Genomic DNA, 230,686 nt, shown 5'->3' with positions numbered 1-230,686 from the left:
CGCAATGGCGGCAGCGCGCCAAGCTACGAGAGCTGGAAGCTCAATCTTGAACTCGTGGATGCTGCTGGTGCCGTTGCCGCCAGCCAGCCGCTGAGCCTCAATCTGCAGGATAACCTTGGCAACTGCTCCAGCCAGCTCATCGACACCAACTGGAATCCCGCCGTCAGCAACTCCGGCAGCTACACCCTGCGCATCGCTGCCACGCACAGCTTCTGGCCGCGCCTGAAGTGGGCCCAGCAAGGCCGCAATACCGATGGCAGCCTCCCCCTCGCCACTGTGCTGCGTAAATGAGCGCCAGCTTCAGGGCGCCACGCAGGCGGGCGCTGAATTGCTGCATTGCTTGAAGGGCGCAGGTTTTCCCCGTCCGTGACGGCGCGTGCGGACCCGGGCAGCGGCGTTTGCGCGCCGCTCTAAGTCCGGACATATCGCCTTGCTGCCGGCCTCAGCAGCCCTGAGATTGGGCGCGGGAGAGTCGCAGGAAGCGTTTGTCGCGCTCGCTCCACACCCAGTAGCTCACGAAGCTGTTGTTGTAGTGCGGGGCCCAGCTTATCTCGATGGCGGGTTCGCCATTGAGCATGTCCACCTGCAGGCGCAGGGCGGAGCCGTCGAGCGGGCCCGTCTGCTGCAGGGTCTGGCTTTTGCCCCGGAAATGCGCCCGCACCAGCACCGCCCCCTCCCACATGAACTGGCTGGATGAAGGCTCCGAGCCATTGGCGGCCAGGCGCGGCAGGTATTCGAAGCTGAAGCGGATCTTCTCGCCGTTGAGCATCAGCTGGCGATCGAACAGTTGCCGGGGCAGGCCTTCGCTTTCGGCGCTGGCGATGGCCTGGTTCCAGGCTTCCTCGGAGAGCTTGAGCGCTGCAAGGCCAAACTTGCCTTCAGGCAGGCGCCGCTGTTGGGAAGCATGGGTTTCCGTGCCTTCGTACTCTTCGATGCCTTGCGCGAAGCGCTGGATCGGATAGTCCGTATCCAGCCGGGCGTAGCCCAGTGAGTCGCCGAGCTTCAGCACGTATTCCACTTCGCCGGTGAGCCAGGTGCGTTTGAGCAGCAGATCGAGTTCGGAATCGCTGCGCAGGGCGCCGACCCACAACAGCTCTTGCCGCTCGAAGGCCATGCCATGCGCCGGCGGCACGAGGATGTGCTGTTCACCTTTCGCATCGGTGGCCACGAGTTGCAGGGAGCCCGCCAGGAGGGCGCCATCCTTGCGGCGCTGCGAGGGGGTGGAGAGCGACCAGGGTTTGCCATTGGCCTGCACTGAGGCCACCCAGCGATCGTGCAGCAGGGCCGGTGCGCTCAGGGCTGAGGGGTAGCTGCCGGGCTTGAGCGCAGGGAGCTTCTCGTTGCCGCCAGTGCTCATCAGGCGGAAGGCCAGCAAGGCCGGTGCGGGCAGGGTGAGGGCGTGGCGGACCGGCGTGGTGGTCTGGGGCGTGGGGCCGGTCTTGCGTGCCACCAGTTGCCAGTCGGGCACGCGGGTTTTGTCCGTGCGGCTGAGGATCAGGGTCTGCCCCTCCAGCGATACGGCATACCACGCATCCTTGAGCTGCATCGGTGGCAGCGGCGGGTTTTCGGGGATGTCGACCACCAGTGCTTCGCCCGGTGTGCTCATGAGCAGCATGGGGGCTTCGGGCCGGGCCGAGATGCTGCCTGAGAGCAGCAGGGCGGCGAGGCCAAGCAGTGCGTGCAAGACGGGTTTCATCGTTCAAGGTCTCCGAGGAACAGCGCGCGGTATGGCAGGTGCGGCGGCATCTTCGCATGGCGTACACCTTGTGCCTCCACCTGCGGCGCTAGACTTATGTAGTTGGCGACTGGGCCGCCTTGTCGCCATGAGTTTCCTTGTTGCCTGGCGGTTGGGCAATCTCAGCCCGGAAGCTGGTCATTGGGTTGCATCACACTCGATTCTCGCACATATGATTTTTGCTCCTGTTCCAGGCCTGTTTTTCATTTTCCTAGCGCTGGTGTTGCCCGGTCTGTGCCTGATCGGCACGCTGGGTCTGATCCTGATTTTCGTGCTGAAACGGCGTACCGAAGCGGGGCGTGAGAGCCTTGCCCGGCATAAAGGCAGATTGATCGCGGGCGCGGTTCTGGTGGCACTGCTGGATTGTTTTTATGCCTTTGTTTTGATTGATGGGTACAGGACTTATATCGAGATAAAAGAGCAGGCGCTCAACCGTGAGAAACGCGCTCATTTCACCTTGAGCCAGCCCGTTCAACATTGCGAGTTGCTGATGCCAACGGGGACGCAGATCACTCGTTATGACGCGTTTGACAATGGAGAGCCTGAGCGGCCACAGAAACTCACGGGTTTGATCTCGGCACGTTTTCCGGAGCCGGTGCTGATTGGCGGTGCGTGGGCGATTGCTTTGCAGAGTGTGCAGGGAGAACTGGAATTGGCGCGCGATCAGGTCATTCAGGGGCAAGCCTGCAAAACGGGGCAGATCGCAAGGTTTGATGTGCCGCTGATCGAGTACGACATTGTGGCGGAGTTCGGTCAGGAGGTGCCCGATGGCCCGCTGGCGAGATTCAAGCCCAGCCAGTGGGTGTTCAGATCGTGTAATCCAGCGTAGTGGCCGTGCCATCCGCTTTGCTCCGGCAGGGCAGATTGGTGTGGCGATAAGCGCTGGCATGTAAGACGCAGCAGGTAACTGAAGTAGGGAGTGCTCATGGGTGGTGTAGTGGCGCTAGGCTTTCTGGCACTGTTCTTCAGCCTGACAGGGACGCTGGCTGCATCTCTTCTTGAAAGCGCTTTCGGTTTTTCATTCTCGACCGAAATGGAAATTGCCTGGTGGGTGCTTGCGTATCTGCTTTTTGCCAGCCTGGTGACTTACCTGCACAAAAAAATCAGCCAGGCGAAAACCGGCTGGCCGGCGCGCATGCATGCGGGGCTGAGCAAGGGGTTGTGGTATTTGTTTGGAGCCTTCATGGCGGGCGCTGTTGTGCTGGATATTCATGGCTGCGTGGCGGCTACAGACGCCCGGATTTATCCAGAAGTGGTGGGCACCTGGTATGCCAGTGATTACATCGATCACGATTACGGCTCGGATTCCTACACCACACCTACAGCCCAGATCGCTCCGATCGTGCGGGATATCGAGACGGGGCGGACCTTGCATGCAAGCTGCCCGCACAAGAGCACGGATTGCTACGAGATCCGTCATAACGGTGGCCTGAAAGTCGACGATACCCGCTCATGGAGTGGCCGCCCGTTCTCGGTTCGCTATGCCCGCCTTTCCGTGCGCTCCAAACCTCTTGGTAAAACCCTCATTACGGGGCTGGAGTATTTGGATTTCGCTGAGTTGCCGGAAGCGGTCAAACAAAGCGCCATCCGCGAGCTGGTGTGCTCGACTTCTGTACTGACCGTGTGGCACATGGCCAAGCAGTTTCCGGCGTATCGACCACAAATCGAAGTGGCTTTCTCGGAAAAGGCTGATCGCTGCAAGCGTTGAGGTAGCTGTTTTCAGCCGGTAGGACTCAATGGGTAAAAGGCAGGCAAGACGCAGGCAGGCAAGACGCCAGATTATATTTGTCCGACAGTACAGCCTTCAGAATCAAGGTTTACCCGTCGTTAAGCCTGTTGTTAGCGACGAGCCTTACTTTTCAGAATGGTGAAAGGCTCTTGCTCCGATTACTTGACTGAAGAGCTCCAGGAGTAAGGCTGTGAAAAACATCAAGATTGGCATGCGTCTCATGCTCGCGTTCGGTGTAGTGCTTGCGCTTTTTGGGAGCGCTGCAATGCTCGCGGGTTTGAAGGGCGCTGAGATCCGTAATGGCGCCAATCTCGTGCAGCAGCAGGGTGTGGAGCGCTCACGCATGGCAGCTAGCCTGCTGTATGAAATCATGCGTTTCCGTATTGTTTCGCGTGATTTTCTGCTCAAGTCAGATGCGACGATTGGGCCGAAGATGATCGAAGGCCTGGAGGCGATCAAGACCAAGCTGAAGCCTTTTGCCGAGGGGCCGGAAGCCGATATCAAGGAGGCTGCGGCGGCCATTCAGGCGAGCCTGGATGTACTCCAGCCATCCACGGCGGAGATCGTCAGGCAGGCCTCTGCGGGTGATCGCGAGGGGGCGCTGGCCACGATGGGCAAGGGCGGCCCCGCTGCAGGTGCGATGCAGGCTGCTGCAGACAAGCTGATTTCGACTGTGGAGACGCATGCTGCGGACATCACCGAATTACTGGTGGCGAATGCGCGCTCCAGCCAGTTGCTATTGCTGGTGGCTTTTACGCTGGCGGCGGTGGCCGCTGTGATCTGTGCGCTGCTGGTGACCCGTTCGATTACGGCACCTATCCAGGAGATGATAGGCCAGGCTGGCCGTTTGGCGGAGGGAGACCTCAGCGTGCGCATCCAGAGCAGCTCCAAAGATGAGGTTGGCCAGTTGCAATCGGCTTTTGCACGCATGACCTTCGCCATGAGCGAGGCCTTAGGGAACATTCGCGGCAGTACGACGCAGGTTGATGCGGCAGCCCATCAGCTTGAGGACACGGCCAGAGCCGTTCATAACAGTATCGAGACCCAGTCGGAGTCCGCCTCCGCAATGGCCGCTGCGCTGGAGGAGATGTCGACCAGCATTGATCACATCACCGATATTTCGCAGCAGGCTCGCCAGGCCTCAACCCAGGCACGTACCAAGGCCAATGAGGGAAGCAAGGACATCAATCGGATGGTGGCCCAGATCGATACGGTTGCCGACTCGATCAACCAGAGTTCGGATACGGCGCGTGCGCTTGGCCAGGAGTCGGAGCGCATCTCTTCGATCGTGCAGGTGATCAAGGAGTTGGCGGACCAGACCAATCTCTTGGCACTCAATGCGGCCATTGAGGCCGCGCGTGCTGGTGAACAGGGGCGCGGATTTGCGGTGGTGGCGGATGAGGTGCGGAAGCTGGCCGAGCGCACCACGAATTCCACGCAGGAGATCGGTGCAATGGTCACGGCTATCCAGTCCGGCTCCAGTCAGATGAGTCAGAAGCTGTTTGAAGCGGTTTCTTCTGTTCAGCGCGGTCTGGAAATGGCGCGCAACGCAGATCTTTTCATCCATGAGATCGAGCGGGAAGCGCAGTCTGTGCAGCAATCGATCGATGAGGTTTCCTCGGCGCTCCAGGAGCAGTCGGCTGCTAGCCGTGACATTGCCGGGAGGGTCGAGATCGTAGTTCGGATGGTCGATGAAAACACCGCGGCGGCCGCTTCGATGTCGCAGACTTCGAGTGATATGAAATCGCTGGCCAATGCGCTTCACGGCAGTGTGGATCGCTTCAAGCTGGCTTCACGCTGATCGGGTGAGGTCGTTGCTTGTGAGCTGAAAAGCCATGAGCCGCAGCCTGTTTGACGAGGGGTGTTGGCTGGCCTGAGTTGTCAGTCGCTTGGCACGCGCTGTATGAGCACGGCCTTGGCTTGTGCACGCGTGCGCTCCTATAAAGTGATGACGTATTCATGTCTTTTCCGCGAAGGAGAAGGACGTGCATTGCAACAGCATCTTCATGCGTTTTGTGTTGCTGGCTTGGTGCGCCAGCGTCAGCATGGGCGCTTCCGCTGAGAAGGCGTGTATTGGCGTGGTTCCTGCCGGTGGGGGCTACGCCTTTTGGGGGGAGGTTGGGCGTGGCGCGCGGCAGGCCGGGCTCGAGCTGGGCCTGGATATTTATTTCCGTGGCCCGTCTGATGAAAATAATCCGGATGCCCAGAAGGAAATTCTGGCGGTGATCGCGCAAAAACGCTGCAGCGCTTTGGTGCTGGCGCCGAATGTGCCTGAGCGCGCCAAGGAGGTTGCTCAACTGCGCTTGAACGGCGTGCCGACTGTTTATATCGACCGCAGTTTCGGAGGCAGTGAAGCTGCCGCGATAGTGGCAACAGATAACTATCTGGCGGGAGGCGTAGCCGGCAGGGAGATGGCCCGTATCCTCGGCAAGCATGGGAGGGTGGTCGTGTTTCGGATGAAGCGCGGGGTGACGTCGACAGACGACCGGGAGCGAGGGTTCATGGCGGCAGTGAAAGCGGCGGGGCTTTCGGTTGTGCTCGACGAGTGGATCGGAAGCAATGTGGGCGAAGCGCGCACACGTTCAGAAAGCGCTCTTGAGCGTTTAAAACAACCCTTTGATGGCATCTTTACGCCGAATGAATCCACAACCCTGGCGACCCTCAGTTCGCTTCAGAAGGCGGGGCTGGCCGGCAAGGTGAGGCTTATTGGATTTGATATGAGCAAGGCATTCATTGATGCCTTGAACAAGGATCATTTGTACGGTGTGGTGGTGCAGCGGCCTTAACGGAGTGCTGCGTGCTGGCGTGGCTTGCGACGCCATCAACAGGATTCATGCGAGCAGCCGTGGTGTGCTGGATATGTCTGAAGAAATCTCGAGTGCTATCCGGGAGCAAGGCAGCACCAGCAATAATATTGCCGGGCATGTGGAACGGATTGCGCAAATGGCAGAGGAGAGCAGCGAGACGGCACAGGGGAGCGCTCGGATTGCGAATGAGCTGGATCAGTTAGCCCGGACGATGCAGGGGGTGGTCGCCCGCTACAAGGTTTGAATTTGCCCCGATTTTCGGTAGCCAGTCTTGCCTGGAGTGCTTTGCGCAAGGGTGGGGCTGGCGCTGTCAGGAAGCTGGTCTTGTGTTGTTGGGGCCTACGCGCACAGCCGCGGGTGTGTGATTTGGCACGGCGGACAAGAAAATTAACAAGCGCTTGAGCTGCTTTCAGCATTTGCCCTGAAATTGTGATTGTTCGGCCACTTAAAATGCCTCGACAGTCTCGCTCACGAGGCTTATTTCGGGCGTCCCCATGCTTTGCGACGTAGATGCCCCAGCTCAACTGGACAACGCATGCTCTCGCTTGACTCTCCTACTCTCCTGATGACGCAGGCCATCGTGCAGTGGCTGCTGGCAGCCTTGCTGATGTGTGAGCGACACAGTCATGCCAGCGCGCGGTTCTGGTCTTTAGCGCTGATCATGCATGGCACAGGCAATCTGCTCCTGTTCCTGCGCCCGTTGATGCCGCATCTGGCTGCAATCCTTCTGTACAACGGCTGTGCTGCGTGTGCGTTTTCTGTTTCCCATCTGGCTTTCGGACGCCTGGTCGATCAGGCCGTTCCCCGCTGGGTGATGCTTGCCCCGGTATTGCTGATCTGTGTCTTGATGCTGATCTTTGTTGATGACATTGCCATGCGAGTCATCGTTACCAGTATTGTTTACGGTAGCCAGGTTGTGCTGATCAGCTTGATGCTCAGGCGTGGTACCTGGCCCCCCGGCTCATTGCTGCAAAGATGGTTGGTCATCAGTTCGGCGCTTTTTGCTCTGTGCTTTTTCGTGCGTGCTTTGCTGTGCTGGCTGGACCCTGCACCGTTCACACAGTTACTCGGTAAGAGCCCGATTCAGGCCATTTTGATTCTGGGCGGGCTTGCTTACGGCATCATGTGCACGCTGGTGATCCTGTTGGCTAAGCTGGAGTGGCTCAATCAGGATCTTCTTCGGAAAGCAATGCTGGATAGCCTAACTGGTGTGCTTAATCGTGGCGCATTCACTGACATGGGTACGCAGGCACTCAAGCACGGGAAATTCCCGATCAGCGTGCTCATGATTGATGTCGATCATTTCAAGCAGATCAATGATCGACATGGTCACGCTATCGGAGATCAGGCGTTGAGGCTGTGTGCCGAAGCTTTGCAGGCCACCTTGCGCACGGGTGACATTCTGGGGCGGATTGGTGGGGAAGAGTTTTGCCTGGTTCTGATCAATACGGATAAAGCGCAGGCACAGACGATTGCGGAGCGTTTGCGGGCGGCGGTCGAGGCTATTCCTCTTGTGGATAATCTGGAGACCACATTGACGATCAGCATAGGCTTGATCACGGCGCCCAAGCCTGAAAAGCTCGAGTCTTTGATGCAGCATGCCGATGCGGCACTCTATGTCGCCAAGGCGACAGGCCGTAATCGGGTTGTCTGTGCGCACGAGGATTCTGGAGTTGAGACTTTGAGCCCGGTGCCGGTTGCTATGCAACCTTGATGTGTTGCGAGCCCCATTAGGTCCGGTTCAGGGTATGGCACGCTATAAATAGCATGCCGGGTGATACAGCTTTTGGGCGAGTCGAAATCTGGATGGGCGGCTGATTCTGGCGTGTACCTGAGGCTGGCATTCAGTGTTCGGCGGCGCCCCAGAGTTGATGAAAGTTCACGCCGATCATGATTCTGTCCAGCGAAAGGGCCATACCTACGGCGGCGCTTGCGTCGGTTGCCGTATGGCGGATGACCGGCTTGAGTGACGGCATGCCGCTGGCGTTCATGAGGGTGGCAATGACGGGGGACTTTGCGTTCGGCCCGCGTTTGAGGACAACCCCGGTTTCGCCGCTAACGAGCCTGACGATGGTGCCGGGCGGGTAGATGCCGATTTCTTTCACGAGCATTGCAGGGAAGGGGTTTTTCCCGCCGTGGGCGAGTTTGGTGAATACAGATTTGGTGGCCTCGCTGGCGATCATCGGCTTGCGATGGGAGCGCGGACTGACCTTGGCGCAAAAGACGTCTGCCGTGTGGACCAGCATGGCCAGATCGCTCGGCGTGCGGACCTTGCGCGGGTAACCAAGGCCTTCCGGTGTTTCGTGGTGCTCGAGCACGGCACGCAGCCACTCGTCATCTTCCACGCCGCAAACGATCAGCTGGCGCGCGCTTTCGGCAGGGTGATTGTTGATGGCGGTACGCTGCTGTGGTGAGAGTTTTTCCTGCTGGTTACACAGGCGCAGTTGCAGTTCAAGCATGGCGATGTTCATCGTCAGAGCGGCACAGACTAGGCTGGTCCGCTCTGCGGCACTCCAGTCAGCGGAGCGGGCGACCATGTCGGCGATCAGGGCGGTATGCAGGCTGTGGGCTACCGGATAATTGCGTTGATCCAGCAGCATGATTGCAGCCAGGGCCAGATCCGGGCTGCGCTCTGAGATCAGCATCGCCTGGCGTGCGAGGCGGGTAATTTCGGGTTGCATGCTGCCGTCTTGAGGCATGGCTTCGGCAATGAAAGCCAGGTGGGCCTGGACGCTTTCCCAGAGTGACATTGCATCGTACCGGGCCGGTGTATTCTCGGCTTCATGCTTGCGGTACTCGGCAGCATTCACATACATGCCGCGTTCGATGAGGGTTGCGATCTGGTCGTCGCTCTGGATTACAAAGCCCTTGCGTAGGAGCAGATGGCCGCTGCCGTCATAGACATCCCAAGGCAGGGGCTGATCCAGTTTCAGTTGATCGGGTTCCAGCCGGTGCATTTCGGCCATGACTTCGCTCCCGCAAAGCATCACACATTGCCGGCCGGCGCGCCGGAATGCTGTTTTATTACGTCCCTTCCGTCCGGAAATTAAGTCAGGGAAAACCGGGGTGCCCCTTCTTGCGTGGCTGCAAGGCCATGCCTGAGTATGACGAGCTAGCCGTTCAGAGCGGGATATGCAGGAATAAGGCTTGTCCTTGCCGCTTTGCCTGACGTGCTCAAACACCTGAGCTCGTACACAATTCTGGGTATGTGCCCCAGCGGTGAGAGGCTGTTCACGATCGGTAGCGAGAGGCCGTCAGCAGGGTGAGGAGCAGCGCAGGAACCAGCGTTTATGTTGATAAATGAGGATTCCGAGCAGTGCATGAGCCCTGATCACGGCCTCGCAGTAAGATCGTGAGCAGTTTCTGAGAGACGCTTTCCAACCTGTTCATGATGAAACCTACCCCATGCCAACCCTGAAAACTGCGAAGCCAACACCTAGTGACCAGCTTGCGAAATTGCTGGGAGGGGCTGTGGTGCTGCTATTGCTGGACTATGGGCGGGATGTTCTGGTCCCCATCGTTCTGGCTATTTTTCTCGGTTTGCTGGTTGCCCCGCTGATCCGCCGGCTTCGCCATTGGGGGCTGGGACAGGTGCAGGCGGTGGCGATCTCGGTCTTCCTGCTTTTCGCTGCGGTTTCGATCACGGCGGTTGTGCTCGGCTCCCAGGCCATCCGTTTGGCGAGCAGCTTGCCGCAATATGAGTCGACCATCCGCAACAAGCTCCAGACGCTGGATCGTTTGACGCTCGGCAAGCTGGATGCGTTGCTGACCCAGGCCGATCATCTGGTGAACAAGTTGTCACCAGAGCCGCCTGCCAAAACCGTTTTGCCTCCGCTGATTGCTTCGCCAGGACTGGATGGCCGTGAGCAACCGGTGAAAGTGCAGATTGCTGAGCCTCACCCCAAGCCTTTCGAGATCATTTCTAAGCTAGCCGAGCGGATTGTGCCTCCCCTTGAGACAGGGGGAATCGTCTTCATTCTGCTGGTGTTCATCCTGCTTGATTTTGATTTGATGCGCGATCGTTTGATCCGCCTTGCAGGGGGCAGCAATCTGCGCGCCACAACACAGGCGATCACGGACGCAACCGAGCGTCTGTCACGTTTCTTTGTGTCCCAGTTCGCGGTGAATGCGCTGGTGGGCAGCCTGGTCGCCGCCGGTTTGGGCTTGGCGGGGATCAGTGGTGCTTTGTTCTGGGGGGCACTCACTGCTGTGTCGCGTTTTGTGCCTTATATCGGCATCTGGTTGGCGGCAGGAGCGGCGCTGCTCATGTCAGCCGCCATGGCTGAGGGATGGGCACCCGTGATCCATACCTTGCTCGTGTTCATGTTTGTCGAGATTGTGGTTGCACAGTTCTTCGAGCCCAAACTGTATGGTCACTCCACTGGTTTGTCGCCGCTCTCGGTGGTGATTTCAGCCATCTTCTGGAGTGCTTTGTGGGGGCCGGTCGGACTGATTCTGTCCACACCGCTGACGCTGTGTCTGGTGGTGGCGGGGCGTTACGTGCCTGCATTGAATTTCCTTGAAATCCTGCTGGGAGACCTGCCTGCACTGAGTCATGTCGAGCGTTTCTATCAGCGTGCGCTCTCGGGGGATGCTCCCGAACTGGTACGCGGGCTCAGGCAGTTTCTGAAGGACAAGCCATTGCGCGAGTACTGCGACCAGGTTTTGCTGGCTTCGGTCAAGCTGGCCTATATCGACTTCGGTGAGCACGAAATCACCCGGGATGAGCAGGCGCACATGAACAGGGCAGTTTCTGGCTTGATTGAGGCGATGTCGCGCAAGCGTTCCTTGCGCCGGAGTTCGACCCAGGGCTCTGTACTGCGCATTACGGCACCGGATAACGGCACTCCGGACAGCTATCGCAGCCTGAATCCACGGCGGGACTGCAGCATCCTGGTGACGGATATTGGTGACCCGGTTGCCATCGTTGTTGCAAAGGCGTGCGTCAACGTGCTGCATAGCGAGGAGTTTGAGGCGCGCTATCTGAGTCACGGCGCGCTGGCCGAAATTGAGGCGGATGCTGATATTCCGCTCGTCTTCATTACTTGTGTGGCGCCTGAAGATCATGCCCGGGCTTTGGCTCAGAGCGTTGCTGAGTTACGTCGGCGTTTGCCTGAGGCGCACCTGATTGTCATGCGCGTACTGGAGGAGGTTGATGCTCCTTTTGCGCGCCCCACCTACTCAGAATGCGGGGCGGACGCCATGGTCCGCAGCTATCAGGAAATGGTCGATACCAGCTTCCGGCGCTTGGCTCGCCAGACCGGCGAGGCGACTGACTTGGAGGTTTGAGAGGTTTTTTTAGCAGCCTGGCCTGGCCTGGCCGTGTCTGTATTCCGGCTCCCTTATAAAGGCTGACTCGCCGAAGGCGCTGGCGCTGATGCTGCAGACACCGGCGCGGAACCGGCCGGGAGCGGGGCGCTGCCGGGCGCTACAGGCTCGGCCGGGGCCGACTCGCTGGCCGGCGGCGCTTCTGGTGCCGAGGCCTCGGCTTGCGGGGCACTGGCTGTTGGTTCCGTAGCGGGCGCGGGGCGAGGTGGCGCGGGCGTTTCGACAGGCGTTTCGGTGCCGAAAACCGAGTCATACCATTTGTGCAGCTGGCCGAGCAGGGTGTCGTCTACGGCCTTGGCGAAGCGGGCGTCGGTCTCGACGATGCGCGCACCCTGAGCACGGGCGAAGAAATCACCGACGATGGGCAGCGCGCTGTGCGCGCCCTGGCCCCAGTAGTCGCTGCGCAGGGTGATGCGCGCGTCGTTGAAGCCGACCCAGGCGCCGCCGACGAGTTGCGGGTGCATGAGGATGAACCAGCCATCGGTGTTGCCCTGGGTGGTGCCGGTCTTGCCGGCGAGATCGCCCTTTACGCCCCAGGCGCGCACGCCGGCGCCGGTGCCACGGGTGACGACGCCGCGCATGGCGTCGAGCAGCGTATCCAGTGCAGCCGCAGAAATCGTGCGCTCCGGCGCGTTCGGTTGGAATTCGGCGAGCACTTCGCCTTTGCGATTTTCGATGCGCGCGACCATGTACGGCGCACGGTAGCGCCCTTCATCGGCAATCGTGGCGTAGGCCGAGACCATCTCGTAGAGGGTGACCGGGCTGGTGCCGAGTGCCAGCGAGGGCACTTCATCGAGCTTGCTTTCACGCACGCCCATGGCGCGCGCCAGATGCGCGACGCGGGCGGGCCCGACCTGCTGCATGAGCTGGGCGGTGATGCGGTTGCGCGAGAGCGCGAGGCCGGTGGCGAGCGTCATGGGTTCATTGCTGGGTGGCTCGGCGTCGTCCGGCCGCCAGACCTCACCCCCACCGAGCGGGATTTCGACCGGTGCGTCGAGGAACGTGTCGTCCGGCTTCATATCTTGCGCGAAGGCCGCGCCATACACGAAGGGTTTGAAGGTGGAGCCGGGCTGGCGGCGGGCCTGATGGACATGGTCCCAGGCGTCGTCGGCAAAATCGCGGCTGCCGACCCAGGCGCGCACTGCGCCGTCGCGCGGATCGATGGCGAGGAAGCCGGCCTGCACACGGGTCTTGTCCTCGCGCAGCTGGCGCAGGAAGCGGGTGTCGCGGCTGAGGCGTTTCAGTACGGCTTCGGGTGCTTCACCGGCTTCGATGGCTTCCGCATACGGCTTGCTTTCGCGGATCAGGGTTTCGACGATGCGGTGACCGGCGCGCCACTGACCAGCCCAGGCGTTGTCCGCAATGCCTTGCAGCTGGCGGCCGTGTTGCTCCACGGCGCGTGTGGCGTATTTCTGCAGACGCGAGTCCAGTGTGGTGACGACCACGAGGCCGTCGGTGTAGATGTCGTAGTCATTCTTGTCGGCCCAGTCGATCAGCCAGCGCTTGAGCTGGGCGGTGAAGTGGGGGGCTTCGCCGGGCTCCACGCTCTGGCGTTCGAAATCGAGCTTCAGCGGGCGCTTCGCCAGCGCCTCGTAGCGCTTGGCTTCGAGCTTGTCCTGCTGGGCCATCAGCGAGAGCACGAGGTTGCGCCGCTCGCGGGCGCGCTCGGGGTTCTGTACCGGGTTGTAGTAGGCCGTGCCCTTGAGCATGCCGATCAGGGTGGCGCTTTCGAGCAGATCCAGCTCACGCGCGGGCTTGCCGAAGTAGGTGCGCGCGCCCATGTCGATGCCGTAGGCGTTGTAGAGGAAGGGCACCGTGTTGAGATAGGTTTCGAGGATCTGCTGTTTGGTGTATAGCGCCTCGATCTTCAGCGCAGTGATGGCTTCCTTGAGCTTGCGGTTGATGTTCTGGCGGCGGCCGATTTCCTCGGGGAAGAGGTTGCGTGCGAGCTGCTGGGTGATCGTGGAGCCGCCTTGGGTGTCGCCCTGCAAGGTGGCGAGAAAGGCACCTCCCAGCCGATAGAAGTCGATGCCGAAGTGGTCGTAGAAGCGCTTGTCTTCGGTGGCGATCAGGGCGTCGATCACGCGCGGCGAGATGGCCTCCAGCGCAACCCAGTCCCGGTTGCCGCGCTTGAAACTGGCGAGTTCCTTGCCGTCCAGGGTGAGCACACGGGTGGGCGATTCATCGCGTGCCTTGCGGATATCCGAGATGCCCGGGGTGAAGGGGATCAGCAGCAGTGTCCACAGCAAGAGGAGCGCCGGGGGCAGGGCCAGCAGACCGAGGATCTCGCGCCAGCCGGGGTGGCGCAGGCGCTGCAGCAGGCTTTGCAGCCAGGGCGGCAGCTTTGCGTGCAGCTGGGTGATCAGCGAGGGCCAGTTCAGTTCGGGCAGGCGGAGGGGCACGGTGGTTCGGGCGTTGAATAGGCCTGCGCATTATGCGCGTAAGGCGCTGCGGCAACAGTCCGCCGCCGCCGCCGGCCGGTCGTCGAGATTGGCTTGGTGCGGCGCGGCTGGCTCAGTGAGCATCACTCCCGAAGCCGCCAGCGGGCTCTTTCAGGTGCTGGCCAGAATTCGTCATATCTCCGGGGAGAGTTATCTTGCACAAGCCATTGAAGCCCTTGAAAAATTTTCTGCTCCTGGCCGCGTTGCTGTTGAGCGCCGGCGCACAGGCTGCCAATACGCCTTTCGAGATTACCGACAACATGATGCCCGGCTGGAACCTGGGCAATGCGCTGGATTCCATCGGTGGTGAAACCAACTGGGGGAACCCGAAGACGACCCAGGCCATGATCGATGCGGTGGCCAAGGCGGGCTTCAAGACCGTGCGCGTGCCAGTGTCCTGGGACGATTACGCCACCGGCAGCAGCTACACGATCAGCAGCACCTGGATGAGCCGGGTGGAAGAGGTGGTGAATTACGCGCTGAAGAACAATCTGTACGTGATCATCAATGTGCATCACACGCAGAATGGCTGGCTCAACACCACCTATGCCAATGAAGCGGCAGCGAAGGATCGCCTCAGCAAGTACTGGCAGCAGATCGGCACGCGCTTCAAGGGTTATGGCGACAAGCTGATCTTCGAAACCATGAACGAGCCGCGCAATGGTGACGACTGGTGGGGCACAGCGGAGACCTTTGCGGTGATCAACAGCCTCAACAAGGCCGCACTGGCGACGATCCGCGCCACCGGCGGCAACAACGCCAAGCGCCTGGTGATGCTGCCGACCTATGCGGCCTCGGCCTATGACCATCAGCTTGACGGCTACACGCTGCCCTCGGACGCGATGATTGCGGTTTCGGTGCACGGTTATCTGCCCTTTGCCTTCGCGATGGAGGTGCCGGGTACTTCGACCTTTACCGATACGGCTGCCATCGACGGGCTGTTTGCGCGGATCAATACCCGTTACGTAGCCAAGGGCATCCCGGTGGTGATGGGCGAGTGGGCCAGCACGCACAAGAGCAATCTGGCCGAGCGCATCAAGCATGCCGAGTACTACGTGAAGGCGGCCGCCAAGGCGCGCGTGCCGGCGCTGGTGTGGGACAACAATGTTTTCTACACCAACAGCGGCACGACGGATGTGATGGGCCTCCTGAACCGCTCTACGCTCAGCTGGGCTTATCCGGAGTTGATCACCTCGATCATGCGCGGTGCTTCGACCTGGACCTGGAGCAGTAGCGCCTCGTCCGCCGCCTCATCGCAGGCGGCTTCGTCGGCAGCATCCTCCAGCAAGGCCAGTTCAGCCGCCAGCGCCAGTTCAGTGGCCGCCAGCTCGGCCGCTTCTTCCGCTGCTGCCTCGTCGAGTGCCGCGGCGAGCAGCACTGCCGCAGGGGGCGTGGTCGCCAGCTACACCATCAACAATGACTGGGGGAGCGGTTACTGCGCCAGTGTGACGGTGCGCAACAGCTCCGCTGCTGCAGTGGTGTGGCGCGCCAGCCTTACCGTGAGTGGCAAGGTTAGCCAGATGTGGAATGCGAGCTGGCAGCAAAGTGGCAGCACCCTGAGCTTCGCGGGCTCGGGCTGGAACAGTACGCTGGCCGCCGGGGCCAGCCTGGGCTCCATCGGTTTCTGCGCCACCCGCTGAGGCTTCATCGCCCGATCTGGAAGGCCGCCTGCGGGCGGCCTTTTTCTTGATCCGGGCTCTGACCAGACGCTGCCGTCTGGCACTTACCCTGTTCGAATGGACAGGCGGATTTGCGCTTGGTATGTGGCGGTCATAGTCTTTCTGGCGGGGGATGTTCCGGGGAGCTGCGTTTGTTCGCCTGGTTCAGGTCTCCCGAGCGCAGGGCTGCTTCGGTGGTCCTGTAAGAAAACCAAAGCAAGGAGACAAGTATGCAATTCAAACACCTGGCGCTGATGGCGCTGATCGCGGGCGTTGCGCTGGATGCCAGTGCGGCCAACCGGCCCGCGGGCTACACCACGATCTGTACTGAGGGTAAAACCTGTACGGTGGCTGCCAATACGATGGTGGCCTATGGCCGCTCCGATCAATTCACCTACAAAGTGCTCTCGGGTAGCTTCGTGTGCGGCGAGGTCACTTTTGGTGCTGGCACCAAGGTGGCGGGCGGGACCAACGAGTGCTCGATCAGCAGCACGGCTTCATCCTCAAGCGTGACCAGCAGCGCCAAGTCCAGCGCAGCCGCGAGCAGTGCCGCTGCTTCCAGCGCTGCGGCAGCCAGCAGCTCCAAGGCTTCGAGTTCGGCCGTGAGCAGCTCCAAGGCCTCCAGCGCCAGTTCGGCTGCGGCCACCAGCGCCACGGTGACGCTTTCGGCCTGGCCGGGCTGCCCGGCTTACGTGAACGTGGGGGCCGCAGATACGGTGCCACTTACCGCCACCCATGTGGTGCCGGCTGGCACAACCTATGACGCGGGCGGCAAGCGCTACCAGCTTTCCAACGGTGGGCAGGCCGAGGGCCAGCCGCCGGTGTTCCTGCTGGAGGAGGGGGCCTCGCTGCGCAATGCGGTGATCGGCAATCTGGCGGCAGACGGCGTGCACTGCGTGGGTAACTGCTCGGTCTACAACGTGTGGTGGGAAGACCTCGGAGAAGATGCGGCTACCGCCAAGGGCGGCCCCGGCACCACGATGCGGGTGGATTGCGGCGGCGCTTTCCTCGGCACCGACAAGACCTTCCAGCACAATGGCCAGGGCACACTCCACATCACCCGCTTCGTGGCGGACAACTGGAAGAGCAAGGGCGGCAAGTTCTATCGCTCCTGCGGTGACTGCACCGGCAACAAGGGCCCGCGCACGGTGATCATTGAGAACTCGCGCATTCACAACCACCAGACCATCGTGGGTGTGAATAGCAGCTACTCGAACGGCTCGCCGGCCGACAAAGCCACTCTGCGCAATGTGCTGCTGCTGCGCTGGAATGGCGAGATCGAGGTCTGCCATACCTTCAAGGGCGTGGAAAAGGGCTCGGGCGATTCCAGTGACATCGGCGCCGAGTGGAATACTGCATCCTGCAATCTCACCGCCGCCGATGTGACCGCCATCGACAAGACGGGTGGCAGCAAGAAGACCGGTATCGCTCCCGGGAATGGCGTGGATCCGGCACCGGTCAATCGCATCCAGGAAAACTGGAACTATTGATCCCCAGTCTGTAGCCCTCATCCTCAAAGCCCGCCTTTCGGCGGGCTTTTTGCTTCCAGGGCCAGGTCGGTGCTGCAGGCTAGCAGCCGGAAACCGATGCATTTCCGACTTTCGGCGATGGCTGACGAGGCTATGCTGGTCAGCACGGCGCGCTATCCCTTTCTGGTCATGAATCTCAAGCCACGCTTCCTGTTGCTGACCGTTCTGCTCTTCATCGTGGCGGCCATTCCGTCCTGGCTGACGGTGCGTGCGATGGCGGAGAACATCTTCGAGATGTGGGCGCAGCGCTACACCGAGAAACAGGTGCTGTACGACAGGAGCCGCACGCTGCAGCCGATCCTGCGCGAGGTGGCGCTGTCGCGCCAGATGGCCGACTCGCCCGCCCTGCTGGAATGGGCACGCGATCCGGACAGTCCGCGGAAGAAGGCGCGGGCGCTGGATGAAATGGAGCGTTTTCGGCAGAACTTCACCGATCACAGTTACTTTGTCGGCCTGACCCGGAATGGTCAATACTTCCACAACAACGCCGCCAACGCGTTCAGCGGTCACGAGTATCGCTACACTCTCAAGCGTGGCGAGACGAAGGATGCCTGGTTCTTTGACCTGATCCGTCAGGGGCGCGATCTCCACATCAATGTGAATCCTGATCCGGAGCTGGGCATCACCAAGCTGTGGGTGGATGTGCTGATGCGCGATGGGGGCGAGATCCTGGGCATCGCAGGTACCGGGCTGGACCTCACCTCATTCATCCGGGATGTGGTGGAGGTGGGAGGGGAAGGTGTGACCACGCTCTTCGTGGATCATGACGGAGCCATCCAGCTGCATCGTAACCAGTCCTTCATCGATTTCAGCTCGATCAGCCGGCACGGCGCAGCCAACAAGAGCCTGGACCTGCTGTTTGATCGCCAGCTCGACCGCCAGGCTGTGTTCGCCGCAATGAAGGAGCTGGAGTCGATGCACAAGAGCGTCGTCACCACCTTCGTCAACATCCATGGCAAGCGCCAGTTGGTTGGCGTGAGCTATGTGCCGGAAGTCGACTGGTACGAGATCACCCTGCTGGATCTCGATGTGCTGCTGCCACTGGGAGGCTTTGCCGGCATCTTCGTGGCTTATGTGCTGACCTTGCTGGGCGTGCTGCTGCTCTTCAATCTTGCGCTCGGGCATTTCGTGCTCAAACCGTTGAGCCAGCTGGATCACGCCATGTCCGAAATCGAATCGGGCAAGCCCTCGGCGGCCGGATCCGTACAGGTGGAGCATGCCGGTGCCGGTGAAATCCGCGGCCTGCTGGAGCGTTTCAACCGGATGGCGCGAAGCGTGATCGAATCGCGCCTGGATCTGGAGGCGCGCATCCAGGAGCGGACGATGGCCCTGGAGCGCCTGACCAAGATTGATCCGCTGACTGAACTGCTGAACCGGCGCGGCATGACCGAGCGCATCGAGGCGAGGCTGGCCCGTGCGGCTCGTGAGCATGGTCGCATCGGCATCCTGTGGCTGGATATCGATTACTTCAAGGAGATCAACGACCGGCATGGCCATGCGGTCGGGGATCAGGTGCTCAAGGCGGTATCGGACACGATCTGCAGCGTTCTGCGCCCCTATGACGTGGCGGCGCGCTGGGGTGGCGACGAGTTTCTGGTGCTGCTCGATGTGGCAGATGCGGAGGTGCTCGACCATCTCGGCGAGCGGCTGCGTGCCGCAGTGCAGGCCCATCCGCAGCCGAGCGGCGCGGAGGGGGCACAGGTCGCCATCAGCGTGAGTGTGGGCGGGCATCTGGCCCTGGCTGATGAGGCACTCGACGACATCCTGCTGCATGGCGACCAGGCGCTGTACGCGGCCAAGGCGGCCGGGCGGAACTGCTATCGCGCCTCCCGCGACCCCGCCGGGGCCTGAAGCGGCAAGGCCCGACGTACGGCCGATTGCCTGTCTGCATGGCTTCGATAGAGGGGCGTCGGCGCGTGCTGGCCTACACTGGCGGGCGACCTGCCGCCCGGGCACGGAACTTTGTTCGCGTGTGGCAGGCCTGAAGCCTGACCGGGCTGCATTGGCTGCATGGCCCGGACGCCTTTATCCACTGTTTGAACCTATCCCCAGAGGAGTGCGTGACTATGAAGAACCGACCGTTTTCTGCAGGCTGGACCGTGCTGGGCGCGGCCTTGATAAGTGTGTTCCTGTCGGCCTGCGCCAGCAGCGTGCCGCGGGCGATACCGGTGGCCGAGGGGGCGGCACGGGTGGATCTTGGCAAGGTGGGTGTGACCATGCTGAGCGATGGTCAGGGCGCACGTGCACTGGACGCGAACTTCGTGCGTAATGCGTCGCTGGCCGAGGTGCAGGCCGATCTGCAGGCGGCCGGCCTGCCGACGGACAAGCTGGAGGTGCCCTATAACTCGCTGGTGGTGGATGTGGGCGGCCAGCGTGTGCTTTTTGACACCGGCAATGGCGAGTTCGGTGCGGCGGGCAGCGGCAAGCTGCTAGAGAACATGAGCAAGGCGGGCATCGATCCGAAGTCGATCACGGCCGTGGTGATTTCCCACTTCCACGGCGATCACATCAATGGCCTGCGCAACAAGGCCGGCCAGGTGGTGTTCCCGAATGCGAAGATCTATGTGCCGACACCGGAATGGAACTGGTGGATGGACGAGGCACGCTACACCGCCACGCCTGAGGCCTCGCGCGGTGGTCTGAATACCGCACGGCGCGTGTTCGGGCCGCTGGCTGGCAGCGTGATTCGCTTCGAGCCGGGCAAGGAAGTGCTGCCGGGTGTGCGTTCCATTGCCGCGTATGGCCACACCCCGGGTCATACCGTGTTCATGATCGAAGGCGGTAGCCGCAAGCTGCTGTACTGGGCCGATACCACCAATGTCTCGATGTTCGTGCGCAACCCCGAGTGGGCCGTGATGTTCGATATGGATGCCGAGGCGGCCAAGGCCACGCGGCGGCGCATTGCCGATCTGGCGATTGCCGAGAATGCACTGGTGGCGGGTTTCCACCTGACCAGCCCTGGTGTGGGAACGCTGAGTGTGCGTGGCAAGGGTTACGACTTCACGCCGCTGAAGTGATCCTGGGTTTGCGAGGACGCATGAAAAAGCCCGCCGGCTGGCGGGCTTTTTCATGGGCGAAGCTGTTTGCCCATCGTCTTGCCTGCGTGTGGTTTTTACAGCGCCGGCGAGGCGTTGCGAACCAGCATCATGAACTGATCGTGGAACCAGTGGCCGGCGTGCGGGGCATTCTGCAGGGCATCGATGTTGCCGCTGCCGCACATCACGTCAAAGCGCTTGCCTTCTGAGTTGGCGCTGGTGGCGGAGCTGTCGCTGGTGCCGTCGGACTCACCCGGGCCCTTGACCCAGTAGTAGGCGTCCAGATAGCTGCGTGAAGCGTCCGGTGCAGCCTTCGGGCGCGCACCAACACCCGTGTTGCGCACATTGCACCAGTTGCCACGATGGTTGCGCAGATCGATACGCATGTTGTCGACGTCAGCCGCGGCGGAGGTCGGGCGCAGTGCGCTGCCCCAGCCGTTGCGACCGGTGTCGATCATGAAGCCCAGGCCCGAGGGGAAGCCGGCAGCCACGAATTCGGCGCGCAGTTTGTCGACATAGCTCAGCTCGTCGACCATGTAGTTCCACTCGTAGAAGGCCGTGCTGCCGCCGGTGTTGACGACATCGGCGGTGCCGTTGAAGAAGGGTTCGTCCAGCGGAGTGTAGTTCGCAACGTTGGTTACGAAGCCACGGATCACCGAGAGGTCACCATTCCTGATGCCGCCGACCCAGGTCTTGAAGTAGCTCACGGCGCGGGCACGGTTGTTGTCCCAGCCCAGCCAGCCGGAGTGGGCAATGTCCAGATACTGGTAGACGTTGGTGAGCGTTGCGAACTTGCCGACGGCATATTGCACGCCTTCGACATAGGTGTTGTTGCTCTTCACCGTGACACAGGCCGGGATCGATGCGCCTTCACCGGCATTGGTGACCAGGTTTGGCAGCGAATCCGGCTCGATCACCAGGGTGATGCGCAGGCTCTTGTACTCGCTCTTGGCGAAGATGCTGTAGAGCTTGTCGATGTACTGGGTCTTGTACTTGCTCATGCCTCCGGTCGCAGCATTCAGCTCGCCGTTGGAGGCGGCCGATGCGCAATCGCGATCCGGCAGGTCATAGACGACGAAGGTGATGGTCATCGCGCCGCCCTTGAGCTTCTGCTGGGCCAGGGCTTCCTTCAGATGGCCTTCCACGCCAAGACGGCCGCTGTTGAGGGCACCGCCTTCAATGGCGTCGATACGGTCGATCCAGACACCGGTGGGGAGGGACTTCATGGCCGTGGCGATGCGGGCATCGTTTGAGCCGGCGGAGAGTATGTTCACCGATTGCTGCACGGCGGCAGCGTAATCCGGATTGACGTACATGCCGGCGCCGGCGAACGGATTGCCGGTGGTGACGCCCAGGGCTGCACTGATGCTGCTGGCCGAGGAGCTGGCTGCCGCAGAAGACGTTGCTCCGGCCGAAGAGCTGGCGGCTGCCGACGAGGTGTTGCCGGCCGAGGAACTGGCGCCGGTGGAGGATTGGGCTGCGGACGAGGTGTTGCTGCCGGCAGAGGTATTGGCGGAGGAAGTCGCCACGCTGCTCACACTGGAAGAGGGGTTGCCCGCTGCGGAAGATGCGCCGGCACTGCCCGTGCTGCTGGTGTTGCCCGCCGACGAAGCGTTACCGCTGCTGCTTCCACCACCGTTTCCACCGCCACCACCGCCGCACGCACTCAGAAGACCTGCGCACAGCAACATGCTCCAGGTCAGGCTGTTAAGAGACACTTTTTTCACTTGGGTTTCCTTGAAAGGTATTGCTTGAATCGAGCTCGAAAAGTGTGACGTGCTTCATCCGTGAATGCTTTTGGCATTGGATGGAAAGGCTGCTTGAGGGTGGCGAACGGCTTTAAGGTTTTTTACCTGGTTTGTGGTTTTTGTACGCCGTTTAGGCTGGATTTGCGGGTGTGGGGAAAGGTTCTGACAAGCCTGTCGTTTCCGGTATTTCTGGTCGCGGTCTGGGCGACTGGGCTGCGCGTGAGCAACAGGGATGACTTCCGGCCTGGGCGATCCGGTCAATTTTTGCGCGCCAAGGTCGTAAATCCTCATTGAGGCGGTCGTGCCGGGCTTGGAGGGCGAGATGAAAGAGGTGAGGCAAGTGATGTTCGGGCTGGTCCGGTCGAACTGGTTCGTGCTGGCCGCTGCCTTGCTCGCAGCCACGCTGCTGATGCTGGCGCTCGGCTATACCGTTTTGGATTACTACCTGAGTCACGCCGAGGGGCTGGGGGGGTTTGATGCCCCCCAGGATCCGGCCAAGCTCGGCACATTGGGCGATTTCTTCGGCGGCCTCCTCAACCCAGTGTTTGGCTTTCTATCGGTGGTGGGCCTGCTGGTGGCGGTAGTGTTGCAGCGCGAGCAATTGCAGCAGGTCAAGCGCGAGGCCCAGGCGAGCGCACGGGCGGCCGAAACTCAGGCATTCGAAAACACCTTCTTCCAGCTCCTGCGCCTGCATCAGGAAATCCTCAATTCAGTGGAACTGAGCGATCACGAAGGCCTGTTCAGGGGGCGGGCGGCGATTCATCGCCTGTACGGCGAGAGTTTTTCCGATTACGACTTGCTCGAGCGCTGCCAGAACTGGGACGAGCGCGAGGAGTTTCTGGCCTGGCTGAACGATTACTACGAAGACAACTACATCCGCTTCGGCCACCTCGTGGAGCACTACTATCAGAGCATCGAGAACATCGCGAGCTTCGTGCACCGCAGTGCCATCCGCAACAAGGCTTTTTACGCCCGGCTGCTGCGTGGCCAGTTCTCGCAGTACGAGTTGCTGATGATGTTCTTCCATGCACTGCGCGACGAGGCTTTCGGCCTCAAGGAGAGCATCGAGGAGTTGTCACTGTTTGAAGGCTTGCGCCCGCAGAACCTGCCCGACTACAGCCTGCTTGCGCTGTACGAGGTACGGGCTTACGGGATCGGGCTGGTCAAATGGAGTGCCTTGCGCAGCGATGCCGCGAGCCAGCTCTCCGCGGCGAACATCCAGCGCGCCTTGAAGGCGGCAAGCGAAATGATGGAGTCCTGCCAGGAACGCTTGCTGTCGGTGCGGGCCCGGAAATTCGATCTGGCCGGTGCTGGTCAGGATCATGAAAACGAGTCGGACGAGATTGCCCGGCTGGAAGTCGAGGTCGGCCGCCTGAGCCGCCTGCACAAGGCTTTGAGCAAGCGCCGGGCAGAGCCTGAGGTTTGAGTTGTGCCCCCGGCTTGCGTGCAGGCCGGACAAAAAAAGCCCACCGGAGTGGCGGGCTTTCTGTTGCTTGCGCCTTGAACGGCTCAGCGGCTGATCGGCTTGTAGCGGATGCGCTTGGGCTTGGCACCTTCCTCACCCAGACGCTTCTTCTTGTCTTCTTCGTACTCGGTGTAGTTGCCGGCGAAGAAGGTCCATTGCGATTCGCCTTCGCACGCCAGGATGTGGGTGGCGATGCGGTCGAGGAACCAGCGGTCGTGCGAGGTGACCATCGCACAGCCGGAGAACTCGAGCAGCGCGTCTTCCAGGGCGCGCAGGGTTTCCACGTCCAGATCGTTTGAGGGCTCATCGAGCAGCAGCACGTTGCCGCCTTCGACCAGGGTTTTCGCCAGATGCAGACGACCGCGCTCACCACCGGAGAGATTGCCGACGATCTTGGCCTGGTCGCCGCCCTTGAAGTTGAAGCGGCCGATGTAGGCGCGGCTGGGCATTTCAAACTTGCCGACGGTGAGGATGTCGGCGCCGTCCGCAATCGCTTCGAACACGGTCTTGCTGCCGTCGAGGCCTTCGCGGGTCTGATTGACCGCAGCGATCTTCACGGTGGAGCCGATTTCGATTTCGCCGGAATCCGGTTTTTCCATGCCTTGGATCATGCGGAACAGGGTCGACTTACCGGCGCCGTTGGGGCCGATCACGCCGACGATAGCGCCGGGCGGAACGTTGAAGCTGAGGTTGTCGATCAGCAGACGATCACCAAAGCCCTTGGACACGCCCTTGAACTCGATCACCTGATTACCCAGGCGCTCGCCCGGCGGGATGAAGATTTCGTGGGTTTCGTTGCGCTTCTGGTATTCGACCGCGCTCATTTCCTCGTAGCGGGCCAAGCGGGCCTTGCTCTTGGACTGGCGTGCCTTGGCGCCCTGGCGCACCCATTCCAGCTCTTCCTTCATGGCCTTGCGGTGAGCATCTTCCTGCTTCTGTTCGTTGGCCAGACGCGCGCCTTTCTGCTCCAGCCAGCTGGAGTAGTTGCCCTTCCACGGGATGCCTTCGCCACGGTCGAGTTCGAGAATCCATTCGGCGGCGTTGTCGAGGAAGTAGCGATCGTGGGTGACGGCCACCACGGTGCCGGGGAAACGCACCAGGAACTGCTCCAGCCATTCGACGGATTCGGCGTCGAGGTGGTTGGTCGGCTCGTCGAGCAGGAGCATGTCCGGCTTCGAGAGCAGCAACTTGCACAGCGCCACGCGGCGCTTTTCACCGCCCGACAGCGGGCCGATCTTGGCGTCCCAAGGCGGAATGCGCAGTGCGTCGGCGGCGATTTCGAGCTGGGTTTCCACGTCTGCACCGCTGGTGGAGATGATGTTCTCGTACTTGGCCTGCAATTCAGCCAGCTTGTCGAAGTCGGCATCCGGCTCGGCGTAGGCGGCGTACACCTCTTCGAGCTTCTGCTTGGCTTCCATGACTTCGCCCAGCGCGGATTCAACTTCCTCGCGCACGGTTTTGTTCGGGTCCAGCTCCGGTTCCTGCGGCAGGTAGCCGATGCTCATGTTCGGCTGCCATTGCACTTCGCCGTCATATTCCTTGTCGGCACCGGCCATGATGCGAAGCACGGTGGATTTGCCCGAGCCGTTAAGGCCCAAGAGGCCGATCTTGGCGCCGGGGAAGAAGGAGAGGGAAATATCCTTGATGATCTGACGCTTGGGCGGAACAACCTTGTTCACGCGCAGCATTGACATGACGTATTGAGCCATTTTTTGCCTTTAAGGGACTTCCCAGAACCGCTTCCAGCCTTGTCGCGCCTCCTTGCCGTACTACTTGTACTGTCGCTGTGGGCGACGCCAGGCAGGAAGCGGTTCTGGAAAGTCCTTGTTCATGGGGATTGGAAAAACGTAAGGATACCTTGAGGCTGTGCGTCGGGGCATGACGAAACAGGGGGGCCGCGCGAAAGGCAGGGCGGGTCTTCCCTTGTTCTGGTGTGGGCCGTCAAGTTTGCCCTGCCATCGTCCGATATCTCTGTTTGGGCTTGAAAGCCGGAGGAGTACAGCATGCAGGGCAAGGGCGTGTGGGTGATGTTCGGCATTTTTCTGGCTCTGCTGGCTAGCTTGGCGGGCTCCTTGGCGAACGGCGCGCTGGCTTGGCGTTTTGCGCTTGCCGGGCTGGTGGTGGGGGTGGTGGGCGCCTGGGGCGCGCAGCGCTTTTCGCGACGCCTGGGGCGCAGCGAAGCAATTACCTCCGTGCTCACCAGGATGAGCGCCGATGGTGATCTGACGCGGCGCGTGGACGAAGGTGAGGGGGATGCCGGGCGGGCCGCTGCGGCGGTGAATCGCTTCGTTGCAGGCATGCAGGGGATGCTGGGCAAGATCGTGCAGGATGCGCAGCGGGTCAGCGAGTCCTGTCTGGTGCTCCAGCAGGAAACAGACGGTGTGCTGGCGGCAGGGGCTACGCAGTCCGCCGCGGCGCAATCGGCCGGTGCGGCTATCGTGCGCATGCGCGAGCAGACGCTGGCCGCCAGTGCAGAAGTGGGCGAGGCGGGAGAGCTGGCGATGAAGGCCTGTGCGCTGGCCGAGGAGGGCGATCGCACGGTGCGTGAAGCACAGCTACAGATCCAGTCGCTGGTCCAGTCGGCGGTGCATTCTGCGCAGCGTGTGACGCACCTGGGCGATCTGAGCCAGGAGATCGCCCGCATGATCGCCGAGATTCACGAGATCGCGGATCAGACCAATCTGCTGGCGCTCAATGCGGCCATCGAGGCAGCGCGCGCCGGTGAGCAAGGGCGCGGCTTTGCGGTGGTGGCCGATGAGGTGCGCAAACTGGCCGAACGCACGACACGGGTGACGGCCGACATTACCGGCATCACCGATGGCATGCGTGCCGACACGGCCGAGGCTATCGCTGTCATCACCCAGAGCAGTGATCAGGCGCGGGACGGGGCGCAGTGTGCCCAGCGCGCAGCGGAGGCGCTATCGGCCATCTTCGTGGGGGCGCAACGGACCCGCGATCAGGTGCAGCGCATCGTGCATGACATGGGCTCGCAGGTGTTGGCTTGCCAGGCTCTGGAGGCCGAGGCGCGGCAGATCGTGCGCCTGGCGCAGGAGAACGAACGGCGGGTTGGTGTGGCGGCAACGCATCGGCGCATGCTTGAGCAACTGGCGGCGAGCATGCGCGAGGTGGAAGAGGTCTACAAGATCGGCGCGGAAGGCGAAGTTGCAATGCGTGAGCATCGCGAAACGCCGGAAGTGGCGCGCGAGGCAGCGCGGCAGATCGGGGCGGCACTGGAGCGTGCCCTTGCGGACAAGCGCATCAGCCTCGATCAGCTCTTCGACGAGCAATACCTGCCCATTCAAGGCACCGATCCGCAGAAGTTCCACACCGCCTTCGACACGCTGACGGACGAGATCTTCCCTGCAATCCAGGAACCCTTGCTGGAGCGCTATCCACATATCGTGTATGCCGGTGCAGTGGATAGGCGCGGCTACTTCCCGACGCACAACAAGCGCTTTAGCCAGGCCCTGACCGGCGACCGCGTGCGCGACATGGTCAATAACCGCACCAAGCGCATTTTCAGTGATCGTGTTGGCAGCCGTTGCGGTGCGCACGAACTGGATTTCCTGACACAGACTTACCGGCGCGATACGGGCGAGGTGATGTACGACATTTCTGCGCCCATCTACGTAGCGGGCCGCCACTGGGGCGGCTTCCGCATTGGTTTCCGCGCCCACGGGATGAGCAAGTGATCATGGCCTGATTGGCGGTTTGCCCGTGTCTTGGCGGCAGGCTTTGCAAGCTTGCACTCGCTCAGCCTGCCGTGCCAAGTTTCGTTCAGGCTTCGTTCGGTGCTGGGGCCGAGGCGGGCGTGGGCTCGGCCGGGCGGGCCGACCACACGCTGTCTTCCGCGCCGAGGCGCACCCGCCGGGCGGTGGCGCGTGCCATCCACACGAGGCCCAGGCCACCGGCCAGCGCGGTGAGGTCCACCCCCAGGGCGGCGAGGCTGCTGCTGGCCCACAGGCCGAGGCCGGGAATCAGCCAGGCCAGCAGGGTGGTGAGCGGGATGCAGAAGGTGGCCAGAGCGGCCAGCCACAGCAGGGGCACCACGGCGCGGCCGGCGCCACGCCAGAAGGCCCAGGCGAGGCTGGCGAAGAACACGCCGTAATACACGTACCAGTGCCAGGCATTCAGGTCGGCGACATGGTCGTGCAGCCATTTGGCGCAGGCAATCGTCAGCGAGACGCCGGCGATGCAGCCGATGCACACGCCCACCGTGGCCGAAGCCAGGAGGCGCGTATCCAGGCGCTGGCCGGGCAGTGCTTCGCCCTGGCGCTGTTTCTTGCGGCGCGACTCGATCCACAGCAGGTTGCCGCTGTAGAAGAGCCAGGCGCCAGCGAGCGCGAGCAGGAAGTACATCCAGCGTACCGGAGTGCCACCGAAGGTGGCGAAGTGCAGGGCGAAGAAGCTGGAAAGGGTGGTGTTGGCTGCGTCCTGGGCGCCGGGCAGGAAGTCTCGGCTCAAAACCTTGCCGCTCCATGGGTCCAGCGCCACGAAGCCGCCCATGGCGCGCGGGGCCAGTGCAGCGGGATCGCTGCCCCACACCCGCACCATGGCGCGCGGGCCGGCGAGATTCACGTATTGCAGCGAACTGGGTTCGAAGCCGGGCGAGAGCGCCTGGGCGCGTTCGAGCAGGGTGACGGGCGGGAGCATGTCAGCCGGGTTGCGCGGGGCCGGTTTTGCGGCCGGGCGTTGCTGGTTGAAGGCGTTGGCGAGGCGGCCACTGTGGAGGTATTTGTCCTGCAGGGCGTAGAGGCCGTCGTGGTAGGCGAAGACCACGGCGGTAATGGCCATCACGATGTGAAACGGCAGGCTGATGATGCCGACCACATTGTGCGCGTCCAGCCACATGCGCTTAAGGTTCTTGCCCAGGCGCAGGGCGAAGAAATCCTTCACCAGGGTGGGCAGCAGCACGATGACGCCGGAGACCAGGGCCAGCGCGTAGAGCGCGGCGACGACGCCCATCAGCCAGCGGTTGGGGTCGGTATCGAAGGGCAGGCCGACCACCCGGTGCAGGATGTCGATGAACTCGGCGAGCTGCGAGGGCTGGCTTTCGCTGATGAGAGCGTTGCCCTGAGCATCCAGCGTGGCGCGGTAGTGGCGACCATTGAGGGTGTCGTGATCGTCCTGGCCTTCTTCGCGTTCGACCCAGCTCAGGCGGGCAGGCTCATGCTCGGCAGGTTTGAGATTCAGCTGGAAGCCCTTGGCGGCGCCCGGATGGGCGGCGAGGGTTTTGGCGATCAGGGCGGGCGTTTCCGCGAGCGGTACTTCGAGGGCGGCAACAGGCGCAGCGGCCCAGCGGGCCAGCGGCTCCTTGAAGACGGTCAGCGCCCCGGCATAGAAGGCGATGAATAGCGCCATGCCGGTGAGGATGCCGGTCCAGGTATGAACGGTTTTGTAGATGCGGATGTAGTCGCTGCGCATGATGTACAGGAGAGAAGGTCAGGCCGGGCGGGCCAGAAGCAGCGTGGCGAAGACCAGCAGGTTGGCCCCGCCCAGCCACTGCCAGGCACGCAGGCCGCTGCTGAAGAAAAAGCAGCCACTGAGTACGCCCAGCCAGATCGGGGTGACCAGCCACATCGCGAACTGGGCCCGCGTGCCGGGCGCGAGGCCGGCAGTCGCGAGTATCAGCAGGCCACTGCAGCCCATGGCGAGGGTGAAGCCGAGGAGTGTGCCGGCGAGCGATTTGGCGATCCAGTCGCGGCGGATCGGAGCAGGTTTGGAGCTTGTTGTCGTCATGTCAGCGGCTTTCCTTGCGGGCAATCAGAGCCCCCAGATAGGGCAGCAACACGAAGGCCAGCATCAGCCAGGTGAGCAGCACGAAAATCGCTACCACGCTGTGCAGGGTCTGGCCCAGTGCGATCAGGGCGGCCACCAGCAGGGCCGCCCCGGCCTGGCGGGCGGGGCGCGCAGCCAGCGCGCTGGCGCGCCAGCGCTGGTGGGGCGAGGCGAGATGAATGGCGAAGCTGCCCGCCAGGGCGAGCAGCAGGCCGGAGAGCAGCCACGCGAGCATCAGAAGTCCACCGTGGCCGAGAGCTTGTAGGTACGCGGTGCGCCGAGGGTGGCGAAGCCTTCACCGAAGCGGCCGGACCAGTAGTGCTCATCGGTCAGGTTCTCGACGGCAAAACGCAGCACCACCGGCTTGCTGAAGGCCGAGAGCGCGTAGTTCGCGCCGGCATCCCAGCGGGTCCATGACGGCAACTCAAGCTTGTTGGCGGCATCGAGATACTGGGCGCTGGTGTAGGTGACACGCCCGTTCAGCGTCAGCCCGCTGATCCAGGGCAGATCCCATTCGCTGCCGAGGTTGGCGGTCCAGGCCGGCACGCCCGGCGCCTTCTTGCCATCGTTGGCGGCGGTCGCGGCACGCACCTGTTCGCCCACGGTGTAGGCGGCACCACCGAGCATGCGGACCTGACGGCTCAGCTGACCGGCGATGGTCCACTCGAAGCCCTGGTTCTTCTGCTCGCCATCCAGTGCCAGGGTGGGGCGCGAGGCGCTGGTGGCAACGGAAATCGTGGACGGCTTGAGGATGCTGAACAGGCTGAAGGTGTTGATGAAGCTGCCGTGCTCCCACTTCACGCCCACTTCCTTCTGGCGCGTCTTGTACGGTGCGAGGGTTTCGCCCTCGTTGGCATACACCGAGGACACTACGACGCCCGGGCTCAGGCCTTCAATGTAGTTCGCATACAGCGAGACTTCCGGCCCCCAGGGCTTCACGACCAAGCCCAGCATCGGCGTGATGGCGCTCTCTTCGTAGGCGGTGGGCGTGGCCATCTTCTGCTTGACGCTCTGCGAGCGGGCGCCGAGGGTCAGCAGGGTGCTGTCTTCAAACAGGCTCAGGGTGTCGGCGAGTGCCAGGCTGGAGTAGATGTTGTCGGCCGAGCGGGCGACGGCACCGTGGGCGCCGGCAATGGTCGGATTGGTCTTCGGGTCGTAGATGTTGGTGACGTAGCTGGCGCTGGTGTTCACCGTGGCGAGGCCGGTGGTGGTGTGTTGCTGGGCAAAGCTGGCGACCATCTGGTGGGCAATGCTGCCGGTGCTGAAGCTGCTGCGCAGGCCGGTTTCCCCCGAGCTCGAGCGGGTATAGCCGGCCTGGTTGTAGGTCTGGCCGGTGGCGTTGCCATTGGCATTGGTCAGTACGACACGGGTGCCGTTGATGAAGCCATCGTAGTTGTAGTTGGCGGTGCCCAGGGCTGCGTAGGCGGAGAGGCCGCGGGTCAGCTCCACCTCGCCGCGCAGCATGGCACCATCGGTGCGCTGGTGGGCGTAGGTGCCGCGCAGGGCGTTCTTGCTGGTATCCGGCGCATCGATGACGCGCCCCAGGGTGCTGAAGCCGACCATCAGCGGGCTGCCGTCGGACTGGTTCTGGTGAGCCGAGTAGGCGTCCAGTTCCATCTTCCAGCGGTCACCCCGGTAGTCGAGGCCCAGGGAGGAGAAGTTGTCGCGCTTTTTCTGGTCTTCGAGCGTGGTTTCGCCATAGCCCAGCGAGCCGTTGAAGCGCACGCCGAGGCGCTTCTCCGCGCCGAAACGGCGTCCGATATCGGCGGCTTGTGTCAGATGCGAGTTTGATGCGTAGCTGGTCGTGAGGCGGGTCAGATCCTGCTCGGTGGCGCGCTTGGTCACCAGATTGACCACCCCGCCCACGGCGCCGCTCGGGGCAATGCCCGAGAGCATGGCGGCCGGACCTTTGAAGACTTCGACGCGCTCGACGAATTCGGTCGGCACATGGGCGCCGGGCAGCATGCCGTACATGCCGTTGAAGGCGAGTTCCGAGGAGTTGATCTCGAAACCGCGGATGGTGATGTTCTCGGCATTGTGGCCGTCGCTGGTGGTGAAGCGCACCGAGGGATCATTGCGCAGCACTTCGCCGACGGTGGCGGCCTGCTGGTCGGCAATTGCCTGGGCGGTGTAAGCCGTGACGTTGAAGGGGGCGTCCATCACGTCGACGTTGCCCAGCACGCCGAGCTTGGCGCCACGCGCCACCTGGCCGCCCGCATAGGACGCCGGCAGGTCGGTGGGGGATACGGTGGTGCCGGTGACCTTGACCGCAGCCAGAGTGACTTCACCGGACGGGCGCGAACCCTGTTCGGCGGGCTTGACCAGGATGTAGCTGCCGTTGCCCTGGCGGCTGGCGTTCAGACCCTGGCCGCGCAAGAGTTCGGCAAAGCCCTGCTCGACGGTGAAGATGCCGGACAGGCCGCGGCTGCTGCGGCCTTGCAGCAGACTGGCATCTGAGCTGAACTCGACGCCGGCGATGGCGGCAAAGCTGTTCAGCACCCGATCCAGCGGGCCGGCCTGGATGTTGTAGCTGCGCGCCGCGCTGGCGGCGGGCGCTGCGCTCTGGGCGTAGGCCATGGGTGTGGTGACGCCGACGGCACCGAGCATCAGACCTGTCATCAGGGCGCTGCGCACGGCGCTGGTGGTGCCGCTCGGGGCAAAGCTGGCGAGGCCCTGCTTACGCGGCAGAGTACGTTGCGCAGAAGAGGGAAGGGAGGCGTGTCTGGCCATGCTGCGGTCCTTTCGGTTCGGGAATATTGAGTGGCTTCATCAGGTATTCCGAACGAGACTGCGAAACCCTCAATGCCAGACTGAATTTTTTTCGGGGCGAAAAAATTACGCGTGCGCATCGGAGCTGTGGACGCATTCCTGCCTTTGGCACGGAGCAGCCAATCAGCGTCTCAGCTCGCCTGCAGGGTGACCCAGTAGCGGGTGCGATAGACCGGCACCAGGGGCAGGGCCAGCGCAAGGTTCTGCAGGGCGCGATCGGTGTCGCGCAGGGAGAACACGCCGCTCACGCGCAGTTCTGCTACGGCCGGATCGCAGCGCAGCAGGCCCGGCCGGTAGCGGGCGAGTTCGGCGACGAAGTCCGCCACACGCATGTTCTCGGCCAGCAGCACGCCATTGCGCCAGGCCGCTGCGCTTTCCTGTACCGGTGTGAGGGGCGCGATCCGGGTGGCGGAATAGTGGCTGCCTTCGCCGGCGCTGATACGGATGGCCAGGTCCGGTCTGCGGCGGCTGCGCAGCTCCACCGCGCCTTCGAATACGGCGACCTGCGAGGCGTTTTCGTCCTGTCGCACGCTGAAACGGGTGCCCAGCGCTTCGACGCGACCATGCCGGCCGTGCACCCGGAAAGGGCGGTGCACGCTGGCCGGGTCCGGTGCGGTGGTGATCAGGATTTCGCCCGCGTGTAGCACGATGCGCCGCTCCTGCGCATCGAAGCGCACATCGATCCGGGTGGCGGTGGCCAGCACGATCGATGTGCCATCCGCCAGCTGAATCTCGCGGATCTCGCCCGTGGCAGTGGCATAGTCCGCCGTGCCGCGTTGCCAGGTGTCGGTGCTGCGCAGCAGGCTGGCAGCGCCGCCCGCTACGATGGCCAGGCCGAACAGTCGGCGCAAGGTCGTGCGCTTCTGCCAGGCCTGATCTGCGGGCTCGCGCAGCACATGATGGGCGAGCTCGGGCGGCAGGCCGTCGAGCTTGTCCTCAAAGATCTGCAGTTCTTGCCAGGCACGTTCATGATCGGGGTGGGCGGCCCGCCATTGCCCGCAGGCAGCCTTATCTTCCGCACGGGCGTCTTCCGACCACAAACGGGCCATCCATTCGGCCGCTTTGGCGATGATGGCCGGGCTCAGGGCAGTGGCGTCGGGGGCTGCCGGGGCGTTCATCGGTGTGCGCGGCTCAGGCGTTTTGGGCATGCAGCGCGCGGTGGCAGGCGATCAGCCCGGTGGCGATGTATTTCTCGACTGAAGAGACTGAAACCTCCAGGCGCTCGGCAATCTCGCGATAGCTCAGGCCATCTAGCCGGCACATGAGGAGCGCCATGCGCGCCTTGGGAGCGAGGCCATGCAGGATCGCATCGATCTCGACCAGGGCTTCAATGACCAGCGCGCGGGCTTCTTCGGAAGGCGCCTGCTGTTCCGGCAGGAGGGCGAGAGCCTCCAGATAGGCCGCTTCAATCTGGCGGCGGCGATACAGATCGATGACCAGACCGTTGGCAATCTGGCTCAAGTGGCGACGGGATTCATCCTGCTGCGGCATGTGCCCGCTGCTGAGGAGGCGCAGATAGGTGTCGTGGGCCAGATCGGCGGCATCGAAAGCATTGCCGAGTTTCTTGCGCAGCCAGCCTCGCAGCCAGCCATGGTGCTCGGTATAGAGCGCCTCGATTTGCCGGTGGAATGCAAAATCAGCGATGGATGCAGCGGTGGCGGACACGGCGGACTCCCTGTGCCCGAGGATGTGTATCGGGCATGATGAACTAAATGAGAATGATTATCATTTTATACATATCCGGCGAGGGTGGTAAAGCGTTTTGCCCGGCACAAAAAAAGGCCCGGTCTGAGCCGGGCCTGAAGTAGTGAGCAGTGTGGTGGCTTGAGGCAGCCAGCTGACCTGAGGAGGAAGGATAGGTCACCGGACGGCTTCAAGCGCGGTTCAACAAACTGGCGGGCGCACCGCAGCGCCTTGCAGCGAACGCTGCGGCGGACGTCGCCCACCCGTTTGTCGAACATCCGGCGGCATCAGGCCGCCGAAGTGATCAATGCGCTGATTTTCGGGCGATCGGCCTCCTTTCCTGAGTTGCGGGTTTCGGTTGAGCGGGCGTGTTCCAGTGCCTGCACGTCACCGCTGATCTGGCCGCCGGCTTCGATCAGCAGGCTGCCGTAGCGGATCGTGCCGCGTACGCGGCCGGTGGCGTGGATGACGAGCTTGTCGCGGGCAGTCAGGTCGCCCTCGAAGTGGCCGTGGATTTCGGCGACATCGATGCCGACCTTGCCGGAGAAGGCGCCTTTCTCGGCAATGCGCAGCACGCGGCTATCCATGGTGGCTTCGACGCGGCCCTCGACGATGAGGGTGTCGCAATCCAGAATTTCGGCGCCCTTGAGCTTGACCTCGGGACCGACGACCAGGCGGCTGGGCGATTCGGTGTCTGCCGCCGGGGCGGGTGTATGGCGGGTGTCCGGGCTGCTGGTCTGTGCGGCGAGCTGAGCGGCCTGGGCGGCGTTCAGTTCGGCCGCGTCGCGCAGGCGGTTCTGCGGCTGGAGCGCCGGATAGGCCCCGGGCGTGTGGGTGACGCGGGGCTGGCGCTCCGCTGCGGCTTCGGAACTGCGGGGCAGGGCTTTATGGAACATCTGGTCTCCTTCGTGAGCGGGGCGGCCTTCAAGGAGCGAAGCGCCGACAAGGAGATACAGTGCAGAGGCCGTGCCAGATTCAACTAGTCATTATTAATCAAAGGGTTGATTGTTATTTGTGAGATCTCGTTCGGGCCTCGGGTGTCGCCTTGCGGCGACAGCTTTTCGGGCCGCTGCAGGCAAAGCCCCTTGCCGCCGGGCGAGGCGCTGTCGCGAATCGGCGACAGCCCGGATCAGGCCTGCCCGGCCGGATCTGTGGCGTCCTTGAAGGCGCTTGCTTCGAGGTGGTGGCGGGCGAGCAGGCGGTAGAACTCGGTGCGGTTACGCCGGGCGAGCCGGGCAGCCTGGGCAACCTTGCCGTCGGTGAGGCGCAGCAGGCGCACGAGGTAGTCACGCTCGAAGCGCTGGCGGGCTTCCTCGAAGGATTCGATGGCGCCGCCCTCATCCTGCAGCGCACGCTGGACCAGCGCGGCGGGGATTACCGGGGTGGTGGAGAGGGCGACGGTCTGCTCGACGACGTTCAGCAACTGGCGCACGTTGCCGGGCCAGGGCGCCGCCAGCAGCAGCGCCATGGCTTCCGGCGAATAGGTGGTGACGGCACGTTTGTAGCGCGCGGCGAGGCGCAACAGGAAGTGCTGGGCGAGCAGCGGAATGTCTTCACGGCGCTCGGCCAGCGAGGGGAGGGCAAGGCTGACGACATTCAGGCGGTAGTACAGATCGTCGCGGAAACGCCCTTCGCTACGTGCAACATGCAGATCGCGATGGGTGGCGGAGAGGATGCGTACATCGATCGGCAGGCTGCGCGTGGCACCAACCGGGCGTACTTCGCGCTCCTCCAGCACACGCAGCAGTTTGACTTGGAGGGGCGTGGGCATGTCGCCGATCTCGTCGAGGAAGAGCGTGCCGCCGCGCGCGGACTGGAACAGCCCGTCGTGGTCGCGATGGGCGCCGGTGAAGGCGCCTTTGACATGGCCGAAGAGCTCGGATTCGAGCAGCTGCTCGGGGATCGCCCCGCAGTTGATGGCCACGAAGGGCTTGCCGGCGCGCGGACTGGCCTGGTGGATGGCGCGCGCGAGCAGCTCCTTGCCGGCACCGCTGGGGCCGCTGATGAAGATGCTGACTTCGCTGGCGGCGACCAACTCGGCCTGGCGCAGAAAGTCTTCCATCAGCACGCTGCGGGTGAGGATCTCGCTGCGCCAGGCCGCCGGTTTGCGCGATTCACCCGCATCGCCCGAGCTGCCGATGGCGCGGCGGATCTGCGCGATTAACTCGCCCGCGTCGTAAGGCTTGGTGAGATAACCGGCCACGCCGCGCTGGGTGGCTTCGATGGCCTCCGGGATATTGCCGTGGGCGGTCAGCACGATCACCGGTAGCGAGAGATGCTGCTGGCGCACCGCGTCGAAGAGAGCCAGTCCGTCCATGCCGGCCATGCGCAGATCGGTGACGATGATGTCCGGCCGCTGCGCGGCGATTGCCGCCAGGGCCGCAGGGCCACTGTCGGCACAGCGGATGGCAAAGCCACTGGCCTTGAGGCGGATCGAGAGCAGGCGCAGCAGGTCGGGGTCGTCGTCAACCAGCAACACGCGGGCGTTGGCAGCTTCGGGGGCGGTGGGGGTCTGAGTCATTTGGCTTTCGGGCGTTCCTGCATTTTCAACTCGATCTCGCGCAAGGCGTCGAGCTTCTGGCGCATCTGTTCATTGCCTGCCTGCGCCTCGCGCAGTTTCTGCTGGCTGCTGGCCTGGGCGTCGTCGAGGCGGCGGATGTCCTGCAGCATGGGCAGCAAGAGTTGCGCCAGCGGGTGATTGCGGCCGCGGCCGTTGGCGTCCGAGGGGGGAAGATCCAGCAGGCTCAGGGCACGCGCACGGTCGGCCGGCGGGCTGGGGGCAATGGCGTGAAACAGAGCGAGCTGCAGGCGCCGTTCTTCGCTGCGCTTGCTGGCGTAGTGTTTTTGCAGGCTGTCGGCTTCGGCCGCGAGCTCGGCCGGGTTCATGGCGCGGATCCGGCTGCTCTGCTGGAGGATGTCGAGATCCGCTTCGCTGCTTGCCTGAAGCAGGCCAACATGCCTGAGTTCGGTAGTGCTGCAGGCGCTAGCGAGCAAGACGAGCGCGCTGGCGAGCAGCAGGCTGGAGAGGGCTTTCATGCTGGAGACCCGGTGAGCGGCAGGCGGACGCAGGCGCGCGTGCCCTGGGGGGAATTGGGGTGTAGCGAAACTTCGCCGCCATGCAGGGCGACGAGTTCATGCACGATGGACAGGCCCAGCCCGCTGCCCTTGACCGGGCTGCCCTGCGGCGCCGGCCCCTGAACGAAGGCTTCGAACATGCCAGGTGCCAGCTCGAGCGGAATGCCGGGGCCTTCGTCGCAGACTTCTATGCAGATCTGGCCGGCCCCAGCGCTGCTGCGGATGAGTACGCTGCTGCCTGGCGGGGCGTATTTGAGGGCGTTGGAGAGCAGGTTGTCGAGGATCACGCGGAGCTTCTCGCGGTCCGCCTGTAAGTTCAGCGCATCGCCTTCACAGGCGATGCGGATGTTGCGCGCCGCGGCGGCGAGTTTGTGGTCGGCAATGAGCAGGGCAATGAGCTCCGTCAGCGCGATCTGCTCGCGGCGCAGATCGCCCGGCGCAAAGCGCAGGCCGCTGTAATCGAGCAGGTTTTCGATCAGTTTGCGCAGGCGCTGGCAGTTGCTGGCGAGGATCTGCACGACTTCGAGCTGCTCGGTGTTGAGCGGGCCGGTCACCTTGTCGAGCAGCAGTGCGGTGCCTTCATGCAGGGCGGTGAGCGGCGTCTTGAGTTCGTGCGAGACGTGGTGGAGCAGGCGGGTCTTCTGCGCGTCGAGTGCCTGCAGGCGCGTGCGCAACCAGTCCAGACGCTGGCCGAGGAGGGCCATGTCGCGCGGGCCGGTGACACGGATCGGGGTGTCGAAACGCCCTTCGCCGAGCCCGCGCATGGCTTCCTCGATCTGGCGGAAGGGGCGCCGGATCAGGGCGGTGATGCCCAGCGCCAGGAGCAGGCTGATCGGGATCAGGATCCACAAGCGCTGCAGCAACTGGCGGCGGGCTGCTGCCGCTTCGATCCGCAGTGACTGGATGTCAGCCTCGATGCGGGCGTCGGCCTGGCTGATGATGAGGCTGGCGCTGTCGTTCATGGCGGCGAAGGCTTTGAGCAAAGCCGGGCCGCGGCTCTGGCTCAGTTCCGCTGGCTGCAGGCTTTGCCAGATGCTCTTTTCTGCCAAGCGCAGGGTATCCAGGTTGCTGCCGAGATCAAGCGTGTCAGCGTGCCGCTGGAGGCGTTCGGCGGTTTCGTTGAAGGCTGTGCGCTGGCGGGCATAGGTGCCGAGCCCGGCTTCGTCGCCGAGTACCAATTGCTGGCGGGCGAGGCGCTCCAGGGCGGTGAGATGTTCGCTGAGGGCACGGCTGTCACGGGTGATGGTCGTGGCGCGGGTGATCGCGCTTTCGCTGCGCTGGCTGAGCTGGGCGAGCGAGAAATAGGCGCCGAACAAGGCCAGCACTGCAGGCAGGGCGACCAGTACGAAACCGAGCAGCAGCAGCTTGGGAAGGGAGAGCGGATAGGGCAGGTGCATCGGGCACGGGTACAAAGCAGCCCCTGTTTGTACCTGCGTTGCTGGCGCAGGTTCCCCTCGGGGCGACGGAAGGCCGCTGCGCGTCAGGCGAGTGTTAGCCCGGCCGCCTGCAGGCGACGAGTGTGAAAGCTGGCCCGGTAGCGGGCGCCGTGCCCGCTGAAGTTCAGTGCGGGCAGAGTGCCATGCAGGGTGCTCAGCGGCAGGGGGCGGATCTGGATCAGGGCATCATTGCGCAACAGGCATTGCAGCTGGCGCTTGAAGGCATGCTGGGCTGCCAGTGGCAGGCTGGCAGACGCCATGCGCCGCACGAAATGGCTCCAGCGGGTCTGCATTGCGCGGCGCAAGGATTCGAGGGCGGCATCGTTGAGATCGAGCTGCCAGTTCTGCTCCAGCATGGCCACCAGCAGCACGCTGGCGGGGCGCACATCGTGATGAATCCAGCTGTTAACCAGATGCAGGCGCCCGCTGCGGGTGCGGTTGTGCCAGTGCCGGCTGGTGATGCGGACTACATCGGCCTGTGGTTGTGGGCCAGGCTGGCCGGCGAAGAGCAGTAGGTAGGGGCTGTCGGCGTCGAACGGATTGTCGTGCTGGCGCAGGCACAGCAGGGTGTCGAGGTAGAGAAGGCTGGTGGGGGCTGACATGGCCGTGATTATGCCCGCGAGGAACCGTCCGGCGCTTGGCCGGGAGGCAAGGGCTCTCGGCTAGAGTGCTCCGCGCGCTGAGCATTCGGGCTTGTTTTCGGTAGCAGGGCGCAGTTTGCTCGAAGATGTTGAAAAAAGCGTTTCAACACAGATGATCTGGCCGGGTTTTGAACGGCTTCGGTGCGTGCAGGAACGATGCGCCAGGCGGCTTTTCACGCCATAATCGCCGAAATAATGCCCTCGTACGGCGCATGGCATTGCTTCAATGCGGGTTCGTTGGGCAAGAGAAAGGAAAGAGGATGAATTCAGCGGCAGACAAGCGGGTGACTCTGGCCGACGTGGCCAAGCTGGCAGGCGTTTCGAAGCAGACCGTGTCGCGCGTGGTGAATGGCAGCGAACATGTGACCGAGGAGACGCGCACCCGCGTGCTTCAGTGCATCGATACCCTTGGCTTCCGCCCCAGTGCGCTGGCGCGCCAGTTGAGCACCGGACGCAGCCAGACCATCGGTGTCGTGAGTAACGGCGGCCAGGGCTATCTGGTGTCCGGCGTGGCGTACCTCGGCATGGTGCGCCAGGCCGACAAGATGGGCTATGCACTGCTGATCAAGGAAATGACCGATTTCAGCAGCGGCAGCATCCGTACCATGCTGGATTATCTGATCGAGCGTCAGGTGGACGGCGTGATCTGGGCGGGCCCCGAAATCGGTGATAGCCATGCCTGGCTGGATACTTTCGATGCTGCCAGCCTGCCGATGCCGCTGGTGGCCATCAATGCCAAGCCGCGTCCTGGTGTGGATACCGTGAGTTTTGACAATTTCGAAGCAGGGCGTGTGGCGACCCGCCACCTGCTGAGCCTGGGGCGCAAGAATATTGGCCATATTGCTGGCCCGACCAATCGCTGGGTGTCGCAGCAGCGGGTTGAAGGCTGGAAGGCCGCACTGGCCGAGGCGGGTACAAGCGAGATGGCCCGCAACGTGGTGGAGGGCGACTGGGATGTGCATACCGGCGGCCCTGGCCTGCGCCGCTTGCTGGAAATCTGTCCGAAGCTGGATGCGGTTTTCGTGGGCAGCGACCGGATGGCAATCGGTGTGCTCGCCGAAGCCCACAAGCTGGGTTTGCGTGTGCCGGAAGACCTTGCCGTGATGGGCGTGGATAACCTGCCCGAGAGCGCCTACCTGATCCCGCCACTGACCTCCATGACGCAGGACACGCCGCGCATGGCCGAGGTGGCGCTGCGCCTTCTGGTGCGACGCATCTGCGAGCGCCGCGGCGAGCCTTATCCGGAAGCCTGTGCGATTCCCGAGAACCCGCTTCTTACGCACGATCTGGTGGTGCGCCAGAGCACCTTGTGTGGCAAGCTGGCGAGCAAATAGTCCGTTTCCCTGGACAAGCAAAAGCCCGGTTGAACCGGGCTTTTGCGTTTCTGGCGGGGCGGCAAAGGCCGGGACTCAGCTTTCGCTGCTACTGGCCTGCAAACGTGTGAGCTGCTTGCGACTGAGGCAGAGCAGGAGCCGCTTGGCGTCCGTCTGTTTGCCCAGGCGCTTGAAGCCGAGCTGGCTGCAATAGAAGCCGGCATGGCTGCGCGGGCATTCGGCAAGGATATCGGTGCTGTCCCAGTCCGCAACGGTGCTGGCAAGCGCCTGGATCATCGGGCGAGCGAGCTGCTCGGGCGCAATATGCTGGTCAAAGGCGAGTCGCTCGACTTCGACCAAGCGTGCGCCGCGTGCGCGCAGCGCGTCGAGTGCCGGGCGGTGCAGCAGGTCCAGCTGCAGGCCGGCGGGGTTGTCGCGGCGCAGGCAGATCACGCCCTGAGCGCGCTGCCGGCGTGGGCTGATATGAAGCGCCAGCGCCACAACGCGTTCGAGTTCGGGGGCTGGCAATCGATCAAGGGGCGGATGCTGCGGCTGCAACTGCTCCAGCAGGCGCCGGGCTTGTTCCAGTTGCCAATGGCTGGCGGCGAGGCCTATGCGCAGGGTGCTGCCAGCTACTTCCAGACAGGTTTCAAAGGCCAGCTCGCGCAGGGCTTCGAAAAGGTAGATCTGCTCCGGGGCGTGCCGGTCCGGGTTGGAGAGGCGCGAGCGGAGCGGTTTCGCAGCAGTCGAATCGGGTCGAACCGTGGCCACGATGGTCTGGGTCTAAGTAATTGGTTATATGCCGAAAGTACTATAGTTGCCGAATTTGACCATTATATGTATGTGGCCTATCTTGACCAGCGTCTTTTGAGCTTTTTCCAGCCTGAGACCGGTAAAAAGCTGAAAAGCCCGCCCGGATTCCTCCGGACGGGCTCTTTTCAGGGATGAACGCGACAGGCGATCAGACCTTCACTTCGTCGGCTACTTCCTTGTATTCGCTGATCTGATCGAAGTTCATGTAGCGATAGATCTTGCCGGCGTCGGCATTGATCACGCCCATGTCAGCGTGGTACTCGGCAACGGTAGGCAAGCGACCGAGCTTGGAGGCAATCGCCGCGACTTCGGCTGAGGACAGGAACACGTTGGTGTTTTTGCCCAGACGGTTGGGGAAGTTGCGCGTCGAGGTCGACACCACCGTTGCGCCTTCACGCACTTGCGCCTGGTTGCCCATGCACAGTGAGCAGCCGGGCATTTCGGTTCGCGCACCGGCGCTGCCAAAGACGCCGTAGTGGCCTTCCTTGGTCAACTCGGAAGCGTCCATCTTGGTCGGCGGAGCCACCCACAGCTTGACAGGAATATCGCGCTTGCCTTCGAGCAACTTGGAGGCTGCACGGAAGTGGCCGATGTTGGTCATGCACGAACCGATGAAGACTTCATCGATCTTGGTGCCGGCCAGCTCGGACAGCGGCTTGGCGTCATCCGGATCGTTCGGGCAGCACAGGATGGGTTCCTTGATGTCGGCCAGATCGATTTCGATGACATGAGCGTATTCGGCATTCGCATCCGGTGCCAGCAATTCGCCATTGGCGATCCAGTCTTCCATCTTCTGGATGCGGCGTTCCAGGGTGCGCTTGTCGGCGTATCCGTCGGCGATCATGTTCTTCAACAGCACGATGTTGGAGCGCATGTACTCGACGATCGGGGCCTTGTTGAGGCGCACCGTGCAGCCGGCGGCGGAGCGTTCGGCGGAGGCATCCGACAATTCAAAAGCCTGTTCCACTTTCAGATCCGGCAGACCTTCGATTTCCAGGATGCGACCTGAGAATTCATTGATCTTGCCGGCCTTGGCGACCGTCAGCAGGCCTTGCTTGATGCCGTACATGGGGATGGCATGCACCAGATCGCGCAGGGTAACGCCGCGCTTCTGGGCTTCATCCAGCGAACCCTTGAAGCGCACCAGCACGGATTCCGGCATGTCCAGCGGCATCACGCCGGTGGCGGCGGCGAAGGCGACCAGACCGGAGCCGGCCGGGAAGCTGATACCGACCGGGAAGCGGGTGTGGCTGTCGCCGCCGGTGCCAACGGTGTCGGGCAGGAGCATGCGGTTCAGCCAGCTGTGGATCACGCCGTCGCCGGGGCGCAGCGCGATGCCGCCACGATTGCTGATGAACTTGGGCAGCTCGCGGTGCGTCTTCACGTCGACCGGCTTCGGATAGGCGGCGGTGTGGCAGAAGGACTGCATCACCAGATCGGCAGAGAAGCCGAGGCAGGCCAAGTCTTTCAGTTCGTCGCGGGTCATCGGGCCGGTGGTGTCTTGCGAGCCGACCGAGGTCATCTTGGGTTCGCAATAGGTGCCGGGGCGCATGCCAGTGCCCTCGGGCAGGCCACAGGCGCGGCCGACCATCTTCTGCGCCAGGGTGTAGCCCTTGCCGGTGTCGGCCGGCACTTGCGGAAGGCGGAACAGGGTGGATACGGGCAGGCCGAGGAATTCGCGTGCCTTGCCGGTGAGGCTGCGGCCGATGATCAGGTTGATACGGCCACCGGCGCGCACTTCGTCGAGCAGCACAAGGGTTTTGAGTTGCGATTCGGCAATGGTGGCGCCGCCCTTTGTGGCGGTGACCTTGCCGGTTGCGTGGTCGACCTTCAGTTCGATCTCGTCGCCCATGTCCATCTTGGCCACGTCGATTTCGATCGGCAGGGCGCCGGCGTCTTCCTGGGTATTGAAGAAGATCGGAGCGATCTTGCCGCCGAGGCAGACGCCGCCGAACTTCTTGTTCGGCACGAAGGGAATGTCTTCACCGGTCCACCACAGCACGGAGTTCGTCGCGGACTTGCGCGAGGAGCCGGTGCCGACCACGTCGCCCACGTAGGCGACGAGGTTGCCCTTGGTGGCGAGGTCCTGAATCATCTTGATCGGGCCGCGCTTGCCGTCTTCTTCCGGGGTGATGCCGGGGCGGGTGTTCTTGAGCATGGCGAGTGCATGCAGCGGGATGTCCGGACGGCTCCAGGCATCCGGGGCTGGGGACAGATCATCGGTGTTGGTCTCGCCGGTCACCTTCAGCACGGTCAGCTTGATGCTGGCGGGGAATTCGGGGCGCGAGGTGAACCACTCGGCTTCGGCCCAGCTCTTGATCACGTCCTGCGCCACGGCGTTACCGGCCTTGGCCTTCTCGGCGACATCGTGGAAGAAGTCGAACATCAGCAGGGTGGTCTTCAGGGCGGCGCCGGCAATCGGGGCTAGTTCGGCGTCGTCGAGCAGCTCAATTAGTGGCTTGACGTTGTAGCCGCCCACCATGGTGCCGAGCAGCTCGGTGGCCTTGGCTTTGGAGATCAGCGGGCAGGCCACATCGCCATGGGCGACGGCAGCCAGGAAGGAGGCTTTGACCTGTGCGGCATCATCCACGCCAGGCGGAACGCGGTGAGTGATCAGGTCGACGAGGAAAGTTTCTTCGCCGGCCGGCGGGTTCTTCAGCAGCTCAATCAGATCGGCCGTTTGCTTGGCGTCCAGCGCAAGGGGCGGGATGCCGAGGGCGGCACGTTCGGCGGCGTGTTGGCGGTAGGCTACTAGCACGGTCTTTCCTCCTGATTTTGTAGAAACGGCCTCTGGCCGCGAATCCGCTCGCGGCCAGAGGCCGCTTCTACAGGTTTGGGTTACGCGAATAAACGTTTCAATACTTCATCTTGCAAGGTGATGCCGGTGGCGCGTGCCCGTTTGAGCACACTCCAGTAATAGCGATATGAGGCCCGGTCGTGCAGGCGATCATGGTGGCGGATCGGCCCCCAGCTGGCGTCCTGGGCGGCGAGAATGATCTCTCCGGCAGTCCCGATTTCTGCTTCGCTGGGCTGCATGCCGCGCAGGATGGGTTCGATCTGGTTGGGATGAATGCTCCACATGCGCAGGAAGCCGGCCTCCATGCGAGCGCGGCGGGCATCGTTTTCGATCACGGCCATGTCCACCAGTTCGGTGCACACGTTGTGGCTCGGAAGCACGCCATGTGCCAGTGCTGCGCTGACGATGCGGCTCTTCGCACTGACGATCAGTGGATGTTCGAACTGACCGGGGCTGCGCATGGCGCTGGCCGGAATTGCCCCGTGATGCGCGCTGACGAAATCCATCAGGCCGAAGTCCAGAGTTTCGACACCGGGCAGGGCGGCAATCTCCCACACCTGGTGCAGCGCACCGTGGGTTTCAATCAGTACGTGCAAGGGGATTTCGCGTTCAAGCCCCCCTTGCTGCGCGACTTCGCGCAGGGCAACCAGCACGCGCTCCACGTCAGAGACGCCGCGCACCTTGGGTAGAACGAGGTAAGCCAAGCGGGGGCCGGCGAGGCCGACGATCTGTTCCAGGTCGGTGCGCCAGGCACTGTGGGTGATGTCGTGAATGCGTGCGCCGATGCGTTGGAAATGGTTGTCGCTGCTCATGATGAGTGCGGCAATCATCTCGGCGTGTTCGCGCTCGGCACCGGCGGGAGCGCCATCTTCGCAATCACAGGTGATGTCGAAGACGGCGCCGCGCTCGGCTTGCAAGGCCATGGCCTTGCGCATGGTTTTCTCGTTGCCGGCGAAATGCTCGACAACGGGAATCCGGGGCAGTGGGCTGCCCTCTGGATAGAGCACGGCATCCGGGGGCAGGTGGCTGCGGCTGGATGCGATGCTCATTGGGCTCTCTGTTGCAGCTGGAGGTGATCAGCCAAGCAGGTCGGCAACGCCGGCGCGCTCTTCTTCGAGTTCCTTCAGGGTGAAGTTCATCTTTTCACGCGAGAAGTCGTCAATTTCCAGGCCTTCGACGCGCTTGTACTCACCGTTGGCGGTGATGACCGGCACGCCGTAGATGATGCCGGCCGGGATGCCGTAGGAGCCATCAGACTCGACGCCCATGGTGACCCATTCGCCATTGGAGCCGAGGAACCAGTCGTGCATGTGGTCAATTGCGGCGTTTGCTGCCGAGGCTGCGGAGGACAGACCGCGGGCTTCGATGATGGCGGCGCCGCGCTTGCCGACGGTGGGCAGGAAGGTGTCGCGATTCCAGGCTTCGTCGTTGATCAGGGTCTTAACGCTGTCGCCATTGCTGGTCACGAAGCGGTAGTCGGCATACATGGTCGGGCTGTGGTTGCCCCACACGATCAGGTTCTTCAGGCTGGAAACCGGGCGACCGGTCTTGCCGGAGAGTTGCGACAGGGCACGGTTGTGGTCCAGGCGCAGCATGGCGGTGAAGTTCTTGGCCGGGACGCGACCGAACTTCTTGGCGCTTTCCTTGGCGATGTAGGCGTTGGTGTTGCAGGGGTTGCCCACCACCAGGACGCGGCAATCCGGATCTGCGTACTGGCCGATCGCTGCACCTTGCACGGTGAAGATCTTGGCGTTTTCAGCGAGCAGGTCCTTGCGCTCCATACCGGGGCCACGCGGGCGGGCGCCGACGAGCAGGGCGGCCTGGGTGTCCTTGAAGGCCACGGCCGGATCATCGGTGGCGATCACGCCGGCGAGCAGCGGGAAAGCACAGTCTTCCAGCTCCATGATCACGCCGGCCAGCGCCTTCTGGGCTTGCGGCAGGTCGAGCAGCTGCAGGATGACTGGCTGGTCTTTGCCGAGCATTTCGCCCGAAGCAATACGGAACAGCAGGCTGTAACCGATCTGACCGGCAGCGCCGGTAACGGTGACACGGATGGGCGACTTGGACATGCGGGGCTCCTTGTAGCTGTAGGGCTGTTTATAAGCGCTGATCGCGCTGCGTCTCGTTGGGGTTGCGGGTGTGTTGCCTGTTGTGTACTGCGGTATTTGCGCTGGAGTTTATACTTCGAGTGCTGGTGTGTCAAAAGCTAACTTATGTCTTATATAAGATATAGAATAGGATATGGACGAAGTGGGTCATTTGTGCTTGAATGATCGTTATGGCACACGAATCGCCAACTTTCAGCCCCTTGTACCGACAGATCAAGAATCTGATCGTTCAGGCGCTTGACTCTGGGGAATGGCTCCCGGGGCAAACGATCCCGAGCGAGCAGGAGCTTGCGCTGCGCTTCGGTGTGAGTCAGGGCACCGTACGCAAGGCTGTTGATGAGTTGGCGGCCGAGAACATTCTTGTGCGGCGCCAGGGCAAGGGCACGTTTGTCTCCACTCATCAGGATCCGCGCGCGGTATTCCGCTTTCTGCGTTTGAAGGCCGTCAATGGCGGTCCGGTGCTGCCCAAGAGTCAGCCGCTTGAATGTCTGCGCGGCAAGGCTGGGCAGGAGGCGGCCCGCAACCTCGGTATCGAGCCTGGCAGCCAGATCTTCATCGTGCGCCGGGTGCTGAAATTTGACGGCAAGCCGGTGGTGATCGATGAAATGTACTTGCCGGGCGATGTTTTTCAGGGCTTGAGCCTGGAAATGCTCAAGGAGTGGCAAGGCTCGCTCTATAGTCTTTTTGAATCCCGTTTTGGTGTGCGCATGGTGCGCGCGACCGAGAAGATCCGTGCTGTGTCGGCTGACCGTGCGGTGGCTGACGTTCTGAATGTACAGGAGAGCACGCCCCTGCTCTCCGTTGAGCGACTGGCGTATACCTACGGCGACAAGCCGGTGGAGTGGAGACGCGGCCTGTACTCGACCGCTGAACACTTCTATATCAATGAACTGAGTTGACGGATTTACAGGTCGGTGCCGCGCGCAACGGTGCCGGATTCATATAAAAGAGAGGTGCGCACGATGGCAGAAGCTACAGTCAGGAAGGCAAGGCCCAAACATCTGAATCTCATGCAGATCAGATTGCCCTTGCCCGGGTTTGTGTCGATTCTTCACCGGATCAGTGGGATCGGTTTGTTCCTCTGTCTGCCGGTGTTGATCGCCTTGTTCGGTGCCAGTCTTGGTACGCCGGAGCAACTGGAGTGCTATCGCCAGGCGATGGTCTTCACAGTGCTGGGCCTGCCAGTAGTCAAGCTTTTGCTGCTGGGCTTGCTCTGGGCCTATCTGCATCACTTCTGTGCCGGCATTCGCTTCCTGTTGCTGGATATGCATATTGGCATTGAGCTCGCCCCGGCCCGCGCCAGCGCAATGACTGTGCTGGTGATCAGCCTTTCTCTGACCGCTTTTCTGGGGGTGCTGACATGGTGAAGCGTCTGGTAGTGGGTGCCCACTACGGTTTTCGCGACTGGCTGGCCCAGCGCGTGACTGGAACCGTGATGGCCTTCTTTACGGTCTACATGCTGGTCCGGATTGCCGCTCTGCCAGCTTGGGATAACGCTGCGTGGCGTACCCTGATGAGCGGCGGATTTACCAAATTCGTGACCTTCCTGTTCGCTTTGTCGTTGTTCTTCCATGCCTGGATTGGTGTGCGCGACATCTGGATGGATTACGTCAAGCCGATCAGCGTGCGTCTGACTCTGCACGCCATCACCCTTTTGGCCCTTACCGGATATGCCGGCTGGGTCGCTCAGATCCTGTGGAGGCTGTAAGTGAAAGTCGCCAAGCGTACGTTTGATGCAGTAATCGTTGGTGCTGGTGGCGCCGGCATGCGTGCTGCGGTGACTCTGGCCGAATCCGGCCTGAAGACCGCGGTGATTTCCAAAGTGTTCCCGACCCGCTCGCACACGGTGGCTGCGCAGGGTGGGGTGTCCGCGTCGCTGGGTAACTCCGAGCCGGATCACTGGACCTGGCACATGTATGACACGGTCAAAGGTTCAGACTGGCTCGGCGATCAAGATGCGATCGAGTTTATGTGCAAGCAGGCCCCGCAAGTCGTGGTTGAGCTTGAGCACTACGGCATGCCGTTTGACCGTACCGACGAAGGCAAAATCTATCAGCGCCCTTTCGGTGGCCACATGTCGAATTTCGGCGAGAAGCCGGTGCGTCGTGCCTGTGCGGCGGCTGACCGGACTGGTCATGCCATGCTGCATGCGCTGTATCAGCGCAATGTGAAGGCCAATACCCAGTTCTTCGTCGAGTGGCTGGCGCTGGATATGCTGCGCGCACCCGATGGCCGAGTGCTGGGCGTGATTGCAATGGAAATGGAAACCGGCGAAATCACGGTATTCCAGGCCAAGGCTACGCTGTTCGCCACCGGCGGTGCCGGTCGTATCTATTACTCCTCGACCAATGCCTTCATCAATACTGGTGATGGCGTTGGCATGGCGGCGCGAGCCGGCATTCCGCTGGAAGACATGGAGTTCTGGCAGTTCCATCCGACCGGTGTGGCTGGCGCAGGCGTGCTGATTACCGAAGGCGTGCGTGGCGAAGGCGGCATTCTGCGCAATGCTTCGGGTGAGCGCTTCATGGAGCGTTATGCGCCGAACGCCAAGGATCTGGCTTCGCGTGATGTGGTCTCGCGCGCCATGGTCACCGAAATCAACGAAGGTCGCGGCTGTGGTACCGGCAAGGATCACGTGCTGCTTGATATCACCCACCTTGATGCTGACGTGATCAACAAGCGTCTGCCGGGCATCCGCGAGATCTCGATCCAGTTCGCCGGCACCGACCCGATCAAGGCACCGATTCCGGTGGTGCCGACCTGCCACTACCAGATGGGCGGTATTCCGACCAACTATCGTGGCGAAGTAGTGGCTAACGGCGCACCGGTCGCCGGCTTCTACGCGGCGGGTGAATGTGCGTGTGCCTCGGTGCATGGCGCGAATCGCCTGGGCACCAACTCGCTGCTCGACTTGCTGGTTTTCGGCAAGAGCTCGGGTGAGTCGATGATCGAGTTCATCAAGAACGAACCTGCCTCTCTGCCGGAGATTCCGCAAGGCGAAATCGACAAGGCGCTGGCGCGTGTCAATCGTCTGGATACCCAGAAAAATGGCGCTGACGTGCACGAGACGCGTCTGGCCATGCAGCGCACTATGCAGGCGCATGCCGGTGTGTTCCGCTTCAAGGACATGCTTGCCCAGGGCGTCGACAAGATTCTGGAGATCGAGAAGCAGGTTCAGCAGACCGAGATCAAGGACAAGTCGCAGGTCTGGAACACCGCGCGTATCGAAGCACTGGAACTTGAAAACCTGATCGAAGTGGCCAAGGCCACCATGATCTCGGCCAATGCCCGCACCGAATCGCGCGGCGCACACGTGCGTGACGATGCCCCGGATACCCCGGAGCGTCCGAATGGCCGTGATGATGCTAACTGGCTCAAGCACACTCTATGGCACCGTGAAGGCAATCGCCTGGAATACAAGCCGGTAAACCTGAAACCGTTGACCGTCGAAAGCGTTGCGCTCAAGACGCGTGCCTATTGATTGCCGGGAGCTGACAAGAAATGACCCGTACCGTCAAATTCAAAATCTACCGCTACGATCCGGACAAGGATGCAGCGCCCTACATGCAGGATCTATCGGTCGAACTTGATCCTTCCGATCGCAAGCTGCTCGATGCTCTCGTGAAGATCAAGGCTTTGGATGATTCGATGTCCTACCGTCGTTCCTGCCGTGAAGGTGTGTGTGGCTCGGATGCCATGAACATTAACGGCAAGAATGGCCTGGCCTGCCTGACCGATATCGACAGCCTGCCGCAGCCGATCACGCTGCGTCCGCTGCCTGGCTTGCCGGTGATCCGCGACCTGATCGTGGATATGACCCAGTTCTTCAAGCAGTACCACTCGATCAAACCCTACGTGGTGAGCAACTCGCCGGCGCCGGAGATGGAGCGCCTGCAGACCCCTGAAGAGCGCGAAGAGCTCAACGGTCTCTATGAGTGCATCCTGTGTGCCTGCTGTTCGACCAGCTGCCCGAGCTTCTGGTGGAATCCGGACAAGTTTGTTGGCCCGGCTGGCCTGCTCGCGGCCTATCGCTTCATTGCCGATACGCGTGATGATGAGACCAACGAGCGTCTGGACAACCTTGAAGACCCGTATCGCCTGTTCCGTTGCCACACCATCATGAACTGCGTGGATGTGTGTCCGAAGCATCTGAACCCGACCAAGGCCATCGGCAAGATCAAGGAATTGATGTTGTCGCGGGCAGTCTGATCGATGGCACAACATAAGGCTCTGCGCGAGAAGATCAAATGGCGGGCCCGGCGTGGCCTGCTGGAGATTGACCTGTTCTTCACGCGCTTTGCCGCTACGGAACTCGACAAGCTCGACGAAGCTCAACTGCTCGAGCTGCAGGATCTCTTGACCTGCGATGACCACGAATTGTGGGCCATGCTCAACGGCAAGCAGGAATGTACGGTCGAGAAGTGGAAAAACATGGTGACCCTGCTGAGGCAGAGCGCACCGGAACTACCCTTAGCAGCACCAACAGAAGCACCTACACGTTCTACAGAAGGGAAAGCAGGCATGACTACACAGAAAACCGCGACGCTGGGCTTCAATGGCCAGTCTTACGAGTTTCCGGTGCTCTCCGGCAGCATCGGTCCGGATGTCATTGACATCCGCACGCTCTATGGCAAGACCGGTGCCTTTACCTTCGACCCAGGCTTCATGTCGACGGCTGCGTGCAAATCTTCGATCACTTACATCGATGGCGATAAGGGCGAGCTGCTGTATCGCGGCTATCCGATCGAGCAACTCGCGGTGAACTGCGACTATCTCGAAACCTGCTACCTGCTCAAGCATGGCGAGTTGCCGAGCAAGACTCAGTACGACGAGTTCGTGAAGACCGTGCGTGATCACACCATGGTGCACGAGCAACTGACCCGTCTGTATCAAGGTTTTCGCCGCGATGCGCACCCAATGGCGATTCTGGTTGGCATGGTCGGCTCGCTGTCGGCCTACTACCAAGATTCTCTGGATATCGCCAATCCGGAGCACCGTACCGTTGCGGCAATGCGCCTGATTGCCAAGCTGCCGACGATTACCGCGATGGCCTACAAGTACACGATCGGCGAGCCCTTCATGTACCCGCGTAACGATCTGGACTATTCCAGCAACTTCCTGCACATGATGTTCGCAACGCCGTGCGAGAAGTACGAACCGAACCCGGTGCTGGCCCGTGCTCTGGACCGCATCCTGATCCTGCATGCGGACCACGAGCAGAATGCCTCGACCTCCACCGTGCGCCTGTCCGGCTCCTCCGGTGCCAACCCCTTCGCCTGTATCGCTGCCGGTATCGCTTGTCTGTGGGGGCCGGCACACGGCGGCGCCAACGAAGCCTGTCTGGTGATGCTGGAAGACATCATGAAGCAGGGTGGTGTCGAGAAGATCGGTGAGTTTATCGCCCAGGTGAAGGACAAGAACTCCAACGTCAAGCTGATGGGCTTCGGTCACCGCGTCTACAAGAACTACGACCCGCGCGCCAAGCTGATGCGTGAAACCTGCCACGAAGTGCTGAACGAGCTCGGGCTGCAGGACGACCCGATGTTCAAGCTGGCGATGGCGTTGGAAAAGATCGCGCTGGAAGACGAGTACTTCGTGTCCCGCAAGCTCTACCCGAACGTCGACTTTTACTCCGGCATCGTGCAGAAGGCCATGGGCATCCCCGTGTCGCTCTTCACCGGCATCTTCGCGATGGCCCGCACCATCGGCTGGATTGCTCAGTGGAACGAAATGATCGGCGATCCGGAGCAGAAGATTGGTCGTCCGCGTCAGCTTTACACCGGCGCACCGCAGCGCGATGTGAAGCCGATGGCATTCCGTTAAGCCAAGAACACTGCCCGAGAACCGGGGGTCACCAGCGGCCCCCGCAGAGATAAAGGCCATCCAAGATGAGACAGTACCAGCTCAATTCCTACCTGTTCGGCAGCAATGCGCCGTTCATTGAAGAGCTCTACGAGACTTACCTCGAGAACCCCTCGAACGTGCCAGATCAATGGCGCGATTATTTTGATTCGCTGCAGAACCTGCCGGGTGCAAGCCGTGATGTGGCTCATGCGCCTGTCATCGCTTCGTTTGCGCAGATCGCCAAGCAGGGTAAGCCTCTGTCGGCGGCTGTCACTACGCCTGGCGTGGCCGACAAGCGTCAGATCAGTGTGCTGCAGATGATCAACGCCTACCGCTTCCTTGGTAACCGCTGGGCACAGATCGATCCGCTCAAGCGGCAGGAGCGCCCCTCGATTGCCGAGCTGGAGCCGTCCTATTACGGCTTCACCGAAGCGGATCTCTCCACCAGCTTCAACATCGGCTCCTTCCAGTTTCAGGAAAAGAGCCAGGCATCCCTGCGCGAGATTCTCGACGCTGCCCGTCAGACCTACTGTGGCACGCTGGCGGTCGAATACATGTACATGGCCGACGTGCAGCAGAAGCGCTGGATCCAGAGCCGTTTGGAGCCGATCCGCTCGACGCCGTCCTTCGATGTGCCGACCAAGAAGCGCATCCTCGAGCGCCTGACCGCAGCGGAAACCCTGGAAAAGTATCTCCACACCCGTTACGTCGGCCAGAAGCGTTTCTCGCTGGAAGGCGGCGATACGGCGATCGTGGCGATGGATACTTTCATCAACACTGCTGGCTCGCTGGGCGTGCAGGAAATCGTGATTGGCATGGCCCACCGCGGCCGCCTCAATGTGCTGGTCAATGTGCTGGGCAAGGCGCCCAAGATGCTGTTCGAAGAGTTTGAAGGCAAGCATGCTTCCGACCTGTCGGCTGGTGACGTGAAGTACCACATGGGTTTCTCCAGCGACGTGAACACTGCTGGTGGACCGGTGCACCTGACTCTGGCCTTCAATCCTTCTCACCTTGAGATCGTGAATCCGGTGGTTCAGGGCTCCGTCTATGCGCGCCAGACTCGCCGCAATGATGTCAGCAAGAGCCAGGTGGTGCCGCTCTTGATCCACGGTGATGCTGCCGTGGCTGGCCAGGGCATCAACCAGGAACTGCTCAACTTCAGCCAGACTCGTGGTTATGGCACGGGTGGCGCAGTGCATCTGGTGATCAACAACCAGATCGGCTTCACGACTTCGGATCCGCGTGACTCGCGTTCCTCGATCTACTGCACCGACATCTTCAAGATGGGCGAATGCCCGATCTTCCACGTCAATGCTGACGATCCGGAAGCGGTGGCGCTGGCTTGCCAGTTGGCCGTCGAATTCCGCCAGACCTTCAAGAAGGATGTTGTCATCGATCTGTTGTGCTATCGCAAGCTCGGTCACAACGAAGCGGATGAGCCGATGGTCACCCAGCCGCTGATGTACAAGAAGATTGCTCAGCATCCGGGTACGCGCAAGCTGTACGCCGACAAGCTGGTCGGGCAGGGGGTAATCAGTGCTGACGAGCCGGACAAGATGATCGCTGAATACCGTGAACATCTGGATCGTGGCGAGCTGCTCTACAACCCGGTGCTTTCCGGCCATAGCCGGAAGTTTGCTCAGGACTGGACGCCCTTCATCAAGAAGGAATACACGGATGATGGCAAGACCGGCGTGCCGATGACCGAGCTGAAGCGTCTGGCCAAGCGTCTGGTCGATGTGCCGGCCGATTTCACCCTGCACTCACGCGTCTCCAACATCATCGAGGCCCGCAAGGCTATGGGTGATGGCAGTCAGCCGCTGGACTGGGGGATGGCCGAAAACCTCGCCTACGCGTCGCTGGTTGCGCAAGGCTACGGCGTGCGCATCTCCGGTCAGGATTGCGGGCGTGGCACTTTCTTCCACCGCCATGCTGTACTGCACGATCAGAACCGCGAAAAGTGGGACGACGGCAATCTTGTGCCGCTGGCCAACATCCAACCCGAACAGGCTCCCTTTGTGGTGATCGACTCGGTACTGTCCGAATCCGGCATCCTGGGTTTCGAATATGGCTACGCTACGGCCGAGCCGAACCAGCTCGTCGTGTGGGAAGCCCAGTTTGGTGACTTCGGCAACTGCGCCCAGGTGGTGATCGACCAGTTCATCGCGTCCGGCGAAGCCAAGTGGGGTCGTCAGGCTGGCATCACCATGCTGCTGCCGCATGGTTACGAAGGTCAGGGCCCGGAGCACTCCTCTGGTCGTCTGGAGCGTTACATGCAGCTGTGTGCCGAGAACAACTGGCAGGTTTGCGTGCCTTCCACTCCGGCCCAGATCTTCCACCTCTTGCGTCGCCAGATGGTGCGCCCGCTGCGCAAACCCTTGGTGGTCATGACACCGAAATCGCTATTGCGCCACAAGGATGCCATCTCCTCGCTGGACGACCTGGCCAATGGCAGCTTCCAGACCGTGATTGGTGAAGTCGACAAGTTCGATGCCAAGAAGGTCAAGCGCGTGGTGGTGTGCTCCGGCAAGCTCTATTACGAGCTGCTGGCCGAGCGCCGCGCCAAGGATCTGAAAGACACTGTCATTGTGCGTCTGGAGCAGCTGTATCCCTTCCCCAACGATGCCTTTGCACTTGAGCTGGCGAAGTACCCGAATGCCAAGGAAGTGGTGTGGTGTCAGGAAGAGCCGCGCAACCAGGGAGCCTGGTACTGGATCGCCTCGCGTCAGCACCTGACCCGCTCGATGGGCAGCAAGCACACCCTGTATCTGGTGAGCCGTCCGGCTTCGGCTTCGCCGGCCGTGGGCTACTACGCGGTGCACAATGCCCAGCAGCGCGAAGTGGTGGAAGGTGCCTTCGGCAAACTCGGACAAGACCTGGCTCCGCGCTCCTGAGCGCAGCAGCACGGATAAAAACTGGAGAATCAGAACATGATCATCGAAGTCAAAGTGCCGCAACTGTCGGAATCCGTTTCCGAAGCGACCCTGGTGAGCTGGCACGCAGTTGAAGGCCAGGCTGTGAAGCGCGACCAGAACCTGATCGATATTGAAACCGACAAGGTCGTGCTGGAAACACCGGCCCCGGCCGATGGCGTGATCGTCAAGATCGTCAAGGGCAATGGCTCCACCGTTGTAAGTGGCGAATTGATTGCCCACATCGACACTGAAGCCAAGGCTGGTGCCGTGGCCCCGGCTGCTGCTGCAGCGCCTGTTGCTCCGGCAGCAGCTACCGCGCCGGCAGCAGCAGCGGTAGCCTCCGGTAGCGGCCCGGCCGCCCGCAAGATCCTCGCTGAGAAGGGCGTGGACCCCTCCGCGGTACAAGGGTCCGGCCCCGGAGGCCGTGTGACCAAGGCGGATGCCCTGGGCGTGAGCAAGCCTGCTACGGGCAGCTCGGTTTCCGCCCCGGCGGTGGTCGCTCCGGCCGCAACTTCGACTGCCGCTCTGCCGCAACCTCCTGTGCCGCCGGCTGTTGAAGCCGTACTCTCTGATCGCCCGGAAGAGCGGGTGCCGATGAGCCGCCTGCGTGCCCGCGTGGCGGAACGCCTGCTGCAATCGCAAGCTACCAACGCCATCCTGACGACCTTCAACGAAGTGAACATGGCTCCGGTCATGGAACTGCGCAAGAAGTACGTCGAAAAGTTCGAAAAGGAACACGGCATCAAGCTCGGCTTCATGTCCTTCTTCGTCAAGGCCGCAGTCGCCGCGCTGAAGAAGTACCCGGTACTGAACGCCTCTGTCGATGGCAATGACATCGTCTATCACGGCTATTTCGACATCGGTATCGCGGTCGGTTCGCCGCGTGGCCTGGTGGTGCCGATTCTGCGCAATGCCGACCAGCTGTCGATTGCACAGATCGAGAAGAAGATTGCCGAATTCGGTGCCAAGGCCAAGGAGGGCAAGCTCTCCATGGAAGATCTCTCCGGCGGCACCTTCTCAATCTCCAACGGTGGCGTGTTCGGCTCGATGCTTTCGACCCCGATCATCAACCCGCCACAGTCCGCAATTCTCGGCATCCATGCCACCAAGGATCGCCCGGTGGTTGAAAACGGTCAGATCGTGATCCGCCCGATCAACTACCTCGCCATGTCCTATGACCATCGCATCATCGATGGCCGCGAGGCTGTACTGGGTCTGGTGGCGATGAAGGAAGCGCTGGAAGATCCGGCCCGTCTGCTGCTGGATATCTGATAACGGCGAATGCTCCGGGGCTGGTGCTCCGGAGCTTTACCCAAGGAATAAGGAATTCACATGAGCCAAGAATTCGACGTCGTAGTCATCGGCGGTGGTCCCGCCGGTTACGTGGCCGCCATCCGTGCTTCTCAGCTGGGCCTGAAGACCGCCTGCTGTGAATCCGAGGCCTATGCAGACCCCAAGGGCGAGCCGCGTCTGGGCGGCACCTGCCTGAACGTGGGTTGTATTCCGTCCAAGGCCCTGCTGCACTCGTCCGAACTGTACGATCAGGCAACTCACTCGTTTGTCATGCACGGCATCAAGGCCGATAACGTGACCATCGATGTGCCCTCGATGATCAAGCGCAAGGACAATATCGTCACCCAGCTGGTTACCGGCATCAAAGGCCTGTTCAAGAAGTACAAGGTTACCTTCATTCCTGGGCATGGCAGTTTCGTGGCCAATGCGGATGGCAAGTGGCAGGTGAAGATCGGTGAAGAAATCGTGACCGCCACCCACGTCATCGTGGCGACCGGTTCGCACGCGCGCCATCTTCCAGCTATCCCGGTGGACCAGCAATTGGTGGTCGACAACATCGGTGCGCTGAATATCTCCGGCGTACCCAAGCGCCTCGGCGTGATCGGTGCTGGTGTGATTGGCCTCGAAATGAGCTCGGTGTGGAAGCGCCTCGGCTCCGAAGTCACCATCCTTGAGGCCATGCCGGATTTCCTTGCGGCGGCTGATGCCAACGTGGCCAAGGAAGCCTGGAAGATCTTCACCAGCAAGCAAGGCCTGAACATCCAGATGGGTGTGCAGATCAAGGAAGTGACCCCCAAGAAGAAGACCGTTGTCATCAAGTACGAAAACGATGACGGTGATCAGACCTTGGAAGTCGACAAGCTCATCGTGGCTGTGGGCCGCGTGCCCAACACCGCAGGCCTGAATGCCGAAGCCGTGGGCCTCGCGCTCGACGAGCGCGGCCGGATTGCCGTGGATCACCACTGCGCCACGAACCTGCCGAACGTGTGGGCGGTGGGCGACGTGGTGCCGGGCCCGATGCTGGCGCACAAGGGCATGGAAGAGGGCGTGATGGTGGCTGAGCGTATCGCGGGGCAAGGCACCACCCTGAACCACGACACGATTCCCTGGGTCATCTACACCCATCCGGAAATTGCCTGGGTCGGCAAGACCGAGCAGGAGCTCAAGGCTGGCAACGTGCCCTACAAGCAAGGGCAGATTCCTTTCCTGGCTAACGGGCGCGCGCTCGGTCAGGGTGACACCACCGGCTTCGTCAAGGTGCTGGCGCATGCTGAAACCGACCAGATTCTGGGCGTGCATATCATCGGCACCAATGCCTCCGAATTGATTGCCGAAGCCGTGGTGACCATGGAGTTTGCCGGCGCCGCCGAAGATCTGGCGCGTACTTGCCATGCGCACCCGACCCTGTCGGAAGCCATGCATGAGGCAGCTCTCGCAGTCGACAAGCGTTCTTTGCACTTCTAAATAGATTGCACTGAGCATCAGCGAAGGGCAAAGGCCAAAACCTTTGCCCTTCTTCGTTTTGCAGCGAAGTTCGCATACATGTCGCCGAACGAAATTTGCAGGAGCCTTCTGGAGCGCTTCCCCTGCACAGAACAAACCTTCCAGAGGCTGGAATTACCGAGGCAAGAGCATGGACTCACATCAGATCCTCAACGTCCCAGAATTCGGCGTGCGCGATGCCTACGACGCCTTGCTCGGTATGCGCGGCTATAAGGCCGATGCAGCCCAATTGCGCGCGATTTCCCGCTTGCAGCAGCTTTACTCAGAGCTGTTGAGCTTCAAGGCGCAGCGCCGCACGGCTTTGCGCAAGCTCTTCATTCATCCGGATCTGCCACGCAGCGTTTTCCTGTGGGGCGGGGTGGGGCGGGGCAAGAGCTTTATCATGGATTGCTTCTTTGATGCCGTGCCCTACAAGCGCAAGCGCCGGGTGCACTTTCATGCCTTCATGCACGAGATGCACGCCCAATTGCGTGCGCATCAGAACGAGGATGACCCACTCTCCCGGGTGGCCGAAGACATCGCGAAGCAGACGCGCCTGTTGTGCTTCGACGAGTTCCACGTTTCCGACATCGCCGATGCGATGATTCTCGGCCGCCTCTTGCAGGCGCTGTTCGAGCGCGGTGTGGTGTTCGTAATGACCTCCAATTACCCGCCGGATGGTCTCTATCCAAATGGTCTGCAGCGGCAGAATTTCCTGCCGACCATTGCGCTGATCAAAAAGCAGTTTGACGTGGTCGAGGTCGATGACGGTACCGACTACCGCCTGCGCAGTCTTGAATCCATGAATATCTTCATTACGCCGGCAGACGAGGCAGCTCAGCGCGAGCTGGCTGGGCACTTTGGCAAGATGGCGGGTACGCCCGGCAGCCCCGGCGAAATCACGGTACTGGAGCGTAAGCTGCCGGTGCGAAGGGTTGCGCCCGGCGTGGTGTGGTTCGATTTCGCTACTTTGTGCGGCGGCCCGCGCTCGCAGAACGATTACCTGGATATCGCCCGCGAATATCACACCGTACTACTCTCGAATGTGCCGGTGATGACCCGGGAACAAGGCAACGAAGCCCGCCGTTTCACCTGGCTGATCGATGTGCTCTACGAAGCGCGGGTGAAGCTGATCGTCAGCGCAGCGACTGAGGCCGCCGAGCTCTATCGCGAAGGCCCCAATGCGCAGGAGTTTCCGCGCACCGTGTCGCGCCTGATCGAGATGCGCTCGCGTGAATATCTGGCGGAGCCGCACCGGGCGGGTTGAGTACCCGCCGCGGTGAGGGCCGTGTTCAGTCTTCGCCGACCCACAGTTCGGCGTTCGGCAGGTCTGCAGCGGTGGTCTGGAAGGTTGGCTCCAGGCCTTTCGCCTGCTGTGCTTCGTAATCCTTGAGCGAATCCAGTGCGGGCTTTTGCAGGAACAGGATGGCCACGATATTGAGCCAGGCCATGATGCCCACGCCGATGTCACCCAGCGTCCAGGCCAGATCAGCCGAACGCACAGCACCATATAGACAGGCGGCTAGCGACACCACTTTCAGCACGAACAGCAACCAGGGGCGGCCCACCTTGCGGTTGATGTAGGCTACATTCGTTTCGGCGATGTAGTAGTAGGCGATGATCGTTGTGAAGGCGAAGAAGAACAGCGCACCCGCCACAAAGATGCTGCCGAAGCCGGGCAGCACGGATTCCACTGCGGCCTGGGTGAAAGCCGGGCCGACTTCGGTGCCGGGCAGGGCGTTTCTCAGCATCGTGCCGTCCAGCCCCTTTACGTTGTAAAGGCCGGTGATCAGCAGCATGAAGGCGGTGGCTGAGCACACGAAGAGCGTGTCGACATAGATCGAGAAGGCCTGCACGATGCCTTGCTTGGCCGGGTGGCTCACCTCGGCGGCGGCTGCCGGGTGCGGGCCGCTGCCCTGACCGGCTTCGTTGGAGAACACGCCGCGTTTCACGCCCCACTGGATGGCTGAGCCGAGCATGGCGCCGAAGGCGGCGTCGGCCCCGAAGGCGCTGCTGAAGATCAGGTTCAGCACGCCCGGCAGCTTGTCGATGTTCAGGCCGATCACCACGCAGGCAATCAGGATGTAGCCCAGCGCCATGAAGGGCACCACGATTTCGGCGAAGCGCGCGATGCGTTTCACACCGCCAAAGATGATCAAGCCCAGCAGCACCACGATGATGGCCGCCGAAACTTCCGGTGCGATGCCCAGCGAGTTCTTGAGGCCGGAGGCGATGCTGTTGGCTTGCACGCCCGGCAGCAGGAAACCCATCGAGATGATGGTGGCGAGTGCGAAGACCCAGGCGTACTTTTTCCAGCCCAGGCCTTTCTCGATGTAATAGGCCGGGCCGCCGCGATACAGGCCGTCGTTCTGTTCCTTGTAGATCTGGCCGAGGGTGGACTCGATGTAAGCCGTGGAGGCGCCGAGGAAAGCCGTCATCCACATCCAGAACACCGCGCCAGGGCCACCGTAGGCGATGGCCGCCGCCACGCCGGCGATGTTGCCAGTGCCGACTCGACCCGAGAGCGACATGGCCAGTGCCTGGAAGGAAGATACGCCGGCGTCCGAACCTTTGCCGTCGAACATCAGGCGGAACATCTCGCGAATATGGCGAACCTGCATGAAGCGGGTACGGATCGAGAAATAGAGGCCCACGCCCAGGCACAGGAAAACGAGGGCCGGGCTCCAGATGATGCTGTTGATCTGATTGACGATGGCTTCCATGCGCGGAACTCCATGACGAGAAGTGTTGAGTGAGCATACCGGCGCAGGCGTTCGAACAGGCACGCGGAACGGTATGGAAAGCGATGCATGGTGCCGCAAGTTTTGTGCGCGGATCAAGAAATTACGGTGATTCCGTGCGCACTCATCTCGAGGCTGTAGCTTTTGATGCCTTGGGCGTCGGTGGCGGGGTATCATGCCGGCCCCCCTCGAAGTGCCTTTTCCATGATTTTCGTAAAAAACGTGACGCTGCGTCGTGGCGTCAAGGTCGTGCTCGACCGCGCCTCAGTCAATTTCGCGCCCGGTGAAAAGATCGGTCTGGTTGGCCGCAATGGCGCCGGCAAGTCCTCCTTCTTCGGTCTGCTCAATGGCACGCTGCATGAAGACAGCGGCGAGTTCTCGATTCCCACCCAGTGGCAGATGGCCCAGGTGGCGCAGGACATGCCGGAGACCGAGCAGAGCGCGACCGACTTCGTGATCGAGGGCGACAGCGTGCTGCTTGCTGCACGCGCGGAAGTCGCTGCGGCCGAAGCCAGTGACGATGGCATGGCCATGGCTCACGCCTACATGGCGCTCAATGATGCTGGCGAGCATGATGCGGCTTCGCGTGCCCAGGCCCTGATTCTTGGCCTCGGTTTCTCTACCGCCCAGCTCGATCAGCCGGTGAACAGCTTCTCCGGGGGGTGGCGCATGCGTCTGCAACTGGCGCGTGCCCTGATGTGTCCCTCGGATCTGCTCCTGCTGGATGAACCGACCAATCACCTGGATCTGGACGCCTTGGTGTGGCTCGAAGCCTGGCTCAAGCGCTATGCCGGCACTATGGTGGTGATCAGTCACGACCGCGAGTTCCTCGATGCAGTGACCCAGGTGACGGTGCACGTCGACAACGCGAAGCTCGTGCGCTACGGCGGCAACTACAGCCGCTTTGAGGAAATGCGTGCCGAACAGATGCTGCTGCAGCAAGCGGCGCTGGCCAAGCAGGCGGACAAGATTGCTCACCTGCAAAAGTTCATCGACCGCTTCAAGGCCAAGGCCAGCAAGGCCAAGCAGGCGCAGAGCCGTGTCAAGGCGCTGGAGCGGATGGAAAAGGTCGCCCCGGTGCTGGCGGATGCGGAATTCACCTTTGAATTCAAGGAACCGAACAATGTGCCGAACCCGATGCTGTCGATGCTGGACGCCAGCTTCGGCTACCCGCCGGCGGACGACGCACCTGCTGGCACGCCGCCCACCACCATCGTGCGCAACATCAACCGCTCGGTGCTGGCCGGCCAGCGCATCGGCATCCTGGGGGCCAACGGCCAGGGCAAATCCACCCTGGTGAAGACTGTGGCCCATGCACTCATCCCCACGCATGGCGAGATCAGCGAGGGCAAGGGTCTGAACATCGGCTACTTCGCCCAGCAGGAGCTGGACGTGCTGGATCCCGAAGCTTCGCCCTTGTTGCACATGGTGCGCCTGGCTCAGAGCCTGCCTGCCAACCTAAGGGGCGGGCAGGGGACGGGCGAACAGGCCTTGCGAACCTATCTCGGTACCTTCAATTTCGGCGGCGAGATGGTGCACCAGCCGGTCGGCACCATGAGCGGCGGCGAGAAAGCGCGCCTGGTGCTGTGCATGATCGTGTGGCAGCGCCCGAACCTGCTCTTGCTCGATGAGCCGACCAATCACCTGGATCTCACCACGCGCGATGCACTCGGTGTGGCACTTAATGAGTTTGAGGGCACGGTGATGCTGGTGAGCCACGACCGGGCGTTATTGAGATCCGTGTGCGACGAGTTCTGGCTGGTCTCCAAGGGCCGTGTCGAACCCTTCGACGGCGATCTGGAGGACTACCAGCAGTTCCTGCTCGATGAAGCGCGCCGGGTGCGTGAAGAGGCGGCGGCTGCGCTCAAGAAGGGTAAGTAACGCTGTTGTCGCCCATAAAAAAAGCGCCTTCCGGCGCTTTTTTTATGTCTTGAACGCTGCTTACTTCAGCTTCTGCACCTTGGCGTAAGCCTCCAGCAGCTTGCCGTGCATCACGCAGCCCTCCAGATTCATCCCCGCCGAGGGCGTGCCGAAGAAGCGCAGCTCGCCGCTGAGCGTCACCATGGCCAGCTCCAGGGTTTCCTTGCCGTAGAGGCCCAGCAGAGCTTCCATGTAGCGCTCGTCGTCGTCCAGGCGCAACAGGTTCTCGATGCAGCTATAGACGCGGCGACGCGCCGGGTTGATCTGGGAGAAGTTGCTCACCCACAGCAGGCCCGCGTCCACGGCTTCTTCATCTCCGATGGCGAGCGCCAGCAGGCACTTGAGCTCGCCTACGCGGAGATCCGCCCACAGACTGTCCGGATCGGCGGCCAGACCGATGAGGGCGGCGACTGGCTTCTGCTCGTCCAGATCAATGTCGTTCAGCGCTTCGAGCAGCTCGGCGCATTGCGGCTCGGTGAGGTCCTGCCAGTGCAGGATGCTCGGGCGCAGTTCGTTGCCGATGCTGTTGTTGTCGAAGTCCAGCTCGTCCAGCGGGTAGATCTCGGACATGCCTGGCACGATGATGCGGCAGGTATACACGCCCAGATGTGTGAAGTCCGCGACCAGAATGTCGTGACCGGCGGCGTGGATGATGCCGGCGAGGCGCTCGAAATCTTCTGCCGTGCTGCCGGCGAAGTTCCAGTCACAGAATGCGAAGTCCGGCGTGTTGGCGAGGAAGTTCCAGTGCACCGTGCCGGAGGAGTCCACGAAGTGGATCTCGGTATTGGGCGTCGAGGCTACGTCTTCGAGGTCGTGGCTGGCGGCCGGGAAGCCGCCCAGCGCATCCAGCGCGCGGCCCTGCAGCAGCTCGGTCAGCGCCCGCTCCAGCGCCACTTCGAAGCGCGGATGGGCGCCGAAACTCACGAATACGCCCTGATCGTGCGGGTTCAGCAGCGTGACGTTGATGACCGGGAATTCGCCGCCGAGCGAGGCGTCACGCACCAGAATGCCGAAACCGGCCTCGCGCAGGCCCTTGATGCCGGCGGCAATGGCCGGGTAGCGGGCGATCACTTCTGCCGGCACTTCCGGCAGGCACAGGCCTTCGCGGATGACCTTGAATTTCACATGGCGCTCAAGGATTTCGGACAGGGCCTGAGCACGGGCTTCGGTCGGCGTGTTGCCGGCCGACATGCCGTTGCTCACGTACAGGTTGGAGATGATGTTGACCGGCATGAACACGGTTTCACCATCGCGCTGGCGCAGATAGGGGATCGTGCAGATGCCGCGCTCCAGATTGCCGGTGTTCATATCCACCAGGGCTTCGGAGTCGATTTCGCCATCCGGGTTGTAGAAGGCCTGCAGTTCCGGCGTCAGGATTCCTTCGGGCCATTCCCATTCGTCGTGGGTGGCGAACCACTTTTCTTGCGGGTAATGGGCGAACTGGCCGCTGGCGTTGGCTTCACCGAGGTAGTAGTGCGACCAGAAATAGTTGCAGGACAGGCGCTCGAAGAACTCGCCGAGGGCGCTGGCGCGGGCGGCGAGCTGGGTCGCCCCCTTGCCGTTGGTGTAGAGCAGGGGGCAATCCGCATCGCGCAGGTGTACCGACCATACGCCTTCCACCGGGTTGAGCCAGCTGTGTTCCTCGGCACGGAAGCCCACTGCGGCAAGCTTGGCCTGCAGGGTGGCGATGGTGGTTTCGAGGGAGGCATCCTTGCCAGGGATGAAGTGTTCGGGAGCGTTCATGGCGAGGTGCCGGGTGGAGAGGGGGAGCGCATCATACAGGGCCACACCCCGGGCGTCCGGAAAAGCTCTGTGTCCTAGGGGCTGGCCACCTACAATCGAAATCCCTTTATCCGGAGCTTTGCCATGCTGCGTCTGATTCTTGCCCTGCTGTGTTGTGCGTTCGCCCTGCCGCTGGCGGCCCAGCAGCAGATGGAAATCATTGCGCTGCGCCATCGCCTGCCCGAGCAGGTGTTGCCAACCCTGCAGCCCTTGCTGGAGCCAGGTGGCAGCCTGTCGGCCATGAGCGGCAAACTCATTGTGCGCACCACGCCTGCCAATCTGGCCCAATTGCGGCGAGCACTGGAAGCCATCGACACGCCGGTGCGGCGCTTGCTGATTTCAGTGCGGCAGGGCGGCAGCCAGAGCCGTGAGGAGACTTATGTGGGGGCCGATGGCCGGGTGGTAATCCGCAACGGTGAAGTAGGCGGCGCCGTGCGCGCCGGCGCAGAGGCGGGTAGCCGGGAGCGGCGCGAGAACATTGTCTCTCAGGTGCAGACTGTGGAAGACGGCGAGGCCTTCATCCAGCTCGGCCAGTCCGTGCCGCAGCCGGTCACGCAGGTGGTGCAGGGGCCGGGCGGCACGACGGTGACGCGCACCACCCAGTACGTGAGTGCTGGCAGTGGCTTCGCTGCGCGGCCGCGCCTGGCGGGTGACAATGTGACGGTGTCGATCGCACCGCAGAGCCAGCGCATCGCGGGGAACGGGCGAGTGTCCGGCAGCGGGCTGACGACCACGGTGAGTGGCAAACTCGGGCAGTGGATTCCGCTCGGCGGCATCAGCCAGCAGAGCGAAACCTCTGGTCATGGGCTGATGAGTTATGAGCGCGGGCGCAGCGAAACGAGCAGTGAGTACTGGATCCGGGTCGAGTCGCTGGACTGAGCGCGGGGGCAAATCTACTGCGCGACGCAAGCTCGACACTCCGGTGCTCAACGTATCCACATACGTTTCCGCTCCTCATGTCGATCTTGCATCGCTCGCTACGATTTTCCACCCGCGCTGGTTTGGATGCGCCGCAAGCCGCGGCGCAGCTGGCGGGCGTTGCGTAGCTGCAGGTCCACCCATAGCGGGCGCGGCGCGGCATGTGGCGTGATCCACACCGTGCGCATGCCCAGGCAATGTGCCGGGCGCAGGTTCATGGCCGTGTCTTCCACCATGATGCAGCGCGAGGCCGGCACCTTGAGCCGGCGCAGCACGGCGCGATAGGCGCGGATCTGCGGTTTGGGCTGGTAGCCCAGGTCTTCCACGGCGAAGCTGCCATCCATCACATGATCCAGGCCAGTCAGGCGCAGCACCTCGTCGACATAGCTGCGTGGCGCGTTCGAGAAGATGTACTTGCGCCCCGGCAAGGCGCGCAGGCTGGCTAGCAGGGCGCGGTCGAAGACCAGCAGGGCGCCCAGATCCGGAAACTGATGGGTGGCAGCGAGGAAATCGGCCGGGCGCTCGGCGTGGTTGCGCACCATGCCGCGCAGGGTGGCGCCGAAGCGGCTCCAGTAATGCATGCGCAGGGCACTGGCCTCTTCGTGGCTGAGGTCGAGGCGACGGGCAAGGTAGACCGTCATGGCCCGGTTGATGTGCGGAAAGATGTGCACGCCGGCGTTGTGCAGGGTGTTGTCGAGATCGAACAACCAGACGGGAGTCATGCGCGAGCCTTGCGAAAGTGAGCCCTGATTGTATTGCCCTGTCGGGTTTGTGTGCGGTTGTATGCATAGCGTCTGCCTAGGCTGGAAGCTGGATTCATCCGTCTTCCATGCAGGCTGCCATGAGAACCTTGCTGCATCTGCCCGTACCCGCCATGCCCGCGCTGCTGCGCTTGCGGGCCCTGGTGCCGGTGGTTATTTTTGGCTGCGGGGTGCTGGCCAGTGTCGGGCTATGGCAGGCCCAGCAGCAGCAGCAGGCGGCTCAGCGCCAGGCTGCGTTTGATTTCCTGCTGAGCAAATTCGTGCGCCAGCTGGATGCGCACTTTGCTGCTTCAACTCAGGTGCTGCGGGGCGTGGCGGGCTATTTTGCAGCCAGCCGCGAGGTGGATCGCACCGGCTTCCGGCACTACGTGGCGGTATTGCGTCTGGGGGATCGCTATCCCGGCATCCAGGGGGTTGGTTTTGCGCAATTGCTTGCACCGGAGCAGCTGGTCCGGCACGAGGCTCGGGTGCGTGCCGAGGGGTTTCCGCATTACGGCGTACGCCCGGCAGCTGCGCGCAGCTTCTACACCAGCATCCTGTTTCTGGAGCCTTTTGACTGGCGCAATCAGCGTGCTTTTGGTTTTGACATGTTTACTAATCCGGTGCGTCGGGAGGCCATGGCGCGTGCCCGTGATAGCGGACAAGTCGCGCTCTCCGGGCGCGTCCATCTGGAGCAGGAAACCGATGAGGATGTGCAGGCCGGCGTGCTGCTCTATGTGCCGGTTTACCGTGAAGGCGAAGGTGGGCTGGATGTGGCGCAGCGGCGCGAGAGTCTGCAGGGCTGGGCCTTTGCGCCGCTGCGCATGAAGGATCTGGTAGGGCGCCTCTTGGCGCGCGAGTTGCCGGAGCTGCAGACACAACTGGCCTTCGAACTCTACGACAGTGCCACGGCGGATCCGGAGCAGCTCTTGTACCGCTCGGAGCGCTGGGCCGGGGCGAGCAGCCAGCACTATGTCAGCACGCTCACGCTGCAGGTGGCGGGGCGAAGCTGGAGTTTGCGGGCGCACTCGCTGCCTGGCTTCGAAGAAGGCGGCAAGGGCTTGCACGGACGCGGCATGCTGCTCCTCGGCACGCTGGCCAGTGCACTGCTGGCCAGCCTGGTGGGGCTGATCCTCACCAGTCACGTGCGTACCGTCGAGGCCTTGCAGGAAAGTGCCGAGGTTCAGCAACAGCTGAGCCAGAGCCAAGCCGAGCTGCAGAGCGTGTTCGATACCTCGGGCGTGGGCATGCTGCAGGTGGATACCTTCGGTGTGGTGCGGCGGGTGAACCAGCGCATGGCAGAGATGTTTGGCCGGGTACGCGAAGGCATGCCGGGCATGCCCTACGAAAATCTGGTGCCGCCAGAAGACCGTGAGCGGGTGCGCCAGCGGATTGCGGAACTGGTGAGCAGTGAGATGCGCGAGCTCAATATCGAACGGCGCTACTGCCGTGCCGACGGCACAAGTTTCTGGGGCATGCTTTCGGCGCGACGCCTGCTCGATCGGCAGGGCGGCACTATCGGCCTGGTCGGGGTGATCGTGGACATCACCGCGCGGCGCAACGCCGAACTGCACCTGACGCAATCCGAGCAGCGCTACCGCACGCTCACCGAGAGCATGCAGGATGTGGTGTGGTGCGTGGATCCGGTCGATATGCGAATTACTTATTGCAGCCCATCGCTGCGGGCGCTGTGCGGCTTCTGCGCGGAAGATGCGCTGCTTGGCGGGCTAGCCATGCTGTTCGGGGCGCGTCGCACGGAATGGCTGCAGGCACGTTGGCGGGAGCGCGTGGAGTGCTATCGCCGCGGCGAGGTGGAGGCTGGGCATGCCTGGCTGGATGAACTGGAGCACCTGTGCGCGCAGGGTGGGGCGGTACCGGTGGAGCTGAGCAGTTGTTGCATGGTGGACCCGGAGGGCGGAGCCCTGCTACTGCGCTGCGTGACGCGCAATATTAGTGAGCGCAAGCGCCATGAGCAGGCTCAGCGCGTGGCTGCGGTGGCGTTTGAATCGCACGAGAGCATGCTGGTGACCAATGCGGCCGGCGTCATCATCAAAGTGAACCAGGCTTTCTGCGACCTCACCGGTTTCAGTTCCGAGGAGGTGTTGGGCAAGACTCCGCGCTTGCTTCACTCCGGTCGTCACGATGTCGAGTTCTATGCTGAGATGTGGCGCTGCATCAACAATTCCGGCTTCTGGCAGGGCGAGATCTGGAATCGCCACAAGGATGGTCGCGTCTATCCGGTGTGGCTCACCATCACCGCCGTGCGTGACGAGGAGGGGCGCACCACGCATTACGTTGGCAGCTCCTTTGATATTACGCGCCAGGTGCAGCACCAGAGCGAGATCCGCAACCTGGCCTTCTATGATCCGCTCACCGGGCTGGCCAACCGGCGGCTGTTCGCGGATCGCCTCGGCCATGCCTTTGCCAAGAGCGGACGCAGCAAGCGCTTCGGCGCCGTGCTCTATATCGATCTGGATCGCTTCAAGGAAGTGAATGACTCCCTGGGCCATGCCGAAGGGGATCGCCTGCTGGAACTGGTGGCTGATCGCATCTCTACCAATGTGCGTGAGGGCGACACGGTGGCGCGCTTTGGCGGGGACGAGTTCGTCGTGTTGCTCGAAGACGTGGGCGAGACCCGCGAAGAGGCGCTGTGCGTGGTCATCGCCGTAGCCGAGAAGCTGCGTCAGGCGCTGGCAACTCCTTACCACCTGCACGGCACCCAGCCGGGTGAGCATGTGTGCTCGTCGAGCATTGGCGTGGCGGTGTTCCGCGGCTCACAGGAGGAAATGGAGTCGGTGCTGCTGCGCGCGGACCGGGCGCTCTACGCGGCCAAGGATGGTGGGCGCAATGCGGTGTGTGTGGGTGAGGGCTGCGAGGAGGAAGAAGGAACGCGTCATCAGGACTGACTCGTCGTTTCTGCCGCCTGTTCCGGAACGGCACTTGGCTGCTTTCCTGCCCAGCCATTCCCCCGAAGTGTGTCGTTCTCAGCGATGGAACTGGATCACTGTGCGGCCATCTTCGATCTGCTTGGGGGCTGCTTTCCAGGCATGGCCGAAAACCAGCTCCAGGGTGAGGGGCAGGCGACCGTCCTGCCGAGCTTGCTCCAGCGCGGCACGGGCGGCTTGCCAGCCCGCCTTGCCGGCGAGGCCACGCGGGCGGTTGGTGGCGGCATTGGTGGCGCTCGCCGCGCGCAGGTCGCGGAAGATAGCGTCGGCATCCGGGTAGGTGAGCGTGAGGCGTTGCATGTCCATCACCGGGTCGGCAAAGCCCGCCTGCACCAGGCAATCTCCCAGGTCGTGCATGTCGATGAAGCGATGCACCCGCTCGCCGGCATGGTCCGGCAGGGCTGCACGTAGTTCTTTCAGGGTGTCCGGCCCCAGTGTGGCAAACATCAGCAGGCCGCCCACTTCCAGCACCCGATGACATTCCTTGATGGCTGGCAGCGGATCGCTCAACCAGTTCAGCAGCAGATTGCTCCACACCAGTTGAGTGCTGGCACGCGCCAGCGGAAGGTGCTGGGCATCGGCGCAGACGAGTTGCGGGCCGGTGCTTTTGCCGAAGAGGCGCTGCAACAGGCCGCGTTGCGGGCGGGCCAGGTCGAGCCGGGGTAGGGCGAAGTCCAGCCCGATGCAGGAGGCCTCGGGATAGCGCTGGGCCAGCATGGGCAGATCCGCACCATGGCCGCAGCCCAGATCGAGGATGCGGCTTGGCGTGAGGCGGATGTAATCGAGGCGCTCGGCCATGCGGCTGCTGACTTCGCGGGCGAGAAAATCGCCTTGTGCAGCCTGCGGCGCCGAGGCGGCGAAGCGGTGGCGCAACAGGGCTTGATCGAGGGCGAAATCAGTGGATGTGGGCATGGCGGGAAATGAAAAAGGCGGGCAGCCTGCGCTGCCCGCCTTGAGTTTAATACGCGAGCCGACTCAGTGCTCGGCGGCTGTTGTGCTAGCCGGTGCAACTTCCTTGTGCGGCGCATGCGGATGCCAGCCAACCACAGCCATCATCACGGCAAAACCAATCACATAGGCCAGCACTACATGCCAGCCATGGCGCAGCCACTTGCCGGCCGAGCGCGCTTCCGGGTACATGTTGGAGAGCGCTACGCCCGCGGAGGAGCCGAACCACAGCATGGAACCGCCGAAGCCCACGCAGTAGGCCAATACGCCCCAGTCGAAGCCACCTTGGCGGATCGCCAGTGCGGTCAGCGGGATGTTGTCGAACACCGAGGAGACGAAACCCAGCCCCAGAGCACTCATCCACGAGGCCGGCGGCAGAGCTTCGACCGGCATCATCGAGGCAATCACCACCAGTGAGAGCAGGAAGACCGAGCCCTTGAAGGTTTCCGGCATCAACTCCCAGTCGTGGCGGCGGACCGGAATGGTGATCAGGATGGCCACCCACACGGCGACGCCGATGAAGGGGAAGCTGTCCGAGATGTCGGCATAGTGAAGGTTCACGATGATGTTGGTGCCCATTGCCAGCAAAAGGATGGTGGCAACGATGCCAACGCGAGCCCAATCGATCTTGGTATGGGCGTGAGCATTCTTGAGGATCGGCGAGTAGGCATGCTGCTGTTTGGCACCGAAGTAACCAATGATCAGCAGGGCGATACCGGCGGCCACGTAAGCATGCAGCACGTTGGCTGGCGAGATGCCGTCGATCCACATCATGGTGGTGGTGGTATCGCCGACCACGCTGCCCGAGCCACCGGCATTCGAGGCAGCCACGATGGCGGCGAGGTAGCCGATGTGCACTTTGCCCTTGAATAGTTGGTGAGCCATCGCACCGCCGATCAATGCGGCCGCGATGTTGTCGAGGAAGCTGGAGAGCACGAAGACCATCACCAGCATCATGAAGCCGCCCTTCCAGTCGTCCGGGAGGTACTTGGGCAGCACCACCGGCACATGGCTCTTCTCGAAGTGGCGGGCGAGGAGGGCGAAGCCCATCAAGAGGCACAGCAGATTGGCCAGGGTGACCCACTCATGGGCCAGATGCAGGCCCAGCCCAGCAAAGCCGGCGCCGAATTTGAAGCCGGTGAAGACCAGCTTGTAAACGGTGACGGTCGCCAGCCCGCTGAGCGCGACTTGCAATGTGTAGTGGTGGAAGAGGGCCACGCCGAGCAGGGTGGCGGCGAAAATGAAGAACTCCAGTGGGATGCCGGCAATGGCCGGGCCGCCAGCCGCGAAAGCAGCAGGCGAGGCCAGCAACAGGGCCAGTAGCGAGAGAAGGCGTGACAGCTTTGACTTGAGCATGATGGACACGGGTGACTGGAAGGTAGGCGGAGTACAGCAAAAACGGGGCCTGCTGCAGTTTTCTCGCTGATGGCGTGCAATGGCGGGCTTCCAGCGCGTGGCCGGAAGCGTTTCATTGTCGTTATTGTCGTGATCGCGACATTCTAGGGGCTGCGTGAAGCATTCCCCAAGCTGAGGTTATCCGCAGTGTACGTCAGGCTTTGCTTGTGCTTGTCAGACAGCCTGAATGCCAAGTCTGGCAAATAAACCTGCGTCGCGATCGGCGTCCGGATTGTCCGTCGTGAGCAGGCGGTCCCCCGAGAAGATCGAGTTGGCGCCGGCGAGATAGCAGAGCGCCTGCGTCTCGTCGCTCATCTGCTGGCGGCCGGCCGAGAGGCGCACATAGCTCGTCGGCATGGTGATGCGGGCGACCGCGATGGTGCGCACAAATTCGATTGGGTCCAGCGCCGGTACTTCGGCCAGCGGCGTGCCGGCGATCGGCACCAGGCCATTGATCGGCACCGATTCTGGCGCCGGATTCAGATTGGCGAGCTGGGCGATCAGCACCGCGCGGGCACGACGGTTTTCACCGAGGCCGACGATGCCGCCGGCACAGACCTTGATGCCCTGGCTGCGCACCTTGTCGATGGTGTCCAGCCGGTCATCAATGGTGTGGGTGGTGACAATCTCGGAGTAGAACTCGCGAGCCGTGTCCAGATTGTGGTTGTAGTAATCCAGCCCCGCTGCTTTCAGGCGTTCGGCCTGGCCATCCTTGAGCATGCCCAGGGTCACGCAGGTTTCGAGGCCCAGCTTCTTCACCTCGCTGACCATCTCCAGCACCGGCTCCAGATCCTTTTCCTTCGGGCTGCGCCAGGCGGCGCCCATGCAGAAGCGGCTGGCGCCCTTGTCTTTGGCGGCTTGAGCCATCTTCAGCACTTCGTCGAGACTCATCAGCGGCTCGGACTCCAGCCCTGTTTTGTAGCGCTTCGATTGCGAGCAGTAGCTGCAGTCTTCCGAGCAGCCGCCGGTCTTGATGGACAGAAGGGTCGAGCGCTGCACGGCGTTGGCATCGAAGTGCTTACGATGCACTTCCTGGGCGCGGAAGATCAGGTCGGCAAAGGGCAGCTCGAACAGTTCGGCCACCGCATCCGTGCTCCATTCTCCTTCGCGGACTTCGGCGGAACGATGGAAGGAGATCTTGTGCTCGGCGGGGGAACAGGAATTCATGGGGCTGACCTTCGTGAAAACAGCCGGCGATGATCCGGGAGAAGCCGCAGGCTTGTCAAACCGCATCATCCATGCGGCAAGGTACGGATCGAGTGTCTTGCGCGGCTTGTGGCCGCAGACCTGCTTTGTATGCGGGGAACAGGCGGGGCGGCAGCCGCTGTGCCCGGCCTGTGCGGCGCAGGTGCGCGTTTTGCCGGCGCCGGGTTGCCCCTGCTGCGCCTTGCCGATGCCTGTCGCGGGCGTGTTGTGCGGGCGCTGCCAGCGCCGTCCGCCGCATTTTGATGCCACCCATGCGCCCTTCATCTACAGCCATCCGCTGCGTGAAATGGTGCTGGCGCTCAAGCATGGCCAAGGCTTTGGCCTCACGGGCTGGATGGTGCAGGCGCTGGCCGGTGCAAGCCGTGGCGTGGCGGCGGATTGCCTGCTGCCGATGCCCTTGCATCGCCGGCGCCTGGCCGAGCGTGGCTTCAATCAGGCCATGGAACTGGCGCGCGGGCTTGGCCGCGAACTGGGGCTGCCAGTGCGGGCACAGGCACTGTTGCGGGATGTGGATACGCGCCAGCTGGCTGGCTTGCGGCAACGTGAGCGGCGCCGCTGCGTGCGCGGTGCCTTCCGCTGCGTGGCGGATCTGAGCGGGCTGCATGTGCTGGTGGTGGATGACGTAATGACCAGTGGCGCTACGCTGGACGAAGTGGCTCGCAGCCTCAAGCAGGCCGGCGCGGCCCGGGTGACGAATCTGGTGCTGGCCAGAACGCTCAGGGAGCGGCCGGACTGAGCAAGGCCCACTCAGCCGCTTTTGCCTGCGGGCTTGTAGCGGGAGCGTCCAAGCCGTGCAGCGTGGACGTGATGTCTCCTCAGCCCTTCTTGTCCTGCGCCATGCCTACCCTATAGGTCGTGCAGCGGTTACGGCCGTTGTGCTTGGAGTGGTAGAGCGCTTGGTCGGCAAAGTCGGCGAGCTGTTCGGCGCTTTCGGCACCCGAAATGATGGACGCCACGCCGAAACTTGAGGTGATTACCGGCTGCGGGTCCAGTGGCAGGGATGAGCCGACCTCGGCCTTGACCCGCTCGCGGATGCGCTCGGCAACCTGCCAGGCTTGCTCGGCGTCGGCCCCGGGCAGCGCGACACAGAACTCCTCACCGCCGTAGCGGCAGACGATGTCCGTGTCGCGCGCCGAGGCGAGCAGGATGCTGGCGAATTTCTGGATCACCTTGTCGCCGATGGCGTGACCGTAGTTGTCATTGACCGACTTGAACTTGTCGATGTCCGCCATGATGAAGGCCAGCGGCAGATCGCGTTCGCGGGCTTCGGCGAACAGGCGCTCGAATTCCGGGAAGAAGGAGCGGCGGTTGCGTGCGCCGGTCATCGGGTCGACGTTGGCGAGGCGGTACAGCTCGCGGTTCTGCACTTCGAGCTGCTCCTTGGATTCCGAGAGGTCGGCCATCAGTGCCACGAGCTGGCGGTTGGCTTCGTCAAGCTCGGTCACGTCGTTGAAGGAGACCATGCAGCCGCGCACCGCGTTCTTGGCGTCGAGCACCGGCGAGGCATTCACGACCAGGCGATGCACCTTGCCGTTACCGTCGGTGGCCTCAAAGATGGCGGTTTCGGAGCGTGCCTTGCTGCGGAAACAGTCTTCCCAGGGCGGGATGGCATCAATGTGCTCAAGGCCCATGCGCAGCCAGGGAAAACTCTCCAGGCTGCGGCCGCTAACGAGCGTGGTGTCGTCTGGCAGGAGTTTTTCGAAGCTGCTGTTGGCCATCACGATGCGTTGTTTGGCGTCCAGCACCACCACGGCTTCGCTCATGGCATCAAAGGCCATCTGCACGCGCTCGGGCACGGCCGCAGAGGGATCGAGGTGAATCAGGGTGCGGCGCAGGTAGAAGTAATAGATCACGCTGCCTGCCAGCGAGAACAGGAGGATCAGCTTGATGGCCGGGGTAAAGAAGGCGAAGAGGCCTTTGTCGAGGGGCGTAAAAGCCACTTCGACCTGACCCCAGCGTGAATCTTCGCCCCGGCTGGCGGAGCCGATCGGTACGGCAAAGCGGCTGCGTCCGGTTTCCTGCGCATCGCCCTGCACCCATAGCAGTTCGTGCTGGGGCGTGGCGACGAGCAGACGGCTGTCCGCTGTGCGTACGCCGATGCTCTGCAGGGCCGGATCGCGGCGCAGGAGTTCGGGCAGGATCTGGCCGATCCGTTCGCGCTCATCGTGCATCAGCAGCGAGGCAACCTGGATCGCGATGGTCTCAGCGAACTGGCGCCGTGCCTGGGCAGCCTGGCGGGCCGGGTCGGGAAACACGCCGAGCAGCAGATCGAGCGCCAGCAGCAGGGTGACGGCCAGCGAGAGCAGGCCGAGACTGATCCGCGCGGTAGGGCCAAGGGTGAGTTTCAATCTGTGATGTCCATCATCAGGAGGGGCTCTCCGCGCCTTGGCTGCAGCGGCTCGGGTTCGAGTCCCAGGGTGGTGGTTTCGGCTTCTTCCTCTTCCACGGCACGCTTTCTGTTGCGCCCGAGGATGGGTAAGGGATCGACCGTGCGCCAGGCCGGCACCGAGGCCATCAGGGCCGTGATCAGGCCCGTGGCACGGCCGGCCCACCACACCACGCCGGCAGTCAGCGCTGCGGCGGCAGCCTGGCCGGCCTGGCTGGGTGACAGACGCAGCAATTGATCAAGCTTGTCCGTAGGTGAGGGCGTGGCCACGAACAGTGTTTCGCTAACGACTGCACCGTGTCCGCTGGGTTCGTTTTGGATGATACGGCGCAGTAAAGCCAGCACATCCTCTCCCCCAAGCAGGGCGAAGTTGGCGGGTTCTTCAATGTTGTTGGCGGCAAGAGGGTTCAGGAGTTGATAGGCCTGCTCATCGTCTGGCGTGATTTCAATGACGGCACTGCCGCCATCGCTCAGTGCAGCGCCGCCGCTCGGTAGCGGGATCGGTTCCGGAGGGGGCGCCGCTTCATCTGGCACAACCGGCTCGGGCGTGATGATCTGGGGCGGCTCCGAATCAGTGACCGGCGCTTGCGCTGCTGGGTCGGTGACGATGCTCACCAGTTGCAATAGCAGGCTGGTGTTGCTGCTGAGGCCGCCCGCGTCGGTGGTGCTGAGGCTCAGGCTGGCCTCACCTGCGAAGCTGCTGCTGGCTTGATAGCGCAGGCTGGCCAGGGTGGTGTTGAGATCGCTCTGGCTGCCGCTGAGCGTGAGTTGGGCGCTGCCGTTGGCGCCTGCCGCGATGCGGGCGCTGCCGCTGAGGCTGACACTGAGGCTGCCCTGATCAACGCTCAGTGAGACTTCGCTGATGTTGCCTTCCGGATCGTTGAGGCTGACCCCCGCCAGCGGCAGGCTGCTGCCGGCGAGTCCGCTGGCGGATGCCGGCGCCGTGATGCCGGGGGCTTCATTGATATTCACCAGGCTGATGGTGAAGGCCTGACTGCTGGCCGAGCCATCGCTGCTGCGCGCGATGACGGTAATGCTGAAGCTGCTGGCGGACTCAAAGTCGAGCAGGGCAGGGTTGGCGACGCTAACGACGCCGCTCGTGGCATCGATGGCAAAGCGTCCGCCGGCGTCGTCGCTGAGGCTGTAGCGGATGCTGTCGCTGGCGTCGGCGTCCACCGCGTTGGCGGTGATCCCCACGGAGGTGCCGGCGCCGGCATTTTCGTTCACGCTGTTGGCGGTGGCATTGCTGTCGCTGAGCGGACCGATGTCGAATTCATCTACGTCTGCAAGCTGGATCGTGAAACTCTGGCTGCTGCTGGAGCCATCGGCTGACGTTGCGAGTACGGTGATGGTATGACGGCTGGCGGCCTCGAAGTCGAGCAGCGCGCCGTTGGCGACGCTGATGACGCCGCTCACAGCATCGATGGCAAAGCGCCCGCCGGCGTCATCGCTGAGGCTGTAGCTGACGCTGTTGTGGCTGGCATCAGCGTCCGTGGCGGAGGCACTGAGCCCGACCGGGCTGCCGCTGGCCGCGTTTTCGCTCACCAGATTGGCGGCGGCGTTGCTATCCGTGACCGCGCCGAGGTCGAACTCGTCACTGTCCGCGAGGTTGATCGTGTAACTCTGGCTGCTGCTTGACCCGTCGGCCGAGGTGGCGAGCACGGTGATGCTGTGGCTGCTGGCGGACTCGAAGTCGATCAGGCTGCTGTTGGCTACCGTCACGACGCCGCTCGTGGCATCGATGGCAAAGCGCCCGCCGGCATCATTGCTCAAGGTGTAGGTGATGGCGTTGTTGCTGCCGTCGGCATCCGAAGCCGAGGCGGTGATGCCGACGGCTGTGCCGTTGGCCGCATTCTCGGTGAGGCTGTTGGCGCTGGCGTCCGTGTCCGTGAGCGGGCTGACATCGAACTCGTCGGCATCGGCCACCGAGATCACGAAGGCGCGGGTGCTGCTGGAGCCATCCGCGCTGCTGACGAGCACGCTGACGAAGTGGCTGCTGGCGCTCTCGTAATCGAGCAGGCTGGCGTTGGCGAGGGTCACCACGCCGGTGCTGGCATCGATGGTGAAGAGCCCGCCGGCGTCGCTGGTCAGCGAATAGGTGATGGCATTGTTGCTGCCATCGGCATCGCTGGCATGCGCGGTGACGCCGACCACGCTGCCGTTGCTGGCGGCTTCGCTGATGCTGTTGGGGTTGGCATCGCTGTCGTTGAGCGGGCCGACGTCGAACTCGTCGACATCCTGGATCGCGATCACGAAGCTCCGGGTGACGCTGGAGCCGTCCGCACTGGTGGCACGTACCACGATGGTGTGGCTGCTGGCACTTTCAAAGTCGATCAGGGCGGGATTGGCAACCCGGATCAGCCCCCCGTCACTGGTGATCGAGAAGCGTCCGCCGGCGTCATCGAGCAGTGCATAGCTGATGCTGTTGGTGCTGGCGTCCGCATCGCTGGCGAAGGTGCTGATTCCGACTGTGCTGTTGGCTGCGGCATTTTCGCTGATGCTGTTGGAGGCTGGATCGGTATCCGTGATGCTGCCAACATTAAATTCATCGACGTCAGCGACGCTGACTGACAGGCTCTGGCTGTCGGTGTTGAGTCCGTCCGAGGCCTGCACGATCACTTCATAGACATTGTTGTGGTCTGCATCGATCGGGGTTTCGGCATCTGGTGCAGCGATAAAGCGCAGCACGCCGGTGCTGGCGTCGATCGAGAAGCGGGCCGCATCCGTGCCACCGATGATGCTGTAGCTGATGCTGCTGCTTGCATCGGAGTCAGTGGCGACGATCGTGGTGACTGCTGTGTTGTTCTCCGCTGTGGCGAGTGCCGCCGTGGCGCCGCCGCCTTCACTGGTGATGGTGGGCGCGTTGTCGTTGCTGTCGGTGAGCGTGATGATGAAGCTCTGGCTGCTGGTGGAGCCGTCGCTGCTGGTGGCGAGTACGGTGATGCTGTGGCTGCTGGCGAGCTCGAAGTCCAGCCCGGCCGAGTTGGCCACGCTCACCACGCCGGTGCTGGCGTCGATGCTGAAGAGGCCACCGGCGTCGCTGGTCAGCGCGTAGCTGATGCTGTTGTTGCTGCCGTCTGCGTCGCTGGCATGCGCCGTGATGCCGATGGCGCTGCCGGTGGCGGCATGCTCGGTGATGCTGTTGGCCGCGGCATTGCTGTCGGAGATGGCTCCGACGTTGAATTCATCGATATCCGTGAGCGCAATCGTGAAACTCTGACTGCTGGTGGAGCCATCGGCCGAAGTGGCGAGCACGGTGATGGTGTGGCTGGTGGCTGATTCGTAATCGAGCAGCGCGCTATCGGCCACGCTGACAAGCCCTGTCGTGGCATCAATGGCGAAGCGTCCGCCGGCATCATCGCTGAGGCTGTAATTGATGGTGTTGCTGCTGGCATCCGCGTCCGAGGCGTTGGCCGTGATGCCGACGACTGTGCCGTTGGTGGCGTCTTCCGTGATCTGGTTCAGCGCTCCGTTGCTGTCCGTTACCGCGCTGATGCTGAATTCGTTGGCATCGGCCAGGTGGATGGTGAAGCTGGCGCTGCTGATTGAGCCATCCGCAGAACTGGCCTGGACCGTGATGTTGTGGCTGCTGGTGATTTCGAAATCGAGCCCCGCTCCGTTGGCGACGGTCACGACACCCGTGCTGGCATCAATCGTGAAGAGGCCCCCGGCATCATCGCTGAGCGAGTAGCTGATGCTGTTGTTGCTGGCGTCCTGATCGAGGGCGCGGGCGGTGATGCCGACCAGGCTGCCGTTGGCCGCATTTTCCGTTACCAGATTGCTGGCCAGGTTGAAGTCGACCGGTGCGCTGACATCGAACTCGTCGGCGTCCGTCAGCGTGATCGTGAAACTCGTGCTGCTGCTCGAGCCATCGCTGGAGTTCGCGCGTACGGTGATGGCATAACTGGTGGCGCTTTCGTAATCGAGGCGGCTGCCGTCCAGCACACTGACCACGCCGGTGCTGGCGTCAATCGCAAAGCGCCCGTCAGCGTTATCCGTGAGGGCGTAGCTGATGCTGTTGTTGCTGCCGTCGGCATCGCTGGCCTGGGCGGTGATGCCCACCAGGCTGCCATTGGCAGCGTTCTCGGCCACCACGTTGGCGGCGCCATTGCCGTCCGTGAGCGCGCTGATATCGAACTCGTTGATATCGCTGATGTTGATCGTGAAGCCCTGCTCGGAGAAAGAGCCGTCTGCTGAAGTGGCACGCACGACGATAGCGTGCGAAGTGTTGCTCTCGTAATTGATCTGGTTCTGGTCCGCGACTCTTACCACGCCACCACTATCGATGCTGAAAATGCCACCGGCGGAGTTGCTCAGGCTGTAGGTGATGGTGTTGCTGGTGGCATCCGCGTCGCTGGCCAGGGCCGTGATGCCAACGCTCGAGCCATTGGCGACGACTTCCGAAATCGTGTTGTTGCCGGCGTTGCTGTCCGTGATGGTGCCGACGTCGTATTCATCCACGTCGGTAATGAGGATCGCCAGGTTCTGGCTGTCGGTGCGGTCGCCATCGCTGACCTGGATATCGACCAGATAGACATGATCGCCATTGGCGTCGCCAGCCAGCTCGCGGTCGGGGGCAGCGAGGAAAGTCAGGGCGCCGCTGCTGCTGTCGATACTGAACAGTGCTGCATCTGCGCCGCCGGTGATGCTGTAGCTGAGCGTGCTGCCGGCATCCCCATCACTGGCGGTGACGGTGGTCACCGCGCTGCTGTTCTCGGCCAGGTTGATGGCGGCCACTGCGCCAGCGCCATTGCTGGTGATGACCGGGGTGTTGTCGTTGAGATTCACCACGGCGATGGTGAACACCTGGCTGCGGGTGGAGCCATCGGCTGAGGTGGCCAGCACCGTGATGGCGTGGCTGGTGGCTGTCTCGTAATCGAGCTGGCTGCCATCTGCGACGCTGATGACGCCTGTGTCCGCATCGATGCTGAAGATGTTGCCGGGGTTGCTTGAGAGCGAGTAGCTGATGCTGTTTGTGGTGGCATCGGCATCGGAGGCCAGGGCCGTGATGCCGACCCGGCTGCCGTTGGCGGCATTCTCGGTGATGCTGTCGGCACTGGCATTGCTGTCGCTGATGGCACCAACATCGGATTCATCCACGTCGCCCAGCGTGATCGTGAAGTTGCGCTCGGTGAAGGAGCCGTCGCTGCTGCTGGCCTTGACGGTGATCGTGTAGCTGGCCGCCTGCTCTCGATCGAGATCGCCCGGCGTGCCTCCGAAGGCAGAAACACTGACTACGCCGCTTGAGGTGTCGATGCTGAAGCGCCCCGCTGCATCACTGGACAGGCTGTAGGTAATCGGATCGCCGTCAGGGTCGCTGGCCTGGGCCGTGATGCCCACCAGCGTGCCACTACCGGCGTTTTCGATGACATTCTCTACGCCCGCGTCGCCGTCGCTGATGGCCCCCACGCCGCCTTCCTGGGCGTTCAGCAGGGTGATGACGAAGCTCTGGTCGGTGTGGGATCCATCGGCTGAGCTGGCGCGCACGATGATGGTGTGACTGCCATCGGTTTCGAAGTCCAGTCGGGAGGCATCGGCAACCGTGACGACACCGGTAGTGGCATCGATGGCGAAGCGACTGCCGGCTGAGTCGATCAGGCTATAGCTGATGCTGTTGTTGGTAGCGTCGGCATCACTGGCCTGGGCGGTGACGCCGACCGTGGCGCCGTTGCTGGTGAATTCGCTGATTTCGTTGCTGGCCGGATCGCTGTCGGTCAGGGAGCCGACATCGAATTCGTCCGCATCGCTGAGGCTGATCGTGAAACCTTGCTCGGAGTAAGAGCCATCGGCCGAGGTGGCCCGCACGATGATGCTGTGACTGGTGGTGGCCTCATAGTTGAGTTGGCTGCCATCGGCGACGCTGACTAAACCGCTGCTGCTGTTGATCGCGAAGCGTCCGCCGGCCGAGTCACTGAGGCTGTAGCTGATGCTGCTGTTGCTGCCGTCCGCATCCGTGGCGCTGGCCGTGATGCCGACGGCGGTGCCGTTGGCGGCATTTTCAGCGACCGTGTTGGCGCCGCCATTGCCATCGCTGACGCTGCTGACATCAAATTCATCGACGTCACTGACGCTGATGGTGAAGCTCTGACTGCTGCTGGAGCCATCGGCCGAGGTGGCCTGCACGGTGATGCTGTGGCTGGTGGCCACCTCGTAATTGAGGTTCGCACCCGCGGCAACAGTCACCACGCCGCTGCTGGCATCGATGGCGAACAGATTGCCCGGATTGCTTGAGAGCGAGTAGGTGACCGTGTTGCTGCTGCCATCGGCGTCGGTGGCGTGTGCGGTGATGCCCACGGTGGCGCCGTTCACTCCTTCCGGCACGCTGTTGGCCGACGCGTTGCTGTCGCTGATCGCGCCGACGTCAAATTCATCGACATCGGTAATGCTGACCGACAAGCTCTGCGAATCGGTGTTTGTGCCATCCGACACCTGCACGACGACCAGATACACATTATTGCCGTTGGCATCCGCTGCGGATTCGTAGTTGCGGGCAGTGCTGAAGCTGAGTTCGCCGGTGCTGCTGTTGATCGTGAAGAAGGCCGCATCCGCGCCGCCGGTGATGCTGTAGGTGAGCGTCTGGGCCGGCAGGTCGGAGTCAGTGGCGGTGAGCGTGGTGACGGCGCTGGTATTTTCGGCGACGCTGATCGAAGCGCTGGTGCCACCGCCATGACTGGTGAGGGTGGGGGTGCCGTCATTCACGGCAGTGATCGTGATGGCGATGGCCTGGGTGTCGGTCAGGCTACCGTCAGAGACCTGCACGATCACGTCATAGACGTTGTTGGCGCCGCTATCGCTAGGGTTTTCGTAGTCGGGAGCGGCGATGAAAGTCAGTAGCCCGGTGCTGCTGTTGATCGTGAATTTTGCGGCATCGGCACCACCGGAAATCGAGTAAATGAGCGTGCTGGCGGCATCGCTGTCGGTCGCGCTGACGGTGGTGGCAGCGCTGCTGTTTTCCGCCACGCTGGTGCTGGCCGTTGCGCTGCCACCATTGCTGCTGATGACGGGCGCTTCATTGCTGTTGGTGACAGTGACAGCAATGGCCTGGGTGTCGGTGAGGCTGCCGTCAGAGACCTGAACGACCACGTCATAGACGTTGTTGGCGCCGCTGTCGGTGGGGGTTTCGTAGTCGGGGGCGGCGATGAAAGTCAGCACCCCGGTGCTGCTGTTGATCGTGAATTTTGCGGCGTCGGCACCCCCCGAGATCGACCAGGTCTGGGTGGCGCCGGTATCTGCATCGCTGGCCGTGGCGGTGGTGACGGCGCTGGTGTTTTCGCTGACGCTGACGGCCGCCGTGGCGCCGCCGCCGTTGCTGCCGATGACCGGCGCTTCATTGGCGTTGGTGACGGTGACGGTGATGCTCTGGCTATCGGTCAGGGAGCCGTCCGATACCTGCACGCTGACGATGTAGCTGTTGTTGGCATCGGCGTCTGTGGGCGCTTCGTAGTTCGGCGCCACAGAGAAAGTCAGTGCCCCAGTACTGCTGTTGATCGTGAACTTGCCGGCATCGGCCCCGCCGGTGATGGACCAGGTCCGGGTCGCGCCGGCATCCTCGTCGCTAGCGGTGGCAGTGGTGACGGCCGTGGCGTTTTCGGTGACGTTGATCGTCGCCGTAGCGCCAGCGCCATTGCTGGTGATGACCGGTGCTTCGTTGGTATTGGTGACGGTGACGGTGAGGGTCTGGGTGTCGGTGCCGCCGCTGCCATCCGAGACCTGCACGATCACGACATAGCTGTTGTTGGCGTCCGAATCGTTCGGGGCTTCGTAATTGGGGGCACTGGCGAACACCAGCGCGCCGGTGCTGCTGTTGATCGTGAAGCGCGCTGCATCTGCGCCGCCCGTGATGGCATAGCTGAGGCTGGCCGAATCCACATCGGTGGCACTGAGGGTGGTGACGGCCGAGGTGTTCTCCGCCACGCTGAGGCTGGCGGTGCTGCCACCCGAGTTGCTGGTGATGACCGGCGCGTCATTCACCGCGCTGACGGTGAGGGTGATGTTGGCAGAGGCCGTCTGGGTGCCGCCGCTGCCCGAGTAGCCCTGGTCGCTGACGCTGACCCCCAGTGTGATCGAACTGGTGCTATTGGTGGCCGTGGTGTAGCTGAGGCTGCCTGTTGCGATGAAGCTGTTCAGGCTGCTGACCGTGCCGGTCAGTGTCAGGGCTGTAGCGCTGCCCGCCACCGTGACGCCGCTGCCTGAGGTGGCGGAGAGGCTGCCGCTGCCGACCGTGAAAGTGAGGATCAGCGGATTGCTGGCGGCATCGTTGTCCGCCACCGTGATACCGGTCAGGGCCGTGGCCAGGTCTTCGGTCACGCTGATCGAAGTCGGTGTACCCAGTACTGGCGGGTCGTTGACCGCGGTGATCGTGATCGTCGAGCTGGTATTGCTGCTGGCTATACCATCGCTGACGCTGAGCGTCATGGTGAGCGAAGCGGTGGGAGTGTCGCCGGCCTGACGGAAGCTCAGGGTGGCCGAGCCGTTGCCGGCAAAGAAGTTGTTGAGCTGGCTGGCGGTGCCGGAGACGACCAGGCTCTTGCTGCCGTTGCCGGAGACGACGCTGACGCCGGTGCTGCCAACGGCTGCAGTGAACTGCGAGTTATTGCTCGGGGTGGAGATCGTGACCGTGAGCACATCACCATCCACATCGGCCACGGTCATTCCGGTGCCCTGCAGGTCGAGGCTGATCTGCTCGGTGGCGACATAGCTGGCGGGTGCACTGAGTGTAGGCGTGGTGTTCGGTGCCGCATTCAGTGACACCCCGAGGCTGGCCCACTCCCAGGAATCGGTGAGGGCCCAGCTCATGGTCACCGAGGCCGCACCGGCCTCGGTACTGCCGGCGCCACTCGGCTCCGCGCTGCCGATACCGGGCGAGTTGGTCCACAGCTGGCTCTGGCCGGCGCCCAGCGTGGGGCTGCCGGTCTGCTGGCGGGTGGCCAGACTGTCGATCACCAGATCACCACTGGCCGAGCTGACGTTCACGCTCGCAGTGCTACCGATGCCGGTGGCCTTGGCTACCGTGCCAAATGTGCTGCTCTGGTCGACGTTGAGGAAGGTGGTGGCGCCGACCGAGAACTCCTTGGCTGGGCCTGGCATGGTGACCACGATATTGGCGGTGCCGGCGCCCGGATTCTTGAGATACCAGATCTCGGTGGTGACCACATCGCCATTGGATACCGTGTCGAGGCGGGTGAGGGCCATCCCGTTCCAGGTGATCGAAGCCGGCGAGGTCGTGCCGCGAGTGCTGTATTCGACGATCAGCAGGCTGTTCGAACCCGCATCCACGGTGTGCGAGAAAGTCAGGCTGGTGGCGCCGACGGTGTCGGTGGTGGCGGTGCTGGTGGTGCCGGTGAAGATGTTCAGCGTGCCGCTCCAGGCCAGCTCTGCGCCGGTGCCGAGCACGCTGGCGGTTTCGATCCTGCCGGTATGCTGCTCCAGCACCCAGTCACCCCCGGCCGCGCTGCTGCCGGTAAGGTCATCGCTGCTGGCTACATCGGCGCCGGTGAGGCGTGCCAATGCATCGGCCATTTGCAGGCCGGCCTCGCCGGCGGTGAAGTTGCAGCCGTAGATCAGCAGATCGGCCTCGGCACTCAGTGCCCCCTGCCAGCCGGCCAGTGCCTCGCTGTAGCGGGCGAGGCTGCTGGCATCGAGCAGGGTGTTGCCCAGTTGCAGGCTGCCATCACCGCCGTGCACCAGCAGGTGAATGGCCGAGATGCCTGTGCGCCCCTGCAGGGCTTCGCTGATCTGGGTGATGCCATCACGGTCGGCCGCCAGGAAGATGATCTCGGCATCCGGCTGCGCACGCAGGATATCGGCCTGCAGGTTGGCGACGTCTTCGATCGAAGCGTCAACGAAGATCAGGGCGTGGCTGCTCTGGCTACTTTGGGTGGCGGCGCTTGCATCCTCGTCAGGCTCGGCGAGGCGGATTTCCGCGACAGGTGCCAGCTCGCTGATGCCGGGGGCGAAGTCTGCCGAATACAGCAGGCGCGCCTCGACCTCTTCGAACACCGCCCGCTGCGGACGCGCGCGCGCCGGCCGGGCCGGCGTGCGGCCCAGCAACTGGCGCAGGAGCGGGGGCAGCCACATGGCGGGTGCCGCTCAGCGCGGCCCTTCTTCGAACACGACCTGACAGCGCAGGCCCGACGGAATCCGGTTGCCGGGGTTGGGCAGTACGAGGCGTACACGGAAGGTGTTGCTGGCTGCGTCGATCACTGCATCGACCCGGCTGATCCGGGCCTGGATCGGGCTTGCGCCCTGCATCTCCGGGCTCAGCTGGGCGTTCTGGCCGACCCGGAGGCTAGCGAAGCGGGTGGCCGGCAGCACGATTTCGGCGTGCAGTGGATCGAGCTGCACGAGCTTGAGGACCGGCTTGTCTTCCACCCGTGCGCCCGGCTGCAAGTAGCGTTCCACTACCACGCCGGCAAACGGCGCGGTGATGCTGCGTTGGCGTAGCTGGGCATGGGCCACCGACAGGTCTTCGCGTGCCACCATGCGCTGCTCCTGGGCCTGGGCGTAGCGCATGGCGGCCACCTCGGCTTCGGACACGGCCTGGTCGCGGGCCTGGGGGGAGATGAAGTTCTGCAGCAGCAATTCCTCGGCGCGTTCGGCCTTGCGCTGGGCGAATTCGTAGGCGGCCTTGGCGGCGGCCACTTCGGCGCGATTCTCTGAGCGCTGGGTTGCGGCGGAGGCCGCGGCGCGCTCGACGTCATTCATCAGGCGGGCGATGACCTGACCCTTGCGGACGCTGTCGCCGCGGTCGACCAGCACCTGCTCGAGGATGCCGACCACGGGGCTACCGATCTCGGCTTCAGCGGCCGGCGTGAGCAGACAGCCGAGGATGTCACCGGTGCGGCTATTCGCTGGCGCGGCAGCCACACTACCGCAGGCAAGGAGCAGCAACCCCGGGAGCAAGCCGCACAGGGGGCGTGAGTACGAAATTCTTGTCATGATTATTTTCTGCCTGTCGGCGCTCATTCACGGCGCGTGCCAAACAGTTGTCCTCCTCCTTGTTGCGTGTCGGCTACCCGTAAGCGCTGACGGGCATTGCGGGCACGACGTTCGGCTAGCCACTGGGTTACTTTCAGTAGCATTTTGCCTACTACTAAAGGCATAGTGTCGTCTAGCTTTGAGCTAAATAATTGCAATATTTTGTGCCACCTTGTGCCGAGGTAGCGTCCCAGCAAGCCTTCTTCCAGCGATAGCAGGGTGCGCGCGCTGCCCGGCTGGCCCAGGCGTGCAGCGCGGCCGAAGAGCTGGCGGTCGATGCGGCGCGCGCTGTTGTGCTGGCATGACAACACATGCAGGCCGCCGGCGCGGGCGACAGCCTCGTCGATCAGGATGTCGGTGCCACGGCCCGCCATATTGGTCGTGACGGTGATCGCTCCGGCTTGCCCGGCCTGGCCGATGAGGGCGGCCTCAGCCGTGTCCTGGCGGGCATTGAGCACCTGATGAGGCAGGCCGGCGCTGCGCAGCAACTGGCTGATGCGCTCGGATTCGCGGACCGAATCGGTACCGATCAGCACCGGCCGCCCGGCCGCCTGCATCTGGAGGACTTCTTCAAGCAGCTTTTGCTGGCTGGCGCCGGCATGGCTGCATACCACCGGCGGCAGCAGGCGCAGGCTGGAGGGGCGGCCGACCGGGATGCGCTCCACCGTGAGGCCATAGACCTCGAGCAGTTCGCTGCGGGCTTCGAGCAGGGTGCCGCTCATGCCGCCGAGCAGGTGGTAGCGGCTGAAGAAACGCTGGAAGGTGATCTGGGCGATCACGCGGGCCGCCTGGGTGGGTTTGCAGCGCTCCTTGAGTTCCACCATCTGGTGCAAACCGCGCGACCAACTGCGCCCCTCGGCGCGGCGCCCGCTGTTCGCGTCGATGATGTGGATCTTGCCCTCGCTGACCAGGTAATCGACGTTGCGACGCAGGATGTAGAGCGCGCGTATGGCCAGTTCGGCCATTTCCTGACGGTAGCGCGGCACGCCCCATAGCGGGATGTCGCCCAGGGTTTCGGCCTCGATCAGCGCCAGCCCCTGATCGGAGAAGTGCACGCTCTGGTCGCGCCCGTCCACGCGGAAATCGAAGCCAGGTTTCATTTGCCCGGCCAGTCTCAGGGCCTGTACATAGAGCGCCTGCTGGGTAGATTCGTCGACACTCTCGGAGAGGATGAAGGGGGTGGCCGCTTCGTCGATGAAAACGCTGTCGGCCTCATCCACGATGGCCATGCACAGGCCGCGCAGCACGCGGTCGTGCGTGCGGCTGCGGTCGCGCAGGTAATCGAAGACCAGTTCGCGCGCAGAGCAGAAGGTGATGTGGGCGGCATAGGCCTGGCGCCTGGTCTCGCTCTTCATGGCCGGATCAATGGCTGCCACGCGCAGCCCCAGCGCCGCGGCGAGCGGCTGCAGCATGGCGGCGTCGCGTGCAGCGAGGTAGTCATTGCTGGTCACTGCATGGACGGGCACCCCGGCAAGGGCGGCGACGCAGGCGGCGAGGGCACTGGCGAGGGTCTTGCCTTCGCCGGTGGGCAGTTCGGCGAGGCGCCCGTCGAGCACGCACAGCGCGGCCATGACCTGGGCCGGGCGCAGACTGCGACCGAGGGTGTTCTCGATTTCCAGGCACACCCGCGCACAGCAGGCTTCGGCGGCGGCCGAGGCGAAGCCGTCGCGGGCCAGCTCGGCCAGCGGCATGGCCGCCGGAGTCGCACGCAGACGCTTGCTGCGTTGAAGGATCCGCGTGGCACGCTCACTCAGAAGGCGCCTGCGGGGATGGGCGAAGGGGGGCAGATCGGCGAGCAGGCTGCGCAGCCAGGGGAGGTCCGGGTGATGGGCGCGCTCGATGCGTTCGGGGTAGTGCCCCAGCAACAGCCCGGGCACCGGAGGGCGGCTTCGGCTCGTCATGCGCCGGCTCCACCAAAGTGTGGCTCGAAGGCCTGGCGCAGGCTACGCCACCACTGCACGGCGAGTGGGCGCGGGGCATGGTAAATGTGTACCCGGGCACGTTCGCCAATGCGTGGCAGGGCTTTGCCCGGGATTTCGAAATCGAGCGTGAATACAGGCTCGAGGGTTCGCAGGCCGTCCGGGTCAGCTGGGTCGGTCAGGAAAGGACCACCACCGCGGTCGCCGAGCAGCGCGCTGGGCAGTTGGTAGCCGGCCGCAGGCTGCTCCGGCCGGCTGCGGGCAACGAGGCTCTCGCGTGGCTGGCCGGCGATACGGATCTCGACGCGCGGGTCTGTGGCCCGCAACAGCTCGATATCCTGCTGCCCCAGCACCGCGCGGACGGTGAGGGTGGCCGGGTTCAGCACGTTGGCGAGCACATTGCCGCGGGCAAAGAAGCGCCCTTCAAGGTCGCGTGCGGTGGGCATGCCGACGATGCCCGCAACCGGTGCGCGCAGCAGCAGGCTTGCCAGCCGCTCTTCCATGCGTGCCTGCTCGGTCTGCAGGGCATGCACTTCTTCGGCCAGTGCGATGGCTTCAGCGGGATTGCTCAGCAGGGAGCCCTGATAGGCCTGCTCACGGCTGGCCAGGCGGCTGGCCAGTTGGCTGGCGCGGGCCTTGAGTTCGCGGTTCTCGAGCTCCAGCAAGGGCGTGCCGGCACTGACCGACTGACCGTTGCTGACCAGGATGCGGCTCACGAAGCCCTCTTCCTCGTTGCGCACCCGGGCTTCGTCCGGCACCCACACGAGGCCTTCGGCGTGCGTGATCCAGGGCATCGGCAGCACGCCCAGCACCACGACTCCCGCCAGCAACAGGCTGGTGAGGCCTGCGATCGCGCGGCCGCGTGTGCTGTGCAGGCGGCGCCCGGCAAAGACCAGGCGCAGCAGGCGCCAGCCCGGCAGGAGTGCGAAATGCAGCAGCAGCCACAGGCCCAGCAAGGCGCCCAGTAGCAATTGCTTGCTGCCCAGCCAGAGCGCCATGCCCAGCAGCAGGCTGATGCGGTAGATCAGCGAGGCGGCACCGAATACGCTCAGCAGCAGGCGCTTGTGTTCGGTGCCGGGCGGTGGCGGCAACTCGCGGTGACCGAGCAGCCAGCGCTCGCCGAGGTAGCGCAGCCAGGCATCTGCCCGTGCGGCGAGGCCCGGCATTTCGAGGGCGTCGGCGAAGACGTAGTAACCGTCAAATCGCATCAGCGGGTTGGCATTGACCAGCACCGTGGACACCCCGCCGATCAGCATGCAGGCAAAGGCCAGTTCGCGCAGTACACCATCGTTGAGATTGAGCCACAGCAGCAGGGCCAGCGAGGCGATGGCGACTTCGGTCATGACGCCGGCGGCGCTCACCAGAATCCGCCGGTGGCGCTCGGGGAAGGCCGAGGCGGAGGAGGCGTCCACATACGGTACCGGCATCACGAGGAAGAAGGTGACGCCCAGCTCGTGCACATCGCCGCCCCAGATCCGCACCGCCAGGGCGTGGGCAAACTCATGGATCAGCTTGATCGTGGGATAGGTCAGCCACAGCAGCAGCAGGTTGCGCGGGCTGGCTACGTGCAGGCTGGCGTAGGCGCGCAACTCGGCCCAGTGCAGCTGGGCGAGGAGCAGTGCGCCGAGTGTCAGCAGCGTCCACAGCAGCACAGCCGGGCGAGTAAAGAGCCAGCGCGTGGCGGGGGCCAGAAAGTCCAGTACGGGTGCGGGATTCCACAGTGGCAGGCGGAAGGCCAGCGGGTTCAGGCGACTCGCTCCCTGCTGCCGCCGCCGGGTGGCTTCGAAAATGCCGCCCAGATCCGGGCTGCTCTCACTGCGCAGCATGCCGGCACCGGCCAGCTCTGAGAGCACCCGCAGCACTTCATGCTGGCTGGGGGCGTCCTGACCGAGTTCGCGGATCAGGCCATCCCAGATGTCCTGCACCGAATGCTGGCCATCAAGACGGCCGATGAGCTGGTAGCCGAGGCGATTGACGCGGAACTGGCGGCCGGAGGCCTGATTGCTCAGTACATACCACTGTTCGTCGCGGAAAACTTGACGGGTGATCCGGGTATTGCCGGCGAGCTGCGGATGCAGATGTGCGGCGCGATACCAGTAAGGGCTGAACAGCGACTCGCTCATGCTTCAGCCGAATACGGACCACAGGCGCAAGCTCAGCCAATCCGCGAGACGGCTGCCCCAGATGGCCAACAGCGGGCGCCTGCCCATGTGGAGCTGGGCCACGCCTTCCAGGCCCGGGCGGACGGCCTGGCTGCGCCCCTCCAGGGTGGCCTCCACTTCGAAGCCGTTGCGACCGTCCACTACCCGGGCGACCGGCGTGATGCGGCTCACGCGCAGCGCAAAGCGCTCGCCGGGCAGGGCCACAAAGCTCACCTCGCCGCGCTGGCCGGCGGCGAGGCGGGCGATGTCACGTTCATCAACCTGCAGGATCAGGCGCCAGGCACTGAGTGGCGAGATCACCAGCAGCACGTCACCGCGCTTGACCGGCGCACCGGCCTGCTGCTGCAGATCTCCTCGGATCACCACGCCGGGGAAGGGCGCGGTGAGGCGTGTGCGGGCGAGCTGGTCGGTGATCAGATCGAGCTGCGAGCCGACCTCCTCGACCTTGGCCTGGCTGGCCACCATGCGGGCGCGGTCCTGGCGCGCGAAGGCTTCGGCCAGTTCGCTGCGGTGACGCGCATGTTCACTCTCAAGGCGGCGTTGCTCACTCTTCAGATCCTGGTCTGCCAGGGTTAGCAGCAATTCGCCTTCGGCAACGCTGCTGCCGGGGCGTACCAGTACATCCTGAATGAAGCTGTCGGCCGGGGCCGTGATGCTGCGTTCAATCTCGCCCTGCAGACGCGCTTCGGCCCGTACCGTGTCGGCCACCGGAATCAGGCCACCGGCAAGCAGACAGCCTGCCACGCCGAGCAGGCCCAGCCACAGGCGCAGGCTGCGCGGACCCTGAAGTTTTTCCAGCAACTCGCCCGGCTGGCGCAGCAGGCGGCGGCGCAATGGCTCGTCCGCTTGCTGGCGCAGGAGCAGCACCGGGCCAAGCAGGCCGGCAATCTCCTCGGCCATGCTGCGTTCGGCATCGCTCCAGGGCTGTTTCTCGCCGCGCAGCAGGATCACACAGCCCACAGCTTCCAGGCGAGCGGGCAGGGGGACACTCAGGATCGCTGCTCCCAGATCCGCGCTGGCGAGCTCTGCGTGCATCAGAGTGATGCGGGGCGGGTCGCCGGCGGCGGCTGGATAACGCAGGCTGCAGCGCTGATCCACGCATTCATCCATGGCTGCGCCGATCTTGCGCCCGAGCGCCAGTGCCGCCTGCGCATCAGCCACACCGGACCAGCCCAGTGGCCGCACACTGCGCCCGCGCAGCAGGCCAAGGGCAACCAGCTCGCAGCCGAATACCGCCTGCAATTCGCTGCATACGGCCGCCGCCGCTTCCTCGAAACGGCTGTAGGCCAAGGCTGCGTTGAGACAGGCGAGCAGGCGCTCGCCCTCCTCGCGTGAGGCGTGCGGGTTTTCGGCAGGGCGCTGGGGGAGGCTGTTCGTCATTCCTTGCTTCGGCTCTTACTCGAACCAATTCAGATACTTAGATACGACTTTGGTCGTACTTTAATTGCTTTAACGGTTGTGCCGGTTGACAGCTTGATGGCCGGCACTGGATTGGTGGCAGTACTGTCGTACAGGCGCAACCGGAGGGATAATGCCGGCATGATCGACATTGTCCTTTTCGAACCCGAGATTCCGCCCAATACGGGCAACATCATTCGTCTGTGCGCCAATACCGGCGCGCGTCTGCATCTGGTTGAACCGATGGGCTTTGAGCTCTCCGACAAGCAGCTGCAGCGCGCAGGCATGGACTACACCGAGCTTTCGGTCGTCACCCAGTACCCCGACTGGGCCGCCTGCCGGGCCAAACTCGCGGGACGGCGCTTCTTTGCCCTGAGTACGCGGGGCACGGTGCGCTATGACACGGTGGCCTTCCAGCCCGGCGACGTGCTGGTTTTTGGGCCTGAGTCGCGTGGCCTGCCTGCCGAAGTGCTGGCCGAGTTCGCCGCAGAGCAGCGATTGCGCCTGCCGATGATGCCTAATGTGCGCAGCGTGAATCTCTCCAATACGGTCGCCGTGGTGACCTACGAGGCCTGGCGGCAGCTGGGCTTTGCCGGCGGGCTGTGATCCCGCTCGTCATGCTTCCTGCACTTATGCTCGGTGGTCGGGTGCTGAATCAGCTTTGGCAATGGCACAATGGCGAAGCGATTGATTTAAGTCATCGTCCGGCAGCAAAGCCCTGGTGGCACGGCGTTCCGCAGTGCGAACTTGTTTAGAATTTTGATCGGGCGGCGACCCCCTCGTCGAACCCGCGAATCCAGCAGGAAAAAACACATGGAAAAGAAATGTCGGATCGCCCTTTTCGGCGAATGCATGATCGAGCTGCGCGGCGAGATGTTTGGCACCATGCAGCAAACCTTTGGCGGCGATACCCTGAACACTGCTGTGTATCTGGCCCGTCTCGGCGCGGATAGCGGCATCCAGGTTTCCTACGCCACCCAGCTTGGCACGGATGCCTTCAGTGCCAAGATGGTCGAAGCCTGGCAAAAGGAAGGTATCGATACGCGCATGGTGCGCAGGGTCGAAGGCAAGATGCCCGGCCTCTACACTATCCAGGTGGACGACTCCGGCGAGCGCACCTTCTTCTACTGGCGCGACATGTCGGCGGCCAAGGACTTCTTCGTCGGCCAGGAGCACAACAGCCTGCTCGAGCAGAATATCGACGACCTTGATGTGCTGTACTTCAGCGGTATCTCGCTGGCGGTGCTGCCGGATTCCGGTCGCGAGACCCTTTTCGAGCTGGGCGATCGCCTGCGCAAGCGCGGCGGCAAGGTGTTCTTTGACAACAATTACCGGCCCCGCGTGTGGCGTGGCGATCCGCGCACGACCGAATGGTACGACCGCGCCTTCGCCAACGCTGACCTGACCCTGATCACGCTCGAAGACAATGCCGCGCTCTACGGTCTGGATGAAGAGTCCGCCCTGGCCCACGCCTACTCGCTGCCCTGTGAGGAAGTGGTGGTCAAGCGCGGTGCTGACCCGACCCTGATCCGCGTGCGCGGCCAGGAGCCGATCATGGTGCCGACCTTCCGTGTGGACAAGGTCGTCGACACTACCGGCGCCGGTGACTCCTTTGCCGGTGGCTATCTGGCTGCCCGTCTGGCTGGCCAGCCGCCCGAAATCGCCGGTCGCTACGGCAACAAGCTGGCCTCCATCGTGGTCCAGTATCCGGGGGCAATCATCCCGCTCGCGGCGATGCCGGTTTTCTTCTTCGGCTAAGGACTATCCCAGCCCGACCAAACGGCCTGTTTCCTCGCGGAACAGGCCGTTTTTCGTTAGCGTCGGCGCTCATCTCGAGGCTTGTAGCCGGCCCGTGATCAGGGTTTACATCTGCTTGAGTTGTCAGACAACTTGAACTAATATGCGTCAAATTCTTCAATTTGTCAGGCGTACTGGCCGCTTTTGGGGCGCTGAGCCGCGTGACTTCATTTCGGGAGACAGTCCGTGCTTGCATTGAATCGTTCGACCCTTGCCACCACCCAGGTGCGCGCCGAGTACTCGCTGGACGCTGCGGCAGGCAAGCCGCCGGTGAAGATCCTGCAGATCGGTGACGGCAACTTCCTGCGCGGGTTTGCCGACTGGTTGATCGATATTGCCAACGGGGCAGGGCATTTCAATGGCCGCGTGACTATCGCTCAGCCGCTGGCGCGCGGTATTGCCGACCTGATCAATGCCCAGGATGGTCTCTACACCGTGCTGCTGCGCGGCGTGCAGGGTGGCCAGACCTTCGAGTCGCGGCGCATCGTGAGCTGTGTGGACAAGTGCCTGAACCCGTACGCGCAATGGGATGAAATGCTGGCCCTGGCCGCCGATCCCGCGCTGCGTTTTGTGATCTCCAACACCACCGAAGCCGGCATCGCGTATGTGGCCGAAGCTCAGGGGGCTGCCTGTCCGGATAACTTTCCGGCCAAGATCGCCGCACTGCTGTGGGCGCGGTACCAAGTTTTGGGCGGCACGGCCGCGTCCGGCCTGGTCTTCCTGCCCTGCGAGCTGATTGAAGCCAATGGCACGAAGCTGCGCGCCACCGTGCTGCAGCACGTCGAAGCCTGGGGTTTGCCGGCCGCATTTGCCGAGTGGATCAAGGCCCACAATCACTTCTGCAATACCCTTGTTGACCGCATCGTGCCGGGCTACCCGGCTGCCGAGGCTGCCAAGCTTTGCGAAGAACTCGGTTACGAAGACAAGCTGCTGGTGGCCGCTGAGCCTTTCCTGCTCTGGGTGATCGAGGGCCCGGCGCACTTGGCCGACGAAATTCCGCTGCACAAGGCCGGGCTCGGCGTGGTGTGGACTGACGACATGCAGCCCTATCGCACCCGCAAGGTGCGCATCCTGAACGGCGCGCACACCGCCTCATCGCTGGCTTCCTACAGCACCGGGCTGGATACCGTGCAGCAGATGACCGAAGACCCGGTGGTGTCGAAGTACCTCAAGCAGGTGATGTTCGAAGAGATCGTGCCCTTCGTGCCGCTGCCCGATGCCGAACGCCGCGCCTACGCTGACACCATCATGGAGCGCTTCGCCAATCCGCACATCCGTCATGAGCTGATCTCGATTGCGCTGAACTCGGTGTCGAAGTGGCAGGTGCGCGTGCTGCCGACGGTGAAGGATTACGTGGCTGCGCACGGCAAGGCGCCGGCCGGCCTGTCCTTCTCGCTGGCCGCGCTGCTGAACTTCTATCAGGGCACTTTCGATGCCAAGGGTGAATTCGTGGGGCAACGTGATGCGGGTAGCTACCCGATCCGCGACAACGCCGAGATCCTCTCCGCGCTGGGCGAAGCCTGGCGCGGTTGGCAGGCTGGCGAAGACCTTGCCGGTCGCGTGCGTAGCATGCTCGGCGATGCGCGCCTGTGGGGCGAGGATCTGAACGCTGTCGCGGGGCTGACCGAGCAGGTCACGCGCGCGCTGACGGCCATCAAGGCACAGGGCGTTAAGGCCGCGATGGCAAATCTGTAGGGTGCGCACCGCGCACGCGGACTCTTCCCGACACATGACGAAACGGTGCGCAGTGCGCACCCTACCAGTACGCAAGGAACCATCATGGACGCTTCCATCGCCATCCGCCTCCACGCCAATGATGACGTGGTGATCGCCACCCGCCAGCTCATGCCGGGCAACGCCATTCCGGGCGAAACCTGCACTGTGCGCGATCTCGTACCGCCGGGCCACAAGGTCGCCGCACACGACATCAAGCAGGGTGAATCGGTTCGCCGCTACAACCAGATCATCGGTTTCGCCAAGACCGATATCGCCGCAGGCCAGCATGTGCATGTGCAGAACCTCGCCGTGGGCGAATTCGAGCGCGACTACGCCGTCGGCACCGCCCGCTTTGATCCGCCGAAAGTCGCTCAGCCGGCACTGTTCAAGGGTTTCAAGCGTGCCAATGGCAAGGTCGGCACGCGCAACTACATCGGCGTGATCGCCTCCGTAAACTGCTCGGCAACAGTGGTACGGGCGATTGCCAACCACTTCTCGCGCAGCGTGCTGGCAGCCTATCCGAACATTGACGGCGTGGTGCCGATGCCGCACCCGCTCGGTTGCGGCATGAACAGCCAAGGTGAGGGCATGCTGGCGCTCAAGCGCACCATGCTCGGCTATGCCCAGCACCCGAACTTCGCTGGTGTGCTCTTCGTGGGCCTGGGCTGCGAGATGAACCAGGTTCAGCCGCTCATCGAGCAACTCGGCACCTATCCCGAAGGCATGTTGGGCAGCGTCAACATCCAGGAACTCGGCGGCACCTCCAAGGCCATCGCCAAGGGTATCGAACTGGTCGAAGCCATGCTGCCCAAGGCCAATGCCTTCCAGCGCGAAGATGCGCCGATCAGCAATCTGATCATCGGCCTGAACTGTGGTGGCTCGGACGGCTATTCCGGCATCACCGCCAACCCGGCTCTCGGTGGCGCGGTGGATATGCTGGTCGCCCACGGCGCCACGGCCATTCTTTCTGAAACGCCCGAGATCTACGGCGCCGAACACCTGCTGACCTGTCGCGCGGCGACCCCGGCAATTGCCGATAAGCTGATTGGCCGCATCGCTTGGTGGAAGGACTACACCCACCGCAATGGGGGGGAGATGGACAACAACCCTTCGGTCGGCAACAAGGCCGGCGGGCTCACCACGATCCTCGAGAAATCGCTCGGTGCGGTCGCCAAGGGCGGCACCACCACCTTGCAGGGCGTGTATGAGTACGCAGAGCAGATCGATGCCAAGGGCTTCGTGTACATGGACACCCCGGGCTACGACCCGGTCTCCGCGACCGGCCAGGCAGCGGGCGGCGCCCAGCTGATCTGCTTTACCACCGGGCGCGGGTCGGCCTTCGGCTGTGCCGGCGTACCGACCATCAAGCTTGCCACCAACAACGCCCTGTGGAATCGCCAGCGCGAGGACATGGACGTGAACTGTGGTGATCTGCTCGACGGCGTGCCGATGAAAGAGATCAGCCAGCGCATCTTCGATTCGATCATTGCCTACGCCTCGGGCGAGAAGGCCCAGAGCGAGAAGCTGGGCTATGGCAACGACGAGTTTCTGCCCTGGCAGATTGGCGCTGTCATGTAAAAAAATCGGTGGCAAGCTAAGCGTGGCCCAATCTCGCGACTGTGCTTCTCGCCGTACTTCAGTACGGCTGCGATGCTCCTCGCGACCTTGAGCCGCTCGCTACGCTTGCCACTCGATTTTTGCGTCGGGCGAAGTTTGATTTAAAAGCTTCGCTCCGGTGGGCTTGATCTTGTAGGAGCGGCCTCTGGCCGCAAGCCTTCGCGGCCAGAGGCCGCTCCTACACAATCTGGCGCACCCAGCACCCAGCACCCAGCACCCAGCACCCAGCTCAGGCTGCCCATCCCTCCCTTCCATGCAGTTCAAGTCTCCCCGCGCGCATCCGATAAACCGCTAAGCAGCCTGTTTCGGGCTGCCGGCTTGGAGATGCATGCACGCATGGCTGCCCGTCCGCTTGAACGCGAAGCAAAGATCCTGATTATCGACGACTCGCCCAGCAGTATTCGTCTGGTGAGCCATTTCGTGCGTGACATGGGCAACGTGCATTTCGCAACACGCGGTGATTCCGGGATCCGCATGGCCATTGAGTTGATGCCGGACATCATTCTGCTGGACGTGGAGATGCCCGGAATCGATGGGCTGGAAACTTGCTCGTTGATCAAGAAAACTCCCGAGTTGATGGATGTGCCGGTGATTTTCATCACCGCATATACCGGTGTCGATCACGAGGTGGCGGGGCTGTCCGCCGGGGCGGTGGATTTCATTCCCAAACCGCTTTCCGAGCCGATCGTGCGGGCGCGCGTCAAGACCCATCTCACCCTCAAGCGCCAGGGGGATCAGTTGCTCGAGCTGGCCATGCGCGATGGCCTCACCGGCATCCACAATCGCCGTGCCTTCGATGAACAGTTGCTGATCGAATGTCGCCGCCATCGCCGTACGCCAGGCCCGCTGGGGCTGGCGATCGTGGATATCGATTATTTCAAGCCTTTCAATGATTTCTACGGTCACCAGGCCGGCGATGCCTGCCTGCGCCAGATCGCTCTGTGCATCGAGGAGTCGGCGCGCCGGCCTGGAGAGATGGCGGCGCGCTATGGCGGTGAAGAGTTCGCGGTGATTCTGCCCAATACCGAACGCGAAGAGGCTTGTCGCTTCGGAGAGTTCCTGGTTGAAAGGGTGCGCGCACTGGCGCTGCCCCACGAAATTTCATCGTTTGGCATGGTGACCGTCAGTGTTGGCGTAGCCGCTGGAAAACCCGCTATCGACGGCGGTAACAATGAAATCGTTGCCGCGGCGGACGCCGCGCTGTACCGGGCCAAGGCCGCGGGGCGCAACCGGGTGATGCTGGCGGAGAGTGGCACATGAGACAGCTCTCCGGATCGTTGGCGGATGCGGAGGTCCGACGGCGCCTCAGGGATGCGATTCCCTGGCTGGTCCTGATGTTCGGACTGATCTTGAGCCTGGTGGCCTGGCAGTCCTTGCTGCGCTATGTCGAGGGCGTGCGTCAACACACCTTCGAGTTGCGGGTGGCGGACGCTCATCGTTTGATTGAGGAGCGTATTGATGCTTATCGGCAGATCCTGCTGGGTGCCACCGGCCTCCTGCAGGCCAGTGACGAGGTAACCCGTGAGGAGTTCTCAACTTACTACCGAGGCCTGGATCTGGAGCGACGCTATCCGGGAATCTTGGGGGTTGGCTATATCGAGCTGGTCCACCGGCATGAGCTGACGAATCATGAGCGGCTGATGCGCCAGAGCGGTTTGGGTGAGTATCGGGTCCGTCCTGAAGGTGATCGAGCGCGCTATGCCCCCATCGTGTTCGGAGAGCCTTGGTCGCGCGCAGCGCAAGAGCGTGTATTGGGCCTCGATCAATTCATCGAGCCGATACGCAGCGAGGCTATGGCGCTTGCTGTGGATAGCGCCAGCAGTAGCATAACCGGCCGGGTCAGGTTGTTTCTGGACGGAGGGGAGGATAGGCCAAGCGTCATGATGTTCGCGCCGGTGTACCTGAGTGGTGTGCCGTTGGAGTCGCTGAGTGAGCGTCGTCGGGCGATCCGCGGCTTCATGTTTACGGCCTTTCGCGTGGCCGAACTCATGGAAGGGATTTTCGGCCATCAGGAGAATAGGTTGCTGCACCTGCAGCTTTTTGACGGCGCCGATACCCGCCCTGCGCATTTGCTTTACGCCTCTGACTCCGCCAAGGAGCTGGCACTCGCAGCACGCAATGATCTTGTGATCCAGGTGCAGCTTGAGCTGCCAGGGAGGCAATGGCAGGCTGTTTTTACGCCCAATGAAAATTTCATGTCCGAAACGGCGGACAAGTTGCCGGAAGTCGTGCTGGCGAGCGGCATCCTGACTTCCTTTTTATTGTTTGCCTTGCTACTGGTGGGCGCGCGCTCCTCCCGTCTGGTGATTGCCCAGGCTGAAGCCAAAGCCCGCGAAATGACGGTTGATTTGCGCAAAAGCGAGGCGCGCTTCCGTCAGGTGATTGATGCCAGCCCCAGTGGCATCGTGATGGTGGATAGGCGGGGGCGCATGAGTTTGCTCAATGGGCGGCTCGAAGCCATGTTCGGCCACGCCGAAGGCTCCCTGCTCGGACAGCCGCTGGAAACCCTCCTGCCGGAAGGCGCGCGTGCCTTGCATCAGCGCCTGCGTGAAGGTTTTGAGGAGGCTCCTGTGATGCGGCTGATGGGGCAGGGGCGTTATCTCACGGGGCTGCGCGCAGACGGCAGCGAGTTTCCGCTCGAAATTGCACTGAGCCCGGTGGATACTTCGGAGGGGCATCAGACCCTGGCCATGGTCAGCGATGTCACTGCTCGCTACAGCGCCGAGCAGCGCATCGAAGCTACCCAGAACCTGCTCCAGGCCATCATCAATGCCGCCAGTGAGTTTTCGATTGTGGCGTCGGATAAAGACGGGCTGATCACCGTCTTCAATACCGGCGCGGAGCGCATGCTGGGCTACCCGGCTGGCGAGCTCATTGGCTGTGCAACCCCCGCCATCTTCCATTTGCCAGACGAGCTGAGGTGCCGTGGGGCGGAGCTCTCGCAACAGACTGGTTTGCTCATCGAGGGTTATGAAGTTTTCGTGCACAAGGCCCGCTGTGGTGAAGCTGAAGCGCGCGAATGGACCTATGTACGCAAGGATGGCTCCACGCTAGCAGTGATGCTGACCGTCACGGCCCTGCGTAATGTGCAGGGAGAGATTTCGGGTTTCATGGGGATTGCTTACGACATCAGCGCGCGCAAACAGACTGAACGCATGCAGCGCGAGGCGCGCGAGGCCGCCGAATCGGCCAGTCGCAGCAAGAGCGAGTTCCTCGCCAACATGAGTCACGAGATCCGTACTCCGCTCAATGCGGTACTGGGTATGGCCCAGGTGCTTGGCTTCGGGCGCCTGGATGCCGAGCAACGCGAGCAACTGCGCCTGATCGAAGTCTCCGGCAAGGCCTTGCTGGGCATCCTGAACGACATCCTGGACTTCTCCAAGATCGAGGCCGGGCGCATGGAGCTGGCTCCGGTGCCTTTCCACCTCAGTGATGTATGCGATGCGCTGGCTGGCATCATGGCCGTTAGCGCGGCTGACAAGGATATTGATCTGCATATCCAGGTCGACCCGGCGCTGCCACGCATCCTGCTGGGAGACCAGTTGCGCCTGCAGCAGATTCTCGTGAATCTGGCCGGCAATGCGATCAAGTTCACCGGCAACGGCGAAGTGTCGGTTGGCATCGGCCTGCTGCAGCGAGAGGGCAACGAAATCATCCTGCGTTGCGAGGTGCGTGACACCGGCATCGGCATGAGCGAGGAGCAGATCGGGCGCCTGTTTGCTCCGTTTACCCAAGCGGATACCTCCACCACCCGGCGCTATGGCGGTAGCGGGCTGGGCCTGGTGATCTGCAAACGGCTGGTTGAAATGATGGGCGGCTCCATCGGTGTCACCAGCATGCCGGGGCAGGGCAGTCGCTTTAAATTTACCGTGCGCATGCAGGCTTTGGCCGGAGGTCAGGCCTCGCAGACGCCGCCGTTGCAGGGCTTGCAGATCCAGGATCTGCTGGTGGTGGATGGCAGCGATAGTTCCAGCGGTGCACTGGTGGCGGCTGCCGAAGCGCTTGGCGTGAGTTGCGAGAGCTGCGCCAGTGAGTCCGAGGCCATGGCCCGTGTGATCACTCGTGGCCGCAATCCCGATATCGTGCTGATTGACTGGAACATGCCCGATCGCGGTAGGGGTCGCCTGCTCCAGCAACTGAGCCAGCGCAAGCCGGATGCCTTGCCGCCGATCGTGCTGGCCGTTTCCAGCGCGCACGGGCGGGAGCAACTCAATGCCGATCCGTTGCTGGTGTCGCTCGATGGCGTGCTGATCAAGCCAGTCACCAGTTCCACGCTGCTCGATTCGGTGATGCAGGCTTGTTCGCGGCGTGACAATAGTCGTGACCTGCGCCGCATCATGCAGCTGCCCGAAGTGCAGTTAAGGGCGCGCTCCCTGCGTGGGGCCCGACTGCTGCTGGTGGAAGACAACGCCATCAACCAGATGGTGGCGCGTGGCATCCTCCAGCAAGCTGGTGCCATCCTAGATGTGGCGGGCAACGGGCAGGAGGCACTGGATCGCCTGCGGGCCCATCCGGAGTTGTACGTTGCCATTCTCATGGACGTGCAGATGCCGGTGATGGACGGCTGCACCGCTACCCGCCTGCTGCGCAGCGAGCTGGGCATCAAGCTGCCGGTGATTGCAATGACGGCTGGCGTGCTGCAGCGGCAGCGAGAGGAATGCATGGCCGCTGGCATGAATGATTTTCTCAGCAAGCCGCTGGACGCCGTGCTGACCATCGAGACCCTCGAACGCGCGCTTGGCCACAGCCTTTCCCACGCCGTGGCGGCGTCGCCCGAAGATGCGGGTGAATCCACGCCGGCCGGCGAGGTGATTGCCATCTCCGGTCTCGAGACGAGTGAGGCCCTGGCCCGCATTGGCAATAACCAGGCGCTGTTTCGCGAACTGCTGTTGCAGTTCTGCATTGAAGCGACCCCTTTGCCTGAAGCCTTGCGCCATCATCTTGAGCAGGGGCGCTTCAAGGATGCCGGGCGGATCTTTCACACCCTGAAATCGACAGCGGCCAATATCGGTGCGAATGCACTCTCGGAGCAGGCCCGGCTCGGTGAGGCCGGCATGCAGCGGGGCGATGCCGATGCCGCGCTGGCTGCGCTCAATGCGGTCGAGATCAGTCTGGATCTGCTCCTACCCGCCATTACCGCTCACCTTGAAACCCGCAAACAGGCAACCAGCCCTGCCAGCGGAGCAGATCGTGTAGCGCTTCAGCAGTTGCTGCGTCAGCTGCATCAGCACGACATGGATGCCCTCGACAGCTTCGAATACCTGCGGGCAGGCTTGCCCGGCGCGTGCGGCGCCGAGCTGGCTGAACAACTGACCGTACTGATCTCGGCGCTCGATTTCGATGCCGCCGCCCAGCTCCTGGAGGGGCTGTTGGCCGAGGCCTAGGGTGAAATCTTTGTCTGCGCCCCGGCGGTGGCTGGCAGCCCTGTAAAATGCGTGCTTCGTCTGAAGTTGCGCCTCCATGTCCAAGCTGCTCGAAAACCTCAACGCCGAACAATTCGCCGCCGTCACCCTGCCGCCGCAGGCCGCCCTGATTCTGGCCGGCGCCGGCTCGGGCAAGACGCGCGTGCTCACCACCCGCATTGCCTGGCTGCTGCAGACCGGCCAGGCCAATCCGGCGAGCATTCTCGGAGTGACCTTCACCAACAAGGCCGCCAAGGAAATGCTCACGCGTCTCGGCGCCATGCTGCCGATCAATACGCGTGGCATGTGGATCGGCACCTTCCACGGCCTGTGCAACCGCATGCTGCGCGCCCACTACCGCGAAGCGGCGCTGCCGCAGACCTTCCAGATCCTCGATACGGCCGACCAGCTTGCCGCGATCAAGCGCTTGTTGAAGACCCTCAACGTGGATGACGAGAAATTCCCGCCGCGCGAGCTGCAGCACTTCATCAACGGCAACAAAGAGGCCGGCCATCGCGCCGCCCAGGTCGAGGCCTGGGACGACTACACGCGCCAGCGCGTGGGCCTTTACAAGGAATACGAAGACCAGTGCCAGAAGGAAGGTGTGGTCGATTTTGCCGAGTTGCTCTTGCGTTCCTACGAACTGCTCAGCCGTCATGAGCCGATCCGCCGCCATTACCAGCTGCGCTTCCGGCACATCCTGGTCGACGAGTTTCAGGACACTAATCGCCTGCAGTACCTGTGGCTCAAGCTGCTCGCCGCGCACGGCGCCGAAGCACCCGCCGCCGTGTTTGCAGTGGGCGATGATGACCAGAGCATCTATGGCTTCCGTGGCGCGGAAGTGGGCAATATGCGTGACTTCGAGCGCGAGTTCGGGGTGGCCAACGTGATCCGTCTGGAGCAGAACTACCGCTCGCACGGCAACATCCTCGATGCGGCCAACGCCATCATTGCCAACAACTCCAAGCGTCTGGGCAAAAACCTGTGGACCGATCAGGGCAGCGGCGAGCCGATCCGCGTGTATGAAGCGCCGGGCGACATGGATGAGGCGCGCTGGATCGTCGAGGAGATTCAGCAGCTGATTCGTGACGGCGCTTCGCGTTCCGATGTGGCCTTGCTCTATCGCAGTAACGCCCAGTCCCGCGTGCTGGAGCATCAGCTTTTCTCCAGCGGCGTGGCCTACAAGGTGTATGGCGGCCTGCGCTTCTTCGAGCGTCAGGAAATCAAGCACGCGCTGGCTTATCTGCGCCTCTTGGCGAATTCCGATGACGACACGGCCTTTCTGCGCGTGGTGAATTTCCCCACACGGGGTATCGGCGCCCGCTCGCTGGAACAGCTGCAGGATGCCGCGCGCAGCTTCAACACCAGCCTCTACGCCACCGTGCCGCACCTCTCGGGCAAGCCGGCCGCCGCCATCGGCGGCTTCCTGCGCCTTGTCGAAGAGATGCGCCGCGCCACCGATGGCCTGCCGCTCTACGAGATCGTCGATCACATCCTCGACGCCTCCGGCCTGCGCGCCCATTACCGTGCCGAGCGCGAAGGGCAGGAGCGGCTGGAAAACCTTGATGAACTCGTCAGTGCCGCGCGCTACTTCATGAACGAAGCCGAGCAGCCGCCGGTCGAGGGCGAGGAAGTGTTGCCGGGCGATCCGCTGTCACGTTTTCTGGCTCACGCCTCGCTGGAGGCCGGTGACCATCAGGCCGAAGCCGGTCAGGATGCTGTTCAGCTGATGACCGTGCATGCCGCCAAGGGCCTGGAGTTCGACGCGGTGTTCATCACCGGCGTGGAAGACGGTCTCTTCCCGCATGAGCAGAGCATGAACGATCTGGCCAGCCTCGAAGAGGAACGGCGCCTGATGTATGTGGCGGTGACGCGGGCGAGAAAACGCCTCTACCTCACGCTGGCGCAGAGCCGCATGCTGCACGGCCAGACGCGTTACGCGATGAAGAGCCGCTTCTTCGACGAGATTCCGGAAGGCCTGCTCAAGTGGCTCACGCCGCGCGTGCAGGCCGGTTTTGGGGCCGGGGCTTATCACACCCCTTCGCGCAACGCGGCCTGGAACAGCCAGCACAGTAGCCCGGATGCAGCGAAGCGGAATCCGGGAGCCGGCGCCGTGCAGAAAAGCCGCGATCTCGCAGGCCTGCGCATTGGCCAGCTGGTGCGCCATGCCAAGTTCGGCGACGGGGTGATCATCGCCGCCGAGGGCAGTGGGCAGGACGCCAAGCTGCAAATCAACTTCGGCTCGGCCGGCGTGAAGTGGCTGTTGCTGAGTCTGGCCAAGCTCGAAGCGGTATGACAGGTTCGAATATGACCACTATTGTTGTGTGGCCATAAAGTCGGGCGGTATCGAGCCGTTAGGGTTGAAGGCGGGCGAATCAGACCCGTCATCGCAGCCAACCCGATGCCACCATGAACAAGAATCAGCCTGTCACTCGTCACGAAGTCAAACTCCCCGCCAACGCCTATCTCGTTTCACAGACCGACCTTCACGGCAAGATCACGGATGCCAACGAAGCCTTCGTGGCTATCAGTGGTTACGCCCGTGATGAGCTGATCGGCAGTCAGCACAACATCGTGCGCCACCCCGACATGCCGCGCGCCGCCTTTGCCGCCATGTGGGCCGATCTGAAGGCCGGTTTGCCCTGGCGAGGCACCGTCAAGAATCGTTGCAAGAATGGCGATCATTACTGGGTGGATGCGCTGATCGTGCCGATCACGCGCAATCGCGGCACCGTCGGGTACATGTCGGTGCGCCGCCGTCCGACGCAGCAGCAGATCAGCGCTGCCGAGGCTGCGTATGCCGGCATGGATGCTGCGGCCCGCGGGGCCGCGAGGTCTTCCTCACCGCTGAGCCTGGCCGCGCAGTGCTATGCCCTGTTTGCCCTTATCGCCCTTCCCCTTTTGCTGAGCCTTCTCGTGGGCGCATTGGCCTGGCCGGCCTGGACGGGCAGCGCAGCAACGCTGCTCGCCTTGCTGCTTCTGCCGGTTGGTGCGCTGCTGATGCGCCAGCGTCTGTTTAGTCCCTTGCAGCGGCTGAATGAAGCCATCGTGCCGATGAGTGAGGGCGATCTCTCGCATCGCTTCGATATCGCCCGAGCGGACGAAATCGGCCGTCTGAGCAATGCACTCTCGGTGATGCAGACGCGCTGGCTGGTCAGCATCGATCATATCCGCGAAGCCATGCGCACCAGTCTGCACAACACTGGCATGGCCAATGCGCGTGCCGATGCGATCAGCCAGCGTATCGACGAGCAGTACGATCGCATCTCGGCGGTGGCCGCGGCGACCGAGGAGTTCTGCCAGTCTGTGGTGGAGGTGGCTGGCAGTTCCGGCGAGGCGGCGCAGGCGGCAGGAGAGTCTCGTGAGCAAGTGGCGAGCGGACGCGAAATCGTGGCCAGGGGCATGTCCAACTCCGAGGCTGCGATGGCTGCAGTACATAGCGCACGCGCCGAGATTGGCGAGCTGAACGGGGCCGTGGCCGAAATTGGCAGCATCACTCACACCATCAAGGAGATTGCCGATCAGACCAATCTTCTCGCGCTCAATGCAGCCATCGAGGCGGCGCGGGCCGGTGAAGCCGGGCGAGGCTTTGCGGTGGTGGCCGATGAGGTGCGCAAGCTGGCCGAGCGCACCACGCGCAGCACCGCTGAGATCAACACCATGGTTGAGGACATCCAGCGCCTGACCGCTTCGGTGGATATGGCCATGGATCAGACTTCTCATGTCGCCCGGGCCAGCACTGAAACCATGCGCTCCAGCGTTGATTGTCTGCTGGCCGTCCAGTCCGCCAGCGATCGTACGCTCGATCTGGCTCGCCATATTGCTGGTGCCTCGGATCAGCAGACGCTGGCCGGGCAGGAGATCACCGGCAACATGGAGCAGATCTCGAGCCTGGCCCAGGTGAGTCAGGAGGGCTTGCGCGAACTCTGGCAATCGATGGAGACGATGACCCGCTCATCGCGCAAGGTTGATGATTCTCTGAAGGTTTTCCGGCTCTTTGGCGAGAGTACGGTCTGAGCCGCGCTGCATGTGTTGTTGGCCGCAAGACTGAGCCCGCGACACGGCAGAGTTTAGGCCGGCTTAGTGGCGTGATTCGTCCGGCGCGATGGTGTCGCCGCCGAGTTCGTCCAGATTGATGTGCAGGGTCTTGCTCAGATCGGTCATGTCCAGCTCGAAGTCGAGCTGCCCAAGGCTGTTGCTCGAGGAGAAAGGCAGTGCTTCGGGTTTGGCTAGCACCGCTGCAGGCGCCGGCTTGGGCTCCGGCTCACGTGGGGCCGGGCGGGTGACCAGCTCCTCAGGCACGATTGAGGGTACCGCCAGTGGGGCGGTCGGTGCAGTAAAGCTGGCGCTGCGCGACAGGGTGGCGATTGGCGTAAGGGTCGGGTCCCCCGGCTCTGGCCGGTAGGGGCCGATCTGGGTCTCGAGAATACCCAGCAAGAGCAGGATCTCGTCGATGATGACAAGCGGGAAGCCTTGGCGAGTGCCCTGACGGTTGTCGCGCAGCAGTTCGTGGAGCAGTGCCTGGCATTCACGGCGGCCCCAGGTGTCATGCAGGCGCGCCAGGATGTGCGGCATGTGTTCCAGCGATTCCGGTGCCTGGCGGGCAATCTCGAATTCGTCCCAGGCCACTGTGCGTACGTTGAAGGTCTTGTTCAGCTGGCTGGTGAGCGCATCGAATTCGCTGCGCATGTCGGCTGCGCGATAGACCTCCAGCAACTTGATCCAAGGCTTCACGGCCTGCTTCGGATTGGCTCGGATGAAGTCCGCAAGAGTCTGCGCCGCACCCTGAACACGTCCGAAGGACATCATGATTTCGGCCAGTTCGACAGCAGAGTCATGCTCTTCGACATCGTCCTCCACGATCTGCAGCATCGAAGCTGGCCCCAGCCCGGAGACGGATAACTGGCCAAGTGCCCCCTCCATACTGGCAGCCAGGCGCGGATTGGTCTGCGGCGCATGGCCTTCTTCGTCCGGCCAGATGTCGGCTTCGGACAGCGGTTCGATCAGGTGCCCGGCCAGCCCCGCCTCGTTGCCGGCAGGCAGCGGCAGCGTTTCACCTTCAAGCGGACTGTGCCGGCGGCGCAACCAGGCCCAGCGGGCGGCTATGAGTATTGCGGCAAGGCCGGCCGCTACGGCCAGCCAGAGCAGCGGCTGGAGATGCCAGGCGCTGTTCGTCCCGGCGGTGGGCGTCACGGCCGGCGGTGCGACGGGCACTGCGAGCGGTGTGCTGGCGGCGACCGGGCCGGATTGCTGCAGGGCGCGCTGGGCGCGCAATTCACTTTCCAGGCGATCCGCGTCTTCCTTGAGGCGGGATTGCAAGGCTTCGAGTTGGCGCAGGCGATCAGCCAGTTCGAGCTGGGTGGCAATCTTTTCATCCAGCGTGGCAATCAGCTGCATCTCGGTACGTAGGCGGCCACGCTGGTCTTCATTGAGTTCGCGACGTTTTCCGATCGAGGTGGAAAGCTGCAGTGCAGCTTCGTCACCCGCAGCGCTGACAACCAGACGATCGTGGCTCTTGTGCGGCGGAGGCTTGGGGGCACTGGCAACTGGTTTGGGTTCTGCCACGGCAGTGCCCGGTGTAGGCACCGTGCCGGGTTCGCGCGGAGGGGGCACGGCGAGGCTGGCGGGCAAGGCGGGGATTTCAAGCGTGAGACCGGCAGGCAGGCGGTCGTAGGTGCCGCTGCGGCCATTCAGGCGACTCGCGTTGTGGGCCAGCAGCGCACGGGCCATGCGGCGCTGAGCAGAGCTGTCGGCAGGGTACAAGCGGTTGGCAATGCTGCGAGCCGTGTCGCCCTCAAGTGTCGTGAGCGTATTGACTGTCGGCAGGCGGGGCGTAGCTGAAGCCTCCACGACGGGGGTCGAGCGCAGGGCAGGTGCCTGGATGTCGGGCTGCAGTTCAGGTGCCGGAGGCAGAATCAGCAGGGTGTAGTCGCGGCGCATCTCCATGCCACAGCTCACCTGCACGCCCAGCACCAGCGCCGGGTGGCTGTTGCTTGGTGCGCTGATCACCAGCAGGCGATGGCCATTGCGTTGCTCAATGCTCAGCTTGGCTTTGCTCAGCCAGGGCAAGTCATCACCGTAGTCCGACGGCCGGGAGGCCAGCCGCAGACAGGAAAGTTCGATGCGCTCGGCGTCATCCGCCTGAACCGGTATTTCGATCCGCAAGGGGCCGCCGACCCGGCTGGTGGTACTGGCAGAGCCTAATCCCATGGCCGATACCGGTACGCACATGGTGACCGCGCCCAGGCTGGCAAGCAGGGCTGGCAGCAGGCGTCGGGCGTGGGGCATGATGCGGATGTTTTTATCTCTCATCAGTCCCTCATTTTAGGGGCTCAGGCGCCTGTTTGATACGGGGGAAAGCCCGGAAAACGTTGCAATGCGTGGCTTATTACGCAGTCCTGCCTGTAAAGGGATTGTCATTGCCGTCAAATCCCGTGAAGTCTGTTCCGAATCTTCCTGTAAGCGCATTCCCGCATTTGCTGCGCCGCGGCGTTTGCGTACTCTTATATAAGATTCGGTATAGAATCCAACTACCCTGCAGAGATACACGTGCCCTGATTTGATGGCCGCAGTCATGCGGACAGACGACGAAGGTCGTGAGCCCGGGGTTCCGTCGTGCGTTTCACTCCATAGACGACTCAAACCGTACCAGTACCCCGCTTGCAGAGGGTGCGGTGCGACACAAGGGCAAAAAAATGAAGATCCATGAGTACCAAGCAAAAGAAATCCTGCGCAAGTATGGTGTAGTCACTCCGCGTGGCATTCCGTGCTTCAGCGTTGAAGAAGCGGTCAAGGCTGCCGACGAACTCGGCGGCTCGATCTGGGTTGTGAAGGCCCAGATTCATGCCGGTGGTCGCGGTAAGGGCGGTGGCGTGAAGCTGGCCCGCTCCAAGGAGGAAGTGAGCAAGATCGCCGGTGAAATCCTCGGCATGCAGCTCATTACTCACCAGACTGGCCCGGAAGGCCAGAAGGTGCGTCGCCTGATGATCGAAGAAGGCGCCGACATCAAGAAGGAATACTACGTTGCAGCGCTGACTGATCGTGCCACCCAGAAGGTTGCCATGATGGCCTCCTCTGAAGGCGGCATGGACATCGAGGAAGTTGCGCACAACACCCCGGAAAAGATCATCAAGGTCTTCGTTGATCCGGCCACCGGTCTGACCGACGCGCAAGGTCTGGAACTGGCGAAGGGTATCGGCGTGCCGGAAGGCTCGCTGGACAAGGCTGTCGACACCTTCAAGAAGCTCTACACCTGCTACATGGAAACCGATGCTTCGCTGGCGGAAATCAACCCGCTGATCCTCGAAGGCAACGGCAACATCAAGGCACTGGACGCCAAATTCAACTTTGATCCGAACGCGCTGTTCCGTCACCCGGACATCGTTGCATATCGTGATCTGGATGAAGAAGACGCAGCTGAAATCGAAGCATCCAAGTTTGATCTGGCCTACATCTCGCTCGACGGCAATATTGGTTGTCTGGTCAATGGCGCCGGTCTCGCGATGGCGACCATGGACACCATCAAGCTGTTCGGCGCCGAGCCGGCCAACTTCCTTGACGTGGGCGGCGGCGCCACCACCGAGAAGGTGACCGAAGCCTTCAAGATCATGCTCAAGAACCCGGCCGTGAAGGGCATTCTGGTCAACATCTTCGGCGGCATCATGAAGTGCGACACCATCGCTAACGGCGTCGTGACCGCTGCACGTGAAGTGAAGCTGGCTGTGCCGCTGGTGGTGCGCATGAAGGGCACCAACGAAGACCTCGGCAAGAAGATTCTTGCTGACTCCGGTCTGCCCATCATCTCTGCCGACACCATGGCAGAGGCCGCCCAGAAGATCGTTTCCGCAGTGGCCTGAGGCCGCGGCGAGGAGTTCAAGACATGTCCATCTACATCAATAAAGACACCAAGGTCATCACCCAGGGCATCACGGGCAAGACCGGCCAATTCCACACCGAGAAGTGCCAGGAATACGCCAACGGCAAGAACTGTTTCGTGGCAGGTGTGAACCCGAAGAAGGCTGGCGAGTCGATCTTCAATATCCCTATCTACGGTTCGGTAAAGGAAGCTGCGTCGGAAACCGGTGCTACCGTGTCCGTGATCTATGTGCCGCCGGCTGGCGCCGCTGCTGCCATCTGGGAGGCCGTCGAGGCTGACCTGGATCTGGCGATCTGCATCACCGAAGGCATTCCGGTCCGCGACATGCTGGAAGTGCGCAACCGCATGAAGGCCAAGGAAGCCGCAGGTGGCAAGCGCACCCTGCTGCTGGGTCCGAACTGCCCCGGCCTGATCACCCCGGATGAAATCAAAATCGGCATCATGCCGGGCCACATCCACCGCAAAGGCCGTATCGGCGTGGTCTCGCGTTCCGGCACTCTGACCTATGAAGCTGTGGCGCAACTGACCGAAATCGGTCTGGGCCAATCTTCGGCCGTCGGTATCGGTGGTGACCCGATCAATGGTCTGAAGCACATCGACGTGATGAAGGCCTTCAACGATGATCCTGATACCGATGCAGTCATCATGATCGGTGAAATCGGTGGTCCGGACGAAGCTGAAGCTGCTCTGTGGTGTAAGGAAAACATGAAGAAGCCGATCGTGGGCTTCATCGCGGGCGTGACCGCGCCCGCCGGCAAGCGCATGGGCCATGCAGGCGCGCTGATCTCCGGTGGTGCGGATACCGCCGACGCCAAGCTTGCCATCATGGAAGAGTGTGGCTTCAAGGTGACGCGTAATCCGTCTGAGATGGGCAAGCTGCTCAAGGCCATGCTCTGATCCTCACCGGGTGTCACAAAAGGCCGCGCAAGCGGCCTTTTGTTTTTTCGGGTGCTTGCCCTGTCTCAGGTCAGCCGTTTGGCGACAGACTCGGGTAAGCTCCGGCCTTCTTTGTCCTGTTATTTGCTGGAAGAAAATGGAGTTCTTTTTACACGCTGAATTCTGGCTGGCTGTGGGCCAGATCATCATGATCGACATCCTGCTCGGGGGCGACAACGCGGTGGTGATCGCGCTGGCCTGTCGCCAGCTTGCGCCTGCGCAGCGCACTAAAGGCATCATCTGGGGCACGGTGGGCGCCATCGTGTTGCGCGTGATCCTGATCTTCTTCGCGCTGACTCTGTTGAAGATTTCCTTCCTGAAACTGATCGGCGCGGCCTTGCTGATCTGGATCGGCGTCAAGCTTCTGTTACCCGAGGGCGATGACGAGCACAGCAACATCCAGGCGAGTGACAGGCTCTGGTCTGCGGTGAAGACTGTGATCGTGGCGGACTTCGTGATGAGTTTGGATAACGTGATCGCAATTGCGGGCGCTGCAGAAGGTGCTGGGGGCGATCACAAGATGCCTCTGGTGATTTTCGGTCTGCTGGTGAGCATTCCGATCATCGTATGGGGCAGCCAGATCGTGATCAAATTGATGGAACGCTACCCGGTCGTGATCCTGCTGGGGGCCATGCTGCTGGGCTGGATCGCGGGCCATATGGCGGTGTCCGATCCGGTGCTGCTGCCCTGGACGGCGGATGCGGCCGGTGAGCCGATCAGTGTCATCAAGTACGCCGCCAGCGTTGGCGGAGCGTTGCTGGTGTGGGGCTTGGGAAAAATGCTCGGCGCGCGCAAGCCCGAGGTCGGCAAGACCGACGTCTGAAACCAGCAGGCCGTCTGTGCCCCGCAGACGGCTCGCAAAAGTGTGAAATCTGCCGGATTGCGTGTAGCGATGCCATACTAATGGCTAGGCTCCGCGCAAACTGGAGCGATATTCTCCCTGGACTCAAAAAGCCCGGGCGCATACAGGACGCAATGAGGACAAGATGCCGAAGCTGATTCTGAGCATGGACGGTCTGGTGCTGAAGGAGATCCCGCTCACCAAGGAGCGGACCAGCATCGGCCGCAAGCCGCACAATGACATCCAGATTGATAATCTGGCGATCAGTGGCGAGCACGCGGTGATCGTCGCTATTCTCAACGATGCCTTTCTTGAAGACCTCAACAGCACCAATGGCACTTATGTGAATGGGCAGTCGGTCAAGAAGCATGTGCTGAAGGACAACGACGTCGTCGAGCTTGGCAAATACCGCATCAAGTTTCTCAAGGATGCGGTGGACACCAGCCTTGGCAACTCTTTCGAGAAGGCCTTCATCAACCCCTCCGAAGCCAACAAGCTTGGCGGCGCGCCGCGTGCGCACACGGAAACAATGGTGGGCTTTGGTGCCGAAGCATCGATTACCAATGGTGAGGACTGGAGCACCCAGAGCGAGGCCGCGCCCTTGTCTGGCAACGAGCCGATGGGAGTGGTGCAGATCATCAGCGGCCGCAATGCCGGGCGCGAACTTGAACTCTCCAAGTCGCTCACCACGCTGGGTAAACCAGGCGTGCAGGTGGCCGTGATCACGCGTCGTCCGCATGGCTACTTCATCACCCATGTGGAAGGCGACTCTTTCCCTATCCTCAACGGTAAGCAACTCGATGCCCAGGCGCATCTTCTCGGCGATCATGACGTGATCGAGATTGCTGGCGTGAAGATGGAGTTCTACCTGCGTGCAAATGGCGCTGCCTGAGTTCTTCCCGGCATGAAGATCCGGGTTCTCGGCTGTAGTGGAGGGATTGGTGGCAAAGCCAACCTCACGACTTCGCTGCTCGTTGATGAGGATATCCTGATCGATTGCGGGACCGGCGTAGGCGAGCTTTCGCTTCATGCGCTGATGGCGATAGATCATGTGTTCCTGACGCACTCGCATCTCGATCACCTGGCTATGCTGCCGATGTTGATCGACACCGTGGCGGACCTGCGTTCGCGTCCGATCACCCTCTATGCCAGCGAGGAAACCCTGCGCATTCTGCGTGCGCATGTCTTCAACTGGCTGATCTGGCCTGATTTCACTGCCATTCCGGATCGCCTCCACCCTTTGCTGCGGATGCAGCCGGTGAAAGTGGGCGAAACCGTGCATCTGGGCGAGCGGGCTATTTCACCGATTCCAGCTCTGCACTCGGTGCCGTCTCAGGGATATGCATTGCGGGGGCAGCGGGGCGCGCTGGCGTTCTCTGGCGACACCACGGTATGTGACGAACAGGTAGCCGCCCTGAATGCGATTGAAGATCTGCACTATCTTTTGATAGAGGCGGCGTTTCCGAATGCGCATCAGGATCTGGCGCACGCAGCCCGGCATCTTTCGCCGAGCATGCTGCACCGGGTTCTGGATAGGCTGAACGGAAGCCCGGAAATTTTCGTTACGCACTTCAAGCCGGGCCATGCCGACTTGCTGGCCCGCGAAGTGCTGGCCTACGACGGGCGTTTGCGCCCACATCTGCATCTGCTCGGGAACGGCCAGACTTTCGATCTCTAGAGGTCCGCAGGCACACTATGGTGTGTGGCTTGGCTGTGTTCCCGGTATGAGAGGCTGGACATGAATACTTCCCTGAAATCCGGTACCGCCATTTCGCGTCGGCTGGCCTTCTTTAAGAGCCTGCAAGGGCTGAACACCCGCATCCACGACACGGCCAATATCGACGAGATCATCTTTGAGGTCTCCACCGATATCTGTGCGCTGTTCGGTGCCGAGCGACTCACGATCTATGTGGTTGACGAGGGCGGCACCAGCATCAGCACGCGCGTGAAAACCGGCCTGCACATGGCCAAGAAGCTGCGCTTGCCGATTTCTGACAAGAGTATCGCCGGCTACTGTGCGCTGCATCAGCAGATGCTCAACATCCATGATGTGTATGACGCGGAAGAGCTCATGCGTATTTCGCCGGCTATCGAGTTCCGGCATGAAGTGGATGAGCGCAGCGGTTTTCATTGCAAGCAGATGCTCGTGGCGCCGCTCGTGCAGCCGGGCAGGGCCGCGCTGCTGGGGGTGATCCAGCTCATGAACACCCAGGATGGTGATAGTTTCAGCACGGTCGAGGAGGAGGGCGTGCTGGCGCTTGCCCAGACCTTTGCCATCGCCTTCTCGCAGCGCCTGCACGAGACCGTGCCTCTGCGTTCGCGCTACCACTGGCTGGCCATCAAGGGCCATCTGGCGGTGGATGACATGGAGCATCTGGGCGAGCTGGCGCGGCAGCGTGGCATTACGCCGGAAAAACTGCTGCTTGAGGACAAGCACTGCAAGCTTGCCGATATTGGCGAATCGATGGCGCGCTTCTATGGCGTGACTTATGAGCCTTGGCGGGCGGATCGCATCAAGCCGATGGATCTGCTGCGCCATATCAAGCGCGATTACGCGCTGCAGAATGGCTGGCTGCCGCTAGAAGAGACGCAAGAGGGGGTGGTGATCCTGGCTGTTGATCCGGAGCAGGTTATTGGCAGCCGGGTGGCCTTGAACGTGTTTCCCAATGTGCGTCTGGCCTATCGGGTGACGACCCAGACCGAGTTCGAGAAAACGGTCGGCCAGTATTTCGAGCATACGGACGACGAGCTGAGCGTGGGTGACCTGCTCTCGGATCTGGCTGAAGACGGTGAAAGCAGCACCAGTGAAGACATCACGGCGGCGGCCGACAACGAGCTGGTGAAGCTGGTCAATCGCATCATCATCGACGCCCATCGTCAGGGCGCCTCGGATATCCATATCGAGCCTCGCCCGGGTAAGGAAAAGATGCTCGTGCGCTTCCGCAAGGATGGCTTGCTGGTGCCTTACATCGAAGTGCCGGCGGCCTATCGCAATCCGATGGTGGCGCGCATCAAGATCATGTGCGACCTGGATATTTCGGAGCGCCGCAAGCCTCAGGACGGCAAGATCAAGTTCCGCAAGTTCGGCCCGCTGGATCTGGAGTTGCGGGTGGCCACCATCCCGACCGCTGGCGGGCTGGAGGATGTAGTGATGCGCCTGCTGCAGCAGGGCGAGCCGATCCCGCTCGACAAGCTGGCCCTGTCGGCCTACAACCTTACGCGCCTGGAGGCCACGATCTCGAAGCCTTATGGTGTGTTCTTCGTGTGCGGCCCGACCGGGTCTGGCAAGACCACCACCCTGCACTCGATCCTGAAGTACATCAACAAGCCGGAAACCAAGATCTGGACCGCCGAAGACCCGGTCGAGATCACCCAGCGCGGCTTGCGCCAGGTGCAGGTCAATCGCAAGGCCGGGATGGATTTTCCAACCGTGATGCGCGCCTTTCTGCGAGCCGACCCGGATGTGATCATGGTTGGCGAAATGCGTGACGCGGAAACCATGCACATCGGTATCGAGGCCTCACTGACCGGCCATCTGGTGTTCTCCACCCTGCATACAAACAGCGCACCGGAGTCGGTCGTACGTCTGCTCGACATGGGCATGGACCCCTTCAATTTCGCGGATGCCCTGCTTGGCGTGCTGGCCCAGCGTCTGGCGCGGCGTCTGTGCCGGCATTGCCGGGCGCCCGAGGAAGCGAGTGACGAAGAGGTCACTGCCTTGCTTGACGAGTATTGCGAAGATTTGCGCAAGAGCCGCCAGTTCCGCGACAACCCGAACGAAGCGCGTAACGAGATCCTGGCGGACTGGCACGAGCGTTTCGCGGCGCCTGACGGGCGAATCGTGCTCTATCGCGCCTCAGGTTGCCCGGAGTGTAACCAGAGTGGCTATCGTGGCCGCATTGGCCTGCATGAGCTGATGCTGGGCAATGACGAGATCCGGCATCAGGTTCATCAGCGCGTGCCGGCCAGCGAGCTGATGGTGACGGCACTTGAAACCGGCATGCGCACCCTGCGTCAGGATGGCATCGAGAAGGTCTTGAGCGGGGATACGGATATCCAGCAGGTGCGTCGGGTCTGCATCCGTTGAACGGCGCAGGAAAAGAAAAAAGGGCCGGCATCGCCGGCCCTTGGCATTTCTGCGCGGCGCTTTACTCTGCGATGGTTTCCATCACTTCCCATTTGCCGCCCACGACCTTGTAGACCGTAATGCCGCCATTGGCGAGGTCGCCCTTGGCGTCATAGGCGATCTTCGGTGCGGTCACGCCTGCATGCTCGATCGCCGCCAGCACCGGCAGGTATTTCGCGGCCTCGGTCGAGTCGGCCTTGAGCATGGCGGCAATCAGGATACGCGTGGCGTCGTAGCCATAAGGGGAGTAGATCTCGGGCTCACCGAAGCGGGCCTTGAAGCGGGTGACGAAATCCGGGCCCCCGGGCATCTTGTCCATCGGCAGGCCGGCCAGCGAGGCGATGGTGCCATCGGCAGCGTCACCGGCGAGCTTCAGGAAGGTATCGGAGCGGGTCATCTCGCCCGACAACAGCGGTGCATTGAGGCCGATCTGCTTGAGCTGCTTGGCGAGCGGGCCGGATTGCGCATCGGTGCCACCAAAGAAGATCACGTCCGGCTTCTTGCCCTTGATGCTGGTCAGGATGGCCATGAAGTCGCTGGCCTTGTCGGTGGTGAATTCGCGTGCCACCACACTGCCACCGGCGGCCTTCACGGCCTTGTCGAACTCGTCGGCGAGGCCTTGGCCATAGGCCGTACGGTCGTCGATGACAGCCACTTTCTTTGCACCGAGCTTGGCCACCACGAACTTGCCCATCACCGAGCCCTGTTGGGTGTCGGAAGTCATCGAGCGGAAGGTGGTCTTGAAGCCTTGCTGGGTGAAGGCTGGTGCGGTAGCCATGGCGATCTGCGGCATGCCAGCATCGGAATAGACCTTGGAGGCGGGAATCGAGGTCCCCGAGTTGAAGTGGCCGATCACGCCGGCTACTCCGGCATCCAGCACGCGCTGGGCGACCTGGGTGGCGGTGCGCGGGTCGGCCATGTCGTCTTCGGCGACCAGCTCGAATTTCACAGCCTGACCACCGATCTGCGGGTTCAGCGCATTGGCATCATCGAGGGCGAGCTGCACACCGTTCTGGTAGCCCTTGCCATAGTGAGCCTGGGGGCCGGTGAGCGGGGCGGCGAAGCCTATTTTGACCACCCGTGCGGCGTTGCTGCTTGCGCCCTCTTCCTGTTTCGGCTTGCAGCCTGCAATCGTGAAGGCGAGTGCAACGGCTGATGTGGCGAGCATGAACTGCGAGAGGCGAGCGAGCATGGCAAGGGTTCCGGGCAGAGGATGCATGAAAACCCAGATCTTGCCGTATCCGTCTCCGTACGGCTACGGATAGGATCAAGCGACCTGCAGGTTTAGACTGCCTGCAAGGCACTCAGATGAAAGGACAGGGCATGAAGGTATCCGTGATCGGCATGGGGGCGGTGGGCACCGAGATCGTCGGTTTGCTGCTCAATGTGAGCGAGGTGACCGAGATCGTGGCTGTCGACAAGAACCGCGGCAAGGCCGAGGCCGAGATCTGGGATTTTGCCCACACCACGGCCTTTACATATGCCAAGAATCCTGCCCTGGTCGCTGGCGACTATCCGGAGACGCGCGGCAGCGACATCGTCGTGATCACGGCCGGGGCCCAGCTCCAGCAGGGTCAGACGCGTGATGATCTCACCCGCATCAACAGCGACATCCTGCGCGGCATCATCGGCGAGGTGGAGCGCTACTCGCCCGGCGCGATCGTGATCAACGTGACCAACCCAGTCGACGTGATGACCCAGGTGATGTTGCGCGCCTCTTCCTACCCACGCGAGCGCCTGATTTCGGCAGGTACCCTGATCGACACGGCGCGCCTGATCCGCATCGTGGCCGAGCATGTGAAGGTCGATCCGAAGAATGTGGTCGGCTATCTGCTGGGCGACCATGGCGCGACCGGCTTCGTGCCCTGGAGCCTGGTGAACGTGGCCGGGCTGGATATCGCCAGCTACTGTCGCTTGAACGGCCTGCCGCCACCGGATCATGCGGCCATTCGGCAGCAGACGCTGGACGCCGGTTTCCGCATTTTCGAGCGCAAGGGCAACACCAATCACGGCATTGCGGCCAGCGTGTTCCGCATCATCCGCGCGATCGAGGCCAACGAGCATTCGGTGCTGCCGCTGGGGGTGCTGCTGCAGGGCGAGTACGGCGTGGAGGATCTGGTCATGAGCGTGCCCTGCGTGGTGGGGCGCAGCGGAGTGCAGCGGGTGCTGAACTACGAATTCACGCCAGCCGAACAGAGCGAGTTCCAGCGATCGGAAGCGCATCTGCGCGCCTTGCTGGCGCTGACCTGAACTGCCCGTGTAAGCCTGCTCAGGCGTGGCTTGCCAGCCAGGCCGTGATCAGCAAGGCGAGGAAGAAGGCGGCCAGCATCATTTGATGGCGACCCTGCAGGTTGGCGATGACCTGTTCGCGCGGGTGATCTGAAATCACGAAGGGGCGGCCGTCAGCGGGTTCGCGCAGGCAGTGGTAGGGAGGGAAGTCCGCGGCCGCCTCGCGCTCGGCCAGTACTTCTGTGCGTGCGGCTGCCCGGGCGCGTTCCCATTCGGCCTGGTCCAGCTCGCCGTTGCGATCCGTATCGAACTGCATCAGGCTGCTGCGGTCCCGTTTCCAGTCAGTGAGCTTGTTGCGCAGCTCGGCTTCGGCGGAGGCCCGGTCTTCGATCGGGCGGCGGGATTCGAAATGGCCGATGGCGAACAGCCGGGTGCCCGGGATCAGCAGCCATTGCGTGCTGCGGCAATCATCGAGGCGAATCTCATCCTTGTGCACTGCCTCGATACGCGCATCGCGCGGATCGATGCTGCAGCGATTGCCGTCTTCGTCTTCGAGGAAGAAGCTGGCGTCGCTGGTTTCATCGCGCTCCACATGCCAATGCCCTTGGCCATCCTTTCTTCGCTGCACGATGCGATACCACAGGCAGGGCAGGTAGTTGAGCGGCGAGCGCAAGGGCTCACCCGGCAGGGCACGGCCAATGCCTTCGATGGCGATGTAGCCCTGGGGCGCGCTGGCGATCGGGGCGCTGGGCGTATCGGCGTAGTGGCGGTAGCGGCGATAGGCACCCATCCACAGGCAGAGCAGGCTGGCGGCCAGCAGCAGGGCGAGCTGCCAGGGCTGTGGGCGCTGCGCTTGCAGCCCAAGCCACAGGATGTAGCCCAGCGCCGCGGCCAGTGCCGGTAGCAGGTCGCGCAGGAGCGAGCCGAGGTCGGGAGGCGCCTGGCGCATCAGCCCTTGAAGAGCTGGGCGATATTTACGTCAGCCTTCTCGGTGGCAGCGAATTCGAGCAGGGGCTGCAGGCCGAAGCCGCACAGGCGGGCGATCAACAGGTCCGGCAACTGTTCGACACGCACGTTGTTGAGATTGACGGCCTCGTTGTAGAGCTCGCGGCGATCTGCGATGCTGTTTTCCAGCCCACTGATACGCCCCTGTAGCTGGCGAAAGTGCTCGCTGGCACGTAGCGCCGGATAGGCCTCGGCGACAGCGAAGAGCTGGCCAAGGCTCGCGCGCAGGCTGTTTTCGGCGCTGCCCAGGGCTGGGATGTCGTGCTGCTCGCGGGCGCTGGCTACGCCAGCGCGGGCACTGATCACGCGCTCCAGGGTCGCCTGCTCGAACTGCTGGTACTGGCGGCAGACTTCGACCAGCTTGGGCAGCTCTTCATGGCGCTGACGCAGTACCACGTCGATGTTGGCCCAGGCACGGGCAACACCGTGCTTGAGATTGACTAGGCCGTTATAGAGCAGCACGCCGTAGGCGAGCACGAAGATCAGGATTCCAAGGGCGATCCAGCCAGTCATGAAGATTCTCCGAGGGTGGGGCTCAGGCAGCGACCGGGCCGATACGGGTGGTCAGGCGACCGACGCCGGCAATTTCACCCACCAGCAGGTCGCCCGGCTGAATCGGCCCGACGCCAGCCGGCGTGCCGGTGAGGATGATATCGCCCGCCTGGAGATCGAAAAAGGCCGAGAGGCGGCTGATGATCTGCGGCACATTCCAGATCATGGCCTTGAGATCCGAGTCCTGCTTGATCTCGCCGTTGACCGTGAGGTGGATGCGGCCGCTGGCCGGATGACCGATGCTGCTTGCCGGATAAATGGCTCCGCAGGGGGCGGAGTGATCAAAGCCCTTGGCCACATCCCAGGGCGCGGCCTTGGCGCTGAGCTGCTTCTGGATGTCGCGGCGAGTCATGTCCAGCGCGACGGCATAGCCGAATACGTGGTCGAGAGCGCTGCTTTCGGGGATGTTGTAGCCACCGGACTGCAGCGCCACGGCGAGCTCCAGTTCGAAGTGGTAGTTCTGGGTGGCAGACGCGTAGGGAATCGTTGCGCCATCCTGCTCGATGGCATCGCGCGGCTTGGTGAAGAAGATCGGGGGCTCCTTCTCGTCGTTGCCGAGTTCGCGAATGTGTTCCAGATAATTGCGCCCGACGCAGTAGATGCGTCGTACGGGGAAATGCGCATGGCTGCCGGCAACCGGAAGGGAGACGACGGGCGGGACAGGCAGGACAAATTCGGTCGGGCTCATGGCAGTTCCTGAGTGAAGGTAGCTGCCATTATGCCTTGGGTGGGGCGCTCAGCCTTCCTGGGCAGCTATGGGCTGGCCAACGATGCGGTGTGCGTGGCGCAAGCCGAGGCGGGCAAGGAAGTCGTCAAGGATGGGTTGCCAGATGTGCTCGCCGCGGGCGAAGAGGGCATGGCCGTTATCGCCGAAGGCCGGCAGCAGGCGCAGTTCAGCCCTTCCGCCGGCGGCGGTGTAGGCGCCATGCCAGCGTTGCGCCCATTCGGGTGCGAAGAGCCGGTCGTTCTCGGTGTACAGCCACAGGCTAGGGCTGCTGGCTTGGGCGCCAAACTGGCGGAAAGCCTCGGCGAGGGCCTCCGGGTTGCAGGGCTGGCCCGGGTGCAGCTCGGCATCCCCGCCATGGCCGCCGGCAAAGTTGATGGTGGCGGTGAGGCCCACAATTCCGCGCGCGCTGCCAGCGAGGCTGCCTAATCCGCCGACCGACTGGCCGAGCAGGATCAGGTGTTGCGGGTCGATCCAGCTTTCCTGGCGCAGGCGCTCGACGACGCGGGCGATCTGCGCGCCAGCGGCATCCAGGGCCGGCTCATACGCACTCAGGGCACAGCGGTTGCTGATGTTCTCCGGATCGCCGGCGGCGGCACTGGCGCCGTAACCGAGGCGGGTCGGGACGGCCACGGCAAAGCCACGACTGAGGAAGTAGCGGCTGGCGGATTCGAAGCGATAGCGCTGGACGGCGTCGCGACGCTGGCTGTCACGGCCGTGATTGATGACAACCAGTGGAAAAGGGCCGGCGCCCTCCGGGCGGAATACCGTGACGAGCATTTCGCCCCGTACCCCCCGCCCGAGCCAATCCTGGCTGTTGATCGGCTCGTGCAGCACGCTTTCTCTATATCGCAGCTCTCCAGCCTGGGCGGCTGCGCTGAACAGGCCGCTGGCAAAAAGAAGGGCGGTGAGGAGGCGGAAAGCGAGGCGCATGGGCGACTCCGGAATCACATGCGAGCGACTCTAGCGCAAACCCCGTATGCCCCGACGGGCAACAAATGAAAACTATGGTGTCCAGCCCGTTTTCAGGCCACCCTGTCGTTGAGGCGTTCGCCCCACAGCCGGGCATTGTCTTCATCGCCCCGCTGGCGGTAGAAATGCTCGGCTTCTAGGCTGGCATCTGCACACAGTTCGCGGTTGCGCCGCACCGCCAGTTGGAGATAGTGGGTGAGTGCTTCGTCACCACGCTCGCGCAGCAGGCGGGCGGCGGCCATGGCGCTGTCGGCCGAGCCATGCGGATGGTCGGCCGCCTGGCAGAGCAGCGGCAGGGCTTCGTCCTTGCGCCCCAGCGTGTCCAGTGCCAGCGCATAGTGGCTCAGCTCTTCGGGGCTGAGGCTGGCGGCGTCGCGCCCCTGCATGCGCTGCACGGTTTCTCGGGCCGAGGCGGCCGCGTGATGGTGCAGACGCCAGGTTTGCTCGTTGTGGCTCAGCCAGAGCTCGTCGAACTGTTGTTGCAGGCGCGGCAGAAGGTCACCGAGCAGAGACTGAGCGGCGCTATGTACCGCGTTTGGTGGCAGTTCGGTGCCGGTGTCGAGGGCCAGGATGCGATCGCGCAGGCTCGGGTGGGTGTCCTGAGCACCGGTGTAGTGTTGCAGTGCTTCGTCAAACCAGCGCTGGGCATCCTCCTGGGACAGGCCCAGGTGCAGGGCGGTACGCATCGCGGTGTGCGGCAGGTAAGGCGGGTGCTGCTTGCTGCTGGCCTGCGACCATAGATCCTGCCAGAAGCGCTCTTCGATGAAGCGGCCGCGGATGGCTTGGGCGATTAAGGCATCCGCCATGGTTTGCGCACCAACCACGCTGGCGGCCAGGCGATCGGCCTCGTACTCATCGCGACGAGCCTGCACCAGGCTGTAGGCCTGGAAGAGCGGGATATAGCCACGCAGGAAGCGGGTCAGCATGGCTTCGATGAGACTGCTGTCGTGGCGGAATGAGGCTTGGACCTGCGACCACAACAGGCGGGTGTGGTAGATCCAGGTATCCAGGCGGCCGTGCTGGCGCGAGAGATGGGCGTATTCGTGTGCCAGGATGGCGGCGAACTCCTTGCGGGAGAGCGCCTGCATCAGCGGCAATCCGATGATCAGGGTGTTGTGGTGCCAGCCAAAGATGCCCAGCCGAGGCGCCTGGAAAATGGCCGCATTGAAAAGGTCGTTCACCACCACACGGTGGATCGGCGGGCCGCCGAGCTTGCTGCGGATTTTTTCGATTACCCCGAAGAGTTGCGGCGCATCGGCGGGCAAGAGCGCCTGGCCTTGTGGTGCGGGCAGGTTGATGCGGGTGGAGCGCCACAACATGATGCCGGCAATGCTGCCTAACAGCAGCAGCTTGGCCCCCTGCAGGGCTTCATCATGGACGAGTTCGGTCAGCCCCCACAACAGGAGCAAGGATGAGAGCAGCAGCAGTGCAAGGATGTAGAGGTGGCCCAACGCAGTGAGGGCGAGCAGTTTGATCCGGTAGAGTTCCGGGCGCTGCTCGCTTTCGCGGTTGAGGCGGGCGACAAGTTGTTCGAATTCCCGAGGCGGCATGGGTGGGTGTTGCGAAATGGATGCAGATCCATCCGCAAGCCCTGTGCCATGCAGGTGGTTGTGATATTTATCACGCGTTTGCGCCTGCAGACGGGCATGCGGGGCATTCGGCTTGCCGTCAGGCGGAAGCCGGGGTGACGAAGAGCGTCACAATTTTGCCAAATTTCCAATTGCTGAAGAATTTGCGCGGGTGTTGCGCGGGCTTCTCAGGCCGGGCGGGTGCTGGCCAGCGGCGGATTTTTTGCGAAGTAACGCTTGATGCCGCGCAACATGGCCTCGGCGAGGCGGTCCTGATAAGCCTCGTCATTGAGACGTTTTTCTTCTTCCGGATTGGAGATGAATGCGGTCTCGACCAGCAGGGAGGGGATATCCGGTGCCTTCAGCACGGCGAAGCTGGCCTGCTCGACCTGGCCCTTGTGCAGTTGATTGACGTTGCCAAGCTCGCCAAGGACGGACTTGGCAACCTTCAGACTGTCATTGAGGGTGGCCGTTTGCGACAGATCGAGCAGGGTCTTGGCCAGATGTGCATCCTTGACGCCGAGATTGACGCCACCGACCAGATCGGCTGCGTTTTCCTTGTTGGCCAGCCAACGTGCGGCAGTGCTCGTGGCGCCCTTGTCGGATAGCACGAAGACTGAGCTGCCGCGCGCTTCCGGGCGGATGAAGGCATCGGCGTGAATGGATACGAACAGGTCGGCCTGCACCCGGCGGGCTTTTTCGACGCGTTGCTGCAGCGGTACGAAGAAATCCGCGTCGCGCGTGAGCATGGCGCGCATGTTCGGCTCAGCATCGATTTTGGCCTTGAGGCGTTGGGCCACATCGAGGGTGATGTTTTTCTCGAAGGATCCCTTGGCGCCTACGGCTCCAGGATCTTCGCCGCCATGGCCGGGGTCCAGCGCGATGGTGATCGGGCGTACGTTACCGCGTGCCGGTTTGATCGCATCCTTCTCGGCTTGAGCCGGGCGAGGCGTTTCGTGCGGGTTTGCCGCCGGCGCTTCGGGGCTTGTAACCGCGGCTGGCGAATCCTTCTCGAGCAGGGCCAGCAAAGGGTCGACCGGCTGGGTCGGATAGAGGTCCAGCACCAGGCGGGGGCCGTAGCTGCCGGCCGGTGGCAGGGTAAAAATCTGCGGATTGATCTCGGCTTTCAGCTCGACCACTAAGCGCACCACGCCCGGGCGATTGCGACCGGCACGGAGCAGTTTGATATAGGGATCATTGTCCGAAATCTTGCTGGGTAGGCTCTGCAACACGCTGTCGAACTCGACGCCTTCCAGATCGACGACCAGACGCTCCGGGTTCTTCACGATCTGGTGGCTGTAGCGCACCGAGTCTGCGTATTCGAGAGTGATGCGGGTGTAATCACGGGCCGGCCATACGCGTACCGCCAGCACGCGCGAGGTGCCCTGAGCCAGACCCACTGGTGTCACCAAGAGCGTCATCAAACCGGCTGCGGCCTTCAGCAAGCGGCGGCGGGGCGGAGCAAAACGCTGGTCTGAATTCAGCATGGCAGGCAGATGTCCTTCAGGCAGGCTGCGCCGCGCGGGCTGCGGGCGACAAGGCTGGCCAGGCGCGCTTCACCGGCCACTTGCAGATGGATCTCGAGATCGGGCTGTGGAACGTAGGGCAGAGCTTTGTCGGCCCATTCAACAAGACATACGCCCTCGCCACCAAAGTATTCGTCCAACCCCGCTTCGAGAAATTCATCTGCATGCGTGAATCGATAAAAATCAAAGTGATACAGCGCAATTCTAGAAACAGCATAAACTTCTATCAAGGTGTAGGTGGGGCTCTTTACACTTCCTGTGTGGCCCAGCGCCCGCAACAGGCCGCGTGTCAGCGTAGTCTTGCCGGCACCCAGGTCACCCGCGAGCCAGATCACCAGGCCAGGCGCCAGCACGGGTGCGAGTGCCGCACCGAGGGCTTCAGTGGCCGCTGCATCGGCAAGTGGCAGGCGCTGGGCGCAGGTATCATCGCTGGCGTGATGCATCCCGATTCCTTGATTCCTCAAACTGATGAACTACTCCGGCAGATCCGGAGCTGGGCCCGCGAGCTGGGCTTTGCCGGGCTGGGTGTGAGCGGCGTTGACCTTGGCTCGGCCGAGCAGGGTTTGCTCGACTGGCTGGCTGCCGGCTTCCACGGCGGCATGGATTATATGGCTCGTCACGGGCTCAAGCGTGCCCGTCCGGCAGAACTTGTGCCGGGCACTGTCAGCGTACTCATGCTGCGCATGGATTATTGGCCGGAGCCGGATCTAACGGAGGCTATCCGCCTGCAAGGCGAAGCTGGCCGCGCCGCGATCTCGCGCTATGCGCTGGGACGTGATTACCACAAGGTCTTGCGCACTCGCCTGCAGAAGCTCGCTGAGCGCATTGCTGCGGTGGTCGGTGACTACGGTCATCGGGTTTTCGTCGATTCCGCTCCGGTACTGGAGGTGGAATTGGCCAGCCGGGCCGGCCTCGGCTGGCGCGGCAAGCACACCTTGCTGATCAACCGCGAGGCCGGTTCCTTCTTTTTTCTGGGCGAGATCTATGTGGATCTGGCCTTGCCGCCGGATACCCCGGTCCGCGCGCACTGTGGCAGCTGTACGGCTTGTATCCCCGCCTGTCCAACTCAGGCCATCGTGGCGCCCTACCGGCTCGATGCGCGGCGCTGTATTTCCTATCTGACCATCGAGCACGCCGGTCCCATTCCGGAAGCCTTGCGGCCGCTGATTGGTAACCGTGTCTATGGTTGCGACGACTGCCAGCTCGCCTGCCCCTGGAACCGTTTTGCGCGGCTGACTCAGGAGCCGGATTTCGCGGTGCGCAACGGGCTCGACCGGGCCACTCTGGTCGAGCTGTTTGCCTGGCGTGAGGATGAGTTTGCGCAGCGTCTGGCGGGTTCCCCCATTTACCGTATCGGCCATGAGCGCTGGTTGCGCAATCTGGCGGTCGGGCTGGGCAATGCACCAACCAGTCCAGCGGTGCTCGAAGCCTTGCAAAGCAGGGCTGACGATCCGTCACCACTGGTGCGTGAGCACGTGGCCTGGGCATTGGCACGACACGGACGCTGAAATGAAAAAGCCGATGCGCGGGCATCGGCTTGGGGCTTGCTGCTTATCCGACTTATTTCATGCGGTAGTCGTCGTGGCAGCCCTTGCAGGTCTTGCCCAGATCGGCCAGTGCAGTCTTCAGGGAATTCAGATCGCCGGAGGCGGCGGGCAGGCTGCGCGCCGAGGTGCTGAACTTGTCGAAGGCAGCCTTGAACTTATCGGCTTCGCTCCAAATCTTCGGATCAGCTTTGGTCGGTGCGCCCTTGTCGGTGCCGGGGCCATAAGCACCCGCGGCGAGCGGCAGATCAGAGAGATCGGCAATCGTGCTGGCGTGACGCTGAGCGAGTTCCTTGTTGAAGGGCAGATCGCCCTTGGCCATGGCGCTGAGTACGCCGACGCTGCGGGCGGTGACCGTCATGGCGGACTGGCGGTATTTGATCTGGTCTTCCGGCTTGGCTTGCGCAAAAGCGGCGCTGATCGACAGGCTGGCGATAGCGATGGCGGCGAGATGCTGAATCTTCATTGCGTGTCCCTCTTGGGTGGTGGCTGCTGCTGGAGTCAAAAGTGCCGGGGGCGGCACCCTTCAAAACGGCCCTGCTTCAGGAGCCGGATTCTGCAAAGACATGGCGTACGCGCAAAACGTTCCCGTCGCGGGCCAGCGAAATCAGACGGTCGATGTTGGGATGCTTGCCCGGGTTCTGACGTGCGTCCTCAGTATGTTCAGCATAAAGCTCAAGCCCTTTGCTGGCGGCCTCGGTGTTCACGGCGCCGAAGAACTGGGCCAGATGGTTGTAGACGGCGAGCGAGCCGATCTGGCCCGGCTTGTGTTCGATGGTGGCGATGACATTGCCTTCTGCGTCGAGCAGTTGCAGGGCCGCCAGATGGGATACGCCGGGGAGTTGCTTGAGGTTGTCTGCGAAAGCCATTTTCGGTCAGGGAAACAAAGTTACAGGGTGACGATGAACCAGACCACGCCGGCTGCTACCGCCAGCGTGATCAGCCCAAGCAGGGCGGAGCCGCCATTGGCGTCCTGGACCGGCGTTTCTGCCGGCACTTCCTTGCTGCCGGTTAGCATCGGTTTGATCAGGTTATCGCGCTTGACGAAGCGGTAGAACAGGATGGCTGCTAAGTGCAGGCCGATCAGGGTGAAGATGATGCCAGCATTGGCTTCATGTGCTTCGGCCAGGATGCTCGCGATCTCACCGCTGACGAACTTGAATAGAGGCCCTTCGAACATGATTTCATCGGAGAGGAAGAGGCCCGATCCGGCCTGGAACAGCAGCACGGCGAGCAAGCCCACCACAGACAGGGCGCCCAGCGGGTTGTGGCCGACGGTCGGACCTTTCTCGTTTTTCATCCTCTTCACGTAGCTGAGGATGCTGGCCGGGCTGCGCAGGAAGTTTGCGAAGCGTGCGTGCTGGCCGCCTACGATGCCCCACAACAGGCGGAACACCAGCAGGGTCAGCACGGCGATGCCGAAGCGCTGGTGCCAGTCGATGTTGTCGGCAACTTCAATGCTGATCACCGCGCCCGCAACACAGAGGAGAAGGCTCCAGTGGAACAGGCGCAGAGGCAGATCCCAGACCTTGATGCGACGAGTGCTGACAGTCATGAAAGATTCCTTGTGCATTCAGTCTTATAAATGATGGCAGAAGAGCTGTAAAAGACAAACGGCTCCCTTGTGGAGCCGTTGTTGCGTGGAACGGGATAATGCCCGCTCAGACGACGGCCTCTTCCTTCTCTACCTTGGCCTTGATGAACTGCTCGCGCGACACGCCCAGCCACATTACCAGCGGGGCTGCCACCAGCACTGAGGAGTAGATGCCGAAGCAGATACCGATGGCCAGTGCCAGAGCAAAGAAATGCAGGGTGGGGCCGCCGAAGAAGAACATCGACAAGGCCATCATCAGGGTACAGGCGTGGGTGATGATGGTGCGGCTGATGGTGCTGGTGATGGCGTGGTCCAGCACTTGTGGCACGGTCAGGCCGCGCATGCGGCTGTTGCGGAAAGTTTCGCGCACGCGGTCGAAAACCACCACCGATTCGTTCACCGAGTAGCCCAGCACCGCCAGTACGGCGGCCAGCACTGGCAGCGAGAACTCCCACTGGAAGAAGGCGAAGAAGCCCACGATGATGATTACGTCATGCAGGTTGGCGATGATGGCCGATACGGCAAAACGCCACTCGAAGCGGAAAGCCAAGTAGATCACGATCCCCAGCACGACCATCAGCAGCGCCATGGCGCCATCGGTGGCGAGCTCTTCGCCGACCTGCGGGCCGACGAACTCGACCCGGCGCAGCTCGCCCTTGGGGCCCGGTACGGCGGCCAGGGTAGCCATGACCTTGTCGGAGACCTTGCTCGAGTTTTCGGCGGCGCGGTTCGGCACGCGCACCATGATGTCGCGCGATGAGCCGAAGGTTTGTACCTGGGTGTCGGTGTAGCCAGCCGCTGTCAGTGCGTTGCGCAGCGGATCGAGCTGCGGTGCTTCGGCGTAAGTGACTTCCATCACGGTGCCACCGGTGAACTCCACCGACAGGTGCAGACCCCTGTGGAAGATGAAGAACACGGCCAGTACGAAGGTGATCAGCGAAATTGCGTTGAACACCAGCGCGTGACGCATGAAGGGGAGGTCATTTTTGATGCGGAACAGTTCCATGTTTTCTCTCCTGGCGCTTATTCAGCAGTGGCACGCCAGACTTGGCCGATGGCGAGCTTTTCAAGCTTGCGGCGGCTGCCGTAGACGAAGTTGGTGATCATGCGCGAAACCATCACGGCGCTGAACATCGAAGTCAGGATGCCCAGGCAGTGCACCACCGCGAAGCCCTTGACCGGGCCGGAGCCGAAGGCCAGCAGCGCGATACCGGCGATCAGCGTCGTCACGTTGGAGTCAAGAATCGTGTCGAAGGCGTGCTCGTAACCGGCCGAGATGGCTGCTTGCGGGCTGGCGCCGTTGCGCAGTTCCTCGCGGATACGTTCGTTGATCAGCACGTTGGCGTCAATGGCCATCCCGAGCGTCAGAGCGATAGCTGCAATCCCGGGCAGGGTCAGGGTGGCCTGGAACAAGGACAGCAGCGCAATCAGCAGCAGCACGTTGGCGCCCAGGGCCAGCGTCGAGATCAGGCCGAAGAGCATGTAATACACGCACATGAACACGGCGATGGCAACGAAGCCCCAGAGTGTCGACTCGAAACCTTTCTTGATGTTCTCTGCGCCAAGGCTCGGGCCGATGGTGCGTTCTTCGATGATGTCCATCGGCGCAGCCAGCGAGCCGGAGCGGATCAGGATCGAGAGGCGGTTGGATTCTTCGGTGCTGAAGGCGCCACTGATCTGGAACTGGTTACCGAATTCACCCTGGATGGTCGCGACCGAAATGGCTTCTCCCTTGCCTTTTTCAAACAGGATGATCGCCATGCGTTTCTTGAGGTTCTCACGGGTGGTATCGCGCATCACGCGGCCACCGGCTGCATCCAGGCGCACCGAAACGACCGGCTGCTGGTTCTGCGAGTCGAACGAGGCCTGGGCACCGACGAAACGGTCGCCGGTCAGCACGACCTGTTTCTTCACGACTACCGGGTAGCTTTCGGTGCCCCGAGTTTCCGGGAAAACATCGGTGCCGGCTGGCGGGCTCATCGGATTGGCGTCCTCCGCTACCAGGCGCACTTGAAGGGTGGCGGTACGGCCAATCAGATCCTTGGCCTTGGCGACGTCCTGCACGCCAGGCAGCTGCACCACGATGCGGTCCGCCCCCTGTTGCTGGATGACCGGTTCGGCCACGCCGAGTTCATTGACCCGGTTGTGCAGAGTCACCATGTTCTGCTTGATGGCGTCTTCCTGGATGGTGCGGCGACCCTTTTCGGTCAGGCTGCCGATGATCAGGAATTCGCTGCCATCCGTGCGTTCAACCAGCTGGAAATCGGTGCCGCGCGCATCACGTATGTAGCCGCTGGCTTTCTTGCGGTCGTCCTCGCTGCGCAGGCGTACGACAAGGGTTTCGCCTTCGCGGTTGATGCCGCCATGGCGCAGGTTCTTCTCGCGCAGCAGGCTGCGCAGGTCGCCAGCCGTGGCGTCAAGCTGCTTGGTTACTGCGCCCTTCATGTCCACCTGGAGCAGGAAGTGCACGCCACCGCGCAGATCGAGACCCAAATACATCGGCAGCGCACCCATAGAGGTGAGCCATTGCGGGCTGGCCGACAACAGGTTCAGCGCCACCACGAAACCGGGGTTCTGGGCATCCGGGTTCAGAGCGTGTTCGATCACATCACGCGCCTTGAGCTGGATGTCTTCGTTGGCCAGGCGCACACGCAGCCCCGCCGGATCGCGAATCAGGCCCGTGGGTTCAATGCTGGCGGCGGATAGTGCCGCAAGCACCTGGCGTTCGATATTGCTATCGACCTTGGTGGTCGAGCGGGCAGCCGAAACCTGAACGGCCGGTACTTCACCGAAGAAGTTCGGCAGGGTGTAGAGCAGGCCGAGGACCAGCACAAGGCCGATCAACAGGTTCTTCCAGAGCGGATAACGGTTCATGGTGAATGACTGGGTAGGAAGTGACGCGAAACAGAACGCGAAGCGGGACGCGGCGTGGCGCAAGGGCTGCATGCAAACGGGGGCTGGCGCCCCCGTCAATGCATTACGCGCCCTTCAGCGTGCCCTTGGGCAGCACGGTGGCCACGGCCGGTTTCTGCACCGAGATTTCCACGCCGCTGGCGATTTCGATCTTGACGAAGTTCTCGCCCACGCTGGCAACCTTGCCGGCAATACCGCCGCTGGTGATTACTTCGTCGCCTGCAGCCAGTGCGTCGAGCAGCGACTTGTGTTCCTTGGCGCGCTTCTGCTGCGGGCGGATCATCAGGAAGTACAGCACCACGAACATCAGGATCATGGGCAGCAGGCCCATCCATCCGCCGGTGGGGTCGGAAGAGGCAGCAGTCTGTGCGAAAGCGTCGGAAATCATGGTCAGGCTCCGTAAATGGGGTCTTTAAGGCGGCCGAGTATAACAGCCCTTGCGGGCAGGTCGGCCTGAGCGAAATCAGGCACCGCGCTGCCGCTCCGCCGCAAAACGCAGCTGGAATCCGGCGTAGTCATCGGCTTCGATGGCGGCACGGATTTCACGCATCAGATGCTGGTAGTAATGCAGGTTGTGGATGGTCATCAGGCGCGGCCCGAGCATTTCCTGGGCGCGATCCAGATGGTGCAGATAGGCGCGCGAGAAATGGCGGCAGGTGTAGCACTCACAGCTCTCGTCGATCGGGCGGGTGTCCTGCTTGTGCTTGGCGTTGCGGATCTTGAGATCTCCCCAGCGCGTGAACAACCAGCCGTTGCGGGCATTGCGGGTAGGCATCACGCAGTCGAACATGTCGATGCCCTGTGACACGCCATATACGAGATCTTCTGGCGTGCCGACGCCCATCAGGTAGTGCGGCTTGTCCGCCGGCAAGCGCGGGCCGGTGTGGGCCAGTACGCGGTAAAAATCTTCTTTCGGCTCGCCAACTGACAGCCCGCCGATGGCGTAACCGTCAAAGCCGATCTGCTGCAGGCCTGCCAGAGATTCGTCGCGCAGATCTTCGTACATCCCCCCCTGGACGATGCCAAAAAGGGCGTTGCGGTTCTCGAGTTTGTCGTGTTCGTCACGCGACCGGCGTGCCCAGCGCGCCGACATGCGCATCGATTTGGCAGCCTCATCCACGCTGGCGGGGTAGGGCGTGCACTCGTCGAAGATCATCACGATGTCGCTGTTCAGGCCGTGCTGGATCTGCATCGAGATCTCGGGGGTGAGGAAGAGCTTGTCGCCATTGATCGGCGAGGAAAACTTCACGCCCTCCTCGGTGATCTTGCGCAGAGCTCCGAGGGAGAACACCTGGAAGCCGCCCGAATCGGTGAGGATGGGTTTGTCCCAACCCATGAAGCCATGCAGACCACCGAACTGCTTGAAAACTTCCATTCCCGGGCGTAGCCACAGGTGAAAGGTATTCCCCAGGCAGATCTGGGCGCCGATTTCCAGCAACTCGTGCGGGCTCATGGCCTTGACGGTGCCATAGGTACCTACGGGCATGAACACCGGCGTTTCGACGATGCCGTGCGCGAGTTGCAGGCGGCCGCGGCGGGCTTGGCCTGAAGTGGAGAGAAGCTGGAAATGCATGGCTGGGCGTGGGCGACAGGCATGTCGCCAAGACTTGAAACAGGTTCGCAAGGATACAGGATCTCGCCTGCGGGGCGCTCTAAGCCGGTGTTGCGGCGCAGCGACACCAGGTCGGGAGCATGCGAGTGTTGAATTAGTATCCGTTTGGATACCGTTCTGTTTGACCATGACCGGAGAGTTGCTCATGAAAACCTCGTCGCTGCAGCGCTTGTTGCGTTGCCTGCCCTTGTTGTTGATCGGTGCCCTGCCGCTGGCTGCTGAAGCCAGCTTCCTGCATGGGGAAGCACTCGATGCCGTGGCCGACTTCATGGCCGTGGTGGTGCTGCTCATCGTGCCACCAGTGGTCATCGGTCTGTTCTGGATCGTGCATGTCCTGCCTGAAAAGATTGCGCACAAGAAGCACCATCCGCAGACCCCCGCGATTACCACTTTGTGCCTGCTGTCGCTGGTGTTCGGTGGTCTGCTCTGGCCTCTGGCCTGGTTGTGGGCCTACACCAAGCCGGTGTTGCACAAGGCCGCTTATGGAACGGATAAAAGCGATGAGTTCCATGACAAGGAACGTCTCGCAGCCACCGAGAAGGGGCTGGCACAAGTCTCTGCCGCCGAGAAGGCTGACGTGGCTGCTCTCATGCAACGCATTGCGGCGCTGGAAACGCGCCTGAATCAGACTCAAGGGGGGGCGAACTGAGATGGATATCCTGCTACTCGGTATTTATTCCGCCATCGTCTGGTTTGTCTTCATCAAGAAGAAATGGCTACCTTGGAATCTGACTTCGCAGGTGATTGTGGTGACCATTCCGGTGATTGCGCTGACCGTGATGATCCTGACCCTGAACGTAGTGGCGCCGTCTTCTTCAGATGTGCGGGTATTCAAATACACCGTCCCCATCGTGGCCCAGGTGCGTGGTCGCGTGATCGAGGTTCCGGTCGAGGAGGGGAATCGCCCGGTCAAGAAGGGGGATGTGCTGTTCCGCATCGATCCGACGCCTTACCAGCAGGCCGTGCGTGGCTTCGAAGCGCAGCTGGCGAATGCCGAAGGCAATCAGCGCCAGCTGGTTGAGCAACTCAAGGGCGCCAAGGGTAAGGTCAGTGAAGCCCAGGGTGGCATTCAGGCGGCCAGTTCGCGGGTGCGTGAAGTGCAGGCCAAGCTCGAGTTGGCCCGCAAGCGGGTGGAGCAGAACAAGGAGCTTGTTGCGACGGGTGCCGGTAATCGTTTCGATCTGGAGAAGGCCGAGACGGATCTGAAAGAGGCGGAAGCCAATCTGGATGCGGCGCGCAGTGCCGAGGCTCAGGCACGCAGTGCCGAAGTGCAGGCCCTGGCCAGCCAGACCCAGGTCGAGCAGAAACTGTCGGCCAGAGTGGGCAATGATTATGCCGAAGTGGCCGCCATCCGCTCCCAGCTCGATAACGCCAAGTGGGAGCTGGATCAGACCACGGTGCGCGCGCCGGTTGATGGCTATGTCGTTAACCTCCAGCTGCGTCCGGGCGCCTTTGTGGCGGCCATGCCTTTTAACGCGGTTATGAGTCTGGTGGAAACGAGCGGGCAGGTGGTGGCCCTGTACGGCCAGAACGAGTTACATCAGATCAAGCCGGGCAACGAAGCCGAGTTCGTGCTCTATACGACGCCGGGCAAGGTCATCAAGGCCAAGGTCGATTCCATTATCTGGGCCCAGGGCCAGGGTCAGATGCCTCCCAGCGGGACCATGCCAATGACCGGTGTGCTGACGGCTCCACCGGGACGTTTTGCGGTGAAGTTCGACGTGGCCGAGAAAGACAAGGATCTCTTCATGGCCGCCGGTGCAGCGGGTCAGGCGGCGGTGTACACGGATTCGGTGGCGGCTATCCACATTTTGCGCAAGGTGTTCATTCGCGTTAGCGCCTATACGAACTACCTGGTGTTGAAGCTGCACTGAGCGGGAGAGCCTGATGGATAAGACTTCATTCATGCGGCCAGCCCTGTTGCTGGCGCTGGCATCCGCCTTGGGCGCTTGCGCCCTGACGACTCCGCCTGCGGCAGACGAGCTGTATCGGCAGGCCCTGCCGGCGGCGCCGCTGCCGGGGCAGTGGCAGGCCGCAGCAATCGGTGCGGTGGTGCCGGGCTGGCTGGATCAGTACCAGGATCCGCAACTATCGGCATTGGTTGCCGAGGCCTTGCTCAACAATCCTGACCTCAAGGTTGTAGCCAGCCGTGTCGAGCAGGCGGCTGCGTATGCCAGGGTGGCTGGCTCCTCCTTGCTTCCGCAGGTGAATTTTATCGCGAAGGATGGCTTGGCTCAGTCTGGTGGCGACGGTTCCGGCATAAGTGTGGTGGGCTTGTTTGCTAGCTGGGAGCTGGATCTGTGGGGGCGGGTGCGTGGTGGGCGTGAATTTGCGTCGCAACAGTATGCTTCGGCTGTGTCGGATGCGGAGTACGCGCGCCAATCGCTAGTCGCGCTGGTGACTAAGAGCTATCTGCAGGCGATCGAAGCTGGGCAGCAGAAGCAGCTTGCCCGGAAAATGCAGGAATCTTCTGCCCAGCTGCTGAAATACGCCGAGGAGCGCCAACGCATTGGGCGAGGTGATGGTCTGGAAGTGGCTCAGGCTCAGGTCGCGTTGCAGGGCTATTTGGATGCCGTGCAGCAACTAGAGCTGGCTGAGACCCAGGCCGTGCGTGCGCTGGAAGTTGCGTTGGGGCGTTATCCCGGGCAGTCGCTGAAGTTGCCCGCCCAGCTTCCACAGGTGGCAGGCGACATTCCGGCCGGTTTGCCCTCCGAGTTGCTGGAGCGGCGCCCGGACGTGATTGCCGCACAGCGGCGTGTGGCGGCAGCGTTTGCGCGTGTGGATGAGGCCAAGGCAGCCCGCTTGCCGCGTCTCTCATTAACGGGGAACGTCAACGCCATTTCCAGTGATGTGTTCCTGCTCAAGGAGCGCGACAATCCGGTTTGGGGGCTGGGCGCGAGTCTGCTCGCACCGATCTTCACTGGCGGGGCGCTGCAAGGGCAGGTAGAAGTCCGCAGTGCCGAGCAGAAACAGGCCGTGGCTGAATATGCCAAGGTGGGCGCGAGAGCCTTCGCTGAAGTCGAGAACGCGCTCTCTGCCGAGATCTCCGCCCGCAAGCGCACGGCCATCCTCACGCGCAGTGCGGCCGAAAACCAGCGTGCGCTGGATTTGGCCGGTGTGCGGGTGAAGGTCGGCTCGGGCGATATGCGCGCCCTGCAGCAGCAGCAACTGGCCACCTATGCGGCGCAGTCTGCCCTGCTGCGCATGCAGAGCGAATTCCTGATGCAGCGCACGAATGCCTATCTTGCACTGGGTGGTGGCTTCGAAAGCCCTGCTGCGGACGCTGCCGGAAAATCCTGAGCCCAACCTCTTCCGGGCGCGCTCAGCGCGCCCGGTTCAGGAACATCGCGTCACCATAGCTGAAGAAGCGATAACGGTTTGCGATGGCATGAGCATAAGCCTGGCGGATCGTATCGACGCCCGCCAGCGCCGAAACCAGCATCAGCAGGGTCGATTTGGGCAGGTGGAAGTTCGTGATTAGTGCATCCGCTACGCGGAACTCGTAGCCGGGCATGATGAAAATGCCGGTTTCGTCGCTGCCAGCTCTCACTTCTCCGTGTTGCGCGGCAGACTCCAGCGCGCGCAGCGCGGTTGTTCCCACACAGATCACCCGTCCGCCGGCTGCCCGCGTGGTGGCTATCGCATCCACCGTGTCCTGCGGAATGCTGTAGTACTCGCGATGCATCTGATGCTTTGAGAGGTCGTGCTCGCGCACCGGCTGGAAGGTGCCGGCGCCGACGTGCAGGGTCACAAAGGCGCGACGCACCCTCTTGGCATCCAGTGCTTCAAACAGCTCGTCATCGAAATGCAGGCCTGCCGTGGGGGCAGCCACGCTGCCCAGCTCACGCGAATACACCGTCTGGTAACGGGTTTCATCGCCCGAATCGGCGCTGTGCTCGATATAGGGCGGGAGTGGCAACTTGCCGTAGCGCTCGATGTAATCGACGGCCGAAGCGTCGGTCGGAAAACGTAACTGGAAAAACTCCTGATTTGCGCCGGCGCGGCCAATTACTTCAACGTCAAAGGCCTCCATCAGCCGGATGCGTCCGCCCGGTTTGGGGGATTTGCTGGCCCGGATCATGGCCAGCACTTCGTGATCTCCAATCGGGCGCTCCACCATCACCTCAACCTGACCACCACTTTCCTTGTGGCCGAAGAGGCGTGCATGCAGTACACGGCTGTCATTAAGAACAAGCAGATCGTGGGCGCGCAGCAATCCGGGAAGGTCGCGGAATACAAGATCTTCAAGGCTGTCGGGGCCTGCGACCAGCAGACGCGAGGCTGAGCGATCGGGCAGCGCTGTTTGCGCGATCAGTTCCGGGGGCAGAAAATAATCAAAATCGTCGAGCGTGAGCATGATTCGGCTTGAGTTACAGCGAGGCTTGAGCCATAATCCGCGCCTCCTCCCGTGCCGGGATGGCGGAATCGGTAGACGCAGCGGATTCAAAATCCGCCGCCGCAAGGTGTAAGGGTTCGAGTCCCTTTCCCGGCACCACAGCAAGCCCCTCAGGTTTTCCAGGTTTTTCCAACACTCCCCGTCTTTTCCTCGCCGCCACGGCGTCAGCCGCTGATTTCTTGCGTTGCGTGCAAGGCTTTGGCAATTCGTGACGGGAAAATAAAAAAGCGCCTCAGGAGGCGCTTTTTTATTTGCATCAGTGGCGGAGAGGGTGGGATTCGAACCCACGGTAGGCTTACACCTACGCCTGATTTCGAGTCAGGTACATTCGACCACTCTGCCACCTCTCCGCGAGCCGCGCATTATATAGGGCTTGGCGCGTTTGTCTAGCTTTTACGGCAGCTTTCAGCCTTTGTGGAGAATCGCCTTGCCATCGATCAGTGCGTCAACCTGAGCCAGTGTGACAACGGGGACGCCGGCGGCTTCGAGCATCTTGTGGCCTTGCTTGAAGCTCTTGGCAACTAGGAAGGCGGCGGCGACTGGCGTGCAGTTGGCTTCCTTGGTGATTTCTACCAGGGCGGTGGCAGTGCGGCCGTTGGAGAGAAAGTCATCAACGATGGCAACGCGCAGACCCGGCGTGAGGTATTTCTGGCTGACGACCATCTTGACTTGCCCGCCCTTGGTGGGGGACGGGATCACACGCGAGATAGAGGGGATCTCGACATCCGGATGGTATTTCTTGCCATAGACCATCGGCACATCCAGTTCGAGGGCAACCATCAGGCCTGGCGCGATACCGCTGGCTTCGGCGGTGAGGATCATGTCTGGCTTGAACTGGCGCAGACGGACGGCAATTTCGCGGGCCATGCGCTGCATGAAGCCCGGTTCGATGCGGTGGTTCAGGAAGTGGTCGATCTTGAGGATTTCGTTGCCCTGGACGATGCCTTCGCGTTCGATACGGTCGGCGAGTTCAGGCATCGGGCTGTTCAATGAGACGGTCATGGTGGTTGTACGTTTGGACGAGGATTCGAGAGCTGAATGGACAAACCGGGCTCGTGTTGCCGCGAGCCCGGTTTGTCTGCTGAGTGTGCGTGTGTCTACTCCGTACGCATTTGCGGCGTGGCGAAATGCTCAGCAACGCATTGAGTAATCTGGAGTTTGATGCTTTTCATTTTGTCTTATACCCCCATGTGTACCCCGTCTTATTCGGGGTGTGCGGGCCAATTCTGGTGAAGGCGAGATTCTTGCCCAAACCCGGATGTATGTGCCAGCGATTTGTTTGCTTGGCTTGAGTTGCTTCAAGATGCAAGGAGGCTGGAGGCCCCAGCAGTCCTGAACTGGGCATCAAAGCGCGGCTCTAGGGCGCGAAGCATTTCCGCAGGGGCGCCAAGGCTTTGCAGCGTGCTCAACCACTGAGTTCTGACTGTCTCTGCAATGCTGGTAATGATCTCGGCGGCCGGCTTGGGTGAGAGGCCGAAGTGTGGGGCGGCTTCTCTGGCGAGGTCGAGATGGCTATCAAACTTGCCAGGCAGGATGGCCAACTGTTGGCTGCCCAGATTCATGCGCTGGGGAACCAGGTCAAAGGCGGGGGAAAGGCGGTAAAGCGCGCCACCCGCGTGTAGAACGCCATGGTTCTTGATGTGATCGTCGCTGTTGTCGACAAGGATGTTGAACACCAGGCGCCGGAACAGCTCCTCCATGTCTGCGGCCGGCTCAGTGGAGATGCGGCGCAGGGCCTGGGCAAGTTCGACATAGCTGCCGGCCGACGATGCATAGGGAACATCGAGCAGAGCCGAGGCCGAGAGATAGTGAATGCGGCGCTCAGCGCGGGCCGGGCCTTCCCGGTCGAAGCGCTCCAGCACCAGCGCATGCCCACGTGGTACCGGGAGCAGCCAGAAGGCCGGCACCCGGATGCCGCAGGCGCGTGCCAGGCTCAGGGTGGCGGCTTCGAGCAACTGCACATCCAGTTCATCGTCCCGGGCCGGGAATTTGGCAATGCAGCGCCGCCCCTGATGGATGAAGTTGGCTTTGGGGCGTGCCCCGCCAAGGCTCCCGCCTGGTTGCAGCAGGCGCCGCAGATCGGCCGGAACATCCATGCGGAATTCGAGCCTGTTGGCCGCTTCTGCCAGGGCGCCCAGCTCAAAAGAGTCGCCATCATTGCCGGGGGCGGGAATGGGCAGGGTTTCTGAAAACACCATCGCGCCGACCCGCTCAGCGTTGGTCATGAGCAGAACGTCGATGTCGTTCAGTGGCCCGTGTTCTGCCTCCAGCACCAGGCGCCCCCAGGCATCAGGCAGTGCGTCACGCAAGGTAAGTGGAAGCGCGCCGCCATCACGTAAACGGCGTTCTGGCAAGGCGAATGGCTCGTTTTGCAGTGGGAGATGCAGAGGGTTGATCGCGATTGATCCCGCTTCGGCGAGGTAGCGGTGACCGTAGGCAAAAGAGCCTGATTCGATCATGTCGCGGCGGGCAAGCTTGAGGATGCCAGCGGCCGTCGGTGCGCCGTGTGCGTCGGCAGCAAGGCCCACATACAGGGTGCGCTCAGAAATCACGTTCATCCTCGCTGATGGTGCCGGCTTTGGGTTTGCCTGCCTTGCGCCGGACGCGTCGTCCGCTGGCCAGCGCGGCAGGGGCCGGGGCTACTGCGTCCAGGGTGTCCGCTTGCCCCAGCAGCCACAGGACATTCATGAGCACGCCTGTGCTGGTCGTGGGCTTGCCGGATTCCAGCGCGCGATAGGTGGTCGGTGAGCAAAGCACCCGGGCGGCCATTTCGGCAATCGTCCATTGCTGCTGCGTGCGGTGTGCGCGCAGGCGCTCTCCCAACCGGACAAGTTGTTGCGCGGCTTCAGGCGGAAGGGCTGATTGGGCGTTTGAGCGTTTTGACATCAATATAATGATCGGAAAGCTTGTTAATGATCATTATATTGGTTGAATGCCATAATGAAAGAGGCGGAGATGCTTGCCTGGAATGCGAGCTTGCCAAATCTTCAGCTTGTTGAGCGATGAAACTTTGAATGCTCGGGAATGTGGGCAGAAGCCGTAGCGAGCGGCCAAAGGTCGAAGCGAGGCGCGGAAACGTACGTCTTGTACGTTGGCATCGGAGCTTCGAGATTTGGCCGCGCAGTAGGCTTATGCCCTCATTCTGGGCGCATTTGCGGGAAGAGAATGACATCCCGGATCGCCGGGCTGTCGGTCAGCAGCATGACCAGACGGTCGATGCCGATGCCACAGCCGCCGGTGGGCGGCAGGCCACTTTCCAGCGTGCGAATGTAGTCGGCGTCGTAGTACATGGCTTCTTCGTCACCGGCGTCCTTGGCCTTTGCTTGGGAGAGGAAACGCTCGGCCTGATCTTCCGGGTCGTTCAGCTCGGAGAAGGCGTTGGCGATTTCGCGGCCGACGATGAAGAGCTCGAAACGCTCGGTGATGCCGGGGTTGGCGTCCGAGGCGCGGGCTAGCGGGGAGACTTCCACCGGGTAGTCGATGATGAAGGTGGGGTTCCACAGCAGCGACTCGGCGGTTTCTTCGAAGAACGCGAGTTGCAGTGCGCCGATGCCGACGTTGCCCTTGGGCAGCGCCTTGCGCTTGGCCAGCTCTTCGCGCAGCCAGGCTTCGTCGGTGAGTTGGGCTTCGGTGAATTCCGGGCAGTACTTCATCACGGCCTGAATCACGGTGAGGCGGTCGAAGGGCTTGCCCAGATCGAGGTCGCGGCCCTGATACTGGAACTGCTCGGTGCCCAGTGCTTCGCGCGCGGCATGGCGCAGCAGGCCTTCGACGAAGTCCATCAGCGTGCGGTAGTCCGCATACGCTTCGTAGAACTCGATCATCGTGAATTCGGGATTGTGGCGCGGGCTGAGACCTTCATTGCGGAAGTTGCGGTTGATCTCGTACACCTTCTCCATGCCGCCGACCACGAGACGCTTCAGGTAGAGCTCCGGTGCGATACGCAGGAACATCTGCTGATCCAGCGCGTTGTGGTGGGTGATGAATGGCTTGGCCGAAGCGCCGCCAGGGATCGGATGCATCATCGGGGTCTCGACTTCGAGGAAGCCGTGATTGTCCATGTAGCGGCGGATCGCGGAGATCAGCTTGCTGCGGGCGATGAAGGTGGCGCGCGAATCGTCGTTGGTGATCAGATCAAGATGGCGCTGACGGTAGCGCATTTCCAGATTCGACATGCCGTGGAACTTGTCCGGCAGCGGGCGCAGACACTTGGAGAGCAGGCGGATGGTTTCGGACTTGACCGAGAGCTCGCCGGTCTTGGTCTTGAACAGGCTGCCGGTGGTGCCGACGATGTCGCCAATGTCCCAGGCCTTGAAGGCGGCATAGACTTCTTCGCCCACGCCATCACGGGTGACGTAGAGCTGGATGCGGCCGGACATGTCCTGGATGGTGATGAAGCTGGCTTTGCCCATCACGCGCTTGAGCATGATGCGGCCAGCGACCGTGACCGATACCGGGGTGGCCTCGAGCTCTTCCGGGCTCTTTTCGCCGTAGCCGGCATGCAGCTTGTCGGCGAGGTTTTCGCGACGGAAGTCGTTCGGATAGGCTTTGCCCGTCTCGCGCCAGGCAGCAAGTTTGGCGCGGCGCTCGGCGATGATGTGGTTCTCGTCCTGCGCGGGTTGTTCGACGGGCGGGGTGGTCTGTTCGGACATGATCGGTGTCTTGGGCAAGGTGATGCCGGCGGCGTGCTGGCGAAAGTCCGCTATTTTGACCGATCAGGGGGCACCTCGCCAGTCGCGTGCAGCCTTGGAGACGGCTATTTGAACAGCTCGTCGATATCCGCCTGCAGATCCAGCATGGGGGCAGGGGCTTGTTTGAGTACGCCGAGCTTGAGCAATTCTTCGAACTGTTGCACCTGATTGCGCCCGTTTTCCTTGCCGTAGTACAGCGCGTCGTCGGCGTGGCCAAGGATTTCTGCCGGCGAGAGGGTGGGGTCAATGCGTGCGTAGCCGACCGAACAGGTGACCTGGCCGACCTGCGGAAATTCATGCTTTTCCACGGTTTCGCGGAAGCGCTCGAGGATGTGGGCGGTGTTGGTCGCCGAGACATGGCGCAGCAGGATCACGAATTCTTCGCCACCGAAGCGGAACAACTTGTCACTGCCGCGAAAGCTCTTGCGCAGTAGATCGGCCACGCGGATCAGCACTTCATCGCCAAAAAGGTGGCCAAAACTGTCGTTGATACGTTTGAATTTGTCGATATCCACGACGGCCAGCCAGCAGTGACGGTCTTCTTCATGCTCACTGGCCTGATGCTCTTCACGGCGATGGGCCGCTTGCTGGGCCAGGTCTATGAAACGATCGAAGTTCTCGTCGAAGGTCTTGCGGTTGTTCAGGCGGGTGAGGGTGTCGAGCTCGGCGTAGTCGAGCAGTCCGACGTGTTCCGCGTAGATCGCCAGCAATTCATGCACACAGGCACACAATTCGTCGACCGGGCGCTCATTGCAATGGACTTCTGCCACGGCGACCGGGCAGCCTTGCGGACCGACGGCAAAACCCAGCACGAAGCCGCCTTCTTCCTTATGGGTCGTAACGCCCGAGGGGGCGAGCGCGCATTCTTCGAGCAGGGGCTCGGCTGCGAGGTGGGTTTCGTCAACGTCGAGGTGATCGAAATTGGTCGTGGCCGATTCACCGCCGGCGACAGCCCAAGCCAGAGGGGCCGTTAGATAGCCGCTGGGCGTGGCACGGAAAACGTGGAGCAGGGCGAAGCGTGCATCGAGGATCTCCAGCGTAGCCACCACCAGTGATTCGGCGATGGCAAGGCGATCCCGCGAGGCTTCGAGGGACTGGAGCTTCTTCAGCAGACGCAGCAGGGCAACTTCGGTTCGCATCAGCGGGGGTCCGGAAACGAGCAGGGCTTCGTGTCATTTACGACGCGAAGGTCCCGGGCTTGATCCCGTACCCCCGGGTAGATCGCAAAAAAACTGTTTTAGTCGATCTGGCGGCGTAAAACCCCGATCGGCGGGGCCCAGGCGTCCGCTGGTTTCTTCTTGCGGGTGACCAGGGTGAGCTGGGCCGGTTGGAAGACATTGGCGTTGTGGGTCACCGGGGTGGTGATCAGATACTGGGCGCGGGTAGCGCGAAGGAAAGCACCGACGCGATCGATGTTGGCCACGTCGAGGTGGGCGAAGGGCTCGTCGATGAACACGAAGCCGCCGGGGCGGGCATCGTCCATCAATAGACCGATCAGCAGGATCAGGGATTTCATCACCTGCTGGCCGCCTGAAGCCTCACCATCATTGAGCGTCTGGGCGCCTTTCTGGTCGAAGTCGAAAGCCACTTCGAGGCCAGCGGCAGCTAGCGTGCTGTCGTCGTTATCCAGCACCGGTACCGGGCATTCGACGTTGATGCCGGCCAGATCGCCCAGAGCGCGAAGGTTCTTGCCGTACTGGCGCACCGTGGCGCGCAGGCGCGCGATGTAGGCGGCGCGGGCTTCGTCCACCATCTGCTTGGTGCGCTCGGAGTAGGCCATGCGCTGGCCGTAGTCGCCCTCGCGCTGATGGAGCTCCAGGCCGAGTTTTTCCTTGATGACCAGCACGTTTTCGTCACTAGGCCATTCGCCGTCGACGAGCCGGCGCTTGAGGCGCGAGAGTTCGTTGCGTGCGCCCGAAAGGCCACCATAGTGCTCGGCAAGCTCTTCCTGGGCGGCGGGTGAGAGCCAGTCGGCCGGCATGCCGCGACGCTTGCTGCGCAATTTCAGGAGGCGAGCGGCCTGCTCCAGGCGTTGAGGACGTGATTCGGTGGCCATTCGGGCCAGCACCTCGCGGGCGGAAGCCAGATCACGCGAGCGGCGGTCGGTTTCGATGGCGATGCCGGAGAGGCGCTCCTTGCACTGGTCGACTTTGCTACGGGCCTCGTTGAGCGTGGCTTCGGCCTGCTGCTGGGCGGCCTGCAGACTGGCCTTGTCCTGTTCGGCGGCTTCGAATTCCGCGGCGCGGGCCAGCATCAGCTCGGCGGCCTGCATGCCGAGCAGCTTTTCGCGCGCGGTTTGCATGGCCGCCTCAGCCGTATCCTGCTTCTTGCGCGCCCAGGCGAGTTGCTTGTCGAGCTCGCCAACTTCCTGCTGCAGGGCTTCGAGGCGGGCCGTGCGGGCCAGTTCGCCGAACCAGAAGTCGTGCGGCACACCCAGGTGGCGGGCGCCGCGGCGCTCGCGGTGATAGCCCTCGCGGGTGATCCAGTCCTGCTCGCGCGGCAGCTTGGCCGCAGCCTGGGCATTATCGACGCGGCGGATTCGGTTCAGGAGTTCGGAGAGCCACTTCGGCGGCTCGCCGGCAAAACGCACGACTTCGAGCAGGCTGCCGGGGTTTGCGTCAGGGCAGGGGGCGCGGTCTGACACCACAAAGTGGCGGAAGCGCTCACGCTCACCCAGTGCCCAGGCTTCATGGCGATCACCTTCGTTTTCAAGCAGGATCAGCGAGCGGTAGGGGCGCAGGATGGCTTCGATGGCGCCTTGCCAGCTGGCGTCCGTCACCTCGGTGATCTCGGCCAGCAGCTTGTGCTCGATGCCGGCTTCATTCAGCGCGCTGCGGAAGCGCTGCACTTCGCTGTCGTGCGGCGTGCCACCCTTGCCCTGAGCTTCGCGCAGGCGGGCGGTGACGTCTTCGAAACGGGCGGTAAGCTCGCGCACCTTGGTGCGCACGCCTTGCCATTCGTTGTAGGCGTTGGCGGCCGCGTTTTCGGAGTCCAGCGCGGCGGCGCCATGCTCCTTGGCCACGCGCTCTCTCAAAGCATCGCGTTCGGCGAGCTTCTTCTCCACGTCGCGCAGGGCATCACGGGCGGTGAGCCACTGGCTGTCGATCTCTTTCTGACGCTTGCTGGCATCGGTGAGCCAGGCTTCGGCCTGGGCCTTTTCTCCGGCTAGCGCGGCGACGCGTTCTTCCGAGGCAGCACGGGTTTCGATGGCGGTAATCACTTCATGGCGGGCGCGCTTGAGCTTCTCGCGCCAGCTGGCGATCTCTCCCTGCAATTCGGCGATTTCCAGACGTGGAATGGCCTCGGCCTCCAGTGCGGTGGCCTCGGCTTGCAATTCACGGCCTTCGAGGAAGCGATCCGCTTCGATGCGGCGAGCTTCGGCCTGGGCCTTGAGCTTTTCCAGGTCCAGCGCCAGCGCTTCCAGCTCGCGCTGGGCGGTTTTCTGCTCTTCGCGGGCGGCCTGATAGTTGTCCAGCACTTCCTTGTCGCCGAACACGTCGAAGACCAGATCAAGGAGCGCCCGCGGCGAGTACTCGCAGAGCTTGTCGGTGTCGCCCTGCTCGAGCGACAGCACCTTGGCGATGGCCGGTGTCAGGCCGGCGTAGGCCAGGCGCGACTGGTAATCGCGCAGGCCCACGAACTGGGCGGTTTCTTCGAGCTGCTCGACGGTGACGTTGCCATCTTCGATGCAGTACTCGCGGCTCCAGTCACCGCCAGCACGCTTGACGCGACAGGCCAGCGTGACCTGGTCCTTGAGGCAGGGGAAGAAAGGGCGCTTGCCGGTGTTGCCGGGCTGGTTCGAGACCGTGGCGCGGATCCACGCAAAGCCGTGGTTCGAGCGGCGTACATAGCGGCGGAAATCGCGCTTGCCCGAACACTTGAGCGCGAAGAGTGTGCGCATCGCGTCCAGCAGGGTGGTTTTGCCCGAGCCGTTGGGGCCGACGATGGTGATGATGTGGGCATCCAGGGGCAGCGTGAAGCGGCGCCAGAAATCCCAGTGAACGAGTTCGATATCGCGGATGTGGAACATGTCGTATCTATGATCCGTTGTTAGCGGCGGGCTTCGACTTCGTCGTCGATCGCGTTGATCTCGTCGAACAGTTCTTCTTCGTCTTCACCCATTCCGGCCGGCAGCGCGCGGCCGGCGGCGGCCAGCACGTCGGCCAGGGTGCCGTTGATGATGCGGTCGGCCAGCACGCGGTAGTCCAGCAGTACGTCGAGCAGCGGGCCTTCATGCAGATAGCCGTTGCTGCGCACGATGAAGCCCAGGCGGGCGAGCTTGCCCAGCGCGAAGTTGCGGATCTTGGTGCGGCCGCCGAGCTGGGCGCCAAAGTCGGCCAGCAGTGAGGCTTCTGAGATCGCGCCGGAGACGGTGTCGCCATGCTCGATGGGTTTTTCCTGGCCAAACATGTCGTTCTGACCGTCGTCACCGAGTTGGCGGCGGCCGAGTTGGCGCTCGCGCTTGGGGAGGATGATCAGCGCCCAGATCACGATCAGCAGCGCGATCTCGTCGCGGGTGAGGCCCATGGTGCTGGCTTGATAATCGCGGCCGCCAAATACGGCGTCCATGACTTCATCCTTGAGACCTACGGCAACATGTTCGGCGAAGGGGTTGTCGAGCAGTTGCAAGCCCACTGCCGCGAGGTTGGTTTCCAGCTCGAGGCGGAAGGCTTCATCGACTAGGGCGCGGCGCACCTGGGTATCTGCGCGCGGTAGCCAGCGGTGGGCCAGCAGACGGGCGGTGAGTTCGGTGATTTCGATGTTCATGGCTTGGGTTCCACGACTGTGGCATCACGCCGCACGACATTGCCGGCGGACATGTGCGAGATTTCGTCTTCCATGACTTCGACCAGCCAGTCTTCAAGCTGCAGGTCGTAGGGCATCTGGGTGAGGTCGGCCACCGGGCCGGAGGCACCGGCCTCCTCGTTGCCGAGCAGCGAGAGCAGCGAGAGGCGGTAGCTGGCCGGGCCGAAGCCGCCGCCGAGAATGAGCTTGCTGGCCGGTGCTGCTGCCGGGATGCCGGCGAGCTTGTCGGAGAGCTTGATCAGAAGGCCCAAGTCTTCGGACGGGGCGACTTCGTCCTGCGGCGCATCTTCGGCCGGCGGCAAAGTGGCGTCGGCCTCCATCTGGCGGACTTCTTCGGACAGCGAGCTTTCAGCGCGGTCGAGCAGCTCATGGCCGCCGGCGATGAACTGCATCTGCGGGCCGGCGCCGAGCGCGCCATCGGCCAGCGCGGCGATGCGGCGCACATCCAGGCTACGCAGCCAGGCGGCTGCATCCGAGGACGACACGCCGGAGGCGCCGAGCGTGACGCGCTGTGATTCGATCTTGTTGAGGGCCCGCTGGAAGGCCGCATCGACCCTGGCCAGGCGGCTTTGGGCCAGACCGATGGCATGCGCGACACGGCTGGTCTCGGGGCTGATTTCGTCCTCGGAGAGCAGACCACGCAGGATGGTGGTGCCTTTTTCCAGCCAGCGCACATTGCCAGTGAGGCGCGAGCGGGCGTCCAGAATGCGGAATTCGGAGCCTGAGGCGATGGCGTCTTCAAAGGAAGCGGTCAGCGCATTGAGCTTGGCCAGGAGGTGCTGCAGCACTTCCGGTGTGATCGTGCCGGTGGCCTGCATCCCGGCGAGCTGGGTGGTGAGGAAGCCCAGCTCGGAATCTTCGTTGTCGCCGAATCTGAGCAGCATGGCCATCGCGGCCACGGCGTTACGGCCACTGTCGGAAAACTGGTAGCTGCCGTCTTCGCCATACACCAACAGACCGTTGCCACGCAGGCGGCCGAGCACGGTTTCGAGCTTGATCGGATCGATGTAGGCGAAGTGGCGGCGCAGCTCGTCCGGCTCCCAGCGCGGGTGATCAGCTCGGGCGCTGATCTCGCGCAGCACGTGCAGGCGGATGAACACCTCTTCCTCGCCACCCCGGAACAGGGTGATGAAGGTGTTGATCAGCTCGCGCGAGCGCACCAGCGACCACAGCGCCGGGACGTCGTCGGGCTCGACGCCGGGCGTGAGGAAGCCGGCGAGGTCGAAGTCTGAAATCGGGGCGGACTGTTCGATCATGCGTGGGCCGGGGAGACGGAAGCCGGCAGGCCGGCTTCCGGGGTTGAGCGCAGCAGGTCTTACACGCCCTGCTTGAGGCTGGCCTCGATGAAGCCATCCAGGTCGCCATCGAGCACGCCCTGGGTGTTGCCAACTTCGTAGTTGGTGCGCAGATCCTTGATACGGCTCTGGTCCAGCACATAGGAGCGGATCTGGTGGCCCCAGCCGATGTCGCTCTTGGTGTCTTCCAGTTTCTGCTGCTCAGCCTGACGCTTGCGCAGCTCCAGCTCATACAGGCGGGCGCGCAGCATCTTCCAGGCTTCGTCCTTGTTCTTGTGCTGCGAACGGTCGTTCTGGCACTGCACCACGGTGTTGGTCGGCACGTGGGTCAGACGCACGGCGGAGTCGGTCTTGTTGATGTGCTGACCACCGGCGCCCGAGGCGCGGTAGGTGTCGGTACGCACGTCGGCAGGGTTGATCTCGATCTCGATCGAATCATCCACTTCCGGGTACACGAAGACCGACACGAAGCTCGTATGGCGGCGCGCGTTCGAGTCAAACGGGCTCTTGCGCACCAGGCGATGCACGCCGGTTTCGGTGCGCAGCAGGCCGTAGGCGTATTCGCCGGTGATCTTGATCGTCGCGCTCTTGATGCCGGCCACTTCGCCTTCGGATTCTTCCATCAGCTCGACATTGAAACCCTTGCGCTCGCAATAGCGCAGGTACATGCGCTCGAGCATCTGGGCCCAGTCCTGCGACTCGGTACCACCGGCGCCAGACTGTATTTCGATGAAGGCCGGGTTCGGGTCCATCGGGTTGTTGAACATGCGGCGGAATTCGAGGCCAGAGACGCGTTTTTCCACGTCGGCCACGTCAGCTTCAACGGCCACGAAGGTGTCTTCGTCGTCCTCGCCCACGGCTAGTTCATACAGATCGGCACAGTCGACGAGGCTCGCGGCCACGCCGTCGAGCACCATCACCACGCCTTCGAGTTCTTTTTTCTCGCGGCCAAGGTCCTGGGCGCGCTTGGGATCATTCCAGATCGCCGGATCTTCGAGCTGCTTGCTGACTTCGATCAGTTTTTCCGACTTGTTGTCGTAGTCAAAGATACCTCCGCAGCTCATCTGCCCGGCTCTTGAGCTCGGACATCTTGTTGGCGACGGCGTTGAGGCGTTCTGCTTCCATTGTTGGCTTTCCGTGACAATTGCATTCGTTGAGGGCGCGGATTATACCCCTTTGCCTGCGTTTGCCCGGCCGCTCGCGCTATGCTGGGCCCCACGTCCGTATGGGCGGCCGGAGGCCTCTGGAAATGATCAAGATTCCTGCCCTGCGCCTGCGCGCCAAGCTGGTGCTGATCTTTGTGGCGATCAAGGTGTTGCCGCTGGTACTGCTGGCTGCACTGGCCTGGTCGGCGGCGCATCGCCTGGGGCACGCGCTGGGGCAGCGCGCCGCCGTGATGGCCGACAACATGGCCGGCTCGATCCGCGAAGTGGGCGATAAAGCTACCCAGGACGCCATCGTGGCGCTGGACGACCGCTCACGTGAGGCAATCGAGCGCCTCACCACTGACACGGCCCTGGCCGTGGCCGCCTTCCTGCACGAGCGTGATCGGGATCTGCAGGCTGCTGCCCTGCTGGAGCCGAATGAGGCCGGCTACCGGAATTTCCTCAGGCATCGCACGCGCGACTATTACCGCCATGGCGAGTGGAAGCTGAAAGCCGATGGCAGTGGCTGGGAGCCGGCTGTGCCACATTCGCCGGACCCAGCCAGCATCGCCCGTGCCGGCGAGGCCCTGCCGGACAATGCCAAGTCCTTCCACGCGCGTCCGCCGGAATACCGCGGCGAGCGCAGTGAACGGCCGCTCTACCTGGAGATGAGCTTCATTGGCCTGGACGGGCAGGAGAAGCTGCGCATCGTGGATGGTGAGGTGATGCGGCCGGGCTTGCGCAATGTGAGCCGGCGTGAAAACACCTTCGTGCGTGCCGAAACTTTCTGGCCCGAGCTGCGCCGCCTGAATCCGGGCGAGATCTATGTTTCCGAAGTGATCGGCGCCTATGTGGGTAGCCATGTGATCGGGCCCTACACGCCGCAGGCCGCAGAGAAGGCCGGGATCGCCTTCGAGCCGCAGAAATCGGCCTATGCCGGAACCGAGAACCCGCTTGGCCAGCGTTTTCGCGGCATCGTGCGCTGGGCCATGCCGGTCGTGCGCAGTGGCCGCATCACGGGCTATGTGAGCCTGGCGCTCGATCACGATCACCTGCGCCAGTTCACCGAACGCATCCTGCCGACCGAGGCGCGCTATACCCCAATCATCGATGCCATCGGTGGCAACTACGCCTTCATGTGGGATCACAAGAGCCGCGCCATTGCTCACCCGCGCGACTACATGATCGTTGGCTACGATCCGGCCAGCGGTGAGCAGGTGCCACCCTGGCTGGACGAAGAGCTGTACGGGGAGTGGAAGGCCTCGGGCCAGCCTTGGGCGGAGTTTTCGGCCGGCATCAAACCTTTCCGTGATCAGAGCCTCAAGCGCAGGCCGGCAGCGGCCATGCTCACTGCGGGAATGCTGGGCCTGGACTGCCGTTATCTGAACTTCTCGCCGCAATGTGCGGGCTGGAACCAGCTTACCGAGCAGGGCGGCTCGGGCTCCTTTGAGATCTTCTTCACCGGCTTGCAGAAGCTCACCACGGCGGCGGCGATTCCCTATTACACCGGTCAGTACGCCGATTCGCCGCGCGGTTTCGGCTTCATCACCATCGGCGCCAATGTGGACGACTTCCACCGCGCCGCGACCGATTCGGCGCGCCAGATCGGCCTCACCATCGAGCAGAAGAACGAGGCCTTCCGCAAGGAGCGGCAAGACATGCTGCAGATGGTGGAAAACAGCATGCAGCGCATGACGGTGGAGCTGGCCAGCTCCACCTTCGTGATGGTGCTGCTGGTGATCGGGATCGCCTTCTGGATGGCGAGTTTCCTGGCCGGCCACATCGGTGCGTTGGTGGAAGGCATCCGCCGCTTTGCTTCGGGTGATCGCAAGCAGCGCTTCGATGTGCGCTCGCGAGATGAGATGGGGGATCTGGCCCGTGCCCTCAACAGCATGGCCGAGACGGTGGATGATTCCTTCCTGCGCTCGGAGGAGGCGCGCCAGCGTGCGGAAGACGCCAGCCGGATGAAGAGTGATTTTCTCGCCAGCGTGTCGCACGAGTTGCGCACTCCGCTCAATGGCATCCTCGGCTTTGCTGATTTGCTGGCGATGGATCTGAAAGATGTGGAGCAGCGCGACCAGGCGCTCACCATCCGCAACTCCGGCAAGCATCTGCTGGGCGTGGTGAATGATCTGCTTGATCTGGCCAAGATCGAATCGGGCAAGATGACGGTACATGCCGAGCCGATCGATCTGCCGGCCTTCGTGGCCGACGTGGTGCGCGGCCATCGGGCCCATGCCGCAGGCAAGGGCCTCGAACTCCTGCTTGATATGGCGCGCCAGGGGCCGCTGCCGGTACTCGAATCGGATGCGCTGCGCCTGCGCCAGATTCTCAACAACCTGATCAACAACGCCATCAAGTACACCGACCATGGTCAGGTCAGCGTGCAACTGGAGGCGGAAGGTACAGACCTGGTCTTTCAGGTGCGGGACACCGGCTGCGGCATCGCGGCCGAGGATCAGGAGGCGATCTTTGATCGTTTTGGTGGGGTAGGCAGCAAGGTTCAGCGCGACAAGGGAGGCAGCGGCCTGGGCCTGTCGCTGGTGCGCAAATTGGCCGGCCTGTTGGGCGGCCGGGTGAGTCTGGTGTCCGAGCCAGGGCGAGGCTCGCTATTTACTCTGCGGATTCCCCTGCAGCCGCGCGCTGACGAAGGAACACCGGGTGACGGGGCTGGCCCTGAGCCGTCAGGCTCTGATAGCGATAAGTAACCAGGGCGCCCGGCGCGGGGGGCGCCTCCCGTTGGGCATCACTGAAGCCGCTGCCGAGGCTGAAACGTCGGCCATCCGGCGCTTCCACCAGCAGGGCGCCGAGACGCCCGCGGTGCTTGCCCCGGCCCGGTACATATCCGACGACTCTGGCTTCGGCGTCTTGCCAGGGCTTGAGCTTCAGCAGCACATCACTGCGCCCGGTGACATAGGGCGCGTCGGCCCGGTGCAGCATCAGGCCCTCGCCACCCGCCTTGAGAACGGCTGCCATGCGTTGCCGGAGTGCGGCGGCATCAGCCACGCGGAATTGCTCGACGGCTTGCAGCCAGGGGATGCCTGCCGCAGCAGTCAGGCGTCGGATGGCGTCGGCGCGGGCGCTGAAATCGCCCGGTGCGTCCGGTAGTTCAAAAATCATGTAGCGCAGCTCGCGCCATTCGGCATCTACCGGCTGCGCCTTGCGCACGATGCCCGAGAGGCGCTCGAATGTGCCGCGGCCGGCCCACAGTTCGCCATCGAGCGGGGTGGCGGGCAGCGCCTGGATGAACCAGTCCGGCGCATTCACCGGATGGCCGCTGCGAAAGCTCAGGCGCTGGCCATCCCAGATGGCGCGAACGCCATCGAGCTTTTCGCTGACCAGATAAGCGCCGGGGTCGATGCCGTCCCGATAGAGCTCGGCCAGCAGAATTTCCGGCGCAGCAAGCGTGTGGAGCGAGAAAAGGCTCAGTAGCAGACTGAGCATCAGGTAGGGCAGATAGCGCATTGAAAGGCTCCCGGGCGATGCCGCGAGCTTAGCCGCCAGGGCTGGTTGCTCCATTCTGTCCGGAAGGGCTGGAGCCGGTTGAGCGCGCCGCTCAGCTGGCTGGCGTGAGGACGCTGTGGGCGATTTCCAGCAGGGTCTCGCGCATGAAGCCGGTCAGCGGGTCGGAGGTGTCACGGCGGTGAATCACCACCGAGATCGGCAGGCGCAGGTCTTCCTCGTGTAGCGGCAGGATGGTCAGATCGCGATGGGTCGTGAAAAGGCGTGTGACCAGCTCGGGAAGCACCGCCAGCAGCGGGCTCTGCTTGACCACAAACGGGATCGAAAGCGGGGTGGCGGCCTGCGCCACGACCTGGCGGCGCAGGCCGCGCCGGTGCAGGGCACGGTCGATCATGCCGGGGCCGTCGCCGGTATAGCTGGTGTGGATGTGGGGCAGGCCGGTGAGATCGGCGAGGCTGGGCTGATCCTTCAGCGTGATGAGGGCCGGGTTGAAGACGCAGCAGAAACCGGTTTCATACAGCGCCGTCTGCTCATGCACGGTGCGCACGCGGGGAAAGTGGCCGACCGCCAGGCGGATGGTGCCGGCATCGAGTTCTTCGAGCTGATGTGAGGCGGGAATCGGCCGCACTGAGAGCTGCAGGCCAGGGGCTCGGGCGCGCAGCCGTGCCATCAGCGCCGGTAGTAACAGGGCTTCGAGGGGATCGTTGAGGGCGATCTGGAACTGCTCGTTGATCCGGGCTGGATCGAAGCTGGCCTCTCCCAGCGCCAGGCTGCGGGCCGAAAGCAGGAGTTCGCGCACCGCCGGCGCCAGGCTGCGGGCACGGCTGGTTGGCAGCATGGCGCTGCCTTCGCGGTAGAGGATGTCATCGTTGAAAAGCTCACGCAGACGGGCCAGGGCATGACTCATGGCGGGCTGGCCGATACACAGCCGGGCGGCGGCGCGCGTGACGCTGGCTTCGCTCACCAACGCATCGAAAGCGACGAGCAGGTTGAGGTCCAGTCGCCGGAAGAGGCTGTGGTCAATATCGTTCATGTCGATACTGTAGATCAGACCAATCGATTTTTACGATTGTGTGGTGATGTTTAAACTGGTTTTTTACCTGGATTTTCACTTCATGCCAGCTCTTGCCGCATCCGGCCCGTCGTCTCTGCGCCCACGCCTTCTGGCACTGGCGGCGGTCACCAGCGTCGAATTCATCGAAAACGGCATGGTGATGTTTTCGGCTAGCCAGATCATGGCCGGCCTGCAGCTTTCGGCGGCTGATTTTGCCTTCGCCTACACGCTCTATGGCATGGCGGCGATCTTCATGCTCTACAAACATCAGTGGATAGTCGAGCGGCTGGGCTATGCGCGTTTCGTGATGTTGTCACTGGCCGTCTTCGGCGCCGGCTCACTGCTGTGCGCCAGCGCCTCCGGCCTGAGTCTGTTTGCCGCCGGGCGACTGTTGCAAGGCCTCGGTGGAGCGACTTTCTTCACTGCCGGGCGCCTGGCTGTCAACGAGATGCCCGCCGAATCGCGCTTTGCCGGCTTGCTGGTCTTCATCGCCAGCCTGCTCGGCGGCTCGGCGCTGGCCCCCTTGCTCTCGGCCAGCCTGATGGCGCTGGGCGGCTGGCGCGCGATCTTTGCCTTCGGACTGCCGCAGGTGCTCATCGTGGCCTGGCTGGCACGGGGGCAGTTGGCGCGCACGGTGACGCCGCCTGAGCTGCGTTCGGAGGAGCACTGGGGCTGGTTGTTGTGGCTGTGCCTGGGCGTGTTCTGCCTGCAATATGCGATCCAGTCGCTGAGCCTCGCAGGCAGCCCGCTGACCCGCGTGCTGGTGACGGCGCTGGTATCGATCGCGATGCTGAGCGTGTTTGCCTGGCGCCAGTGGCGCAAGGATCGGCCGCTGATCAACTACCGTGGGCTCTTTCAACTGCGCTATCTGTTCGGGCTGGCGATGTATTTTTTCGGTTACTTCCTGATCGGAGTGGCCGGGCTGATGCTGCCGATCCTGCTGCACGGCGTGCTGGGGCTCTCGTTGCTGGCCACGGCGCTGATCTCCAGCTGCGGGCTGGCCGGCACGGTTGCCATGGCGCTGACCCATGTTGCCCTGGCGCGGCGTTGGCCCTGGCATCGTTGCTACATGCTCGGCGGCCTTGCGTTGTATGCCACGGGTTGCCTGCTGCTGGCGATGATGGAGCTGCCGCGAGGCTGGGTCGAGCTATTGCCGGCCACCCTGGCCATTTATCTGGCTATTCCCTGGTTCCTCGGGCCAGTGGCTTTCGGCACCTTCTCCGGGCTGGAGGCGAAGGTGTTCTCGCATGGCTATCAGGTAAAAAACATCGTGCGCCAGCTGGGCCTGTCATCGAGCATCGCGCTCACCACTCTGCTGCTGCACCGGCTGGAGCATTCACCAGTGCCTTCCGGTTTGTTGGAAATGCTGGCTGGCGTGTTCGTCGATCAGGCCGCAGGCACGCCCATGTTGCAGGCGAGCCAGCAGGTGTTTGGTTTGACCTTCCTGGCCATCCTGCCGGTCGGGCTGGTGGTGATGTTGCAGCGGGTTTTCCGTTGATCCGTCTAGATCAGGGTTTGAAAGCGCCGTCGTCATACGCCACGCAGTAACGCAGCCAATCCGCTTCGACCTGCTCGGCGCAGTGTTCGGCCAGCGCCAGCAGGCGGCTGCGCCATTTGTGCTTGGTACCGAACTCGATCAGCTCGTCGGCTATTGCCGAGCCTTTGCGGCCGCTGCTGCGTAGCTGCGCCCAGGCCACAAGCTCGCCCATCTGCCCCAGCATCTCGCGGAAGCTGCGGTTCTTGCCGGCCGCTTCGCGCAGATCGATGCGATCCTCGGCGGGCTGCAGTTCGCGCAGCACCGCGCTGCGCCGACCCAACTCCAGCGGATGCAGGAAAGCTACCGGGATGGCCTGCATCATCTGCTGCACACCGATCACCCGGTGCGCTTCCGAGGCCCAGCGCGGTTCGGGCGTGCGTAAATGGGGCGTGAGCGTGGAGGTGGGGGCTTCTTTCAGGTCCAGCAGAGCGTGATTGTCTGGCCCGCCCTCGCCGCGGACCAGGATCACGTAGCGCTCCAGCCCGAGACTGGCGTTGCCGCTCACCCGGCGGGCCACATCCAGCACCTCGAAGAATTTCGGATCAGCTTGTTCGCTGGCAAAGCGGGTCATCAGTTCGCGCACTTTGTGCTGTTGTTTGTCGCTCGCAGGGAGGGCTTTCTTGCCATCGATCTTCAGGCTGCGGCGCTTGCCACGGCGGGTGCAGCGGCGATCGAGCAGATCCTTGCGGCTGCGGCAGCGAAGCGCTTCCAGATGATCGCGGATCAGGCCATCGGCAGTATCGCGTTCCAGCCAGCGTGCACGGCCGGCGCTGAGGGCGCTGGCGTACGCTTCGATAAAGGCGCCGGCGTGGGCCAGGGCTTCGTCGCGGTCGAAATCCAGTGCGGGCGCTGCCACCAGCACGCTGCTCACGAAGCGCGTCAGGGCCCAGCTGGCAGGCGCGAGGGTGGCTTCGTCGAAATCGTTGAGGTCGAAATACACCAGCCGGTTGTCGCCCTTGTAACTGCCGAAGTTCTCCAGATGCAGGTCGCCGCAAGTCCAGGCCAGTGGAGCCTTGTAGAGCAGCTTGTCGTTGGGCATGCGGGCATGGAAGAGGGCGCTTGTGCCGCGCAGGAAGGCAAACGGGTCGCGGCGCAGCAGCGCGTACTTGAGTGCCAGCCGCTCGGGATCGCGACCGGCATGGCTGTGCTTCAGCAACTCAACGGCGTCGTCTGTGGTGTGGCTCATCTCTCATGTTCCTGCCTGACTGTGGGTTGGCCAAGGGTAGTCAGCCCGTGTGAGGCGAAGATGACGGGCAGACTTCAGGGCGAGAATCAGTGGGCGAGCTTGAGCCCGACGATGCCGGCAAAGATCAGCGCAAGGCTCACCAGACGCAGCGTGGCCGCCGACTCTCCGAGCACGAAGATGCCGAAGAGCGCAGTGCCGATGGCGCCGATGCCGGTCCATACCGCGTAGGCCGTGCCCAGTGGAAGCGAGCGCATGGCCACGCCCAGCAGCACCACGCTGCCGATCATGGCGGCGACAGTGCCGACCGAAGGCCACAGGCGGCTGAAGCCCTCCGTGTACTTGAGGCCGACAGCCCAACCCACTTCCATGAGGCCGGCAATGATCAGGATGAACCAGGGCATGATGATTTGAGATCCAAGGTTTGTTTAGCAGGGCGCTGGATGAGGGCGGATGCGAAGCCCTGGCCAGCGTGAGCGATAGGAGGCTGCTTTACGCTCGAAGAGCTCCGGGTAGGGGGTTAGCGGGTTGGGACTGAGAATGCCATCGTAGAGGTGTTGCAGGCCGTTGGGCGCGTAGACTTCCCCGGGCCGGATGCCGACGCAGGTGGAGGGCATCAGAAAGCGATCGATGCCTTCGCGCGAGCTCCGCAACGGGGCATAGGGCTGGCCGAAGTGGGATTCGTACCAGAGGTGGACGCGTGCCTGGTTGGCAACTTCGATCGTGATACCCAGCACGCCCAGCACTTCGTCCGCATGGGCCTGAACCCTAAGTTCGCCTGTTTCGCTGAGATCTGAGGGGTCGAAGTAGAAAAGGTCGTAGTCCTTGATGTTGGACTCCGGCACGTGTCCGGCCTGCAGATTCCACACTGTCTGGAAAAGACAGCCGGCTACGAGCCAGGCATCGGGCAGGGCCAGCGCATTCCATCGGTCGAGAATTGCGCGGTTGTGGCGATTGCTCAGCACATCGCGCAGAAAACGGTCGTTCAGATCGCCCGGATGGATCGGCTCGGCCGCTTCCACGTTGCACGGTCAGGCAAGGTTGATTTTTGCAACACGGCTTGCGTGCCGCCCGCCTTCGAAGCCGGCTTCGAGAAATGCTTCAAGGATATCAATCGCTGTGCCTGCACCGATGATTCGTGCGCCGAGACACAGGACGTTGGCGTCGTTGTGCTGGCGTGACATGCGCGCACTCAGGGGCTCACTGCACACCACCGCGCGGACGGCCGGGTGGCGGTTGGCCGCGATAGACATCCCGACGCCCGTACCGCAGACCAGGATGGCCTGGTCGATCTCGCCGTTTTCAATGGCTCTCCCTACCGCGTGGGCGAAGTCGGGATAGTCACAGGAATCGTTTGTGGTGGTGCCAAACTCGCGGACGGACAGGCTGCGTTTCTCGAGCTCTGCCACGAGGACTTTTTTCAACTCCAGACCCGCGTGATCGGAGGCGATTCCCAGTCGGTTTGTCATGAGCGCTTCCTTGAAGTATTTGACGGACGCAGCCGGACTCAGGGGGCTGCGCCAATGCCGTGTTTTGCAGGAGCGGCCAGCGATCGCTCCTGCAGAGGTCAGTAGATTTCGCGGGTTTCCAGGAACTTCACATTCGGGTGCCGTTCCTGTGCCATCTGCAGGTTGACGCGGTTCGGCGCCAGATACACATAGTCGCCCGCTCCATCGAGGGCCATGTTGGCCGGCGCCTTGTCGAGCAGGGCCTTGATGTCGTCGTCCTTGCCACGCAGCCAGCGGGCGGTGGCCCAGTTGCAGCCTTCGAACACGCACTCCACGCCGTATTCGTGTTCCAGACGGTGCGCCACGACCTCGAACTGCAGCATGCCGACCGCGCCGAGGATCAGGTCGTTGGAAGCGAGCGGCTTGAAGAGCTGGGTCTGGCCTTCTTCGGCGAGTTGCTGCAGGCCTTTCTGCAACTGCTTCATCTTGAGCGGGTTCTTGATCTGGGCGCGGCGGAAGAGATCCGGCGCGAAGGAGGGAATGCCGGTGAATTTGAGGTCTTCCCCCTCGGTGAAGGTGTCGCCGAGGCGGATCGTGCCGTGGTTGGGGATGCCGATGATGTCTCCCGAATAGGCCACGTCGGTGGTGTTGCGATCCTGCGCCATGAAGGTGATGGCGTTGTTGATCGCCATGCTCTTGCCTTGCGAGACCTGCTTGATCTTCATGCCGCGCTCGAATTTGCCTGAGCACACGCGCAGGAAGGCGATGCGGTCGCGGTGCTTGGGATCCATGTTGGCCTGGATCTTGAACACGAAGCCCGAGAACTTGGCTTCGTCCGGTGCCACGACGCGGTGTTCGGTGGCACGGGCGAGCGGGCGCGGCGAAAGATCGACAATGGCGTCCAGTACCGATTGAACGCCGAAGTTGTTGACGCCGGAGCCGAAGAAGACCGGCGTCTGTTTGCCGGCCAGGTAGGCTTCGCGATCGAAAGTGTGGGAGGCGCCACGCACCAGTTCCACTTCAATTCGCAACTCGTCGGCCTGATCGCCAATCACTTCGTCCAGACGCGGGTTGTCCAGGCCCTGGATGATTTCGGAAGTGCCTTTTTCGGCATGCGGGTCGAAGAAGGCGATGCTGTCGTTATAGAGGTGATACACGCCGCGGAAGCGCTTGCCCATGCCGATCGGCCAGGTCATCGGCGCGCACTGCATGCCCAGCACGGATTCGATTTCGTCGAGCAGCTCGATCGGCTCGCGGCCTTCGCGGTCGAGCTTGTTGATGAAGGTGAGGATCGGGGTGTCGCGCAGGCGGCACACGTTGAGCAGCTTGATGGTCTGCGATTCCACACCGTTCACCGAGTCGATCACCATCACGGCCGAGTCCACGGCGGTGAGCGTGCGGTAGGTGTCTTCCGAGAAGTCTTCGTGGCCCGGGGTGTCGAGCAGGTTGATGATCGCGTCGCGATACGGGAACTGCATCACCGAAGAGGTGACCGAGATGCCGCGCTGCTTTTCGAGCTCCATCCAGTCGGAAGTGGCATGGCGGGCGGCCTTGCGGGCGCGCACTTCGCCGGCGACCTGGATCGCGCCGCCGAACCACAGCAGTTTTTCGGTCAGCGTGGTTTTACCCGCGTCAGGGTGGGAAATGATCGCAAAAGTGCGGCGGCGGGCGAGTTCTTGCTTGAGTTCGGTCATGGCGTGCGGCTTTCAGACAAGGCGCGGATTATACAGAGGCCGCCTGCCCGGCATGCCGGAATTCCGGTAAGGTCGGCTTCCCGCCGCCTGGTGCTGCTTTCCGCTTCCCGCTCCCGCATGTCTTCGCCTGTCCGGCTTTCCCGCAACGCCTGGCTGATGCTGCTGATTTGCATCTTCGGCTGGGGTTTTTCCTGGACCGTGATCAAGTACGCCCTGGCCGAAATCCCGCCCTTGTCTTTTCGTGGCGTATCAGCTTTCGCGGCCGGCATGCTGACCTTGCTGCTGGTCCGCGCCAGTGGTGCTTCGGTGGCGGTGGCGCGTGCGCATTGGCCCAAGCTGGGCATGCTGGCCTTTTTCAACGTGCTGAGCTGGAACGTGTTGTCTACCTATGGCGTGCTCTACCTGCCCTCGGGCCGGGCGGCGCTGCTGGCCTACACTATGCCGCTGTGGTGCGTACCGCTCTCTGTCTGGCTGCTGAACGATCGCCTCGATCCTCGGCGCTGCGTGGCCTTGCTGCTGGGCGGGGCCGGCGTGGCGGTGTTGATGGGGCAGGATGTGATGGAGCTGATGCAGGCGCCGCTGGGGGCGATCCTGATGGTGAGTGCAGCGCTGTGCTGGGCGTGCGGCATGGTGCTGATGAAGCGTTGGGCCCTGCCGCTCGAAACCATGTCGCTGACCGGCTGGCAACTGCTGCTGGGCAGCCTGCCGATGCTGCCGGCAGCAGTCTGGGTGGATGGCATTCCGCCACAGCTACCCGGTGCGGGGGCACTGGCTGCGCTGGCTTTCAGCGCGCTGGTGACTTTCATGCTGTGTTACTGGGCCTGGAATCGATTGGTGTTGATGGTGCCAGTGGCGGTGTCCTCGCTTTCCTCGTTGCTGACGCCGCTGGTGGGTGTGACTTCCGGCGCGCTGTTTCTCGGTGAGCAACCCGGCTGGGCTGAAGCGTTGGCCGTATTGCTGATTCTGGGTGCGGTCGCGGTGATCAATCTGGGAGGCCGGCGTGCGCCTGTTGCCTGAGCGGGTCGGCTTGGAGGCCTTTGCCTGGGGATTGGCGGAGGCCACGCTGTTTTTCATCGTGCCGGATGTGTTGCTTTCCGGCCTGGCCCTCAAGCAGTCGATGCGTCGGGTGGTGCATGCGTGCCTGTGGGCGTTGGCTGGCGCCTTGCTCGGTGGGGTGTTGATGTATTTTTGGGGCCGGTTTTCACCGATCACGGTGCTGGGCGTGCTGCGCGAGATTCCGGCGATTGATCTCCCGATGTGCGAAGAAGTGACGCGTCAGTTGCGTGATGAGGGGCTCTTCGCGCTCTTCATCGGTCCGCTCACCGGCACGCCTTACAAAATCTATGCAGCGATGGCTGGCGCACTGGCGCTCAATCCACTGCTTTTCTTCGCGATCAGCATTCCGGCCCGTCTGTTGCGCTTTCTGGCCGTCGCCGGATTGGTGCGGCTGATCTGCCGGGCTTTTCCGGGCCTGTCGCTAGGGGGGCGGATGGGGCTGTGGGCGGTGGGCTGGCTGGGCTTCTATGGCTGGTATTTCAGCCACTTTGCGGGCTGATTGCGGCCGCTCCTATTAAACCCTTGGAGTGAATTGGGCGGTCACCTTGCGCAGCGCCGCGAAGCAGTCAGCGTCGATTGCGCTGCCGATGCTTTCGGCCATCATGTCGAGCGCCTTGTCGATCGGAATGGCGCCGCGATAGGGGCGCTCGGCGGTGATCGCATCGAAGATGTCGGCGGTGGTGATGATGCGGGTCTCCAGCGTGATCCGCTCCGCCGTGAGACCATGTGGATAGCCTTTGCCATCGAGTCGCTCATGATGGGCGCCGGCCACGCTGGCCAGCTCGCGGAAGGCGCCGATGCGGCTGAGGATCTGCTCGGTGTAGGCAGCATGCATCTGCACCGCACGCCATTCGGCCTCATCGAGCTTGCCGGGCTTGTCGAGCACGCTGTTGGAAACGCCCAGCTTGCCCAGATCGTGCAGCAGGGCGGCGCGTTTGAGCCAGCGGCGGCGCTCCGCCGTGAGCTCCAGCTCTTCGGCGAGCATGTCGGTGTAGAGCGCTACGCGCTCGCTGTGGCCGGCGGTGTAGGGACTTTTTGAGTCGACCACCTGACCGAAGCCGGCGGCGATGTCGTCGAGATAGTCGTCATCCAGCACGACCGAATCCCTTGCCGGCTCCAGCGCGAACACGGCCCGGTCGATGTCGTCCGAGGCGAGGGTCTGCCAGAACTCCACTGACTGGGCGACGGACTCGAAAGCTCGCACAAGTTGCGGATCAAACCAGCTACCGCTGCGCGTTCGCACCTCCTGCTGCGCGGCCGCGGGTCCGTTGGCCGTGAAGAACACGTCAGCCACCTGGGCCAGCAAGGCGATGCGAGCCAGCAGCGAGATCGCAGGACCGGCGATGCCTAGCGGCTTGCCGCCGCCGTTCCAGTGCTCATCGAGGTGCAGGATGCCGTCGGCCACGGTTTCATCGAAGCGCAGCTTGCGGGCGATTTCGGCGCCACGCTGACAGCGGGTTTCGAACAGCTCGCGGCCGATTTCCTCCCCGTTCTGAAACAGATGAAAGAGGGAGCGGAAGCGCTCGCTGAGGGAGGCGTGGAGGCCGGTGTGGCGTAGCACGAAGCCGATGATCTGGGTGCTGCGGGTGCCGGCCAGTTTGAAGTCGCGCTTGAAGGCGAGATCGTCGGTGAGATAGAGGGCGCAGATCCGTGCCGCGTTGCTGCTACAGCCCAGATCCTTGAGCAGCAGGGTGTAGTAGAGCGAGCGCAGCTGGGCATTGTCCAGCCGCAAGGCGTGGCCGATGTGCATGCCGATCCAGCACACGCGCACGCAATGGCCGCGTGGCTGACCTTCGGTGATGTCCAGCGCATGGCTCAGCGCGGCCATCAGCTCGGCCAGGGTCAGGGTGTCGGCGGAAAATCTTGCGAAGCGCTCCATTCCCGCCTTTACGGCAGGAATGTCTTCAGGCCTGAGGAGTGACTATGTGAAAAAGTAGCGCACGAGGTGGAAGAAGACCGGCGCGGAAAAGCACACGGAATCCAGCCGGTCGAGCATGCCGCCGTGGCCTTCAATCATGTGGCCCCAGTCTTTCACGCCGCGATCGCGCTTGATGGCGCTCATCACCAGCCCGCCGAAGAAGCCCATCAGGGTGATGGCTAGCGCCATGCCGGCCGCCTGCCAGGGCGTGAAGGGCGTGATCCAGAACAGCGCGGCGCCCAGCGCGGTAGCGCTACCCAGCCCGCCGAGGAAGCCGGCGACGGTCTTGGACGGTGAGAGGTTCGGGGCGATCTTGCGCCGGCCGAAGAGCTTGCCCCACACGTACTGCAGCACGTCGGAGGACTGCACGACGATGATCAGGAACACCACCAGCAACAGGTTGCGTTCCTCGTAACCGGCGATGTTCAGCGCCAGCAGGGCCGGCACATGCGAGATGGCATACACGCAGATCATCAGGCCCCATTGCGTCTGGGTGGCGCGTGCGAGGAAGTTCGTGGTGTCCTGCCCGAGGCAGGCCAGGCAAGGCATCAGCAGGAAGGCATAAACCGGAATCAGGATCGAGAACATGCCGTACCAGTTCTGCCATACGAACACATATTGGAGCGGCAGGAACACGAAGAAGCAGGCCAGCAGGGCGTAGTGGTCACCGCGCCGGGTATTCGTGAGGGTGATGAATTCGCGCAGGGCGAAGAAGGAAATCAGCCCGAAGAGTAGGACCACACCGGTATGCCCGCCGAGCAGCGCGATGCCGATCACGGCCACCATCACCCACCAGGCATTGGTGCGCGCCACCAGATTGGCAACCACGCCGTTGTCGCGTCCCAGCTTCCAGCGCAGCAGCCAGCCAATGAGGCTGGCAATGAGCAGCACCGCGCCGATGCCGAGGAAGAGATGAAAAGTGGCTTCGCGTGCGGCTTCGGGGACCTGGTTAGGAATGCTTTGCAGGGAAGTGGTCAGGCTCATGGTTGTTTTCGGTGAGAGCGGCCATCGGCCGTGAAGGTTCATGCAGGAGCGGCCTTTGGCCACTCCTGCCCCCGGATCAATGTTTCGGCATCATCGCCAGCACGGCTTCGCGCGCTCGCACGAGAAAATCCGCCTTGGCCTCTTCCGCACCCAGTGCCAGCGGCGTACCGAAACTCAGCACGCAGACCAGTGGCACCGGCAGCAGATTGCCCTTGGGCATCACGCGATTGAGGTTTTCCATGCGCACCGGCACCAGCTCCACCTGGGGGTTGTCCCGTGCCAGATGGTAGAGGCCACCCTTGAAGGCCTGCATCTCACCATCGAGCGAGCGCGTGCCTTCGGGGAAGAAAATCAGCGAGTCGCCGGCGTCGAGTGCGGCTTGCAGCGGCGCGAGCGGACTGACGCCGGGCTTCGGTTTGCGTTCGACCAGCACGCCGCGGAACACGCGATGGATCAGGTATCGCCGCAGCGGCGAGGCGCCCCAGTAGTCCGCACCTGCTACCGGCCGGGTGCGGTAACGGATTGAGGGTGGCAGCATGGCCCACAGCAGCAGGAAATCGAGATGGCTGGAGTGGTTGGCGAAGTACAGACGCTGCTGCGCTTCGGGTTTACAGCCCAGCCAATTGGCATAGGCACCGGTGAGCAGGCGGGCCAGCGCAATCAGGAAAAGTCCGGCGAAACGATCAAGCCACATACAGGAAGCCGCTGGCGGCCAGCACGAGAAATAGTTGTGCGCATACTACCGCAGCCAGTCGTACGACCAGCTTCCGCGTGGCTGCTGCGCGCTGGGCCAGATCGCGTACATCCGTGCCCTGGCGCAAGCCCAGCTGGCTCAGCGCGGCGTCGAAATCCGGCAGGGCCCTGGCCTCCTGCTCATGTGCGGCGATCAGCTCGAAGGCGGCTACGTCGAAACGGATGCGCAAGGCGTACCAGGCCAGTGCCAGACCCAGCAACAGGGCCGTGCCGAACAGCCACAGTGCAGGTGCTGCCGCCTGCCGCGTTGCGAGCAGCAGGCCGCCAGCCGCGACTGCACACAGGATGCCGCCGAAGACTTGCAGCGGCTGGGTACTGCGCAGAAAGGCGGCGCTGAGGGTGGCGAGTGTGCGGTCCGGGGTCATGCGTGTCGGGCCCTGTTTTGTAATCAAGGATGTTTTGCAGACGAGAGGCCTGCCGCAATGCTCTGCGCCTGCAGGCGCACATGGGGTCGTGCGCGCCGGATTGCCATCACAGCCTCTTCCGGCGTGTGCGCGCGATGGCGCACCAGCCAGGCGGCCACGCTGGCGGCACTGCGCGAGAAACCCAGCGCACAGCAGACCCACACGCGCTGCCCTTGATGGCGAGCATGTTCTATGGCGTCCGCTGCGGAGGCCAGCTGCTTGCCGTTGGGGGGCAGGAGGTCGAGCAGCGGGAGGCTGTATGCAGCCGATCCCGGCACGGGCAGTGGCAGTTCGGCGGCGAGGTCGATGACCTGATCGATGTTGTAGTGGATGAGTGTGGCGGCGTCCGGCTGACGGCCGAGGAAAACGCCATCGATGACTTCAGCGCCGGCTGGAAGTTTGCGTGTCCATAGCCATACGTTGAGCCGCGCACCCAGCAAGTAAGGGGCGAAGAACATCCAGCTGCGCCAGGGCATGCGCGTGCCCTGCTTGCCGAAGTGGGCGCCTTCGCCAAACAGATAAATCGCGGCGACACCGGCAAGGGCCGCTGCCGTCCAGTACAGCAGCCAGGCGAGGGCGGCGGGGAAGAGCAGGGCGCCCAGGCCGGCGGCTGTCAGCGCACCGGCCCCGTAGTACAGCGCAAGGCGTGAGCGCTGGGCTTCCAGCCCGCGCCAACGCCATGGTGTGTCGCCATCCGGCACCAGCAGCAGGCACAGCGCACCGGCCCAGAAGCCGGTCAATACATCGATGAAATGGTGCTGCCAGGTGGTAAGAACCGACACGCCAATCAGTGCGAACCAGACGTGGAGCAGCCAGCGGATCGAGCGATGTCCTGCGAGGTCGGCATAGAAGCGCCACAGCACGACGAGCAGGCAGATATGCAGTGAAGGCGCCTGGTTGTAGGGCAGGTCGAAGCCTGTGAGTGCATCGAACATTGCGCCGGCCCAACCATGAGTTTCGGGGCGGCTGAACGAGAAATGCAGCGGCCATATCAGGAAGCCGGTAATGCAGAGGACTTGCGCAGCCAGCAGGCGTTTGGCCAGACGGAAAAGTTCGTCGCGGCTGCGTGCGGCAAACAACGCAATGCCGTACAGAAAATCGATGCTCCAGTAGGGCAGGATGGTCCAGGCAACAAAGGGGATGTGTTGCTCCCAGCCGAATACGTAGACGCCTACGTCGCTGCGCTGGGCGGTGAAGTGATTGGCTGCGCTGTAGCTGCCAAAGAACAGCACGCCGAGAAAGGCGCCCCAGGCAAGGGCTTGAGTCCAGGGGCGTCTGGGCTTCATGACGAGGTTTTCAGACATTTTGGGTCTTGCGCAGGGGGAGTCAGGATGAACCGCAGGGCCGACTTCTGCCGGCCCTGCAGGTTGGGTGTGCGGCTGAAGCCGAACCTAGGCCAGATTGCGCCGCGCAATCGACACCGTGAAGATGCCCCACTCATCGGCCAGCGTGTGCAGCTTGGTGAAGCCGGCGGCTTCGACGAGCTGGTCCATTTCGGCCTGCACGCGGCGGCGCATCACCCAGGGCTTGCCATCGCGATGGCTGGACAGCACGCGTGCAATGAACTCCAGCTGCGGGTGCCAGGGCTGACCGGTGTAGATCAGGTAGCCGCCGGGCTCTACGGCATCCGCCATACCGGCGAGTGATTCGCGCAGCAGTGCGTTGTCCGGAAAGAGTTCGTAGAGGCCCGAGACCACGCCGATCGTGGGGCGGGGCGATACGGTGGTGAGCGAAGCGCGGTTGAAGGCATCGCCCTGCACGAAGCGTGCAATGCCCTGCAAGCCCTTCTCGACGATGAGCTTGTTGCCCTTCTCGACGTTCAACTCGGAAAAGTCGCGCAGCAGGATGCCATCCGGCTTCTGGTCCAGCTTTTCGATGCCTTCGAGGATGTAGCGCCCGTGGCCGGCAGCGATGTCCAGCACCTGTACCGGGCGGCCTTCCGCGCGCAGCTTCGAGATGGCTAGCTGCAGCAGTTGCTCGACGTGCAGTTTGCGCTGGCGGATGCCGCGCCAGCCGATTGCGTCCAGATAGTTGCGGTCGATCAGGCGTCCAATCAGGCCCTGGCCGCGTGCTTCATTGCGATAAACGTAGTCCAGTGTGCTGCCCGAATCGAAGCCGGTGGCAAAACCCAGGCGCACGCCCGAGGAGAGTCGGCCGATGCTGCTCATGGACAGGCGAGAGAGCGCGAAGGCCCAGCGCTTCGGACTCAGCAGGGGCAGTGGCCGCGCGAGTTGGGTGTATTCGTCAAAGCTGTAGCCGCGCTGGTGGGCGTCGAGCAGTTGCGGCTTGAGTGCTTCGGCTTCGAAGCGCTCAAGCAGGAAGCTGCGTAGCTTGGCAATGGCAAGGTGGCGATCCACTTCGCCGAGCGTGTCGTGATAGAAGCCCTCGAGGACGTGTTTTTCTTTCACAGCGCTGCCCAGACGCTCGAAGAATTCGTGCTGGGGGGCGTGATGCACCACCCAGTCTGCGCCGGAGATCAGCAGCTGGGTCGGCACCTGAATTGCGCCGGCATCCTGTACCACGCGCTCGGCCGCTTCGTAGAGCGCGAGCAGGATGTTGACCGAGATCGGCCGGGTGATCAGCGGGTCCGCGTTGAAGGAGCTGATGCGCGCCGGATCGTGCGTCAGGTAATGTGCCTTGACGTAGGAATTGACGTAGAAGTTGCCGAACAGCTTGTGCATCACCGCGAGGCCAGCACGCGCGAAGGGGACGTAAAGCTTGACCTTGAATGCCGGTGAGGCGAGCGACATGCAGCGGATCTGCGGCGCGTGATCATGCACCCAGGCGCTGACCGTGACGGCGCCCACACTCTGCGCAATGACGCCGACATCCGAAAGCGGCAGGCCGTGCTGTGCCGCGGCAAAGCGCACGAACTCATCCACATCACGAACCGAACGGCCGAAACTCGGCGAAAAGCCGCGCGGGCCTGCGTTGCGGCCATGGCCGCGGGCATCCCAGGCATAGAAGGCAAAGTCCGGCAGCTGCAGTTCATCCACGACATGGGCCATGCGGCCCGAATGCTCATGCCCGCGGTGGAACAGCACGATCACGCCGCGTGGCGTGGCGCTTTGTGCGGGCCAGTGACGATAAAAGAGCGAGGATCCGTCGCTGGTGGTGAAGCTGCTTTCAATGACCTGACGACTCATGTGTGCTCCGTAGGGAGTGAGAAAACCTGATAGGGCTGAGAGTCATTCTATGCGGAATAAATTTCTAATGGTTTTCCGCAATACCCACTCGTCTTGAGTGGATTTTCTGTCTCACCATTTTCTCGTCGGTGCAGGGGGCGTAATCCAGGGGCTTGTGTGCCCGCAATGCCGGCTTGCGCAGCGCCGGAGCTCGCCCGATGATCGAGCTGGTTTTTTCGTTAAAAGGATGACGACATGTGTACATCGGTCTTGCAGCGTCTGACCGCTGTTTCAGTTCTTTGTCTTGCCGGCGGCATGAGTGGTGCAGCCCAGGCAGAGGATTGGCAGTATTCCGTGCAGCCTTATCTGTGGCTGCCAACCATCAATACCACCTTCCGTTTTTCGGCGCCTGCCGGCAGCAGTGCGCCGGAGAGCGAGGTCGGCCCGAACGACTGGCTCAGCAATCTGCAGATGCTCGTGATGCTCAATGGCGAAGCCCGCAAGGGTGATTGGTCCATCATTTCAGACGTGGTCTATCTGAGCTTTGCCGGCGAAAAGAGCCAGGTGAGGAGTATCGATTTCAATGCCGATGGTGCCCACAACCGCTATTCGAGCAGCCTGGATGCCGGCAGCAATACGACATTCAAGGGGCTCGAATGGACACTGGCTGGTAGCAAGGTGGTGGCGCGTAACAGGGCCGATACTTTCGAAGTGCTAGGGGGTGTGCGCTACTTTGGCCTCAAGGCAACGGCAGATTGGGCACTGAATGCTTCGGTCAGCGGCCCGGCAGGCACGAGCAGCTTCCCGGCCAATGGCAGCATTTCCGAGCGCGTCGATCTGTGGAACGCCATTGCTGGCGTGCGCGGTGATATCCAGCTTGGTGCTGGCAACTGGCATGTGCCGTATTACCTGGATTTCGGCGTTGGGCCGGATGCGCAATCCTGGCAGGCCATGCTGGGGCTGGGTTACCGCTTCAAGTGGGGGAGCGCCAACTTCGCCTATCGTCACATCGCTTACGACCAGCCTTCCGACAAGCTGGTGCAGAACCTGAGTTTCAGCGGGCCGGCCTTCGGCGCGAGCTTCAAGTTCTGAGGGAGCAGGCTGCAAGCGAACGGCCCGACACTGTCGGGCCGTTTTTCATTCTGCAGCAGCTTCAGCCAGCCCCTTGCGTACGCGCTGCACGATGGTCAGTGCGCAGAGCAGGCTCATGAGCGGAAAGACCAGCGCCTGCCAGCCCTGCACCGGCAACCCCAGCCAGATGGCCAGCGCCAGCGCCCCGATCACGAAGGCACGGTCGCTCTTGCCGAAGGGGCCGTCATAACGGCGTGAGGCGTCCACCATGAGGCCGATCACGCCGCTCATCTCGACCACGATCGACAGCGCAATGAAGACCCCGACCCACAGCGCCGGGAAGTGCAGCAGGGCGGCGAAGGGCAGATAGAGGCAGGCATCCGAAATCACGTCGGTGAGCTCGTTGAGGTAGGCGCCGAGTTTCGACTTTTGCCCGAACTCGCGCGCCAGCATGCCGTCGATGGCATTGAAGGCCATGCGCAGGAACATCCACAACGGGATCAGGCCGAACAGCGCCGGGCGCGGGTCGATGAAGAGCCACAGGCCCAGAGCCACCGAAATCACGCAGGCGGCAAGCGTGACCTGATTGGCCGTGACGCCGGCATTGAAAAGCGCGCGGGTCAGCGGGCGGAGCAGGTTCTGGAACTTAGGCTTGAGGGCGTAGATGCTCATCGGGAGTGAGGTTTCAGGGGGAGGATGAAAGTCTGGATCACAACGGCTTTCCGAGGAAATGCGAGCGTATTGCATAACCCAGTTCTTCGTACAGCGCGATCGCCCGCTCATTGAAGGCCCATGCGTGCAGGCGCATATCGATGGCGCCATGCTTTGCTGCCCATTCTTCCGCGCGTGCCATCAGTGCGCGGCCAACCCCCTTGCCACGATGTTTACTGGCTACGCTGACCGAGCCGATGCGTCCGTAGCGCATGGGCTGCATGAGCGAACCGGACTCCTGGAACAGGCTGACAGAGACAAAGCCGATGACCTGGTCATCGCGCTCTGCGACGAATGTCTCGGCCTCCGGCGCGCCGATCCCCTTTGCCCAGAAGGCCTGGTCGCGCGCCGCTTCGCCTGCGGGGGCAAAGATCTGTGGCCAGACGCGGTGGTGGATCTCGTTGACCTCGTTGCCCAGTGCGCAAATTGAAGGAATGTCTGCAATGGATGCCTGGCGGTAGCTGATCATCACGCTTCGGAGAGACTGCTTAAGTGAATGGCAACTACTTTATCGTCATAACGCTGCCTACGAGCAGATTGGGGGTCACGCTGGCTCGAAATATTCCAGCATCAGCTGCAGGCTCTGCACGCCCTGCCATTCATTGCTGGAGAGGCGGTAGGCGGCGCGGATGCGGGCGGGCACATTTTCGGCGCAGTTGAAGCGCACTGCTTCAAAGACTGCGCCGGGTTTGGCCAGCTCCAGCTTGAGGTGCCGTTCCTTCATCAGGCGCTGGCGTTTGACTTCGAACACGTCCTCGAAGAGTGGCGCGGCGAAGCCCTGACCCCAGATCTCGTCGTCGATGAGGCGAGCGGTTTCGAGGCTCATGTAGCCGGTCTCCAGCGCGCCGTCGGTCTCCAGCGTGCGCTGCAGATCATTGGGCGGTACCAGTTCGGCCACGGTGTCGGCAAAGATCTGGCGGAAGCGCGTGAAATCTCGCTCGCGGATCGTCAGGCCGGCGGCCATGGCGTGGCCACCGAATTTCAGGATCAGGTCCGGATGGCGTTTGGTGATCAGGTCCAGAGCGTCGCGCAGGTGGAGTGCCGGAATGCTGCGGCCCGAACCCTTGATCTCGCCGCCATCATCCTCGCGCTCGCTGGCGCGGGCGAAGGCAATGGTTGGGCGGTGCGCCTGATCCTTGATGCGGCCGGCCACGATGCCGATCACGCCCTGATGCCATTCCGGCTCGAATAGCGCGATGGCCGGCCCTTCATCAATCCGGGTGGCATCCAGCGTGGCGAGCGCGGCGTCGCGCATCTCGGCCTCGATCTCGCGCCGCTCCACATTCAGGTTCTGCAACTCCTGAGCGATGGTGAAGGCACGGGCATAGTCGTCGGTGATCAGGCATTCGATGCCCAGACTCATGTCGGACAAGCGCCCGGCGGCATTCAGGCGTGGGCCCAGCGCGAAGCCCATGTCGAAAGGGGTTGCGCGCGCTGGGTTGCGCCCGGCCATGGCGAAGAGGGCACGGATGCCGGCGCACATGCGGTCCGAACGCATGCGATTGATGCCCTGGCGCACCAGCAGGCGATTGTTGGGATCGAGCTTGACGACGTCGGCTACCGTACCCAGCGCCACCAGATCGAGCAGGCTGGCGAGGTTGGGTGCCGGATTTGCGTCGGTGAATATGCCACGCTGGCGCAGTTCGGCGCGCAGAGCCAGCGCGGTATAGAACATCACGCCGACGCCTGCGAGGTTCTTGCTCTCGAATGTGCAGCCGGGCTGGTTCGGATTGACGATCACTTCGGCTGTGGGCAGCGTGTCGCCGGGCAGGTGGTGGTCGGTGACCAGCACCGTCATGCCCAGCGCCTGCGCTGCAGCGACCCCTTCCACGCTGGCGATGCCGTTGTCCACGGTGATCAGGATATCGGCTTCGAGACGCGCCACGTCGGCGACGACCGAGGGCGAGAGGCCGTAGCCGTGCACCACGCGATCCGGCACGAAGTAGTGCACGTCTTTCGCGCCGAGCAGGCGTAGCGCCCGGATGCCGACCGCACAGGCGGTGGCGCCGTCGCAGTCGTAGTCCGCCACGATTACCATGCGTGCCTGGGCTTCGATGGCATCCGCCAGCAAGCGCGCGGCGTCCGCAATGCCCTTGAGCCCCTCAGGCGGCAAGAGGCCTGCAAGGTCCATCTTCAGTTCGCTGGCGGAATGGATGCCGCGCGCAGCGTAGAGGCGAGCCAGCAGAGGGTGCAGGCCGGCGTCCTGCAACTGGCGGGCGGTGCGCGAATCGGCTTGGCGCTGGATCAGGCGGGTCATGCGGGGCGGTTCTCCGTAGGGGCCTGCAGCCACGCGCTTAGTCCGCTGCCGGCGAGTGGCTTGCGCCAGAAAGCCCAGCGTGCGAGGCGTGGCAGCCGGACGCTGAGCAGACATTTGTCGGACGGGGCCTGCAGACGGAGTTCCTGAATCCGCCCGCTTTGCCAGGCCGCGAGAAGGGGCTGCAGAAGCCGGCGTTCGATTTCCTGCAAGCCACCCAGCCAGGCATTGAAGTCGCCCATCTGCGCGGCCTCCTGCAAACGGCCGTCGTGCAGCCAGCTCTGGCCGGGCAGTCCGGCGCAGATGCGCGCGGGGCTGTCGATGAACTGGCAGGCGGCCCGGCGGGCAAGGCCGCGCAGCAGCGGGTCCGAGCTACACAGATGCGTGGTGGGCGCCTGCAGGGCGGGCAGGGCGGTGTCGGCCTGGCCCCAGAACCACAGGGCATTCGGTGCGAGCTGGCCGCGCTCACTACGGGCCTGACTCACGGGGTGATTGTGCAGGCAGACCTGTATCTCGTTGGCGAGCCGGTTCCAGCGTCTCGCGTCCTCGCCTTCGGATGGGAAGAAGGCAACCGGGCGGCCGAGCACTTCGGCTAGCGGATGGAAGCGGGCGCCGACCGGCGCCTTGGCGAGCAGGTAGAAGCGCTCCGGGCTGGCGGCATGCCAGTGGCCCAGATCGGCGAATTCGGTGTTCAGCGTATCGATCAGCGCGCTGACCTCTAAGGGCTGCAGGGCCAGTTCGCGCGGACCGCGCAGAAGCAGGGCGTCGGAGGCGAAGCTGAGCGAGACCGGATCGGCGCAGAGTACGTGCGTTGCGGCGGTCGTGGGGTGCGTGTCTTCGCCGGCCAAACGCAGCGCCGCCCAGGGCAGTTCGCTGGCGCCGAACTGAGCAGGGAGCCACTGTGACCAGGGTTCCGCCGCCTGCTCGCGGGTGTCGCCGCGCCCGAGCAGGGTGGCCAGCGCCGGCAGATCAAGTTGTTGAAGGGAGGCCGTGATGCCGCTGCCGGGCCAGACGAGGCCGGGCAGAACAAGCGTGGCGCGGGCGGGCTCGCTGTGCTTGGGGCGGGTGCCCATGCTGGGATGAAAACTCACAGGATTTTCAAGGCCGAATAGGGCGCTAAAGAAGGGCGCTAAAAAGGGCGCGGGGTGCGCCAGAGGCCAGGGCAGTGTAGCATTGCCGCGCCATGAAATTTCCTCTCCTTGTCGGGCTGCGCTATGTGCGCGCCAAGCGTCGCAATGCCTCGGGCGGCGGCTTCATTTCCTTCATTTCCTTTGCCTCGATGGCAGGCATTGCGCTGGGCGTGATGGCTCTGATCGTGGTGCTATCGGTCATGAACGGCTTTCAGGAAGAGCTGCGCAACCGCATCCTCGGCGTGGCGGCGCATGCGCAGATCCTGTCCTTCGATGGCAGTCTGCAGAACTGGCGCACCTACAGCGCCAAGGCGCTCGAGCGCAAGGATGTACTCGCGGCAGCGCCCTTTGTGCAGCAGCAGGCGATGTTCTCGATGGATCAGGCCGTGCGCGGTAGCGTGATTCGTGGCATCGATCCGGCACTGGAGGATACCGTGGCCGACTTCGCCCGCTTCATGCGCTCGGGCGAGCTGGGCGACCTGAAGCCAGGCGAGTTCGGCGTGATTCTGGGGCGTGAGCTGTCGCTCGCGCTGGGTGTGCGGCAGGGCGACAAGGTGACCCTGATTGCCCCGCAGGGGCTGGTGACGCCGGCCGCTGTGCTGCCGCGCGTGAAGCAGTTCCGCGTGGTGGGCGTGTTCGAGGCCGGCATGTATGAGTACGACTCGGGTCTGGCCCTGATCCACATGAAGGATGCACAGACGCTCTACCAGATGGGGGACGCGGTGAGCGGCGTACGTCTGCGCCTGGCCGATCTGTTCAAGGCGCGTCAGGTGGCGAGCGAGCTGGGCGGGCAACTGCCGCAGGATGCCTTCGTGAGCGACTGGACCCAGAGCCATGCGAATTTCTTCCGTGCCGTGCAGATGGAAAAAACAGTGATGTTCATCATCCTGTCGCTGATCGTGGCGGTGGCCGCTTTCAACATCGTCTCAGCGCTGGTCATGGCAGTGCAGGACAAGAAGGCCGATATTGCGATTTTGCGCACCCTGGGCGCCAGCCCGGCCGAGGTGATGACGATCTTCGTGATCCAGGGGGCCACCATGGGCCTGATCGGTCTGGGGGTCGGCACCCTCGGCGGTGTGCTGCTGGCCAAGAACATCAGCACCATCGTGCCGTGGATCGAACGCACCTTCCACATGCAGTTCCTTGCCAAGGACGTCTACTACATCTCGGATCTGCCCTCGCAATTGCTGTGGGGTGACGTGCTCGGCGTGCTCGGGGTGGCCTTTGTGCTGACCGTGGTGGCCACGCTCTATCCGAGCTGGCGAGCTTCGCGCATCAATCCGGCGGAGGCGCTGCGCTATGAGTGAAGTTGCGATGAACGAATGTGTGTTAAAGGCCCGTGGCCTGTCCAAGGCTTATGGCAGCGGTGATGCGGCCGTGCATGTGCTGAGTGGCGTGAGCCTCACCGTGGGCAAGGGGGAGACGCTGTCCATCATCGGAGCCTCGGGCTCCGGCAAGAGCACCTTGCTGCATCTCTTGGGCGGGCTGGATACCCCCAGCGCCGGCTCGGTGGAGCTGCTGGGCCGTCCGCTGACCTCGATGAACGAGGCCGAGCGTGGCCGCATGCGCAATCAGGCGATGGGCTTCGTCTACCAGTTTCACCATCTGCTGCCGGAATTCACGGCGCTGGAGAACGTGGCCATGCCGCTGGTGATTCGTGGCCTGCCCACGCCGGAAGCGCATGGCCGGGCGGCGAAGATGCTGGAGTCTGTCGGCCTCGGTCACCGCCTCACGCATACGCCGGGAGAGCTCTCCGGGGGGGAGCGCCAGCGTGCCGCGATTGCCCGTGCGCTGGTCACCGAGCCGCGCGTGCTGCTGGCTGATGAACCCACCGGCAACCTCGATCGCCAGACTGCCGCGACGGTCTTCGACCTGATGCTGGACCTGAACGAACGTTTGGGCACCGCCCTGGTGATCGTGACCCACGATCCGGAGCTGGCCAGGCGTGCCGGCAGGGTATTGAACCTGCGTGACGGAGTGCTGGAGGGCTGATGGCGCGCGCCCGGCTCAATGTGGGTCAGGGGCGTCGGCGAGCAGCAGAGTCAGTGCCGGATGTGCCACCGGGCGACTGAACAGATAGCCCTGGCCGCCGTCGCAGCCGAGTTGCCGGAGAATGGCGGCCTGCTCAGGGCTTTCGATGCCTTCGGCAATGATTGCCATATGCAGCGAGCCGGCGAGTGCCACCATGGCCTTGACGATGGCAACGCCATCCTTCTTTTCCGGCAGGTGGGTGATGAAGGAGCGGTCGATCTTGATGCGGTCAATCGGCAGGTCGCGCAGGATGCTCAGCGACGAGTAGCCGGTGCCGAAGTCATCAATGCTGACGGCAATACCCAGGCGTTTGAGCGTGCCGAGAATCTCGATGCTGCGCTCGATGACCTGCAGCGTACTCTCGGTGATCTCGATCTCCAGCGCCTCGGCGGGGAAACCCGTCTGGGCCAGGGTCTCGCTCAGGGTGTGGATGAAGTCTTCGCGGCGAAACTCGCGCGCCGATACGTTGACCGCCAGGCGTAACTGCTCGCCCGTTGCATTCCTGAGCCCCGCGATATCACGACAGGCGCGCTCCAGGACCCAGCGCCCGAGGCTGTCGATCACGCCGCTTTCCTCCGCGATGGGAATGAAGCGATCCGGCGGCACCATGCCTAGTTCCGGGTGCTGCCAGCGCAACAAGGCCTCAACGCCGAAAATCTGCCCGCTGGCCAGTTTGATCTGGGGCTGGTAAAGCACGCTGAGCTGCTTTTCCTCGATGGCGTAGCGCAGACCCTGTTCCAGTAGCAGGCGCTCGTTGGTGTGTGCCGCCATCTCCTGTGAGTAGAAACAGTAGCGGTTGCGCCCTGCCGATTTGGCCGAGTACATCGCGATGTCGGCCGCGCGCATGAGCAGGTGCTGGTTGTTGCCGTTCGCGGGGTATACAGCGATACCGATGCTGGCGGAGACGGTGATTTTCTGGCCGCTCAGGCTGACCGGCAGGCGCACCGTGTTGAGGATCTTGCGGGCCAGCTCTGCCGCGTATTTTTCACTGGCACCGCTGGCCAGAATCACGAATTCGTCGCCTCCGAGGCGGGCCACGGTGTCGGTGCCGCGCAGGGTGTCGCGCAACCGTCCGGCGATGACACGCAGCAATTCGTCACCGACGCTGTGGCCCAGGGTGTCGTTGACGACCTTGAAGCTGTCCAGATCCAGGAACAGCAGCAGGCAGGAGTGTTTCTGACGGCGGGCCAGTTCGATGGCCTGACCTAGGCGATCGTCGAAGAGTAGGCGATTGGGCAGGCCGGTCAGAGGGTCATGGTGAGCGAGATGATTGAGACGCTCCTCGACGACATGTATTTCGCTGACGTCGGAGAAGGCGATGACGAAGTTGCTGACCTGATTGAGCGGGTCGCGCACCACGCTCAGGCTTTGCCAGGCAGGGAAGCGCTCGCCGCTGCGCCGCTGACACAGCACCTCACCCTGCCAGTAGCTGTCCGGGCCGGCAGCCAGGGTGGCGAAGAAGGCCGCACTGTCGTGCCCGCCGCGTTGCACGCTGAGCAGCAAGTCGGTGTCGAAACCCAGCGCTTCGGCCTCGCTGTAGCCGGTGATGCGCGTGAAGGCCGCGTTGACCGCGACCACTTGGCGCTCGGCACTGGCGATGACGATGGCTTCGGCGGCGGTATGAAAGACGACGCTGGAACGACGCAGACTGTCTTCCGACTGGCGGCGCTGGGTGACATCCTGCAGGATGCCCACTACCCGGCCTTCGCTGCAGGGGCCGGAGTAGGCCCTGACGTTGGCCTCCAGGACATGCGGACCACCGTTGGTGCGCAGGGTACGGAATTCGATGTGCACAGTTTCGCCGCAGCAGCGTGCCTGGCCCAGGGCTTCTGTGACCCGCGCTCGATCGTCGTCGTGCACCCGGGCGATGAAGGCTTCCCAGGATTCGTCGAGCGGCATCCGGGTATCGCCGAAGAGCACGCTCAGATGGCCGTCACCGTGAAGACGGTTGCTCTGCGGCAGCCATTCGAAGACGCCTAGCGAGGCTGCGTCCAGCGCTAGCTTGAGGCGCAGTTCGCTGTTCTCCACCGCCAGCTCGATTTCGCGCCTGGCCAGCGCCATCTGGATGGAGGCGTGCAGCTCGCGCACATCCCAGGGCTTGACGAGGTAGCCGAAGGGCCGGCTGGCCAGTGCGCGCTGCAGCGTGTCGTCCTCGGCAAAGGCAGTCAGGTAGATGACCGGGATCTGATGGCGCTGCTGGATTTCGGTGGCGGCCATTACGCCGTCCATCGCGCCTTCAAGGTGGATATCCATCAACACCAGATCGGGGGCGACCTTGGCGATGCAGGCCAGAGCCTGCTCGCCGCTGCCGACCATGGCACCGACCCGGTAGCCGAAGGACTGGAGCTGGTTCTTGAGGTCGAAGGCGACGATGCGCTCATCCTCGACCAGCATCAGGTTGATGGGTGTTTGGCTGTTCATCGCGAAGTCTCCATGACGGAATCGAGCGGATCGAGAGGGAAGCGTAGGCTGAAGCGTGCCCCCGGTCCGGTCCCAAAGCTGCAGCGGCCCTTGAGCTGTTCGACCAGCAGGGGCACCAGTTGCAGCCCCAGTGACTGGATGCTGTTCAGATCAAAGTCGGGCGGAAAACCGACACCGTTGTCGGTCACAATCAGTTCCAGCTCCTTGGCGTTCAGATGCAGTTCGAGGCTGATTTCGCCGGAACGCCCCTCCGGAAAGGCATGTTTGAAGGCGTTGGTCACCAGTTCGTTGACGATCAGGCCGCAGGGAATGGCGCGGTCGAGGTCGAGAAATTGCGGCCCCGAGGGCAGGGCCCGGCGCAGGCTGATGTGCGCACTCTCTTCGCGGTAGCTGCTGAGCAACAATTGGGCGAGGCGTTCAAGGTATTCGCCCAGATCCACGCGCGAGTAATCCTTGCGTTCATAGAGCAGCTGATGAGTCAGCGCCATCGCCCGTACGCGGCTTTGGCTCTCGCTGAGAATGGCGCGCAGGCGTGGTTCCTGGGTGTGGGTGGCCTGCAGGTTGAGCAGGCTGGCGATGACTTGCAGGTTGTTCTTGACGCGGTGGTGTACCTCGTTGAGCAGCACGGTTTTTTCTTCCAGCGCCTTTTCCAGGGTTTGCTGTACCCGGCGGCGTTCGGTGATGTCCACGATGGAAGCCAGAACCATCCGCCCTTCTTCGGTTTCGATCGGGTTGAGGCCGATCTCAACTGGAAACTCCGTGCCGTCGGCCCGCCGCGCGAAGAGGTCACGGCCGACTCCCATCGGACGGGGCTGGGATTCCTTGAGAAAACCGTTGCGGTAACCCACGTGCTCGCCACGCAGGCGCTCGGGGACCAGCATCTCGATCGGCTGGCCGATCACTGCGCTGCGTGGAAAACCGAAGAGCTGCTCGGTCTGGGCATTCACCAGAACGATGCAACCCTTGCGATCCACCATCACCATGGCGCTGGGCGCATATTCCACGACGCGGCGAAAGCGCTCTTCCAGGCGTTTGCGTTCGGTGATGTCGACGATCGCCGCCAGCACCATGAAACCGTTGCCGGCGTCTATCGGAGTAAGGCCGATCTCGACCGGGAATTCGCTGCCATCGTGGCGCCGTGCGAAAAGCTCGCGGCCGCTGCCCATTGGGCGTGGATGGGGATTGCTGGAGAAGGCCTGGCGAAAGCCCGGATGCTGGCCCGCAAAGCGCTCCGGCACCAGCATTTCGATGGGCTGGCCCAGTAGTTCGTCGCGGCTGTAGCTGAATACCCGCTCGGCCTGGGCGTTGGCCAGCACGATCCGGCCTTCTTCATTCACCATGACCATGGCGGTGGGCGCCCACTCGACGGCCCGCCGGAAAGACTCGTCACCGGGAAGGGGGAGGGCGGCATCGTTCATCATTACTTCCCTGATGGAAGAGGCCGCCAAGGCCGGGCTATCTGCCGTGAAATGCTAGGGCTGTGCCGGAGCTTCAGGGCGACAGGCGCGACTGCCCTGGCACAAAAGCGGGTAGAGCCAAGGGATTGCACTGACCTCACGCGCAATCTTCGGGCAGCGTCTCCATACATTCTTCTCGTGCCCAAAGTCAGGGAATGAGAATTGTTTCTAGCTCTTTCTCAAGCCGATTACCAATCAGATTATTCGCTGTGTGTCGCTCAGTTGCCGAACAGGCCGTACCAGCCAAAGCCGATGCTGAAGGTGGTGGAATCCCTCACGCCAGCCACACGGGCTGCGGTGAGGTCGATGCCAAATTTTTCTGGGATGGCCCACAGGCGCAGGCCAGTAGCCTGTGTGGTGCCGGCGCGTTGCTGGTACTGGGCTTCGGCAAACAGCATCACGCGTTCATGCGCGTCCCACGCCAGCGCGAGATTGGCCAGGCGGGCATTCTGCTGTTCGACGCGATCCCGCGCGTTGCCCAGATTGGCATGCAGGTTGAGGCCGTTCGTGATCTCCCAGCTTGCCAGCAGCAGGGCGCCATTTTCGACCGGGCGATAGCCTTCCCAGGCTTCTTCGGCGGCCGGATAGACGCGGGCGCGGCCAGTCCACAGCTTGGCCCCGAAGCCGACTGGACCGAACTTCAGCACATCTGGCGCCCACTTCAGAGCCAGGCTTTGCGCACTCTCTTTCTGGGCCTCGGGCAGTTTTGTTTCCGAGGCCTCCAGCCCCAGCTCGAATTCGCCTAGCCCGCAAGCCGGTGAAGCGACCCAGGCGCGGGTGTCCTGCGTTCTCTCGTACCAGGCTTCGAGCTGGCATTGCTTGTCCCCAACGGTCGCGGCATCGTCGGTGCCCAGGGGGCGCCCGGCATGGGCCTGGAGGCTGCTCAGGGCGAGCAGCAGAAGGGCAAGGCGGCAGAGAGGGCGGTGCAAGATGGCATCTCCGTGAGGATGGGGGATGTCATCAGGATAGTCATCGGATGAAAGTTGGTATTAATTTTTGTCAATCAGCACCCAATTGCGCTTTGGTGCTGCAGCGGCGCGTCTTGCAGCGTTTATGCCAGCTGTGGCGCAGCCAGATTTCCCAGCCGTATTTCACCGAGAAGTAGCCTGCTGCCGCTAGCAACAGGGCGAGCAAGGGCAGGCCGACGAGCAGGGGCTCGCCCAGTTTCATGATCCATTGCGCCCAGGCAGACATCATCTCCGCGAGGCTATTCCAGTCCACCTCCGGCGGATGCGTGAAATGGGCATGACTGCCGGTCACGAAGCGGCCGATCATGAAAGCCGCGAGATACAGCGGCACGATGGTGAGTGGATTGGAGAAAAAAGTACCGACCAGCGCCAGCGGCAGGTTCACCCGGAAAAACATGCACAGGATGCCAGCGCCCAGCATTTGCAGCGGGCCGGGAATCATTCCGCAGAAGAGGCCTACGGCAATCCCGCCGGCCGCAGAGCGGCGGTTCAGGTGCCACAGACGGGGATGGAGCAGGGTATTGCCGAGCAGGCCGAAGATGCGATGTTCGCGCAGGCTGTCGGGATGGGGCAGGCGATGGCGGATGAATTTGCGCATGGAGTCATTATGGCTGAGCCGATGGGGGGATTGACCGCTGGCAATGCGGGTAAGTTCAGCCGGAGGCCCGGCGGGGGCTGGTAATAATCCCCGCATGCGTCTTTTGATCGTGTTCTTCGCCCTAGGAATCGCATCCTGCCAGTTGCAGGCAAACCTGCAGCCCTGGCCGTTCTGCATGGGTTGCGCCGCCGCACTGGTGGGTGTGGCAATGATCCTGCCGCGCAAGCCCCTGCGCGTGGTGACCCTGTGGCTGGCGATGGCCTTGTTCGGGTTTGCGTACGCTAACTGGCGTGCCGAGTTGCGTCTGGCGGATAGACTCGCCGAACATCTGGAGGGACAGGACCTGCTGCTGCGCGGGCGTATCGTGGGCTTGCCTCAGGTCTTTGAGCGTGGTCTGCGTTTTCGCCTGGAAACCCAGCAGGCTCCTGCTGGAGTCCCTGCCACCTTGATGCTGAGCTGGTATGCGCAGGGAAGGGGCGAGCTGCGACAGATGCCACCAGCAGTGCATACAGGCGAAACCTGGCAGCTCGCGCTGCGCTTGCGCCAGCCCCACGCCAGTCTCAACCCGCATGGCTTTGATTACGAGGGCTGGCTGTTCGAGCAAGGCATTGGCGCGACCGGTTATGTGCGCAGCGGGCCGGGCAATCAGCGCCTCGAGGACAGCGGAGGCGGCCTGATGGCCCGGGTAGATCGCTGGCGCGAGCAGATCCGCAGCCGCTTTGAACGGGCGCTGCCCGACGCTGCCGGGCGCGGTGTGCTGGTGGCGCTGGCGGTGGGTGATCAGGCCGGCATTCCGTCTGCGCAGTGGGAGCTGTTCCGCGCCACCGGCCTGACTCATGCGGTAAGCATATCCGGATTGCACGTTACGCTGATTGGTGCGCTGGCCGGCTGGTTTGCGAGCTGGTTGTGGCGCCGCTCGACGTGGCTGATGCTATGTTTGCCGGCGCAGAAACTGGCCATTCTGGTGGCGGCGCTATCCGCTGGCGCCTACGTGTTGCTGGCCGGTTGTGGTGTGCCGGCCCAGCGTACCTTCTACATGCTGGCAGTGGCGGCATTGGCCCTGTGGAGCGGGCGTGCGGCGGGGGCCAGCCGGGTGATGGCGGCGGCCCTGCTGCTGGTGCTGCTGATTGATCCCTGGGCTGTGCTGTCGGCCGGTTTCTGGCTTTCTTTCGGAGCGGTGGCGGCCTTGTTGCTGGTAGCGCGTCAGCAGAGCGCGGCAGGGCGTGCAAGCTGGCGACGCCTCATGCCGGAATGGCTGCGTGCCCAGTGGGCGGTGAGCGTGCTGAGCTTGCCCCTGCTGCTGGGCTTGTTCCAGCAGTTTTCACTGATCTCGCCGCTGACCAATGCGTTGGCGATTCCCTTGATCAGCATGTTGATCACGCCGCTGGCGCTCGGCTTTGCCGTGCTGCCCCTGCCGTCACTGGCGGAACTCGCGCACTGGCTGCTGGAGGGGCTGCTGGCTTTTCTGGCCTGGTGTGCGGCGAGCCCGCTGGCCTTGTGGCAACAGGCTGCGCCGCCGCTGTGGCTGGTGGCGGTTTGCGCATTAGCGGCTTTATGGGCCTTGCTGCCGCGCGGAGTGCCGGGGCGTGCGGTCGGTTTGTTGAGCTTTGCACCCTTGCTGCTATGGGCTCCTTTGCGTCCGGCGCTCGGTGAGCTGGATGTGAACGTGCTGGATGTGGGGCAGGGCCTGGCGGTGCATCTGCGCACCGCGCAGCATGACGTGCTTTTCGATGCCGGGCCGCAGTACGGGCCCGAGGTGGATGCCGGCGAGCGCATCGTGCTGCCCTGGCTACGCGCCGTGGGGACGCGAAAGCTGGATCTGCTGGTGGTGTCGCATGACGATGTGGATCACTCGGGGGGTGCCGATAGCGTGCTGGCCGCCGCGTCGCCCGCGGCTTGGCGCAGCAGCCTTTCGCCAGACCATGCCTTGCTGGGCTTCGCCAGCCCGCATCAAGCCTGCCGGCAGGGCGAGGCCTGGGAGTGGGACGGCGTGCATTTCGAATTCCTGCACCCCGCCGAGGGCTTCAGCGGCAAGGACAATGAGCTCTCCTGCGTGCTGCGTGTGAGGTCCGCTCAGGGGAGTGTTTTACTCACCGGAGATATTCCGGCTGCTGTTGAAACCCGTCTGCTGCAGGAACAGGCAGAGGCACTCGCCAGCGACATCCTGATCGTGCCGCATCACGGTAGCCGCAGCTCCTCCACGCCGGATTTCATCCATGCGACAGCCGCTCGCCACGCCGTTTTCACAGCCGGCTATCGCAATCGCTACGGCCATCCTGCGCCAGACGTGCTGGCCCGTTATGTGCAGGCCGGAGCAAGCATCCATCGTTCAGACGCTGACGGAGCGCTGCTGTTTCGCTTGCGTGCCGGTGGCATCGAAGTCGACTCCTTCCGCCAGACGCATGCCCGTTATTGGCACGATCGAACTTACTGATTGTTCTTGTTATGCTATTTAACTTTTTTAAGCGATTGTTTCGCTGCTTGGGTGTGATGCCCGATATGCGCCGCTGCAGCGTGCAGTGCCTCACTTCAGGCCAGTTGCACCGCATGGCCTACACCGAGTGGGGGCGGCCGGACAATCCGCGCGTGCTGATCTGTGTGCACGGCCTGTCTCGCAACGGACGGGATTTCGATGTTCTCGCCGCTGCACTCAGCTGCGACTATCGCGTGCTCTGCCCTGACATTGCCGGTCGTGGTGATAGCGACTGGCTGGTGGACAAGAGTGCCTATGCCGTGCCCAGCTATGTGCCACATCTGCTGAGTCTGATTGCGCGGCTGGATGTGGAGCGGGTCGACTGGCTGGGTACCTCAATGGGCGGCCTGATCGGCATGGCGCTCGCTGCCATGCCCGGCAACCCGATCCGTCGCCTGATTCTCAATGATGTCGGGCCGGTGCTTTCGGCTGTCGCCTTGACCCGCATCGGTGACTACGTTGGACGGGCACCGCACTTTTTGGCGCTGGAAGAGGCTGAGCGCTACCTGCGTGGCGTCTGCCCCGGTTTCGGCCCGCTCAGCGACGCACAGTGGCGTCAGCTGACCCTGAACAGCCTGCGCCCGGAGGGCAATGGCTGGCGCATGCACTATGACCCAGCCATCGGTGATGCCATGCGTGCCCAGCCGCTCAAGACCGATATGCTGCTGTGGCCGATGTATGACGCCATCACGGCACCGACCTTAGTGTTGCGCGGGGTGGATTCGGACCTGCTGAGCCATGCCACCGCAGAGGCCATGTGTCGGCGCGGGCCGTGCGCCCGACATGTCGAGATCGCCGCGGCTGGTCATGCGCCAATGCTGATGGATCCGGCGCAGATCGGGATCGTGCGGGAATTTCTGGTGGACTGAAATGCGCTTTGCGATCAATTGGCAGGAGTGGAGCAGGCGTATGCTCGCGGCTCCGTCCCCCTCGTTCTGTCGGAGCCCGCTCAAGCCATGCGCATGACCGTTGAACTCTTCGCCCTGCAGAGCCGCCGCGTGCGCAGCGTGATCGAGTACGTCGCCACCCATCTCGATGAGGATATTCCACTGACGCATCTGGCCGATCTGGCCTGCCTTTCTCCCTCCCAGCTGGAGCGCCTGTATCGCAGCAAGGTGGGGGAGACGCCGCTGGTTACGCTGCGCCGCCTGCGCTTGTCGCGTGCCCTGGAGCAGATCCGCAGCGGTCAGGGCGCATTGCAGGATATCGGTCTTGCGGCAGGCTATGGTTCTGCGGCGGCCTTCTGCCATGCTTTTGTGCGCCGTTTCGGCTTCGCTCCCTCGCAGGTTGGTGCGTATTCGCCGCGCCGCCGGCCCCTGCCGCCCTTGAGCCTTGAATACCTGCCCGAGCGGCCCGTCTGGCAGATGAACTATCGCGGTCAGGCGCGCGAGCAACACACCGGCGCCGCCCCTCTGGTGGGCAATCTGGCCGTGGCCGGGGTGGCGCACTGGCGCAACTGGCTGGCGCTGGATCGCGATTGTCCGCTTGGCGGCGGGTCGGAGCGGAGGGTTGCAGTGCAGCACTTCGTGCCGGCCCTAGGGTTGAGCCAGCAGGTCGCGCAGGTGGATCGCGTCGTCCATCCCGCCGGGCTGTATGCGGTCTGGCACACCCTGACTTTCCCGCGTGCGGCCAGCTTGCCTGGGGTTGTCGAGGAAGTCCGAGCCAGGTTTGGCTGCATATGGCGGCAGGAGGCGCGCCTGTTGCTGCGCGAGATTACGGTCAGCGGTTACACCGCGCCGCAGGAGCGTCGCTTTGCGCTTTACCTGCCGGTTGTCGCACTCAAACGCCGATCCTGATCAAGGATGCGATGGCCTGCGCGGCATGCTGAGTCCGTCGGCAAACGGCCGGCATTTGCCCTGATGAGGACAAGCATGCAGCGATATCTATTTTTCCTGAGCCGGTTTTGGCGTAGCGGGCTGGCTGTCTGGGCTGCTCTGGCCTGTATGAGCAGTCAGGCTTTCAGCGAGGCACCCGAACTTTCAGCGCGGGTAGCGGCAGGTGAGTTGGCGCCGGTACAGCGTCGCCTGCCAGATTCACCCGAAGTGATTCACGCACTCCCCGGTGCGCGCTACGGGGGCAGCCTGCGCAGCGCCTTGCTGGCCAGTGGTGATGAAAACGGCGTGCTGCGCTTTGTGGCCCAAGGGCTCACGCGTTGGGATACGCGCTTCGAGCGCATCCAGCCCAACATCGCGGAGCGCTGGACGGTGAATCGCGATGCGACCGAGTACGTGTTTAGTTTGCGCCGCGGCCTGCGCTGGTCCGATGGTGTGCCTTTCACGGCTGATGACGTGGTGTTTGCCGTCAATGAAGTGATTGCCGACCGCAGTCTCTCCGGCCCGCCGGCCGATCGCTATCAGGCTGCCGGGGAGACCATGCGGGCGGAGAAAATCGATACCTGGCAGGTGCGCATTCGTTTTGCTGCGGGCAATCGCCTGTTGCCCGAGGAGCTGGCCGGTCCCTATGGCCATCACCCAGTGCTTTATCCCCGGCACTACTGCACGCGCTTTCATGCGGCCTACAACCCGCAGGCTGATGCCGAGGCCAAACAGGCTGGTCTGAGTGGCTGGATGGCGCTCTTTAATCGTCAGTGCCCGGCCTTCGTGGGGCGCTGGTCTAACCCGGACAAACCCACCCTTGATCCCTGGGTGATCAGTGCAGGTTTGGGGCGCGGTCTGACGCCGGTCGTCCTGCAGCGCAATCCCTACTTCTGGCAGGTGGACCAGCACGGGCGCCAGCTGCCTTATCTCGATGCGATCCGTTTCGAGCTCTTTCGTGATCCCACGGCCATTCTTGCCGCGGCCATGGAGGGGCGGCTGGACCTGCAGATCCGTCATGTCAGTGGGGTAGCTGCGCGTGAGCGGCTGGCAGCGCTGGCGGCCAGCGGCAGCCATGTGCAGATGAGTTTGCCGGACGTGAATGCGTCGGCAGTCGGGCTTTATCTCAACCACACCACTGTGCGTGACGCGCTGCGCCGCCTGTATGCCGACGTGCGCTTCAAGGCGGCGCTGTCGCAGGCCTTTGATCGCGATGCCATCGCGCGCGGCGTGTTCCGCGGTGAGGTCACCCCCTGGCAGGTTGGGCCACCGCGTGGCCACCGTTTTTACAATGAGAAACTGGCCAGCCAGTTCATCCGCTTCGATATCGCCGCAGCCAATCACAGTCTCGATGCGTTGGGTCTCACGGCACGCGATGCCCAGGGTTTCCGCCTGCTGCCCGATGGCGCTCGCCTGAGCCTGCGCGCCATTGTCAACAGCAACGCTGAGCAGATGATCGCCACGCTCGAGATGGTGCGACAGGACTGGGCGCAGGCCGGTATCGAGCTGGTGATCGAGGCCCTGGATCGTGCGGTGGCAAGCAGCCGGGCGCGCGCCAATGATTACGACATCAGTGTGGATGTCGTCTCCGGTGGTATCGACCCGACCTACAACCCACGCGCCTATCTCGCCCAGCATCCGGCCGATTCGCGCCAGGGCCTGCCCTGGGTGCGCTGGTACGATAGTCACGGCGCCGAAGGCATGGAACCGCCGCCGGCGATGCGCCAGCGCCTGCAATGGTGGGATGAGTGGAAGGCCGCCCGCTCCGCTGCCGAGGCCGACCGGCTGTTCCAGCGGATTCTCGCCATCGCGGCAGAGGAACTGGAAGTGCTCGGCACCGTCAGCTCGCCGGCCCAGACCGGCATTCGCGCCCGCCGTCTGCAGGGCGTGCCCGATCAGATGCCCGGCGCCTGGATCTGGCCCACGCCCAACCCATCACTGCCGCAGCAGTATTTCTTCACTGATTAGCCGCGCCAGAGGCGCGCAGCGGACACTTCCATGCCCGCTGCGCCGACCTGGGGATGCGCTTGCGTGCGGGCAGGGCCTCGGGCATCCTTGCCCGCCTGTCATGCGGAGCTGCGCACCATGGATTTCCTGGCTTTCTTCAAGCAGTTCTTCTGGGCCGACTGGTTGGGGCTGGTCTGGTTCCTGATCTGCTGGTTCGGCTATGAGCGCCTTGTAGAGAAAGGCTGGAAGGGGCATTCGACCCTGCTTGTCGAAGGCCATCGCCTGCGCGTGCAATGGGCGCAGCAGATGCTTACGCGCGAGAACCGCATCGTCGATTGCGCGTTGGTCAGCAATCTTGTCAGTAGCGTGAATTTCTACGCCAACACCTCGATCTACATCATCGCCGGCCTCTTCGCGACCCTCGGGGCTCTGGACCGCTTCATCGATACCGCCGCCGAGCTGCAGTTCTCGCGCAGCATCTCGCGTGAGGCCATGGAGCTCAAGCTGATTCTGCTGATCACCATCTTCGTGGTGGCCTACTTCAAATTCACCTGGGCGTTGCGTCAGTTCAATGTGCTCTCGATCACTACCGGCGCGGTGCCGCCCAGGGAGTCCGCCCCGGAAGTGCTGGAGCGTTTCGCCCAGAAGCACGCCGCCGTGAATACCTGCGCGGGCGACGATTTCAACCGCGGCCTGCGCGCCTATTACTTCGGGCTCGCCGTGCTGGGCTGGATGCTCTCGCCCTGGCTTTTCATCATCGCGACCACTGTGGTGGTTTACGTTCAAGCCCGGCGCGAGTTTGATTCACCGGTGCTCCGGGCACTGCGTGAGGTGGATGAGAGAAACGCGTGATTGAGCGAACCCTTGTTGATCGGCCGATGAACTCCCGGATCAGCTTGCGCTGTATCCGAGGGGGATTTGTTGAAGGCATGTGTCCTGACCGCTAGGGGGCAGAATTCTCTGCATTCGTGTTCAGGCATGAGGGTCTTCCATACCCGCTGATGGGCGCAAACCGTTTGCGCTTCGATAATCGTTGAAAGTCCCGACAGGGACATTCAACGCATCAATCGGACAGGGGGAAATCTTGAAGCAGATTTATCTGGTGGTCTTACTCATGTTCGGCTTGGCGTCCGGCACCTATGCACAGACGCTGCCTCCTACAGAGAAAGCCATTTCTCAGGTTAACGGTGTGCTGTGGACACAGCAATCGCTGGAGCATCATGCCGCGGCGGCGATGGCTTATCACGCCGCGAGCGCAGCGCTGCCGCGTGTCATTCACGGCAAGCTCTGGGCTTCGTTGGAGCAAGGCAAGGCAAAGTTACAGCGGCCGGCGGTGATTCTTGATGTGGATGAGACCGTGCTCGACAACTCGGAATACGATGCTTGGGCCGTGCAGAACAATCAGACATTTGCGCCGCAGAGTTGGTCCGCCTGGATCAGGCGTGAGGCAGCGCCTGCGGTGCCGGGTGCGGTGCGCTTCACTCAGCTGGCGGCGAAGCTGGGAGTGGATGTGTTTTATGTGAGCAACCGCGAATGCGTGGCGGATGAGGCCGATCCTTGTCCGGCGCTGACACATACTCAGTCAAACATGGCCAGGCTGGGGTTCGCTCGTGCCAATGACCGAGCTGCGTTTATGTTCAAGAAGCAGCGTCCGGAGTGGAGCGTTAGCGACAAAAGCGAGCGACGCGCAAAAATTGCCGAAACACACCGAGTCATCATGCTGATCGGCGATGACATGGGGGACTTTCTACCGGTTGCAAGCGTGGAACGTTTGCGCAGAGGGGAGGCTGACGCTGCCGCCAGCGAAATAATGAGCCACTTCGGTATGAATTTATTCATGATCCCGAACCCCAGTTATGGATCATGGGAAAAAGCGCTGCCGGCCAATCCGGCTGCACGCATCCCTTTGCTGAAAGGGCTGGAAGGGCTGTAGCAGCGCCCCTCGATGAAGGACTCGTCGTAGGCTCTAGCCTCCATGCACGCTGTTATCAACAGTGCTTCAACTCTTCTTCAGCTTGATCGAGGCCGAGTTGATGCAGTAGCGCAGGCCGGTCGGGGCAGGGCCGTCATCGAAAACATGGCCCAGGTGCGCGCCGCACTGCTGGCACAGCACTTCGGTGCGGTACATGCCGTGGGAAAAGTCCTCACGCTGCTCGACGTTTTCCGGGGCAGCAGCGCTGTGGAAGCTGGGCCAGCCGCAGCCGGCATCGAATTTCGTGTCCGACTGGAAGAGCTCGGCACCACAGCAGCGACAGCGGTAGTCGCCGTTTGACCATTCGTTCCAGTATTCCCCGCTAAAGGGACGCTCGGTGCCGGCCTGGCGGGTGACGCGGTATTCCTCGGGGCTCAATACTTCACGCCATTCTGCGTCGGTCTTCTCGATGGGGCGGGGCATGGTGGGGGCTCTCTGTGATTGTGAATTGGCTTGTCTTCAAGACCTTACGGCATTTTTGCCCAGTTTTGGAGGGGCGCTTCCGCTATAATCCGGCCTCCCTCAGACCGGCCCGGCCGGTTTCAATCCAGAGTGCCTCCCATGTCCGACATCCTCAGCCTTCGCGGCGCACCGGCCTTTTCGGCTTCGCGCCTCTCTCGCCTATCCGAATCCCTGAGCAGCGCTGGCGTGAAATTGCACGCTCTGGCTGCTGAATTCTGGTACTTCGTGGAGGTCAAGGAATCCCTGTCGGCGCAGGAGCTGGAGCGTCTGGTTGATCTGCTCGATGCCCGCCCAGCCAACGCTGCAGCGCCGGCCGGCACGAATCTGCTGGTGACGCCGCGTCTGGGCACGATCTCGCCCTGGTCCTCGAAGGCCACCGACATCGCTCACAACTGCGGCTTCGCCAAGATCGTGCGTATCGAGCGCGGCATCCAGTTCTCGCTGGATGGCAAGTTCGCCCGCGAATCCGTGCTGTCGCTCGTGCATGACCGCATGACTGAATCTGTGCTGGACTCGGTAGAAGCCGCTGCTGGCCTTTTCGCCCATTATGCGCCGCAGCCGCTGACCAGCGTCGACATCCTCGCAGGTGGCCGCGCCGCACTGGAAGCTGCCAACGTCGAGCTGGGGCTGGCTCTGTCGGACGACGAAATCGACTACCTGGTCGAAAACTTCACGAAAGTTCAGCGCAACCCGACCGATGTCGAGCTGATGATGTTCGCGCAGGCGAACTCGGAGCACTGCCGCCACAAGATCTTCAACGCCGACTGGATCATCGATGGCCGCAAGGAAGAGAAATCCCTCTTCGGCATGATCAAGGACACCCATAAGGCACACCCCGAAGGCACCATCGTTGCCTACGCGGATAACGCGTCGATCATCGAAGGCTTCGAGGTAGATCGCTTCTACCCGGATGCCGATGGTCAGTGGGCTTACCGCAAGGAACTGACCCACATCCTCGCCAAGGTGGAAACCCACAACCACCCGACCGCGATTTCACCCTTCCCGGGCGCTTCGACCGGCGCAGGTGGCGAGATCCGCGATGAAGGCGCGACCGGCCGTGGCTCGCGCCCGAAGGCTGGTCTGGCGGGCTTTACCGTGTCCAACCTGAATATCCCCGGCGCGACCCAGCCCTGGGAAAAGGCTTATGGCAAGCCGGAGCGCATCGCTTCCGCGCTGGACATCATGATCGAAGGCCCGCTTGGTGCTGCGGCCTTCAACAACGAATTCGGCCGCCCGAACCTGACTGGCTATTTCCGCACTTTCGAGCAGGAAGTCGAAGGCGAAGTGCGCGGCTACCACAAGCCGATCATGATCGCTGGCGGTCTTGGCTCCATTCAGGCCGAGCAATCTTTCAAGACCAAGTTTGCCCCCGGCACGCTGCTGATTCAGCTTGGCGGCCCCGGAATGTTGATTGGTCTGGGCGGCGGTGCAGCGTCCTCGATGGCCACCGGCAGCAATGCGGCCGATTTGGACTTTGCCTCGGTGCAGCGTGGCAACCCGGAAATGGAACGCCGCGCGCAGGAAGTCATCGACGCCTGCTGGCAACTCGGCGACAAGAATCCGATTCTGGCCATGCATGACGTGGGCGCGGGCGGCCTCTCCAACGCCATGCCGGAGCTGGCCGATTTCGCTGAACTCGGCGCGCATTTCGAGCTGCGCAACATCCAGATCGAAGAGCCGGGCATGAGCCCGCGCGAGATCTGGTCGAACGAGTCGCAGGAGCGCTATGTGCTGGCGATCGCGCCCGAATCGCTTGGCCTGTTTGAATCCTTCTGTGCCCGCGAACGCTGCCCGTTTGCAGTGGTTGGCACGGCAACGGGCGACGGCCGCCTGCAAGTAACTGACAGCCACTTCGGCAATCACGCCGTCGACATGGACATGCAGGTGCTGCTCGGCAAACCGCCGAAGATGACCCGCGACGTGGCGACGCGCCCGATCTACCTGCCGCCTTTCGACGTGAGCGAGATCGACGTGGCGGACGCCGCGCTGCGCGTGCTGCGCATGCCGGCGGTGGCAAACAAATCCTTCCTGATCACCATCGGCGACCGCTCGGTGGGCGGCCTGACCGCGCGCGATCAGATGGTCGGCCCCTGGCAGACACCGGTGGCGGATGTGGCCGTCACTGCGATGAGCTTCCACGGCTACACCGGCGACGCCTTTGCGATGGGCGAGCGTACGCCGCTGGCCTGTGTAAATCCGGCAGCCTCGGGTCGCATGGCCGTGGGCGAATCCATCACCAATCTGCTCGCAGCAGACGTCGCCAAGATCGGCGACATCAAGCTCTCCGCCAACTGGATGGCCGCCTGCGGCCAGCGCGGCGAAGATGCGCGCCTGTTTGATACGGTGAAGGCCGTGTCTGAATTCTGTATCGGTGCCGATCTGTCGATTCCGGTCGGCAAGGATTCGCTGTCCATGCGTACCACCTGGAAGGAAGGCGCGGAGGCCAAGTCGGTGACTTCGCCGTTGTCGATGATTTCCACGGCCTTCGCGCCGGTGCAGGACATCCGCAAGACCCTCACGCCGCAGCTGAAGATCGAAGAAGGCATCGAGACCGAACTGGTGTTGATCGATCTGGGCAAGGGCAAGCATCGCCTTGGTGGCTCGATCCTCGCACAGGCTTACAACTCGGTCGGTGAGCATGCGCCGGATATCGACGCCGCGACCCTGAAGGCCTTCTTCACCGGCATCACCGCGCTCAAGCAGGCGGACCTGCTGCTGGCCTACCATGACCGTTCCGATGGTGGCCTGTTCACCACTTTGGCCGAGATGGCCTTCGCTGCCCGCTCCGGTATCTCGATCGAGCTGGATTCGGTCTGCTACGACGGCATGGTCAATGACATCGACGGTGCCGAAAAGCGCCCGGATATGCTCAAGGGCCGCTTCAATGATCGCGTCTTCGGCGCGCTGTTTGCCGAAGAGCTGGGCGCGGTGGTGCAGATCCGCCGCAGCGACCGCGAGCGCGTGCAGATCATGCTGCGCGAAGCCGGCTTGGGCGCAGAAACCCACTTCATCGGTTTCCCGAATGATCGCGGCGCCCTGCGCATCCGTCGCAATGCCAAGACCGTGTTCGAGGCTGATGTGCATGAGCTGCTGCAGGCGTGGAGCGAGGTCAGCCACGAGATCGCACGCATCCGTGACGACGCGACGAGTGCCGATCAGGAATTCGCCGCGCTGGCTGACAAGACCGATCCGGGCCTGTCCGTCGCGCTGAGCTTCAACGCGGCTGAAGATGTCGCGGCGCCTTACATCGCCAAGGCAAGCGCGCGTCCCAAGGTCGTGATCCTGCGCGAGCAGGGCGTGAATTCACAGAACGAAATGGCCTCTGCGTTCGAGGCGGCAGGTTTCGCAGCGTTTGACGTGCACATGTCCGACCTGATGGCGGGTCGCGTGAATCTGGCGGACTTCCACGGTCTGGCGGCATGTGGCGGCTTCTCGTATGGCGACGTGCTCGGCGCCGGCCAGGGCTGGGCCAAGTCCATCCTGTTCAATGACAAGTTGCGCGAGCAATTTGCTGGTTTCTTCCAGCGCAGCGATACCTTCGCGTTGGGCGTGTGCAACGGCTGCCAGATGATGAGCAATCTCGCCGAGATCATTCCGGGCGCGGATGCCTGGCCGCGTTTCCAGCGCAACCGCAGCGAGCAGTTTGAAGCCCGTACGGCGATGGTCGAAGTACTGGAATCGCCGAGCATCCTGCTCGCCGGCATGGCTGGCAGCCGCATGCCTATCGTGGTCAGCCACGGCGAAGGCCGGGCGGATTTCAGCCAGCATGGTGTGCAAGAGCAGGCGCTGGTATCGCTGCGCTTCATCGCCAACAATGGTGAGGTTGCCAGCAGCTATCCGGCCAACCCGAACGGTTCGCCTGCCGGCATTACCGGCTTGACCACGCCGGACGGACGCTTCACCATCATGATGCCGCACCCGGAGCGCTGCCGCCGCACGGTGCAGATGAGCTGGGCGCCGACCACGCTGGGCGAGGATTCACCATGGATGCGTATGTTCCGCAACGCAAGGGTGTGGCTGGGCTGATCGCCCGGCTTACGGTGCTGGCCAGCATGATGCTGGCCGCATCGGGTGTGCTGGCGGATGAAGGCGGGCGTTTCACCGATCCGGAAGACGGCCGCTTCGATGCCAGTGAACACCTGCTGAAATATCAGGGGGTGTTGCCGGTCCCGATCATCATTACCGAGCCGGCGGTGGGCTATGGCGCCGGGGTGGCCGCCGTGTATTTCGACGAATCGATTGCCGATGCGTCACAGCACAGCATGGCGGAAACTGGCCGGCGGGCGCCGCCGAACATCTCGGCCTTCGGCGGTTTCAAGACCGAGAACGGCACCTACGGCGGTTTTGCGGGGCACATGCATAGCTGGGATGGAGACCGCATCCGCTACCTTGGCGGTGTCGCCAAGCTTGCCATCAATCTTGATTACTACGGCCGGCAGGGCAACGCCCAGCGTTATACCGTGGATGGTCTCGGTCTGGTTCAGCAGGTGCTGATGCGTGCCGGCGATACGCCCTGGCTGTTCGGGCTGCGCTATGCCTATTTCGATTCCGAAATGCATTTCGATCGTGAACGTCCGCTGGACCTGCTGGATCAAACCTTCAAGCAGCGTCTGGGCGCAGTCGGGGCCTTGATCGATTACGACACGCGCGACAATTTTTTGTCGCCGAATGCCGGCAGCTATGTCGAAGGCGAGGGCAACTTCATGCGCCCGGAATTCGGCAGCACCAACAGCTTCGATCTGCTGGGTGCGCGCGCCTACCACTGGCAGCCGCTCAGCAAAAGCCTGGTGCTGGGCCTGCGGGGCGACTGGCAACTGGCGCAGGGCCAGGTGCCGTTCTGGGCACAGCCCTACGTCAAACTGCGCGGCATTCCTGCGGCGCGCTATCAGGATCGGCAGGCGGCGGCGGGCGAGCTGGAGCTGCGCTTCGCGCTGGATGAGCGCTGGTCGGTGATTGGCTTTGGTGGCATGGGCAAGGCCTACGGCGGGCGCAACGACTTTGCTGAGGCTGAACGCGTGACATCCTGGGGCGGTGGCTTTCGCTACCTGATCGCACGCAAGCTGGGTCTGCTTGCTGGGCTGGACATCGCACGTGGGCCAGATGACACGGCTTTCTATATCCAGGTCGGCAGCGCCTGGCGCTGAACTCGCCAGGCGATTGCGCGTCGCACAGGCTTCGCCATCTATTTTCGCCATCTATTGCCTCGATCCGCTAGTGCTGGCCTGAACTGTTTGAAAGGTTTGTCTATAAACTCATTGAAATTTTCTATTTATTCACGCAAAAAATTTTCCGTCCGGCGGGCCCCGCGCTTTGGTGCACTGCCGGAGTTTGTCGCATGCTGCAGCGCTCTCAGACATGGCCTGGGGTGATCCGGACGGGTATTGCGCGCCACACCCAGACCGTGCTTTGTAGGCTCTCTGGTTTATGAAATTCACTGATAGGCATTGGTTTTCTGCTTCTCAGGGGACGTCAGCCTGAACCGATGGGTCAGCCTGCAAATTACTTTGCGGATCCGTCGGGCAACAGTGAGACGCAGCCTTGTCTTCGGCATGCACCGATGTTGCGCCGCAGCGTCATGAGTGCTGACGGAGGCACATGTATTTGTAGGTGGGTTTGATACAAGGGTAAACGCCTATTTTTGTCCATTGGTCGCGCTTATGCTGCGCTTGTCTCCATGGCTTGACCTGCGAATCGTCCTGCAAGATAGTGCGCACCACTGAACTTATTACTTCAGTCGTAGTAGCCCGGCATCGGCGGCCAAACCCTTGTAGGGTCTTACTAAAACATTGGCAGGAGACAAGACTATGCGTAGCAAGATCCTGATGGGCCTCGCGGCCCTCGCTTTCGCCGGCACTGCTTTTGCCGCGACTGATTATCCCGACGGTTACACCAAGTGCGTCCAGAACACTGGCGCCAGCTGCAGCATGAGCGGTACCCGCAACGTTGCGCTGGGCAAATCCGGCAGCTTCGTTTATGCCGTCAAGACTGGCAGCTTCGCCTGTATCGGTTCGGCTTTCCCGACCAATTCCTACACCACTTCGGCTTGGTGTTCCTACGGCGCAACGACGAGCGCCAGCAGTTCCTCCGCAGCTACTTCGAGTGCAGCGGCTTCCAGCGTCGCTTCGTCCGCAGCAGCTTCGAGCAAGGCCGCTTCCTCGGCGGCTGCTTCGTCCGCAGCCGCCAGCAGTACCGCCGCCGGCAGCATCAACATGACGATCCCGGCCGCTACGGCGACTGTGACAAATCCTGGTACGACCACCATCCCGGCGGGCAGCACCAAGAGCTACGGCAACCAGCGTATCGGCGTGAAGAACTCCGTGGGCAACTGCACCAGTGAAGGTCAGATCCCGGTCTTCATCCTTGAAGAAGGCGCAACCCTGAAGGATGTGATCATTGCCGGTGGCGTGAATGGCTCCGACGGCGTGCATTGCAAGGGCTCCTGCACGATCCAGAATGTGTATTGGGAAGACACCTGCGAAGACGCAGCCTCCAACCTTGGCGCGGGTTCGACCATGACCGTCAAGAACGTCATCATCGCCGGTGCGACCGACAAGGCCCTTCAGCACAACAGCAAGAACAGCCTGACCGTGCTGCAGGATTCCTATATTGCTGATACCGGCAAGGTGTGGCGCTCTTGCGGTAACTGCACCAACAATGGCGGCCCGCGCAAACTCACCCTAGACAATGTGAAGGTCGGCAAGGCTGGCTCCATCGCGGGAGCCAACGGTAACTACGGTGACGTGGTGAAGATCCGCAAACTGCAGATCAAGGGTTACAAGTCCGGCAGCCCGAGCGTTTGCGTCGAATACAAGGGTATTGAGAAGAACGGTAGCGCTGAATCGCCGAAGATTGGCGAGAAGTGGAACACCTCTGTTTGCGACGTCAGCACCTCTGACGTGGCTGCCTACTGATCGGCGATTGCTAAGTTCTGCAAGACGAAACGGGCGCTGCGGCGCCCGTTTCGTTTTTCAGGGTAGCCGGCTTGGCAGCAAGTGCTGAGCTCAAGTGGATGCCCAGGCGCCAGCCCTGCGAAGGGGCCGGACAGAGGGATTCGTTTTACTGCCCCAGGCGCAGGATTCGATCGCCCCAGAAGAACAGGCTGCCACTGGCCGGATTGAGCAGGCTGCCGGCGTAGCGTGTGGGCTCGGGCGGGCTGGCTTCGCGCCAGCTCAGGCCCAGATCGGTGGATTGCAGGATGGCACCGCCACGGCCCGCCACCAGCAGGCGCTGACCAGCGGGGTCGTGGGCGATTAGCCGCAGCAGATCGGAGCTGCCGGAGGGGATGTTCTGCCAGCTCTGACCTAGGTCGGTTGAGCGCAGGATGTAGCCCTTGCTGCCCGCGGCCAGGATGCCGCCGCGCAGGCCCGGGATTGGTGCAAAGTCCGACAGGCTGGTGAATTCCGGCAGCATGATTTTCTCGAAGCTGCGCCCGAGGTCGGCCGAGCGCAGGATGCTGCCCTCGTTGCCGGCGGCGAGAAAGATTCCGCCGATCTGGCGCAGGCGCGAGATTCCTTTGGCCAGCCCTGCTGGCAGGTTCTCCCAGTGCGCTCCGCCATCATCGCTGCGGGCAAGGCGATCTTCCCGGCCGGCGGCCACCAGCACGCCGCTGTGAGGCTCCTGATCCATGCTCAGCCAGATCGTGTCGCGGTCGGCGTCGCTGGCTTGCCAGCTCTGGCCCCCATCGTCAGACCACAGGATGCCCCTGGCGTTGCTCAGGGCGAGGATGCGCCCAGATGCCAGCAGGCGCAGTTGCGAGAGGGTGGCGTCGCCCGCGATCTGGTGTGTTTGCCAGCTCTGGCCGCCATCGCGGCTGCGCATCAGGGTTCCGTTGGAGCCGGCTGCCAGCAGGCTGTGGCTGGTTGGGTGATACAAGGCCGTGAAGAAATAGACGTTATCGGGCGCGGTGACGCGCTGCCAGCTTTGGCCGTCGTCGCGCGACAAGGCCAGGCTGCCATTGACGCCGGCCGCCAGTAGCAGACCTTCTGGGGGCGCACTGGCGATGGCATGAGTGTATGGGCCTAGGCCATGCCGCACGATCTGCCAATTGCGGCCATCGTCCTCGCTGCGCGCGATGAGGCCACCGCCTCCGGCAGCCAGCAGCGCGCCCTCAGGCAGTCGGCCGAGGGTTTCAAATTCCTCCATGCCAGCTTGCAGCACTGACTGCCAGAGTCTGCCGCCCTCGCTGCTGCGGAAGATGCTGCCTTGTGCGCCGGCGGCGATGAACTCGCCATCCTGGGTGGCGAGTACGGAGGAGATAAAGTGGCGGGTGCCGGTCTGGGCAAGCGACCAGCTCAGGCCGTCGTCTAGCGAGTGGAGTACACGCCCGTCCTGAGTCACGGCGGCGATCTGTCCTGTGCGGGCCTGGGCGATGGCATTGATAAGGGCGCCCGTAGCACCGCTTGGCAGGCGGGTGTTCTGCCAGCGCCGGCCGGCGTCGGTCGAGCGCAGGATTTCGCCTGTGCTGAAGGCCGCCAGCAGGCTCCCACTGGCGAGTTCGGCGAGGCGGCTGACGTCTCCGTTGGGCTGAACCGCGATGCGTTGCCAGCGTTTGCCTGTGTCGGTGGAGCGCATCAGCAGACCTTTTTCGCCGCCCGCCAGAAGGATTGAGCTAGATGTGTGGCGTAGCAGGTGGGCGATATAGGCACGTGTTGGCATGCTCACGGCTTGCCAGTGCTTACCGCCGTCGGCGGAGCGCAGTAGGCTGCCGCCTTCACCGGCAGCAAGCAGCAGGCCGGTCTTCTCGTCGGCGAGCAAAAGGCTGCGCAGCGCGAGAGGGGGAATACCTTCAAGCCGCTCCCATTGCTGGCCGCATTGGCTACTGCGCAGGATCGTGCCTTCGCTGCCGGCAGCAATGAACTGGCGACGCCCGGCATCGAAGAGCAGGGCTGAGAAGGTGGCACGCGCCGGGCTGGGGAGACTTTGCCAGTGGCGCCCGCCATCCTGGCTGCGCAGCAAGGCGGCATCGCTGCCGCTCAACAGGGTGGCCGGGCAGGCCGGGTCGCTGGCGGCGACAAAGAGATTGGCGTTACTGGTGCTGAAATAACGGCCATTCGAAGGCATCGCGCCCTGCGCAAAGGCGGCGTGCAGGCACAACGCCAGGGCGGTGGGCATGGCCAGGTGGAATGTCTGCTTCATCTGTCTCGTCCTGTGGTCCGAGCCGCTCTGTGGGGCTCTGCGAGCACGGATTCTGCCATGCGGCCTTGTGCAGCAGTTCAGTGTCCCGGAGCAAGGTCGCCGTCCTGTTGTTGTTCTCCTGCGTCAGAAGCAGCAGGGCCCCGCGGGCCGACCGCAGGATTTCCCGCATTTCCATGCCCTGCGCTAGGATCGCCCTTCCGCAGTTAGCGGAATACAAGCCAAACAAGGTGGCCCACCACCTGGCAATCCAAAGGAGACTGGATTCGTGATGAGCAAGCAGAAACTGTGTTGCGCCCTTGCCGCGCTGGGCTGTGCCCTGGTGTTGAGTGCCTGCCAGCGTGAGGCCGCTGGGGTGGGGGGGGCGACCCTGAGCAAGACTCCGCCGACCTATCGGGGCGTGGTGATCAATCCTGCGCTGTATGTCGTGGAGTCGACCGGCAGTGGCTTTCTTGCTGCAGGCTCCGATGGAGCCGTCTGGCGCAGTGAGGATGGTGGTCAGAGCTGGCTGCCGGGCGTGCCGGGGCGGATCGCATCGCTTGCACGTCTGGCCGAAGTGCCGGGCAGCACGCGGCTGCTGGCGCTGGGTGCCAATGGGGCGCTGCAGCGCAGTGAGGATGGTGGACGTAGCTGGCTGCCGATAGCCTCTGGGGTGAGTTCGGCGCTACAGGCCTTGTTTGTCGAGGCTGACGGACGTCTCGCGCTGGCTGCCGGTCTGGAGGGGGCCATGCTTCGCTCCGAAGATGGTGGCTTGAGCTGGGAACAGATAGCCCTGCCCGGGCCGGCAGCGATCGGCCGGATCGTGCAGGAGCCCAGGAAGGGACATTTGCTTGCGGTGGGTGGGGCAGGGGCAATCCTGCGCTCATCTGATCGCGGACGTTCCTGGGCGGGCATCGATGCGGGCGTGCGCGAAGGGCTGACCGAGGCGCTGGTCGAACAGCGTAGTGGCGATGTGTTGATCGGGGCTGGCAACGGTCATGTACTACGTTCAAGCGATGCGGGTACGCGCTGGAGCAGGCAGGCCACGGGCCTGAGTTACATCTCCCAGATCCTCCAAGAGCCGGATAGTGGCGTGCTGATTGCACTCGGGGCCGACAGCCATATTGCCCGCTCGGAGGATGGCGGCAAGCGCTGGCAGGTGGTGGCGGTGCCGATGCAGGGCGCCTTGCTGCGCGGGGTGTTGGCCGGAAAACGCATCGTGGCAGTGGGCGATCATGGCAGCACATTGGCCTCCGACGATCTGGGCAAGAGCTGGACGGCCCAAGCTGCGGGTGAGGATCGTCCGCTCAATTCGGTCGCCTTCGATGCCAGGAGTGGCAGCCTGGTGGCGGTGGGGGCCGGGGGATGGATCATCCGCTCGAGCGATGGCGGTCGGAGTTGGCAGACCCGTTCGCTGAGCATCGCCGAATATGTGCATGCAATTGCCCAGTGGCCGGAAAGCGGCGAACTGCTCGCCGCGGGCATCAATCGCACGGTGTCGCGCTCGAAGGATGGCGGGCGTACCTGGAGCAGCCAGATCATGGGGCAGCTGGTCGAGCCGGCCTATCTCTTCAAGGTGGCGTATGAGCCGGTCAGCAAAAGCATGCTGTTTGCCGGTGGCAAGCGCTCCTGGTTGCGCACGCCGGATGCGGGCGCCAGCTGGCAGCACGAAAGCACGGAGGGGCCGGTATATCAGGGTTTCGTGAGTCATCCGAAGACCGGGACGGTAGTTTTCTTTGGCGACTCAGGCGTGCTGGCGCGCCTGCCGGCCGGGGCCGTCAAGAGCGAGCCGCTGCCGCAATTGGTGGATGCCGCCTGGTTTCGGGGAGAAGTGGATGCCCAGACCGGCAGCCTGTGGGTGTATGGCGCCCAGGGCGCGCTCGCGCGCTCGGACGACGATGGCCGCAGCTGGAGCCTGATCGCAACCGGCACGGATGCCACGCTATATGGCGGCATATTCGATAGCGCCCGTGGCCTCTTTCTGCTCTCTGGCAGCAAGGGCCTGATCTTGCGCTCCGAGGATGGTGGGCACAGCTGGCTGCCGGTGGAGAGTGGCTCAGTGGCCATGTTGGGGGCGATGCTGCGCGATCCGAAAAGCGCAGCCTTGTTGGTAGCCGGGGCTCAGGGCACTGTCCTGCGTTCGACCGATGACGGCAAGCACTGGCAGTCTGCGCGCACAGGTACGGAAGTGCTGGTCCGCGCTTTTGCCATCGAGCCCGGCAGCGAGGCTTTGCTGCTAGCCGGGCGTGATGGCGTGATTCTGCGCTCAACCGATGGCGGCGAGACCTGGCAAGGCATTGCGTCCAATACCGAGTCCCGCATCAAGGCCCTGTTGCCTGATCCGAAGAGCGGCAATCTGATCGCCTATGGTGATCGCATCGTATTGCTGGAGCGGGTGGGTCAGTGAGGCTGGCTGTCCGGATTGCGTGGCATTCTTAGAAGCTGCTTACGATCTGACTGCGAGGCCGCTCATTGATCACTGAGAGGGCTCATGCGCTGCTCGGAATCCTCATAGATCAACATGAACTCCGGTTCCTGTGCGGTTCCTCACCCTGCTGACGCCCTCTCGCTACAGATCGTCAACAGCTTCTTAGGCAGGAGCAGCAGCGCGGCGAGCTTTGCCCTTAAAATGATTCTCCTTGCCTGGCGTCCTGCCGGGTGAGTGTGCTTCTCTCGCAAAAAGGATATTTCAGTGACTGCCGCCGTCTCCCGCGCCGATTTCGATCGCTACATGGTTCCCGTGTTTTCCCCGCTCGACATGATCTTCGTGCGAGGTGAGGGGTCGCGCCTGTGGGACCAGCAGGGTCGCGATTACATCGATTTCGGGGCCGGCGTGGCCGTAACTTCACTTGGCCACGCCCATCCGGCCCAGCTCAAGGCGCTCACCGAGCAGGCTGCCAAGCTCTGGCATGTGTCGAACTACTACACCAATGAGCCGGCCCTGCGTCTCGCGAAGAAGCTTTGCGACCATACCTTTGCCGAGCGTGTGTTCTTCTGCAATTCTGGCGCCGAAGCCAATGAAGCTGCGCTGAAGCTCGCCAGAAAACGCGCCGTGGACAAATACGGTCCGGAAAAGATCGACATCATCGCCTTCAACGGCAGCTTCCATGGCCGCACTTTTTTCACCGTGTCGGTCGGCGGTCAGGCCAAATACTCCTCTGGCATGGGCCCGAATCCGGCCGGCATCGTGCATGTCGATCTGCATGATGTGGAGGCTTTGCGCCGCGTGGTGGGCAAGAACACCTGCGCCATCATCGTCGAGCCTGTCGTGGGCGAGAGTGGCGTGGTGCCGGTACAGCCTGAGTTCCTGAAGCTGCTGCGCGAGCTGGCGAGTGAGTTCGATGCCAGCCTGATCTTTGATGAAGTGCAGTCTGGCAACGGTCGCACCGGTGCGCTTTACGCTTATATGAATAGCGGCGTCGTGCCGGACATCCTGACCACGGCCAAGGGTATCGGCGGCGGCTTCCCGATCGGCATGATGCTCACTACGGCTGCGGTGGCGGACAAGCACTTCACGCCCGGTGTACATGGCAGCACCTTTGGGGGCAACCCGCTGGCCTGTGCTGTCGCCGAGGCGGTGTTCGACGTCATCAACACGCCGGAAGTACTGGCGGGGGTGAAGCGCAAAGCCGCACATGCTGCCGGGCGTTTGCGCGCAATGGGCGAGAAGTACGCCTGTTTTTCGGAGGTGCGCGAATCCGGCCTGTGGCTGGGCTGCGAGCTGACGCCGAAGTTCGCCGGTCAGGCCGGCGCCTTCATGGCGGCGGCGGCCAGCAATGGCGTGCTGCATATTGTGGCCGGGCCGAACGTGGTGCGTCTGGCTAGCTCGCTGATCATCTCGGATGCTGAGCTGGATGAGGGGCTGGATCGCCTCGATCTGACCTGCGCCCAGATGGCCGGGCGCTGACGCTTTGCCGGTGAGTTGATGCAGAGTGTGGCGGAATGCAAGTTCCGCCCGCCTTTTGCCGTTCACCCCTTGCACCTCCCCTGAACTTTTTCTGGATCCATGCCTTCTTCGCGCGATATCGCCAACAGTGTCAGCCCAGATCTGAGCAGCTTGCGTGATGCTTTGCGGGCATTGGCTGCGCGCGCCGGCGTCAGCGATGGCTTCGAGGATCCGGCCAATGATCCGGTGCGCCTGATCTGGCGCCTGGTGCGCCTGATGGATCAGCAACTGCGCGAGAAGGATCGCCTTTCGCTGGCTCTTGATAACCGTCACGATGGCCTGTGGGACTGGGACTTGCGCAGTGGCCAGTGTTTCCTGAGCGAACTCTGGAAGCATGGTCTGGGTTATGTCGAAGGTGAATTTGGTAATCGCCGTGAGGATTGGGAGGCGCTGATCCATCCCGAGGATGTGCCACAGGTGCGTGAGCGTATCGATCTGCATCTGGTGGGCGGCAGCGAAGATTTCGAGGCCGAATATCGCTTGCGAGCCCGCGACGGTGACTGGCGCTGGATTTCCACCCACGGTAGGGTCGTGTCGCGTAGTGCGGATGGTCAGGCGGTACGTGTGGTGGGTATTCACCGCAACGTGACCGAGCGTAAGGGCTGGGAACTCGAGATGCTGCGCGCCAAGGAGGCCGCCGAATCCGCCAGCCGCGCTAAGGGTGACTTTCTTGCCAACATGAGCCACGAAATCCGCACCCCGATGAACGGCATCATCGGCATGACGGATCTGGCGCTCGATACCCAACTCGACGCGGAGCAACGTGGCTATCTGCAGACGGTGAAAAACTCCGCCGATTCGCTGTTGGCCATCATCAACGACATCCTGGACTTCTCCAAGATCGAAGCCGGCAAACTGGAGCTTGAGGACATCGAGTTCTCATTACCGGCCGTGATCTCGGATACCTTCAAGGCGCTGGCCCTGCGCGGTCATCAGAAAGGTCTTGAACTGGTGTTTGGCATCCAGCCGGACACCCCGCATGTGCTGCGTGGCGATCCGAACCGCCTGCGCCAGATCCTGATGAATCTGCTTGGCAATGCGATCAAATTTACTGAGCAGGGCGAAGTCGAGGTTTCGGTGCGCTGCGTGCTGCGCGAGGGAGCGCATGTGCGCCTGCAGTTCGATGTGCGTGATACCGGCATCGGCATTGCCCAGGCCAAGCAAGGTGAGGTGTTCGGAGCCTTCTCGCAGGCTGATACCTCTACCACGCGCCGCTACGGTGGCACCGGCCTGGGTCTGGCGATCTGCAAGCGCCTGGTCGAACTGATGCGTGGTCGTATCTGGTTGCAGAGTGAGCCAGCGAGGGGTAGTACCTTCTCCTTCACCATCGAGGTGGGGGCGGTGCGAGAAGCCGTGCAGGCTGAGCGGGTGGATCCGCGTTATGCACGCATGAACGCGCTGGTGGTGGAAGACAATCCGTCGGCCGCCCGAGAGATGACGGCCAACCTGCAGCGCTGGGGCTTCAGCGTGGATCTTGCCAGGAGTGGTGAGGAAGCCGAGGCCTTGCTCCAGCAAGCGGCCAAGAGTGGCTTCCCCTTCGATGTGATGTTGGTCGACGCCAATATGCCGGATCCGGCCGGCTTTGCTTTGCCCGCTTATTTTCACGGTGAGGGGGCGAGCTGCGAGCGTATCGTCATGCTGCTCACCTCCGATAGCCAGCGCAATGATTCGGCACGCTGCCGCCAGTTCGGCATCAAGGCCAATATCGTCAAGCCTGTGTCCTCCTTCGATCTGCTGGACGCCCTGCGCCTCGTGCTGACTCAGGAGCAGCCTGAATCCGCTTTGGAGCTGGCTGAGTTCCAGATCGACGACAGCCTCCTCAAGGCCAGCCCGCAGGCTCCCAGGAGCAAAGCGGTGCTGCTGGTGGAAGATAACCCTGTCAATCAGACGGTTGCCACCAAGATTCTGCAGCGCGCCGGCTACGAAGTCGTGCCGGCGGGCGACGGGCAGGAGGCGCTGGACTGGTTCGAAAAGCGTCGCTTTGATCTGATCCTGATGGATGTGCAGATGCCGGTGCTGGGGGGGATCGAGGCGACCAAGGCAATCCGGGCGCGCGAGGCGCGGCGCAGCTGGGCGATGTCCGGACGTTGGGAAGTAACGCCGATCATCGCCATGACGGCACACGTGATGCAAGGCGATCGTGAGCGCTGCCTTGAAGCCGGCATGGACGATTATGTGTCCAAGCCTATTCAGCCCTCCGAGCTGTTTGCTGCCATCGAGCGGGTGACCCGGCGTTTCGAGTCCACCGATTTTGAAGGCAATCTGAATGCGCTCGATGAACCCGGCAGTCCCATCGATCCGGAGGGAGGCGTTGCCGATCTGGGCCAGACCCGGGCACTGCTTGATGGCGACGAGGCTTCGGTGCACAGCCTGATCGAGATTTTTCTGGGCGATTACTCGCGCAACTGCAGCAAGCTAGAGGAGGCGGCTGCACGCAGCGATGCCAAAACGCTGTATACCGTGGCGCATTCTTTGAAGTCCTCGGTCGGCGTTTTTGGTGCAGTGATCGCGGCAGACGCGGCGCAAAGGGTGGAGCAGGCGGGGCGTCGCGGTGACCTGGAAAAAGCGCTGCAGGCCTTGCCGGAACTCTTGACGGAGCTCTCTCGTGTGGCGGCCTATCTGCGTAGCCAACTGCCGGATCCGGGCGCCTGAAAACGCCGTCGCAGCTACTTTTGCGTTGCGGAAAGGCCTGATTTCAGGCTACAATTGCCAAAATTTGCAAGCGGGACTCGTCTGGAAAGACGGGTCCCGTTTTTCACGTCGGACCCATCGACCAGGCCCCTCACCCCGCGGTGAACAGGCGGCCGGACCGAGGGTCCGATTTCACAGGAATCCAGGAGTAATCGATGACGGAAACCCTTTACGCCCTTCTTGCCCTTGCCGACGGCACCGTGTTTCAGGGGCAGGGCATTGGCGCCGTGGGCAAAAGCGTCGGCGAGGTGGTGTTCAACACCGCCATCACCGGCTATCAGGAAATCCTCACCGACCCCTCCTACACCCGCCAGATTGTCACGCTGACCCATCCTCACATCGGCAACGTGGGTGTAAACAAGGAAGACTGTGAAGCAGGCAAGGTGTACGCCGCGGGTCTGGTGATCCGCGATCTGCCTTTGCTGGTATCGAACTTCCGTTCCGAGCAGACCCTGGATGCCTACATGAAGGCTGAAAATGTGGTCGGCATTGCCGGGATCGATACCCGCAAGCTGACGCGCATCCTGCGTGAGAAGGGCGCCCAGGCGGGTTGCCTGATTACCGCGGCGAGCCAGAAAGAACTCAACGCCGAAGCGGCCATTGCTGCTGCGCGTGCCTTCCCTGGGTTGGCTGGCATGGACCTGGCCAAGGTCGTGACGACCGAGCAGTCTTATTCCTGGACTTCCGGTGAGTGGAAGCTGGGTCAGGGTTTCGTTGAGCAAAGTGAAGCGAAGTACCATGTGGTGGCCTACGATTTCGGCGTCAAGCGCAACATCCTGCACATGCTGGCTGAGCGCGGCTGCAAGCTCACCGTGGTGCCGGCGCAGACCCCTGCGGCCGAAGTGCTCAAGCTGAATCCGGACGGCGTCTTCTTCTCGAATGGCCCGGGCGATCCTGAACCCTGTGACTATGCTATTGCTGCTGCCCGCGAGTTCCTTGAGCGCAAGCTGCCGACCTTCGGCATCTGTCTGGGTCACCAGATCATGGGCCTTGCTGCCGGTGCGAAGACCCTGAAGATGAAGTTCGGCCACCATGGCGCCAACCATCCGGTCAAGGATCTCGACTCCGGCCGCGTCCTGATCACCAGTCAGAACCATGGCTTTGCTGTCGATGAGAAGACCCTGCCGGCCAATGTGCGCGTCTCTCATGTGTCGCTGTTCGACGGCAGCCTGCAGGGCATGGCCTGGACCGACCGCCCGGCACTGTGCTTCCAGGGTCACCCAGAAGCCAGCCCCGGCCCGCACGATGTGGCCTATCTCTTTGATCGCTTTACCGATCTGATGGCGGCTGCCGGCAAGTAAAACGGAATCCATGTCGGGTGCAGCCAGCAGGCCGCACTCCAAACGTAACGAAATTCAGGTGTTGATATGCCCAAGCGGACAGACATTCAATCCATCCTCATCATCGGTGCCGGCCCGATCATCATCGGTCAGGCCTGCGAGTTCGATTATTCCGGCGCCCAGGCCTGCAAGGCCCTGCGTGACGAAGGTTACAAGGTCATCCTGGTCAACTCGAATCCGGCCACGATCATGACCGATCCGAACATGGCCGACGTGACCTACATCGAGCCGATCACCTGGCAGGTGCTTGAGCGCATCATCGAGAAGGAGCGTCCGGATGCCGTGCTGCCGACCATGGGGGGCCAGACTGCGCTGAACGCGGCGCTGGATCTGTGGCGCAATGGCGTGCTCGACAAATACAAGGTCGAGCTGATCGGCGCTACGCCGGAAGCCATCGACAAGGCTGAAGACCGCCAGAAGTTCAAGCTGGCCATGGAAAAGATCGGTCTTGAGTCCGCTCGCTCCGGCATTGCCCACAGCATGGAGGAGGCTCTGGCCGTGCAGGCGCAAGTTGGCTTCCCGGCCATCATCCGTCCCTCCTTCACGATGGGTGGCACGGGCGGTGGCATTGCCTACAACATCGAAGAGTTCAACGAAATCTGCACCCGTGGTCTGGATCTCTCGCCGACCCGCGAACTGCTGATTGAAGAGTCGCTGCTGGGCTGGAAGGAATTCGAGATGGAGGTCGTGCGCGACAAGCACGACAACTGCATCATCGTCTGTTCGATCGAGAACCTTGATCCGATGGGTGTGCATACCGGTGATTCGATCACCATCGCCCCTGCCCAGACCCTGACCGACCGTGAATACCAGATCATGCGTAACGCCTCGGTGGCGGTGCTGCGCGAGATCGGTGTGGATACCGGCGGCTCGAACGTACAGTTCTCAGTGAATCCGGCGGATGGTCGCCTGATCGTGATCGAGATGAACCCCCGCGTGTCGCGCTCCTCGGCACTCGCTTCGAAGGCGACTGGTTTCCCGATCGCCAAGGTGGCGGCCAAGCTGGCTGTGGGCTTCACGCTGGACGAGCTCAAGAACGATATTACCGGCGGTGCGACACCGGCCTCGTTCGAGCCGTCGATCGACTACATCGTTACCAAGATTCCGCGTTTTGCTTTCGAGAAGTTCCCGCAGGCACCGGATCGCCTGACGACCCAGATGAAGTCGGTGGGTGAAGTGATGGCCATGGGCCGTACCTTCCAGGAGTCCTTCCAGAAGGCGCTGCGTGGTCTGGAAGTTGGCGCCTATGGCCTTGATGAAGTCGAATGTGATCGCGAAGAGCTGGAGCACGAGCTCGCCAGTCCTGGTGCCGAGCGTATCTGGTACGTGGGTCAGGGCTTCCGCGAAGGCATGAGCCGCGAAGAGCTGCACAGTCTGACCAAGATCGATCCGTGGTTCCTGGCTCAGATCGAAGACATCGTGCTGACCGAGAAGAGCCTTGCCGGCCGCTCGCTGAAGAGCCTCGATGCAGCAGCTCTCCGCGCATTGAAGCGCAAGGGCTTCTCGGATCGTCGTCTGGCCAAACTGCTGGGGAGCGACGAAACGGCCGTGCGCCTGTATCGCCACGCGCAAGGTGTGCGCCCGGTCTACAAGCGCGTGGACACCTGCGCGGCCGAGTTCGCGTCGAGCACTGCCTACATGTATTCCTGCTACGACGAAGAGTGCGAATCGCAGCCTTCCGACAAGAAGAAGATCATGGTGCTGGGCGGTGGCCCGAACCGTATCGGGCAGGGCATCGAGTTTGACTACTGCTGCGTACATGCCGCGCTGGCCATGCGCGAAGACGGCTACGAGACCATCATGGTCAACTGCAACCCGGAAACCGTGTCGACCGACTACGACACTTCCGATCGCCTGTACTTTGAGCCGCTGACCCTGGAAGACGTGCTGGAAGTCGTGGCGCTGGAGAAGCCGGTCGGAGTGATCGTGCAGTTCGGCGGCCAGACCCCGCTGAAATTGGCGCGTGAGCTGGAAGCCAATGGCGTGCCGATCATTGGTACCTCGCCGGACATGATTGATGCGGCCGAAGACCGTGAGCGCTTCCAGAAGCTGCTGCACGATCTGGGTCTGCGTCAGCCGCCCAACCGCACGGCACGCAATGAAGCCGATGCGATCCGTCTCGCGGCCGAGATCGGCTACCCGCTGGTGGTGCGCCCGAGCTATGTGCTGGGTGGCCGCGCCATGGAAATCGTCCATGAGCAGAAGGATCTCGAGCGCTATATGCGTGATGCGATCAAGGTCTCGAACGACTCTCCGGTGTTGCTGGACCGCTTCTTGAACGATGCGACCGAGATCGATGTGGATGCGCTTTCCGATGGCACTCAGGTCATCATCGGCGGCATCATGCAACACATCGAACAGGCCGGCGTGCACTCGGGCGACTCAGCGTGCTCCCTGCCGCCCTACACGCTCTCGAAAGAACTGCAGGACGAGTTGCGTCGTCAGACCGAACTGATGGCGCGTGGCCTCAGTGTATGTGGCCTGATGAACGTTCAGTTCGCGATTCAGGGCGAGACCGTCTATGTGCTCGAAGTGAATCCGCGTGCCTCGCGCACCGTACCCTTCGTGTCCAAAGCCTGCTCGTTGCCGCTGGCCAAGATTGCCGCGCGTTGTATGGCCGGCCAGAGCCTTGCTTCACAAGGTGTGACGCGCGAAATCGTGCCGCCGTACTACTCGGTGAAGGAAGCTGTCTTCCCGTTCAACAAGTTCCCGGGCGTGGATACCATTCTCGGGCCGGAAATGAAGTCGACCGGCGAAGTCATGGGGGTTGGCAAGACCTTTGCTGAAGCCTTCGTGAAGAGCCAACTGGCGGCGGGTACTCGTTTGCCGTCCTCGGGCACGGCTTTCATCAGCGTCAAGCAGACTGACCGTGCCAAAGCTGTCGAGGTGGCGCGCGAACTGGTTGATCTGGGCTTCAAGGTGGTGGCGACCAAGGGTACGGCTGGCTACCTACATGACGCCGGTGTCAGTGCTGTCACTGCCGTGAACAAGGTTGGCGAAGGCCGCCCGCACATCGTGGACATGATCAAAAACAACGAGATTGCGCTGATCATCAATACGGTGGAAGAGAAGCGCCAGGCAATCGCCGACTCCCGCTCGATCCGTACTTCGGCGCTGGCTGCCAAGGTGACGGTATTTACCACGATTGAAGGTGCGCGCGCTGCTTGTATCGGTATCCGCCACATCAATGACCTCGAACCCTATTCGCTGCAAGAACTGCATGCGCAGCTGGGCTGATTGCGATGATCAAGACTCCTCTGACCCTGAATGGCGCGGAATTGCTGCGCACCGAACTCCATCGCCTGAAAACGGTGGAGCGCCCGAGCGTGATCGCTGCGATTGCCGAAGCGCGTTCGCATGGCGATCTGTCTGAAAACGCTGAATACGATGCTGCCAAGGAACGCCAAGGTTTCGTTGAAGGCCGTATTGCTGAAGTCGAAAGCAAGCTGTCTACCGCGCAGATTATTGATCCGAAGCTGCTGGATGCTGACGGCCGCTGCGTGTTTGGTGCCACCATCGATCTGGAAGATCTCGATACGAACAAGCGCGTGATCTACCAGATCGTGGGAGAAGACGAAGCCGATCTGAAAGCGGGCAAGATTTCGATCAACTCGCCGATTGCACGTGCGCTGGTCGGCAAGTTCGCCGGGGATGTAGCTGAAGTACAGGCGCCGGGTGGCGTACGCGAATACGAAATCATCGACGTCCGCTACATCTGAGCCTCATGTCACGTCTGGCTGAATCCCTGTTTGCGCTGGCCATCACCCTGTGGGTGGGCGCGCTGTGGGCAATCGGTTACATCTCGGCTCCAGTGTTGTTCGCTTCCGTTGCGGACACAGGCTTTGCCGGGTCGCTTGCTGGCAAGCAGTTTGCCATCGTAGCCTGGCTCGGCATCGGTTGCGGTCTCTACCTGATTGCCTATCTGCTGTTCCGTGAGGGCCTGAAGGCGTTCAAGGGCGTGCTGCTGTGGCTGATCCTGCTGATGCTGCTGCTTACATTGGCCGGCCATTTCGGTGTGACGCCAGTGGTTGAAAAACTGCGTCTTGATCCTGCCCGCGAGGTTGTTGAAAGTGTTGTACGCAGCCGGTTTGCGACCTGGCATGGGATCGCCAGTCTGCTCTGGATGATCCAGAGTGTGCTGGGCGTGGCATTGGTGACCCAGGTCGTGCGCAAATGAAAAAGGCCGGCATTGCCGGCCTTTATGCGTGTGTTACGAAGGGCTGACTTAACGCGCGCTTTTGCGGGTGCGGCTGCTGCCGGCAGAAGGCTTGCGGTAACGCGTTTCCGGTGCGCCAGCCATCGATTTGCGCGGTGCATTGCTTGTGGTCGGGCGGCCGGGGCGCTTGTCGAAAGCCACTTCCTGGCTCGCTTTCTTGCTGCGCGAAGGGCGCTTGGGCAGGGCTACAGGCTTCACGACATGGAGTTCCGGGTTCAGGCGGAAAACAACCAGCAGCTTACCGATGTTCTGCACGGCAGCGCAGTCGAGCTTGCTGCAGATCTCCAGCAGATAGGCGGCGCGGGCTTCACGGTCGTCGCCATAGACGCGGATCTTGATCAGTTCGTGGGCCTTGAGGGCCACGTCAATTTCTTTCAGGACGTTGGCTGTCAGGCCGTTGCCGGCAATGCTGACGACGGGGTCCAGGTGGTGGGCACGGGCACGCAGATCGCGGCGCACGGCAGGGCTAAGTTCTTGCATGCTATTGAATAATCCTCACTAAAGTTGAATTGTAGTGCCATGAAGCCTAGCAAGACCAGCAAGTCCTGGATGCAGGAACACGTGAATGACCCTTGGGTGCAGAAGGCCAAGGCCGCCGGTTATCGTGCGCGCGCAGCTTTCAAGTTGCTTGAGGTCGACAAGAAGGACCGTCTGCTCAAGCCAGGCATGGTGGTCGTTGACCTCGGTTCGGCCCCCGGATCGTGGTCCCAGATCGCGGGCCCCAAGGTGAAGCCGGGAGGCGAACTCTTCGCGCTCGATATCTTGCCGATGGAGGCGCTACCGGACGTTACCTTCCTGCAAGGCGACTTCCGCGAGGAGTCGGTGCTGGCAGAGTTTGAAAAACTGCTGGCCGGGCGGGCTGTGGACCTTGTTTTGTCGGATATGGCCCCCAATATGTCCGGTAATGCGGTCAGTGACGATGGGCGCATGATGTATCTCGCCGAACTGGCGCTTGAATTCTCTCGTGATCATCTGCGCCCTGGGGGCAACATGCTGATCAAGGTGTTTCAGGGCGCTGGTTTTACGGAATATCGCGCCGAGATGCAGAAAACTTTCCGTAGCGTGGTTTCTCGCAAGCCCGAAGCATCGCGTGATCGTAGTGCTGAGGTCTATCTGCTGGGGCTGGATAAAAAGCCCTGATCTATGGGCGCCATTGTTTGCCGGAGGGAACGTTCGGCCATAGAATGGGTCCAGAGTAACGTATGCCCTGCCTTCCCCACAGGGCTTTTCAGGAGTTGCCTTGAATAACAGCGTCTTCAAGAATCTCGCGATCTGGCTGGTGGTCGGCGTCGTGCTGCTCACCGTTTTTAACCAGTTCAGCGGTCGCCAGGCTCAGCAGAATTCCATGGAATATTCGGTATTCATGGAGGAGGCCAAAGCAGGTCGGGTCACCAAGGCCCAGGTTGATGGCCGTACGGTCAAGGCCGTGACTCAGGAAGGTCGTCAGGTCACGATTTCTACTCCGGGCATCCAGGATCCCTGGATGGTTTCCGATCTCATGAAGTACGGCGTGCAGGTATCGGCCAAGCAGGAAGAAGAACAGTCCTGGTTGTTGAGTATGCTTTTCAACATGTTGCCGGTGCTGCTGATGGTGGGCGTGTGGATTTTCTTCATGCGTCAGATGCAGGGCGGTGGCAAGGGCGGCGCGTTCTCGTTTGGCAAGAGCAAGGCCCGCATGCTGGATGAGTCAGCCAATTCGATCACTTTTGCCGATGTGGCGGGCTGCGATGAGGCCAAGGAAGAGGTGGCAGAACTCGTTGAGTTCCTGCGTGACCCTTCTAAATTCCAGAAACTGGGCGGGCGGATTCCGAAGGGCGTGCTGATGGTGGGCTCGCCGGGGACTGGTAAGACGCTTCTGGCCAAGGCTATTGCAGGCGAGGCCAAGGTGCCTTTCTTCAGTATTTCGGGTTCGGACTTCGTCGAAATGTTCGTTGGCGTCGGTGCGGCTCGCGTGCGAGACATGTTTGAAAATGCCAAGAAAGCGGCTCCCTGCATCATCTTCATTGATGAAATCGATGCCGTGGGTCGTCAGCGTGGCGCAGGCCTTGGCGGTGGCAATGATGAGCGCGAGCAGACCCTGAACCAGATGCTGGTCGAGATGGATGGTTTTGAAGGCAATTCCGGCGTGATCGTGATTGCCGCCACCAACCGTCCTGACGTACTGGATCCTGCGCTGTTGCGCCCGGGCCGTTTTGATCGTCAGGTTACCGTGCCGCTGCCGGATATCCGTGGCCGTGAGCAGATCCTCAAGGTGCACATGCGCAAGGTACCGGTGGCGCCGGACGTTGATCCGCTGGTGCTGGCCCGTGGCACACCTGGTATGGCCGGTGCTGACCTGGCTAACCTAGTCAACGAGGCTGCCCTGTTTGCCGCGCGCAGCAATAAGCGTCTGGTGGATATGGACGACTTTGAGCGCGCCAAAGACAAGATCTTCATGGGCGCCGAGCGCAAATCCATGGTGATCTCGCCGGAAGAAAAGAAGGCCACGGCTTATCACGAGTCGGGGCACGCGATCATCGGATCTTTGCTGCCGGGATGTGATCCGGTGCACAAGGTAACGGTGATTCCGCGCGGCCGCGCACTGGGCGTGACCTGGTCGCTGCCGGAGAAAGATCGCACCAGCCTGTATCAGGACCAGATGCTGGCCCAGATCAGCATGCTGTTTGGCGGCCGTGTTGCCGAGGATCTGTTCGTGGGCAAGGTTTCTACCGGTGCTTCGAACGATTTTGAACGTGCCACGGCCATTGCGCGTGACATGGTGACCCGTTACGGCATGTCCGATGAGCTGGGGCCAATGGTGTATGCCGAGAACGATGGCGAGGTCTTTCTTGGCCGTTCGGTGACGACACACAAGAACGTGTCTGAAGCCACTTTGCAGAAGGTGGATTCTGAAATCCGTCGCATCATCGACGAGCAATACGCGCTGGCCGAGCGCTTGTTGCGCGAGCACAGCGACAAGGTGGAAGCCATGACGGCTGCGCTACTGGAATGGGAGACCATTGATGCGGAACAGATTAAGGACATCATGGCGGGGCGTCCGCCGCGTGCGCCCAAGCCGCCTGCGGGTTTGCAGCCTCCCCGGCAGGATGAAGGCCCGGGTGCGGAGCCCAATGCTGCGGCCCCTGCAGCTTGAGCCTGGCCCACGTTCTACCAAGCCCCGCTGCGGCGGGGCTTTTTCTTTCTGAAGGAAGCCAACAGATGGACGCTGTCTCTCGCACCTGGCTGTGCGGAAAGTTCCGCCTCAATCTTGATCTGCCGATGATCATGGCGATCATCAACATGACGCCAGACTCTTTTTCCGGTGACGGTTTGTCGGGTTCCGTCGGCGCAGCCTTGCGCCAGGCTGAGAAAGCCCTGCGGGATGGCGCTGGTATTCTGGATGTGGGTGGTGAATCCACCCGGCCCGGGGCCGAGGCAGTTGGTGAGCAGGAGGAACTGGATAGGGTGATTCCCGTCCTTGAGGCACTGGTCGCCCTGGATGTGCCGGTTTCAGTTGATACGCTCAAGCCTGCGGTGATGCGCGCGGCGATTGCCGCCGGGGTGGCTATCGTGAATGACATCAATGCGCTACGCGCACCAGGTGCTGTGGAGGCCGTGGCAGCCAGTTCGGCTGGTGTGTGCCTGATGCATATGCAAGGCGAGCCGCGCAGCATGCAGGAGGCGCCTGCCTATACCGAGGTTGTGGATGAGGTAGAGGCTTTTCTTTTGCAGCGCCTTGCAGTGCTTGAGGCTTCAGGAGTTGTTGCCGCGCGTATCGCGCTGGACCCTGGCTTCGGTTTTGGCAAGACGCTTGCCCATAATCTGGAGCTGTTTCGCAGCCTGCCGCGCCTGGCCGCTCATGGTTTGCCGCTGCTGGTAGGTGTGTCACGCAAGCGCATGCTGGGCGATATTACAGGTCGGGCCGTTGATCAGCGGATGCCTGCCGCAATTACGGCGGCTGCGCTGGCGGCGCAGCGTGGTGCGGCCATTCTGCGGGTGCATGATGTAGCGGCTACGCGCGATGCTCTCGCCATGTGGGTCGCAATTGACGCAGATCGCCTTTCGGCCTATTGAGCAGCAATGGCCGGGCAGGCACAATCCCGGCCCACGGACAAGGAGACAGGCATGGCACGCAAATATTTCGGCACCGACGGGGTGCGTGGTCAAGTAGGGTGCAGCCCCATCACCCCGGATTTCGTCATGCGTTTGGGTTACGCCGCTGGAAAAACCCTGGCCGCGCGTGGCAAATTGCCGCCAGGGGAGCAGCCAGCCGTGCTGATCGGTAAAGACACCCGGATTTCCGGTTACATGCTGGAGGCTGCGTTGGAGGCCGGTTTTGCGGCTGCGGGGGTGCACGTGATTCTGGCTGGACCGATACCGACACCGGCCGTGGCCTATCTGACGCGTGCATTGCGTCTCCAGGCCGGAGTGGTGATTTCCGCTTCCCATAATCCTTACTACGATAACGGCATCAAATTCTTCTCTGCCTCCGGTACCAAGTTGCCCGATGCGCTCGAGGAAGAAATCGAGGCTCATCTTGATGAGCCGATGGGATGCGCCGAGTCGGCCGAATTGGGGCGTGCTCGCCGCATCGATGATGCGGCTGGCCGTTACATCGAGTTCTGCAAGAGCACCTTTCCGAATGATCTGGACTTGCGTGGTCTGAAAATCGCGCTGGATTGTGCCAATGGCGCTGCCTATCACATCGCGCCGAAGGTTTTTCACGAGTTGGGCGCAGATGTGTTCAGCGTCGGGGTCAGCCCGAACGGCCTGAATATCAACGAAAGTGTCGGGGCTACAGCGCCAGCCAGTTTGCGCGAGGCCGTACTGAAGAGTGGTGCAGATCTTGGTGTTGCACTGGATGGTGATGGTGATCGCGTACTGATGTGTGATCACTCTGGTGAATTGTACGATGGCGACAAGTTGTTGTATGTGATTGCTCGTGCACAGAAGCGTGAAGGCCGACTGGAAGGCGTCGTCGGTACGCTCATGAGCAATCTTGGCTTCGAACATGCTGTTGCTCGCCTGGGCGCTGGTTTCGTGCGTGCCAAGGTGGGGGATCGCTATGTCCTGGAACAGCTGCTCGAGCATGGTTACAAGCTGGGCGGCGAGAACTCTGGTCATGTCATCTGCCTTGATCGCCATACGACGGGTGATGGCATCGTTTCGGCGCTGCAGGTGCTGGCGGCCTTGCGTCTGGCCGATGAAACCCTGCCACAGGCCTGCTCGGATCTGGTTTTCTATCCTCAGCGACTGATCAATGTACGCATGCAAGCTGGCTTTGATTGGAAGGTTGATCAAGGCATTGCAGCTGCGCAGAAGGCAGCGGAGGCGGAGCTGGGAAGTGAGGGCAGGGTGTTGTTGCGCCCCTCAGGTACAGAGCCACTGCTGCGTGTGCTGGTCGAAGGAGCTGATGGCGAGAAGGTCGAACGCCTGGCCAGACTGATTGCTGATGCGGTGCGTGAGGCCGTTGAATAAGCTTTTGTTGCCTGTAGCACAGTTGTAACAAACCATTCATATACTGCGCGGGTTGGTTCTGGTCCAACTCAATCAGGAGATTGCGATGAATGGTTTCAAATTGGCCGCGATGGCCGTGGTCTTGGCTGCAGGCTTCAATTCGCTGGGTGCTTACGCTCAGAACGTGATCAAGATCGACGGCTCTTCGACCGTTTTCCCGATTTCCGAGGCCGCTGCTGAGGACTTCCAGAAGCTCAAGAAGGGCTCTGTGAAGGTGACCGTGGGGATGTCCGGCACTGGTGGTGGTTTCAAGAAATTCTGTGCAGGCGAAGCCTCACTGCGTACCGATGTTTCCAATGCCTCGCGTCCGATCACGGCCGCCGAGATGGCAGCCTGCAAGGCTTCTGGTGTCAAGTACATCGAACTGCCGATCGCTTTCGATGCGCTGACCGTGGTGGTTGCCAAGAACAGCCCGATTTCCAGTATTACTGTTGAAGAGCTGAAGAAAATCTGGGAGCCGGCCGCTCAAGGGAAAGTGACCAACTGGAAGCAGGTGAATGCGTCCTTCCTCGACCGAGCCCTCAAGCTCTACGGTCCGGGCACCGACTCCGGTACCTTCGAATATTTCACCGAAGCCACTGTTGGCAAGGCCAAGTCCTCGCGTGGTGACTACACCGCTTCGGAAGACGATAACGTACTGGTGCAGGGCGTGTCCCGTGACCAAGGTGGGTTGGGGTACTTTGGTTACGCCTATTACGCTGAGAACACTGACAAGCTCAAGGCTGTTGCTGTGTCTGCCGGTGGCAAGCCGGGCGTGCTGCCTTCCGAGAAGTCCGTGATTGACGGTAGCTACGTGCCCCTATCCCGTCCGATCTTCGTCTATGTGAATGCCGAAGCTGCCAAGCGTCCGGATGTGAAGGAGTTTGTTGAGTTCTATCTGAAGAATGCTGGCAAGTTCTCTCGCGAGGTTAAGTACGTGCCGCTGTCTGATGCCGACTATAAACACGCGCTGGATAACTTTGGCAAGGGCCGCACAGGTACTGCTTTCGGCGGGCATAACGAGATCGGTGTGAAGATTTCCGATCTGCTCAAGCGCGATCCGAAGGAATAAACGCTCTGTGATCAAGCCCCGGTGGATCTGCTTGTGCAGGTCATCCGGGGCTTTTTGATGAATTGATGGTTCTGGCTTGGTACACTCGAATGATTCAGACGGCCGTAGCAGAGAGTGAGAACAGCATGGGTGGGGTGAGTGATCGACTCAAGCGCAGCAGGGTGCGCAATCTCAAGGAAACCGGGGTCGAAGCTCTCCTGTTTCTGGCTGCCTTTATCTCCGTATTCGTCACCCTCGGGATTGTCTATATCCTCGTCAGCGAATCGCTGGCGTTCTTCCGGCATGTTTCCCTGCTGGATTTTTTGACTGACCGCCAGTGGACGCCTCTCTTCGATGATGCTCACTACGGCATCATGGTGCTGATCTCAGGCACCCTGACCAGTTCGGTCGTGGCGTTGGCGGTAGCCCTGCCGATCGGAACGGTGATTGCGATCTATCTTTCCGAATTTGCCACCTTCCGCGTGCGCGAGATGGCCAAGCCGGTGCTGGAGTTGCTGGGGGGGGTGCCAACGATTGTGTTTGGTTACTTCGCCTTGATTACGGTGACGCCACTGTTGCAGAAGATCTATCCCGACTTGCCCGGTTTCAACATCCTTTCTGCTGGTTTGGTCATGGGCGTGATGATCATTCCTTACGTCAGTTCGCTGTCTGAGGATGCCATGCGCGCCGTGCCAATGAGTTTGCGCGAGGGCGCCTATGCCATGGGCTCGACGCGATTGCAGACAGCGTTGCGTGTGGTTTTTCCGGCCGCCTTCTCCGGTGTGGCCTCTGCTTACGTGTTGGCCATTTCGCGCGCTGTCGGCGAGACCATGATCGTGACCGTGGCTTCCGGCAGCCAGCCGAATCTGACCTTCAACCCGGCAGAGTCGGCAATGACGTTGGCCTCCTATATTGCAGGCGTGTCACAAGGAGATCTGCCGCACGATTCCATCGGTTACCAAACGATTTTTGCTGCCGGCCTGACCCTGTTCGTCCTCACCCTGCTGTTGAATATTGTGGGTCACTGGATGCGCAAGAAATATCGCGAGGTGTATTGAGATGCAAGATAACGATCTGCAGGCTATCCGCAGCCTGATTGCGCGCCACAAGAGACTGGATTGGTTGTTTGCAGTCTTTGGTATCGCCTGTCTCATGCTGGGTGTTCTGACCTTGACATCCCTGTTTGTTGATATGTGGATGACCGGGGCTGAGCGACTCCATCCGGATTTTTTGACCAATTTCCCCTCTCGTCGGGCAGGGCAGGCTGGCATCCTCGCGGCTTGGGTGGGGTCCCTGCTGGTGATGCTGGTGACGGCAGCTGTGGCCATCCCCCTCGGCGTTGCGGCCGGGGTTTACCTTGAAGAATATGCCCCCAAGAACTGGCTAACCGACATCATCGAGATCAATGTTTCCAACTTGGCAGGGGTTCCGTCCATCGTCTATGGCCTCCTGGGGCTTGGGATGTTCGTCTACACCTTCGGTCTCGGACGCAGCATCCTGACAGCAGGCCTGACGCTGGCTCTACTGATCCTGCCTGTGGTGATCGTGGCAACCCGTGAAGCGATTCGTGCGATTCCTCAGATGATTCGCGAAGGGGCGTATGCCTGTGGCGCTACGACCTGGCAGACTGTGCGTGATCACATCGTGCCGTATTCCAGTCCCGGCATTCTGACTGGTGTGATCATCGGTATGGCGCGCGCCATTGGTGAGACTGCGCCACTGATCGTTGTGGGCGCTGTGACTTTCATTGCCTATCTTCCGCCCGCACCGTTGTCCGGAGATCCAGCCGCCGGTTTGTTCGACTGGGCTCAGGCCGCTTTTACCGTGTTGCCGATCCAGATGTTCAACTGGACCTCCCGCCCCGATGTGGCGTTTCATGCCAATGCAGCTGCAGCAGGCTTGGTATTGGTCGGTATGACCCTCGCGATGAATGCTGTCGCAATTTGGTTGCGCTATCGCTTGCGCAAGAACATCAAGTGGTAAGTCCTTCCGGATATCCAGCCCGAACTCCCTCGAGAGAATGATCATGACGCTGAACACCTCCCCTGAACGCATCAAGGCTGAAGTCAAAGGCTTCAATTTCCATTACGGAGCCTTTCACGCACTCAAGAACATCAACATGCCGATTCACGAGCGCAAGGTCACCGCGCTGATCGGCCCCTCCGGTTGCGGCAAGTCCACCCTGTTGCGGTCATTTAATCGCATGCACGATCTGTATCCGGGTAATCGCTACCAAGGCGAGATTCGTTTGCATCCGGACAATACCAATCTGCTTGATCAGGCGGTTGATCCGATCGAGGTGCGCATGCGCATCTCTATGGTGTTCCAGAAGCCTAACCCCTTCCCTAAATCGATTTATGAAAACGTCGCCTACGGCCTGCGCGTACGTGGCGAACGCAGTCGCGCGGTGATTGATGAGAAGGTCGAGCAGGCGTTGCGTGGGGCTGCGCTGTGGGATGAGGTCAAGGATAGGCTCAACAGCTTGGGGGCAAACCTCTCCGGCGGTCAGCAGCAACGCTTGTGCATTGCACGTGCATTGGCAACCGATCCCGAGATTATTCTGTTTGATGAGCCTACTTCCGCTCTTGATCCTATTGCCACGGCCAGCATCGAAGAGCTTGTTACCGAACTCAAGAACAAGGTCACGATTCTGATCGTGACGCATAACATGCAGCAGGCTGCACGAGTGTCCGATTACACCGCCTACATGTATCTGGGTGAGATGGTTGAGTTCGGGGTGACAGACCAGATGTTCATCAAGCCGCAAAAAAAACAGACTGAAGATTACATTACTGGGCGCTTTGGCTAAGGTTTACGCCTTTCTCCGTTGACCGGCCATCTTGGGCTGGCTATAATTCTTTCTTTCCTCAAACGGCGTATCGCTTCCTCTCATGGGCAGCTTCTGGTTCAGTCTCCTGCTGGTGCTTCACATTCTTGTTGGGTGTGCGGTGATTGGCTTTGTGCTTCTGCAGCACGGCAAGGGTGCTGATATGGGTGCTGCTTTTGGTAGTGGTGCTTCTGGTAGTCTCTTTGGGTCATCCGGGTCTGCGAACTTCCTCAGTCGCACGACTGCGATCCTGGCGACAGTGTTTTTCATTACCAGTCTCGCTTTGAGTTATTTTGCCTCGGCTGCTCGCCAGCCTGCGTCTCAGAGTTTGATGCAGGGGGTGGTGGTTCCGGCTGCGTCAGCGCCGGCGGCTTCAGGGCAGGATGTACCAAAGTAAGTCTGTAAAAAATAGAATAAGGTGGTTAGGGTGGTGTATATCCACCTATAATTCACAGCAGTTTAGTAGTGCCGACGTGGTGAAATTGGTAGACACGCCATCTTGAGGGGGTGGTGGCGCAAGCCGTATGAGTTCGAGTCTCATCGTCGGCACCAGAGAGAATGAAACGCCCGCTTTGATGCGGGCGTTTTGCAATGAGCAGTCTTCCCACCCCAGAGGAAGCATGATGCTGAATAATTATTTTCCGGTTCTGCTCTTTATCGCAGTCGGTCTTGCTGTTGGTGTTGCACCAATGGTCTTGGGCCGTCTGCTTGGTCCCCATAGACCTGATCCGCAAAAGCTCACGCCCTATGAGTGCGGATTCGAGCCCTTCGAAGAAGCGCGTATGCGCTTCGACGTACGCTACTATCTGATCGCAATTCTCTTCATTCTGTTTGACCTTGAGGTGGCTTTTTTGCTGCCCTGGGCTTCAATCGTGAAAGAGCTAGCTGGCAACGAGGCTGTTCGTTTGTTCGGTTTTTACGAAATGTTCGTGTTTTTGGGCATTCTCGTGATCGGTTACGTGTACGTCTGGAAGAAAGGCGCGCTCGACTGGGAATAATCCCGCTCGACACGCATTCCGGACGCCTTACTCCTTGAGGGGCGCTCTGTGAGCATCGAAGGTGTTTTTCGCGAAGGCTTCGTCACGACGTCGCTGGATGCCGTCATTAACTGGACGCGCACCGGCTCCTTGTGGCCGATGACTTTTGGTCTTGCTTGCTGTGCTGTGGAAATGATCCATGCCGGCTGTTCCCGTTACGACCTGGATAGATTCGGCGTTGTATTTCGTCCGAGTCCGCGTCAGTCTGATCTGATGATTGTTGCCGGCACGCTGTGCAACAAGATGGCGCCTGCCTTGCGCCGCGTTTACGATCAGATGGCTGAACCGCGCTGGGTGATTTCCATGGGCTCCTGTGCCAACGGCGGTGGCTATTACCACTATTCCTATTCCGTGGTGCGTGGTTGCGATCGCATCGTGCCGGTCGACGTCTATGTGCCGGGCTGTCCGCCTACTGCAGAAGCACTGATTTACGGCATTCTGCAATTGCAGAACAAGATTCGTCGCACCAATACCATTGCGCGTGAAGGAGTGGCTGCCTGATGAGCAAGCTTGAACGTCTGTCACAGGCGCTGCATCAGATTCTGGCTGGGCGTGTGCTTGCCATTGAGAGCGATCTTGGCGAGCTGACCCTTGATGTGAGGGCCGAGGACTACTTTGAGGTTGCGCGCATGCTGCGCGATCATTCCGAGCTTGGTTTTGAACAACTGATCGATCTGGCCGGCATCGACTATTCGGGTTATTGCGGCAAGCTGAAGCATCCTCAGCGCTTTGCAGCTGTTTCTCATCTGTTATCGGTTGCTAATAACTGGCGTTTACGTCTGCGTGTGTACGCGGACCATGATGAGTTCCCTGTTGTTCACTCTCTGTGCGAAATTTGGCCGGCCGTAAGTTGGTTTGAGCGTGAAGCTTTCGATATGTTCGGTATCCTGTTTGAGGGGCATCCGGATTTGCGCCGTATCCTTACCGACTATGGATTTGTTGGTCACCCATTCCGCAAGGATTTTCCTGTTTCGGGTTTCATGGAAATGAAGTACGACAAGGAGCGGGGGCGCGTGGTTTACCAACCCGTGAGCATTGAGCCGCGCGAAAATACTCCGCGTATCGTGCGTGACGAGGCTTACGGAGGTGGTCGTGGCTGAAATCAAAAACTACACGATCAACTTTGGTCCGCAGCATCCAGCCGCGCACGGCGTATTACGGTTGGTTCTAGAGCTCTCGGGCGAGGTCGTAGAGCGTGCCGATCCGCACATTGGCTTGCTACACCGGGGGACTGAGAAGCTAGCCGAGACCCGTACCTGGATTCAATCTGTACCGTACATGGACCGTCTTGATTACGTGTCCATGATGTGCAATGAGCATGCTTATTGCATGGCAATCGAGAAGTTGTTGGGCGTCGACGTGCCGCTGCGTGCGCAGTACATCCGGGTGATGTTTGATGAGATCACACGTGTTCTGAATCACCTATTGAACATTGGTACGCATGCGCTGGATATTGGCGCGATGACCATGGTGCTGTATACCTTCCGTGAGCGCGAAGACCTCATGGATGCGTATGAAGCGGTATCCGGTGCGCGCATGCATGCGGCCTACTATCGTCCGGGTGGCGTCTATCGTGACCTGCCGGATCAGATGCCGAAGTATCAGGTCAATAAATTCAAAGATGCGGCAACGGTCAAAAAGCTCAATACGGCACGTGAAGGCTCCTTGCTTGATTTTCTGGAGGATTTCACCAATCGTTTCCCTACCTATATCGATGAATACGAAACACTGCTGACGGACAACCGTATCTGGAAGCAGCGGACTGTTGGCATCGGTGTGGTTTCGCCCGAGCGAGCACTCGCGCTGGGCTTTACCGGTCCGATGCTGCGTGGCTCCGGCATCGTGTGGGATCTGCGCAAAAAGCAGCCCTACGAAGTCTATGACCGCATGGATTTCGATATCCCGGTCGGCACCAACGGTGATTGTTATGACCGTTACCTTGTGCGCATGGAAGAGATGCGTCAGAGCAACCGGATCATCAAGCAGTGTATTGACTGGCTGCGCAAGAATCCGGGGCCTGTCATCACGAATAACCACAAGGTTGCGCCGCCGTCCCGCGAAAAGATGAAGAGCAACATGGAGGAGTTGATCCACCATTTCAAACTCTTCACCGAAGGCATGCATGTGCCGGAAGGTCAAGTTTACGCTGGGGTCGAGCATCCCAAGGGTGAGTTCGGCGTATACGCTGTTTCTGATGGGGCAAACAAGCCTTGGCGCCTGAAACTGCGTGCTCCGGGCTTCTCGCACCTGGCTGCGATGGACGAAATGGCCAAGGGCCACATGATTGCCGACGTTGTCGCCATCATCGGCACGATGGATATCGTGTTCGGTGAGATTGATCGATAAGAGATGAGCATGCTGAGCGCAGAATCCCTGCTGTTGATAGACCGAGAAGTAGCCAAGTATCCGGCCGACCAGAAACAGTCGGCTGTGATGGGTGCCTTGCGGATTGCCCAGACCGAGAAGCACTGGCTGGCTCCGGAAACCATCGAGTTCGTCGCCAGCTATTTGGGCATGCCGGCCATGGCTGCCTATGAGGTGGCGAGTTTCTACAACATGTACGACCTCAAGCCGGTCGGCGCGCATAAAATTACGGTGTGTACCAATCTGCCCTGTGCGCTCTCTGGGGGCGTTGAGGCTGCGGAATATCTGAAGGAAAAGCTGGGGGTGGGTTTCAACGAAACCACGGCCGATGGCAAGTTCACCCTGAAGGAAGGCGAATGCATGGGCGCTTGCGGTGATGCGCCGGTCATGCTGCACAACAATCACAAGATGTGCTGCCGTATGACGTGCGAACAGATCGACAGCATGATCGAGGAGCTCTCCAAATGAGCGAGACCCGATTGATTCTTGCCGATCTGGATGGTGACCGTACCTGGCGCCTGGCTGATTACATCCAGCGCGGCGGCTACGAAGCGCTGAAAAAGATCGTGGCTGAGAAGACTGCGCCGGATGACATCATCGGCGTGCTGAAGGCCTCCAATCTGCGTGGTCGCGGTGGTGCGGGTTTTCCGACCGGGTTGAAGTGGAGCTTCATGCCCAAAGCCTATGTGGGCCCGAAGTATGTAGTCTGCAATTCCGATGAAGGCGAGCCTGGCACCTTCAAGGATCGCGATATCCTGCGCTACAACCCGCACGCCGTGATCGAAGGCATGATCATCGCCGGCTACACCATGGGTTGCGTGGCGGGCTACAACTACATTCACGGCGAGATTTTCGAAGTCTATGAGCGCTTCGAAGAGGCTCTGGCAGAAGCGCGTGCAGCTGGTCTCCTGGGCAAGAACATTCTGGGTTCGGATTTCAATTTCGATCTGTTTGCTCACCATGGTTACGGCGCCTATGTCTGCGGCGAGGAAACCGGTCTGCTGGAGTCGTTGGAGGGCAAGAAAGGCCAGCCGCGTTTCAAGCCGCCTTTCCCGGCTAGTTTCGGTCTGTACGGCAAGCCCACCACGATCAACAACACCGAGACCTTCGCCTCCGTGCCCTTCATTTTGCGCATGGGGGGTGAAGCGTTCCTGAATCTGGGCAAGCCGAATAACGGCGGCACCAAGATCTTTTCAGTGTCCGGTCATGTGAATCGCCCGGGCAACTACGAGGTGCGTCTTGGTACGCCGTTCGCAGAACTGCTTGAAATGGCGGGTGGCATGCGCGGTGGTCGCAAGATCAAGGCTGTAATTCCCGGTGGTTCGTCTGCTCCGGTGGTGCCGGGTGAGATCATGATGGATCTCACCATGGATTACGATGCCATCTCCAAGGCAGGCTCCATGCTCGGCTCCGGGGCGGTGATCGTCATGGATGAGACGACCTGCATGGTCAAGGCGCTGGAGCGCCTCTCGTATTTCTATTTCGAGGAATCCTGCGGTCAATGTACGCCTTGCCGTGAAGGTACGGGCTGGATGTACAAGATGATGCATCGCATCGAGCACGGCGAGGGCAGGGCAGAGGATCTTGCCTTGCTGGATAACGTGGCAGAGAACATCATGGGCCGTACGATCTGTGCGCTGGGAGATGCTGCTGCCATGCCAGTGCGCGGCTTCCTCAAGCACTATCGCGACGAATTCGCCTATCACATCGAACACAAGCGTTGCCTGGTTTCCGTTGAATTGCAGCGGGAAGGCAGCCGGATTTACGTGCGCCAGGATTGAGCATGCTAGAGATCGAAATCGACGGCCAGAAGGTGGAGGCGGCGCCGGGTAGCACCGTGATGGAAGCTGCGCGCAAGATCGGCAAGCACATCCCGCACTTCTGCTACCACAAGAAGCTTTCCATTGCCGCAAATTGCCGGATGTGTCTGGTGGAAGTGGAGAAGATGCCCAAGGCGGTGCCTGCCTGTGCCACGCCGGTGACGGCCGACATGAAGGTCAGCACCACTTCCGAGAAGGCGGTGAAGGCGCAGAAGTCCGTCATGGAATTCCTGCTGATCAACCACCCTCTGGATTGCCCGATCTGCGATCAGGGTGGCGAGTGTCAGTTGCAGGATCTGGCGGTGGGTTACGGTGCCTCGGGCTCGCGTTATCAGGAAGAGAAGCGGGTCGTCTTCAACAAGAATCTCGGCCCGCTGGTGAATACCGACATGACGCGTTGCATTCACTGCTCGCGTTGTGTTCGCTTCGGTCAGGAGATTTCAGGCGTCATGGAATTGGGTATCGCCAACCGCGGCGAGCACTCCGAAGTGATGACCTTTGTAGATCGTTCGCTGGATTCCGAACTTTCCGGCAATGCCATCGATCTATGCCCGGTCGGCGCGCTGACTTCCAAGCCTTTCCGCTTTGGCGCACGCACCTGGGAAATGGCGCGACGCAAGTCGGTGAGCCCCCATGATTCTCTGGGTGCGAACCTGCAAGTGCAGGTCAAGCACGACAAAGTCATGCGCGTGCTGCCGCTCGAAAACGAGGATGTTAACGAGTGCTGGATCTCTGATCGCGACCGCTTCTCTTACGAGGGTCTGGATGCCGAAGATCGTCTGACCGTGCCGCAGATTAAGCATGGCGGCGAGTGGCACAAGGTTGATTGGCAGACGGCGCTGGATTATGTCGTGCGCACTCTGAACGACATCAAGGGTACGCATGGCGCCGAACAGATTGCGGCCCTGATTTCGCCGCAGAGCACGGTGGAGGAGATGTATCTCGCGCAGAAGCTGTTGCGTGGGCTGGGTTCGGACAACATCGATACTCGTCTGCGCCAGAGCGATTTCTCGCTCGATGGCAAGCGTGCCGGTGCGCCATGGCTTGGCATGCCGGTGGCTGGCCTGTCCACGCTCGATTCCGCACTGGTGATCGGCAGCTTCCTGCGCAAGGATCATCCGCTGATGGCCCAGCGTCTGCGTCAAGCGCAGCGCCGCGGCGGCAAGATCGCGCGCGTCAATGCCTGTGGCGATGACTGGCTGATTCCGTTGGCGGCGGAAGCGATCGTGGCGCCGGATCGGCTGACGGCTTCGTTGGCGGCGGTGCTGGCGGCAGTGTCAAGCAAGGCAGGCATTCAGGTTGCCGCCGAGTATGCTGATTTGGCCGGCAAGGCCAGCGTTGACGCTTCTGCGCAAGCAGTAGCGGATGCCCTGCTGACGGGCGAGAAGCGCGCAGTGTTGCTGGGCAATCTGGCGGTACAGCACCCCAATGCGGCTTCCCTGCAGATTCTGGCAGCCGAGATCGCCCGTATCGCCGGTGCGAGCTTTGGCTTCTTGGGCGAATCTGCGGGTTCGGTCGGCGCTTACCTGGTCAAGGCTGTGCCGCAATCCGGCCTGAATGCTGCGGCGATGCTGGCTTCGCCACGCAAGGCCTATTTGCTGCTGGGTGTGGAGCCCGAGCTGGATTGCGACGACGGCGTGGCTGCTCGCGCAGCGCTCGATCAGGCCGCCAGCGTGATCTACATGGGTAGTTTTGCCGGCAAGGCTGCGGAGTATGCAGACGTGATGTTGCCGGTGGCGCCTTTCACGGAAACCTCCGGCAGCTTTGTGAATGCCGAAGGGCGTGTGCAGTCCTTCAATGCCGTGGTTAAACCCTTGGGTGAGACCCGTCCTGCTTGGAAGCTGCTGCGCGTGCTGGGCAATTTGTTTGGCTTGTCCGGTTTTGAGCAGGACTCTTCCGAAGCGGTGCGTGATGAAGCATTGGCTGGAGATATCAGCGTGCTTTTGAACAATGCGGTGTCATCCTTCGTTCCGAAGCTGGATGCTCCTGCGGCGGGTTTGCAGCGCATTGCGGACGTGCCTATCTATTCCACTGATGCGCTGGTGCGCCGCGCCGCGCCGCTGCAGAAAACGCGGGATGCGGCCAAAGCTAAGGCCCGCATTCATCCGGCGGCTTTGCAGTCTCTTGGTCTTGAGTCTGGTGCTGAGGTGCTGGTGACTTCTTCCTGCGGGAAAGTGGCATTGCGTGTGTTGAGTGATGCTGCTGTACCGCAAGGCTGCGTCAGGGTTTCTGCCGCCCAAGCTTCGACCATTGCGCTGGGTGCCATGTCCGGCGATCTGAAGGTGGAGCGCGCATGATGGATCAACTCCTGCAACCTTTTGCGTCCTTTTTCGGCCCGCTGTGGGTCGTGGTGTGGACGATGGTGAAGATCGTGCTGATCGTTGCTCCGCTGATGGGCGCGGTGGCCTACATGACACTGGCCGAGCGCAAGGTGATCGGCTGGATTCAGGTGCGTATCGGCCCGAATCGGGTCGGGCCGCTGGGCTTGCTGCAGCCGGTGGCGGATGGTCTCAAGCTGCTGTTCAAGGAAATCATTTCGCCGGCCAAGGCCAGTACGGGATTGTTTTTCCTCGGCCCGATCATGGCGATTGCTCCCGCCTTTGCGGCTTGGGCCGTGGTGCCTTTCGCCGATGGGCTGGTGCTGGCGGATGTGAATGCCGGCCTGTTGTTCCTGATGGCAATCACCTCGCTGGGGGTGTATGGCGTAATCATCGCGGGCTGGGCGTCGAACTCCAAGTACGCTCTGTTGGGCGCCATGCGCTCGGCCGCGCAGATGGTGTCTTATGAACTGGCGATGGGCTTCTCGCTGGTATGCGTGCTGATGATCTCGGGCTCGCTGAATATTTCCGAAATTGTGGCAGGGCAGGGCGTCGGGCGATTTGCCGATATGGGTGTGGGGTTCCTCAGCTGGAATTGGTTGCCCCTGTTGCCGATGTTCTTTGTGTATTTCGTCTCGGGTGTGGCGGAAACCAACCGCGCTCCGTTTGACGTGGTGGAAGGCGAATCGGAGATCGTAGCCGGCCACATGATCGAGTATTCCGGCATGGCGTTTTCGCTGTTTTTCCTTGCCGAGTACGCCAACATGATTCTGGTGGCGGTGCTGACTGCTGTGTTTTTCCTTGGCGGGTGGCTCTCGCCGGTGGGCTTCTTGCCCGATGGCATCTGGTGGCTGCTGGCCAAGGCGTCGCTGCTGTTGTTCGTTTTCCTTTGGATCCGTGCCACGTTCCCGCGCTTCCGTTACGACCAGATCATGCGTCTGGGCTGGAAGGTATTCATCCCCCTGTGTCTGCTCTGGGTGCTTGTTCTTGGCATCTGGATCATGTCGCCGCTGTCGATCTGGAAGTAAGCCATGGGTGCAGTCAAAGAATTTTTCGGCAGCGTTGTCCTGCTTGAGCTCTTCAAGGGTATGGCCCTGACTGGGCGACATATTTTTGCGCGCAAGATCACGGTGCAATATCCGGAAGAGAAAACTCCGCAGAGTCCGCGTTTTCGTGGTTTGCATGCTTTGCGCCGCTATCCTAACGGCGAAGAGCGTTGTATCGCCTGCAAGCTTTGTGAAGCCGTGTGTCCCGCCTTGGCGATCACCATCGAGTCCGCACAGCGTGACGACGGATCGCGTCGCACGACTCGTTACGACATCGATCTGACCAAGTGTATTTTCTGTGGTTTCTGTGAAGAAGCCTGTCCGGTCGATGCGATCGTTGAAACGCGTGTTCTTGAGTATCACGGCGAGAAGCGTGGCGACTTGTATTACACCAAGCAGATGCTGCTGGCTGTCGGGGATCGCTTTGAGAAGCAGATCGCCGAAGATCGTGCTGCCGATGCCAAATATCGCTAAGGCGAAAGTGCCACAGGCTTAATCGAGGAATTCATGGATCTTTCCTTCCCGACAATCTGTTTTTACCTTTTCTCGGCGATTCTGGTCTTCGCCGGGCTACGGGTCATCACAGCGCGCAATCCGGTTCATGCCGTATTGCATCTGGTGCTCGCTTTTTTCACCTCTGGCATGATCTGGATGCTGATGCAGGCCGAGTTCCTAGCGATCGCCATTGTGCTGATCTACGTGGGCGCGGTGATGGTGCTCTTCCTGTTTGTCGTGATGATGCTGGACATCAACATCGACAAGATGCGCGAAGGTTTCTGGCGCTATCTTCCGGTAGGGCTGGTAGTAGCGGGCATCATGGTCGCCGAAATGGCTATGGTGCTGAATGGCCGCTACTTCAGCGCCGAGGCAATTCCTGCGCCTGCGGAGCTTGACGCATCAGCCAGCAATACTCAGGCGCTTGCCCGTCTGATCTTTACTGATTATGCCTATCCCTTCGAGCTAGCTTCGCTGGTGCTGCTGGTCGCCATGATTGCTGCGGTGATGCTGACCTATCGCCGTCGTGAAAGCACACGCCATATAGATCCGGCCAAGCAAATTGCCGTGAAGGCCCGCGATCGGCTGGTGATCCATGCGATCGCCGCCGAGAAGGAAGAAGTAACCACTGGCACAGGAGATTCCGACAAATGATGGCGCCGCTTTCTCACGTCCTCATCCTCGGGGCAATCCTGTTTGCGATTAGCGTGGTGGGGATCTTCCTCAATCGCAAGAATCTCATCGTGCTGCTGATGGCCATCGAGTTGATGCTGCTGGCCGTGAATATGAATTTCGTGGCTTTTTCCAGCTATTACGGCGACGCTGCCGGGCAGATCTTCGTTTTCTTCATCCTGACCGTGGCAGCCGCTGAATCGGCTATCGGGCTGGCGATCCTGGTTGTGTTGTTCCGCAACCTGCGCTCGATCCATGTGGATGACCTCGACAGTCTGAAGGGTTGAGCACCAGATGAGCTCCATGCAGAAACTCTATCTCCTCGTCCCCATGGCCCCGTTGGCCGGGGCGATCCTTGCGGGTCTGTTCGGTCGTGTCATCGGTCGTGCGGCTTCGCATGTAGTGACCATCCTGGGCGTTGCAACGGCTTTGGTTGCATCGTTGTTCATCTTTCAGGATGTTCAGGCTGGCAATACTTTCAACGGCGCGCTCTATACATGGGCGGTCAGCGGCGGCATCAAGTTCGAAGTCGGTTTCCTGATCGACAGCCTGACCGTGATGATGATGCTGGTGGTGACTTTCGTTTCGCTGATGGTGCATATCTACACCATCGGTTACATGAGCGAAGATCCCGGTTACCAGCGTTTCTTCAGTTACATCTCGCTGTTTACCTTCGCCATGTTGATGCTGGTGATGAGCAACAACTTTCTGCAACTGTTTTTCGGCTGGGAAGCCGTGGGGCTCGTGTCCTATCTGTTGATCGGTTTCTGGTACACCCGACCGACGGCGATCTACGCCAACCTCAAGGCATTTCTGGTGAACCGTGTGGGGGACTTCGGTTTCCTGCTGGGAATCGGTCTGATCGCTGCCTTTGCCGGCACCCTGAATTACGCCGAAGTGTTCGCCAAGGCTCAGGATCTGCTTCAACTGACGGTGCCGAATACTGGCTGGCCGATGCTTACGGCAATTTGTATCTGCCTCTTCATTGGCGCCATGGGCAAGTCTGCGCAGGTGCCGCTGCATGTGTGGCTGCCTGATTCCATGGAAGGCCCTACGCCTATTTCCGCCCTGATTCATGCGGCAACAATGGTGACCGCTGGCATCTTCATGGTGGCCCGCATGTCTCCGCTGTTTGAACTGTCTGAGACAGCACTGTCATTTGTGATGGTGATTGGCGCGACTACCGCTTTGTTCATGGGTTTCCTTGGCATCGTGCAGAATGACATAAAGCGCGTAGTGGCCTATTCGACGCTTTCGCAATTGGGTTACATGACTGTTGCATTGGGCGCGTCGGCGTATTCGGCCGCCGTGTTTCATCTGATGACCCATGCCTTTTTCAAAGCGCTGCTGTTCTTGGGTGCCGGCTCTGTGATCATCGGTATGCACCATGACCAGGACATGCGAAACATGGGTGGTCTGCGCAAGTACATGCCGATTACCTGGCTGACCTCGTTACTGGGCTCTTTGGCGCTGATCGGGATGCCGCTGTTCTCCGGTTTTTACTCGAAGGATGCGATCATCGATGCGGTCCATCACTCCGGTATTCCGGGGGCTGGCTACGCTACTTTCTGCGTGCTGGCGGGCGTTTTCGTGACGGCCTTCTATTCTTTCCGGATGTATTTCCTGGTCTTTCATGGCGAAGAGCGTTTTGGTCATGTCCATAATCATCACGGCGATCACGCAGACGAAGAGTTGGAAGACGATCATCACCATGGGCTGGCCCCGGGTCAAAAACCACATGAGTCACCCTTGGTGGTTACGCTGCCGCTGATTCTGCTGGCCATTCCTTCTGTCCTGATTGGTTTTGGGACCATTGAACCAATGCTTTTTGGCGACTGGTTCAAGGGCGTGATCCACATTGCTCCGGCGCATGACACGCTTGCTGAGTTGCGCGAGTCCTTCCATGGCGGTTTTGGCATGGCCATGCACGGGCTGAAGACTGCGCCGTTCTGGTTGGCTACGGGAGGGGTGTTTACTGCTTGGCTTTTGTATCTGAAATTTCCGCACATGCCAGCCCTGATTCAGAGTCGACTATCCTTTGTGCATCGTGTGCTGGAGAACAAGTATTACTTTGATCGCTTCAACGAGATCGTCTTTGCAGGTGGTGCGCGCTTGTTAGGGCGCAGTCTCTGGAAGGGGGGCGACCAGATGTTGATTGATGGCGTACTGGTCAATGGTTCTGCGGCTTGTGTCGGCTGGGTTTCGCGTCTCTCGCGCGTGGTTCAGAGCGGTCTGGTTTATCAGTATGCTTTCTGGGTAATCATTGGCGTAGTGACCCTGCTGGTCCTGTGGTGGCCCATCTTGCGCCCCGAGTCGTGAAAGCCTGACGCTTAAAAGAATCCACGGATATATCTGATGACCATTCCTTATCTCAGCCTCTCGATCTGGATTCCGATCTTTGGCGGACTGTTGACCCTGTTTGCCGGAGCGGATCGCAATGCTCCGGTGGCACGTGCCATGGGCTTGATCTTTGCGTTGGCCGGTTTCTTCGTAACCTTGCCGTTATATGCGGGGTTTGATGCGTCCAGTAGCGCGATGCAGTTCGTTGAGTTTCGCAATTGGATTGTTTATTTCAATGCACACTATTCGTTGGGTGTGGACGGCATCT

175 protein-coding genes and 3 tRNA genes (2 of these 178 only partly in view) are annotated in these 230,686 nt (G+C 62.2%); 95 read left to right on the top strand and 83 right to left on the bottom strand.

Going from position 1 to position 230,686, the window contains the following annotated elements:
- Positions 1–291, top strand: the 3' end of a protein-coding gene (locus Q3Y64_RS11870) for a DUF4832 domain-containing protein (RefSeq protein ID WP_303562105.1). Its footprint begins 1,335 nt before the window's first position; only the last 291 of its 1,626 coding nucleotides appear in the window; the start codon falls outside the window, past its left edge; its stop codon occupies positions 289–291.
- Positions 292–442: 151 nt separating this feature from the next.
- On the opposite strand, the gene Q3Y64_RS11865 is transcribed toward Q3Y64_RS11870, so the two are convergent.
- Positions 443–1,696: a hypothetical protein gene (locus Q3Y64_RS11865; RefSeq protein ID WP_303562104.1), complete on the bottom strand. Its 1,254-nt coding sequence runs from the start codon at positions 1,694–1,696 to the stop codon at positions 443–445.
- A gap of 127 nt (positions 1,697–1,823) precedes the next feature.
- On the opposite strand from Q3Y64_RS11865, the gene Q3Y64_RS11860 reads away from it, so the two are divergent.
- The 6 genes from Q3Y64_RS11860 to Q3Y64_RS11835 all read left to right on the top strand — a co-directional run bounded on the left by Q3Y64_RS11860 (position 1,824) and on the right by Q3Y64_RS11835 (position 7,985).
- Positions 1,824–2,564, top strand: a complete 741-nt coding sequence (locus Q3Y64_RS11860) for a hypothetical protein (protein WP_303562102.1) — start codon at positions 1,824–1,826, stop codon at positions 2,562–2,564.
- 204 nt (positions 2,565–2,768) lie between these two features.
- The gene (locus Q3Y64_RS11855) at positions 2,769–3,443 is read left to right on the top strand and encodes a hypothetical protein (protein ID WP_303562100.1); all 675 of its coding nucleotides are present in this window, start codon (positions 2,769–2,771) and stop codon (positions 3,441–3,443) included.
- 286 nt (positions 3,444–3,729) lie between these two features.
- Positions 3,730–5,265: a methyl-accepting chemotaxis protein gene (locus Q3Y64_RS11850; RefSeq protein WP_303562098.1), complete on the top strand. Its 1,536-nt coding sequence runs from the start codon at positions 3,730–3,732 to the stop codon at positions 5,263–5,265.
- A 184-nt stretch (positions 5,266–5,449) separates the two neighbouring features.
- Entirely contained in the window at positions 5,450–6,250 is an 801-nt protein-coding gene (locus Q3Y64_RS11845) for a substrate-binding domain-containing protein (RefSeq protein ID WP_303562095.1), read from the top strand.
- Positions 6,251–6,323: 73 nt separating this feature from the next.
- A complete protein-coding gene (locus Q3Y64_RS11840; RefSeq protein ID WP_303562091.1) occupies positions 6,324–6,515 on the top strand; it encodes a hypothetical protein in 192 nt (63 codons plus the stop codon).
- Positions 6,516–6,806: 291 nt separating this feature from the next.
- A complete protein-coding gene (locus Q3Y64_RS11835; RefSeq protein ID WP_303562089.1) occupies positions 6,807–7,985 on the top strand; it encodes a GGDEF domain-containing protein in 1,179 nt (392 codons plus the stop codon).
- A 130-nt stretch (positions 7,986–8,115) separates the two neighbouring features.
- Here the strand turns inward: Q3Y64_RS11835 and Q3Y64_RS11830 are convergent, their stop codons facing one another.
- On the bottom strand, positions 8,116–9,237 hold the full coding sequence (locus tag Q3Y64_RS11830) for an HD-GYP domain-containing protein (protein WP_303562086.1): 1,122 nt from the start codon (positions 9,235–9,237) through the stop codon (positions 8,116–8,118).
- A 439-nt stretch (positions 9,238–9,676) separates the two neighbouring features.
- On the opposite strand from Q3Y64_RS11830, the gene Q3Y64_RS11825 reads away from it, so the two are divergent.
- The gene (locus tag Q3Y64_RS11825) at positions 9,677–11,560 is read left to right on the top strand and encodes an AI-2E family transporter (RefSeq protein WP_303562082.1); all 1,884 of its coding nucleotides are present in this window, start codon (positions 9,677–9,679) and stop codon (positions 11,558–11,560) included.
- A gap of 53 nt (positions 11,561–11,613) precedes the next feature.
- On the opposite strand, the gene Q3Y64_RS11820 is transcribed toward Q3Y64_RS11825, so the two are convergent.
- The gene (locus Q3Y64_RS11820) at positions 11,614–14,001 is read right to left on the bottom strand and encodes a penicillin-binding protein 1A (RefSeq protein ID WP_303562078.1); all 2,388 of its coding nucleotides are present in this window, start codon (positions 13,999–14,001) and stop codon (positions 11,614–11,616) included.
- A gap of 194 nt (positions 14,002–14,195) precedes the next feature.
- Between Q3Y64_RS11820 and Q3Y64_RS11815 the strand changes: the two genes are divergently transcribed.
- The 4 genes from Q3Y64_RS11815 to Q3Y64_RS11800 all read left to right on the top strand — a co-directional run bounded on the left by Q3Y64_RS11815 (position 14,196) and on the right by Q3Y64_RS11800 (position 20,244).
- Positions 14,196–15,680, top strand: a complete 1,485-nt coding sequence (locus tag Q3Y64_RS11815) for a cellulase family glycosylhydrolase (protein ID WP_303562075.1) — start codon at positions 14,196–14,198, stop codon at positions 15,678–15,680.
- Between the two features lie 248 nt (positions 15,681–15,928).
- Positions 15,929–17,188: a pectate lyase gene (locus tag Q3Y64_RS11810; RefSeq protein ID WP_101941166.1), complete on the top strand. Its 1,260-nt coding sequence runs from the start codon at positions 15,929–15,931 to the stop codon at positions 17,186–17,188.
- Between the two features lie 96 nt (positions 17,189–17,284).
- Positions 17,285–19,078 (top strand): GGDEF domain-containing protein, encoded by a 1,794-nt coding sequence (locus tag Q3Y64_RS11805; RefSeq protein WP_303562069.1) that lies wholly within the window; start codon positions 17,285–17,287, stop codon positions 19,076–19,078.
- Positions 19,079–19,293: 215 nt separating this feature from the next.
- Positions 19,294–20,244, top strand: a complete 951-nt coding sequence (locus Q3Y64_RS11800) for an MBL fold metallo-hydrolase (protein WP_303562066.1) — start codon at positions 19,294–19,296, stop codon at positions 20,242–20,244.
- A 95-nt stretch (positions 20,245–20,339) separates the two neighbouring features.
- Here the strand turns inward: Q3Y64_RS11800 and Q3Y64_RS11795 are convergent, their stop codons facing one another.
- Positions 20,340–21,989 carry a glycoside hydrolase family 6 protein gene (locus Q3Y64_RS11795; RefSeq protein ID WP_143707351.1) on the bottom strand — a complete coding sequence of 550 codons (1,650 nt, stop codon included), beginning with the start codon at positions 21,987–21,989 and terminating at the stop codon, positions 20,340–20,342.
- A gap of 343 nt (positions 21,990–22,332) precedes the next feature.
- On the opposite strand from Q3Y64_RS11795, the gene Q3Y64_RS11790 reads away from it, so the two are divergent.
- A complete protein-coding gene (locus tag Q3Y64_RS11790) occupies positions 22,333–23,436 on the top strand; it encodes a putative phage abortive infection protein (RefSeq protein WP_303562062.1) in 1,104 nt (367 codons plus the stop codon).
- Between the two features lie 83 nt (positions 23,437–23,519).
- Here Q3Y64_RS11790 and ettA read toward each other — a convergent pair whose 3' ends face one another.
- Positions 23,520–25,184, bottom strand: a complete 1,665-nt coding sequence (gene ettA / locus Q3Y64_RS11785; protein WP_101941161.1) for an energy-dependent translational throttle protein EttA — start codon at positions 25,182–25,184, stop codon at positions 23,520–23,522.
- 294 nt (positions 25,185–25,478) lie between these two features.
- On the opposite strand from ettA, the gene Q3Y64_RS11780 reads away from it, so the two are divergent.
- A complete protein-coding gene (locus Q3Y64_RS11780; protein ID WP_303562059.1) occupies positions 25,479–27,167 on the top strand; it encodes a methyl-accepting chemotaxis protein in 1,689 nt (562 codons plus the stop codon).
- Between the two features lie 85 nt (positions 27,168–27,252).
- On the opposite strand, the gene Q3Y64_RS11775 is transcribed toward Q3Y64_RS11780, so the two are convergent.
- From Q3Y64_RS11775 to Q3Y64_RS11725, 11 genes are all read right to left on the bottom strand, one after another.
- Positions 27,253–28,899: a PepSY-associated TM helix domain-containing protein gene (locus tag Q3Y64_RS11775; RefSeq protein ID WP_303562057.1), complete on the bottom strand. Its 1,647-nt coding sequence runs from the start codon at positions 28,897–28,899 to the stop codon at positions 27,253–27,255.
- A gap of 18 nt (positions 28,900–28,917) precedes the next feature.
- Positions 28,918–29,214 carry a hypothetical protein gene (locus tag Q3Y64_RS11770; RefSeq protein WP_303562054.1) on the bottom strand — a complete coding sequence of 99 codons (297 nt, stop codon included), beginning with the start codon at positions 29,212–29,214 and terminating at the stop codon, positions 28,918–28,920.
- A gap of 1 nt (position 29,215) precedes the next feature.
- A complete protein-coding gene (locus Q3Y64_RS11765) occupies positions 29,216–29,488 on the bottom strand; it encodes a hypothetical protein (protein ID WP_303562051.1) in 273 nt (90 codons plus the stop codon).
- Positions 29,488–31,983, bottom strand: a complete 2,496-nt coding sequence (locus Q3Y64_RS11760) for a TonB-dependent receptor (protein WP_303562048.1) — start codon at positions 31,981–31,983, stop codon at positions 29,488–29,490. The genes Q3Y64_RS11765 and Q3Y64_RS11760 overlap by 1 nt, the downstream gene beginning before the upstream one ends.
- A 170-nt stretch (positions 31,984–32,153) precedes the next feature.
- Complete coding sequence (locus Q3Y64_RS11755; protein ID WP_303562046.1) at positions 32,154–33,170, bottom strand: FecR domain-containing protein; 1,017 nt, start codon at positions 33,168–33,170, stop codon at positions 32,154–32,156.
- Positions 33,154–33,687 (bottom strand): sigma-70 family RNA polymerase sigma factor, encoded by a 534-nt coding sequence (locus Q3Y64_RS11750; protein ID WP_101941153.1) that lies wholly within the window; start codon positions 33,685–33,687, stop codon positions 33,154–33,156. The genes Q3Y64_RS11755 and Q3Y64_RS11750 overlap by 17 nt, the downstream gene beginning before the upstream one ends.
- Positions 33,688–33,992: 305 nt before the next feature.
- Complete coding sequence (locus Q3Y64_RS11745) at positions 33,993–34,601, bottom strand: polymer-forming cytoskeletal protein (RefSeq protein ID WP_303562042.1); 609 nt, start codon at positions 34,599–34,601, stop codon at positions 33,993–33,995.
- A gap of 233 nt (positions 34,602–34,834) precedes the next feature.
- Positions 34,835–36,226: a sigma 54-interacting transcriptional regulator gene (locus Q3Y64_RS11740; RefSeq protein WP_303562040.1), complete on the bottom strand. Its 1,392-nt coding sequence runs from the start codon at positions 36,224–36,226 to the stop codon at positions 34,835–34,837.
- On the bottom strand, positions 36,223–36,741 hold the full coding sequence (locus Q3Y64_RS11735) for a hypothetical protein (RefSeq protein ID WP_303562037.1): 519 nt from the start codon (positions 36,739–36,741) through the stop codon (positions 36,223–36,225). Before Q3Y64_RS11735 ends, Q3Y64_RS11740 begins: the two co-directional genes overlap by 4 nt.
- Positions 36,738–38,177, bottom strand: a complete 1,440-nt coding sequence (locus tag Q3Y64_RS11730; protein WP_303562034.1) for an ATP-binding protein — start codon at positions 38,175–38,177, stop codon at positions 36,738–36,740. The genes Q3Y64_RS11735 and Q3Y64_RS11730 overlap by 4 nt, the downstream gene beginning before the upstream one ends.
- Positions 38,178–38,260: 83 nt before the next feature.
- A complete protein-coding gene (locus tag Q3Y64_RS11725) occupies positions 38,261–38,818 on the bottom strand; it encodes a hypothetical protein (protein ID WP_303562031.1) in 558 nt (185 codons plus the stop codon).
- Between the two features lie 299 nt (positions 38,819–39,117).
- Between Q3Y64_RS11725 and Q3Y64_RS11720 the strand changes: the two genes are divergently transcribed.
- Positions 39,118–40,191 (top strand): LacI family DNA-binding transcriptional regulator, encoded by a 1,074-nt coding sequence (locus Q3Y64_RS11720; protein ID WP_158239142.1) that lies wholly within the window; start codon positions 39,118–39,120, stop codon positions 40,189–40,191.
- Between the two features lie 75 nt (positions 40,192–40,266).
- On the opposite strand, the gene Q3Y64_RS11715 is transcribed toward Q3Y64_RS11720, so the two are convergent.
- From Q3Y64_RS11715 to Q3Y64_RS11700, 4 genes are all read right to left on the bottom strand, one after another.
- On the bottom strand, positions 40,267–40,941 hold the full coding sequence (locus Q3Y64_RS11715; protein ID WP_101941146.1) for a hypothetical protein: 675 nt from the start codon (positions 40,939–40,941) through the stop codon (positions 40,267–40,269).
- A gap of 190 nt (positions 40,942–41,131) precedes the next feature.
- Complete coding sequence (acnB, locus tag Q3Y64_RS11710) at positions 41,132–43,741, bottom strand: bifunctional aconitate hydratase 2/2-methylisocitrate dehydratase (RefSeq protein ID WP_303562025.1); 2,610 nt, start codon at positions 43,739–43,741, stop codon at positions 41,132–41,134.
- An 80-nt stretch (positions 43,742–43,821) separates the two neighbouring features.
- A complete protein-coding gene (locus Q3Y64_RS11705) occupies positions 43,822–44,829 on the bottom strand; it encodes a CoA ester lyase (protein WP_101941144.1) in 1,008 nt (335 codons plus the stop codon).
- A 27-nt stretch (positions 44,830–44,856) separates the two neighbouring features.
- On the bottom strand, positions 44,857–45,849 hold the full coding sequence (locus Q3Y64_RS11700; protein ID WP_303562020.1) for a malate dehydrogenase: 993 nt from the start codon (positions 45,847–45,849) through the stop codon (positions 44,857–44,859).
- 209 nt (positions 45,850–46,058) lie between these two features.
- Between Q3Y64_RS11700 and Q3Y64_RS11695 the strand changes: the two genes are divergently transcribed.
- The 10 genes from Q3Y64_RS11695 (at position 46,059) to zapE (ending at position 58,689) form a co-directional block, all read left to right on the top strand.
- The gene (locus tag Q3Y64_RS11695) at positions 46,059–46,787 is read left to right on the top strand and encodes a GntR family transcriptional regulator (protein ID WP_101941659.1); all 729 of its coding nucleotides are present in this window, start codon (positions 46,059–46,061) and stop codon (positions 46,785–46,787) included.
- 63 nt (positions 46,788–46,850) lie between these two features.
- Positions 46,851–47,255, top strand: a complete 405-nt coding sequence (sdhC, locus tag Q3Y64_RS11690) for a succinate dehydrogenase, cytochrome b556 subunit (RefSeq protein ID WP_303562180.1) — start codon at positions 46,851–46,853, stop codon at positions 47,253–47,255.
- A complete protein-coding gene (sdhD, locus tag Q3Y64_RS11685; protein ID WP_303562014.1) occupies positions 47,249–47,596 on the top strand; it encodes a succinate dehydrogenase, hydrophobic membrane anchor protein in 348 nt (115 codons plus the stop codon). The genes sdhC and sdhD overlap by 7 nt, the downstream gene beginning before the upstream one ends.
- Positions 47,597–49,369: a succinate dehydrogenase flavoprotein subunit gene (gene sdhA / locus Q3Y64_RS11680; protein ID WP_101941140.1), complete on the top strand. Its 1,773-nt coding sequence runs from the start codon at positions 47,597–47,599 to the stop codon at positions 49,367–49,369.
- Between the two features lie 20 nt (positions 49,370–49,389).
- Entirely contained in the window at positions 49,390–50,097 is a 708-nt protein-coding gene (locus Q3Y64_RS11675) for a succinate dehydrogenase iron-sulfur subunit (RefSeq protein WP_101941139.1), read from the top strand.
- A gap of 3 nt (positions 50,098–50,100) precedes the next feature.
- Positions 50,101–51,711, top strand: a complete 1,611-nt coding sequence (gltA, locus tag Q3Y64_RS11670) for a citrate synthase (protein ID WP_303562009.1) — start codon at positions 50,101–50,103, stop codon at positions 51,709–51,711.
- Between the two features lie 65 nt (positions 51,712–51,776).
- On the top strand, positions 51,777–54,626 hold the full coding sequence (locus Q3Y64_RS11665; protein ID WP_303562007.1) for a 2-oxoglutarate dehydrogenase E1 component: 2,850 nt from the start codon (positions 51,777–51,779) through the stop codon (positions 54,624–54,626).
- A gap of 36 nt (positions 54,627–54,662) precedes the next feature.
- The gene (gene odhB / locus Q3Y64_RS11660) at positions 54,663–55,919 is read left to right on the top strand and encodes a 2-oxoglutarate dehydrogenase complex dihydrolipoyllysine-residue succinyltransferase (RefSeq protein ID WP_303562005.1); all 1,257 of its coding nucleotides are present in this window, start codon (positions 54,663–54,665) and stop codon (positions 55,917–55,919) included.
- A 60-nt stretch (positions 55,920–55,979) separates the two neighbouring features.
- Positions 55,980–57,404 carry a dihydrolipoyl dehydrogenase gene (gene lpdA / locus Q3Y64_RS11655; RefSeq protein WP_101941135.1) on the top strand — a complete coding sequence of 475 codons (1,425 nt, stop codon included), beginning with the start codon at positions 55,980–55,982 and terminating at the stop codon, positions 57,402–57,404.
- 169 nt (positions 57,405–57,573) lie between these two features.
- On the top strand, positions 57,574–58,689 hold the full coding sequence (zapE, locus tag Q3Y64_RS11650; protein ID WP_303562001.1) for a cell division protein ZapE: 1,116 nt from the start codon (positions 57,574–57,576) through the stop codon (positions 58,687–58,689).
- A 25-nt stretch (positions 58,690–58,714) separates the two neighbouring features.
- Here zapE and Q3Y64_RS11645 read toward each other — a convergent pair whose 3' ends face one another.
- On the bottom strand, positions 58,715–60,145 hold the full coding sequence (locus Q3Y64_RS11645) for a sodium:alanine symporter family protein (protein WP_101941133.1): 1,431 nt from the start codon (positions 60,143–60,145) through the stop codon (positions 58,715–58,717).
- 222 nt (positions 60,146–60,367) lie between these two features.
- Between Q3Y64_RS11645 and Q3Y64_RS11640 the strand changes: the two genes are divergently transcribed.
- Positions 60,368–62,044: an ABC-F family ATP-binding cassette domain-containing protein gene (locus Q3Y64_RS11640; RefSeq protein ID WP_101941132.1), complete on the top strand. Its 1,677-nt coding sequence runs from the start codon at positions 60,368–60,370 to the stop codon at positions 62,042–62,044.
- Positions 62,045–62,104: 60 nt separating this feature from the next.
- On the opposite strand, the gene ycaO is transcribed toward Q3Y64_RS11640, so the two are convergent.
- Positions 62,105–63,826, bottom strand: a complete 1,722-nt coding sequence (gene ycaO / locus Q3Y64_RS11635; protein ID WP_303561994.1) for a 30S ribosomal protein S12 methylthiotransferase accessory factor YcaO — start codon at positions 63,824–63,826, stop codon at positions 62,105–62,107.
- A gap of 123 nt (positions 63,827–63,949) precedes the next feature.
- Here ycaO and Q3Y64_RS11630 point away from each other — a divergent pair, with 123 nt between their 5' ends.
- A complete protein-coding gene (locus Q3Y64_RS11630; protein WP_303561992.1) occupies positions 63,950–64,744 on the top strand; it encodes a secretin N-terminal domain-containing protein in 795 nt (264 codons plus the stop codon).
- Positions 64,745–64,842: 98 nt separating this feature from the next.
- Here Q3Y64_RS11630 and Q3Y64_RS11625 read toward each other — a convergent pair whose 3' ends face one another.
- Positions 64,843–65,505 (bottom strand): pyrimidine 5'-nucleotidase, encoded by a 663-nt coding sequence (locus Q3Y64_RS11625; RefSeq protein ID WP_101941129.1) that lies wholly within the window; start codon positions 65,503–65,505, stop codon positions 64,843–64,845.
- A 119-nt stretch (positions 65,506–65,624) separates the two neighbouring features.
- On the opposite strand from Q3Y64_RS11625, the gene Q3Y64_RS11620 reads away from it, so the two are divergent.
- Entirely contained in the window at positions 65,625–68,429 is a 2,805-nt protein-coding gene (locus Q3Y64_RS11620) for a CHASE domain-containing protein (RefSeq protein WP_303561989.1), read from the top strand.
- A gap of 78 nt (positions 68,430–68,507) precedes the next feature.
- Here the strand turns inward: Q3Y64_RS11620 and Q3Y64_RS11615 are convergent, their stop codons facing one another.
- From Q3Y64_RS11615 to bioB, 3 genes are all read right to left on the bottom strand, one after another.
- On the bottom strand, positions 68,508–69,380 hold the full coding sequence (locus Q3Y64_RS11615) for a methyltransferase domain-containing protein (protein ID WP_303561988.1): 873 nt from the start codon (positions 69,378–69,380) through the stop codon (positions 68,508–68,510).
- Between the two features lie 63 nt (positions 69,381–69,443).
- The gene (locus tag Q3Y64_RS11610; protein WP_303561986.1) at positions 69,444–70,772 is read right to left on the bottom strand and encodes a citrate transporter; all 1,329 of its coding nucleotides are present in this window, start codon (positions 70,770–70,772) and stop codon (positions 69,444–69,446) included.
- A 213-nt stretch (positions 70,773–70,985) separates the two neighbouring features.
- Positions 70,986–71,978: a biotin synthase BioB gene (gene bioB / locus Q3Y64_RS11605; protein WP_101941126.1), complete on the bottom strand. Its 993-nt coding sequence runs from the start codon at positions 71,976–71,978 to the stop codon at positions 70,986–70,988.
- A 52-nt stretch (positions 71,979–72,030) separates the two neighbouring features.
- On the opposite strand from bioB, the gene Q3Y64_RS11600 reads away from it, so the two are divergent.
- Positions 72,031–72,753, top strand: a complete 723-nt coding sequence (locus Q3Y64_RS11600) for a ComF family protein (RefSeq protein ID WP_368506651.1) — start codon at positions 72,031–72,033, stop codon at positions 72,751–72,753.
- Between the two features lie 79 nt (positions 72,754–72,832).
- Here the strand turns inward: Q3Y64_RS11600 and Q3Y64_RS11595 are convergent, their stop codons facing one another.
- From Q3Y64_RS11595 to Q3Y64_RS11570, 6 genes are read right to left on the bottom strand one after another with little or no spacing between them, the layout of a single operon-like run.
- Positions 72,833–74,365 carry a sensor domain-containing diguanylate cyclase gene (locus Q3Y64_RS11595; RefSeq protein ID WP_303561981.1) on the bottom strand — a complete coding sequence of 511 codons (1,533 nt, stop codon included), beginning with the start codon at positions 74,363–74,365 and terminating at the stop codon, positions 72,833–72,835.
- On the bottom strand, positions 74,362–84,480 hold the full coding sequence (locus Q3Y64_RS11590) for a cadherin domain-containing protein (RefSeq protein WP_303561979.1): 10,119 nt from the start codon (positions 84,478–84,480) through the stop codon (positions 74,362–74,364). Before Q3Y64_RS11590 ends, Q3Y64_RS11595 begins: the two co-directional genes overlap by 4 nt.
- 12 nt (positions 84,481–84,492) lie before the next feature.
- The gene (locus Q3Y64_RS11585; protein WP_303561977.1) at positions 84,493–85,341 is read right to left on the bottom strand and encodes an efflux RND transporter periplasmic adaptor subunit; all 849 of its coding nucleotides are present in this window, start codon (positions 85,339–85,341) and stop codon (positions 84,493–84,495) included.
- Positions 85,342–85,364: 23 nt separating this feature from the next.
- Positions 85,365–87,281 (bottom strand): hypothetical protein, encoded by a 1,917-nt coding sequence (locus Q3Y64_RS11580; protein ID WP_303561975.1) that lies wholly within the window; start codon positions 87,279–87,281, stop codon positions 85,365–85,367.
- Positions 87,278–89,422: a PqqD family peptide modification chaperone gene (locus Q3Y64_RS11575; RefSeq protein WP_303561974.1), complete on the bottom strand. Its 2,145-nt coding sequence runs from the start codon at positions 89,420–89,422 to the stop codon at positions 87,278–87,280. Before Q3Y64_RS11575 ends, Q3Y64_RS11580 begins: the two co-directional genes overlap by 4 nt.
- A 3-nt stretch (positions 89,423–89,425) precedes the next feature.
- The gene (locus Q3Y64_RS11570) at positions 89,426–90,841 is read right to left on the bottom strand and encodes an efflux RND transporter periplasmic adaptor subunit (RefSeq protein ID WP_303561972.1); all 1,416 of its coding nucleotides are present in this window, start codon (positions 90,839–90,841) and stop codon (positions 89,426–89,428) included.
- Between the two features lie 159 nt (positions 90,842–91,000).
- Between Q3Y64_RS11570 and Q3Y64_RS11565 the strand changes: the two genes are divergently transcribed.
- From Q3Y64_RS11565 to Q3Y64_RS11530, 8 genes are all read left to right on the top strand, one after another.
- Positions 91,001–91,465 carry a tRNA (cytidine(34)-2'-O)-methyltransferase gene (locus tag Q3Y64_RS11565; RefSeq protein ID WP_101941119.1) on the top strand — a complete coding sequence of 155 codons (465 nt, stop codon included), beginning with the start codon at positions 91,001–91,003 and terminating at the stop codon, positions 91,463–91,465.
- A gap of 207 nt (positions 91,466–91,672) precedes the next feature.
- Complete coding sequence (locus Q3Y64_RS11560) at positions 91,673–92,617, top strand: sugar kinase (RefSeq protein ID WP_101941118.1); 945 nt, start codon at positions 91,673–91,675, stop codon at positions 92,615–92,617.
- A 225-nt stretch (positions 92,618–92,842) separates the two neighbouring features.
- Positions 92,843–94,351 (top strand): tagaturonate reductase, encoded by a 1,509-nt coding sequence (locus Q3Y64_RS11555; RefSeq protein WP_303561966.1) that lies wholly within the window; start codon positions 92,843–92,845, stop codon positions 94,349–94,351.
- Between the two features lie 84 nt (positions 94,352–94,435).
- Entirely contained in the window at positions 94,436–95,950 is a 1,515-nt protein-coding gene (locus Q3Y64_RS11550; RefSeq protein ID WP_303561964.1) for a UxaA family hydrolase, read from the top strand.
- Between the two features lie 375 nt (positions 95,951–96,325).
- A complete protein-coding gene (locus tag Q3Y64_RS11545; RefSeq protein WP_303561962.1) occupies positions 96,326–97,249 on the top strand; it encodes a diguanylate cyclase in 924 nt (307 codons plus the stop codon).
- Entirely contained in the window at positions 97,246–101,373 is a 4,128-nt protein-coding gene (locus Q3Y64_RS11540; protein WP_303561960.1) for a CHASE domain-containing protein, read from the top strand. Before Q3Y64_RS11545 ends, Q3Y64_RS11540 begins: the two co-directional genes overlap by 4 nt.
- A gap of 76 nt (positions 101,374–101,449) precedes the next feature.
- Entirely contained in the window at positions 101,450–103,687 is a 2,238-nt protein-coding gene (locus Q3Y64_RS11535; protein ID WP_303561957.1) for a 3'-5' exonuclease, read from the top strand.
- A 113-nt stretch (positions 103,688–103,800) separates the two neighbouring features.
- A complete protein-coding gene (locus tag Q3Y64_RS11530) occupies positions 103,801–105,408 on the top strand; it encodes a PAS domain-containing methyl-accepting chemotaxis protein (protein ID WP_303561955.1) in 1,608 nt (535 codons plus the stop codon).
- Between the two features lie 63 nt (positions 105,409–105,471).
- On the opposite strand, the gene Q3Y64_RS11525 is transcribed toward Q3Y64_RS11530, so the two are convergent.
- Positions 105,472–107,703 carry a FimV family protein gene (locus tag Q3Y64_RS11525; protein ID WP_303561952.1) on the bottom strand — a complete coding sequence of 744 codons (2,232 nt, stop codon included), beginning with the start codon at positions 107,701–107,703 and terminating at the stop codon, positions 105,472–105,474.
- A gap of 383 nt (positions 107,704–108,086) precedes the next feature.
- Between Q3Y64_RS11525 and sucC the strand changes: the two genes are divergently transcribed.
- The 6 genes from sucC (at position 108,087) to Q3Y64_RS11495 (ending at position 115,131) form a co-directional block, all read left to right on the top strand.
- Complete coding sequence (sucC, locus tag Q3Y64_RS11520) at positions 108,087–109,247, top strand: ADP-forming succinate--CoA ligase subunit beta (protein ID WP_101941110.1); 1,161 nt, start codon at positions 108,087–108,089, stop codon at positions 109,245–109,247.
- Positions 109,248–109,270: 23 nt separating this feature from the next.
- Entirely contained in the window at positions 109,271–110,164 is an 894-nt protein-coding gene (gene sucD / locus Q3Y64_RS11515) for a succinate--CoA ligase subunit alpha (protein WP_101941109.1), read from the top strand.
- Positions 110,165–110,300: 136 nt separating this feature from the next.
- Positions 110,301–111,026: a TerC family protein gene (locus tag Q3Y64_RS11510; RefSeq protein ID WP_303561948.1), complete on the top strand. Its 726-nt coding sequence runs from the start codon at positions 110,301–110,303 to the stop codon at positions 111,024–111,026.
- A gap of 163 nt (positions 111,027–111,189) precedes the next feature.
- The gene (locus tag Q3Y64_RS11505) at positions 111,190–111,936 is read left to right on the top strand and encodes an FHA domain-containing protein (protein WP_101941107.1); all 747 of its coding nucleotides are present in this window, start codon (positions 111,190–111,192) and stop codon (positions 111,934–111,936) included.
- Between the two features lie 12 nt (positions 111,937–111,948).
- Positions 111,949–112,722 carry a 3',5'-cyclic-nucleotide phosphodiesterase gene (locus Q3Y64_RS11500; protein ID WP_101941106.1) on the top strand — a complete coding sequence of 258 codons (774 nt, stop codon included), beginning with the start codon at positions 111,949–111,951 and terminating at the stop codon, positions 112,720–112,722.
- A gap of 60 nt (positions 112,723–112,782) precedes the next feature.
- Positions 112,783–115,131: a GspE/PulE family protein gene (locus Q3Y64_RS11495; RefSeq protein ID WP_303561944.1), complete on the top strand. Its 2,349-nt coding sequence runs from the start codon at positions 112,783–112,785 to the stop codon at positions 115,129–115,131.
- A gap of 61 nt (positions 115,132–115,192) precedes the next feature.
- Here Q3Y64_RS11495 and Q3Y64_RS11490 read toward each other — a convergent pair whose 3' ends face one another.
- Positions 115,193–116,362, bottom strand: coding sequence for a branched-chain amino acid ABC transporter substrate-binding protein (locus tag Q3Y64_RS11490; protein WP_303561942.1), 1,170 nt, complete (start codon positions 116,360–116,362; stop codon positions 115,193–115,195).
- Between the two features lie 131 nt (positions 116,363–116,493).
- Between Q3Y64_RS11490 and Q3Y64_RS11485 the strand changes: the two genes are divergently transcribed.
- On the top strand, positions 116,494–117,420 hold the full coding sequence (locus tag Q3Y64_RS11485; protein WP_303561940.1) for an L-lactate dehydrogenase: 927 nt from the start codon (positions 116,494–116,496) through the stop codon (positions 117,418–117,420).
- Positions 117,421–117,439: 19 nt separating this feature from the next.
- Here the strand turns inward: Q3Y64_RS11485 and Q3Y64_RS11480 are convergent, their stop codons facing one another.
- From Q3Y64_RS11480 to tsaE, 7 genes are all read right to left on the bottom strand, one after another.
- On the bottom strand, positions 117,440–118,348 hold the full coding sequence (locus Q3Y64_RS11480; RefSeq protein ID WP_303561938.1) for a hypothetical protein: 909 nt from the start codon (positions 118,346–118,348) through the stop codon (positions 117,440–117,442).
- Positions 118,348–118,917: a LemA family protein gene (locus Q3Y64_RS11475; protein ID WP_303561935.1), complete on the bottom strand. Its 570-nt coding sequence runs from the start codon at positions 118,915–118,917 to the stop codon at positions 118,348–118,350. The genes Q3Y64_RS11480 and Q3Y64_RS11475 overlap by 1 nt, the downstream gene beginning before the upstream one ends.
- A gap of 22 nt (positions 118,918–118,939) precedes the next feature.
- Positions 118,940–119,644 (bottom strand): fumarylacetoacetate hydrolase family protein, encoded by a 705-nt coding sequence (locus Q3Y64_RS11470; RefSeq protein WP_101941101.1) that lies wholly within the window; start codon positions 119,642–119,644, stop codon positions 118,940–118,942.
- A gap of 48 nt (positions 119,645–119,692) precedes the next feature.
- Positions 119,693–120,613: a S9 family peptidase gene (locus Q3Y64_RS11465; RefSeq protein WP_303561932.1), complete on the bottom strand. Its 921-nt coding sequence runs from the start codon at positions 120,611–120,613 to the stop codon at positions 119,693–119,695.
- A gap of 92 nt (positions 120,614–120,705) precedes the next feature.
- A complete protein-coding gene (locus tag Q3Y64_RS11460; RefSeq protein WP_303561930.1) occupies positions 120,706–122,202 on the bottom strand; it encodes a M48 family metallopeptidase in 1,497 nt (498 codons plus the stop codon).
- Positions 122,203–122,408: 206 nt separating this feature from the next.
- Positions 122,409–123,707, bottom strand: a complete 1,299-nt coding sequence (locus Q3Y64_RS11455) for an N-acetylmuramoyl-L-alanine amidase (RefSeq protein ID WP_303561928.1) — start codon at positions 123,705–123,707, stop codon at positions 122,409–122,411.
- Entirely contained in the window at positions 123,701–124,189 is a 489-nt protein-coding gene (tsaE, locus tag Q3Y64_RS11450) for a tRNA (adenosine(37)-N6)-threonylcarbamoyltransferase complex ATPase subunit type 1 TsaE (RefSeq protein WP_217423265.1), read from the bottom strand. The genes Q3Y64_RS11455 and tsaE overlap by 7 nt, the downstream gene beginning before the upstream one ends.
- Between tsaE and queG the strand changes: the two genes are divergently transcribed.
- Positions 124,184–125,254 carry a tRNA epoxyqueuosine(34) reductase QueG gene (queG, locus tag Q3Y64_RS11445; protein ID WP_303561924.1) on the top strand — a complete coding sequence of 357 codons (1,071 nt, stop codon included), beginning with the start codon at positions 124,184–124,186 and terminating at the stop codon, positions 125,252–125,254. The genes tsaE and queG overlap by 6 nt on opposite strands.
- Before the next feature lie 52 nt (positions 125,255–125,306).
- Here queG and Q3Y64_RS11440 read toward each other — a convergent pair whose 3' ends face one another.
- The 7 genes from Q3Y64_RS11440 to tgt form a co-directional block, all read right to left on the bottom strand.
- Complete coding sequence (locus Q3Y64_RS11440) at positions 125,307–125,756, bottom strand: cytochrome c (protein ID WP_303561922.1); 450 nt, start codon at positions 125,754–125,756, stop codon at positions 125,307–125,309.
- 76 nt (positions 125,757–125,832) lie between these two features.
- Positions 125,833–126,159 (bottom strand): DUF2322 family protein, encoded by a 327-nt coding sequence (locus tag Q3Y64_RS11435; protein WP_303561920.1) that lies wholly within the window; start codon positions 126,157–126,159, stop codon positions 125,833–125,835.
- Positions 126,160–126,179: 20 nt separating this feature from the next.
- Positions 126,180–126,845 (bottom strand): cytochrome b/b6 domain-containing protein, encoded by a 666-nt coding sequence (locus Q3Y64_RS11430; RefSeq protein WP_158239139.1) that lies wholly within the window; start codon positions 126,843–126,845, stop codon positions 126,180–126,182.
- Between the two features lie 106 nt (positions 126,846–126,951).
- Positions 126,952–127,890, bottom strand: coding sequence for a protein translocase subunit SecF (secF, locus tag Q3Y64_RS11425; RefSeq protein WP_101941092.1), 939 nt, complete (start codon positions 127,888–127,890; stop codon positions 126,952–126,954).
- 17 nt (positions 127,891–127,907) lie between these two features.
- The gene (gene secD / locus Q3Y64_RS11420) at positions 127,908–129,758 is read right to left on the bottom strand and encodes a protein translocase subunit SecD (RefSeq protein ID WP_170021018.1); all 1,851 of its coding nucleotides are present in this window, start codon (positions 129,756–129,758) and stop codon (positions 127,908–127,910) included.
- A gap of 103 nt (positions 129,759–129,861) precedes the next feature.
- Positions 129,862–130,185 carry a preprotein translocase subunit YajC gene (gene yajC / locus Q3Y64_RS11415; RefSeq protein WP_101941090.1) on the bottom strand — a complete coding sequence of 108 codons (324 nt, stop codon included), beginning with the start codon at positions 130,183–130,185 and terminating at the stop codon, positions 129,862–129,864.
- A gap of 75 nt (positions 130,186–130,260) precedes the next feature.
- Entirely contained in the window at positions 130,261–131,370 is a 1,110-nt protein-coding gene (tgt, locus tag Q3Y64_RS11410) for a tRNA guanosine(34) transglycosylase Tgt (protein WP_303561913.1), read from the bottom strand.
- Positions 131,371–131,554: 184 nt separating this feature from the next.
- Between tgt and Q3Y64_RS11405 the strand changes: the two genes are divergently transcribed.
- From Q3Y64_RS11405 to Q3Y64_RS11395, 3 genes are read left to right on the top strand one after another with little or no spacing between them, the layout of a single operon-like run.
- Positions 131,555–132,058 (top strand): DUF3302 domain-containing protein, encoded by a 504-nt coding sequence (locus tag Q3Y64_RS11405; protein ID WP_216821652.1) that lies wholly within the window; start codon positions 131,555–131,557, stop codon positions 132,056–132,058.
- 1 nt (position 132,059) lies between these two features.
- Complete coding sequence (locus Q3Y64_RS11400) at positions 132,060–133,283, top strand: HlyD family secretion protein (RefSeq protein WP_101941088.1); 1,224 nt, start codon at positions 132,060–132,062, stop codon at positions 133,281–133,283.
- A 13-nt stretch (positions 133,284–133,296) separates the two neighbouring features.
- Positions 133,297–134,709: an efflux transporter outer membrane subunit gene (locus Q3Y64_RS11395; RefSeq protein ID WP_303561909.1), complete on the top strand. Its 1,413-nt coding sequence runs from the start codon at positions 133,297–133,299 to the stop codon at positions 134,707–134,709.
- A gap of 22 nt (positions 134,710–134,731) precedes the next feature.
- On the opposite strand, the gene queA is transcribed toward Q3Y64_RS11395, so the two are convergent.
- A complete protein-coding gene (queA, locus tag Q3Y64_RS11390; RefSeq protein WP_303562176.1) occupies positions 134,732–135,769 on the bottom strand; it encodes a tRNA preQ1(34) S-adenosylmethionine ribosyltransferase-isomerase QueA in 1,038 nt (345 codons plus the stop codon).
- A gap of 50 nt (positions 135,770–135,819) precedes the next feature.
- Between queA and Q3Y64_RS11385 the strand changes: the two genes are divergently transcribed.
- Positions 135,820–135,904, top strand: a tRNA-Leu gene (locus tag Q3Y64_RS11385).
- 161 nt (positions 135,905–136,065) lie between these two features.
- On the opposite strand, the gene Q3Y64_RS11380 is transcribed toward Q3Y64_RS11385, so the two are convergent.
- The 10 genes from Q3Y64_RS11380 to prfB all read right to left on the bottom strand — a co-directional run bounded on the left by Q3Y64_RS11380 (position 136,066) and on the right by prfB (position 147,722).
- Positions 136,066–136,155 (bottom strand) — tRNA-Ser (locus Q3Y64_RS11380).
- A 55-nt stretch (positions 136,156–136,210) separates the two neighbouring features.
- On the bottom strand, positions 136,211–136,807 hold the full coding sequence (locus Q3Y64_RS11375; protein WP_303561907.1) for a phosphoribosyltransferase family protein: 597 nt from the start codon (positions 136,805–136,807) through the stop codon (positions 136,211–136,213).
- A gap of 296 nt (positions 136,808–137,103) precedes the next feature.
- Positions 137,104–138,363 (bottom strand): type II toxin-antitoxin system HipA family toxin, encoded by a 1,260-nt coding sequence (locus tag Q3Y64_RS11370; protein ID WP_303561905.1) that lies wholly within the window; start codon positions 138,361–138,363, stop codon positions 137,104–137,106.
- Positions 138,347–138,691, bottom strand: a complete 345-nt coding sequence (locus tag Q3Y64_RS11365) for a helix-turn-helix domain-containing protein (protein ID WP_303561903.1) — start codon at positions 138,689–138,691, stop codon at positions 138,347–138,349. Before Q3Y64_RS11365 ends, Q3Y64_RS11370 begins: the two co-directional genes overlap by 17 nt.
- Before the next feature lie 251 nt (positions 138,692–138,942).
- Positions 138,943–140,457, bottom strand: a complete 1,515-nt coding sequence (gene lysS / locus Q3Y64_RS11360; protein ID WP_303561901.1) for a lysine--tRNA ligase — start codon at positions 140,455–140,457, stop codon at positions 138,943–138,945.
- A gap of 104 nt (positions 140,458–140,561) precedes the next feature.
- Positions 140,562–141,635, bottom strand: coding sequence for a GGDEF domain-containing protein (locus Q3Y64_RS11355; RefSeq protein WP_101941084.1), 1,074 nt, complete (start codon positions 141,633–141,635; stop codon positions 140,562–140,564).
- Between the two features lie 98 nt (positions 141,636–141,733).
- Positions 141,734–144,526, bottom strand: a complete 2,793-nt coding sequence (locus Q3Y64_RS11350) for an AAA family ATPase (RefSeq protein ID WP_303561898.1) — start codon at positions 144,524–144,526, stop codon at positions 141,734–141,736.
- Positions 144,527–144,546: 20 nt separating this feature from the next.
- Positions 144,547–145,263, bottom strand: coding sequence for a hypothetical protein (locus Q3Y64_RS11345; RefSeq protein WP_303561896.1), 717 nt, complete (start codon positions 145,261–145,263; stop codon positions 144,547–144,549).
- The gene (locus tag Q3Y64_RS11340) at positions 145,260–146,558 is read right to left on the bottom strand and encodes a hypothetical protein (RefSeq protein ID WP_173893971.1); all 1,299 of its coding nucleotides are present in this window, start codon (positions 146,556–146,558) and stop codon (positions 145,260–145,262) included. The genes Q3Y64_RS11345 and Q3Y64_RS11340 overlap by 4 nt, the downstream gene beginning before the upstream one ends.
- A 59-nt stretch (positions 146,559–146,617) precedes the next feature.
- Positions 146,618–147,722 (bottom strand): peptide chain release factor 2 gene (gene prfB / locus Q3Y64_RS11335; RefSeq protein ID WP_216821651.1). Its coding sequence is split into 2 segments (ribosomal slippage): positions 146,618–147,640 and positions 147,642–147,722, totalling 1,104 coding nucleotides; the frame shifts between segments, so codons are not numbered across the junction.
- A gap of 124 nt (positions 147,723–147,846) precedes the next feature.
- Here prfB and Q3Y64_RS11330 point away from each other — a divergent pair.
- Entirely contained in the window at positions 147,847–150,450 is a 2,604-nt protein-coding gene (locus Q3Y64_RS11330) for a HAMP domain-containing sensor histidine kinase (protein WP_303561892.1), read from the top strand.
- On the opposite strand, the gene Q3Y64_RS11325 is transcribed toward Q3Y64_RS11330, so the two are convergent.
- Entirely contained in the window at positions 150,356–151,207 is an 852-nt protein-coding gene (locus Q3Y64_RS11325) for a DNA ligase (protein WP_303561890.1), read from the bottom strand. The two genes, Q3Y64_RS11330 and Q3Y64_RS11325, sit on opposite strands and share 95 nt — an antisense overlap.
- Before the next feature lie 91 nt (positions 151,208–151,298).
- On the bottom strand, positions 151,299–152,237 hold the full coding sequence (locus Q3Y64_RS11320; RefSeq protein ID WP_303561888.1) for a LysR family transcriptional regulator: 939 nt from the start codon (positions 152,235–152,237) through the stop codon (positions 151,299–151,301).
- 82 nt (positions 152,238–152,319) lie between these two features.
- Between Q3Y64_RS11320 and Q3Y64_RS11315 the strand changes: the two genes are divergently transcribed.
- On the top strand, positions 152,320–153,756 hold the full coding sequence (locus tag Q3Y64_RS11315) for an MFS transporter (protein WP_303561886.1): 1,437 nt from the start codon (positions 152,320–152,322) through the stop codon (positions 153,754–153,756).
- A gap of 10 nt (positions 153,757–153,766) precedes the next feature.
- On the opposite strand, the gene Q3Y64_RS11310 is transcribed toward Q3Y64_RS11315, so the two are convergent.
- From Q3Y64_RS11310 to Q3Y64_RS11290, 5 genes are all read right to left on the bottom strand, one after another.
- The gene (locus tag Q3Y64_RS11310) at positions 153,767–154,981 is read right to left on the bottom strand and encodes a DUF2252 domain-containing protein (RefSeq protein WP_303561884.1); all 1,215 of its coding nucleotides are present in this window, start codon (positions 154,979–154,981) and stop codon (positions 153,767–153,769) included.
- A gap of 86 nt (positions 154,982–155,067) precedes the next feature.
- Entirely contained in the window at positions 155,068–155,382 is a 315-nt protein-coding gene (sugE, locus tag Q3Y64_RS11305) for a quaternary ammonium compound efflux SMR transporter SugE (RefSeq protein ID WP_101941074.1), read from the bottom strand.
- Positions 155,383–155,406: 24 nt separating this feature from the next.
- A complete protein-coding gene (locus Q3Y64_RS11300; RefSeq protein WP_303561881.1) occupies positions 155,407–156,000 on the bottom strand; it encodes a nucleotidyltransferase family protein in 594 nt (197 codons plus the stop codon).
- Between the two features lie 9 nt (positions 156,001–156,009).
- On the bottom strand, positions 156,010–156,447 hold the full coding sequence (rpiB, locus tag Q3Y64_RS11295; RefSeq protein WP_303561879.1) for a ribose 5-phosphate isomerase B: 438 nt from the start codon (positions 156,445–156,447) through the stop codon (positions 156,010–156,012).
- 98 nt (positions 156,448–156,545) lie between these two features.
- On the bottom strand, positions 156,546–158,120 hold the full coding sequence (locus Q3Y64_RS11290) for a peptide chain release factor 3 (protein ID WP_101941072.1): 1,575 nt from the start codon (positions 158,118–158,120) through the stop codon (positions 156,546–156,548).
- Positions 158,121–158,237: 117 nt separating this feature from the next.
- On the opposite strand from Q3Y64_RS11290, the gene Q3Y64_RS11285 reads away from it, so the two are divergent.
- Both Q3Y64_RS11285 and Q3Y64_RS11280 read left to right on the top strand, forming a co-directional pair.
- Positions 158,238–159,137, top strand: a complete 900-nt coding sequence (locus Q3Y64_RS11285) for a DMT family transporter (RefSeq protein ID WP_303561876.1) — start codon at positions 158,238–158,240, stop codon at positions 159,135–159,137.
- On the top strand, positions 159,121–159,675 hold the full coding sequence (locus Q3Y64_RS11280; protein ID WP_303561873.1) for a YqaA family protein: 555 nt from the start codon (positions 159,121–159,123) through the stop codon (positions 159,673–159,675). Before Q3Y64_RS11285 ends, Q3Y64_RS11280 begins: the two co-directional genes overlap by 17 nt.
- A gap of 15 nt (positions 159,676–159,690) precedes the next feature.
- On the opposite strand, the gene Q3Y64_RS11275 is transcribed toward Q3Y64_RS11280, so the two are convergent.
- The 6 genes from Q3Y64_RS11275 to Q3Y64_RS11250 all read right to left on the bottom strand — a co-directional run bounded on the left by Q3Y64_RS11275 (position 159,691) and on the right by Q3Y64_RS11250 (position 166,381).
- Positions 159,691–161,055 (bottom strand): HD-GYP domain-containing protein, encoded by a 1,365-nt coding sequence (locus Q3Y64_RS11275; protein WP_303561870.1) that lies wholly within the window; start codon positions 161,053–161,055, stop codon positions 159,691–159,693.
- A gap of 42 nt (positions 161,056–161,097) precedes the next feature.
- On the bottom strand, positions 161,098–162,078 hold the full coding sequence (locus Q3Y64_RS11270; protein ID WP_101941069.1) for a phosphatidate cytidylyltransferase: 981 nt from the start codon (positions 162,076–162,078) through the stop codon (positions 161,098–161,100).
- 76 nt (positions 162,079–162,154) lie between these two features.
- A complete protein-coding gene (locus Q3Y64_RS11265; RefSeq protein ID WP_303561864.1) occupies positions 162,155–162,772 on the bottom strand; it encodes a lysophospholipid acyltransferase family protein in 618 nt (205 codons plus the stop codon).
- Positions 162,762–163,223: a hypothetical protein gene (locus Q3Y64_RS11260; RefSeq protein ID WP_143707347.1), complete on the bottom strand. Its 462-nt coding sequence runs from the start codon at positions 163,221–163,223 to the stop codon at positions 162,762–162,764. The genes Q3Y64_RS11265 and Q3Y64_RS11260 overlap by 11 nt, the downstream gene beginning before the upstream one ends.
- Positions 163,220–164,521, bottom strand: a complete 1,302-nt coding sequence (locus Q3Y64_RS11255) for a phosphatase PAP2/dual specificity phosphatase family protein (protein ID WP_303561862.1) — start codon at positions 164,519–164,521, stop codon at positions 163,220–163,222. Before Q3Y64_RS11255 ends, Q3Y64_RS11260 begins: the two co-directional genes overlap by 4 nt.
- A 105-nt stretch (positions 164,522–164,626) precedes the next feature.
- Positions 164,627–166,381, bottom strand: coding sequence for a bifunctional alpha/beta hydrolase/class I SAM-dependent methyltransferase (locus Q3Y64_RS11250; RefSeq protein ID WP_303561860.1), 1,755 nt, complete (start codon positions 166,379–166,381; stop codon positions 164,627–164,629).
- A gap of 234 nt (positions 166,382–166,615) precedes the next feature.
- Here Q3Y64_RS11250 and Q3Y64_RS11245 point away from each other — a divergent pair, with 234 nt between their 5' ends.
- Positions 166,616–167,452, top strand: coding sequence for a hypothetical protein (locus Q3Y64_RS11245; RefSeq protein ID WP_303561857.1), 837 nt, complete (start codon positions 166,616–166,618; stop codon positions 167,450–167,452).
- A 45-nt stretch (positions 167,453–167,497) separates the two neighbouring features.
- Here the strand turns inward: Q3Y64_RS11245 and Q3Y64_RS11240 are convergent, their stop codons facing one another.
- The 4 genes from Q3Y64_RS11240 to Q3Y64_RS11225 form a co-directional block, all read right to left on the bottom strand.
- Entirely contained in the window at positions 167,498–168,103 is a 606-nt protein-coding gene (locus Q3Y64_RS11240; RefSeq protein ID WP_101941064.1) for a CDP-alcohol phosphatidyltransferase family protein, read from the bottom strand.
- A 37-nt stretch (positions 168,104–168,140) separates the two neighbouring features.
- Complete coding sequence (locus Q3Y64_RS11235) at positions 168,141–168,611, bottom strand: GNAT family N-acetyltransferase (protein WP_303561852.1); 471 nt, start codon at positions 168,609–168,611, stop codon at positions 168,141–168,143.
- A gap of 75 nt (positions 168,612–168,686) precedes the next feature.
- Complete coding sequence (recJ, locus tag Q3Y64_RS11230) at positions 168,687–170,399, bottom strand: single-stranded-DNA-specific exonuclease RecJ (protein WP_101941062.1); 1,713 nt, start codon at positions 170,397–170,399, stop codon at positions 168,687–168,689.
- On the bottom strand, positions 170,396–171,487 hold the full coding sequence (locus Q3Y64_RS11225) for a hypothetical protein (protein WP_143707345.1): 1,092 nt from the start codon (positions 171,485–171,487) through the stop codon (positions 170,396–170,398). Before Q3Y64_RS11225 ends, recJ begins: the two co-directional genes overlap by 4 nt.
- 92 nt (positions 171,488–171,579) lie before the next feature.
- Here Q3Y64_RS11225 and Q3Y64_RS11220 point away from each other — a divergent pair, with 92 nt between their 5' ends.
- Entirely contained in the window at positions 171,580–172,833 is a 1,254-nt protein-coding gene (locus Q3Y64_RS11220; protein WP_101941060.1) for a lipoprotein-releasing ABC transporter permease subunit, read from the top strand.
- Entirely contained in the window at positions 172,826–173,518 is a 693-nt protein-coding gene (gene lolD, locus Q3Y64_RS11215) for a lipoprotein-releasing ABC transporter ATP-binding protein LolD (protein ID WP_303561846.1), read from the top strand. Before Q3Y64_RS11220 ends, lolD begins: the two co-directional genes overlap by 8 nt.
- Positions 173,519–173,533: 15 nt before the next feature.
- Here lolD and Q3Y64_RS11210 read toward each other — a convergent pair whose 3' ends face one another.
- The 4 genes from Q3Y64_RS11210 to Q3Y64_RS11195 form a co-directional block, all read right to left on the bottom strand.
- Positions 173,534–175,978, bottom strand: coding sequence for an EAL domain-containing protein (locus tag Q3Y64_RS11210; RefSeq protein WP_303561843.1), 2,445 nt, complete (start codon positions 175,976–175,978; stop codon positions 173,534–173,536).
- Positions 175,975–177,399: a sensor histidine kinase gene (locus tag Q3Y64_RS11205; RefSeq protein ID WP_303561841.1), complete on the bottom strand. Its 1,425-nt coding sequence runs from the start codon at positions 177,397–177,399 to the stop codon at positions 175,975–175,977. Before Q3Y64_RS11205 ends, Q3Y64_RS11210 begins: the two co-directional genes overlap by 4 nt.
- A gap of 254 nt (positions 177,400–177,653) precedes the next feature.
- Entirely contained in the window at positions 177,654–178,364 is a 711-nt protein-coding gene (locus tag Q3Y64_RS11200) for a hypothetical protein (RefSeq protein WP_303561840.1), read from the bottom strand.
- A gap of 70 nt (positions 178,365–178,434) precedes the next feature.
- The gene (locus Q3Y64_RS11195) at positions 178,435–179,001 is read right to left on the bottom strand and encodes a DUF2062 domain-containing protein (RefSeq protein WP_101941057.1); all 567 of its coding nucleotides are present in this window, start codon (positions 178,999–179,001) and stop codon (positions 178,435–178,437) included.
- Between the two features lie 94 nt (positions 179,002–179,095).
- On the opposite strand from Q3Y64_RS11195, the gene Q3Y64_RS11190 reads away from it, so the two are divergent.
- From Q3Y64_RS11190 to Q3Y64_RS11165, 6 genes are all read left to right on the top strand, one after another.
- On the top strand, positions 179,096–181,435 hold the full coding sequence (locus tag Q3Y64_RS11190; protein ID WP_303561837.1) for a DNA internalization-related competence protein ComEC/Rec2: 2,340 nt from the start codon (positions 179,096–179,098) through the stop codon (positions 181,433–181,435).
- Between the two features lie 56 nt (positions 181,436–181,491).
- Positions 181,492–182,343: an alpha/beta fold hydrolase gene (locus Q3Y64_RS11185; protein WP_303561834.1), complete on the top strand. Its 852-nt coding sequence runs from the start codon at positions 181,492–181,494 to the stop codon at positions 182,341–182,343.
- 87 nt (positions 182,344–182,430) lie between these two features.
- Complete coding sequence (locus tag Q3Y64_RS11180) at positions 182,431–183,270, top strand: helix-turn-helix domain-containing protein (protein ID WP_303561832.1); 840 nt, start codon at positions 182,431–182,433, stop codon at positions 183,268–183,270.
- Positions 183,271–183,417: 147 nt separating this feature from the next.
- Complete coding sequence (locus Q3Y64_RS11175; RefSeq protein ID WP_303561830.1) at positions 183,418–185,256, top strand: ABC transporter substrate-binding protein; 1,839 nt, start codon at positions 183,418–183,420, stop codon at positions 185,254–185,256.
- A gap of 117 nt (positions 185,257–185,373) precedes the next feature.
- Positions 185,374–186,087: a DUF599 domain-containing protein gene (locus Q3Y64_RS11170; RefSeq protein WP_101943141.1), complete on the top strand. Its 714-nt coding sequence runs from the start codon at positions 185,374–185,376 to the stop codon at positions 186,085–186,087.
- Between the two features lie 232 nt (positions 186,088–186,319).
- Entirely contained in the window at positions 186,320–187,168 is an 849-nt protein-coding gene (locus Q3Y64_RS11165; protein WP_303561827.1) for a 5'-nucleotidase, lipoprotein e(P4) family, read from the top strand.
- A gap of 66 nt (positions 187,169–187,234) precedes the next feature.
- Here the strand turns inward: Q3Y64_RS11165 and msrB are convergent, their stop codons facing one another.
- On the bottom strand, positions 187,235–187,630 hold the full coding sequence (gene msrB, locus Q3Y64_RS11160) for a peptide-methionine (R)-S-oxide reductase MsrB (protein ID WP_101943137.1): 396 nt from the start codon (positions 187,628–187,630) through the stop codon (positions 187,235–187,237).
- A gap of 138 nt (positions 187,631–187,768) precedes the next feature.
- On the opposite strand from msrB, the gene purL reads away from it, so the two are divergent.
- The 3 genes from purL to Q3Y64_RS11145 all read left to right on the top strand — a co-directional run bounded on the left by purL (position 187,769) and on the right by Q3Y64_RS11145 (position 194,580).
- The gene (purL, locus tag Q3Y64_RS11155; protein ID WP_303561824.1) at positions 187,769–191,695 is read left to right on the top strand and encodes a phosphoribosylformylglycinamidine synthase; all 3,927 of its coding nucleotides are present in this window, start codon (positions 187,769–187,771) and stop codon (positions 191,693–191,695) included.
- Positions 191,653–192,813 (top strand): BamA/TamA family outer membrane protein, encoded by a 1,161-nt coding sequence (locus Q3Y64_RS11150; protein WP_303561822.1) that lies wholly within the window; start codon positions 191,653–191,655, stop codon positions 192,811–192,813. Before purL ends, Q3Y64_RS11150 begins: the two co-directional genes overlap by 43 nt.
- Before the next feature lie 660 nt (positions 192,814–193,473).
- Positions 193,474–194,580, top strand: coding sequence for a pectate lyase (locus Q3Y64_RS11145; protein ID WP_303561820.1), 1,107 nt, complete (start codon positions 193,474–193,476; stop codon positions 194,578–194,580).
- Between the two features lie 145 nt (positions 194,581–194,725).
- Here the strand turns inward: Q3Y64_RS11145 and Q3Y64_RS11140 are convergent, their stop codons facing one another.
- Positions 194,726–196,804, bottom strand: a complete 2,079-nt coding sequence (locus tag Q3Y64_RS11140) for a YCF48-related protein (protein ID WP_303561818.1) — start codon at positions 196,802–196,804, stop codon at positions 194,726–194,728.
- A gap of 268 nt (positions 196,805–197,072) precedes the next feature.
- Between Q3Y64_RS11140 and Q3Y64_RS11135 the strand changes: the two genes are divergently transcribed.
- The 7 genes from Q3Y64_RS11135 to Q3Y64_RS11105 all read left to right on the top strand — a co-directional run bounded on the left by Q3Y64_RS11135 (position 197,073) and on the right by Q3Y64_RS11105 (position 208,934).
- On the top strand, positions 197,073–199,187 hold the full coding sequence (locus Q3Y64_RS11135) for a hypothetical protein (protein WP_303561816.1): 2,115 nt from the start codon (positions 197,073–197,075) through the stop codon (positions 199,185–199,187).
- A 285-nt stretch (positions 199,188–199,472) separates the two neighbouring features.
- Complete coding sequence (gene astC / locus Q3Y64_RS11130) at positions 199,473–200,687, top strand: acetylornithine/succinylornithine family transaminase (RefSeq protein WP_101943128.1); 1,215 nt, start codon at positions 199,473–199,475, stop codon at positions 200,685–200,687.
- A gap of 99 nt (positions 200,688–200,786) precedes the next feature.
- On the top strand, positions 200,787–203,378 hold the full coding sequence (locus Q3Y64_RS11125) for a PAS domain-containing hybrid sensor histidine kinase/response regulator (protein ID WP_101943127.1): 2,592 nt from the start codon (positions 200,787–200,789) through the stop codon (positions 203,376–203,378).
- 194 nt (positions 203,379–203,572) lie between these two features.
- Positions 203,573–204,718 (top strand): glutamine-hydrolyzing carbamoyl-phosphate synthase small subunit, encoded by a 1,146-nt coding sequence (carA, locus tag Q3Y64_RS11120; protein WP_303561813.1) that lies wholly within the window; start codon positions 203,573–203,575, stop codon positions 204,716–204,718.
- 66 nt (positions 204,719–204,784) lie between these two features.
- Positions 204,785–207,994 (top strand): carbamoyl-phosphate synthase large subunit, encoded by a 3,210-nt coding sequence (carB, locus tag Q3Y64_RS11115; RefSeq protein ID WP_101943123.1) that lies wholly within the window; start codon positions 204,785–204,787, stop codon positions 207,992–207,994.
- Between the two features lie 5 nt (positions 207,995–207,999).
- Positions 208,000–208,476, top strand: a complete 477-nt coding sequence (greA, locus tag Q3Y64_RS11110; RefSeq protein ID WP_303561810.1) for a transcription elongation factor GreA — start codon at positions 208,000–208,002, stop codon at positions 208,474–208,476.
- A gap of 5 nt (positions 208,477–208,481) precedes the next feature.
- Positions 208,482–208,934: a DUF4149 domain-containing protein gene (locus tag Q3Y64_RS11105; RefSeq protein WP_303561808.1), complete on the top strand. Its 453-nt coding sequence runs from the start codon at positions 208,482–208,484 to the stop codon at positions 208,932–208,934.
- Between the two features lie 48 nt (positions 208,935–208,982).
- On the opposite strand, the gene Q3Y64_RS11100 is transcribed toward Q3Y64_RS11105, so the two are convergent.
- A complete protein-coding gene (locus tag Q3Y64_RS11100; protein WP_101943118.1) occupies positions 208,983–209,453 on the bottom strand; it encodes a YhbY family RNA-binding protein in 471 nt (156 codons plus the stop codon).
- Between the two features lie 39 nt (positions 209,454–209,492).
- On the opposite strand from Q3Y64_RS11100, the gene Q3Y64_RS11095 reads away from it, so the two are divergent.
- From Q3Y64_RS11095 to Q3Y64_RS10985, 23 genes are all read left to right on the top strand, one after another.
- Positions 209,493–210,113, top strand: coding sequence for an RlmE family RNA methyltransferase (locus Q3Y64_RS11095; RefSeq protein ID WP_170021100.1), 621 nt, complete (start codon positions 209,493–209,495; stop codon positions 210,111–210,113).
- 100 nt (positions 210,114–210,213) lie between these two features.
- The gene (gene ftsH / locus Q3Y64_RS11090; protein ID WP_101943117.1) at positions 210,214–212,106 is read left to right on the top strand and encodes an ATP-dependent zinc metalloprotease FtsH; all 1,893 of its coding nucleotides are present in this window, start codon (positions 210,214–210,216) and stop codon (positions 212,104–212,106) included.
- 65 nt (positions 212,107–212,171) lie between these two features.
- Entirely contained in the window at positions 212,172–213,026 is an 855-nt protein-coding gene (folP, locus tag Q3Y64_RS11085) for a dihydropteroate synthase (protein ID WP_303561806.1), read from the top strand.
- Positions 213,027–213,077: 51 nt separating this feature from the next.
- Entirely contained in the window at positions 213,078–214,430 is a 1,353-nt protein-coding gene (gene glmM / locus Q3Y64_RS11080) for a phosphoglucosamine mutase (RefSeq protein ID WP_303561805.1), read from the top strand.
- Between the two features lie 85 nt (positions 214,431–214,515).
- Positions 214,516–215,520 carry a PstS family phosphate ABC transporter substrate-binding protein gene (locus Q3Y64_RS11075; RefSeq protein WP_303561802.1) on the top strand — a complete coding sequence of 335 codons (1,005 nt, stop codon included), beginning with the start codon at positions 214,516–214,518 and terminating at the stop codon, positions 215,518–215,520.
- 89 nt (positions 215,521–215,609) lie between these two features.
- Entirely contained in the window at positions 215,610–216,557 is a 948-nt protein-coding gene (gene pstC / locus Q3Y64_RS11070) for a phosphate ABC transporter permease subunit PstC (protein WP_101943111.1), read from the top strand.
- A gap of 1 nt (position 216,558) precedes the next feature.
- The gene (pstA, locus tag Q3Y64_RS11065) at positions 216,559–217,482 is read left to right on the top strand and encodes a phosphate ABC transporter permease PstA (RefSeq protein WP_101943109.1); all 924 of its coding nucleotides are present in this window, start codon (positions 216,559–216,561) and stop codon (positions 217,480–217,482) included.
- 43 nt (positions 217,483–217,525) lie between these two features.
- On the top strand, positions 217,526–218,308 hold the full coding sequence (gene pstB, locus Q3Y64_RS11060) for a phosphate ABC transporter ATP-binding protein PstB (RefSeq protein ID WP_101943218.1): 783 nt from the start codon (positions 217,526–217,528) through the stop codon (positions 218,306–218,308).
- Positions 218,309–218,390: 82 nt separating this feature from the next.
- Positions 218,391–218,723, top strand: a complete 333-nt coding sequence (secG, locus tag Q3Y64_RS11055; RefSeq protein ID WP_170021107.1) for a preprotein translocase subunit SecG — start codon at positions 218,391–218,393, stop codon at positions 218,721–218,723.
- Positions 218,724–218,793: 70 nt separating this feature from the next.
- Positions 218,794–218,878, top strand: a tRNA-Leu gene (locus tag Q3Y64_RS11050).
- A 71-nt stretch (positions 218,879–218,949) separates the two neighbouring features.
- Complete coding sequence (locus Q3Y64_RS11045; RefSeq protein ID WP_101943106.1) at positions 218,950–219,324, top strand: NADH-quinone oxidoreductase subunit A; 375 nt, start codon at positions 218,950–218,952, stop codon at positions 219,322–219,324.
- A gap of 48 nt (positions 219,325–219,372) precedes the next feature.
- Complete coding sequence (locus tag Q3Y64_RS11040) at positions 219,373–219,864, top strand: NADH-quinone oxidoreductase subunit B family protein (RefSeq protein ID WP_101943104.1); 492 nt, start codon at positions 219,373–219,375, stop codon at positions 219,862–219,864.
- Positions 219,861–220,463 (top strand): NADH-quinone oxidoreductase subunit C, encoded by a 603-nt coding sequence (locus Q3Y64_RS11035; protein WP_303562172.1) that lies wholly within the window; start codon positions 219,861–219,863, stop codon positions 220,461–220,463. The genes Q3Y64_RS11040 and Q3Y64_RS11035 overlap by 4 nt, the downstream gene beginning before the upstream one ends.
- Entirely contained in the window at positions 220,456–221,709 is a 1,254-nt protein-coding gene (locus Q3Y64_RS11030; protein ID WP_303561796.1) for an NADH-quinone oxidoreductase subunit D, read from the top strand. Before Q3Y64_RS11035 ends, Q3Y64_RS11030 begins: the two co-directional genes overlap by 8 nt.
- A 9-nt stretch (positions 221,710–221,718) precedes the next feature.
- Positions 221,719–222,195: an NADH-quinone oxidoreductase subunit NuoE gene (gene nuoE / locus Q3Y64_RS11025; RefSeq protein WP_101943216.1), complete on the top strand. Its 477-nt coding sequence runs from the start codon at positions 221,719–221,721 to the stop codon at positions 222,193–222,195.
- Entirely contained in the window at positions 222,192–223,508 is a 1,317-nt protein-coding gene (nuoF, locus tag Q3Y64_RS11020) for an NADH-quinone oxidoreductase subunit NuoF (protein WP_303561792.1), read from the top strand. The genes nuoE and nuoF overlap by 4 nt, the downstream gene beginning before the upstream one ends.
- Before the next feature lie 2 nt (positions 223,509–223,510).
- Positions 223,511–225,844, top strand: a complete 2,334-nt coding sequence (nuoG, locus tag Q3Y64_RS11015) for an NADH-quinone oxidoreductase subunit NuoG (RefSeq protein ID WP_303561790.1) — start codon at positions 223,511–223,513, stop codon at positions 225,842–225,844.
- Complete coding sequence (gene nuoH / locus Q3Y64_RS11010) at positions 225,844–226,893, top strand: NADH-quinone oxidoreductase subunit NuoH (RefSeq protein ID WP_101943097.1); 1,050 nt, start codon at positions 225,844–225,846, stop codon at positions 226,891–226,893. The genes nuoG and nuoH overlap by 1 nt, the downstream gene beginning before the upstream one ends.
- 3 nt (positions 226,894–226,896) lie before the next feature.
- Positions 226,897–227,385: an NADH-quinone oxidoreductase subunit NuoI gene (nuoI, locus tag Q3Y64_RS11005; RefSeq protein WP_101943095.1), complete on the top strand. Its 489-nt coding sequence runs from the start codon at positions 226,897–226,899 to the stop codon at positions 227,383–227,385.
- 33 nt (positions 227,386–227,418) lie between these two features.
- Positions 227,419–228,060, top strand: a complete 642-nt coding sequence (locus Q3Y64_RS11000; protein WP_101943094.1) for an NADH-quinone oxidoreductase subunit J — start codon at positions 227,419–227,421, stop codon at positions 228,058–228,060.
- The gene (gene nuoK, locus Q3Y64_RS10995; RefSeq protein WP_101943213.1) at positions 228,060–228,365 is read left to right on the top strand and encodes an NADH-quinone oxidoreductase subunit NuoK; all 306 of its coding nucleotides are present in this window, start codon (positions 228,060–228,062) and stop codon (positions 228,363–228,365) included. Before Q3Y64_RS11000 ends, nuoK begins: the two co-directional genes overlap by 1 nt.
- A gap of 7 nt (positions 228,366–228,372) precedes the next feature.
- Positions 228,373–230,397, top strand: a complete 2,025-nt coding sequence (gene nuoL / locus Q3Y64_RS10990; RefSeq protein ID WP_101943092.1) for an NADH-quinone oxidoreductase subunit L — start codon at positions 228,373–228,375, stop codon at positions 230,395–230,397.
- A 33-nt stretch (positions 230,398–230,430) separates the two neighbouring features.
- On the top strand, positions 230,431–230,686 hold the beginning of the coding sequence (locus Q3Y64_RS10985) for an NADH-quinone oxidoreductase subunit M (RefSeq protein ID WP_101943091.1). 1,226 nt of this gene lie beyond the right edge of the window; only the first 256 of its 1,482 coding nucleotides appear in the window; the start codon lies at positions 230,431–230,433; its stop codon lies beyond the right edge, outside the window.

It is taken from the genome of Uliginosibacterium sp. 31-12, from assembly GCF_030548425.1.
GTDB lineage: Bacteria > Pseudomonadota > Gammaproteobacteria > Burkholderiales > Rhodocyclaceae > Uliginosibacterium > Uliginosibacterium aquaticum.
This window is presented reverse-complemented; position numbering and strand designations above follow the sequence as displayed.

Excerpts from the sequence above, each read along its gene's own strand:
- Q3Y64_RS11865 (WP_303562104.1), bottom strand. The coding sequence starts at position 1,696 with ATGAAACCCGTCTTGCACGCACTGCTTGGCCTCGCCGCCCTGCTGCTC.
- Q3Y64_RS11860 (WP_303562102.1), top strand. The coding sequence starts at position 1,824 with ATGAGTTTCCTTGTTGCCTGGCGGTTGGGCAATCTCAGCCCGGAAGCT.
- Q3Y64_RS11855 (WP_303562100.1), top strand. The coding sequence starts at position 2,769 with ATGGAAATTGCCTGGTGGGTGCTTGCGTATCTGCTTTTTGCCAGCCTG.
- Q3Y64_RS11850 (WP_303562098.1), top strand. The coding sequence starts at position 3,730 with ATGCTCGCGGGTTTGAAGGGCGCTGAGATCCGTAATGGCGCCAATCTC.
- Q3Y64_RS11840 (WP_303562091.1), top strand. The coding sequence starts at position 6,324 with ATGTCTGAAGAAATCTCGAGTGCTATCCGGGAGCAAGGCAGCACCAGC.
- Q3Y64_RS11835 (WP_303562089.1), top strand. The coding sequence starts at position 6,807 with ATGCTCTCGCTTGACTCTCCTACTCTCCTGATGACGCAGGCCATCGTG.
- Q3Y64_RS11830 (WP_303562086.1), bottom strand. The coding sequence starts at position 9,237 with ATGGCCGAAATGCACCGGCTGGAACCCGATCAACTGAAACTGGATCAG.
- Q3Y64_RS11825 (WP_303562082.1), top strand. The coding sequence starts at position 9,677 with ATGCCAACCCTGAAAACTGCGAAGCCAACACCTAGTGACCAGCTTGCG.
- Q3Y64_RS11810 (WP_101941166.1), top strand. The coding sequence starts at position 15,929 with ATGCAATTCAAACACCTGGCGCTGATGGCGCTGATCGCGGGCGTTGCG.
- Q3Y64_RS11805 (WP_303562069.1), top strand. The coding sequence starts at position 17,285 with ATGCATTTCCGACTTTCGGCGATGGCTGACGAGGCTATGCTGGTCAGC.
- Q3Y64_RS11800 (WP_303562066.1), top strand. The coding sequence starts at position 19,294 with ATGAAGAACCGACCGTTTTCTGCAGGCTGGACCGTGCTGGGCGCGGCC.
- Q3Y64_RS11790 (WP_303562062.1), top strand. The coding sequence starts at position 22,333 with ATGAAAGAGGTGAGGCAAGTGATGTTCGGGCTGGTCCGGTCGAACTGG.
- ettA (WP_101941161.1), bottom strand. The coding sequence starts at position 25,184 with ATGGCTCAATACGTCATGTCAATGCTGCGCGTGAACAAGGTTGTTCCG.
- Q3Y64_RS11780 (WP_303562059.1), top strand. The coding sequence starts at position 25,479 with ATGCAGGGCAAGGGCGTGTGGGTGATGTTCGGCATTTTTCTGGCTCTG.
- Q3Y64_RS11775 (WP_303562057.1), bottom strand. The coding sequence starts at position 28,899 with ATGCGCAGCGACTACATCCGCATCTACAAAACCGTTCATACCTGGACC.
- Q3Y64_RS11770 (WP_303562054.1), bottom strand. The coding sequence starts at position 29,214 with ATGACGACAACAAGCTCCAAACCTGCTCCGATCCGCCGCGACTGGATC.
- Q3Y64_RS11765 (WP_303562051.1), bottom strand. The coding sequence starts at position 29,488 with ATGCTCGCGTGGCTGCTCTCCGGCCTGCTGCTCGCCCTGGCGGGCAGC.
- Q3Y64_RS11760 (WP_303562048.1), bottom strand. The coding sequence starts at position 31,983 with ATGGCCAGACACGCCTCCCTTCCCTCTTCTGCGCAACGTACTCTGCCG.
- Q3Y64_RS11755 (WP_303562046.1), bottom strand. The coding sequence starts at position 33,170 with ATGCCCAAAACGCCTGAGCCGCGCACACCGATGAACGCCCCGGCAGCC.
- Q3Y64_RS11745 (WP_303562042.1), bottom strand. The coding sequence starts at position 34,601 with ATGTTCCATAAAGCCCTGCCCCGCAGTTCCGAAGCCGCAGCGGAGCGC.
- Q3Y64_RS11740 (WP_303562040.1), bottom strand. The coding sequence starts at position 36,226 with ATGACTCAGACCCCCACCGCCCCCGAAGCTGCCAACGCCCGCGTGTTG.
- Q3Y64_RS11735 (WP_303562037.1), bottom strand. The coding sequence starts at position 36,741 with ATGAAAGCCCTCTCCAGCCTGCTGCTCGCCAGCGCGCTCGTCTTGCTC.
- Q3Y64_RS11730 (WP_303562034.1), bottom strand. The coding sequence starts at position 38,177 with ATGCACCTGCCCTATCCGCTCTCCCTTCCCAAGCTGCTGCTGCTCGGT.
- Q3Y64_RS11725 (WP_303562031.1), bottom strand. The coding sequence starts at position 38,818 with ATGTCAGCCCCCACCAGCCTTCTCTACCTCGACACCCTGCTGTGCCTG.
- Q3Y64_RS11720 (WP_158239142.1), top strand. The coding sequence starts at position 39,118 with ATGAATTCAGCGGCAGACAAGCGGGTGACTCTGGCCGACGTGGCCAAG.
- Q3Y64_RS11705 (WP_101941144.1), bottom strand. The coding sequence starts at position 44,829 with ATGAGCATCGCATCCAGCCGCAGCCACCTGCCCCCGGATGCCGTGCTC.
- Q3Y64_RS11700 (WP_303562020.1), bottom strand. The coding sequence starts at position 45,849 with ATGTCCAAGTCGCCCATCCGTGTCACCGTTACCGGCGCTGCCGGTCAG.
- Q3Y64_RS11695 (WP_101941659.1), top strand. The coding sequence starts at position 46,059 with ATGGCACACGAATCGCCAACTTTCAGCCCCTTGTACCGACAGATCAAG.
- sdhC (WP_303562180.1), top strand. The coding sequence starts at position 46,851 with ATGGCAGAAGCTACAGTCAGGAAGGCAAGGCCCAAACATCTGAATCTC.
- sdhD (WP_303562014.1), top strand. The coding sequence starts at position 47,249 with ATGGTGAAGCGTCTGGTAGTGGGTGCCCACTACGGTTTTCGCGACTGG.
- Q3Y64_RS11675 (WP_101941139.1), top strand. The coding sequence starts at position 49,390 with ATGACCCGTACCGTCAAATTCAAAATCTACCGCTACGATCCGGACAAG.
- gltA (WP_303562009.1), top strand. The coding sequence starts at position 50,101 with ATGGCACAACATAAGGCTCTGCGCGAGAAGATCAAATGGCGGGCCCGG.
- Q3Y64_RS11665 (WP_303562007.1), top strand. The coding sequence starts at position 51,777 with ATGAGACAGTACCAGCTCAATTCCTACCTGTTCGGCAGCAATGCGCCG.
- odhB (WP_303562005.1), top strand. The coding sequence starts at position 54,663 with ATGATCATCGAAGTCAAAGTGCCGCAACTGTCGGAATCCGTTTCCGAA.
- lpdA (WP_101941135.1), top strand. The coding sequence starts at position 55,980 with ATGAGCCAAGAATTCGACGTCGTAGTCATCGGCGGTGGTCCCGCCGGT.
- zapE (WP_303562001.1), top strand. The coding sequence starts at position 57,574 with ATGGACTCACATCAGATCCTCAACGTCCCAGAATTCGGCGTGCGCGAT.
- Q3Y64_RS11645 (WP_101941133.1), bottom strand. The coding sequence starts at position 60,145 with ATGGAAGCCATCGTCAATCAGATCAACAGCATCATCTGGAGCCCGGCC.
- Q3Y64_RS11640 (WP_101941132.1), top strand. The coding sequence starts at position 60,368 with ATGATTTTCGTAAAAAACGTGACGCTGCGTCGTGGCGTCAAGGTCGTG.
- ycaO (WP_303561994.1), bottom strand. The coding sequence starts at position 63,826 with ATGAACGCTCCCGAACACTTCATCCCTGGCAAGGATGCCTCCCTCGAA.
- Q3Y64_RS11630 (WP_303561992.1), top strand. The coding sequence starts at position 63,950 with ATGCTGCGTCTGATTCTTGCCCTGCTGTGTTGTGCGTTCGCCCTGCCG.
- Q3Y64_RS11625 (WP_101941129.1), bottom strand. The coding sequence starts at position 65,505 with ATGACTCCCGTCTGGTTGTTCGATCTCGACAACACCCTGCACAACGCC.
- Q3Y64_RS11620 (WP_303561989.1), top strand. The coding sequence starts at position 65,625 with ATGAGAACCTTGCTGCATCTGCCCGTACCCGCCATGCCCGCGCTGCTG.
- Q3Y64_RS11615 (WP_303561988.1), bottom strand. The coding sequence starts at position 69,380 with ATGCCCACATCCACTGATTTCGCCCTCGATCAAGCCCTGTTGCGCCAC.
- Q3Y64_RS11610 (WP_303561986.1), bottom strand. The coding sequence starts at position 70,772 with ATGCTCAAGTCAAAGCTGTCACGCCTTCTCTCGCTACTGGCCCTGTTG.
- bioB (WP_101941126.1), bottom strand. The coding sequence starts at position 71,978 with ATGAATTCCTGTTCCCCCGCCGAGCACAAGATCTCCTTCCATCGTTCC.
- Q3Y64_RS11590 (WP_303561979.1), bottom strand. The coding sequence starts at position 84,480 with ATGTGGCTGCCCCCGCTCCTGCGCCAGTTGCTGGGCCGCACGCCGGCC.
- Q3Y64_RS11585 (WP_303561977.1), bottom strand. The coding sequence starts at position 85,341 with ATGACAAGAATTTCGTACTCACGCCCCCTGTGCGGCTTGCTCCCGGGG.
- Q3Y64_RS11580 (WP_303561975.1), bottom strand. The coding sequence starts at position 87,281 with ATGACGAGCCGAAGCCGCCCTCCGGTGCCCGGGCTGTTGCTGGGGCAC.
- Q3Y64_RS11575 (WP_303561974.1), bottom strand. The coding sequence starts at position 89,422 with ATGAGCGAGTCGCTGTTCAGCCCTTACTGGTATCGCGCCGCACATCTG.
- Q3Y64_RS11570 (WP_303561972.1), bottom strand. The coding sequence starts at position 90,841 with ATGACGAACAGCCTCCCCCAGCGCCCTGCCGAAAACCCGCACGCCTCA.
- Q3Y64_RS11565 (WP_101941119.1), top strand. The coding sequence starts at position 91,001 with ATGATCGACATTGTCCTTTTCGAACCCGAGATTCCGCCCAATACGGGC.
- Q3Y64_RS11560 (WP_101941118.1), top strand. The coding sequence starts at position 91,673 with ATGGAAAAGAAATGTCGGATCGCCCTTTTCGGCGAATGCATGATCGAG.
- Q3Y64_RS11550 (WP_303561964.1), top strand. The coding sequence starts at position 94,436 with ATGGACGCTTCCATCGCCATCCGCCTCCACGCCAATGATGACGTGGTG.
- Q3Y64_RS11545 (WP_303561962.1), top strand. The coding sequence starts at position 96,326 with ATGGCTGCCCGTCCGCTTGAACGCGAAGCAAAGATCCTGATTATCGAC.
- Q3Y64_RS11540 (WP_303561960.1), top strand. The coding sequence starts at position 97,246 with ATGAGACAGCTCTCCGGATCGTTGGCGGATGCGGAGGTCCGACGGCGC.
- Q3Y64_RS11535 (WP_303561957.1), top strand. The coding sequence starts at position 101,450 with ATGTCCAAGCTGCTCGAAAACCTCAACGCCGAACAATTCGCCGCCGTC.
- Q3Y64_RS11530 (WP_303561955.1), top strand. The coding sequence starts at position 103,801 with ATGAACAAGAATCAGCCTGTCACTCGTCACGAAGTCAAACTCCCCGCC.
- Q3Y64_RS11525 (WP_303561952.1), bottom strand. The coding sequence starts at position 107,703 with ATGAGAGATAAAAACATCCGCATCATGCCCCACGCCCGACGCCTGCTG.
- sucC (WP_101941110.1), top strand. The coding sequence starts at position 108,087 with ATGAAGATCCATGAGTACCAAGCAAAAGAAATCCTGCGCAAGTATGGT.
- sucD (WP_101941109.1), top strand. The coding sequence starts at position 109,271 with ATGTCCATCTACATCAATAAAGACACCAAGGTCATCACCCAGGGCATC.
- Q3Y64_RS11510 (WP_303561948.1), top strand. The coding sequence starts at position 110,301 with ATGGAGTTCTTTTTACACGCTGAATTCTGGCTGGCTGTGGGCCAGATC.
- Q3Y64_RS11505 (WP_101941107.1), top strand. The coding sequence starts at position 111,190 with ATGCCGAAGCTGATTCTGAGCATGGACGGTCTGGTGCTGAAGGAGATC.
- Q3Y64_RS11500 (WP_101941106.1), top strand. The coding sequence starts at position 111,949 with ATGAAGATCCGGGTTCTCGGCTGTAGTGGAGGGATTGGTGGCAAAGCC.
- Q3Y64_RS11495 (WP_303561944.1), top strand. The coding sequence starts at position 112,783 with ATGAATACTTCCCTGAAATCCGGTACCGCCATTTCGCGTCGGCTGGCC.
- Q3Y64_RS11490 (WP_303561942.1), bottom strand. The coding sequence starts at position 116,362 with ATGCTCGCTCGCCTCTCGCAGTTCATGCTCGCCACATCAGCCGTTGCA.
- Q3Y64_RS11485 (WP_303561940.1), top strand. The coding sequence starts at position 116,494 with ATGAAGGTATCCGTGATCGGCATGGGGGCGGTGGGCACCGAGATCGTC.
- Q3Y64_RS11480 (WP_303561938.1), bottom strand. The coding sequence starts at position 118,348 with ATGCGCCAGGCGCCTCCCGACCTCGGCTCGCTCCTGCGCGACCTGCTA.
- Q3Y64_RS11475 (WP_303561935.1), bottom strand. The coding sequence starts at position 118,917 with ATGACTGGCTGGATCGCCCTTGGAATCCTGATCTTCGTGCTCGCCTAC.
- Q3Y64_RS11470 (WP_101941101.1), bottom strand. The coding sequence starts at position 119,644 with ATGAGCCCGACCGAATTTGTCCTGCCTGTCCCGCCCGTCGTCTCCCTT.
- Q3Y64_RS11465 (WP_303561932.1), bottom strand. The coding sequence starts at position 120,613 with ATGCGCCTCGCTTTCCGCCTCCTCACCGCCCTTCTTTTTGCCAGCGGC.
- Q3Y64_RS11460 (WP_303561930.1), bottom strand. The coding sequence starts at position 122,202 with ATGCCGCCTCGGGAATTCGAACAACTTGTCGCCCGCCTCAACCGCGAA.
- Q3Y64_RS11455 (WP_303561928.1), bottom strand. The coding sequence starts at position 123,707 with ATGCTGAATTCAGACCAGCGTTTTGCTCCGCCCCGCCGCCGCTTGCTG.
- queG (WP_303561924.1), top strand. The coding sequence starts at position 124,184 with ATGCATCCCGATTCCTTGATTCCTCAAACTGATGAACTACTCCGGCAG.
- tsaE (WP_217423265.1), bottom strand. The coding sequence starts at position 124,189 with ATGCATCACGCCAGCGATGATACCTGCGCCCAGCGCCTGCCACTTGCC.
- Q3Y64_RS11440 (WP_303561922.1), bottom strand. The coding sequence starts at position 125,756 with ATGAAGATTCAGCATCTCGCCGCCATCGCTATCGCCAGCCTGTCGATC.
- Q3Y64_RS11435 (WP_303561920.1), bottom strand. The coding sequence starts at position 126,159 with ATGGCTTTCGCAGACAACCTCAAGCAACTCCCCGGCGTATCCCATCTG.
- Q3Y64_RS11430 (WP_158239139.1), bottom strand. The coding sequence starts at position 126,845 with ATGACTGTCAGCACTCGTCGCATCAAGGTCTGGGATCTGCCTCTGCGC.
- secF (WP_101941092.1), bottom strand. The coding sequence starts at position 127,890 with ATGGAACTGTTCCGCATCAAAAATGACCTCCCCTTCATGCGTCACGCG.
- secD (WP_170021018.1), bottom strand. The coding sequence starts at position 129,758 with ATGAACCGTTATCCGCTCTGGAAGAACCTGTTGATCGGCCTTGTGCTG.
- yajC (WP_101941090.1), bottom strand. The coding sequence starts at position 130,185 with ATGATTTCCGACGCTTTCGCACAGACTGCTGCCTCTTCCGACCCCACC.
- tgt (WP_303561913.1), bottom strand. The coding sequence starts at position 131,370 with ATGCATTTCCAGCTTCTCTCCACTTCAGGCCAAGCCCGCCGCGGCCGC.
- Q3Y64_RS11405 (WP_216821652.1), top strand. The coding sequence starts at position 131,555 with ATGAAAACCTCGTCGCTGCAGCGCTTGTTGCGTTGCCTGCCCTTGTTG.
- Q3Y64_RS11400 (WP_101941088.1), top strand. The coding sequence starts at position 132,060 with ATGGATATCCTGCTACTCGGTATTTATTCCGCCATCGTCTGGTTTGTC.
- Q3Y64_RS11395 (WP_303561909.1), top strand. The coding sequence starts at position 133,297 with ATGGATAAGACTTCATTCATGCGGCCAGCCCTGTTGCTGGCGCTGGCA.
- Q3Y64_RS11375 (WP_303561907.1), bottom strand. The coding sequence starts at position 136,807 with ATGACCGTCTCATTGAACAGCCCGATGCCTGAACTCGCCGACCGTATC.
- Q3Y64_RS11370 (WP_303561905.1), bottom strand. The coding sequence starts at position 138,363 with ATGAACGTGATTTCTGAGCGCACCCTGTATGTGGGCCTTGCTGCCGAC.
- Q3Y64_RS11365 (WP_303561903.1), bottom strand. The coding sequence starts at position 138,691 with ATGTCAAAACGCTCAAACGCCCAATCAGCCCTTCCGCCTGAAGCCGCG.
- lysS (WP_303561901.1), bottom strand. The coding sequence starts at position 140,457 with ATGTCCGAACAGACCACCCCGCCCGTCGAACAACCCGCGCAGGACGAG.
- Q3Y64_RS11355 (WP_101941084.1), bottom strand. The coding sequence starts at position 141,635 with ATGCGAACCGAAGTTGCCCTGCTGCGTCTGCTGAAGAAGCTCCAGTCC.
- Q3Y64_RS11350 (WP_303561898.1), bottom strand. The coding sequence starts at position 144,526 with ATGTTCCACATCCGCGATATCGAACTCGTTCACTGGGATTTCTGGCGC.
- Q3Y64_RS11345 (WP_303561896.1), bottom strand. The coding sequence starts at position 145,263 with ATGAACATCGAAATCACCGAACTCACCGCCCGTCTGCTGGCCCACCGC.
- Q3Y64_RS11340 (WP_173893971.1), bottom strand. The coding sequence starts at position 146,558 with ATGATCGAACAGTCCGCCCCGATTTCAGACTTCGACCTCGCCGGCTTC.
- Q3Y64_RS11330 (WP_303561892.1), top strand. The coding sequence starts at position 147,847 with ATGATCAAGATTCCTGCCCTGCGCCTGCGCGCCAAGCTGGTGCTGATC.
- Q3Y64_RS11325 (WP_303561890.1), bottom strand. The coding sequence starts at position 151,207 with ATGCGCTATCTGCCCTACCTGATGCTCAGTCTGCTACTGAGCCTTTTC.
- Q3Y64_RS11320 (WP_303561888.1), bottom strand. The coding sequence starts at position 152,237 with ATGAACGATATTGACCACAGCCTCTTCCGGCGACTGGACCTCAACCTG.
- Q3Y64_RS11315 (WP_303561886.1), top strand. The coding sequence starts at position 152,320 with ATGCCAGCTCTTGCCGCATCCGGCCCGTCGTCTCTGCGCCCACGCCTT.
- Q3Y64_RS11310 (WP_303561884.1), bottom strand. The coding sequence starts at position 154,981 with ATGAGCCACACCACAGACGACGCCGTTGAGTTGCTGAAGCACAGCCAT.
- sugE (WP_101941074.1), bottom strand. The coding sequence starts at position 155,382 with ATGCCCTGGTTCATCCTGATCATTGCCGGCCTCATGGAAGTGGGTTGG.
- rpiB (WP_303561879.1), bottom strand. The coding sequence starts at position 156,447 with ATGACAAACCGACTGGGAATCGCCTCCGATCACGCGGGTCTGGAGTTG.
- Q3Y64_RS11290 (WP_101941072.1), bottom strand. The coding sequence starts at position 158,120 with ATGACCGAACTCAAGCAAGAACTCGCCCGCCGCCGCACTTTTGCGATC.
- Q3Y64_RS11285 (WP_303561876.1), top strand. The coding sequence starts at position 158,238 with ATGTCTTCGCCTGTCCGGCTTTCCCGCAACGCCTGGCTGATGCTGCTG.
- Q3Y64_RS11275 (WP_303561870.1), bottom strand. The coding sequence starts at position 161,055 with ATGGAGCGCTTCGCAAGATTTTCCGCCGACACCCTGACCCTGGCCGAG.
- Q3Y64_RS11270 (WP_101941069.1), bottom strand. The coding sequence starts at position 162,078 with ATGAGCCTGACCACTTCCCTGCAAAGCATTCCTAACCAGGTCCCCGAA.
- Q3Y64_RS11265 (WP_303561864.1), bottom strand. The coding sequence starts at position 162,772 with ATGTGGCTTGATCGTTTCGCCGGACTTTTCCTGATTGCGCTGGCCCGC.
- Q3Y64_RS11255 (WP_303561862.1), bottom strand. The coding sequence starts at position 164,521 with ATGAAGCCCAGACGCCCCTGGACTCAAGCCCTTGCCTGGGGCGCCTTT.
- Q3Y64_RS11250 (WP_303561860.1), bottom strand. The coding sequence starts at position 166,381 with ATGAGTCGTCAGGTCATTGAAAGCAGCTTCACCACCAGCGACGGATCC.
- Q3Y64_RS11245 (WP_303561857.1), top strand. The coding sequence starts at position 166,616 with ATGTGTACATCGGTCTTGCAGCGTCTGACCGCTGTTTCAGTTCTTTGT.
- Q3Y64_RS11240 (WP_101941064.1), bottom strand. The coding sequence starts at position 168,103 with ATGAGCATCTACGCCCTCAAGCCTAAGTTCCAGAACCTGCTCCGCCCG.
- Q3Y64_RS11235 (WP_303561852.1), bottom strand. The coding sequence starts at position 168,611 with ATGATCAGCTACCGCCAGGCATCCATTGCAGACATTCCTTCAATTTGC.
- recJ (WP_101941062.1), bottom strand. The coding sequence starts at position 170,399 with ATGACCCGCCTGATCCAGCGCCAAGCCGATTCGCGCACCGCCCGCCAG.
- Q3Y64_RS11220 (WP_101941060.1), top strand. The coding sequence starts at position 171,580 with ATGAAATTTCCTCTCCTTGTCGGGCTGCGCTATGTGCGCGCCAAGCGT.
- lolD (WP_303561846.1), top strand. The coding sequence starts at position 172,826 with ATGAGTGAAGTTGCGATGAACGAATGTGTGTTAAAGGCCCGTGGCCTG.
- Q3Y64_RS11210 (WP_303561843.1), bottom strand. The coding sequence starts at position 175,978 with ATGAACAGCCAAACACCCATCAACCTGATGCTGGTCGAGGATGAGCGC.
- Q3Y64_RS11205 (WP_303561841.1), bottom strand. The coding sequence starts at position 177,399 with ATGATGAACGATGCCGCCCTCCCCCTTCCCGGTGACGAGTCTTTCCGG.
- Q3Y64_RS11195 (WP_101941057.1), bottom strand. The coding sequence starts at position 179,001 with ATGCGCAAATTCATCCGCCATCGCCTGCCCCATCCCGACAGCCTGCGC.
- Q3Y64_RS11190 (WP_303561837.1), top strand. The coding sequence starts at position 179,096 with ATGCGTCTTTTGATCGTGTTCTTCGCCCTAGGAATCGCATCCTGCCAG.
- Q3Y64_RS11185 (WP_303561834.1), top strand. The coding sequence starts at position 181,492 with ATGCCCGATATGCGCCGCTGCAGCGTGCAGTGCCTCACTTCAGGCCAG.
- Q3Y64_RS11180 (WP_303561832.1), top strand. The coding sequence starts at position 182,431 with ATGCGCATGACCGTTGAACTCTTCGCCCTGCAGAGCCGCCGCGTGCGC.
- Q3Y64_RS11175 (WP_303561830.1), top strand. The coding sequence starts at position 183,418 with ATGAGCAGTCAGGCTTTCAGCGAGGCACCCGAACTTTCAGCGCGGGTA.
- Q3Y64_RS11170 (WP_101943141.1), top strand. The coding sequence starts at position 185,374 with ATGGATTTCCTGGCTTTCTTCAAGCAGTTCTTCTGGGCCGACTGGTTG.
- msrB (WP_101943137.1), bottom strand. The coding sequence starts at position 187,630 with ATGCCCCGCCCCATCGAGAAGACCGACGCAGAATGGCGTGAAGTATTG.
- purL (WP_303561824.1), top strand. The coding sequence starts at position 187,769 with ATGTCCGACATCCTCAGCCTTCGCGGCGCACCGGCCTTTTCGGCTTCG.
- Q3Y64_RS11150 (WP_303561822.1), top strand. The coding sequence starts at position 191,653 with ATGGATGCGTATGTTCCGCAACGCAAGGGTGTGGCTGGGCTGATCGCC.
- Q3Y64_RS11145 (WP_303561820.1), top strand. The coding sequence starts at position 193,474 with ATGCGTAGCAAGATCCTGATGGGCCTCGCGGCCCTCGCTTTCGCCGGC.
- Q3Y64_RS11140 (WP_303561818.1), bottom strand. The coding sequence starts at position 196,804 with ATGAAGCAGACATTCCACCTGGCCATGCCCACCGCCCTGGCGTTGTGC.
- Q3Y64_RS11135 (WP_303561816.1), top strand. The coding sequence starts at position 197,073 with ATGAGCAAGCAGAAACTGTGTTGCGCCCTTGCCGCGCTGGGCTGTGCC.
- Q3Y64_RS11125 (WP_101943127.1), top strand. The coding sequence starts at position 200,787 with ATGCCTTCTTCGCGCGATATCGCCAACAGTGTCAGCCCAGATCTGAGC.
- carA (WP_303561813.1), top strand. The coding sequence starts at position 203,573 with ATGACGGAAACCCTTTACGCCCTTCTTGCCCTTGCCGACGGCACCGTG.
- carB (WP_101943123.1), top strand. The coding sequence starts at position 204,785 with ATGCCCAAGCGGACAGACATTCAATCCATCCTCATCATCGGTGCCGGC.
- greA (WP_303561810.1), top strand. The coding sequence starts at position 208,000 with ATGATCAAGACTCCTCTGACCCTGAATGGCGCGGAATTGCTGCGCACC.
- Q3Y64_RS11105 (WP_303561808.1), top strand. The coding sequence starts at position 208,482 with ATGTCACGTCTGGCTGAATCCCTGTTTGCGCTGGCCATCACCCTGTGG.
- Q3Y64_RS11100 (WP_101943118.1), bottom strand. The coding sequence starts at position 209,453 with ATGCAAGAACTTAGCCCTGCCGTGCGCCGCGATCTGCGTGCCCGTGCC.
- Q3Y64_RS11095 (WP_170021100.1), top strand. The coding sequence starts at position 209,493 with ATGAAGCCTAGCAAGACCAGCAAGTCCTGGATGCAGGAACACGTGAAT.
- folP (WP_303561806.1), top strand. The coding sequence starts at position 212,172 with ATGGACGCTGTCTCTCGCACCTGGCTGTGCGGAAAGTTCCGCCTCAAT.
- glmM (WP_303561805.1), top strand. The coding sequence starts at position 213,078 with ATGGCACGCAAATATTTCGGCACCGACGGGGTGCGTGGTCAAGTAGGG.
- Q3Y64_RS11075 (WP_303561802.1), top strand. The coding sequence starts at position 214,516 with ATGAATGGTTTCAAATTGGCCGCGATGGCCGTGGTCTTGGCTGCAGGC.
- pstC (WP_101943111.1), top strand. The coding sequence starts at position 215,610 with ATGATTCAGACGGCCGTAGCAGAGAGTGAGAACAGCATGGGTGGGGTG.
- pstA (WP_101943109.1), top strand. The coding sequence starts at position 216,559 with ATGCAAGATAACGATCTGCAGGCTATCCGCAGCCTGATTGCGCGCCAC.
- pstB (WP_101943218.1), top strand. The coding sequence starts at position 217,526 with ATGACGCTGAACACCTCCCCTGAACGCATCAAGGCTGAAGTCAAAGGC.
- secG (WP_170021107.1), top strand. The coding sequence starts at position 218,391 with ATGGGCAGCTTCTGGTTCAGTCTCCTGCTGGTGCTTCACATTCTTGTT.
- Q3Y64_RS11045 (WP_101943106.1), top strand. The coding sequence starts at position 218,950 with ATGCTGAATAATTATTTTCCGGTTCTGCTCTTTATCGCAGTCGGTCTT.
- nuoE (WP_101943216.1), top strand. The coding sequence starts at position 221,719 with ATGCTGAGCGCAGAATCCCTGCTGTTGATAGACCGAGAAGTAGCCAAG.
- nuoF (WP_303561792.1), top strand. The coding sequence starts at position 222,192 with ATGAGCGAGACCCGATTGATTCTTGCCGATCTGGATGGTGACCGTACC.
- nuoG (WP_303561790.1), top strand. The coding sequence starts at position 223,511 with ATGCTAGAGATCGAAATCGACGGCCAGAAGGTGGAGGCGGCGCCGGGT.
- nuoH (WP_101943097.1), top strand. The coding sequence starts at position 225,844 with ATGGATCAACTCCTGCAACCTTTTGCGTCCTTTTTCGGCCCGCTGTGG.
- nuoI (WP_101943095.1), top strand. The coding sequence starts at position 226,897 with ATGGGTGCAGTCAAAGAATTTTTCGGCAGCGTTGTCCTGCTTGAGCTC.
- Q3Y64_RS11000 (WP_101943094.1), top strand. The coding sequence starts at position 227,419 with ATGGATCTTTCCTTCCCGACAATCTGTTTTTACCTTTTCTCGGCGATT.
- nuoK (WP_101943213.1), top strand. The coding sequence starts at position 228,060 with ATGGCGCCGCTTTCTCACGTCCTCATCCTCGGGGCAATCCTGTTTGCG.
- nuoL (WP_101943092.1), top strand. The coding sequence starts at position 228,373 with ATGAGCTCCATGCAGAAACTCTATCTCCTCGTCCCCATGGCCCCGTTG.